193 protein-coding genes, 4 tRNA genes, 4 pseudogenes and 1 riboswitch (1 of these 202 running past the window's edge) are annotated in these 228719 nt (G+C 71.7%); of the genes and pseudogenes, 104 read left to right on the forward strand and 97 right to left on the reverse strand.

The genetic code is table 11. The features are described from left to right. Positions 1 to 206: 206 nt before the first annotated feature. The 7 genes from ABD385_RS09535 to ABD385_RS09565 form a co-directional block, all read right to left on the reverse strand. A complete protein-coding gene (locus ABD385_RS09535; RefSeq protein WP_344574643.1) occupies positions 207 to 1748 on the reverse strand; it encodes an MFS transporter in 1542 nt (513 codons plus the stop codon). Between the two features lie 118 nt (positions 1749 to 1866). Beyond that, positions 1867 to 2889 (reverse strand): class II fructose-bisphosphate aldolase, encoded by a 1023-nt coding sequence (gene fbaA / locus ABD385_RS09540; RefSeq protein WP_344574644.1) that lies wholly within the window; start codon positions 2887 to 2889, stop codon positions 1867 to 1869. A 250-nt stretch (positions 2890 to 3139) separates the two neighbouring features. Continuing rightward, on the reverse strand, positions 3140 to 3682 hold the full coding sequence (gene pyrE / locus ABD385_RS09545; protein WP_344574645.1) for an orotate phosphoribosyltransferase: 543 nt from the start codon (positions 3680 to 3682) through the stop codon (positions 3140 to 3142). A gap of 43 nt (positions 3683 to 3725) precedes the next feature. Beyond that, the gene (locus ABD385_RS09550) at positions 3726 to 4571 is read right to left on the reverse strand and encodes an aldose epimerase family protein (protein ID WP_344574646.1); all 846 of its coding nucleotides are present in this window, start codon (positions 4569 to 4571) and stop codon (positions 3726 to 3728) included. A 102-nt stretch (positions 4572 to 4673) separates the two neighbouring features. Continuing rightward, the gene (locus tag ABD385_RS09555; RefSeq protein ID WP_344574647.1) at positions 4674 to 5618 is read right to left on the reverse strand and encodes an SRPBCC family protein; all 945 of its coding nucleotides are present in this window, start codon (positions 5616 to 5618) and stop codon (positions 4674 to 4676) included. A 102-nt stretch (positions 5619 to 5720) separates the two neighbouring features. Continuing rightward, a complete protein-coding gene (locus ABD385_RS09560; RefSeq protein WP_344574648.1) occupies positions 5721 to 7442 on the reverse strand; it encodes a polyamine aminopropyltransferase in 1722 nt (573 codons plus the stop codon). 133 nt (positions 7443 to 7575) lie between these two features. Continuing rightward, the gene (locus ABD385_RS09565) at positions 7576 to 8094 is read right to left on the reverse strand and encodes a DUF2617 family protein (protein ID WP_344574649.1); all 519 of its coding nucleotides are present in this window, start codon (positions 8092 to 8094) and stop codon (positions 7576 to 7578) included. Positions 8095 to 8732: 638 nt separating this feature from the next. Between ABD385_RS09565 and ABD385_RS09570 the strand changes: the two genes are divergently transcribed. The 3 genes from ABD385_RS09570 to ABD385_RS09580 all read left to right on the forward strand — a co-directional run bounded on the left by ABD385_RS09570 (position 8733) and on the right by ABD385_RS09580 (position 11644). Further along, a complete protein-coding gene (locus ABD385_RS09570; protein ID WP_344574650.1) occupies positions 8733 to 9005 on the forward strand; it encodes a hypothetical protein in 273 nt (90 codons plus the stop codon). A 66-nt stretch (positions 9006 to 9071) separates the two neighbouring features. Beyond that, a complete protein-coding gene (locus ABD385_RS09575) occupies positions 9072 to 10250 on the forward strand; it encodes a pyridoxal phosphate-dependent aminotransferase (RefSeq protein WP_344574652.1) in 1179 nt (392 codons plus the stop codon). 155 nt (positions 10251 to 10405) lie between these two features. Continuing rightward, positions 10406 to 11644: a hypothetical protein gene (locus ABD385_RS09580; RefSeq protein ID WP_344574653.1), complete on the forward strand. Its 1239-nt coding sequence runs from the start codon at positions 10406 to 10408 to the stop codon at positions 11642 to 11644. 98 nt (positions 11645 to 11742) lie between these two features. Here ABD385_RS09580 and ABD385_RS09585 read toward each other — a convergent pair whose 3' ends face one another. Both ABD385_RS09585 and clpB read right to left on the reverse strand, forming a co-directional pair. Continuing rightward, positions 11743 to 12279, reverse strand: coding sequence for a YbjN domain-containing protein (locus tag ABD385_RS09585; protein ID WP_344574655.1), 537 nt, complete (start codon positions 12277 to 12279; stop codon positions 11743 to 11745). A 129-nt stretch (positions 12280 to 12408) separates the two neighbouring features. Next, positions 12409 to 15060 carry an ATP-dependent chaperone ClpB gene (gene clpB, locus ABD385_RS09590; protein WP_344574656.1) on the reverse strand — a complete coding sequence of 884 codons (2652 nt, stop codon included), beginning with the start codon at positions 15058 to 15060 and terminating at the stop codon, positions 12409 to 12411. Between the two features lie 196 nt (positions 15061 to 15256). Here clpB and ABD385_RS09595 point away from each other — a divergent pair, with 196 nt between their 5' ends. From ABD385_RS09595 to ABD385_RS09605, 3 genes are all read left to right on the forward strand, one after another. Continuing rightward, positions 15257 to 15829 carry a Uma2 family endonuclease gene (locus ABD385_RS09595; protein WP_344575016.1) on the forward strand — a complete coding sequence of 191 codons (573 nt, stop codon included), beginning with the start codon at positions 15257 to 15259 and terminating at the stop codon, positions 15827 to 15829. Positions 15830 to 15872: 43 nt separating this feature from the next. Next, on the forward strand, positions 15873 to 16277 hold the full coding sequence (locus tag ABD385_RS09600; RefSeq protein ID WP_344574657.1) for a pyridoxamine 5'-phosphate oxidase family protein: 405 nt from the start codon (positions 15873 to 15875) through the stop codon (positions 16275 to 16277). A gap of 414 nt (positions 16278 to 16691) precedes the next feature. Continuing rightward, positions 16692 to 17096: a hypothetical protein gene (locus ABD385_RS09605; protein ID WP_344574658.1), complete on the forward strand. Its 405-nt coding sequence runs from the start codon at positions 16692 to 16694 to the stop codon at positions 17094 to 17096. A 107-nt stretch (positions 17097 to 17203) separates the two neighbouring features. On the opposite strand, the gene ABD385_RS09610 is transcribed toward ABD385_RS09605, so the two are convergent. Genes ABD385_RS09610 through dnaK form a run of 4 tightly spaced genes read right to left on the reverse strand, consistent with a single transcriptional unit; the run spans position 17204 to position 21424 of the window. Further along, positions 17204 to 17659, reverse strand: coding sequence for a heat shock protein transcriptional repressor HspR (locus ABD385_RS09610; RefSeq protein ID WP_344574659.1), 456 nt, complete (start codon positions 17657 to 17659; stop codon positions 17204 to 17206). A 1-nt stretch (position 17660) separates the two neighbouring features. Next, positions 17661 to 18839, reverse strand: coding sequence for a molecular chaperone DnaJ (dnaJ, locus tag ABD385_RS09615; RefSeq protein WP_344574660.1), 1179 nt, complete (start codon positions 18837 to 18839; stop codon positions 17661 to 17663). A 45-nt stretch (positions 18840 to 18884) separates the two neighbouring features. Further along, positions 18885 to 19571, reverse strand: coding sequence for a nucleotide exchange factor GrpE (grpE, locus tag ABD385_RS09620; protein WP_344574661.1), 687 nt, complete (start codon positions 19569 to 19571; stop codon positions 18885 to 18887). Next, complete coding sequence (gene dnaK / locus ABD385_RS09625; protein WP_344574662.1) at positions 19568 to 21424, reverse strand: molecular chaperone DnaK; 1857 nt, start codon at positions 21422 to 21424, stop codon at positions 19568 to 19570. Before dnaK ends, grpE begins: the two co-directional genes overlap by 4 nt. 333 nt (positions 21425 to 21757) lie before the next feature. Here dnaK and ABD385_RS09630 point away from each other — a divergent pair, with 333 nt between their 5' ends. Further along, positions 21758 to 24028 carry a (Fe-S)-binding protein gene (locus tag ABD385_RS09630; protein ID WP_344574663.1) on the forward strand — a complete coding sequence of 757 codons (2271 nt, stop codon included), beginning with the start codon at positions 21758 to 21760 and terminating at the stop codon, positions 24026 to 24028. A 627-nt stretch (positions 24029 to 24655) separates the two neighbouring features. Continuing rightward, entirely contained in the window at positions 24656 to 25585 is a 930-nt protein-coding gene (locus ABD385_RS09635; protein WP_344575017.1) for a Yip1 family protein, read from the forward strand. Positions 25586 to 25708: 123 nt separating this feature from the next. On the opposite strand, the gene ABD385_RS09640 is transcribed toward ABD385_RS09635, so the two are convergent. From ABD385_RS09640 to ABD385_RS09655, 4 genes are all read right to left on the reverse strand, one after another. After that, positions 25709 to 27295 (reverse strand): ricin-type beta-trefoil lectin domain protein, encoded by a 1587-nt coding sequence (locus tag ABD385_RS09640; RefSeq protein WP_344574664.1) that lies wholly within the window; start codon positions 27293 to 27295, stop codon positions 25709 to 25711. A gap of 153 nt (positions 27296 to 27448) precedes the next feature. Continuing rightward, the gene (locus ABD385_RS09645) at positions 27449 to 27946 is read right to left on the reverse strand and encodes a phosphoribosyltransferase (RefSeq protein WP_344574666.1); all 498 of its coding nucleotides are present in this window, start codon (positions 27944 to 27946) and stop codon (positions 27449 to 27451) included. A 49-nt stretch (positions 27947 to 27995) separates the two neighbouring features. Next, positions 27996 to 28571, reverse strand: a complete 576-nt coding sequence (gene dcd, locus ABD385_RS09650; protein WP_344574667.1) for a dCTP deaminase — start codon at positions 28569 to 28571, stop codon at positions 27996 to 27998. Positions 28572 to 28711: 140 nt separating this feature from the next. Continuing rightward, complete coding sequence (locus tag ABD385_RS09655; RefSeq protein WP_016573140.1) at positions 28712 to 28870, reverse strand: hypothetical protein; 159 nt, start codon at positions 28868 to 28870, stop codon at positions 28712 to 28714. A gap of 279 nt (positions 28871 to 29149) precedes the next feature. On the opposite strand from ABD385_RS09655, the gene ABD385_RS09660 reads away from it, so the two are divergent. The 3 genes from ABD385_RS09660 to ABD385_RS09670 all read left to right on the forward strand — a co-directional run bounded on the left by ABD385_RS09660 (position 29150) and on the right by ABD385_RS09670 (position 32513). Then, positions 29150 to 29223: transfer RNA gene (locus ABD385_RS09660), tRNA-Gly, on the forward strand. A 299-nt stretch (positions 29224 to 29522) separates the two neighbouring features. Further along, a complete protein-coding gene (locus ABD385_RS09665) occupies positions 29523 to 29849 on the forward strand; it encodes a trypco2 family protein (RefSeq protein WP_344574669.1) in 327 nt (108 codons plus the stop codon). Positions 29850 to 29858: 9 nt separating this feature from the next. Next, positions 29859 to 32513 (forward strand): S1 family peptidase, encoded by a 2655-nt coding sequence (locus ABD385_RS09670; RefSeq protein ID WP_344574670.1) that lies wholly within the window; start codon positions 29859 to 29861, stop codon positions 32511 to 32513. A 49-nt stretch (positions 32514 to 32562) separates the two neighbouring features. On the opposite strand, the gene ABD385_RS09675 is transcribed toward ABD385_RS09670, so the two are convergent. From ABD385_RS09675 to ABD385_RS09685, 3 genes are all read right to left on the reverse strand, one after another. After that, positions 32563 to 33714: a tyrosine-type recombinase/integrase gene (locus tag ABD385_RS09675; RefSeq protein ID WP_344574672.1), complete on the reverse strand. Its 1152-nt coding sequence runs from the start codon at positions 33712 to 33714 to the stop codon at positions 32563 to 32565. Further along, positions 33714 to 33995, reverse strand: coding sequence for an excisionase family DNA-binding protein (locus ABD385_RS09680; protein WP_344574673.1), 282 nt, complete (start codon positions 33993 to 33995; stop codon positions 33714 to 33716). The genes ABD385_RS09675 and ABD385_RS09680 overlap by 1 nt, the downstream gene beginning before the upstream one ends. A gap of 154 nt (positions 33996 to 34149) precedes the next feature. Continuing rightward, a complete protein-coding gene (locus ABD385_RS09685; RefSeq protein WP_344574674.1) occupies positions 34150 to 34686 on the reverse strand; it encodes a helix-turn-helix domain-containing protein in 537 nt (178 codons plus the stop codon). Positions 34687 to 35013: 327 nt separating this feature from the next. On the opposite strand from ABD385_RS09685, the gene ABD385_RS09690 reads away from it, so the two are divergent. The 4 genes from ABD385_RS09690 (at position 35014) to ABD385_RS09705 (ending at position 40023) form a co-directional block, all read left to right on the forward strand. Continuing rightward, complete coding sequence (locus tag ABD385_RS09690; RefSeq protein WP_344574675.1) at positions 35014 to 36486, forward strand: DnaB-like helicase N-terminal domain-containing protein; 1473 nt, start codon at positions 35014 to 35016, stop codon at positions 36484 to 36486. A 252-nt stretch (positions 36487 to 36738) separates the two neighbouring features. Continuing rightward, positions 36739 to 37566, forward strand: a complete 828-nt coding sequence (locus ABD385_RS09695; RefSeq protein WP_344574676.1) for a DUF2637 domain-containing protein — start codon at positions 36739 to 36741, stop codon at positions 37564 to 37566. Between the two features lie 391 nt (positions 37567 to 37957). Further along, positions 37958 to 38299 (forward strand): plasmid mobilization relaxosome protein MobC, encoded by a 342-nt coding sequence (locus ABD385_RS09700; protein WP_344574677.1) that lies wholly within the window; start codon positions 37958 to 37960, stop codon positions 38297 to 38299. Next, positions 38296 to 40023, forward strand: a complete 1728-nt coding sequence (locus ABD385_RS09705) for a relaxase/mobilization nuclease domain-containing protein (RefSeq protein WP_344574678.1) — start codon at positions 38296 to 38298, stop codon at positions 40021 to 40023. Before ABD385_RS09700 ends, ABD385_RS09705 begins: the two co-directional genes overlap by 4 nt. Before the next feature lie 88 nt (positions 40024 to 40111). On the opposite strand, the gene ABD385_RS09710 is transcribed toward ABD385_RS09705, so the two are convergent. After that, positions 40112 to 40525 (reverse strand): NUDIX hydrolase, encoded by a 414-nt coding sequence (locus ABD385_RS09710; RefSeq protein ID WP_344574679.1) that lies wholly within the window; start codon positions 40523 to 40525, stop codon positions 40112 to 40114. Next, positions 40522 to 41181 (reverse strand): NUDIX hydrolase, encoded by a 660-nt coding sequence (locus tag ABD385_RS09715; protein WP_344574680.1) that lies wholly within the window; start codon positions 41179 to 41181, stop codon positions 40522 to 40524. Before ABD385_RS09715 ends, ABD385_RS09710 begins: the two co-directional genes overlap by 4 nt. A gap of 403 nt (positions 41182 to 41584) precedes the next feature. Between ABD385_RS09715 and ABD385_RS09720 the strand changes: the two genes are divergently transcribed. From ABD385_RS09720 to ABD385_RS09750, 7 genes are all read left to right on the forward strand, one after another. Continuing rightward, positions 41585 to 42094, forward strand: a complete 510-nt coding sequence (locus ABD385_RS09720; protein ID WP_344574681.1) for a nucleoside-diphosphate kinase — start codon at positions 41585 to 41587, stop codon at positions 42092 to 42094. A 79-nt stretch (positions 42095 to 42173) separates the two neighbouring features. Further along, positions 42174 to 42473 (forward strand): hypothetical protein, encoded by a 300-nt coding sequence (locus ABD385_RS09725; RefSeq protein ID WP_344574682.1) that lies wholly within the window; start codon positions 42174 to 42176, stop codon positions 42471 to 42473. A 164-nt stretch (positions 42474 to 42637) separates the two neighbouring features. Then, positions 42638 to 43222 carry a CYTH domain-containing protein gene (locus ABD385_RS09730; protein ID WP_344574684.1) on the forward strand — a complete coding sequence of 195 codons (585 nt, stop codon included), beginning with the start codon at positions 42638 to 42640 and terminating at the stop codon, positions 43220 to 43222. A 38-nt stretch (positions 43223 to 43260) separates the two neighbouring features. Then, positions 43261 to 44025, forward strand: a complete 765-nt coding sequence (locus tag ABD385_RS09735; RefSeq protein ID WP_344575018.1) for a hypothetical protein — start codon at positions 43261 to 43263, stop codon at positions 44023 to 44025. Positions 44026 to 44027: 2 nt separating this feature from the next. Continuing rightward, positions 44028 to 45419, forward strand: a complete 1392-nt coding sequence (locus ABD385_RS09740; RefSeq protein ID WP_344575019.1) for a hypothetical protein — start codon at positions 44028 to 44030, stop codon at positions 45417 to 45419. Between the two features lie 57 nt (positions 45420 to 45476). Continuing rightward, complete coding sequence (locus ABD385_RS09745) at positions 45477 to 46214, forward strand: class I SAM-dependent methyltransferase (protein WP_344574685.1); 738 nt, start codon at positions 45477 to 45479, stop codon at positions 46212 to 46214. Between the two features lie 210 nt (positions 46215 to 46424). Then, positions 46425 to 47021 (forward strand): ATP-binding protein, encoded by a 597-nt coding sequence (locus ABD385_RS09750; RefSeq protein ID WP_344574686.1) that lies wholly within the window; start codon positions 46425 to 46427, stop codon positions 47019 to 47021. Here the strand turns inward: ABD385_RS09750 and ABD385_RS09755 are convergent. Then, positions 46978 to 47547 (reverse strand): annotated as a pseudogene (locus ABD385_RS09755) (IS110 family transposase); the annotation flags it as partial. The gene ABD385_RS09750 and the pseudogene ABD385_RS09755 overlap by 44 nt on opposite strands. 584 nt (positions 47548 to 48131) lie before the next feature. Here ABD385_RS09755 and ABD385_RS09760 point away from each other — a divergent pair. Genes ABD385_RS09760 through ABD385_RS09775 form a run of 4 tightly spaced genes read left to right on the forward strand, consistent with a single transcriptional unit; the run spans position 48132 to position 59881 of the window. Beyond that, the gene (locus ABD385_RS09760; RefSeq protein WP_344574687.1) at positions 48132 to 52433 is read left to right on the forward strand and encodes a DUF6603 domain-containing protein; all 4302 of its coding nucleotides are present in this window, start codon (positions 48132 to 48134) and stop codon (positions 52431 to 52433) included. Between the two features lie 4 nt (positions 52434 to 52437). After that, complete coding sequence (locus ABD385_RS09765) at positions 52438 to 54702, forward strand: hypothetical protein (RefSeq protein ID WP_344574688.1); 2265 nt, start codon at positions 52438 to 52440, stop codon at positions 54700 to 54702. Positions 54703 to 54716: 14 nt separating this feature from the next. Further along, positions 54717 to 58547 carry a hypothetical protein gene (locus tag ABD385_RS09770; protein WP_344574689.1) on the forward strand — a complete coding sequence of 1277 codons (3831 nt, stop codon included), beginning with the start codon at positions 54717 to 54719 and terminating at the stop codon, positions 58545 to 58547. A gap of 23 nt (positions 58548 to 58570) precedes the next feature. Beyond that, positions 58571 to 59881, forward strand: a complete 1311-nt coding sequence (locus ABD385_RS09775; protein ID WP_344574690.1) for a hypothetical protein — start codon at positions 58571 to 58573, stop codon at positions 59879 to 59881. 515 nt (positions 59882 to 60396) lie between these two features. Here ABD385_RS09775 and ABD385_RS09780 read toward each other — a convergent pair. From ABD385_RS09780 to ABD385_RS09790, 3 genes and pseudogenes are all read right to left on the reverse strand, one after another. Beyond that, on the reverse strand, positions 60397 to 60765 hold the full coding sequence (locus ABD385_RS09780; RefSeq protein ID WP_344574691.1) for a hypothetical protein: 369 nt from the start codon (positions 60763 to 60765) through the stop codon (positions 60397 to 60399). A 716-nt stretch (positions 60766 to 61481) separates the two neighbouring features. Further along, a pseudogene (locus tag ABD385_RS09785) lies at positions 61482 to 61675 on the reverse strand (tyrosine-type recombinase/integrase); the annotation flags it as partial. Positions 61676 to 61681: 6 nt separating this feature from the next. After that, positions 61682 to 61879 (reverse strand): annotated as a pseudogene (locus tag ABD385_RS09790) (replication initiator); the annotation flags it as partial. Between the two features lie 834 nt (positions 61880 to 62713). On the opposite strand from ABD385_RS09790, the gene ABD385_RS09800 reads away from it, so the two are divergent. The 4 genes from ABD385_RS09800 (at position 62714) to ABD385_RS09815 (ending at position 65533) form a co-directional block, all read left to right on the forward strand. Further along, positions 62714 to 62917, forward strand: coding sequence for a cold-shock protein (locus tag ABD385_RS09800; RefSeq protein WP_030323642.1), 204 nt, complete (start codon positions 62714 to 62716; stop codon positions 62915 to 62917). Positions 62918 to 63213: 296 nt separating this feature from the next. Next, the gene (locus ABD385_RS09805; protein WP_344574693.1) at positions 63214 to 64719 is read left to right on the forward strand and encodes a DEAD/DEAH box helicase; all 1506 of its coding nucleotides are present in this window, start codon (positions 63214 to 63216) and stop codon (positions 64717 to 64719) included. A 45-nt stretch (positions 64720 to 64764) separates the two neighbouring features. Beyond that, a complete protein-coding gene (locus tag ABD385_RS09810) occupies positions 64765 to 65163 on the forward strand; it encodes a CBS domain-containing protein (RefSeq protein ID WP_344574694.1) in 399 nt (132 codons plus the stop codon). A gap of 58 nt (positions 65164 to 65221) precedes the next feature. Beyond that, positions 65222 to 65533 carry an SCO5918 family protein gene (locus ABD385_RS09815; RefSeq protein WP_344574695.1) on the forward strand — a complete coding sequence of 104 codons (312 nt, stop codon included), beginning with the start codon at positions 65222 to 65224 and terminating at the stop codon, positions 65531 to 65533. A gap of 124 nt (positions 65534 to 65657) precedes the next feature. Here the strand turns inward: ABD385_RS09815 and ABD385_RS09820 are convergent. Further along, positions 65658 to 65978, reverse strand: a pseudogene (locus ABD385_RS09820) (hypothetical protein); the annotation flags it as partial. 703 nt (positions 65979 to 66681) lie between these two features. Between ABD385_RS09820 and ABD385_RS09825 the strand changes: the two are divergent. The 5 genes from ABD385_RS09825 to ABD385_RS09845 all read left to right on the forward strand — a co-directional run bounded on the left by ABD385_RS09825 (position 66682) and on the right by ABD385_RS09845 (position 70040). Continuing rightward, a complete protein-coding gene (locus tag ABD385_RS09825) occupies positions 66682 to 67020 on the forward strand; it encodes a MerR family transcriptional regulator (RefSeq protein ID WP_189543364.1) in 339 nt (112 codons plus the stop codon). 341 nt (positions 67021 to 67361) lie between these two features. Further along, the gene (locus ABD385_RS09830; protein ID WP_344574696.1) at positions 67362 to 67661 is read left to right on the forward strand and encodes a WXG100 family type VII secretion target; all 300 of its coding nucleotides are present in this window, start codon (positions 67362 to 67364) and stop codon (positions 67659 to 67661) included. A gap of 74 nt (positions 67662 to 67735) precedes the next feature. Next, positions 67736 to 68032 carry a hypothetical protein gene (locus ABD385_RS09835; protein ID WP_344574697.1) on the forward strand — a complete coding sequence of 99 codons (297 nt, stop codon included), beginning with the start codon at positions 67736 to 67738 and terminating at the stop codon, positions 68030 to 68032. A gap of 48 nt (positions 68033 to 68080) precedes the next feature. Further along, positions 68081 to 68779 carry a hypothetical protein gene (locus ABD385_RS09840; protein WP_344574698.1) on the forward strand — a complete coding sequence of 233 codons (699 nt, stop codon included), beginning with the start codon at positions 68081 to 68083 and terminating at the stop codon, positions 68777 to 68779. A 10-nt stretch (positions 68780 to 68789) separates the two neighbouring features. Then, the gene (locus ABD385_RS09845; protein ID WP_344574700.1) at positions 68790 to 70040 is read left to right on the forward strand and encodes a hypothetical protein; all 1251 of its coding nucleotides are present in this window, start codon (positions 68790 to 68792) and stop codon (positions 70038 to 70040) included. A gap of 77 nt (positions 70041 to 70117) precedes the next feature. Here ABD385_RS09845 and ABD385_RS09850 read toward each other — a convergent pair whose 3' ends face one another. Then, positions 70118 to 74527 carry an FtsK/SpoIIIE domain-containing protein gene (locus ABD385_RS09850; protein WP_344575020.1) on the reverse strand — a complete coding sequence of 1470 codons (4410 nt, stop codon included), beginning with the start codon at positions 74525 to 74527 and terminating at the stop codon, positions 70118 to 70120. 248 nt (positions 74528 to 74775) lie between these two features. On the opposite strand from ABD385_RS09850, the gene ABD385_RS09855 reads away from it, so the two are divergent. Further along, positions 74776 to 75717, forward strand: coding sequence for a hypothetical protein (locus ABD385_RS09855; protein ID WP_344574701.1), 942 nt, complete (start codon positions 74776 to 74778; stop codon positions 75715 to 75717). Positions 75718 to 75720: 3 nt separating this feature from the next. Here the strand turns inward: ABD385_RS09855 and ABD385_RS09860 are convergent, their stop codons facing one another. Together ABD385_RS09860 and ABD385_RS09865 are read right to left on the reverse strand one after the other, a co-directional pair. Continuing rightward, the gene (locus ABD385_RS09860) at positions 75721 to 76305 is read right to left on the reverse strand and encodes a sigma-70 family RNA polymerase sigma factor (RefSeq protein ID WP_344574702.1); all 585 of its coding nucleotides are present in this window, start codon (positions 76303 to 76305) and stop codon (positions 75721 to 75723) included. A 147-nt stretch (positions 76306 to 76452) separates the two neighbouring features. Further along, positions 76453 to 77223, reverse strand: a complete 771-nt coding sequence (locus ABD385_RS09865; protein ID WP_344574703.1) for a LamG domain-containing protein — start codon at positions 77221 to 77223, stop codon at positions 76453 to 76455. Between the two features lie 444 nt (positions 77224 to 77667). Between ABD385_RS09865 and ABD385_RS09870 the strand changes: the two genes are divergently transcribed. Next, positions 77668 to 78738 (forward strand): HpcH/HpaI aldolase/citrate lyase family protein, encoded by a 1071-nt coding sequence (locus ABD385_RS09870; RefSeq protein WP_344574705.1) that lies wholly within the window; start codon positions 77668 to 77670, stop codon positions 78736 to 78738. A gap of 5 nt (positions 78739 to 78743) precedes the next feature. Then, on the forward strand, positions 78744 to 79637 hold the full coding sequence (locus ABD385_RS09875) for an HpcH/HpaI aldolase/citrate lyase family protein (RefSeq protein WP_344574706.1): 894 nt from the start codon (positions 78744 to 78746) through the stop codon (positions 79635 to 79637). Between the two features lie 14 nt (positions 79638 to 79651). Here ABD385_RS09875 and ABD385_RS09880 read toward each other — a convergent pair whose 3' ends face one another. Next, entirely contained in the window at positions 79652 to 80791 is a 1140-nt protein-coding gene (locus ABD385_RS09880) for a CapA family protein (protein WP_344574707.1), read from the reverse strand. Positions 80792 to 81300: 509 nt separating this feature from the next. Here ABD385_RS09880 and ABD385_RS09885 point away from each other — a divergent pair. From ABD385_RS09885 to ABD385_RS09925, 9 genes are all read left to right on the forward strand, one after another. Beyond that, on the forward strand, positions 81301 to 82599 hold the full coding sequence (locus tag ABD385_RS09885) for a hydroxymethylcytosylglucuronate/cytosylglucuronate synthase (protein ID WP_344574708.1): 1299 nt from the start codon (positions 81301 to 81303) through the stop codon (positions 82597 to 82599). A 133-nt stretch (positions 82600 to 82732) separates the two neighbouring features. Beyond that, positions 82733 to 83761 (forward strand): cytosylglucuronate decarboxylase, encoded by a 1029-nt coding sequence (gene blsE, locus ABD385_RS09890; protein WP_344574709.1) that lies wholly within the window; start codon positions 82733 to 82735, stop codon positions 83759 to 83761. Then, complete coding sequence (gene blsF / locus ABD385_RS09895) at positions 83749 to 84714, forward strand: CGA synthase-related protein (RefSeq protein WP_344574710.1); 966 nt, start codon at positions 83749 to 83751, stop codon at positions 84712 to 84714. The genes blsE and blsF overlap by 13 nt, the downstream gene beginning before the upstream one ends. A 63-nt stretch (positions 84715 to 84777) precedes the next feature. Then, positions 84778 to 85968 carry an arginine 2,3-aminomutase gene (gene blsG / locus ABD385_RS09900; protein WP_344574711.1) on the forward strand — a complete coding sequence of 397 codons (1191 nt, stop codon included), beginning with the start codon at positions 84778 to 84780 and terminating at the stop codon, positions 85966 to 85968. Further along, positions 85965 to 87146 (forward strand): DegT/DnrJ/EryC1/StrS family aminotransferase, encoded by a 1182-nt coding sequence (locus ABD385_RS09905; RefSeq protein ID WP_344574712.1) that lies wholly within the window; start codon positions 85965 to 85967, stop codon positions 87144 to 87146. The genes blsG and ABD385_RS09905 overlap by 4 nt, the downstream gene beginning before the upstream one ends. After that, positions 87143 to 88510, forward strand: a complete 1368-nt coding sequence (locus tag ABD385_RS09910; protein ID WP_344574713.1) for an ATP-grasp domain-containing protein — start codon at positions 87143 to 87145, stop codon at positions 88508 to 88510. The genes ABD385_RS09905 and ABD385_RS09910 overlap by 4 nt, the downstream gene beginning before the upstream one ends. Next, entirely contained in the window at positions 88479 to 89615 is a 1137-nt protein-coding gene (locus tag ABD385_RS09915) for an MFS transporter (RefSeq protein ID WP_344574714.1), read from the forward strand. The genes ABD385_RS09910 and ABD385_RS09915 overlap by 32 nt, the downstream gene beginning before the upstream one ends. Before the next feature lie 203 nt (positions 89616 to 89818). Beyond that, a complete protein-coding gene (locus ABD385_RS09920; RefSeq protein WP_344574715.1) occupies positions 89819 to 91705 on the forward strand; it encodes a hypothetical protein in 1887 nt (628 codons plus the stop codon). 139 nt (positions 91706 to 91844) lie between these two features. Next, the gene (locus ABD385_RS09925; RefSeq protein WP_344574716.1) at positions 91845 to 92474 is read left to right on the forward strand and encodes a class I SAM-dependent methyltransferase; all 630 of its coding nucleotides are present in this window, start codon (positions 91845 to 91847) and stop codon (positions 92472 to 92474) included. A gap of 50 nt (positions 92475 to 92524) precedes the next feature. Here the strand turns inward: ABD385_RS09925 and ABD385_RS09930 are convergent, their stop codons facing one another. Beyond that, on the reverse strand, positions 92525 to 94063 hold the full coding sequence (locus ABD385_RS09930) for an alpha/beta hydrolase (protein WP_344574717.1): 1539 nt from the start codon (positions 94061 to 94063) through the stop codon (positions 92525 to 92527). A 225-nt stretch (positions 94064 to 94288) separates the two neighbouring features. Here ABD385_RS09930 and ABD385_RS09935 point away from each other — a divergent pair, with 225 nt between their 5' ends. Beyond that, on the forward strand, positions 94289 to 94696 hold the full coding sequence (locus ABD385_RS09935) for a hypothetical protein (RefSeq protein ID WP_344574719.1): 408 nt from the start codon (positions 94289 to 94291) through the stop codon (positions 94694 to 94696). Positions 94697 to 94795: 99 nt separating this feature from the next. On the opposite strand, the gene ABD385_RS09940 is transcribed toward ABD385_RS09935, so the two are convergent. Then, entirely contained in the window at positions 94796 to 95134 is a 339-nt protein-coding gene (locus tag ABD385_RS09940; protein WP_344574720.1) for a hypothetical protein, read from the reverse strand. 671 nt (positions 95135 to 95805) lie between these two features. Continuing rightward, the gene (locus ABD385_RS09945) at positions 95806 to 96411 is read right to left on the reverse strand and encodes a transglycosylase family protein (protein ID WP_344574721.1); all 606 of its coding nucleotides are present in this window, start codon (positions 96409 to 96411) and stop codon (positions 95806 to 95808) included. A 517-nt stretch (positions 96412 to 96928) separates the two neighbouring features. Between ABD385_RS09945 and ABD385_RS09950 the strand changes: the two genes are divergently transcribed. Then, the gene (locus tag ABD385_RS09950) at positions 96929 to 97108 is read left to right on the forward strand and encodes a DUF5708 family protein (RefSeq protein ID WP_344574722.1); all 180 of its coding nucleotides are present in this window, start codon (positions 96929 to 96931) and stop codon (positions 97106 to 97108) included. A gap of 33 nt (positions 97109 to 97141) precedes the next feature. Here ABD385_RS09950 and ABD385_RS09955 read toward each other — a convergent pair whose 3' ends face one another. Then, on the reverse strand, positions 97142 to 98392 hold the full coding sequence (locus tag ABD385_RS09955; protein ID WP_344574723.1) for a helix-turn-helix domain-containing protein: 1251 nt from the start codon (positions 98390 to 98392) through the stop codon (positions 97142 to 97144). A 629-nt stretch (positions 98393 to 99021) separates the two neighbouring features. Between ABD385_RS09955 and ABD385_RS09960 the strand changes: the two genes are divergently transcribed. Then, a complete protein-coding gene (locus ABD385_RS09960) occupies positions 99022 to 100299 on the forward strand; it encodes a helix-turn-helix domain-containing protein (protein WP_344574724.1) in 1278 nt (425 codons plus the stop codon). An 890-nt stretch (positions 100300 to 101189) separates the two neighbouring features. Here the strand turns inward: ABD385_RS09960 and ABD385_RS09965 are convergent. The 3 genes from ABD385_RS09965 to ABD385_RS09975 form a co-directional block, all read right to left on the reverse strand. Beyond that, entirely contained in the window at positions 101190 to 101696 is a 507-nt protein-coding gene (locus ABD385_RS09965; RefSeq protein ID WP_344574725.1) for a DUF6344 domain-containing protein, read from the reverse strand. Between the two features lie 326 nt (positions 101697 to 102022). Continuing rightward, positions 102023 to 102460 (reverse strand): DUF5994 family protein, encoded by a 438-nt coding sequence (locus ABD385_RS09970; protein ID WP_344574726.1) that lies wholly within the window; start codon positions 102458 to 102460, stop codon positions 102023 to 102025. A 127-nt stretch (positions 102461 to 102587) separates the two neighbouring features. Next, positions 102588 to 102854, reverse strand: coding sequence for a hypothetical protein (locus ABD385_RS09975; protein WP_344574727.1), 267 nt, complete (start codon positions 102852 to 102854; stop codon positions 102588 to 102590). Between the two features lie 222 nt (positions 102855 to 103076). Between ABD385_RS09975 and ABD385_RS09980 the strand changes: the two genes are divergently transcribed. Next, a complete protein-coding gene (locus ABD385_RS09980) occupies positions 103077 to 103532 on the forward strand; it encodes a tellurite resistance TerB family protein (RefSeq protein ID WP_344574728.1) in 456 nt (151 codons plus the stop codon). Between the two features lie 88 nt (positions 103533 to 103620). Here the strand turns inward: ABD385_RS09980 and ABD385_RS09985 are convergent, their stop codons facing one another. Next, positions 103621 to 104196 (reverse strand): TerD family protein, encoded by a 576-nt coding sequence (locus tag ABD385_RS09985; protein WP_344574731.1) that lies wholly within the window; start codon positions 104194 to 104196, stop codon positions 103621 to 103623. 221 nt (positions 104197 to 104417) lie between these two features. On the opposite strand from ABD385_RS09985, the gene ABD385_RS09990 reads away from it, so the two are divergent. From ABD385_RS09990 to ABD385_RS10005, 4 genes are all read left to right on the forward strand, one after another. Further along, entirely contained in the window at positions 104418 to 104891 is a 474-nt protein-coding gene (locus ABD385_RS09990; RefSeq protein WP_344574732.1) for a BlaI/MecI/CopY family transcriptional regulator, read from the forward strand. Between the two features lie 3 nt (positions 104892 to 104894). Then, complete coding sequence (locus ABD385_RS09995; RefSeq protein ID WP_344574733.1) at positions 104895 to 105860, forward strand: M56 family metallopeptidase; 966 nt, start codon at positions 104895 to 104897, stop codon at positions 105858 to 105860. A 200-nt stretch (positions 105861 to 106060) separates the two neighbouring features. Next, on the forward strand, positions 106061 to 106255 hold the full coding sequence (locus ABD385_RS10000) for a hypothetical protein (RefSeq protein ID WP_344574734.1): 195 nt from the start codon (positions 106061 to 106063) through the stop codon (positions 106253 to 106255). A 303-nt stretch (positions 106256 to 106558) separates the two neighbouring features. Next, positions 106559 to 107893, forward strand: coding sequence for an LCP family protein (locus tag ABD385_RS10005; protein ID WP_344575021.1), 1335 nt, complete (start codon positions 106559 to 106561; stop codon positions 107891 to 107893). 114 nt (positions 107894 to 108007) lie between these two features. Here the strand turns inward: ABD385_RS10005 and ABD385_RS10010 are convergent, their stop codons facing one another. Further along, complete coding sequence (locus tag ABD385_RS10010) at positions 108008 to 108298, reverse strand: DUF1876 domain-containing protein (protein ID WP_344574735.1); 291 nt, start codon at positions 108296 to 108298, stop codon at positions 108008 to 108010. A 249-nt stretch (positions 108299 to 108547) separates the two neighbouring features. On the opposite strand from ABD385_RS10010, the gene ABD385_RS10015 reads away from it, so the two are divergent. After that, positions 108548 to 109285: a DUF4097 family beta strand repeat-containing protein gene (locus ABD385_RS10015; RefSeq protein WP_344574736.1), complete on the forward strand. Its 738-nt coding sequence runs from the start codon at positions 108548 to 108550 to the stop codon at positions 109283 to 109285. A gap of 119 nt (positions 109286 to 109404) precedes the next feature. Next, positions 109405 to 110676: an MFS transporter gene (locus tag ABD385_RS10020; RefSeq protein WP_344574738.1), complete on the forward strand. Its 1272-nt coding sequence runs from the start codon at positions 109405 to 109407 to the stop codon at positions 110674 to 110676. A gap of 81 nt (positions 110677 to 110757) precedes the next feature. Here ABD385_RS10020 and cobN read toward each other — a convergent pair whose 3' ends face one another. After that, on the reverse strand, positions 110758 to 114360 hold the full coding sequence (gene cobN, locus ABD385_RS10025) for a cobaltochelatase subunit CobN (protein WP_344575023.1): 3603 nt from the start codon (positions 114358 to 114360) through the stop codon (positions 110758 to 110760). A gap of 34 nt (positions 114361 to 114394) precedes the next feature. Further along, positions 114395 to 114544: riboswitch (cobalamin riboswitch) on the reverse strand. Between the two features lie 85 nt (positions 114545 to 114629). On the opposite strand from cobN, the gene cobG reads away from it, so the two are divergent. The 3 genes from cobG to ABD385_RS10040 are packed head-to-tail and all read left to right on the forward strand — an operon-like array spanning position 114630 to position 118335. Further along, the gene (cobG, locus tag ABD385_RS10030; protein WP_344574739.1) at positions 114630 to 116138 is read left to right on the forward strand and encodes a precorrin-3B synthase; all 1509 of its coding nucleotides are present in this window, start codon (positions 114630 to 114632) and stop codon (positions 116136 to 116138) included. Continuing rightward, positions 116135 to 116767 (forward strand): precorrin-8X methylmutase, encoded by a 633-nt coding sequence (locus ABD385_RS10035; protein ID WP_344574740.1) that lies wholly within the window; start codon positions 116135 to 116137, stop codon positions 116765 to 116767. The genes cobG and ABD385_RS10035 overlap by 4 nt, the downstream gene beginning before the upstream one ends. A gap of 2 nt (positions 116768 to 116769) precedes the next feature. Further along, positions 116770 to 118335 carry a precorrin-2 C(20)-methyltransferase gene (locus ABD385_RS10040; RefSeq protein WP_344574741.1) on the forward strand — a complete coding sequence of 522 codons (1566 nt, stop codon included), beginning with the start codon at positions 116770 to 116772 and terminating at the stop codon, positions 118333 to 118335. 15 nt (positions 118336 to 118350) lie between these two features. Here the strand turns inward: ABD385_RS10040 and ABD385_RS10045 are convergent, their stop codons facing one another. Next, positions 118351 to 119121, reverse strand: a complete 771-nt coding sequence (locus tag ABD385_RS10045; RefSeq protein WP_344574742.1) for a cobalt-precorrin-6A reductase — start codon at positions 119119 to 119121, stop codon at positions 118351 to 118353. 17 nt (positions 119122 to 119138) lie between these two features. Here ABD385_RS10045 and ABD385_RS10050 point away from each other — a divergent pair, with 17 nt between their 5' ends. Continuing rightward, entirely contained in the window at positions 119139 to 120302 is a 1164-nt protein-coding gene (locus tag ABD385_RS10050) for a cobalt-precorrin-5B (C(1))-methyltransferase (protein WP_344574743.1), read from the forward strand. An 81-nt stretch (positions 120303 to 120383) separates the two neighbouring features. On the opposite strand, the gene ABD385_RS10055 is transcribed toward ABD385_RS10050, so the two are convergent. From ABD385_RS10055 to cbiE, 3 genes are all read right to left on the reverse strand, one after another. Continuing rightward, a complete protein-coding gene (locus tag ABD385_RS10055; RefSeq protein ID WP_344574744.1) occupies positions 120384 to 120725 on the reverse strand; it encodes a hypothetical protein in 342 nt (113 codons plus the stop codon). 142 nt (positions 120726 to 120867) lie between these two features. After that, positions 120868 to 121635, reverse strand: a complete 768-nt coding sequence (cobM, locus tag ABD385_RS10060) for a precorrin-4 C(11)-methyltransferase (protein ID WP_344574745.1) — start codon at positions 121633 to 121635, stop codon at positions 120868 to 120870. A 22-nt stretch (positions 121636 to 121657) separates the two neighbouring features. Beyond that, positions 121658 to 122959: a precorrin-6y C5,15-methyltransferase (decarboxylating) subunit CbiE gene (cbiE, locus tag ABD385_RS10065; protein WP_344574746.1), complete on the reverse strand. Its 1302-nt coding sequence runs from the start codon at positions 122957 to 122959 to the stop codon at positions 121658 to 121660. Between the two features lie 222 nt (positions 122960 to 123181). On the opposite strand from cbiE, the gene tsaD reads away from it, so the two are divergent. The 3 genes from tsaD (at position 123182) to ABD385_RS10080 (ending at position 126764) form a co-directional block, all read left to right on the forward strand. After that, the gene (gene tsaD, locus ABD385_RS10070) at positions 123182 to 124255 is read left to right on the forward strand and encodes a tRNA (adenosine(37)-N6)-threonylcarbamoyltransferase complex transferase subunit TsaD (RefSeq protein ID WP_344574747.1); all 1074 of its coding nucleotides are present in this window, start codon (positions 123182 to 123184) and stop codon (positions 124253 to 124255) included. A 238-nt stretch (positions 124256 to 124493) separates the two neighbouring features. Then, on the forward strand, positions 124494 to 125498 hold the full coding sequence (locus ABD385_RS10075) for a cation diffusion facilitator family transporter (RefSeq protein WP_344574748.1): 1005 nt from the start codon (positions 124494 to 124496) through the stop codon (positions 125496 to 125498). Positions 125499 to 125690: 192 nt separating this feature from the next. After that, positions 125691 to 126764, forward strand: coding sequence for a hypothetical protein (locus tag ABD385_RS10080; RefSeq protein WP_344574749.1), 1074 nt, complete (start codon positions 125691 to 125693; stop codon positions 126762 to 126764). A 30-nt stretch (positions 126765 to 126794) separates the two neighbouring features. Here ABD385_RS10080 and ABD385_RS10085 read toward each other — a convergent pair whose 3' ends face one another. After that, positions 126795 to 127736, reverse strand: a complete 942-nt coding sequence (locus ABD385_RS10085) for an NADP-dependent oxidoreductase (RefSeq protein ID WP_344574750.1) — start codon at positions 127734 to 127736, stop codon at positions 126795 to 126797. A 188-nt stretch (positions 127737 to 127924) separates the two neighbouring features. Here ABD385_RS10085 and ABD385_RS10090 point away from each other — a divergent pair, with 188 nt between their 5' ends. Continuing rightward, a complete protein-coding gene (locus ABD385_RS10090; protein ID WP_344574752.1) occupies positions 127925 to 129082 on the forward strand; it encodes an ABC transporter ATP-binding protein in 1158 nt (385 codons plus the stop codon). Between the two features lie 110 nt (positions 129083 to 129192). Here the strand turns inward: ABD385_RS10090 and ABD385_RS10095 are convergent, their stop codons facing one another. Genes ABD385_RS10095 through ABD385_RS10105 form a run of 3 tightly spaced genes read right to left on the reverse strand, consistent with a single transcriptional unit; the run spans position 129193 to position 131575 of the window. Then, complete coding sequence (locus tag ABD385_RS10095; RefSeq protein ID WP_344574753.1) at positions 129193 to 130122, reverse strand: ABC transporter substrate-binding protein; 930 nt, start codon at positions 130120 to 130122, stop codon at positions 129193 to 129195. A 50-nt stretch (positions 130123 to 130172) separates the two neighbouring features. After that, entirely contained in the window at positions 130173 to 130847 is a 675-nt protein-coding gene (locus tag ABD385_RS10100) for an ABC transporter permease (RefSeq protein WP_344574754.1), read from the reverse strand. Then, complete coding sequence (locus tag ABD385_RS10105) at positions 130844 to 131575, reverse strand: ABC transporter permease (protein WP_344574755.1); 732 nt, start codon at positions 131573 to 131575, stop codon at positions 130844 to 130846. Before ABD385_RS10105 ends, ABD385_RS10100 begins: the two co-directional genes overlap by 4 nt. A gap of 308 nt (positions 131576 to 131883) precedes the next feature. Here ABD385_RS10105 and ABD385_RS10110 point away from each other — a divergent pair, with 308 nt between their 5' ends. Continuing rightward, the gene (locus ABD385_RS10110; protein WP_344574756.1) at positions 131884 to 132681 is read left to right on the forward strand and encodes a polysaccharide deacetylase family protein; all 798 of its coding nucleotides are present in this window, start codon (positions 131884 to 131886) and stop codon (positions 132679 to 132681) included. 180 nt (positions 132682 to 132861) lie between these two features. Here the strand turns inward: ABD385_RS10110 and ABD385_RS10115 are convergent, their stop codons facing one another. Continuing rightward, positions 132862 to 134142 (reverse strand): alpha/beta hydrolase, encoded by a 1281-nt coding sequence (locus tag ABD385_RS10115; protein ID WP_344574757.1) that lies wholly within the window; start codon positions 134140 to 134142, stop codon positions 132862 to 132864. 751 nt (positions 134143 to 134893) lie between these two features. Between ABD385_RS10115 and ABD385_RS10120 the strand changes: the two genes are divergently transcribed. Continuing rightward, complete coding sequence (locus ABD385_RS10120) at positions 134894 to 136588, forward strand: vWA domain-containing protein (RefSeq protein WP_344574758.1); 1695 nt, start codon at positions 134894 to 134896, stop codon at positions 136586 to 136588. 379 nt (positions 136589 to 136967) lie between these two features. Further along, positions 136968 to 138683, forward strand: coding sequence for a methionine--tRNA ligase (gene metG / locus ABD385_RS10125; RefSeq protein WP_344574759.1), 1716 nt, complete (start codon positions 136968 to 136970; stop codon positions 138681 to 138683). Between the two features lie 155 nt (positions 138684 to 138838). Here the strand turns inward: metG and aspS are convergent, their stop codons facing one another. Further along, positions 138839 to 140626 (reverse strand): aspartate--tRNA ligase, encoded by a 1788-nt coding sequence (gene aspS / locus ABD385_RS10130; RefSeq protein ID WP_344574760.1) that lies wholly within the window; start codon positions 140624 to 140626, stop codon positions 138839 to 138841. 271 nt (positions 140627 to 140897) lie between these two features. On the opposite strand from aspS, the gene ABD385_RS10135 reads away from it, so the two are divergent. Then, positions 140898 to 143084: an ATP-binding SpoIIE family protein phosphatase gene (locus ABD385_RS10135; protein WP_344574762.1), complete on the forward strand. Its 2187-nt coding sequence runs from the start codon at positions 140898 to 140900 to the stop codon at positions 143082 to 143084. Here ABD385_RS10135 and ABD385_RS10140 read toward each other — a convergent pair. The 3 genes from ABD385_RS10140 to ABD385_RS10150 form a co-directional block, all read right to left on the reverse strand. Further along, positions 143000 to 144160, reverse strand: coding sequence for an AI-2E family transporter (locus tag ABD385_RS10140; protein ID WP_344574763.1), 1161 nt, complete (start codon positions 144158 to 144160; stop codon positions 143000 to 143002). The two genes, ABD385_RS10135 and ABD385_RS10140, sit on opposite strands and share 85 nt — an antisense overlap. Before the next feature lie 161 nt (positions 144161 to 144321). Next, on the reverse strand, positions 144322 to 145275 hold the full coding sequence (locus tag ABD385_RS10145; protein WP_344574764.1) for a pirin family protein: 954 nt from the start codon (positions 145273 to 145275) through the stop codon (positions 144322 to 144324). Between the two features lie 176 nt (positions 145276 to 145451). After that, positions 145452 to 145922, reverse strand: coding sequence for an SseB family protein (locus tag ABD385_RS10150; protein WP_274914726.1), 471 nt, complete (start codon positions 145920 to 145922; stop codon positions 145452 to 145454). Positions 145923 to 146113: 191 nt separating this feature from the next. On the opposite strand from ABD385_RS10150, the gene ABD385_RS10155 reads away from it, so the two are divergent. The 7 genes from ABD385_RS10155 to ABD385_RS10185 all read left to right on the forward strand — a co-directional run bounded on the left by ABD385_RS10155 (position 146114) and on the right by ABD385_RS10185 (position 155636). Then, entirely contained in the window at positions 146114 to 147940 is a 1827-nt protein-coding gene (locus ABD385_RS10155) for an acyl-CoA dehydrogenase (RefSeq protein ID WP_344574765.1), read from the forward strand. A gap of 306 nt (positions 147941 to 148246) precedes the next feature. Beyond that, positions 148247 to 149542 (forward strand): M18 family aminopeptidase, encoded by a 1296-nt coding sequence (locus ABD385_RS10160; RefSeq protein WP_344574766.1) that lies wholly within the window; start codon positions 148247 to 148249, stop codon positions 149540 to 149542. Position 149543: 1 nt separating this feature from the next. Next, on the forward strand, positions 149544 to 151523 hold the full coding sequence (locus tag ABD385_RS10165) for an AfsR/SARP family transcriptional regulator (RefSeq protein ID WP_344574767.1): 1980 nt from the start codon (positions 149544 to 149546) through the stop codon (positions 151521 to 151523). A gap of 163 nt (positions 151524 to 151686) precedes the next feature. Further along, positions 151687 to 152511: a DUF4232 domain-containing protein gene (locus ABD385_RS10170; RefSeq protein WP_344574768.1), complete on the forward strand. Its 825-nt coding sequence runs from the start codon at positions 151687 to 151689 to the stop codon at positions 152509 to 152511. A gap of 337 nt (positions 152512 to 152848) precedes the next feature. After that, on the forward strand, positions 152849 to 153760 hold the full coding sequence (locus ABD385_RS10175) for a hypothetical protein (RefSeq protein WP_344574770.1): 912 nt from the start codon (positions 152849 to 152851) through the stop codon (positions 153758 to 153760). Between the two features lie 187 nt (positions 153761 to 153947). Continuing rightward, positions 153948 to 154841: a helix-turn-helix domain-containing protein gene (locus ABD385_RS10180; protein ID WP_344574771.1), complete on the forward strand. Its 894-nt coding sequence runs from the start codon at positions 153948 to 153950 to the stop codon at positions 154839 to 154841. Between the two features lie 153 nt (positions 154842 to 154994). Continuing rightward, entirely contained in the window at positions 154995 to 155636 is a 642-nt protein-coding gene (locus tag ABD385_RS10185; protein WP_344574772.1) for a DUF4232 domain-containing protein, read from the forward strand. 56 nt (positions 155637 to 155692) lie between these two features. Here the strand turns inward: ABD385_RS10185 and ABD385_RS10190 are convergent, their stop codons facing one another. Further along, on the reverse strand, positions 155693 to 157507 hold the full coding sequence (locus tag ABD385_RS10190) for an NHL domain-containing thioredoxin family protein (protein ID WP_344574773.1): 1815 nt from the start codon (positions 157505 to 157507) through the stop codon (positions 155693 to 155695). Positions 157508 to 157571: 64 nt separating this feature from the next. Here ABD385_RS10190 and ABD385_RS10195 point away from each other — a divergent pair, with 64 nt between their 5' ends. Continuing rightward, positions 157572 to 158102 carry an LURP-one-related/scramblase family protein gene (locus tag ABD385_RS10195; protein ID WP_344574774.1) on the forward strand — a complete coding sequence of 177 codons (531 nt, stop codon included), beginning with the start codon at positions 157572 to 157574 and terminating at the stop codon, positions 158100 to 158102. A 238-nt stretch (positions 158103 to 158340) separates the two neighbouring features. After that, positions 158341 to 159165, forward strand: coding sequence for a maleylpyruvate isomerase family mycothiol-dependent enzyme (locus ABD385_RS10200; RefSeq protein WP_344574775.1), 825 nt, complete (start codon positions 158341 to 158343; stop codon positions 159163 to 159165). A gap of 280 nt (positions 159166 to 159445) precedes the next feature. Here the strand turns inward: ABD385_RS10200 and ABD385_RS10205 are convergent, their stop codons facing one another. The 3 genes from ABD385_RS10205 to ABD385_RS10215 form a co-directional block, all read right to left on the reverse strand. Then, positions 159446 to 160699 carry an MFS transporter gene (locus ABD385_RS10205; protein WP_344575025.1) on the reverse strand — a complete coding sequence of 418 codons (1254 nt, stop codon included), beginning with the start codon at positions 160697 to 160699 and terminating at the stop codon, positions 159446 to 159448. 116 nt (positions 160700 to 160815) lie between these two features. Continuing rightward, positions 160816 to 161508 carry a GntR family transcriptional regulator gene (locus tag ABD385_RS10210; protein WP_344574776.1) on the reverse strand — a complete coding sequence of 231 codons (693 nt, stop codon included), beginning with the start codon at positions 161506 to 161508 and terminating at the stop codon, positions 160816 to 160818. A 137-nt stretch (positions 161509 to 161645) separates the two neighbouring features. Further along, positions 161646 to 162497: a GNAT family N-acetyltransferase gene (locus ABD385_RS10215; protein ID WP_344574777.1), complete on the reverse strand. Its 852-nt coding sequence runs from the start codon at positions 162495 to 162497 to the stop codon at positions 161646 to 161648. A 206-nt stretch (positions 162498 to 162703) separates the two neighbouring features. On the opposite strand from ABD385_RS10215, the gene ABD385_RS10220 reads away from it, so the two are divergent. After that, entirely contained in the window at positions 162704 to 162880 is a 177-nt protein-coding gene (locus tag ABD385_RS10220; protein ID WP_344574778.1) for a hypothetical protein, read from the forward strand. A 107-nt stretch (positions 162881 to 162987) separates the two neighbouring features. On the opposite strand, the gene ABD385_RS10225 is transcribed toward ABD385_RS10220, so the two are convergent. Genes ABD385_RS10225 through pdhA (ABD385_RS10235) form a run of 3 tightly spaced genes read right to left on the reverse strand, consistent with a single transcriptional unit; the run spans position 162988 to position 166685 of the window. Further along, positions 162988 to 164460, reverse strand: coding sequence for a dihydrolipoamide acetyltransferase family protein (locus tag ABD385_RS10225; RefSeq protein ID WP_344574779.1), 1473 nt, complete (start codon positions 164458 to 164460; stop codon positions 162988 to 162990). A gap of 21 nt (positions 164461 to 164481) precedes the next feature. Further along, entirely contained in the window at positions 164482 to 165465 is a 984-nt protein-coding gene (locus ABD385_RS10230; RefSeq protein WP_344574780.1) for an alpha-ketoacid dehydrogenase subunit beta, read from the reverse strand. A 2-nt stretch (positions 165466 to 165467) separates the two neighbouring features. Next, positions 165468 to 166685 carry a pyruvate dehydrogenase (acetyl-transferring) E1 component subunit alpha gene (gene pdhA, locus ABD385_RS10235; RefSeq protein WP_344574781.1) on the reverse strand — a complete coding sequence of 406 codons (1218 nt, stop codon included), beginning with the start codon at positions 166683 to 166685 and terminating at the stop codon, positions 165468 to 165470. A 325-nt stretch (positions 166686 to 167010) separates the two neighbouring features. On the opposite strand from pdhA (ABD385_RS10235), the gene ABD385_RS10240 reads away from it, so the two are divergent. From ABD385_RS10240 to ABD385_RS10250, 3 genes are all read left to right on the forward strand, one after another. Beyond that, entirely contained in the window at positions 167011 to 167670 is a 660-nt protein-coding gene (locus tag ABD385_RS10240) for a response regulator (RefSeq protein ID WP_344574782.1), read from the forward strand. A 127-nt stretch (positions 167671 to 167797) separates the two neighbouring features. After that, complete coding sequence (locus ABD385_RS10245; protein WP_344574783.1) at positions 167798 to 168214, forward strand: pyridoxamine 5'-phosphate oxidase family protein; 417 nt, start codon at positions 167798 to 167800, stop codon at positions 168212 to 168214. 52 nt (positions 168215 to 168266) lie between these two features. Further along, the gene (locus ABD385_RS10250) at positions 168267 to 169310 is read left to right on the forward strand and encodes a phosphotransferase (protein WP_344574784.1); all 1044 of its coding nucleotides are present in this window, start codon (positions 168267 to 168269) and stop codon (positions 169308 to 169310) included. Between the two features lie 33 nt (positions 169311 to 169343). Here ABD385_RS10250 and ABD385_RS10255 read toward each other — a convergent pair whose 3' ends face one another. Next, a complete protein-coding gene (locus ABD385_RS10255) occupies positions 169344 to 171011 on the reverse strand; it encodes a protein kinase domain-containing protein (RefSeq protein WP_344574785.1) in 1668 nt (555 codons plus the stop codon). Between the two features lie 313 nt (positions 171012 to 171324). Between ABD385_RS10255 and ABD385_RS10260 the strand changes: the two genes are divergently transcribed. Further along, on the forward strand, positions 171325 to 172971 hold the full coding sequence (locus ABD385_RS10260; protein WP_344574786.1) for a protein kinase domain-containing protein: 1647 nt from the start codon (positions 171325 to 171327) through the stop codon (positions 172969 to 172971). An 85-nt stretch (positions 172972 to 173056) separates the two neighbouring features. On the opposite strand, the gene ABD385_RS10265 is transcribed toward ABD385_RS10260, so the two are convergent. The 9 genes from ABD385_RS10265 to pdhA (ABD385_RS10305) form a co-directional block, all read right to left on the reverse strand. Then, positions 173057 to 173617 carry a bacterial proteasome activator family protein gene (locus tag ABD385_RS10265; RefSeq protein WP_344574787.1) on the reverse strand — a complete coding sequence of 187 codons (561 nt, stop codon included), beginning with the start codon at positions 173615 to 173617 and terminating at the stop codon, positions 173057 to 173059. Between the two features lie 311 nt (positions 173618 to 173928). After that, a complete protein-coding gene (locus tag ABD385_RS10270; RefSeq protein WP_344574788.1) occupies positions 173929 to 174726 on the reverse strand; it encodes a hypothetical protein in 798 nt (265 codons plus the stop codon). Between the two features lie 177 nt (positions 174727 to 174903). Continuing rightward, on the reverse strand, positions 174904 to 175881 hold the full coding sequence (locus tag ABD385_RS10275; RefSeq protein WP_344574790.1) for an NAD(P)H-quinone oxidoreductase: 978 nt from the start codon (positions 175879 to 175881) through the stop codon (positions 174904 to 174906). 108 nt (positions 175882 to 175989) lie between these two features. After that, on the reverse strand, positions 175990 to 177129 hold the full coding sequence (locus ABD385_RS10280; protein WP_344574791.1) for a potassium channel family protein: 1140 nt from the start codon (positions 177127 to 177129) through the stop codon (positions 175990 to 175992). After that, positions 177126 to 178697, reverse strand: a complete 1572-nt coding sequence (locus ABD385_RS10285; protein WP_344574792.1) for a molybdopterin molybdotransferase MoeA — start codon at positions 178695 to 178697, stop codon at positions 177126 to 177128. The genes ABD385_RS10280 and ABD385_RS10285 overlap by 4 nt, the downstream gene beginning before the upstream one ends. Beyond that, positions 178694 to 179608, reverse strand: a complete 915-nt coding sequence (locus tag ABD385_RS10290) for an NTP transferase domain-containing protein (RefSeq protein ID WP_344574793.1) — start codon at positions 179606 to 179608, stop codon at positions 178694 to 178696. Before ABD385_RS10290 ends, ABD385_RS10285 begins: the two co-directional genes overlap by 4 nt. Before the next feature lie 54 nt (positions 179609 to 179662). Next, complete coding sequence (locus ABD385_RS10295; protein WP_344574794.1) at positions 179663 to 181102, reverse strand: dihydrolipoamide acetyltransferase family protein; 1440 nt, start codon at positions 181100 to 181102, stop codon at positions 179663 to 179665. Beyond that, complete coding sequence (locus ABD385_RS10300; RefSeq protein WP_344574795.1) at positions 181102 to 182136, reverse strand: alpha-ketoacid dehydrogenase subunit beta; 1035 nt, start codon at positions 182134 to 182136, stop codon at positions 181102 to 181104. The genes ABD385_RS10295 and ABD385_RS10300 overlap by 1 nt, the downstream gene beginning before the upstream one ends. Then, positions 182133 to 183332 (reverse strand): pyruvate dehydrogenase (acetyl-transferring) E1 component subunit alpha, encoded by a 1200-nt coding sequence (pdhA, locus tag ABD385_RS10305; RefSeq protein ID WP_344574797.1) that lies wholly within the window; start codon positions 183330 to 183332, stop codon positions 182133 to 182135. Before pdhA (ABD385_RS10305) ends, ABD385_RS10300 begins: the two co-directional genes overlap by 4 nt. 247 nt (positions 183333 to 183579) lie before the next feature. On the opposite strand from pdhA (ABD385_RS10305), the gene ABD385_RS10310 reads away from it, so the two are divergent. Next, on the forward strand, positions 183580 to 184098 hold the full coding sequence (locus ABD385_RS10310) for an Lrp/AsnC family transcriptional regulator (protein WP_344574798.1): 519 nt from the start codon (positions 183580 to 183582) through the stop codon (positions 184096 to 184098). 109 nt (positions 184099 to 184207) lie between these two features. On the opposite strand, the gene ABD385_RS10315 is transcribed toward ABD385_RS10310, so the two are convergent. Together ABD385_RS10315 and ABD385_RS10320 are read right to left on the reverse strand one after the other, a co-directional pair. Further along, positions 184208 to 184798 (reverse strand): TetR/AcrR family transcriptional regulator, encoded by a 591-nt coding sequence (locus ABD385_RS10315; RefSeq protein WP_344574799.1) that lies wholly within the window; start codon positions 184796 to 184798, stop codon positions 184208 to 184210. Between the two features lie 2 nt (positions 184799 to 184800). Beyond that, positions 184801 to 186327: a 3-hydroxyacyl-CoA dehydrogenase gene (locus ABD385_RS10320; protein WP_344574800.1), complete on the reverse strand. Its 1527-nt coding sequence runs from the start codon at positions 186325 to 186327 to the stop codon at positions 184801 to 184803. A gap of 145 nt (positions 186328 to 186472) precedes the next feature. On the opposite strand from ABD385_RS10320, the gene paaN reads away from it, so the two are divergent. Next, the gene (paaN, locus tag ABD385_RS10325; protein ID WP_344574801.1) at positions 186473 to 188155 is read left to right on the forward strand and encodes a phenylacetic acid degradation protein PaaN; all 1683 of its coding nucleotides are present in this window, start codon (positions 186473 to 186475) and stop codon (positions 188153 to 188155) included. Between the two features lie 184 nt (positions 188156 to 188339). Here the strand turns inward: paaN and ABD385_RS10330 are convergent, their stop codons facing one another. Genes ABD385_RS10330 through ABD385_RS10340 form a run of 3 tightly spaced genes read right to left on the reverse strand, consistent with a single transcriptional unit; the run spans position 188340 to position 191034 of the window. Then, positions 188340 to 189005 (reverse strand): TrmH family RNA methyltransferase, encoded by a 666-nt coding sequence (locus ABD385_RS10330; RefSeq protein ID WP_344574802.1) that lies wholly within the window; start codon positions 189003 to 189005, stop codon positions 188340 to 188342. After that, positions 189002 to 190363, reverse strand: a complete 1362-nt coding sequence (locus tag ABD385_RS10335; protein ID WP_344574803.1) for an HTTM domain-containing protein — start codon at positions 190361 to 190363, stop codon at positions 189002 to 189004. The genes ABD385_RS10330 and ABD385_RS10335 overlap by 4 nt, the downstream gene beginning before the upstream one ends. Then, entirely contained in the window at positions 190360 to 191034 is a 675-nt protein-coding gene (locus tag ABD385_RS10340) for a DUF5819 family protein (RefSeq protein WP_344574804.1), read from the reverse strand. The genes ABD385_RS10335 and ABD385_RS10340 overlap by 4 nt, the downstream gene beginning before the upstream one ends. A 165-nt stretch (positions 191035 to 191199) precedes the next feature. On the opposite strand from ABD385_RS10340, the gene paaA reads away from it, so the two are divergent. The 6 genes from paaA to ABD385_RS10370 all read left to right on the forward strand — a co-directional run bounded on the left by paaA (position 191200) and on the right by ABD385_RS10370 (position 196049). After that, positions 191200 to 192183 (forward strand): 1,2-phenylacetyl-CoA epoxidase subunit PaaA, encoded by a 984-nt coding sequence (gene paaA, locus ABD385_RS10345; RefSeq protein ID WP_344574805.1) that lies wholly within the window; start codon positions 191200 to 191202, stop codon positions 192181 to 192183. Continuing rightward, positions 192180 to 192551: a 1,2-phenylacetyl-CoA epoxidase subunit PaaB gene (paaB, locus tag ABD385_RS10350; RefSeq protein ID WP_425585380.1), complete on the forward strand. Its 372-nt coding sequence runs from the start codon at positions 192180 to 192182 to the stop codon at positions 192549 to 192551. The genes paaA and paaB overlap by 4 nt, the downstream gene beginning before the upstream one ends. Continuing rightward, on the forward strand, positions 192548 to 193258 hold the full coding sequence (gene paaC, locus ABD385_RS10355) for a 1,2-phenylacetyl-CoA epoxidase subunit PaaC (protein WP_344574806.1): 711 nt from the start codon (positions 192548 to 192550) through the stop codon (positions 193256 to 193258). The genes paaB and paaC overlap by 4 nt, the downstream gene beginning before the upstream one ends. Further along, positions 193252 to 193749, forward strand: a complete 498-nt coding sequence (gene paaD, locus ABD385_RS10360; protein WP_344574807.1) for a 1,2-phenylacetyl-CoA epoxidase subunit PaaD — start codon at positions 193252 to 193254, stop codon at positions 193747 to 193749. The genes paaC and paaD overlap by 7 nt, the downstream gene beginning before the upstream one ends. Further along, complete coding sequence (paaE, locus tag ABD385_RS10365; RefSeq protein ID WP_344574808.1) at positions 193749 to 194795, forward strand: 1,2-phenylacetyl-CoA epoxidase subunit PaaE; 1047 nt, start codon at positions 193749 to 193751, stop codon at positions 194793 to 194795. The genes paaD and paaE overlap by 1 nt, the downstream gene beginning before the upstream one ends. A 120-nt stretch (positions 194796 to 194915) precedes the next feature. Next, positions 194916 to 196049, forward strand: coding sequence for an acyl-CoA dehydrogenase family protein (locus ABD385_RS10370; protein WP_344574809.1), 1134 nt, complete (start codon positions 194916 to 194918; stop codon positions 196047 to 196049). Between the two features lie 60 nt (positions 196050 to 196109). Here ABD385_RS10370 and ABD385_RS10375 read toward each other — a convergent pair whose 3' ends face one another. From ABD385_RS10375 to ABD385_RS10390, 4 genes are all read right to left on the reverse strand, one after another. After that, positions 196110 to 196454, reverse strand: coding sequence for a rhodanese-like domain-containing protein (locus ABD385_RS10375; protein ID WP_344574810.1), 345 nt, complete (start codon positions 196452 to 196454; stop codon positions 196110 to 196112). Between the two features lie 10 nt (positions 196455 to 196464). Further along, entirely contained in the window at positions 196465 to 197427 is a 963-nt protein-coding gene (locus tag ABD385_RS10380; RefSeq protein WP_344574811.1) for a J domain-containing protein, read from the reverse strand. A 143-nt stretch (positions 197428 to 197570) separates the two neighbouring features. Then, positions 197571 to 199049, reverse strand: coding sequence for a DUF2252 domain-containing protein (locus ABD385_RS10385; protein WP_344574812.1), 1479 nt, complete (start codon positions 199047 to 199049; stop codon positions 197571 to 197573). 275 nt (positions 199050 to 199324) lie between these two features. Continuing rightward, positions 199325 to 200515, reverse strand: coding sequence for an ABC transporter permease (locus ABD385_RS10390; protein WP_344574813.1), 1191 nt, complete (start codon positions 200513 to 200515; stop codon positions 199325 to 199327). 169 nt (positions 200516 to 200684) lie between these two features. Here ABD385_RS10390 and ABD385_RS10395 point away from each other — a divergent pair, with 169 nt between their 5' ends. Further along, positions 200685 to 201119 (forward strand): MarR family winged helix-turn-helix transcriptional regulator, encoded by a 435-nt coding sequence (locus tag ABD385_RS10395; protein WP_344574815.1) that lies wholly within the window; start codon positions 200685 to 200687, stop codon positions 201117 to 201119. A gap of 112 nt (positions 201120 to 201231) precedes the next feature. Here ABD385_RS10395 and ABD385_RS10400 read toward each other — a convergent pair whose 3' ends face one another. After that, on the reverse strand, positions 201232 to 201594 hold the full coding sequence (locus tag ABD385_RS10400; protein ID WP_344574817.1) for a winged helix-turn-helix transcriptional regulator: 363 nt from the start codon (positions 201592 to 201594) through the stop codon (positions 201232 to 201234). Between the two features lie 124 nt (positions 201595 to 201718). On the opposite strand from ABD385_RS10400, the gene ABD385_RS10405 reads away from it, so the two are divergent. After that, complete coding sequence (locus ABD385_RS10405) at positions 201719 to 202369, forward strand: FMN-dependent NADH-azoreductase (RefSeq protein ID WP_344574818.1); 651 nt, start codon at positions 201719 to 201721, stop codon at positions 202367 to 202369. A 173-nt stretch (positions 202370 to 202542) separates the two neighbouring features. Here the strand turns inward: ABD385_RS10405 and ABD385_RS10410 are convergent, their stop codons facing one another. Next, positions 202543 to 203808, reverse strand: coding sequence for an MFS transporter (locus ABD385_RS10410; protein WP_344574820.1), 1266 nt, complete (start codon positions 203806 to 203808; stop codon positions 202543 to 202545). A gap of 98 nt (positions 203809 to 203906) precedes the next feature. Here ABD385_RS10410 and ABD385_RS10415 point away from each other — a divergent pair, with 98 nt between their 5' ends. Further along, positions 203907 to 204890, forward strand: a complete 984-nt coding sequence (locus ABD385_RS10415; protein WP_344574821.1) for a LysR family transcriptional regulator — start codon at positions 203907 to 203909, stop codon at positions 204888 to 204890. A 134-nt stretch (positions 204891 to 205024) separates the two neighbouring features. Here ABD385_RS10415 and ABD385_RS10420 read toward each other — a convergent pair. Next, positions 205025 to 205108: transfer RNA gene (locus ABD385_RS10420), tRNA-Leu, on the reverse strand. A gap of 454 nt (positions 205109 to 205562) precedes the next feature. Between ABD385_RS10420 and ABD385_RS10425 the strand changes: the two genes are divergently transcribed. The 6 genes from ABD385_RS10425 (at position 205563) to pknB (ending at position 213591) form a co-directional block, all read left to right on the forward strand. After that, entirely contained in the window at positions 205563 to 206381 is an 819-nt protein-coding gene (locus ABD385_RS10425; protein ID WP_344574822.1) for an FHA domain-containing protein, read from the forward strand. A 10-nt stretch (positions 206382 to 206391) separates the two neighbouring features. Beyond that, on the forward strand, positions 206392 to 206919 hold the full coding sequence (locus ABD385_RS10430; protein WP_016574845.1) for an FHA domain-containing protein FhaB/FipA: 528 nt from the start codon (positions 206392 to 206394) through the stop codon (positions 206917 to 206919). Between the two features lie 132 nt (positions 206920 to 207051). After that, positions 207052 to 208560: a PP2C family protein-serine/threonine phosphatase gene (locus ABD385_RS10435; RefSeq protein WP_344574823.1), complete on the forward strand. Its 1509-nt coding sequence runs from the start codon at positions 207052 to 207054 to the stop codon at positions 208558 to 208560. Positions 208561 to 208583: 23 nt separating this feature from the next. Next, positions 208584 to 209981, forward strand: a complete 1398-nt coding sequence (locus ABD385_RS10440) for an FtsW/RodA/SpoVE family cell cycle protein (protein ID WP_233657233.1) — start codon at positions 208584 to 208586, stop codon at positions 209979 to 209981. Next, positions 209978 to 211447 carry a peptidoglycan D,D-transpeptidase FtsI family protein gene (locus ABD385_RS10445; protein ID WP_344574824.1) on the forward strand — a complete coding sequence of 490 codons (1470 nt, stop codon included), beginning with the start codon at positions 209978 to 209980 and terminating at the stop codon, positions 211445 to 211447. Before ABD385_RS10440 ends, ABD385_RS10445 begins: the two co-directional genes overlap by 4 nt. Before the next feature lie 146 nt (positions 211448 to 211593). After that, positions 211594 to 213591, forward strand: a complete 1998-nt coding sequence (gene pknB, locus ABD385_RS10450) for a Stk1 family PASTA domain-containing Ser/Thr kinase (RefSeq protein WP_344574825.1) — start codon at positions 211594 to 211596, stop codon at positions 213589 to 213591. A gap of 76 nt (positions 213592 to 213667) precedes the next feature. On the opposite strand, the gene ABD385_RS10455 is transcribed toward pknB, so the two are convergent. The 6 genes from ABD385_RS10455 to ABD385_RS10480 form a co-directional block, all read right to left on the reverse strand. Further along, entirely contained in the window at positions 213668 to 214417 is a 750-nt protein-coding gene (locus ABD385_RS10455) for a class E sortase (RefSeq protein WP_344574826.1), read from the reverse strand. A 26-nt stretch (positions 214418 to 214443) separates the two neighbouring features. Further along, entirely contained in the window at positions 214444 to 216045 is a 1602-nt protein-coding gene (locus ABD385_RS10460; protein WP_344574827.1) for a class E sortase, read from the reverse strand. Further along, entirely contained in the window at positions 216042 to 216698 is a 657-nt protein-coding gene (locus tag ABD385_RS10465) for an aminodeoxychorismate/anthranilate synthase component II (protein WP_344574828.1), read from the reverse strand. The genes ABD385_RS10460 and ABD385_RS10465 overlap by 4 nt, the downstream gene beginning before the upstream one ends. Further along, entirely contained in the window at positions 216695 to 216871 is a 177-nt protein-coding gene (locus ABD385_RS10470) for a hypothetical protein (RefSeq protein ID WP_344574830.1), read from the reverse strand. Before ABD385_RS10470 ends, ABD385_RS10465 begins: the two co-directional genes overlap by 4 nt. Positions 216872 to 216953: 82 nt before the next feature. Then, on the reverse strand, positions 216954 to 217640 hold the full coding sequence (locus ABD385_RS10475; protein ID WP_344574831.1) for a class E sortase: 687 nt from the start codon (positions 217638 to 217640) through the stop codon (positions 216954 to 216956). Between the two features lie 36 nt (positions 217641 to 217676). Further along, positions 217677 to 218447, reverse strand: coding sequence for a DUF881 domain-containing protein (locus ABD385_RS10480; RefSeq protein WP_344574833.1), 771 nt, complete (start codon positions 218445 to 218447; stop codon positions 217677 to 217679). A 170-nt stretch (positions 218448 to 218617) separates the two neighbouring features. Here ABD385_RS10480 and crgA point away from each other — a divergent pair, with 170 nt between their 5' ends. After that, positions 218618 to 218872: a cell division protein CrgA gene (gene crgA, locus ABD385_RS10485; protein WP_016571110.1), complete on the forward strand. Its 255-nt coding sequence runs from the start codon at positions 218618 to 218620 to the stop codon at positions 218870 to 218872. A 259-nt stretch (positions 218873 to 219131) separates the two neighbouring features. Here crgA and ABD385_RS10490 read toward each other — a convergent pair whose 3' ends face one another. Both ABD385_RS10490 and ABD385_RS10495 read right to left on the reverse strand, forming a co-directional pair. Beyond that, entirely contained in the window at positions 219132 to 220046 is a 915-nt protein-coding gene (locus tag ABD385_RS10490) for a rhomboid family intramembrane serine protease (RefSeq protein ID WP_344574834.1), read from the reverse strand. 192 nt (positions 220047 to 220238) lie between these two features. Continuing rightward, positions 220239 to 220766 carry a peptidylprolyl isomerase gene (locus ABD385_RS10495; RefSeq protein WP_344574835.1) on the reverse strand — a complete coding sequence of 176 codons (528 nt, stop codon included), beginning with the start codon at positions 220764 to 220766 and terminating at the stop codon, positions 220239 to 220241. Positions 220767 to 221057: 291 nt separating this feature from the next. Between ABD385_RS10495 and ABD385_RS10500 the strand changes: the two genes are divergently transcribed. Beyond that, entirely contained in the window at positions 221058 to 221780 is a 723-nt protein-coding gene (locus tag ABD385_RS10500) for a DUF5324 family protein (protein ID WP_344574836.1), read from the forward strand. Between the two features lie 260 nt (positions 221781 to 222040). Here ABD385_RS10500 and ABD385_RS10505 read toward each other — a convergent pair. After that, positions 222041 to 222113 (reverse strand) — tRNA-Ala (locus ABD385_RS10505). A 129-nt stretch (positions 222114 to 222242) separates the two neighbouring features. On the opposite strand from ABD385_RS10505, the gene ABD385_RS10510 reads away from it, so the two are divergent. Both ABD385_RS10510 and ABD385_RS10515 read left to right on the forward strand, forming a co-directional pair. After that, positions 222243 to 222791, forward strand: coding sequence for a helix-turn-helix domain-containing protein (locus tag ABD385_RS10510; RefSeq protein ID WP_016571114.1), 549 nt, complete (start codon positions 222243 to 222245; stop codon positions 222789 to 222791). Between the two features lie 66 nt (positions 222792 to 222857). Next, positions 222858 to 224243: a serine/threonine-protein kinase gene (locus ABD385_RS10515; protein WP_344574837.1), complete on the forward strand. Its 1386-nt coding sequence runs from the start codon at positions 222858 to 222860 to the stop codon at positions 224241 to 224243. Between the two features lie 14 nt (positions 224244 to 224257). Here the strand turns inward: ABD385_RS10515 and ABD385_RS10520 are convergent, their stop codons facing one another. The 5 genes from ABD385_RS10520 to ABD385_RS10540 all read right to left on the reverse strand — a co-directional run. Then, positions 224258 to 225613: a hypothetical protein gene (locus ABD385_RS10520; RefSeq protein WP_344574838.1), complete on the reverse strand. Its 1356-nt coding sequence runs from the start codon at positions 225611 to 225613 to the stop codon at positions 224258 to 224260. Beyond that, positions 225610 to 227463: a vWA domain-containing protein gene (locus ABD385_RS10525; RefSeq protein WP_425585384.1), complete on the reverse strand. Its 1854-nt coding sequence runs from the start codon at positions 227461 to 227463 to the stop codon at positions 225610 to 225612. Before ABD385_RS10525 ends, ABD385_RS10520 begins: the two co-directional genes overlap by 4 nt. Positions 227464 to 227725: 262 nt before the next feature. Further along, positions 227726 to 227860 (reverse strand): DLW-39 family protein, encoded by a 135-nt coding sequence (locus ABD385_RS10530; RefSeq protein ID WP_003958712.1) that lies wholly within the window; start codon positions 227858 to 227860, stop codon positions 227726 to 227728. A 245-nt stretch (positions 227861 to 228105) separates the two neighbouring features. Beyond that, positions 228106 to 228179: transfer RNA gene (locus ABD385_RS10535), tRNA-Ile, on the reverse strand. Positions 228180 to 228278: 99 nt separating this feature from the next. Next, a protein-coding gene (locus ABD385_RS10540) for a DUF3566 domain-containing protein (RefSeq protein ID WP_344574841.1) crosses the window boundary here: on the reverse strand, positions 228279 to 228719 show its 3' portion. Its footprint extends 264 nt past the window's final position; the window shows 441 of its 705 coding nt (coding positions 265–705); its start codon lies off the right edge, out of view — the gene reads right to left on this strand; it ends in the stop codon at positions 228279 to 228281.

A 228719-nucleotide genomic window follows, 5' to 3' on the forward strand; every position in this document is an offset into this window, starting at 1 on the left:
GGGGGGCTTGACCGCTGTGGTGCGGTGAGGGGGGGGTGCGGGGGTGGTGTGCAGGACTGCTGCGCTTTACGTCCGGTACACCCCCACCCCACCGCCCCGTCACCTCCCGTAGTGGGGGGAAATTTGGTGGGTGGGGGCTTGGGTGGGTGGGTTGGTGCTGGTGGGTTGGGGCTGGTGGGTCGGTGCTGGTGAGTTGGTGCTGCTGGTCACGGGGGTGGAGGGGGGTGGTCCGTGGTGGGGTGTTCGCCCGGGTTCAGGGGTGGGGCGGCCATGCCGCAGTGGTACGTGCACTCGGCGTGGCAGGGTTCGGGGGTCTCGGGGGCGGTGGGGTGCAGTACGTCGCCGCGGACGGTCAGCCAGGCGATCACGGCGCCGAGCAACAGGACCGCGGCGCACAGCGGCATGGCGCGGCGGAAGGCCGCGGCGAACGCGGGGGCCGAGCGGTACGCCTCCGGGCCCATCCCCGCGAGGAGGGGCAGGGCGGCCACCGCCACCAGGCCGGCGGCCCGCGCCGCGGCGTTGTTGATGCCGCTGGCCAGGCCGGCCCGGTCGACGTCCACCGACGCCAGCACGGTGGCGGTGAGCGGGGCGACCAGGGTCACCATCCCGGCGCCCAGCACCACCAGCGCCGGCAGCACGTCGACGGCGTAGGACGCGCCGGGGCCCACCCGGGTCATCAACAGCATTCCGATCGCGCAGAGCACCGGGCCGACGGTGAGCGGGATGCGCGGGCCGATCCGCTGGCCCAGTTCGCCGGAACGGGCCGACAGCAGCAGCATCAGCACGGTCGTGGGCAACAGCGCGGTGCCCGCCTGGAGCGCCGAGTAGCCGGCGACCACCTGGAGCTGGAGCACGGCGAGGAAGAAGAACCCGCCGAACGCGGCGTAGACGCACACCGTCACCGCGTTGACGGCGCTGAACTGGCGGATCGTGAAGATCTTCGGCGGCAGCATCGGATCGGGCCGCCGCCGTTCCACCCGGAGGAAGACCGCGCCGAGCAGCACCCCGGCCACCGCGGGCACGATCACGCCGGGTGCGGCGCCCCGCCCCGGCGCCTCGATCAGCGCGTAGGTGACGCCGGCCAGCGCCAGCGCGCCCAGGACGGCACCGGCCACGTCGAAGCCCCGCGCCTCGCCCGCCCCGCGCTCACGGCTCTCGGGGACGTGCCGCAGCGCGATCGGCACGCAGGCCACCGCCACCGGCACGTTCAGGAAGAACACCCAACGCCAGCCCGCGCCGTCCACCAGCCACCCGCCGACGAACGGGCCGATCGCCGCGGCCACCCCGCCCAGACCGGACCAGGCGCCGACCGCCCGGGCCCGGTCGTCGGGGTGGAAGACCGCCTGGATCAGGGCGAGGGAGCCGGGGGTGAGCAGCGCGCCGCCGACGCCCTGGAGCGCCCGGGCGGTGATCAGCACCGTGGGTCCCGGCGCCATCCCGCACAGCAGCGAGGCCGCCGCGAACCAGATCACGCCGATGACGAAGATCCGGCGGCGGCCGTACCGGTCGCCGAGCGAGCCGCCCAGCAGGATCAGGGCGGAGAGGGTGAGCATGTAGGCGGTCACGGTCCACTGGAGCACCGCCAGGTCCGCGTCGAGGTCCGCGCCGATCCTGGGCAGCGCCACGTTGACGACCGTGCTGTCGAGCATCGCCATGCCGGAGCCGAGGACGGTGGTCGTCAGCACCCAGCGGCCCTGCGCCGAGGCCAGCCGCACCCCGCCCGGCTCGTTCCCCGCCGGTACGTCCATACCGTGAGCATGCCCCGTTCCGCGGCCGCCCGCCCCTGCGACGGCGGCGTCCCGGACGGCGACGGGCCCCGCAACCGGTACGGCTGCGGGGCCCGTCGAGCCGCTGGGCGGCCGGTGCCTACTTCAGCTTGGTGCCCGTGGAGCGCAGGTTGGCGCACGCCTCGGTGACCCGCTTGGCCATGCCGGCCTCGGCCAGCTTGCCCCAGCTGCGCGGGTCGTAGGTCTTCTTGTCGCCGACCTCGCCGTCGACCTTCAGCACGCCCTCGTAGTTGCGGAACATGTGGTCCGCGACCGGGCGGGTGAAGGCGTACTGAGTGTCGGTGTCGAGGTTCATCTTGACCACGCCGTTCTCCAGCGCGGTGGCGATCTCCTCCTCGGTGGAGCCGGAGCCGCCGTGGAAGACGAAGTCGAACGGGGCGGTCTTGCCGTACTTGGCGCCGACGCCCTGCTGGAGGTCCTTCAGCAGCTCGGGACGGAGCACCACGTTGCCCGGCTTGTAGACGCCGTGGACGTTGCCGAACGAGGCGGCGAGCAGGTAGCGGCCCTTCTCGCCCAGGCCCAGCGCCTCGGCGGTGCGCAGCGCGTCCTCGACCGTGGTGTAGAGCTCGTCGTTGATCTCGTGGGTGACGCCGTCCTCCTCGCCACCGGTCGGGGTGATCTCGACCTCAAGGATGATCTTGGCGGCGGCGGCGCGGGGCAGCAGCTCCTGCGCGAGGGCCAGGTTGTCGGCGAGGGTCTCGGCGGAGCCGTCCCACATGTGCGACTGGAAGAGCGGGTTGCGGCCGGCCTTGACGCGCTCCTCGGAGATCGCGATCAGCGGGCGGACGTAGCCGTCCAGCTTGTCCTTCGGGCAGTGGTCGGTGTGCAGCGCGATGTTGACGCCGTACTTCTCGGCGACCACGTGCGCGAACTCGGCGAGCGCCACCGCACCGGTGACCATGTCCTTGTTGTACTGACCGCCCAGGAACTCCGCACCACCGGTGGAGATCTGGATGATGCCGTCGCTCTCAGCCTCGGCGAAACCGCGCAGCGCCGCGTGCAGCGTCTGCGTGGAGGTCACGTTGATGGCCGGGTAGGCGAACTTGCCTGCCTTCGCCCGGTCCAGCATCTCGTTGTAGACCTCAGGGGTTGCGATGGGCATCTGTCCGCTCCTTGTGTGTGCGGGGTGTGCGTTCTTGGCCCTGACCAGGGGGCGACGACTTCGCCGTGGCACATCTTCCCAGACTCACTGGATTGCTCCACATCGCCCGGATGGCGGCCCTCGGCAGCGCGGACGCCGTTTCACGTGAAACCGGGCCCGGTGTTTCCGGGGAGAACCTGCCCAAGGTTTCCCGTGAAACACCGCGCCCGGGACGACATCGCAGGTCAGCCGGAACGACCCGATCGGGTCGTCAGCTCAGGCCGAGATCGTCGAGCTGGTAGCCGGTGAGGTACGGCAGGCCGGCGTCGGCGAGGGCCGACGCCGCGCCCCGGTCCACGATCGTCGCAACCGCAACCACCTCGGCGCCGGCCTCCCGCGCCGCCTCGACGGCGGTCAGCGGCGAGCCACCGGTGGTGGAGGTGTCCTCGACGATCAGGACGCGGCGGCCCGTGACGTCCGGGCCCTCGATCCGGCGCTGCATGCCGTGGGCCTTCTGCGCCTTGCGGACGACGAAGGCGTCCAGCCGACGGCCGCGGGCGGCGGCGGCGTGCAGCATCGAGGTGGCCACCGGGTCGGCGCCGAGCGTCAGCCCGCCGACCGCGTCGAAGTCCAGGTCGGCGGTGAGGTCGAGCATCAGCTGACCGACCAGCGGCGCCGCCTCGCTGTCGAGGGTGATCCGGCGCAGGTCGATGTAGTAGTCGGCTTCCTTGCCGGAGGAGAGCGTCACCTTGCCGTGCACCACGGCCTTGTCCTTGATCTGCTGCAGCAGCTCGCCGCGCACGTCGTCAGTCATGCGCACGAGCTTAGGACAGCGCCCCGGGCCCGACGTCCGGCGGCTACAGGGCGCGCCAGCTCCAGGTCGTCGAGACCTCCAGCGGGTCGATCGGGGTGACCAGGCGGGGGGTGGTGTTCAGACCGTTCGGCGGGCCGGACTGCGGCTCGACGCAGACCGCCTCGTCCTGCTCGTCGTAGACCACGACCCATTCCGCACGGCTGGCGACCGTCAGCTGGAGCCGTCCCGGCCAGGTCAGCGTCACCTCGACGCCGCTCGGCATCCCGAAGCAGTCGTCCCACGGTCCGGGCCGTGGGGTGATCCGGCGGCCGGTCGGGAGGTGGTCCCCGCCCCGCTCCTCCTGCCACTCGGCGGCGAAGTCGATCCGGACGTCCTCGCCCGCGCCGAGGTTCCGCAGGAACCACGGGTGCCAACCGGCCTGCGCCGGGAAGGAGTCGCCGGCCGCCTCGACGCCCATGGTGAGCGTGAGCGAACCGCCGTCCTCGGCCAGTTCGACGAGCTGGGTGACGGTCCCCGGATAGGGCCAGGGAGCCGCGGGGTCGGCCAGCTCGTAGGTGAAGGCGGCCGCGGCGTCACTGCTCCGCGCGGTGCGCCAGTGGAGGTTGCGACCGGTGCCGTGGATGGCGTGCGGGGGCGAGTTGACCGGCATCTGGTGGACGTCGCCGCCGTTGCGGAACCGTCCCTGGTCGATCCGGCCGCACCACGGAGCCATCGGGAAACAGCCATACTTGGCCCCCTGCCGCAACAGTTCCGTGCCGCCGACCCGCAGGCTGCCCAGCCGGCAGCCGTTCTCCGGGTGCACGGTCAGTTCGGTGTCCCCTGCGGACAGCCGTACGCCGTCCGCGCCGCGCTCCCGCGCCGCGCTCTGCGTGGTGTTCTCGGTGCTCACGGAAGCGACCCTAACGGTGCGACCGGTCGCACGCCGGGACCCGGGCGGGCGCGGGCCCGCGCCGCGGCGCCGACGCCCCGGAAGGGCCCACGGCCCGCCCGGTCACCGGCGCCGCCGCAACACCCGTCCGACCACCACCGCCGAGGCCAGCACCACCGCCGCGGCGGGCGCCGCCCAGCGCAGCGGCACCGAACTCCCGCCGGGCTCCGGCGCGGGCACCGGCGCGTACCGGCCGCGCGGCGGGGCGTGGTCGACCTCCTCCGCACTGCGGCCGATCATCGTCCGACGGGCGTGCGCGGCCTCCGCGGGCGCGACGTCGAACTCGTCGTCTGCGTCGGCGGCGTCGCCGTCGCCGTCGTCGTCGTCGTCGTCGTCGTCGAAGGAGGCCACCTCGGGGACGTCGTCCGCCACCGCGTCGACCGGCTCGTCGGGATCCGCCACCACGCTGACGTCGTCCTCCGCGGCACCCGACGGATCGAGCGACGACGGCGGGACCTCGGCGTCGAAGACGCTCTGCGGCACCGCTGCGGGCCCCTCGCCCTCCGGGGCCCCGTCCACCGGCCGGTCGGTCAGGTCCGACGCGAGGTTCTGCGCGAAGCGGTCCAGCAGCCGGCGGCCCGCGGTCGCCGCGCTCTGCTCGTCGGCGGCGGCCAACCGACCCACGCTGCGCACCGCACCGGCGCACACCAACGTCGTCCCCGGGCCCGGCTCCGACGCGGGGGCGAAGTGGACCGTCAGCGTCAGCGCCACGGTCCCGTCGCCCCGGGTCTCGGTGCCGCTCGCCTCGACGGTCACCGGGGCGAGCGCGTCCGGCGCCGCCGGGTCGCCGTCCCCGGGGCCGTCGGCCGGGTCGCCGCTGACCGTCAGCGCTCCGCGGTAGGTGATGGTGGAGCTCCCGACGCGCAACCGCAGCCGCCCCTCGGGACGGTGGGGGGCCGCATCGGCGTCGAGTTGGACTCCAGGGACACAGCGCGCCACGCGCTCCGGTTCGGTGAGCGCCTGCCGCACGGTCCGGACGGGAAACGGAACGTACACCTCATGCTCCATGACATGGGAGCCTACCCAGCACCCGCGGCACCCGTGCCCGCTGCGGCGCGACTTTTCCCGGCTGGCAGCGGACCGGCCCCGCCCCGGCGGCGCGACGCCCGCTCACTGCAAGTACCGGGGGTGCATGAGCGTCGAGGGCGGCCCGGACCGGTGCGGCTGCGGCAGCCGTCCGGCCCGCAGCACGCTCAGGGGGACGAGGGTGGACGGGGCGTCCGGGGCCACGACGAGACGCGGCGGGCGCCGGGCGGCCAGCACGAAGCCCCAGTACCCGGCGCCGTCCGACGGCAGCGCGGCCGGCCCGCCCGCCCCGTCCGGTCGGGGGCCCGGCGCGAGCGCGCGGTCCGGTCCGCCGGAGAAGTCCGGCCGCCGGCCGGGGACGCGGTACGGCAGGGTGTCCAGGCCCACCGAACGCAGCGTCGCCACCACCGTCCAGAACGTCGCCGCCCGGGCGCGCGGCGGGCCGGCGTGCACCACCAACCGCCCACCGCCGGTCAGCATCCGCGCGGTGAGGCCGTAGAACTCCTGGGAGTAGAGCTTGGTGCTGGCGGTGATCCCGGGGTCGGGCAGGTCGGAGACGATCACGTCGTAGGGCGCCGGCCGCCGGCCGCCCGACCGGCCCTGCCGGCGCAGCCAGTCGAAGGCGTCCCCGGTGACCACCCGCACCCGGGGATCGGCGAACGCGTGCCGGTTGAGGGCGGACAGCCCCGGGTCGGTGCGCGCCAACCGCACCACCTCCGGGTCGATCTCGACGACCGTCACCGACCGGACCGAGCGGTAGCGCAGCAGTTCGCGCGCGGCCAGGCCGTCACCGCCGCCCAGCACCAGGACCCGGGCGTGCGGGCCGCCGGCCATCGCGGGGCCCACCAGGGCCTGGTGGTAGCCCCGTTCGGTCTCCGAGCTGACCTTCAGCCGCCCGTCGAGGAACAGCTCCAGGGGGCTGCCGGAACCTTTCCTCCCCCGCCCCGAGCCGGCTCCGGCGCCGTGCGGACCGCCCGCGCCGCCGATCAGCACCACCTCCTGGACGCCGGTCTGCTCGGCGACCCGGGCCGGCGCCCCGTACACCGCCCGGCGGGCCGCCTGCTCGAACGGTCCGGCCAGCGCCATCCCCGCCAGCAGCAGAGCCAGCACCAACACGTTGAGGCCGACCAGCGCCCAGCGGGCGCGGGGGGTCAGATCGCGGCCGAAGAGCCACAGCACCAGCGCCGCCCCGGCGAGGAGGTTGACCGCTCCGGTGACCAGCGCCCCGGTCAACTGGCCCAAGCAGGGCAGCAGCAGGAACGGGAAGGCCAGCCCGCCGACCAGCGCGCCGACGTAGTCCGCGGCGAACAGGTCGGCCACCGCCCCGCCCGCGTCCTGCCGGCGCACCCGCTGGATCAGCGTCATCAACAGCGGTATTTCGGCGCCGATCAGCACGCCGATGCCCAGGGAGAAGGCCACGAGCGCGATGCGGGACTGGCCGAACCACGCGAAGCAGGCGTAGAGCGCCATCGCGGAGCCGCCGCCGACCAGTGCCAGCACCGCCTCGACCACGCCGAACCCGACCGCGGCCCGGCAGCGCAACCGTTTCGCCAGCAGCGCTCCGACGCCCATCGCGAAGACCATGAAGGACAGCACGACCGACGCCTGGGTGACCGAGTCGCCGATCAAGTAGCTCGCCAGGGCGACCAGTTCGAGCTCGTAGACCAGTCCGCAGGCCGCGCAGACGAAGACCGCGGCGAGCACGAGCAGCCGGCCGAGCCCGGACGGCACCGGCAGCCGCGCCGGCGTCAGGGCCTCCGGCGGCCTGAGCGCGCCGACGACGAGGGGCTCTGGCGGGTCGATCATGACATGAACGCTACGTGACGATTTCGTCGCTCCACGTCACCCACACGAGTGCAGTGTGCTTGCTGTGCACACCAGTTGACGGATGGACGGTAGCGGCGTCGCGCACCCCCTGCCCGCGGCGGGATCGGCGCCGTCAGACGGCGACGGCCGCCCGCACCCCGACCCGCGTGCGGGTGGCCACCAGCCGCCCTTCCTGCGGGTACGCGTGCCACGTGCGCCACCGCACCTGCCCCTGCTGCCGCTGCGCCAACATCGCGGTGAAGGCGTGCGGCGAGCCGGGGAAGGTGCCGGCGAGGCCGTGCGGGTGCTCGGCCACCAGGGCCAACAGCTCCTGCGCCCGGCCGGCGAACGAACCGCGGGAGAGCGTCTCGACGTGTGCGGCGAACTCGTACTCCCAGTCGCCCAGACGCTTGGCCACGCCGAGCGGCAGCGGCGTGCTGCTGCCCGGCATACAGGCGACGGTCTCGGAACAGTTGCCGTGCTCCTCTTCGAGCAGCACCTGGTGCGACGCTCCGAGCAGCCTCAACTGCACGTGGGCGTCGTCGAGTTGGAGGTCCAGTACGGCCAGTGCCGGCAGGGGTTCCCTGCCCAGAGCCCAGGCCAGGTCGGATGCGCGGGTATCGGTGTAAGCCGTTTTCAAGGTGGTGAGCATGGGTCGGCTCCGCAAGCACGCAGTGGATGGTGGGCCGGCCCGCCCGAGATGGGGATCAGGGATCAATGACTGCCTGCCGGCTCGTGCCCACGCGGGGTCCGAGAACTGGGGGATTCTCAAGGAGAGGGAATCACGGATGATGTGGCGCCCACAGCGTTTTTACCCATCTTCGCCCTGGTTTCCATCCCCTAGAGGGCCGTACAGCTCACCTGTTCAACACCCCATCGCCCCATGGGTGTTGGGCGTTTTCTCGCCACGCGCCGGGCGCATATGCAAGGGCGCATGAGCTGGTCGCATGTGTGCCGGCGCAGGGGCGCCGAGGCCCCCGGTACAGGGGCCCGACGGGCCCGGGAAGAGGCGCGCCCACGGCCGCGGACGGGTACGTTCCGCAGTCGTGGGCACATGCGTGCGAGTCTCCGCGGGGGTGCCTCAGCACTCCCGGGTGTGTCTCTCAGGAACCTCCGCCACAGCCGCCACCGCCGCCACCGCCGCCACAGGAAGAACCTCCGCCACAGGAGTGGCCGCCGTGATGGCCGCCCCCGCCGCAGGAGGAGTGGTGGGAATGGTGCCCACCGCCCGACGACGAGCCGCCGTCGGCACCGCCGCCGGCCACCCACCAACTCCCCCCGCTGCCGCTGGTGCTGCGGCGGGACGCCTTCTGTCGGCCGCCGTACCTGCCGGACGAGCGGCTCGCCTTACGGGAGTCGTTGCGCACGGACGCGGCCACCGCCCCCACCACGCCGATCACGATCACCACCACCACCACAGGTCCCCAGCTCATCGCCTCACCCTCCTTCCTCTCCCCCGAAGCGAGACATCGCTCCGTCGGCGCCCTGTGCGCCGGCGCGGCGCCGTCCTGCGCCGCGCGGCCGCCCTGGCCGGCGGCCTCGTCGTCCTTGGTGCGGGGCTGATGCCCGGCCCTCGGCGGCGCAAAGCACAGTTGAGGAACTCCAGAGGTTCGGCGGAGGATGGCGCGCATGGACCGACCGCTGCTCAACCGACGCCTCGCCGCATTCGGCACCACGATCTTCGCCGAGATGTCGGCGCTCGCCCAACGCACCGGCTCCATCAACCTCGGCCAGGGCTTCCCCGACGCCGACGGACCGGAGGAAGTGCGCGAAGCCGCGGTGCGCGCCCTGCGCGACGGCCGCGGCAACCAGTACCCGCCCGGCCCCGGCATCCCCGAGCTGCGCACCGCCGTCGCCGCCCACCAGCAGCGCTTCTACGGGCACCGCGGGCTCTCCTACGACCCCGACACCGAGGTCCTGGTCACCGCCGGCGCCACCGAGGCCCTCGCCGCGTCGCTGCTGGCCCTGCTCGAACCGGGCGACGAGGTCGTCGCGCTGGAGCCCTACTACGACTCGTACGCCGCCGGCATCGCCATGGCCGGCGGCCGCCGCGTCCCGGTGACGCTGCGCCCGTCCGCGGAGACCGGCACGTACCACCTCGACCTCGACGAGTTCCGCGACGCCCTCACCGACAAGACCCGCCTGATCCTCCTCAACACCCCGCACAACCCCACCGGCACCGTGCTGTCCCGCGACGAGCTGGCCGCGATCGCCGCACTGGCCGTCGAGCGCGACCTCCTGGTCGTCGCCGACGAGGTCTACGAACACCTGGTCTTCGAGGGCGAGCACCTGCCGATCGCCTCGTTCCCCGGCATGCGCGAGCGCACCGTCACCATCAGCTCGGCCGGCAAGACCTTCTCGTTCACCGGCTGGAAGGTCGGCTGGGTCACCGCCGCCCCGGAGCTGATCAGCGCGGTCCGCTCCGCCAAGCAGTTCCTCACCTACGTCTCGGCGGGCCCGTTCCAGTACGCCGTGGCCGAGGCACTGGCCCTGCCCGACGCCTACTTCACCGGGCTCCGCGACGACCTGCGCACCAAGCGCGACATCCTCGCCACCGGCCTCGCCGACGCCGGCTTCGGGGTCTTCCGCCCGGCCGGCACCTACTTCATCACCACCGACATCCGCCCGCTCGGCGAGACGGACGGCTTCGCCTTCTGCCGCGCCCTGCCCGAGCGCGCCGGCGTCGTCGCCATCCCCAACGCCGTCTTCTACGACCACCAGGACCAGGGCGCGCCCTTCGTCCGGTTCGCCTTCTGCAAGGGCACCGCCGTCCTCCAGGAGGCGGCGGGACGGCTGAAGCGCCTGTAGGCGGGCGCCCGTTCGGGCCCCGGACCGCGACCGTCCGGGGCCCGTCGCGCGCCCCGGACGCCGTGTCGCCACCCGATCCGCCCACCCCGCTCGCGGCGCGGGGCACCGGCGCCGAGAGTCGGTGGCGGGGCGAGCCGGGTGAGCGGAGGTGGCTGGTGGTCGCCGAGACCGTGGAGCGGACCGGGGGCGTGGCGGCGGCGTCCGCAACCCCGTGGGGACGGGTCGGCGCCGCGGCGCGGCGGGCCCAAACGGCACTGCTGTGGTTCGTCGGCATCCGGCTGGCCGGAGCGGCGTGCGTGGCGGCGTGGGCCTGGCGCACCGGACGGCACCCGCGGTCCTTGCTGGGCGGGTCGTGGGACTCCCAGTGGTACCTGAGCATCGCGCAGCACGGCTACGGGATGGCCGCGCCGGACGGGCGGTGGCCCGACGTGCCGGGCGCCGACCTGGCGTTCTTCCCGCTGTTCCCGTGGCTGGTGCGGGGCGTCGGCGCGGCGCTCCCGGTGCACGCGCTGACCGCGGGACTGCTGGTCGCCTGGGGTGCGGCGCTGCTGGCGGCCTGGGGGATCTTCGCGGTGGGGGAGCGGCTGCACGGGCGGCGGGCCGGGACCCTGCTCGTCGTCCTGTGGGCGGTGCTGCCGCACGCGGTCGTCGAATCGCTGGCGTACACCGAGGCGCTGCTGACCGCGCTGTCCGCCTGGGCGCTGTACGCGGCACTGACCGGCCGTTTCCTGGGGGCCGGGGCGCTGGCCGCGCTGGCGGGGCTGGCCCGGCCCAGCGCGCTGGCGATCGTCGCGGCGGTCCAGGCGGCGGTGGCGGTGCGGGCGTGGCAGCAGTGGCGGCGCGGGCCGGTGCGGCGCCCGGCACCCGGTGGACGCGTGCCCGACGGGCACGTACCGGGCCGGCGGCTGTGCGCGGCCGCGCTGCTGGCGCCGGTCGGATGGCTGGGGTACGTGCTGTGGGTCGGGCGCCGCACCGGCCGCGGCCCGCTCGGGTACTTCGAGGTGCAGGCGCGCTGGGGCTCGCGCTTCGACTGCGGGCGGGACGCGCTGCGGGCGGTCCGGCGGCTGGTGCTGCTCGGGGCCCCGCCGGCGTACCTCATGACGCTCGCCGTGGTCGCGGTGGCGCTGCTGCTGTACGTGCTGCTGGCGGCGGACCGGCCGCCGGCCGCGGTGCTCGGCTACGTCACGGTGCTGGTCGTGCTGGCGCTGGGCGGCACCGGCTACTTCGCGTCGAAACCGCGCTTCCTGCTGCCGGCCTTCCCGCTGCTGCTGCCGGCCGCGCTGGCGCTGGCCCGGGCCCGCCGGCGCACCACCGCCGTGATCACCGGCGGGCTGGCCGCGCTCTCCCTCGGCTACGGGCCGTACCTGCTGACCCTCGCGGCGATGCCGCTGTGAGACGGCCGGGCCGTCGGCCCCGCGGGCGGGCACGACACGGGCCCCGGACCGACGACGGTCGGTTCCGGGGCCCGGGCAGCCGCGGCGCGGACGGGGTCTCAGGCCTCGTCGTCGCCCGGCTTCTCGTCGGAGTCTCCTTCGATCTCGGCCTCCAGACCGAGCTGCTCGACGATCCACTTGTCGAATTCGATCGAGGCACGCACCCAGCTGACCGTGCTCGACACGAAGTGTTCGAGCGAGACGCCGGTGCCGATCAGGATCGACGCCTCACCGATCAGACGGACGCTGCCGTCGTCGTGGGTGTGGGTGTACACCTTGGGCCAGAGCGTCCGACGGTTCCAGTCGTCGATCGCTTCCAGCAGCTTCAGCTTCTCGTCGATGCCGTGGACGCGGTCGTAGAACGTCCGGACGGAGAAGATCTCCTGCTCCGCCTCTCCACGGAACATGAAGTACGTGCGGAACTGCTCCCACGGGGCGGCGAGGTCACCCTCCTCGTCGACGACGTACTTCAGCTCCATCTGCTCGAGGAGCTGCTTGACCAGGTCCTGGTCGGGGACGACGGGACCATCAGGCCCCGACGGCTGCGGTTCGGGCTGGCCCCCGAAATTCGGAATCGAGGACGGGTCGATGCTCACCGTGGAATTCCCTTCGTATGGACCCTGCCATCCTCCCCCATACGCGCCCGGTCCTGGCAAGCCCGGTACTGCGGACCGGCGCGTATGGGGGCGGCGGGCGGCCCCGCCGGGGGCGGCGGTGGCCGTCGATCAGGCGGCGGGGCGCACCGCCCGGACCGTCAGTCGCTCGCCGTCTTCGGCCACGTCCACCCGGACGGTGTCCCCGTCGAGCACGTCGCCGGCCAGGATGGCGCGCGCCAGCTGGTCACCGATGGCGGTCTGGACCAGCCGGCGCAGCGGCCGGGCCCCGTAGGAGAAGTCCGGCGCCGGGGCGCCCGCGACCGGTTCCCGGCCGAGCCAGGCCAGCCAGGTCAGCGCCCGGTCGGTGACGTCCAGGGTGAGCCGGCGGTCGGCCAGGCGGCGCTGGAGGTGGTCCAGCTGGATGCGGGCGATCCGCTGGAGCTGGTCGGTGCCGAGCGGGTGGAAGACGACGACGTCGTCCAGGCGGTTGAGGAACTCGGGGCGGAAGGCGGACCGGACCGTCTCCAGCACCTTCTCCTTCTTCTGCTCCTCCTTGAGCAGCGGGTCCATCAGGAAGGCGGAACCGAGGTTGGAGGTGAGGATGAGGATGGTGTTGCGGAAGTCGACCGTGCGGCCCTGGCCGTCCGTGAGGCGCCCGTCGTCGAGCACCTGGAGCAGGATGTCGAAGACCTCGTGGTGCGCCTTCTCCACCTCGTCGAGCAGGACGACGCTGTACGGGCGACGGCGGACCGCCTCCGTCAGCTGGCCGCCCTCCTCGTAGCCGACGTAGCCGGGAGGCGCGCCCACCAGCCGGGCCACGCTGTGCTTCTCGCCGTACTCCGACATGTCGATCCGGACCATCGCCCGCTCGTCGTCGAAGAGGAAGTCCGCCAGCGCCTTGGCCAGCTCCGTCTTGCCGACGCCGGTCGGTCCGAGGAAGAGGAACGAGCCGGTGGGCCGGTCCGGGTCGGCGATGCCGGCGCGAGTGCGGCGCACCGCGTCGGAGACCGCGCGGACCGCCTCGCCCTGACCGATCAGCCGCTTGCCGAGCTCCTCCTCCATGCGCAGCAGCTTCTGCGTCTCGCCCTCCAGCAGGCGCCCGGCCGGAATGCCCGTCCAGGCACCGACCACGTCCGCGATGTCGTCCGGACCGACCTCCTCCTTGACCATCGGCTCCTTCGCACCGCCGGCGCCCTTGGCCGCCGACTGCTCCGCCTCCGCCTGCGCCGCCTCGGCCAACTCCCGCTCCAGCGACGGGATCTCCCCGTACAGCAGCTTGGAGGCGGTGTCGAAGTCGCCGTCACGCTGGGCGCGTTCGGCCTGGCCGCGCAGGTCGTCGAGGCGCTCCTTCAGCTCGCCGACGCGGTTGAGGCCCTGCTTCTCCTTCTCCCAACGGGCGGTCAGGCCGCGCAGCTCCTCCTCCTTGTCGGCGAGGTCCTTGCGCAGCTTCTCCAGCCGCGCCACGGAGCCGGCGTCGGTCTCGTTGCGCAGCGCCAGCTCCTCCATCTTCAGCCGGTCCACCGCGCGCTGGAGCTCGTCGATCTCGACCGGGGAGGAGTCGATCTCCATCCGGAGCCGGGAGGCGGCCTCGTCGACCAGGTCGATGGCCTTGTCCGGCAGGAAGCGGGAGGTGATGTAGCGGTCGGAGAGGGTGGCCGCGGCCACCAGCGCGGAGTCGGCGATCTGGACCTTGTGGTGCGCCTCGTAGCGCCCCTTGAGGCCGCGCAGGATCGCCACCGTGTCCTCGACGGTCGGCTCGGCGACCAGGACCTGCTGGAAACGCCGCTCCAGCGCCGGGTCCTTCTCGATCCGCTCGCGGTACTCGTCCAGAGTGGTCGCGCCGACCATCCGCAGCTCGCCGCGGGCCAGCATCGGCTTGAGCATGTTGCCCGCGTCCATGGCCGAGTCGCCCCCGGCGCCCGCGCCGACGACGGTGTGCAGCTCGTCGATGAACGTGATGATCTGCCCGTCGCTGGACTTGATCTCCGCCAGGACGGTCTTGAGCCGCTCCTCGAACTCACCGCGGTACTTCGCGCCCGCGACCATCGCGCCCAGGTCCAGCGAGACCAGCCGCTTGTCGCGCAGCGACTCGGGGACGTCGCCCTTGACGATCCGCTGGGCCAGCCCCTCGACCACCGCGGTCTTGCCGACGCCCGGCTCGCCGATCAGCACCGGGTTGTTCTTCGTCCGACGGGAGAGCACCTGCACCACCCGGCGGATCTCCTGGTCCCGGCCGATGACCGGGTCCAACTTGCCCTCACGAGCCGCGGCGGTGAAGTCCGTACCGAACTTCTCCAGCGCCTTGTACGTGCCCTCCGGGTCCGGACCGGTCACCCGCTGCCCGCCGCGGCTGGCCTCGAAGGCGGCCAGCAGCTTCTTGGCGGTGGCGCCCTGCTGCTCCAGCAGCTCACCGGTGCGGCCGCCCTTGGCGGCGATGCCGATGAGCAGGTGCTCGGTGGAGATGTAGGCGTCGCCCAGCTCCTTGGCGCGCTGCGCGGCGTCGGCGATGACGGCCAGCAGCTCGCGGTCGGGCTGCGGCGGGGCCACGGTCGAGCCCTGGACGCTCGGCAGCCCGGCGAGCTGCCGCTCGGCGCCGGACCGCAGCGGGGCGGCGTCCGCCTCGACGGCCGCCAGCAGGTCCATGACGTTCTCGTTGTCCTGCCCGGCGAGCAGCGCCAGCAGCAGGTGCGCGGACGTCATGTCCGCGTGCCCGCCGGCGATCGCCCGTTCGTTGGCGGCGCTCAGCGCCTCCCGGCTCTTGTTGGTCAGCTCGGCGTCCACGTCTGCCTGGTCCTCCTCGTGCGTTCCGGCGCTCCGCGCGCTTCCTATCCAATCCTGCCTTGGCCAACGTGCAATAAGTTGAGTCTACTCCACTCAAGGCTCACTCGTGCGAGCGAAACGTCGATGAATATGCCTACGACATTGACCAACCGAGCGACGCTGGCCTTCGACCGCAAGGAGGTGCAGCATGACGGCTATGGCACACGAGCCGATGCCCACGCAGGACGACTCCCTCCTCAAGGGCTTTCTGGCCCTGGAAACTCCGGCAGGCTTCCGGGCCGAGCTCATCGAGGGGGAAATTGTCGTGACACCGCCGACGGACGGCGACCATGAGGACTACCTGGGCATCATCGGCATGCAGGTGACACGAAGGTCCGCGACCGACATGCAGATCTCGGGGTACAAGGGGCTCGTCCTTGCCGGCACGGACGGCCAGCCCGCGGACCACGTGATCCCCGACGCCACCATCGCCCCGTACGCGATGCGTCTCTTCCGGGGGGCGGAGCCATGGATGCCCAGCAAGGGCGTCGCCATGGTCGTCGAGGTGACATCGAGCAGGCCCCGCAATGACCGTGTCGCCAAGCGCCACGCCTACGCGCGCGGCGCCGTTCCCCTCTACCTTCTCGTCGACCGCGGCAAGTCCGCGGTCACGATCTTCAGCGAGCCGAAGGGCGACGACTACCTCACCACTCACACCGCCCCCTTCGGTGATCCCCTCCCCCTCCCCGCCCCCTTCTCCTTCGACCTGGAGACGACCGACTTCGCGTGACCGGCCGGGGCCGTCCGCCGCGGCCCCCACTAACCTGGCCCCCATGGCCCACGACCTCAGCGCGCTCACCCCCGAGTACCTCGCCTTCTGGGGCGAGTACCTGATGCCGACCCTCACGACCCTGCGGGCCAACGGCACCCCGCACGTCGTCCCGGTGGGCGTCACCTACGACGCCGAGCAGCGCCTCGCGCGGATCATCACCCGCAAGGACAGCACCAAGGTCAAGAACGTCCTCGCGGCCGGCGCCGACGGGGCGCGGGTCGCGGTGTGCCAGGTGGACCGCGGTCGCTGGGCGACCCTGGAGGGGATCGCCCGGGTGCGGACCGACGCGGAGACGGTGGCCGACGCGGTGCGCCGGTACGCCGAGCGGTACGACCGGACCCCGCAGCCCAACCCCGACCGCGTCATGATCGAGATCGCGGTGACCAAGGCCCTCGGCCGGGCCTGAGCGCCGGGCACCCCCCATCACGGACAGGTCTGGACCTGTCCGAAACCATGCCCTCCGGATCCGCCCTTCCGCACCCACCTGGTACTCAAGAACGGCAGGAACCGAACACCTCCGCACATCGACGGGCGGCATCGGCCCTGTCCCGGGCGGAAAAACGGCAGCTGGAGGCCGCATGGCGTCGGCATTGGACAACACGACGACGACTCCGCGCCGCCCACCGGGCAAACGGACGGTGCGCCCCCGCCCCACCGCAGAGAACTGCCCCCGGTGCGGCGGCCAGTTGGCCGTGAACCAGGACGGCTGGAAGATCTGCCACGCCTGCGGATACGCCTCGCCGCCCGGCACAGCCCCTCCACCCAGGGCCCTCGGCGGGGGTATCGTCGCCCCCACTGTCGCCACGCCCCGGAGGGCACGATGAACTCGGTCCGAGTGACGGCGATCGCCTGCCTGATGCCGCTGTCCGAGCTGGACGAGGATCCGTTCCTGGTCGATGACCGCAGCCAGCACGCCATGTGCAAGCAGTGGGCGGCGGCCCGTGACTACCGGCTGACCTGCCAACTCAGCCTGCACCAGCTGCGCGCCGACCACAGTGCGCTGTGGCACGACGTCGAAGAGGGCCTGGTCGACGTGTTCGTCACCCCCAACCGCCGGGCCCTGGAGTACGCCATCGACGGCGCCGACGAGTTCGGCGCGCGCTGCGCGGCGGCGGGCGTCCGCCTGGAGACCGCCGACCTGGACGAGCCGGTCTACACCCTCGCGATGAAGTCGCAGGTGCACCGCCGACTGTCGATGCCGACGGCCGGCTACGACGGCCGCTGACCGCCGAGCCCGCACGGCCCGGTGCGCCGGGCCGTCGCCGGTCCCGCGACGCACGAAGGGCCGGGGTGGTGCGCCCACCCCGGCCCTTCGCCGCATCCGCTACGGCGTCAGTCCGACGGCCGCTTGGGCCGCCAGACCACCAACGCGCTGGTCTGCTGCACGTCCTGGTACGGCACCAGGTCGCGACGGTAGGAGGCGTGCACCGCCGCCTCCCGCTGCTGCATCGCACTGGCCGCGCCCTCCAGGGCGCCCTGGAGCTCGACGACCCGCTGTTGCAGGGCCGCGACCTGGTTCTCCAGCTCGATGATGCGCTTGATGCCGGCGAGGTTGATGCCCTCCTCCTGCGACAACTGCTGGACGGTGCGCAGCAGTTCGATGTCGCGGGCGGAGTAACGACGACCCCGGCCGGCGGTACGGTCGGGCGAGACCAGACCCAGGCGGTCGTACTGCCGCAGGGTCTGCGGGTGCAGGCCGGAGAGCTGGGCCGCGACGGAGATGACGTACACCGGTGACTCGTCGGTCAGTTCATAGGGGTTACGACGCTGCCCGCCCCGGCTGTCCATCTCATGCTCCCTTCGCGGCCTGGAACAGCTCCGCCCGCGGGTCCGGGCCCGCGGTCGCCTCGCGATAGGACTCCAGCGCTTCCCTCGCCTTGTCGCCGAGGTCCTTGGGAACGACCACCTCTATGGTGACCAGCAGGTCACCGCGGGTGCCGTCCTTGCGGGTCGCGCCCTTGCCGCGGGCCCGCATAGTGCGCCCGTTGGGGGTGCCGGCCGGCAGCTTCAGCGTGACCGGCGGGCCGCCCAGCGTCGGCACCTTGATCTCGCCGCCGAGCGCGGCCTCCGGGAAGGTGACCGGCACCGTGACGGTGAGGTTGTCGTCCTTGCGGCCGAAGACCGGGTGGGCGTCGACGTGGACGACCACGTAGAGGTCACCGGCCGGGCCGCCGTGCTCGCCCGGGGCGCCCTTGCCGCGCAGCCGGATGCGCTGCCCGTCCGCGACGCCCGCGGGGATGCGGACCTGCATCGTGCGGGCGCTGGACGCGCGCCCGCTGCCCTTGCAGACCTCGCAGGGCTGCTGCGCGATCAGGCCGCGGCCCTTGCAGTCGGCGCACGGGTCGGTGAGCGAGAACCCGCCGCCCCCGCCCCGGCTGACCTGGCCGGTTCCGACGCAGGTCGGGCAGACCCGGGGGGTGCCGTTCTTGTCGCCGGTGCCGGAGCACGCCTTGCAGGGCGCCTGGCTGGACATCCGCAGCGGGACCGTGGCCCCGTCGACCGCCTCGGTGAAGCTGAGCGTCACCTCGGACTCGATGTCCTGGCCGCGGCGCGGCTGCGTACGGGTGGTGGTGGAGCCGCCGCGGTTGAACAGGCCGCCGAAGACGTCCCCGATCCCGCCGCCGAAGCCGCCGGACCCGGCGGTTCCGCCCGCGCCCCCGGCGCCTCCGAAGAGGTCGCCGAGGTCGAAGTTGAAGCTCCCGCCGCCGGGGCCGGCCCGGAAGCCGCCGTTGCCGAACAGCGCCCGGGCCTCGTCGTACTCCTTGCGGCGCTTGGCGTCGCCGAGCACGTCGTTGGCCTCGGAGATCTCCTTGAAGCGCTCCTCGGCCTTGGCGTCGCCCTTGTTGGCGTCCGGGTGGTTCTCCCGGGCGAGCTTGCGGTACGCCTTCTTGATCTCCGCCTCGGTGGCGTCCTTGGGGACGCCGAGGACCTTGTAGTAGTCCTTCTCAACGAAGTCCTTGGTGCTCATCCTCGACGTCCCTCCTTCCGGGCGGATCCCTGCTCAGCCCGTACGTCAGCCCTTCTCCGGGCCACCGTTTTCCTTGTCCGCAGCCTTGGCACCCTTGGCTCCCTTGCCGCCCTTGGCGCCCTTGGCCTCCTCCTCCGAGGAGGACTTGGCGCCCTGCGCGCCCGGCTGCGGCTCGGCGACCGCGACCCGCGCGGGGCGGATCGTGCGCTCACCGATGCGATACCCGGGCTGCAGGATGGCGACGCATGTCGTCTCCGTGACGTCGGGCGCGTACGAGTGCATCAGGGCTTCGTGGATCGTCGGGTCGAAGGGCTCGCCCTCCTTGCCGAACTGCTGCAGCCCGAGCTTGGCGACCACGGTCTCCAGCGACTCGGCGACCGACTTGAAGCCGCCGACCAGCTCGCTGTGGTCCCGGGCCCGACCGATGTCGTCGAGCACCGGCAGCACCTCGGACAGCAGGTTCGCCGCGGCGACCTCCTTGACCGTCACCCGGTCGCGCTCGACCCGGCGGCGGTAGTTCTGGTACTCCGCCTGGAGCCGCTGGAGGTCGGTGGTGCGCTCGTTGAGCGCGGTGCGCACCTGGTCCAACTGGGCCTGGAGCGCTACGTCCTGGACGTCCCCGGCCGGGGCCGAGCCCGCCTTGTCGGCGGACTCGGCCTGCGCCGCGTCTTCGGAAGCGGCGTCGGAAGGGACGTCGGGCTTCTCGTCGAAGCCCGGGGTCTCCTCCGTCACGCCGCACCGTCCTTCTTCGGCTTCTCGTCGTCGACGATCTCGGCGTCGACCACGTCGTCCTCGGGCTTGGCCTGCTGGCCGCCGGCGGCGCCCTCGGCACCGGCCGCACCCTGGGCGGCCTGGGCGTCGGCGTACATGGCCTGGCCCAGCTTCTGGGAGACGGCCGCGACCTTCTCGGAGGCGGTCTTGATCTCGGCGGTGTCCTCGCCCTTGAGCTTCTCCTTCAGCTCGCCGACGGCGGACTCGACCTCGGTCTTGACCTCGGCGGGCACCTTGTCCTCGTTGTCCTTGAGGAACTTCTCGGTCTGGTAGACCAGCTGCTCGCCCTGGTTGCGGGTCTCGGCGGCCTCGCGACGCTTGTGGTCCTCCTCCGCGTACCGCTCGGCCTCCTCACGCATGCGGTTGACCTCGTCCTTCGGCAGCGAGGAGCCGCCGGTGACGGTCATCTTCTGCTCCTTGCCCGTGCCCAGGTCCTTGGCGGTCACGTGCATGATGCCGTTGGCGTCGATGTCGAAGGAGACCTCGATCTGCGGGACGCCGCGCGGGGCCGGCGGCAGGCCGGTCAGCTCGAACATTCCGAGCTTCTTGTTGTACGCCGCGATCTCGCGCTCGCCCTGGTAGACCTGGATCTGCACGGACGGCTGGTTGTCCTCGGCCGTGGTGAAGATCTCCGAGCGCTTGGTCGGGATCGTGGTGTTGCGCTCGATCAGCTTGGTCATGATGCCGCCCTTGGTCTCGATGCCGAGGGACAGCGGGGTGACGTCCAGCAGGAGGACGTCCTTGACCTCGCCCTTGAGGACACCGGCCTGGAGGCTGGCGCCCATGGCGACGACCTCGTCCGGGTTGACGCCCTTGTTGGCCTCCTTGCCGCCGGTCAGCTCCTTGACGAGCTCGGCGACGGCGGGCATGCGGGTCGAGCCGCCGACCAGGACCACGTGGTCGATCTCGGACAGCTGGATGCCGGCGTCCTTGATCACGTTGTGGAACGGGGTCTTGCAGCGGTCGAGGAGGTCCGCGGTGAGCTGCTGGAACTGCGAGCGGGTGAGCTTCTCGTCCAGGTGCAGCGGGCCCTCGGCGGAGGCGGTGATGTAGGGCAGGTTGATCGTCGTCTCGCTGGACGACGACAGCTCGATCTTCGCCTTCTCCGCGGCCTCGCGCAGGCGCTGGAGCGCCATCTTGTCCTTGGAGAGGTCCACGCCGTGGCCGTTGGCGAACTGCTTGACCAGGTAGTCGACGACGCGCTGGTCCCAGTCGTCACCACCGAGGTGGTTGTCACCGTTGGTGGCCTTCACCTCGACCACGCCGTCGCCGATCTCCAGCAGCGACACGTCGAAGGTGCCGCCACCGAGGTCGAAGACGAGAATGGTCTGGTCTTCCTTCTCCAGACCGTAGGCCAGGGCGGCCGCGGTGGGCTCGTTGACGATGCGCAGGACGTTGAGGCCCGCGATCTCACCGGCTTCCTTGGTGGCCTGGCGCTCGGAGTCGTTGAAGTACGCCGGGACGGTGATGACCGCGTCGGTGACCTTCTCGCCGAGGTAGGACTCCGCATCCCGCTTCAGCTTCTGCAGGATGAACGCAGACATCTGCTGCGGGTTGAAGTCCTTGTCGTCGATGTTGATCTTCCAGTCAGTGCCCATGTGGCGCTTGACCGAACGGATCGTCCGCTCGACGTTGGTCACCGCCTGGCGCTTGGCGACCTCGCCGACCAACACCTCGCCGTTCTTGGCGAAGGCGACGACGGACGGCGTGGTCCTGGCGCCCTCGGCGTTGGTGATGACGGTGGGCTCACCGCCTTCGAGAACACTGACGACGGAGTTCGTCGTGCCCAGGTCGATGCCGACCGCACGTGCCATTTCGATTCCTCCAGCTGACTTGAGTGGAACAGGCTCAAGGGTGCAGTACCGATCCGAACCTGTCAACAGACCTGAGTCGGAGGCGCTCAAGTTTTATGTCGCGCTTATCGTCATCGGGTCGCTGCGGAGGACGCCCGGGGGCCGCCCGGCGGTTGCCCGCGCGACACAGATCACCGGCCGGGCGGCTTCATGGGGCCCGGAATACTGGGTAACCTCAGCGCAGACCCGAAAAGTTACCGCTTAGTAGTTCCGCTCAGATCTCCACGGCCCGGCCGTTCCGATCGCGCGGATTCCTGAAGATTTCTCCGCTCTCGCAGGTCCGAGGAGCCTCCCATGCAACTCGCCGCGATCATCGTGTCGCTGGTCCTAATCGCGGTCGGCGTCGCGCTATTCGGCCGCGCCATCCTGCAGATCTACCGCCAGGTCCGGCTCGGCCAGCCCGTCCCCGCCGGCACCCGCACCGACGAGCCCGTGCAACGCACGGTCACCGTGGTCAAGGAGTTCCTCGGCCACACCCGGATGAACCGCTGGGGCGTCGTCGGCGTGGCGCACTGGTTCGTGGCGGTGGGCTTCTTCTCCCTGCTGCTGACGATCGTCAACGCCATCGGACAGCTCTTCAAGGCCGACTGGCTCCTGCCGATCATCGGCGACTGGACGCCGTACAACGTCTTCGTCGAGTTCGTCGGCACCATGACGACGCTGGGCATCCTGGCCCTGATCGTCATCCGGCAGCTGTCGAAGCCGAACCGGCCGGGCCGCAAGTCCCGCTTCGCCGGCTCCAACTTCGGCCAGGCGTACTTCGTCGAGGCCGTCATCCTCATCGTCGGCATCTGCATCTTCACGCTGCACGCCCTGGAGGGCGCCCAGCACCACGTGGACGGCTACGAGGCCTCGTTCTTCATCTCGTACCCGGTCGTCGCGTGGCTGAAGGGGATGAGCGTCGGCACGCTCCAGAACCTCACCTACTTCTTCGCCGGCCTGAAGATCGCCACCTCGTTCATCTGGATGATCACGGTCGCGCTCAAGACCGACATGGGCGTGGCCTGGCACCGCTTCCTGGCCTTCCCCAACATCTGGTTCAAGCGCGAGGCGGACGGCGGCACGGCGCTCGGCGCCCTGCTGCCGATGGCGTCGGCCGGCAAGCCGATCGACTTCGAGGACCCGGGCGAGGACGACCAGTTCGGCGTCTCCCAGGTCGAGCACTTCTCGTGGAAGGGCCTGCTGGACTTCTCCACCTGCACCGAGTGCGGCCGCTGCCAGTCGCAGTGCCCCGCGTGGAACACCGGCAAGCCGCTCTCCCCGAAGCTGCTGATCATGTCGCTGCGCGACCACGCGCACGCCAAGGCCCCGTACCTGCTCGCCGGTGGCGGCAAGGACGCCGAGGGCAACGAGAAGGCGACCGAGGAGCAACTCAAGGACGTCCCGGCCGCCGCCCTCGCGGAGGCCGAGCGCCCGCTGATCGGCACCCTCGAAGAGAACGGCGTCATCGACCCCGACGTGCTGTGGTCCTGCACCACGTGCGGCGCCTGCGTCGAGCAGTGCCCGGTCGACATCGAGCACGTCGACCACATCGTCGACATGCGCCGCTACCAGGTCATGATCGAGTCGGCGTTCCCGTCCGAGGCGGGCACGATGCTCAAGAACCTGGAGAAGAAGGGCAACCCCTGGGGCCTGGCCAAGAAGCAGCGTCTGGCCTGGACCAAGGAGGTCGACTTCGAGATCCCGGTCGTCGGCAAGGACATCGAGGACCTCACCGAGGTCGACTACCTCTACTGGGTCGGCTGCGCCGGCGCCCTGGAGGACCGCGCCAAGAAGACCACCAAGGCGTTCGCCGAGCTGCTGCACATCGCGGGCGTGAAGTTCGCGATCATGGGCGGCGACGAGGCGTGCACCGGTGACTCCGCGCGCCGCCTGGGCAACGAGTTCCTCTTCCAGCAACTCGGCCAGCAGAACGTCGAAGCCCTCAACGCGGCCTTCGGCGAGGACGGCGAGGACGAGTCGACGAAGAAGCCGCAGGCTTCCAAGAAGATCGTCGCGACCTGCCCGCACTGCCTCAACACGCTCGGCAACGAGTACCCGCAGCTCGGCGGCGACTACGAGGTCATCCACCACACCCAGCTGCTCCAGCACCTCATCGACGAGGGCAAGCTCGTCCCGGTCACCCCGGTCGAGGGCCTCATCACCTACCACGACCCGTGCTACCTGGGCCGCCACAACAAGATCTACACGCCCCCGCGCGAGATCATCGGCAAGGTCCCGGGCCTGCGCAACGAGGAGATGCACCGCCACAAGGAGCGCGGCTTCTGCTGCGGTGCCGGCGGCGCCCGGATGTGGATGGAGGAGCGGATCGGCAAGCGCATCAACAACGAGCGCGTCGACGAGGCCCTCTCCCTCAACCCCGACATCGTCTCCACCGCCTGCCCGTTCTGCCTCGTCATGCTGACCGACTCGGTCAACGGCAAGAAGAACGACGGCAAGGCCAAGGAGTCCATCCAGGTCGTGGACGTCGCCCAGCTCCTGCTGGACTCCGTCAGGACGCCGCTGGACCCCCCGTCCGACGACGAGGAGCCCGCGGACGCGCCGGAGCCGGAGCCGGTGAAGTGACCTGACGGCGCCCCGTCCGCCGCCTTGGAGTTCTTCCCACGTTGTCGGCCGTCCCGCCGTGGTGGTTCGCTTTTGCGCCTGCGGCGCGGGCGGGGTCCGCTGCGCGGGGCGTTTGGGTGCGGTGTCGGGCCTGCGGGGGTGGTGTGCAGGACTGCTGCGCTTTACGTCCTGCACACCACCCCCTCCGGCCCGCCACCTCCCGTTGAGGGATGGGGAAATACGGGTGAGGGGACCCCAGGGTGAGGGGTCCGGTGTCCGTCTCACTTCACCGACGAACCCGCACCGGCCCCGCCGGGCGTACCCCCGACGTGCCTCTCCTCCACCCACCCACGGGAGGAGACGGGTTGGCGGGAGGTGGGGTGCCCGGACGTAAAGCGCAGCAGTCCGGGCACCCCACCTCCCGCCAACCCGGCACCGCACCCCAACAAGCCCCGCGCAGCGGCAACGCCCGCCGCAGGCGCAACGGCGAGACGCCGCACGGCGGGACCGGCCGACAACGCGGGGCGAAGCCCCGAGGGGAACCCCCTAGGGGATGTCACAGCTCGGCCCCAAAGGGCCGATGCCCCTCCACGCGGCCCCACCCGCGCAGCGGGACCAGGTACTTTCGAAGGCGTGGCTGGATTCAGGATGGGGCGCGGACGAGATGCCCGACCCGCGCAGAACGGACAGCAGGCGGGGCAGCAGGAGCCGCACGGGTACGGCCCGCCGGCGCCGTACGGGCAGCAGCCCCCGCAAGGACAGTGGCCCTCGGCGCCGCAGGCGTACGGCGCGCCCCAGGGCGGGCCGGGCCCGCAGGGGCAGCCCGAGTACTTCGGCGACGGCGGCTACCAGACGGCGGAGCCCACGCATCCCGCCTACGACAACCTCAACAACGCACCGGGGCACACCCAGCAGTTCAGCGTCGGCGAGGCCCCGGACGCCTACGGCGCGTACGGGGACGGCTACGGGCCGGCCGACGACCAGTACGCGGCGGGCGGCACCTACCGCGCCGGCCAGACCAGCGCGCCCCCGGCCGGCCCGCGGCTGCCGTGGCAGCAGTTGCTGTCCGGCGTCGTGCTGCGGCCCACGCCCACGTTCTGGCAGATGCGGGACCACGCCCTGTGGGCCCCGGCGCTGATCGTCACCTTCGTCTACGGCCTGCTCGCGGTCTTCGGCTTCGACAAGGCCCGCGAGGACGTGCTCAACCAGACGATGGGGAACAGCGTCCCGTGGGTGCTGATCACCTCGGTGATGTTCATCCTGGGCAGCCTGATCCTGGGCGCGGTCACCCACACCATGGCCCGCCAGCTGGGCGGCGACGGTGCCTGGCAGCCGACCGTCGGCCTGTCCATGCTGATCATGACGATCCCGGACGCGCCGCGGCTGCTCTTCGCCATGTTCCTGGGCGGCGACAGCCCGTTGGTGCAGGTGCTGGGGTGGGCCACCTGGCTCGCCACCGGCTACCTGCTGACCTCCATGGTCAGCAAGTCGCACGACCTGCCGTGGCCCAAGGCCCTGGGCGCCTCCGCGATCCAGCTGGTCGCGCTGCTGGCCCTGGTGAAGCTCGGCACGCTGTAACAAGCGCGCGAAGCGGTCCGGCCACGGCTTGAGGGGCCCGCTGCGGAGGGACGTCACCGACGTCTCCCGCAGCGGGCCCCTCGTCGTGTCGCGGCAGGACCGCTCACCGCTTCCGGCGGCCGGTCAGGCGAACCGCTGGCCCGCCGACCCGTCGCACTTCTGGAGCCGCAGCGGGTCCTTCGCCGCGCCCAGCGTCAGGCACAGCGAGGGGGCCGCGGTCGGGCGGAGCGTGCCGCCGTCCCGGGCGAACTGCTGGTTGGCCGCGCCCGAGCAGTTCCACAGCACCAGCGCGGCGCCGGCCTCGTAGCGGGCGCCCGGCACGTCCAGGCACCTCGCCTGGGTCAGCTCCACGTGCAGCGACTTGCGGCCCTGGTCGTACCACCAGCCCTGGTTGCGCTGCCCGTTGCAGTCCCAGCCGCCCACCGCGGTGCCGTTGCGGGACAGCCCGCCGGTGGCGTCCACGCAGGTCCCGGTCGCGGCGTTCTTCAGCGGCCGGTAGGCGTCGTCCCAGGCGCCCGGGTACAGCTCGGGCCGCCCGGTGTTCGCCGGGTCGGCGCAGGACGCCTCGCGCAGTTGCGGCGCCGCGTACAGCTGCGTCAGGCAGGACGCGAACGCGCCGTGCCCGCGGGCGTTGGGGTGGAAGGACTGCCGGACCGAATTGGCGTCCGGCGGGAAGGGGTTGGTGATGTTCACGTACAGCCCGCGGGCCCAGGTGTCCGACATGCACACCTCGTGCCCGTGGAAGAGCCGCGAGGAGTCAAGGTAGGTGACGCCGGTGTCCTGCGCGCTCTTGCGCATGCCGCGCTCGAAGGCCGGCACCGCCGCGTTGCGCCCCCAGCCGGAGTCCGAGGTGTACCCGGTGCACCCGCCCGGGATCTTCCCGGGGAAGTTCGGGTTGTCCTCGACGTCCGGACCGATCGGGCTCGGGTACGACATCACCACGAACCGGTAGTCGCCGTCGGCGTACCCGGCGTCCCGCATCACGGTCCGCAGGTCCCGCACCGTCGCCTCGACCTTCGGCACCAGCCCGTCGACCCGGGCCTGCCAACCCGGCTGGTACTTGGGCTCGCAGGTGCCCTGGAGCAGGAACCAGCGCTCGACGCAGTCCGTCATCACCGGCCCGAACTGGAGGTCGTCGTTGGCGCCGGCGACCAGCAGGACCATTTTCAGCCGGGTGTTGCGCGCCGCGATGGCCAGGCTGTCGCTCTGCACCAGTTCGTCGGCGTACTGCTTGCTGCCGCCGATCCGGATGTTGCCGGTGTACGCGCCCGAGCACGCGACGTTGTACGTCACGTCCGCCGCGATGCCGGTCCGGTGGATCGCGGAATCCGGCGACCGGTGGCACCAGTTGGTGGGCCCGTCGGTGCCCGGCTCGTACGTCCCGACACCCTCCCCGGCGATCTCGCTGTCGCCCAGCGAGATCAACGAGGTCTTCCGCTCGTCGAGCGGCCGCACGGCGGCGTCGCCGTACAGCTTCGTCGCCTCCTGTGCCCGGATCCGTTCCAGTTGTGGCGACAGCGGCGCAACGGCCGGCCGCCCGGCCGTCGTTGCGGTGCCCACCGTCGCGGTCCGGGCCGGGGCGGCGCTCGCACCGCCCGCCGTCACCGTGAACGCGGCGGTCAGCGCCGCCGCCGACACCGCCACGGCGGCCCGTAACCGCCGCCCTCGCCCCCGTCCGCTCCACTGCGGCCCGCGTCTCGCACGCACCATTGGACCTCCCCTCCGGTCTGCTGTTACCGCCGGTTTCTACTCGGAGGTAGTGACCGGTGGAACACCCGGAACAGAACTGGCCGAAAGGCGCGCCACAAAACGCCGCGAGCCCGCCGGAACGGCGGGCTCGCGGGAAGGTCGTGCGGCGGTGCGTCAGGCGTCGAGGATCTGACCGTCGCGCCGGACCACCGGCGGCTCGACGCTCCACGGGAAGTTGATCCAGTCGTCCGTGCGCTTCCAGACGTACTCGCACTTCACCAGCGAGTGCGACTTCTCATAGATCACCGCGCTGCGGACCTCGGCGACGGTGCCCTGGCAGAAGTCGTGCACCAGCTTGAGCGTCTTGCCGGTGTCGGCGACGTCGTCCGCGATCAGCACCTTCTTGTCCGAGAAGTCGATCGCGTTGGGCACCGGCGCGAGCATCACCGGCATCTCCAAGGTGGTGCCCACCCCGGTGTAGAACTCGACATTCACCAGGTGAATGTTCTTGCAGTCCAGCGCGTACGCCAGCCCACCGGCCACGAACACGCCGCCCCGGGCTATCGACAGCACGATGTCGGGCTCGTACCCGTCATCCGCGATCGTCTGCGCCAGCTCGCGGATCGCTCCGCCGAACAGCTCGTACGTCAGGTTCTCCCGCACGTCACCCACGACTCTCCCAGACCTCTTCCTCGTCTCCGGGGCCCGCACCGGCCCCGCCTCACACCTGCGTACGGTGGAAGTTCTTGAACGACCGCGACGCGGTCGGACCGCGCTGCCCCTGGTACCGCGAGCCGTAGCGCTCGCTGCCGTACGGGTGCTCCGCCGGCGAGGCCAGCCGGAACATGCACAGCTGCCCGATCTTCATGCCCGGCCACAGCTTGATCGGCAACGTCGCGACGTTGCTCAGCTCCAGCGTGACGTGCCCGCTGAACCCCGGGTCGATGAACCCGGCGGTCGAGTGCGTCAGCAGCCCCAGCCGGCCCAGGCTGGACTTGCCCTCCAGGCGGGAGGCGAGGTCGTCGGGGAGCGAGATGACCTCGTACGTCGAGGCCAGCACGAACTCGCCGGGGTGCAGGATGAACGCCTCGTCGCCCTCCGGCACGACCTCGCGAGTCAGGTCGGCCTGCTCGACGGCGGGGTCGATGTGCGGGTAGCGGTGATTCTCGAACACCCGGAAGTAGCGGTCGAGCCGCACGTCGATGCTGGACGGCTGCACCATCACGTCGTCGTAGGGATCGATGCGCACCCGACCGGCGTCGATCTCGGCCCGGATGTCCTTGTCTGAGAGAAGCACGCAGACGAGGATACGCGCCCGCGCCCACCCCTCCGTACGACGAGGGCCCGGCCCCCATCGGGGACCGGGCCGCACGAACCTCACCTCGACGTCACGCCTGAAGATCGCCGCCGACCTTCACCGCGACCCCGCGACCGCCGCTATCGCTTGGCGTGCTCCACCGGCACCGAGTGCCGCAGCCGAGCACAGCGCGGGCAGCGCAGCAGCCGCCCGGGACCGAGCCGGTCGGTGGTCTGCATGGGGAACGAAGCGGTGCTGAAGACGTGCCCCTCGGCACAACGTACGACGGTGCGCTCCATCAAGTCCCTCTCCCAACTGCGTGGACAACAAAAGCCACATTAGGGGATGAACTGGGTGCACTCGAAGGCGGCACTCCGGTGCCCCACCGTACGCCTCAACTCCCGTGCCGCGCACCCGCGTACCGCCCCGCGGAGCCCGCCGCACCACCTCCCCGACGGCGCCCCCGGACACCCCGTCCCCACCCGGACATGCCAAATGCACCGCGGTACGGCGATGGGGTAGAGTGTGCGAGGACGCTCCGCCTCCAGACTGGTTCACTCCAGACCGGGCGGTGTTACGCGGGTGTAGTTTAATGGTAGAACATGAGCTTCCCAAGCTCAGAGCGCGGGTTCGATTCCCGTCACCCGCTCCACGCAAAAGCCCCAGGTCAATGGCCTGGGGCTTGCTTGTTGTCTAGACCTGCTGTGGGCTCGCGTGCCCTCTACGTGCCCCAACTCGGCGGGAACCAGCGAGTTATGGGGCGACAAGCTGCCCCCAGTCCCCCGCGCCGGCCATCGATCTCGAATGGCGAGACGCAATTCATGTGACGTGCACCACCGAAGCATCGAATAATTGCCGACTTGCGCTTGCGAAGTGCACCGGTTCCAGGCTTTGGGTAGCGCTCGTCAGTGGCCAACTGGCCTACTGGTGCCCGGAGATAAGGGGGACAACATGGAATCCAGCGGTACCGAGTTGGCCGAGGCGCTCAAGGCCGTCCGCGACGGCCTCGCAGCAGCGCAACGGGACGGCGAGGGATCGCCCTTCCGCTTCACGGTCAAGGACGTGACGCTTGACCTCGGCATCGAGCTACGGCACTCGGCCTCTGCGGGCGGCGGAGTGAAGGCGTTCGTCGTCTCCGCCGACGCACGCGGTGAACGGGAAAAGACCGAGACCCACAAGCTGACCGTGAACCTGCAGTTGCATCGTGCGGAGGACCATCTGATCTCGGATGAGGGGCGAGGGTTCGACTCGCTCCCGGGCGAAGCACCCCTGTCCTGAGAGACCCGCGTGAGCGCACTCCTCCGCCAACGGACGGTTGAGGTCCACAATCCTCGTGATGGGACGTTCGGTTCCGGGAGCATCATTGCCCCTGGCCTCATCCTCACCGCAGCCCATGTGTCCTGCCGACAAGGTCCAGACGGTCGACCGGTGTTGGTCCGTGCCCTCGAAGGGGGGTCAACTGTAGAGGCACAGGTGATTTGGCACGACGCAGAGCTGGACAGCGCGCTGCTTCAGGCCGACCGAGGGAACCTCGGAGCGGGAGTGCCGATCGTGAGATGGGGAGAGCTCACCTGCGAGCACCCGGGTAACAGGCCCCTGTGCACGGCCGTCGGCTTTCCCAAGATTATGCGACGACGTTTCCTTCGCAGGTCAAAGGAAGTCATGGTCAGCGACCCGAAAGTCGTCCACGGACACATTGATCCGACGACGGCTTCCCGGACCCAGCGCTATGCGTTCGAGGTGGACGGCCCCCATGGCAACGAGTCCGCCATGTGGCGGGGCATGTCCGGTGCTGGGATCTTCTGCGAGGGACTGCTAGTCGGCCTTGCCACTCAGGCTCCCGAAGACTGGCAGGCTTCCTTACTTATCGCGACTCCAGCCTGCTGGCTCCTCGCAGCCGAAGGCTTCGCCAAGACGTTGAGCACCGCCACCGGCCGACCAGCCCGCCTTCAACCTGCCGACCTTCGAGGGCTGCTTGACGATCCGCCCGATCCGCGACTGTCCGCTTCCTACCTGCTCTCGGCCCATGCTCAGGTGGTCCCGTTGACAGGAATGGACGAGCAGTCCGCGCTCTTGGCGCAATGGTGTAAATCCAATCGCAGGGTCGACGTAGCCGCGATCACTGGCACGGGCGGCGTCGGCAAGACACGGTTGGCCAGTGAATTGCTACGCCGTCTCACCGAGGAGAAGTCCAACCTCGACCCTTCCGTAGCCTGGACGGGCGGATTCTTATCCGAGACGCCCCAACGAAGTGATCAATACGCGGCCCTGGCCACAGCGAACCGGCCGATGCTGTTGGTCGTCGATTATGCGGAAGCGCGTCTAAACCAGGTCGAGGAGTTGCTGACCGTTCTGACTCAGGGTTGGGGCACGGCCCATCCCGTTCGCATACTTCTCTTGGCGCGCGATGAAGGCAGTTGGTGGCCCCCGTTTCGTCGCACGCACCAGGGAAACACTGCGATGGGGACGGGGCTCCACGTCGAGGTAAACGACTGCGTGGAGCCCCAGACCTCTGTCGCTGCATACGAGGCCGCGCGGAGTTCGTTCAAAGAACGCATCCGCACGTTGAAGGACGCTGGAATCGAGGACGACTGGGCTTCTGCCACAGCCCCAGAGTCTAAGCCGAAGCGCCTTGAGGCAAATGCGATGCGCCCCACTCGGCTTTCCTTGCACGTAACCGCTCTCGCCGATGTCCTCACGGAGGAAAACCCAGCATTCGCAGAGTACGGCGACCCGGTCAACGTGCTCTTGGCCCACGAGGAGCGCTACTGGCACCGGATTGCGCGTGCGCGCGGGCTCGACGATGTCTTCCGCCGCCAGCCTGGCCTCCTGCCGGCCATGGTCGCAACTCAAAGTCTGCTCGGCGCCAGCAATAGGACATCCGCACGAGCCGCCATCACAGCTGGACTGGAGGCTCACCACCGTGGCCTTCCGGAAGGGGCAGGTCCAGACGCACAACTCGTGGATGCCGTCGAAGCAATGCTCACCGCTCTGTATCCGGCTGCCGGCGGCGCACGCTGGGGAACCATCGGCCCCGACCTCCTTGCTGGAGAAGTCATCAGCGAGGTCGAAGAAGTAAGCGATCACCAGTTCATCGCCGACGTCCTCCAGAATCCAGCGCTGGAGGAAAAGCAACGGCGGCAGGGACTCACAGTCATTTCACGAGCAGCCGACGAGCAACCAGCGCTCGCGGCAAGCGCCGCCAAGGCCGTTGCATCAGCACCCGACATGCTCCTCCCGCTAGCAACTCTCGACGTCGCCGACCAACTTGGCACGCGCGCGGCATTGCGATGGATCACCGAGATCAAGACCGCCGTCGAAGACAGGGCGCGGGGATCCGCACCAGACCCAGCGCTGTCGAGGTGGGCAACCGACATGGCGGATCAGGCGCTCAGTAGGCTGCACACCAGAACAGCTGCCGCAGCCGCCATCACACGGACGCCTCCTTCTGACCAGCCGAACTGGGAAGACGTCGAAGGTGAGGCGCAACACGTGCTCTCACTGTTGCAAGACGCACGGTCACAGGCAATCCAACATGGTCTCAATTCCGGCTACCGCTCATGCGGGTCCTACCGACACATCGCCGACGTAATCGTGCAACTGAGTTGGGTCAACGGGGCGAACATCGATGCAGCCGTCGTCGAGAGCGTCTTCCAAGGCAGATTGCAGCACCTCATGGATAAGCCACTCGTCCTCGGTATCGCCAACGCCTGCTACTCCATCGCCGGGCAGCCTTTCGATGACCAGTCCACGCGTGCACTGGCTTCTGCTGTCGACGGCGTAATCGCCCTTGCTAGGAGAGTCCGCTCGTCGCCTTCCGGGCCTAAGCCGCCCACTCACGGAGGCCCTGTCGGCAGTGGCGGAAGCTACATGTCCCTCGACGACTTCCTCCGCCTGCAAAGCGATCGCTACGGCAGTCGATCGGGCGACCAGAACAGTTAGCCCCAATTCAGGCGATGGTGGGTGCGGGATATGTCCCGCACCCACACATTCAGGCTTCCTTCTTGTGCACTCGCCGCTCCATCGCCTTGCCGCGGTCCGCGCGAACCCTCGCGTCGATGCTTCCGGCGACCTCCCGCTGCCGCTGGTCGTCGGAGTGCTGGTAGATCAGCGCCGCCCGCTCCGAGGACTGGCCGGCGCGGACCATGGCGTCCCTGAGGGTGGCACCGGCCCGGGTGGCCAGAGTGTGCCCCGTGTGGCGAAGGTCGTAGAAGCGGAAGTCGTCCGGCAAGCCGACCTGCGCTCGGGCCCTGCGCCACTTGCGGCCGAAGGAGGATCGCCGGAACGGGGCGCCCTTCTCACCGACGAACAGCAACCCGTCGAGGCCCTTCTCAGCGAACCAGTCGAGGTGGCGCTTGACCTCCATGTGCAGGAAGCCAGGGAGGTAGATGGTGCGCACGCCCGCGTCCGACTTGGTGTCGCCCTCAACGCGGCGGCCGGTCGTCAGCTCGGGCGCCGCTTCCCGGATCTTGACCGCGAGGGGGTCGAGGGTGACGTTGGTCCTGCGCAGGGCCGCCTGCTCCTCCGGGCGCATCGGGCCGTAGGCGCCGAAGTAGACCATCAGCCGCCAGCGCGGACCGAGCGCGTCGGCGAGCGCGTCGACCTGCTCGACGGTCGCGGTGGGCCGCTCCTTCGCCTTCTCGGTGCCCGCGCCCTTGATCCGGCAGGGGTTGCGGCGGATCAACTCGTCGTCGGTGGCCGTCTCCATGATGGCCTTGAGCAGGCGATAGGACTTGGCGACCGTGGTCGCGCCGGTGGCCTGGAGTCGCTCGGCCCGCCAGGTGCGGACGCCGGGCGGGGTGATCTCGTCCAGGTCCATCGGGCCGAAGGTGGGCAGGATGTGTAGTCGCAGGAGGCGGCGGTACAGCTCGTCCGTGGTCGCGGACAGCCCGCGTTCATCGACCCACTTCAGCGCGTACGCCTCGAAGTTGACCGCACCGGCGTCGGGGTCGATCCAGTGCTTGCGCTCGATGTCGGCCTGGGTGAGGGTGAGCCAGATCTGCGCGTCGGTCTTGGACTCGAACGTCTCCGGGGCGGTCCGGCGGCTGCCGTCCGGTGCCCAGTAGCGCGCCTGCCATCGGCCGGAGGGAAGCCGGCGCACGGTCCCGAATTCACGCCGCCGCTGCGGCTTGCGGGCCGTCATCAAGCCGCCCTCCGGTAGGCCGAGCGCGCTTCGCGGAGAGTGGGGACGGTGTGGTCGTCGATGTACGCGTCCAGCACGCTGGCGCGGATGCGGACGTGGCGGCCGACCTTGACGTAGCGGATGCGGCGCTCCTGGACGAGACGCCGGATGAAGCGGACGCCGGTGCCCAGGTGCTCGGCCGCCTCGGCGGGGCTGAGGAGCGGGTCGGGGGTGGGGGTGATCACCTCCTTCGCGGACTTCGGGGTCTGGATGGAGGCGTGGGGTATCGCCGGGCGACGCAAGGGTGGGTCCTCGTCTGGCGGGTGCGGCGCGGCAACACCGCACTCCGCCGGGTCGTTCTTGGGATGGGCGGAATGTGTTGTGTTCCCTGGACCGGGGATTCGCGGGCCCCAGGGCCGGGGTGGTCTGTGGCAGCAGGCCAGGTTGGCCAGCCGGTCAGTGGTCCTGGCTGGCTCCGGGCTCGTCGTCGGATGCTTCGTTGGGCGGCTGAGTGAGGTGGAACGCCTGAGCGAAGTTCGGGATGGCCTCGTCGGCCAAGGCGCTGGCGACCATGACCTCGGCTTCGTCTCGAATGTCGGGGTGTTCCGCGAGGTAGGCGTCGAAGGCGTCTCGGGCTTGGCTGAAGGCGGCGCCCGCCCGCTGGGTCTCACGGAACGCGCGGACGACGTTCTCGATCAGTTCCATCGCTCGGGCCTTGGCGGCGAGCCGCGGCGGTCCGACGAGGTTGTCCAGCGAGACGCCGAAGACCTCGGCGAAGCCGATCGCCTCGTCGAGGTTGACCCGGCGCTTGCCGTTCTCGATCCGCCACACCGCGGACGGGTTCATCTCGTACCCGGCCTCGTTCATGCGGTCCGACAGGGAGTTGGTGCTCCAGCCCCTGGCCTCCCGCTCGACCCTCAGCCGGGCGGCGACGTTCTCCTCGCCTCTGAGCAGAACCCCCTCTTCGGCACCGTCCGCTTCCGCGTCGGTCATGGATCAATCCCTCCTTCCTCAGGCATCACTCTTCTGCGTTTTGCAGGAACGACTCAACAGTAGCATCCATGCTGCGGTTCGCAAAGGGTTTCTGCAATCGGCATTCGTGTGGCATTGTTGTGGTCCCAGCCGCCCGACCACGACCGCAGGAGCCCGCCTCACCCCACGATCCGCGCAGCAAAAAGCCCCCCGGTGAAGCGAACACCGAGGGGCTCAAGCGCGAACCTCATGACCGCCCATCCCTGAACGATCTCCTGCGAAGCCGGGGTTGCCGCCCCATATGGCCCGCAGTCGAGGAGCTCCGTGCCCCACAGTACGACCCCGCCCATGCCCGCGTCCATGTCGCAGCCCCCGCACGACGTGGACGCCGAGTGCGCCGTCCTCGGCGCCTGCATGCACGACAGCGCCGCCATCGACGAAGTACGACCCGTCCTCGGCGACGACGCCTTCTACCGTCCCGCCCACGAGACGATCTGGCGTGCCCTGCTCTCCCTGCACAGCCAGGGCAGGCCCACCGACCCGATCGCGGTCAACGACCGCCTCGGGGAACTGGACGCCCTCCAGCGCGTCGGCGGCCCCGGTTACACACACCAGCTCGCCGGCGCCTCCCCCGGCATCAGCGGCGCCGTCTACCACGCGGAGATCATCCGCAGGAAGGCCGACCTGCGCCGCCTGAGCGCCGCCGGCCTGCGCACCCTCCAGCGCGCCCAGGAGCCGGGCGCCGACCCCGACGTGATCCGCAGCGGGATCGAGTCGGAGATACGCGCCGAGCGCGAGCGTGCCCTCGCCTCCGGCCACGGCCGCCTCTCCCAATTCCTCACCGATGGTTGGCACTTCGTCACCGCGACCGGCGCCGAGACGGAGCCGCTGTGGGGCACACCCGACAAGGTCGCCTGGGGCTCGGGCGAGAGCCTGATGATCGTCGGGGCGCCGGGGGTGGGCAAGACGACGCTGGCACACCAGGTCGTCCTGGCCCGGATCGGCCTGCGGGACACCGTCCTCGGCATGCCGGTAGCCCCCAGCAAGCGGGTGCTGTACCTGGCGATGGACCGACCGAAGCAGATCGCCAAGGCCATGGCCCGCGGCATCGATGCGCCCGACGAACCGCTGCTGCGGGAGCGCCTGGCCGTCTGGCAGGGCCCGCTGCCCGCGACCCTCGACAAGGAGCCCGACCTCCTCGCGGACCTCGCCGCCGCCCACCAGGCCGACACCATCGTGATCGACAGCCTGAAGGACGCCATCAGCACCCTCGTCGACGACGCCCTCGCCGTGGCGTTCAACAACGCCCGCCAGCGCGCCATCCGCAACGGTGTGGAGATCATGGAGCTACACCACCAGCGCAAGGCGACCGCCGACGCCCCACGCGGCCAACGCCCCACCCTGGACCGGGTCTACGGCTCCACTTGGCTCACCTCCGGCGCTGGAAGCGTCCTGTTCCTCTCCGGCGACTCCGGAGACCCCGCCGTCACCCTGCACCACCTGAAGATGTGCACCGGCGAGATCGGACCGCTCCAGCTCCTGCACGACCACACCCACGGCACCACGACCGTGGACCCGGCCCTCGACCCGTCCGCCCTGTTGGCCGCCCACCCCGGTGGGCTGACCACCCGCGACCTGGCCACCCTCCTCACCGGAGAGACCACACCCTCCCGAGGCGCCGTCGAAAAAGCCCGGCGCGAGCTGGAGCGCCTGGTGAAAGCCGGAAAAGCCACGAAGGCCGAAGGCATCGCGGGCGGCAGCGGAGGCGGCCAGCAGGCCCGCTACTACACCACCGTGCGGCACATGAGCGTCGTCTCCTGACCCCGCCCGGCCGGGCCCGGACCGTTCACGCGCCCCTCTCGCCGCCATGCCCTCCACGCCCGCCCAAAGCGTTCACGCGTACCGCAAAACCGCAGGTCAAACGTTCACGCGACCGTACACGCCCTACACGCGACAGAGCGTTCACGCGCGAGCCCCCCTTTAGAAGGGGGCTCGCGTGTACGCCCCCCTCGTGAACGCCGTGAACGCCCCGCCTCTCCCCTCCCGCACCACCACCTCAGGAGCACCACCCACATGCCCGCAACCCCGACCGCCATTCACGGCACCACAGCGATCCGCGGCGGCATCGCCCTGCTCGGCACGATCGGCTTCGCGCTGTCCTACGACGCGTTGCGGCAGATGGCCGTCGCCATCCACATCCGCGGGCTCCTCACCTACGCCTTCCCCCTCGTGATCGACGGGTTCATCGCCATCGGCGTCGGCGCCCTCCTCATGCTCCGCACCGCCCCGCTGCGCTCCCGCCTGTACGTGTGGGCTCTCGTCGGCCTGGCCACCGTGACGAGCATCTGGGCCAACGCTCTGCACGCCGTACGCCTCAACGAGCAGAGCCACCAAGACGATGGCCTCAGGCTCGGCGACCTCACCGTCGGCGCTCTGTCCGCCATCGCCCCGCTCGCCCTCGCGGGCGCAGTTCACCTCTACATCGTCATCCGCCGGCACCCCACTCCTCGCCCGCAGGAGGCCGACACCGCCGTGCCCCCGACTCTCGCCGACAAGGGCCACGGCGCACAGGAGCCAACTGTTCCCGATGTGGCTGACGATCCCGCTCACGCGGCTTCGGACACCACCGATGTGGCTACGGCCCCGCAGCCCTCCGCCGAGCCACAAGGCCACGAGCCCAGCGAAATCCCCGCCGAACGGCTCTCCATCGCCCGCACCGCACCACTGGGACGCAATGACCGCGCCTCGCGCCGCCACATCGAAGACACCTTCCGCAGCAAGGGCCTCACCATCGGCAGGAAGGAAGCGGACAAGATCAAGGACATCCTTCAAGCCGAACTCGACGGGGCCACCTCTCAGCGGCAGGGCGAGATCGACGCAGCTCCCGTCGGCGCCACCTGATCCCGCGATCCAACCGATCGCCCGCCCTCCCGGCTCGCCCCGTGTCCCCGCGCAGACCAGCGCTGGGATACGGGGAACGCGCACAGCGTGGCCGTGACACCAACACCCCACGGAGACCCAACCCATGCACGACCCGTACTACGAACTCCCCACCAAGCAGCAGGAGATGCCCCCCACCCCTAACAGCGCAGCAAGTTGTACCGGGAGCAATGCTCCCGGGAACCCCGCCCCAGAGGTGGCGGGGAATGCCCCGCGCCAGGGGGCGCCGGGCAAGGAGGCTGCGGCCGAGGGCGGACCGCAGCAGGGAGGGGACAGGCCGGCCGTATCCCTCGCGCGCAAGCGTCAGCGTCCGCGCCAGGACAAGCTGCGTCCGCACCAGCCCAGCTGCCGCATGAACGATGCCGAATTCGCCCGCCTCAGCACAGCCGCCGAGCACTGCCGGATGAGCAACGCCGCCTTCCTCGCCTACGCCGTCGACAAGGCCGCCCGCGACCTGACCCGTACCGCCGCCGAGATCGCCACCGAACGGGAAGTCCTCGACGAGATCTTCGCCGCGCGTCGGCACTTGGGCCGCATCCACGGCCTGTTCAACCAGGTCGCCAAGGCCCTCAACTCGGGCGCCGACACGCCCCACCTCGACGCCACGGCCCAAGCGGTTCACGGAGCAGCCCGTCGCATGGAGGACGCCGCTGACGCCCTGCTCGCCCACCGCGACGGCGGCGCCCCGAAATGATCCCCAGCATCCACAACCGCGGCAGCGACACCGCCGGACTGATCCGCTACCTCTACGGCCCCGGCACCCACGAGGAACACATCGACCCCCACCTGATAGCCGCCTACGATCCACTCACCCCCGACCCGGGACGCGACCCGCAGGCCACCTACGCTCGTCTTGCGCGTCTGCTGGACCAGCCGGTCAACGCTCTTGCGGAGAACCGACGTCCGGACAAGCACGTCTGGCACCTATCCGTACGCGCCGCCCCCGAAGATCCCATCCTGGCGGACGAGGACTGGGCGGCCATCGCCCGCCGCATGGTCGCCGCCACCGGCATCGCCCCCGACGGCGACGAGACCGCATGCCGATGGGCAGCCGTGCGGCACGCCGACGACCACATCCACATCATCGCCACCCTCGTCCGCGAAGACGGCCGCCGCCCCCGCCGCCACAACGAAGCCCGCCGCGCCCAGACCGAAGCCCGCAGCATCGAAGCCGACTACGGACTGCGCCGCGTCACCCCCGGCGACGGCACCGCCGCCAAACGCCCCACCAGCGCCGAACGACACAAAGCCGAGCGCCAGGGCCGGGATCTCACGGCGCGCGAGGAGCTGCGCGAAACAGTCCGCCGCGCGGTGGCCGGCGCCGCCAGCGAGCAGGAGTTCTTCGACCGTCTCAAGGACGCCGGCCTTCTGGTCCGCACCCGCGTCCTGCCCTCCGGAGACCTGCGCGGCTACACCGTCGCCCTGCCCGGCGACCGCAACAAAGGCCGCGAACCCATCTACTACTCCGGCTCCGAACTCGCCCCCGACCTCTCCCTGCCCCGCATCCAGGAACGCTTCACCACAGACCCCGCCACACCCGAGCCGGCCAACGACGACCCTCGGGAACACCGCCCCGCCCCCCGCTCCGCACCTGCGGACGCCCGACGCACAGCCACCAACGCGGCATGGGCAGCGCTGTTCGCCTTCGACCAGGGCGACGAGGGCGCAGTCGCCGCCCAGATCGCCGCCACCGGCGAAGTCCTCGACGCCCTCGCCAAGTCCTCGGCCCTCCACACCCGCCAGCAACTACGGGATGCGGCCTGGGCTTTCGAGCGGGCCTCCCGCTCCCACACCCGGGCCGATTTCCGCCATGCCCAGCAGCTCCGCCGAGCGGCTCGCGAGCTCGTACGCAGTGGTCCGGCGTTCGGGAGGGGCGAAGACGGTGCTGGCACCGCGATGGTCATCGACACGCTGGTCTTCCTCGCCGTCGCGGCATCCCGCTGGCACGCACAGCGCCACCACTCCCAGCAGGCCGAAGCCGCAGGCCAGGCTGCCGAACATCTCCGGGCCGCCTATCGGCAAGCCGCCGCCGCGCCCCTCGCAGCACTGCAGGAGCGCGGCCGCCGCATCCCACCGTCACTACGCCGCCACCAGGAGGCAGCCCTTCGCACCGCGCTGCCCGAACTCGCCGACACCGTGCTGGCCGAGCCAGGCTGGAACGCCCTGGCCGCAACCCTCACCGACGCAGCACAAGCCGGCCACAACACCCAAGCTCTCCTCACCGAAGCCGCAGCCCACCGGGAACTCGACACCGCCGACTCCATCAGCGAAGTCCTCGTCTGGCGCCTACGCCGCACAGCCGACCTCCCCGCCTACGCCCCGGCCCCGAAAGCCCCCCAGGCCAGCCGAGCCGCCGACCAGCAGCCCGTTGCACCGCACCTCACAACGAGTCCGGCACCACGCGCACCGCGCCGCTGAGAACACCACCCGCGCATTGCGTGACGAGCCTGACCGGTTCCCCCGGTCAGGCCCGTCACGTATTTCGGACGCCTCGTGCACGAAGCGGCTAACTGGCGAGACAAGCATCCAAGTACTGCTGCACCGGCCCGAACAGCCCGTACGGGACATACTCGGGGATCTGGTCGTGTGCCACCCAGGCAAGCTCGGCCAGTTCCTCGGTGTCCGCCACATGCGCGATTCCACTGATCACTTCGCAGGCGGTGTAGGACATCAGCCTGCCCGTTGCCGGGTGGACACGCTCGCCCAACAGCTGGACGGCGGAGACGTCCAGACCGGTCTCCTCCTTGGTCTCCCGCACGGCGGCGTCCTCACGGATCTCACCGGGCTCGACTTCGCCAGCCGGGAACTGCCAGGAGAGCTTCCCCTCGCTGACCCGACGCCGGACCATCAGAACGCGTCCCTCGTGAACGATGATGGCCGCTGCAATGCCGGGTCGCTCATCGGCTGTCTGCTGCGTCACGTCTGCTCCTCCAGGACAGCAAGCACGGGCGGGAAGATCGTATCGACGGGGATGAACCGAGTCACCGCGTTTCTGGGAACCCACATCACGTCGATGTTCTCGACGGCATCGGAGTTGGTGGCCTGGCCCGCGAGGTACTCGCACAGGAAGTATTCGCACAATACGCCGGTCACCGGGTGAAGCCGGTTTCCGAGATGCTGCCGGACCGCGCAGTGCACGCCGGTCTCGTCCAGCGTCTCCCGCACCGTCGCCGTCTCGGCCCTGGCGCCCGGCTTGATCACGCCTGCCGGGAACTGCCAGCTGAGGCCAGTTGCGTCATCGTCTCGTCGGCATACCAACAGCACCTCGCTGTCGCGTACGACCACGGCGATCGCGACGCGCAGGGCTTGCGCACCTGCCGGGCCCGGTGTGGGCGAGCCGCGTTCACCGGAGACCAGGAGCGCGAACCGCTGGCGTGCCGCTGGCGGGGCCTTCTCGTGGACGGTGTCGAGGAGCTGTTGCATCTCCTTGCGCGGCACTACGGCTGGGTCGGAGTGCCAGGCCGCCACGGTCCGTACCGCGATGCCGAGCCGGGCCGCGAACTGTTCATTGGTGAGGCGCAGGGCGGACTGCAGCAGGCAGGCGTGGCGGCCGCTCCAGAGTTCGATCACATCCACTTCCGCCCTCCTCCTTCGCCCCGCTCTCAGTGCAGGAACTCGCGCACTGAAGGTGCACTCCGGCTGCACTGGCGGTTCATGGCCGTCCCGCGGGTGACTCGGAAGAATGATGGTCACCAGGGTGAAGCGAGCCACAGGAGACGCCCTGAGCGGCCAACCCGCCTATGCGTAAGAGCGCCGGTCGACCGAAGGAAGAGTCTAGGTGAGCACCCTCAACACGTAGTGAGCTCAAGGAACTTGGCTGAAACGGGCCCCTGTTTTCAGTCCTATCGTGCCCCCTTCCGGTGTCCGCCATCCGAGGGAAGCTCCGGGCGTCCGGTCGAGCAAGTGGGCGCCGGTAACCTCAGCTTCCTGGCGGCTGATCCGCCGTCAATCTCCATGCATACAAGCCGAAAGGGACTCCATGGCTGAGGATCAGGGAAACCCCGTTGAGCGCACGCTCGTCCTGCTCAAGCCCGATGCGCTCGTACGTGGTCTGGCGGGGAGGATCATCACCCGGTTCGAGGAAGCCGCGCTGAAGATCGTCGGCACCAAGATGAAGTGGATGGACGAGGAGTTCACCCGGCGGCACTACTTCGACCTTGAAGAGAGGCTGGGCTCGGAGGTCTACCGCGTCACGTCGACTTTTATGCAGCAGGGGCCGGTCATCGCGCTGGTGCTGGAAGGGTTCGACGCCATCGCCACGGTGCGGAAGATCGTCGGTAGCACGTACCCGAACCAGGCGCCTGCGGGGACGGTGCGAGGCGACTTCTCGCACTACAGCGCCGCCGGCAGCATCGCCTCGGGCAAGGCCGTGGCCAACCTCGTGCACGCCTCCGGCAACAAGGAGGAAGCGCAGCAGGAGGTCGAGCTGTGGTTCGACAAGGACGAGCTGCAGGACTACAAGACCCTCGCGGAGGTCTACACGTACTAGCGGCGGGCTGCGGAGTCACCGCGGGGGTGCCGATGCGTTGAGCACCACCAGTGCACGACCGAACTTCTGAGGGGAATCCATGACCATCCAGACCCGCCTGGCCTCCGCCGATGAGCTGGAGTCCATCTTCCAGCGTGAACTGACGACAGACCGGTGGGCGGCCACCGAGACCGCGTACGCCTTGGCGGTACGCCACCGCGACCTGGGGGATCGACCCAAGTCCCGCGAGTGGGTGCAGCAGTGCCTGCGCCTCCTGGAGGGCTTCCCCAGCGACACCGAAGACCAGGTGGCCACCAGCCGCACCTCGGTGGGGGGCGTCCAGCTCCCGACCTACCTGCACGAAGGCGTCGTCCGGGCACGCTTCGGCGACCTGGACTGACCAGTGATCTATCCGGCGGGGTGGTGAGCCGGGCTGAGTGACGGCCGCACCGCCCCGCCCCTGACCCACAACCGCACAAGCAGCAGCCACCCGAACCGGCTACCCACCCCCTTGGCGCCGGTCCGGCTGGCTCCGTCATGCCTGATTCAGGAGGCGATACGCCCATGCCCATCGAGATCGAGATGCGTGCCCGTTTCAGCAAGGAGGCACGCGACCAGCTCGTCGACCGTCTGACGAGGGGCGGCGAGGACCTGGGGCCCGACGACAAGCACATCTACTTCTACGTGCTGCCGGACCAGTTGCTGAAGGTCACCGACAACACGGCCGCCGGCACCGCCAAGATCACTCTCAAGGGAAGCAGGATCGGCCGGGGCGCCGCATTTGAGGAGACCGAGTTCGCCATCGCCCCGGCCGACGTGGGCGCCGCGGTGAAGGTGTTCAACGCTCTCGGGTTCGAGGGAGCGATGCACGAGGCGTCCAATCTTCGGCACAACTTCCGCTTCGACGGTGTCGAGATCGCGGTCAAGTGGAGTGAGGCATGGGGTTACCACGCCGAATTCGAGATCCTGCTGGACGACGACGCCTCCGACGCCGCTCGTGCCGAGGCAGCCGCCAAGATCACGGATGTCGCCAACGAGCTGGGCGTCGCCCTGATGACCGAGCAGGAGCTGGCCGAGTTCACTGCCGCCTTCGAAGCCGCTGAGAAGGAGCGCAAGGAGCGCGAGCGGCAGGCCGCGCCCATCCGATAGGAGCACGTCACCGCGGAGACCACCAAGGGGTGGGCATGATGAGCACGACCCCAACGACCGCAAGCCTGATCGACCTTGCTGCCCGAGGGCAGCTGCCACTCCACCAGTACATGGACCGGGCCACCATCGACTGGATCATCACGAACCGGCCCGATCTCCAGCTGTCGCCGCAGCTGGACCTTCGGCCGCTCTCTCAGTACCTCCTGCGGCGGGCCGCACTACCGCGCGACTGGATTGCCGAGCCCCGTCTGTACGACTCGATCCACGGCGTCCGGCACGCGATGCGCACCGCGGCATTGGCCGCCATCCTCGCCGAGGCGAACGGCTTGGACGATGCCGACACCACCACCGCCATCGTTGCCGCCGCCGTCCACGACTGCCAGCGTCATCACGACAAGGACGACCGCGGACACGGGGAACGCGCGGCGATATGGCTCGCCGCCAACGCGGACACCGTCTGGGGCCGCTTTGACCTCACGGCCACACCTCGCCGCGTCACACGGGCCGCCACCGCCATACGACTGCACGACGTGCCCTACGGCGCATTCAGCCCTGACGACCAGGCCGACTACCTGCGGGCCCAGATCATCTGCGACGTGGTGAAGGCCGCTGATGCTCTGGACCGGTACCGCCTGCCGAAGACCAGGTGGTGGCCGAACGCCCGGCACGTCAAAGAGCCCGCCTTCGACGCGTTCCGCAGCCTTGCCTTCGACCTCGTGAGCATCTCCGAGAAGGCCCACCTTGCCGGTGCCCACAGCCCGGCGGCCGTCCTGTACGCGCTTTCGGAGAAGGAGCTGGCGTGACCATGGACTTCCTCGACGCCTACCACCTCTGGGCCGACGCCCACGCCTTCTACGACACCACCCTCCTCCCCAGCCCTGCCGACACAAACGACCCGCTGGCCCGGCAGTCGGCAACCTGGGACGAGCGGCTCGCCGCCACACCGAACGGGCGCCTGCTGCGCCAGAACTCCCTCTTCGACGCCCTCAACGGCAACAGCAGACTGCACCTCCTCCACGTCACCCACGCCCTTGAACAGATCAACAAGCAAGGAGTTCTCTACCCGTCCGGCGGCTGCCTCGTCGGGAGCGTCTACTGCGCCCCGCTCACGGCTACGGACCAGGGCCTGCGAATGCACAACCTGGCTGCGTACGTCCTGACCAAGGAGGCGCCGGCCTTCCTGGCCAAGCTCGGCGTCACCGACCGCGTACCCACCCCACTGATCTTCGAGATCAACACCCCACCGCAGGCGTACCAGGGCCTGGCGGGAGTGGACTACCTCCGGCTGGGCCTCATCCACTTACGGATCTACTGCCACCTCGAATACCTGCTGAGCAAGAGCGAGCGCCACCGCTTACGTGAGACCGTCGTGGCCAGGGTGAAGAACTCTGCCGCCTTCCTCGCCACCGCGGCGGCCGTGGCCTACCGAGGCACGCACATCGCCGCCAGGCCCTTCCTCGGCCTACTCGACGAGACCATCCCCCGCTTACCGATCCTCGGCTACCTGTACTTCGAGGCACTGGCGGAGTACCTGATGCTCCACTCGACCTCGCAGCACACGCGACGCCTGGCCGACATCGGAGAGCTGAACAACTGGCTGTACAAGGAGATGCTCTTCGCCTCCTACCCGGACATGGCCGGCAAGTTCGACCTCGCGAGGTTCCGCCCCAGGCCCGGCCAGCTGGCCGACCTCATCCACCAGGTCGACCCGACCATCGAGATCAACCACGCGGCCGACTATCTGGTCGAACGCATCAGCCACCTCATCGCAGCCCGGCTCTTCGCCCCTGGGGAGGCCCCGGAAGCCTGGCATCACAAGCGCTGGGAATTCGACGCCCTCTCCACCCAGCTCGGCCCCCTGCTGGGCCACCTCATCCACCGGGAACTGCGCACCTTCGGCCGCTACCCCGACTTCTACTTCTACTTCGACCAGTACAAGGCCCTGCAAGCCTGGAACTACTGGAACCACATGGACATCGTCACCCCGTTCAACGGCACGATGCCCAAGGGCGAGATCGGCATCAACCCCGCCTACCCCAACCTCGACTACCGCGTCTGGCGCGCCGACCAGGACGACGCCGGCCACCTCCACCCGGCCGAGCAGCTCTCCTTGACCATCGCCCCGCGGCTGGTGGACATCAAGTACACCCTCATGCGCAACAACCAGTGGACCGCCCCGGCGCCCAGCGCCGCGTAACCACTGCAGCCTTCACCAGCAGCTGCTCTGCTGCCTCTTCTTCCCAGGAGCCCCGCCATGAGCTACTTCGGCATGCCCTCCGTCGACCTCCTCGGCGAGCAGATCGACGCCGTACTGAGCGCGCCCTCCACCACCCACGGCCTGGCCCGATCACTCCGCACAGCGGCCTGGGAGATCGAACTCCACCGCTATCACCACGCCAGCCAGCGGGCCTGGCCCGACAACCGCATCGCCCAAAAGCCCACCAAGGTCCAGATCGGCGGCGGCACCCACCGCATCGAGGACTTCTTCAACATCGACGCCGTCCCGCCGGCCGACCTGCTCTGGGACGTCCGCGAAGGCATCCCCCTGCACGACGACACCGTCGAGCTGATCTTCTCCGAGCACTTCCTGGAGCACGTCGACTACCCCCGCTCCGTCAAGTACTACGTCCGGGAAGCCCACCGCATCCTGGCTCCGGGCAGCCGGATCATCACCGGCGTCCCCGACGCCTCCTTCGCACTCAGCCAGTACCCCGGACCACTGAACCTCGCCGACGAGATGGTCGAGCGCTGGTATGCCAGGCGCGACTGCCGCAACGACATCAACACCCGGCTCGACCTCGTCAACCTCGTCTTCCGCGACCAGGACGACGACCCCAAGTACACCCCGCACCTCTGGGCCTACGACTACGAGAAGCTCGTCCAGCTCTTCACCGAAGCGGGCTTCGCCACCGTAGAGCCGTGGACCTTCGACACCAAGATCGCCAATCCGAAGCGCCGCTGGGGAAGCGTCTACGTCGTCGCCACAAAGTAGCGACGACGTAGACCCCCGACCACCCGGATAGCGACCTCCCCGGCCGTACTCCCCCTGAGGGCTGTCATACCCACAACGGTCGGCATGCGGCGCCCCACGCGCAGTCGTCCCCGCTGAGGGAGGCATCCCCCGTGAATCACATCGGCCAGCCGCTCAGCGCTCTCTCCTCGCCTCAAGCCCCGGTCTGAAGTCCGTCGAAGGGTCTCCGGCATGCGCCTCCACAGCCAAAGCTTCCTTCTAGTCCGCGATCCGACCTCGGTGCCGATCAGTCGTCGCCGTCTCCAGGGTCTGGTGAAAAAGTGGGGGCTCCGTCTCGACGAGTCCTCCGATACCGCACTGACCGTCATCACCTCGGAACTGGTCACCAACGCGGTGCGGCACGGAACCGGCACGGTGCTCACCATCACGGTGTCCGCCAACCTCAGCCGACGGCGAATCCTCGTCGAGGTCTACGACGGTTCGCTCGTCCTCCCTGTTCCGCACTGGGCGGATTCCGAGGACGAGTCCGGACGCGGGATGGCACTAATCGACCGCTTGTCCCTCTGTCACGGGGCCGAGCACACCACCTGCGGCAAATGCGTCTGGGCCGAGATCGCCATGCCCCCACAGCGAGTCATCCGTCAACGGCTCACTCTCCGCCCTCGACGGGCCGCCCGAGCTATCGCCCGCCGTTTGGGCGCAGCCCGCCAACCCGTGACGACCTTACGCGCAGGAAGCCGTGCTGGTGACGGGCGCCATGCGCCGGCTGTTACGCACAGATCCTCCGCCCTGCGGCCTGGTGAGTCTGGTACCCCGTCAGCAGCCTGAGCGGGCCGGTGTTGGTCACGTCCAGGGCTCGTTCCATGGCCGGGAACATGCTCAGCAAGGTGCCGCGCAGGGTGTTGACCACGCGGGTGCGGTCCTCCACCAGGTCGGCCCGGCGGCCGGTCAGCAGCTTCAGCTCGATGGCGGCCTCGTCGCAGGGGCGGATGGGCCGCAGGTCGCGGCGCATCCTGGCCTGGTCGGCGATCACGTAGGCGTCGCGGGCGTCGGTCTTGCCCTCGCCGCGGTAGCCGTCGGAGGCCCGGTTCACCAGGCGGCCGGGCATGTAGAGGACCTCCTGGCCGTGGTTGATCAGCAGGGCCAGCAGCAGCGCGGGCTCGCCGCCGGTCATGTCGACGACCCAGGTGACCTCGCGGCCGTCGGCAAGGTCCAGGACGTCGCCCATCAGTTTCAGCAGCTCGGGCTCGTCGCTGGCGACCTGCCGCGACAGCAGCGTCTTGCCGTCCACGTCCAGCGCGAGGCCGTGATGGTGGCCCTTCCCGCTGTCTATCCCCGCCCCTATCCGGCTCATCGTGCTCCGGACGTAATCCGGTAGGGCGCCCCCGGATGCGACTCTTGGCCCTCCCCCTGTCTCGGATGGGGGCGAGCTCAAGGCGGTCGTCGTAGCCAACCGCCCCCCGACACTGTCGCCGGACGACACGTCTCCCATCTGCTCGCCTGCCAAAACTTCGAGGGCTACCTCAGAGGTACAGCCACCCCCGCCAAGGAGCGAGAAAGCGATACGAACTCCTGTTTGACAATTCACTCGCAGTGGTGTGGGTCCCTGTCCTGATCTGCACAGTGGTGTCACCTGCCACGATCGTGGAGTTGTCTTTGCTGGTCGAAGGCGGCGGAGCCTACGCCCATGCCGGTCCTCCGGGGAGCATCGCGTCTGACACGGACGCCCCCTGCCCAGCCTTCGCCCCGGTGAATGTGTGTGAGGCCTGGCGCTACAGGCCGTCGTCAATGCTTTTGCGCCATGCCGCTGGGGCTGGCGCCCTTTACCCCGTCGGAAGGGCGACGCTAGGTTGCCAGACCGGACGGTCACCTTTCGATCGCACTCCGTTACTTCGTGGTGATCCCTGCTAGCTGCCATGACAGGGGATTGATGTAGTCATGCCACTTTCCGTCAGTGAGCTGCGCAAAGCCCTGGAGATCGCCCAGGGTGACGGCTCCTTCCAGATCGGGCCGGTCGACCTCGGCATCCCCGACGTCCTCGATCTCTTCGGGCGCTTCCTCCCGGACGGCGTGATCGACCTTGTCAACGACGTCGCCGTGGATGTGGAGCGGCTTTCCGTGGCCGGCACGATCCAGCTCGCCTCGCAGGTGACCTCTGTGGCCACAGTGTTCTTCTTGCCGGACGAGGCGTGGGAGTGCGTCGCCGGGGTGCGGGTGGACATGCGGCTTCCCGAGGGCGACGGGCTGCCGGACGAGGTGAAGGAGATTCCTGCTGCCTTGGAGCGCGTTGGCCTCGGCGCGCTGCATGTGGTGTTCGGGGCTGAGCCGAAGGCCGGCGGCGGGGTGCAGGGCCGGCTCGGGTTCGGGGTCGACCTGAACTTCCCGGACTCCGGGGCCGTTCCGAAGCCCTACGTGTGGGGATACGCGCCGCTGGGCTCGGACCAGCAGTGGTTCGTCACCGGCAGCTTCCCGGACGTGCCGCTGGAGAGCCTGGATGACCTGCTGGAATTCGCTGACCTGCAGCCCGGTGGCTTTCATCTGCCACCGGATGTGCCCCAAGCCATCGCGCTCGCCCTGACCGGACTGGCGATCAAGTTCGTGCCGCGGCAAGCCGCGCAGGACTCACGCCGGCAAGCCGTGGACCACGACTGGCTGAAAGCGGGCCTGACGGTCTCGCTCGGCACCGAGTGGGACGCGATCCCCGGCGCGCTGAAGATCGAGGCCCTGGCCGCGGAGTTCCAGGTCGAGAACCCGCTGAGTGCGTCCCCGGCTCTGGTGGTCGGTGTCGGCGGGCGGGTGCAACTGGGTGCCGACGTAGTCGTGGATGTCCACGTCGCCTACCCGGACAGGACTCTGAGCGGGACACTCACCGAACCTTTCCCCCTGGTCTCGCTGACCGGCTCGCTGCCGCCGGGAATGGGCATCCCCGACGACGCGATGGTCAGTGCACTCACCGTCGCAGGTGACCTCAACCCACCGCCGGACCGCGGCTACAGCTTTTCCGCCACGCTGCAGAACGCCTGGCGCATCGGCGGTGACCGGATCGAGCTGACCGACGTGACGCTCACCGTCACGAGTATCGGCGACGAGACCGCGGGCGAGGTGAGCGCGCAGTGGCGGATCGGCGAGACGGGAACACTGGACGTCACCGGAGCCTGGACGAACGCCGGTGGCTGGTCGTTCCGAGCTGAAGGCTCCGACATCCGGCCCACGGACCTGTTCGACGCACTGGGGATCACACCACCGGCGTTCGTCACGGGCCTGACGATCGACGAGCTGCTCGTCGAATTCGATGAGCAGGCGAACGTCACCGTGGTGCTGCACAGCGCCGTCGACCTGGGCGAGCAGAGTGCGGCACTGGAGCTGCGGATCGCCGCAGGCGGCGGCGAGACGGCCGTCTCCGGGACGCTGGAACTGAAGCTGCCGAACCGGCCGATGACGTTCAACGTGCAAGCTGCGCAGGGCGAGGCTGGGAAGTGGCTGGCGGCCAAGTGGGACGCCGGCAACGAGCCGGTCGAGGGCCTGGACCTGCTGCCGGCCCTGGGGCTCAGCAGCCCGGCCGACACTCCGGCCGCGCTGCTGCCCCGGCTGGACTCCCTGACGCTGTGGTACGAGCCGGGTGCCGGGCGAGCAGCGCTGGCAGCGGCGGCCGGATACACCTCGTGGGCGTTCGCGGCGGTGGACCGGGCGTTCGGCGCAGCGGCCCGGCTGGGGCTTCGCGCCTCGGCCACCCAACTGCCGATGGTCGGGGACTTGATCCCGGCGGACAGCGACGTGGGGATGGAAGGCGTCGGATTCGCGCTCACCTCGACGGGCTGGAACGAGGCCGCGGCCACAGCGGCGAACGAACTTCTGGCACAAGTGGGGGAGTTCGGCGCAGCGGCATCCGGGCGGGCCGATTCGGCGGTGCTCCCGACCGGCTGGGAAGCCCCGGTCCCGGCGGTCCCGGACGGCGCCGTCGCCGCCGTCATGCCCGTCTTTCCCGAGCAAGCCCCGATCGCAGGACTCTGCCTGACCCTCGCGTACACCGTCGGTGGGGACGAGCAGGAGCCCCTCGTCCTGGAGGTCTGGAACCGCCGGGGCGGCGGCAACCTCCCCGCCCGACTGACCCAGTCGTTCGACGCCGGCCGCGATCTCGACCTCGCCATCGGCCCGCTGCGTCTGAAGCGGATCGCCGTCGGCTATACCGATCAGCGCGTTTTCGTCGCCTTCGACGCGACCCTCCAGGTCGGCCCGGTCGAGTTCGCCTTGCTGGGCCTGGGTATCGCCGTCGATGCCGACTTCGCCGCGCCCGGAGCCGAGCCGGTGCTGTCCGGAGCGACCCTGCGCATGGACAATCCGCCACTCAGTATCGCCGGCGCGTTCGAGAACCGGCCCGACCCCGGCTATTCCGTGCTGCTCGGTGGTTCGGTCGCCGTCGAGGCGAAGTTCTTCGCCATGACCGCGCTGGGCGCCTATGCCCGCAGCCGCGACGGCTGGTCCTCGGTCTTCCTGTTCGGCGAGGCCGGTGGTGTCGGCGACGCCTCCCTGTTCGGGCCGCCGGCGTTCACCGTCACTGGGCTGTCCGGTGGTTTCGGCGTCAACAGCGACGTGCGGATGCCGACGGTCGAGGAGGTCGGTGAGTTCCCGCTCGTCCGGCGCCTGAGCGGCTCCGGGTCGCCGTCGCCGCAGGAGGTCCTGGAACTGCTGATGGGCCCGGATGCGTGGGTACGGCCGGTGTCCGGCAGTTACTGGGGTGCGGTCGGCGTCCAGTTCACCTCGTTCAAGTTCATCCAGTCCCGCGCTTTGGCCGTGGTCACGTTCGGCAACGAGCTGGCCGTGATGTTGCTGGGCCGCACCACGGTGACGTTCCCCAAGAGCGCCCAGGCGGGTCGCAAGGTCCAGGCCCGGCTCAACATCGACCTCCGGCTCGGCTACGAGGACCGCAAGGGCCTGCTGTCGATGGATGTCGCCGTCGCCGACGGCTCGTTCGTCTTCCACGAGTCCGCGCGTCTGACCGGCGGCATCGCCGTCTACATCTGGACCGGCGGTCCGAGCCGGGGCGATTTCGCCATCACCGCCGGCGGGTACCACCCCTCCTACAACGTGCCCGCGCACTATCCGCGGCCGGCGCGCATGGGCTTCGTCTGGTCGCCGGACAACAACATCCGGGTCAGTGCTCAGATGTACACCGCGCTCACCCCGAACGCGATCATGGCCGGTGGTCGCCTGGAGGCCCGCTACGAGAAGGGCTTGCTGTCCGCCTGGTTCACCGCGTACGTCGACGCCCTGATCCAGTGGAACCCCTTCTACCTGGAAGTGAACGTCGGCGTGCGCATCGGCGTCGCTTTCACAATCAAGGTCTGGTTCGTGAAGGTCCGGGTCTCCATCGAGGTCGGCGTGGACGTCGACCTGTGGAGCCCGCCGCTGGGCGGCCGGGTCGGCGTCAAGGTCTGGTTCGTCAGCTTCAGCTTCGGGTTCGGAGCCTCCCGGCCCTCGCTGCCGCCGCAGGACTGGAAGGAGTTCCGCCAGCAGCTGCCCGATCCGCTGGCCATCACCCCGCTCTCCGGCCTGCTGCCGGACATCGACCCCGCCGAGCTCGCGGCCCGCACCGCGGCGCAGGCGCCGACTGCGATCACCGCCGCCGGGTTCATCGTGGAGACCACCTCGGCGCTGCCCGCGTCGCAGACCTACGTCAACGACGTGCCGTTCGGTGAAGGCGGCAAAACCGTCGACATCCGCCCCATGGGGAAGCGGGACCTGACCTCCGAGCACCGGGTCGCCATCAAACGTAACGGCAGCACGTTCGACTGGCAGCAGTACGGCTGGACCATCACCCAGATCAAGCAGGATGTCCCGAGCGCGCTGTGGGGCGCGCCGGGCAAGCCGGGCCTGGACGAGGGCCTGATCCCCGGCCACCTCGTCGGTCTGCGCATCAAGATCCCCGATCCCTCGGTCGGGAACGAGGTCGGGCCGATCAGCACCGAGGCGCTCGGCGTGGAGGCGCTGCCGGAAGGCCGGATGCCACTGCGCGACGCGGCTCCCACCGGGCCGGTCCCTGCAACCGACCCGGACAGCCCGTCTCTGATCGCCGACACCCTGGCCGCAAGCGGCGTGAAGGCCAGGCGCACTGCTGTCCACGAGGCGCTGGGGCGCTGGAGTTTCGCCCCGGCCGACGGCGCGCTCGACAAGTACGCGGCCCGCGCGCAGAGCACCCTGACCGACGCACCACTGGTGCTTCCGACGACGATGGCGAGCTGACACCGTGGCCACCCGACCTTTCACCGCCGGCGCCCGCACCTCGCAAGAGCTGCTGGACGTCACCTTCGTGGACCACATGAGCCCGGCCGCGACCGCTGGGAAGTACACGATCGAGCTCGCACACACCCTCATGGAGGGCACGACCCCGGTCGATGGCAGCGATCCTCTCCAGCGTGACCCAGAGCATTTCGAGATCCGCGCGCCGCAGTTCATGCTCGATGGCGCAACCGTGCAGGCGGTCTACCCGGCGCGCGGTGCGGACGGCGACTTCGGGCTGGTGCTGCCGCACATCACCCTGACCCGCGAGTACCTGCCGTGGGAACGGGAGCCGAAGTGGTCACTGGCCCAGCGGCGTGCGCCGTGGCTGGCATTGATGCTGTTCAGGGCCGGAGAACTGCCCGACGATCCCGAGGGCTTGGCCCTGACGACGGAGCGGACGGTGCGGGAACTGCGCGCGTGCGACGACGAGAAGGTGCTCGGTCCGGAGCTGACCGGTCTCGACGAGCCCACGCTGGCGGGCAACTGCCGGACCATCGACGTCCCGGCGTCGGTGTTCAAGGCCGTCCTGCCCAGGGAGCAGGAGCTGTACTACCTGGCGCACGTCCGCGACGTCGACGAGCCGAAGCTGCTGGCGGACGGCGAGATCCTGATCAAGGGCACGTTCAGCGTGGTCACCGCCAACCGGTTCCCGCGTGGCGAGGGCGACTACGCGGTGCATCTGGTGTCGCTGGAGGGCTTCGACAAGCATCTGGGCGGGACGCTGCCGGACAAGGTCGAATACGTCCGGCTGGCGTCACTGTGGTCGTGGTCGTTCCGCAACGATCCGGCGGCGGCGTTCGACGCGCCCGGCATCCTGGCGGACCTCGTGGAGCCGGGCAACACCGATGCGGAGAACCTGGCACTGCGGATGCCGCGTCCTGCGAACGCCCCCGGCTCGCCGAGCGCGGACGAGGCGCACGCGTTGGAGCAACTGCGCCTCGGCTACGTACCGGTGCCCCATCGGCCAATCACCGGCGAGCACACCTACGCCTGGTACCGCGGGCCGTTCACCCCGTTGACCGCGCAGGACATCCCGGCCTTGGACACCTCCAGCGCACACACCACGGCCGACTTCGCCCTCATCTACGACGGCACTTACGGCGTCTTCGACGTCTCCTATGCCGCCGCGTGGACGATCGGCCGGATCGTGGGGCTGGCCGACCCGTCCTACGGGAAGGAGGTGACGCGGGCGCGGCGGGAGCTGGCGAACACGGCGGTGCGCATGATGGCCGTGGCGAACGACCCCGTACGCTCCGCGGCCGGCGTCTCGTCGGCCGATGGGACCCGGTTCGGTCTCAGTGCCCTGGCCCGCCTGGCAGCGAACCGCGGCGGCCGGTCCCTGGTCGACGCGCTTGGCTCGCCGCAGCTTCCGCAGGAGGCGGTGCCCGAGCCCGTGCCACTTGCCCGGCTGAGCCGAGCCGACGCACGCGCCGCGCTCGACGACGACTGCCGGGCCGCGACACTGCTGTCGGTAGCGAGCCACCGGGCCGGGACACTGACCGACCGGCTCGCCGAACTCAGGACCCTTCGGTCGGTGCCGTTCTCGTATCTGGTGCCGGATTTCCGGATGCTGCCCGAGGAGTCGCTGCGGCTGTTCCGCGTCGACCCGGTGTGGGTTGACGCGTTGCTGGCCGGGGCTCGGGACGTGGCCGTGCACACCTCCCTCGACCAGCGCTGCGACCGGGCTGTGCGGGCCGCGACGCGGTCCGGGGACCGCTCCGGTTATCCGGCGGCCGGGCTGCTGATGCGCTCGGACCTGGTGCCCGCGTGGCCGGACATGGTCGTCGTCGGCAAGAAGGGGGCGAGGGCGCTGACCGAGATCCGGCGCGAGCTGGTGGCCTCGGACATCCTGTTGTGCCTGTTCGACGACGTCCCCGACCAGGTGCTCATTCGTGAACCGAGCGAGGGCATCCACTTCGGCATCGACGCCGACTCCGCCGGGCGTGAGGTGATCGGGCTGCGACAGCTCAAGGACGGCCAGAACCCGCCGCTGGGCGCCACGTTGCCCGGCCAGTACTTTCCCACCGGCTCGGAGACAGTGTTCGCCAAGTACCTCCGCCCTCCGCAGGAAGGCGGCGTCGCCGACGTCCTGCGCCTTGAAGGAGACGGTGGCTTGATCAAGCCGCTTGCGCAGGCGCACTCGCTGTCCGACCTGCATCCGGCACAGCTCGCCGTGCAACTCGTCAACGCGCCGCTGGAGCAGCGGCTGATGCCCGGCCAGGGCTCGTGAAGGAGGCCACTGAGATGACCGAAGCCATCGAGCCCGCTGCGGGTGTGGAGCCGGGTGACACGACCGATCTGATCGTCCCGGTCCGGCTCCACGCCTTGGTGTCCAACGACATGGTGAACTCCGCCGGCGGGCCGTTCTCCCGCTGGCGCACGGACTATGCGTTGATGCTGGAGCACGGCACCCCTCCGGAGCCGCCGGCCGGGCAGGGCGCCGAGGAGGAGGTGCCGTTCGGGGTGCGCTTGCAGTGGCAGTTCCCCGAAGCACTCGCGGCCGGGCACTACGACGAGAAGACCGAGGTGACCACGTTCCCGCTGGTCCCCAACCGGTGGCTGATCGTGCGGTACTTCGACCCCAAAGGACAGTCGACGCCGGCGGACCGGAACACGGTGCACGCCAAGGGCTGGCTCGTGCACAGCGATTACCTGGAGAGCGACTACCCCGACCGGGACGAGGAAGCCGAACTTAAGGTGCCGCGGTTGCGGGATTCAGAGTCGGCGCAGACCACGTTCCTCAGCCTGGTCACCGACGTCACGGACGAACCATGGACCGATCCGGGAAGGCGCGAGCCGTTCCTGACCGCGGTCGGGCCCGGGCTGCCGGCCTTCGCCGCCTACGAGCCCTACCACGAGGGCGTCTTCTCCTTCCACGACGACCTCAAAGACCTCGAAGACGGCGCGATCGACACCTATCCGCCGGACAACCGGCTGTCCTACCTGGCCGTCGGCTGGTACTCCGAGGAGCCCGCCGACATCCTGGCGCAGGCACTCACCATCCCCGGCCTGCTGCCGCCGGACCGCACCGACCCCGAGGCCGTCCTGGAAGCGCTCGGGTGGGCCCTCCCCGGCCCCGTCCCCGGCACTCTGCGCAACACGCTGTACGTCGGCACTGCCCTGGGCGTCACCTGGAAGCAGCGGAAGTACCTGCCTCCGTCGGACAAACCCGACCCCGTCAACGATCCCCTCAAGGTCGCCGTCGGACACAGCGTCGGCGATGCCGCCGCCGCACTGACCGCGCTCCAGACCCGCTCGGCCGAGACCGGGGACCTGCTGTCGGCCCTCTACCACGGCACCATCGACTCCTTCGACGCCCCCGGCGGAGACGACGAGCTGGACGAGGCGCTGCGCAGCACCTGGTTCGCCGGGCACGAGGCCGGCTATGCATGGCGGTTGGTGGAGCGGCGCGATGACGGGTTCGACGGCGACACCGAGAGCAGCGCCGCCGCACGCCGCGCCGCACGTGCGGCCGATCCGCAGTGGCTGGTACGGCTCAACGAGCAACAGACCTCCTACGACGCGGAGCTGCCGAAGCTCAGGAGCCTGCAATGGCGGACCTGGACGCTGTGGTTCCTGCGGAACCGGGCAGCGCGCGAGGGCGCGCACGCGCCGGGCTTCGACGCGGCCGCCGACGCGCAGCTCGACCCGGCGGCGAGCCCGAACGGCAAGCCGTCCATCGCCAAGCTCACCAAGGAGCAGTACGAGAAGGTGGCGGCGCTCGCCCAGGGCCTGCCGCACGGCGACACGCCCGAGGAACTGGAAGCGGCGATCGCGGACTTCGCCGCCCGCCCGGACGTCGACGTGCCGGAGGGACTGGCGCTCCAGCGCGAGATGTCGGAGAACTACCACACGCCGGCCGACCCGGTCGTTGTCATCGAGGGCGCCAACATCACCGACCCGCTGGCACGCGACGAGCCGCTGCCGGTACGACTGGCCGGGGACCTACTGCGCTCGCTCAAGATCGGCGACTCGTTCGAGGATGTACCGGCGAACCCCCCGGCGCCGCGGCTCAATGGTTTCCCACCTCTGCTGCGGTCGCTGCTCGCGGAGTTCGCGCTGCTGGACAAGGCAGCGTGGACACCGGCCGCCGCCCCCGGTCCGACCGCGCTGCACAACGCGATCGCCCATCCCGACCTCAACGTCACCGGGAACCTGGCGGAGTACACGGCGTTCTGGAAGCAGCCCTGGCTGCCGATGTATCTCCAGTGGGACGTGCGCTACATCCCCACCCCGTTCCGGACCGAGGACACCGAGCACTGGGAGTTCGACGGGAACGCGTACACGTGGAGGGGCACCGGATCGACCGCCGAGGACGCTTCGTCGTCACTGCGGCGGATCTTCAGGGGCCGGTCCTTCCTGACGCCGACCATGCGCTACGTGGTGGAGCGACAGCTGGACCGGTACCTGCAGACGTATCCGGACGCCGAGGCCATGGGTGTGCGGCAACTCCACGAAGATGCAGCGGACTTGGACATGCTGTCGCAGACCCTGGACGGGTTTCACGACTGGCTGCTGACACAGAGCGGCGAGGCCCGGCCGCTGCAGTCCCGGATCCCCGTTCCGTCCGCCCTAGAGCCGCTACTCGGCGACGCGGCCACGTGCCCCGCACCGGGCGGCCACAGCGCCACCGATCCCGCCGACGACACCTTCCAGCCGGTCCGCGCCGGGCAGTTCTTCTTCTACGACCTGCGGATCATCGACCGCTTCGGGCGGGTCGTGGACCTCACCAACGGAGCACAGAACAACTACGAGCGCTTCTCGCCCGTCCGCGCCGTCAGCGTCCTGCCCGACGCGGGCAAGCCGCTGTATCCGGACCCGATCGGTGCACAGCGGTTCGTCCAGCTACCGCCGCGCCTGCTGCAGCCGGCGCGGGTGCGCCTGGCCGCCGTGCCGGCCCTGGACGGCGCCACATTGCCCGCCGCCCCGACGGCGCGGGACGCCGGGACGCCAGCCACACCGGTCGCTGGGTGGCTGCTGGTCAACCATCTGGACGCAACGCTGCTGGTCTACGCACCCGACGGCTCGCCGCTGGGCGAGCTGCGGGTCCTCAACACCGCCCAGGCCATCGCATGGAACCCGCTCCCTCACTCACCCTTCCCCGACCCGGAGTCGCCCGGGTTCACCGCCGCCTATCCGCGCCTGGCCGGCTGCATCGCGGGGCTGCGCGGCCAGACTTCACCGCACCTGGCGTTCGCGGCACTGCTGGACACGATCGACGGCGCGCTGGACGGCATCGAGGACTCGTCCTCCCAGAACGACGCGGTCCCGTCCCGGCTCATCGGCCGCCCGGTGGCCCTGGTCGGTGCCGACCTGACGATCGACCTGCAAGGGCTTCCGCTGACCGACCCGGGCTGGAACACCGCATCGATCCCACCCTCGGACGGTGTGGTCGCAGGGACCGCCTCGGTGGACACCGCCTCCGGCGAGGACTACCCGGGCCGCGACGGCTATCGCTGGCCGGTCCGGCTGGGCTCGGCCGAGCGGTTGACCGACGGCCTGATCGGCTACTTCGCCTCGGCCTCCGGCCCGGACGGCGAGGTCAGCTACACCACCCTGTTCACCGAGCAGCCGACCGACGCGCACCCCTACCTGCAACCGGTCGGCACCGGCAGTGGCATGGCGCTGCCGGCCACGCTCCCCGGCGAGGCGGCCGTCACGCACCACCTCAGCGTCCTGATGAACCCCCACGCCGCCGTGCACGCCACCACCGACATCCTGCCGGTCGTCCGCCTCGCCCTGGACGCGGACTTCGTCCACGCCTCGCTGGCACAGATCCGCGCCTCGTTCCGGCTGCATCCACTGCTCGCGGTGGCCCGACCTCCGGTGTCGGAGGACGAGGCGGCGTTCGCGCGGGCGTCGGGGCCGGGGTCAGGGCTCGAAGAGGACTCGATCGTCATGCCGCACCCCGCGGCGTGGCACGGCGACTGGACCTGGGCCGAGCCCCGGGACCGGGGCGGGGACGTGCCGGAGTGGCTGGAGTTCCCGATCGCCATGGCGGACACCTACGCATACCCCGGCGAGCCGGTCGCCGAGGCACGCGCCGGATACCTGCAACTCAAGCCCCGGGACTGAAGACGGAAAGGAGTCTCACTTCCATGAGCATGACAGTATCGGCGGCCGACTCTCTGCTGAGCTGCACGATCGAGCCGGACCCCGATCCTCTGACGGTGTCCACGGCCAAGGACCCAGTCATGGGCAGGCTGGACATCACGGTAGGACTCGGAAACTTGGGCCCGGCCTACTGCAAGAGCGTCACCGTCCGGATTCCGATCGGCGCGGATGCCTCCGCGCTCACCGAGAACCGTGCACACCTCACCTCGGCTGTCTCCGGCGCGACCGGCTGGATCGCACGCGACGGGTTCGCCGATGGCACCTGGCAGGTGTTCGAGTTCGTGCCGGAACGGCCAGTGCAGGTCACCGAACGCACCGTCACCCTGATCGTCTCGCAGATCGAAGTGAACACAACGGTCGGCGAGGCGACCATCGAGATCATCGAAGAGACCTCCTCGACCCGCGAATCCTTCACTTCGAAAACTACCGAAGCACCCGTGATGAAGTTTCCGGCGGAGTTCGTGTTCCGTAACTTCCGCCCGACCAAAGTCATGGTCAACAACGGCGAGCACGCGTGCCTGAAATGGGATGGCAGCGCGGATGCCGCCTACACGATGTATTGGGGCCGCAACAACTGCAAGGACGTCTCGAAGGTCCGCGAGTGGGAAACCCCCGAACCGCTCAGCGCCCCCACCGGCTTCATGCTCCAAGCCGCAGTGACCGCCGGCGGCCAGACACTGACACACACACTGACCACCGTCGTGATGGTCGAACGGCCCGACCTCGAAGTCGGCAATCTCATCGTCTACGGCGACCTCAAAGCCGAGTCGGGGACTGTGCGGATCAGGGATCTGCGGGGCCCGTCCGGCGTTCCCCTGAAGATCAACAGCAACACCGAGTTCCTGACCGGCAACAACGTCACCATCACGGACAACCTCGCCATCGACGGCAACCTCAACGCGAACGGCGACCTCAATGCGAAGGGCAATCTCAACGCCGTCACCGACGGCAAGACGGTCCGCATCCGCGATCTGCGGGGCCCGTACGGCATTTCCCTGAAGATCAACAGCAACACCGAGTTCCTGACCGGCAACAACGTCACCATCGGAGGCAACCGGGCGCTTCGGAATGGTGACACCCTGCGCTTCGTAAGCCACAAGGGCAGGTATCTTCAGGAGGGGGCCGACTACGGCGGAGAAAAGGAAATCGCTGAAACCTCGCGGACGCTCTATAGCAACGCCAAATGGGTAACAAACCATGTATCCTCTGCCACTTCGTCCCATGAGGCAGAGGATGGCCGAGAGCCGCTGGAACCCATGGAAGCGGACCCCGTCGACACTGGCGCCGAAGCCTGATTTCGGTGCGATGGGGCCGCCCGCGCAAATCACCTTCCCAGCCCCGGTTGCATCGGCAGAAATCCGCCGCTCAGGATCGAGGTCCGGTCGGATGATGGCTACTCGGCCCACACCCCGTTCGGCCTGCTTCAGCTTGCGGGCCTATAGCCGGCCGCCTGGTTCGGGCCGGTCCGGCTCGGGCCGTATGGGGTGACTGTGAAGGGCGTCGTGCCCGCCATGGCCGAAACCCCGATGTCCGCGGCATCGGCCAGGAGGCGCTCGCCGGCCTCACCGCGCAGGTGCTGACAGGCCGCATCGTGACGCCGGAGGAGGTCACCCTCCTTGTGCGTCATCTGGCCGGCTCGGCCCCAGCGAGCGTACTAGGACGCCGTGGTACGAGGAGAGATCCCCGCCCTGCCGCAGTGGGCCGGCGAGGCCGTCGACCTTATCGACGACCTGCCGTCGGCGGCCGGCCTGGTCGGTTCCCCGGCCGTCCAAGCCGAGGAGGTGCTGACCGGTCCCGCGAGGATGTGGCGTCACTTTCCCTCGGGGCCGACCGTCTTCTTCTTCTGGAACGGGGCCTGGTCCTGGCCCAGCTCCTTGTCGATCTTGTACAGGTCGGCGCTAGCGTGCTCGCCCAGCGCCACCAGGTGGAAGCTACCGGAGGGATCCTTGGGGTAGTAGAAGAGGGTGACGCTCGAGTTTGTACCGGCTTTGCCGGCACTGGCGTGGAAGACCTGCCGCTGTTCGCCGTCGACGACGTGGTTCCCGCTGTTTTTCCCTTGGCCGTTGTACGCCTGATTCAGGGCTTGGCCCAGCGCGGTGACTCGCCCATTGCCTACGTAAGTTGTGAGGTCCTTCTTCGCCGCGTCCTGATTGGCATAGGTCTCAAGTGTCCTCGTCATGACGACTCCTTGTCGATGCGGTCCTGTTTCCTTCAGGCAGTCTCCGCATCATGTTCCGGTCCTCCGGGCAGGACAACGGCGCAGGACCGCCCAGTCCGCCCTGTGGCCGACCCTGGCCGGGGCCAGCTGGCCCAACGAGACGGCGGAGCGCGTATCACCCGCGATCACCAGGCTACGTACCTACCCGAGCCGGGCGATACCGTGATCAAGGCAATTGCAGGGAGTGTCCGCCATGGGACTCATCCGTTCCGCCGGGGCAAGCAACTGGCGTTCGCCAAGACCGGCCGGCGTTAAGGTCGCCCGCTGCAGCAGCAGGCGCGAGTAGGGCGCCTCCCGCAGCCGTGCCCCCTCCGTGCCCTCCAGGCCGGACAACACCGGTCCGCAGGGGTGCGACGGAAGGCCGCCCGGAGGCCCGGAAAGCGGCGTTTCCGCAGTTCAGGCGGCAACCGAGTGCCCCAGCCCCCTTGATTCCCAAGCTCAGAGCGCGGGTTCGATTCCCGTCACCCGCTCCAGACGAAAGCCCCAGGCCAACGGCCCGGGGCTTCTTCGTTGTCCAGACCGCGCTCAGCATCTCGTGCCCGTTGCGTGCCCGACTGGCTTGGGGCGCGATCAGCTTTGGCCTTCAACCGTGCAGCCTGCACGTGCGAGTTGATGCCGTCCGCCACTTCCTTCTGCCGTTCGACGTCCGAGTGCTGGTACCTCATGGCGGCCTTCGTCGAGGACTGGCCGGCGCCCTTGATACGGCACGGGTTGCGACGGATCAACTCGTCTTCCACAGCCGTCGCCATGACAGCCTTCAGCAGCCTGTACGACTTCGCCACTGTCGTCTTGGCTCCCGTTGCCTCCAGACGCTCAGCACGCCAAGTGCGCACCCGAGGCGGGGGATCTCGTCGAGGGGCAGCTCCTCGAATGTCAGGGCGCGTTGCTGGTTGGCGCGGTAGTCGGCGCGGACCTGGCGGAGGGTGCCGAGGGTGGTGGAGTAGGAGCGGGACTTGGTGGAGAAGCGGCCGCGGAAGCCGCGCATGTGGGCCCACTCTTGGAGCTTGCGGTCCGGGTAGAGCGGGTGGAGGTCGAGGCAGGCCGCGATGAGTCGGGCGGGGCGCCGATGGCCTGGGCGTCGAGCTGCGTGCCCCCGGTGAGGGTGCGTGCGCCCGCTCGCCTGTACGCGGCGACCATGGCGACGGAGGCTGCCGGGAACTGCCGCCACACGAGACGGGCCGACACCGGCCTGCCCCAGGTGTGTGCATTCATGGACAGGGCCATCGATGAGCAGTTCAGCAACGACACTTTGTCACCGCGCAGATGACCTGTTCGGCGAAGAGCAACTCATCGAGTGGACCAACCGAGCCGTCCGTGACCACATGGCGGTGCGGCCCGATGGGCGAAGGCAGCCGTCACGGAAGTCGAGCCAGAGCACACACGACCCGCCGTCCGGGAGGGCGGGCAACGGCGTTTGCCCACTGTGCTTGCCACGAGAACTCGCCTTCCCAGAAGGATGGTTGACCGGAGGAGGTCGGCGGGCTCGCGGCCACAGGGTCTCCTGCGAGCTGCCGGGAGGGCTTCCCGTGGCCCCGGCCCCGGCCCCGCAGACACAGGTTCCGATGGGCTGCAGACGTTGCAGCAGGTCGGCCTCCTTGCTTTCGAAAAACGCTGCACTCGAGGTAAATGAATACCTGTGCCGGCGACCTCAGAATTTAACGGCCCTCACTGGGAGAGTTTTTGCCGCAGCACGCACGGGGAAATGTGTGACACACACAAGCCCCCACGTCGTGCTACTGTCGGACTCGGTTGCAGTTTTGGTACCCAAAAAACTCAGGCGCCCCCGGTCGGCCCCGATGCCACAGGGAAGCGCTTTGTATTTCCGGTCATTTTCCGGGCGGGGCATCATCGCGGCGACGCGGTTTCCGTACAGTACGGATTCCGGTGTACTGCCCAAAGGAGATATGACATGGCTACTGGCACCGTGAAGTGGTTCAACGCGGAAAAGGGTTTCGGCTTCATCGAGCAGGACGGTGGCGGCCCTGACGTGTTCGCCCACTTCTCGAACATCGCCGCCCAGGGCTTCCGCGAGCTGCAGGAAGGCCAGAAGGTCAGCTTCGACATCGCGCAGGGCCAGAAGGGCCCGACGGCCGAGAACATCGTTTCTGCCTGACGCCGGCGCGCATTTCGTAGCTGGGGCCCGCATCCCTCGGGGTGCGGGCCCCAGCTGCACGCGTTTCCGCAACGGTTCGTCCGCGGGCACAAAACATTGTGGCACGCAGGCGCCTCGGAACCGCGCCCGGCGATGCGCCAGATTCTTTTTCGCACGCCATCCATCATCTTTGTGTACGTCGGCACGGATTTCCCGTGGGCCACGTTCGCATTTCATTCGGTCCGTGCCAGTGATTCCCCGCGCTGCTCTTACGCTGCGGAATTCCTTGATACGCGCCGTATCAAGGAAGGTTCTGTATGAACCCCACACGCACGAACAGCCGTTCCTCCCGTACCCGCCGCAACGGCGGCCACGGGTACGACTCCGCTGCCGGTTCGATTCGGGGCAGTCGCTCCGGTTCGTCCGCCCCGAGCCGTTCGGCAGGTCCGAGCCGTTCGGGTGGCAGGCGGCCTGCCGCGATGCAGGGAGAGTTCGCCCTGCCCGAGACGGTCACTCCGGCGCTGCCCGCAGTCGAGGCGTTCAGCGACCTCGACATGCCGAGGAGCCTGCTGGCCGCGCTCACCGCGCAGGGCGTGGCCACGCCGTTTCCGATCCAGGGTGCGACCCTGCCGAACTCTCTGGCGGGCCGTGACGTCCTGGGCCGTGGCCGGACCGGCTCCGGCAAGACCCTCGCCTTCGGCCTGGCCCTGCTGGCCCGCACCGCCGGGCAGCGCGCCGAGCCCCGTCAACCGCTGGCCCTGGTCCTGGTTCCCACCCGGGAACTCGCTCAGCAGGTCACCGATGCCCTCACCCCTTACGCCCGAGCCGTGAAGCTGCGCCTGGCCACCGTCGTCGGCGGGATGCCGATCGGCCGGCAGGCGAACGCTCTGCGGAGCGGCACCGAAGTCGTCGTCGCCACCCCCGGTCGCCTCAAGGACCTCATCGACCGCGGCGACTGTCGGCTGAACCAGGTCGCCATCACCGTCCTGGACGAGGCCGACCAGATGGCCGACATGGGCTTCATGCCCCAGGTCACCGCGCTCCTGGACCAGGTCCGCCCCGAGGGCCAGCGCATGCTGTTCTCCGCGACCCTGGACCGTAACGTCGACCTCCTGGTCCGTCGCTACCTCACCGACCCCGTGGTCCACTCCGTGGACCCTTCCCAGGGTGCGGTCACCACGATGGAACATCACATCCTGCACGTGCACGGTGCCGACAAGCACCGGCTGACGACGGAGATCGCGGCGCGCGACGGCCGGGTGATCATGTTCCTGGACACCAAGCACGCCGTGGACCGCCTCACCCAGGACCTCCTCGCCAACGGTGTCCGGGCTGCCGCCCTGCACGGCGGTAAGTCACAGCCGCAGCGCACCCGCACCCTCGCCCAGTTCAAGACAGGGCACGTCACCGTGCTGGTCGCGACGAACGTCGCGGCGCGCGGCATTCACGTCGACCACCTCGACCTCGTCGTGAACGTGGACCCGCCGACCGACCACAAGGACTACCTTCACCGCGGCGGCCGTACCGCGCGGGCCGGCGAGTCCGGCAGTGTCGTCACCCTGGTCACCAACAACCAGCGCCGCGCCATGACGCGCCTCATGGCGGCCGCCGGCATCGTGCCCCAGGCCACCCAGGTCCGCTCCGGCGACGAAGCGCTCCGTCGGATCACCGGCGCCCGGACCCCCTCCGGCATCCCCGTGACGATCACCGCGCCGGCACCCGAGCGACGCAAGCGCGGCACGGCCTCCCGCGGTCGACGCGGCCCCGCCGCGGCTGCCCGGCGCATGAGCGGGCGACACTCCGCCTTCGACGCGGCGGCCTGAGCACCGCGTGATCCGGAAACCGACCCATCTCGGCAGGAGGCAATGGTGACGCTGGTCCAGATGCAGCCCCACTCGGCGAACGTCCGTCCCGTGCCCCGGGCGGCGCTCGACGCCACGGACACGGCCGGGCCACAGGTCTGCGACGACATGACCATCGAGGTGGCCCTGTCCGTCATGGCCGGTGCCAGGACCGGCCACCTGAGGGTCTGCGACGACGACGGTCTGTGCACCGGACTGGTCACCCAGGCCCAGCTCACCACCGTCCGCGACGGCCCCGCCTACACGGACCGGCTCCAGCTGCGCGACATCCTCGGCGACCGCGGGCCGCACACCTCGCCCGCCACCATGACGGCCGAGCACGCCACGCACCACCGCCGGCCCGCTACCCCGTCCGCCGTGGACGAACAGGACAGTGCGTCGGGCGTCCTCGCCCCGGCCCTCTGAACCGTCGCAGCACGGCGGAACAATCTCCTTCCTCTCTCTGTGATCCCTGTGAGGCATCGTGCGCTGTGTCATCGCCCGCTTCCCGTTCGAACTCACCAGGAGCGGCGTCCTGGACTCCATGAAGGGCGTCAAGCCCGAGAAGGTCGTCGGCGAGTCCGTGATCATCGGCCGCCGCACCTACCCCGTCAAGCAGGTCGGCGAGGTCATCACCCGCCAGGATCGCCGCGACTTCAGTGCCGACGAAGTCCTCCGGGCCATGACCAAGCTCGGCTTCACCTGCCGCAGCCTCCCCCAGACCGCCGCCCCCACCAGCGCCCTCGGCCCGCTCCAGCACGCCTCCGCGGTGCTCGGCGTCCGGGCGGCCGTCTGACTGTCCGACCGTTTGGCTGAGGGGCAGCGCGAGCCGACCACCGAACAGCCACGAGGGCCCGACCGGCACCCGCCGGCCGGGCCCTCCCGCGTACCGGTGCGTTTCTCCGCGCGGCGCGACGTCGGTGATCGGAGTAGCCGAAGTCACCCGTGGTCCAGGCGCTGAAATCCGCGATCGAGACGCGGTACATCCCACCCGTCTCCGGGATCCCCACCGTGCCCTGAAGGATCCGCGCCATAGGGAAGTGCAGATACGGGGGCTGTCCTCCCTCCGGCCCCCGTTGCCTCCACCCGGCTTCGGGCGCCAGCCGACCGGTGATGACAGCACCACCGGTGACCGCGGTCGCTCTGGCGAGCCGGTTGGCCACGGGCCAGCCGGAGCCTCCGGCGAGGTCAATTACCTCCTCACTGGACACGCGAAAATCTCTGTTGGCCACAGTAGACATTGAGTGGTGGCATGGTTATGGTTTCTCTCGTAGCCCAGAGAGACAGCAGGGCCTGGCAGAGAAGAACTGCCGGCAGTACATGGAGTTGCAGGACGGTGTGGCAGTGGAGTTTCGAAGCCAGGGTTGTTGCAGGACGGCGACGGGACTGACGGCCGGACCGGGTGGCCCGCAGTGAGGGGCCGCCAAAGCGGGACCGCTGTCATGGAAGTTGCGGTACCCGTGAGTGCAGTTCGCCGTACCCAGCAGTGAAGTGACTGAGCGGTACCTCGGTGAAGGCGTCGGCTGCGGACGCGCGCACCGGGAAGTTCGGCAGTGGGGTTCCAAGCCAGAGCAGACGCACGAAGGGCAACGGGGCTGGCTGCCGGAGAGCGGCGCTGTCACAGGCCGCTGAGCAGTTCGCATCGCCAGGAGTACGTAGTGCCCCATGGCAGGTAGTTGATCACCGAGGGAAGAACGGAGGAGCCCGCGCCATCAGGATCGCCCGAGCCGGAGCATGGAGCCCGGGTACCGCAGGACATCGATAGTGAGGTGGTCTCCGGTCAGGCAACCGCGATCCCCGCACTCCCGACAGCAGCCAGGTCGGGTCTGCGGACACAGAACGCCGGTGCAGTATCAGGGCCGGCAGGTGGTGTAGTAGTTCCTTCGGGGCCCTGGTGCCGTACGGCACCAGGGCCCCTCCATGCGTTCCACAAGAGAGGTGCAAGTGACAGCAGACGACTCGTACGGCCGGCTTGACGACGACGACTACCCCGCCTACACGATGGGCCGGGCCGCCGAGATGCTCGGCACCACCCAGGGCTTCCTCCGCGCCATCGGCGAAGCCCGCCTGATCACCCCCCTGCGCTCCGAGGGCGGCCACCGCCGCTACTCCCGCTACCAACTGCGCATCGCCGCCCGCGCCCGCGAACTGGTCGACCAGGGCACGTCCATCGAGGCCGCCTGTCGCATCGTCGTCCTGGAAGACCAGCTGGAAGAGGCGCAGCGCATCAACGCCGAGTACCGCCGCGCCGCCGAATCGGCAGAGCCGCCGACCGAGGACTGAGGCGGTGCGCGCCCGCCGGACACCACCGGGCACCGGCGGGCACCGGCGGGCACCGCACACGGATGCAGGCGATTCCCCTGGTGGCGAAGTGTGTGGACGCACCGCTCCAGATCGAGAGCCCAGCCCAGGGGTACAACCCCGCGGCTGGGCTTCTTTGTTGTGTGCGGTGTGCGGGGTTCGCGCGCCCGGGGCCGAGTGGGGGGCGGGGTGGTGGGCGGTGCGGGGTCGGGATCTTTCGTCACCGTTCCGCAACAGGCCGAACCGCGTTGGCGGGTGCCCCGTACAGCCGGGTGTGAGCGGCCGAGCGGCCGCGGTGATCCGCAACGAGAGAAGGAACCGACATGGCCGGCGGCAACATCAAGATCAGCCCGGACGAGATGCGGGAGGCCTCCACCTGGCTGCAGAACCAGAAGGAACTGATGCAGCAGAGCCTGCACGAGGCCAACACCAAGATGGACGAGATGGTCGAGGCGGCCTACGCGACGCCGGGTTCCGAGACCAAGTTCCGTCCGTTCTGGGAGGAGTACAAGAACGGCACCGAGAAGGCGATCGAGGGTCTGCAGGGCGTCAGCGAGTTCATCAAGCAGGTCGCCGACGCGTTCGTCGACACCGACGACCAGACGTCCGGTGCCATCGGCTGACGTGGCCTCGTCTCCGGTCCCGCCCTCCGGTCGGAGGGCGGGACCGGACGGTGTTGGCCGGAGAGGAACAGCCGATGACCCGCATCGAGGTCCCCATCGAGGACCTGAACGAGACGGTCAAGTCCCTCGACGACATCGGGGAGCGGATCAACAACACCGCGCGGCTCAGCGACGTCGGGTCGAAGAGCGACGTGGGTGATTCGACGCTCGCCGAATCCCTCGCGTACTTCGACCACCAGTGGAGCGAAGGCCACGAGAAGGTGCAGGACAACGTGAAGGTCTTCTCCGAGAACACGAAGAAGATCTCCGACGCCTTCACGCAGACGGACGACGAGACCGTCAAGGCGCTGGACGAGTCCAAGAAGAGCTGACGAGAGCCCGTGGGCACCAGAGCCCCGTTGGTAGAAGGGACACGCGTCATGACGCATCCGGTCACGGACCGGACTCCGGGGGCACCCGCGCACTACAAGCTGCGCTACCCCGGTTCGTGGTGGTACCTGGACCTCGACCCGAGCACCCGGGACGCCTCCATCCGCCGCCGCATCGAGCACCAGGCGAGGGGAGTTCCGCAGCTCTCCCGCGAGCGGCTCGACGGCCTGATCCGCACCACCCGGCACACGGCCCGCGAGGCCTACGCCCGGGGGGCGCTCCAGGCGGCGGGAATGGTGGCCTTCCCCGGCGGGGACTCGATGCTCAGCGCCACCTCCGTCGTGGTGCGGATGCCCGTGCCGGAGGACCAGTCGGCGGACCTGGCCGAGGTGCTGTTCGGGGCGGGCATGCGGGCCGACGGGCCGCAGAGCAGCGGGTACCCGCCGCGCGAGGTGGAGCTGTTGGAGCTTCCGGAGGTCGGGCCGGTGGGGCGGATCGCCTCGATCGAGGACATCGACTACAAGGGCCGGGCGGTGCGCACGGCGCTGGTGCACACCCTGTTCCCGATCCCGGGCCGCCGCGAGTACCTGGTGGTCTCCAGCTCCACGCCCAACGTGGAGCTCAGGGAGCAGTTCTTCGAGGTGTTCGACGCCATCGCGGGGACGCTGCGCTTCGTGAACGTGCAGAGCAAGGACACGGCCGTGCCGGCCGCACAGGGCCCCCAGGGCATGGACGAGAACAGAAAGTGAGGGCGCGGCAATGGCGCGGCCAGCGGTGTCCGAGTGGGAGACGGTCTTCGGGTTCTCGGACGACCCGACGCCGGGCGATGCGGAGATGCTCACGACGCTCGCGGGCCGGTACCGGGCCGTCGCGGACGACGCGGACCAGGCACTCCCCATCGTCAGCGGTCTCAAGGGCCGTCAGATCGGCGAGGGCAAGGCCATGGACAAACTCCGGGACAAGCTCGGGGACCTGGCCACTCAGGTGGAGAAGCTGCACAGTTCGTACGACAAGGCGGCCCGCGCGCTGAGCACGTACGCCGACCAGCTGTCGGACCATCAGCGCAAGGCGGACGCCGCCATGGTCGACGGGCGGGACGCCAAGGAGCGGCTGCAGCGGGCCACCGACGCCGCCACCGCGGCGGGGTCCGTGATCAGTGGCCTGGACTCGGCCGACCCGCCGGCGCCCGACGACGAGGCGGCCCGGCGCAGCGCGCGGCAGGCCATGGAGAACGCCCGGCACGACCAGTCCTCGGCGCAGGGGGACGTCGACGCCGCCCAGCGGGACCTCGACGCCGCCCGGATGCTCGCCGAGGACGCGCAGGAGCTGCGCGAGTCGGACGCCTCGACGGCGGCCCGGGCCCTGGACGACGCGTCGAGCGAGGCGGTCGGGGGCAAGTCGCTCTGGGACAAGATCAAGGACATCTTCAAGAAGGTGCTCGGCTTCATCAGCGCCGCCCTGGGGATCATCGCCATGCTCATCCCCGGGTTGCAGGGCCTCGGGCTCATCCTGACGATCGCCAGTCTGGTCACCGCGGCCATCCCCTTCATCATGAACATCGTCGACAGCATCCAGTCCGGCGAGTGGGACATCCTCGACATGGTCCTCAGCGGTCTGGGGCTGGTGCTCGGCGGCATCGCCCTCGTCAAGATCGCCAATTTGGGCGGGATCGCGAACACCCTCAAGACCGTCGGGAACGACCTCAAGACGATCCAGATCAACATCAAGAGCGTGGTCCCCACCCTCAAGGGGTTCGCCGGGTTCAAGGATCCGACGACCTTCGTCAAGGACATCCTGTCGAAGTTCCCGGGCGGGACGATGAAGGTGCCGGACGTGCTCAAGCAGCTGCCGGACCTCAACAACATCTGGATCAAGACGGGGCCGTGGATCGACCAGAGCTCGAACCTCATCGGCGTGGCCGGGCTCGGCTGGGCGATCAACGGGGCCGTCCCCAACGGCTCGAAGGGCACGACCGTGCAGGACTCCAGCTACCTGGAGGGATCGACCTGATCCGGGCCGCGTCCCGCACTGCGTGAGGGCTCCCGCCCCGGCCGCCGCCGGGGTGGGAGCCCTCTGCCGTGGGGACTTCAGCTCCCGGCCGGCGGGAGCACCGTCTCCGGGACCTGGACGGTGCGCAGCACGCCGTCGCCCAGGTGCAGGATCGCCCGACCGGGGCGGGTCGCGCCCAGGCGGCTGCGGGGCACCTTGACGCCGATCAGTTCGCCGTCGCTCATGTTCTGCGGCTTCAGCAGCAGACCGCACCGGTTGCGGCGGGCCTCGGTGTGCCAGCCGGAGAACCCGGAGGAGAGCCGGTCGGTCTGCCCGGCGATCACCAGGCCCCGGCCGCTCTCGGCACCGGACTTGGCGATCGACGTGAGGACCGGCTCGGCCTTCGACTTCAGCAGCAGGTCGGCGTCGTCCAGGAGCACCACGGCGCCCTGCGGCGAGGACGCCAGCGCCTCCTCCAGCGCGAGGGGGTCGATGTCGGACTCGTCGAAGACCGCGAGGACCCCGGGCCGGCCGGCGAGTCGGCGCAGCGGCGACCGGGCGGGCGCGCCGATGACGACGGGCGTCCCGACCGACAGCAGCGACAGGGCCAGCGTCGCGAGGACGGTGCTGCGGCCCGAGCGGGCGGGACCGGCGACGAGGAACGTCGACGTGATGCCGAAGTCCGGCCCGAACGCGGTGAGTTCGTCGCCGCCGACGCCGGACAGCGCCCAGCGCGCGGAGGGCAGCGGCTGCGGCAGGTAGCGGACCGCCTCCTCCCAGGTGAGCCGGTCCGGCAGGGTGTCGACGCGGAACGGCCGGCTGGCGGCGGGCAGGTGGGCCGCCCGTTGGCGGCAGTACTCGGCGATCTGCTGGAGCGCCGCGGCCTGCGCCTGGCCCTCCGGGTTGTCCGTGAGGAGCGCGATCTGCACCTCCGCCTTGTCGGCGGCGCGGAAGGCACGGCCCGGCGGGATCTCGTCGGGGACGTTCCGCTGGGTGATGCCGATCATGCCGTACTCGGACTTCTCGTTCAGCTTCAGCACGAGCTTGTCCTCGGTGGAGCCGTTGACGCGGCTGGAGAACAGCGCCCGGTCGCCGGTCATCACCAGGTGGATGCCGACGCTCCCGCCGTCCCGGAGCAGGTTCAGCACGCCGGTCAGCAGGTTGCCCGCGTCGTACTCGCCGAGCTGCTTGTCGAAGACCTCCCACCGGTCGATGAACAGCACGATGTGCGGCGGCCGTTCGGCCTCCGGCAGGCTGCGGCGCAGCTCCGGCAGGTCGGCGCTGCCGTGGGCGGCGAGCAGCTCCTGCCGCCGGGCGAGCTCCGTCGTCAGCCGGGCGAGCAGCCGGGCCACCCGGTCGGGCTGGGTGCGCTGGGTGACGGCGCCGCAGTGCGGCAGCCCCTCCATGGCCAGCAGGGCGCCGTTGCCGCAGTCGATCCCGTACATGTGCAGGCGGTCCGGGGAGTGGGCGTAGGCCAGGGTGCCGGCGATGGTGCGCAGCGTCTGCGACCTGCCCTGCCGGGGGGAGCCGATGACGTGCAGGTGCCCGAGCGTCGCCGGGTCGATCAGCAGGGGGAGCCGGGCCTGTTGGGCGGGCAGGTCCACCACGCCGTACGCGACGGGCGCGAGGTCGTAGTCCGAGGGCGGGGCCGGCGGGAGTTCGCCGGCGACCAGCTGCTCGGGCAGCGGCGGCAGCCAGGGGCTGTGCTGCGCGGGGATGCCCATCTCCCGGTCGGCGTCCCGGATGGCCCGGACGAGTCCGGCGAGGTCGGTCTCCACCTCGGCGGGGGCGGCCGCGGCGCGGGGCCGCGGCGGCAGCGGTTCGCCGAGCCGCTCCCAGCCGACCGCCACCGCCCAGGGGGCCGGCAGCGAACTGGCCGCGGCACCGGGTCGGCGGCCGCCGACCCGACCGGACTGGAACGGCACCAGGGAGTTCTGGCCCAGGCGGACGTAGGCGCGGCCCGGCGTGCCCTGCGAGATCGACGCGGCCTCGGGGGAGTTGAGGACGTCCTGGCTCTCGCCGGAGTCCGTCACCCGCAGGGCGATCCGCAGGTTGGTGTTGGCGCGGATCTCCGAGGAGACGACGCCGCTGGGGCGCTGCGTCGCCAGGATCAGGTGGATGCCGAGGCTGCGGCCCCGCTGCGCGATGTTGACCAGGCCCTTCACGAAGTCCGGCAGGTCGCGCACCATCGAGGCGAACTCGTCGATGACGATGAGCAGTCGGGGCATCGGCTCGTGGCCCGCCGGGTGGCGCTCCAGCAGGTCGACGTAGTCCTCGATGTCCTTGGCGCCGACCGCGGCGAGGAGGTGCTCGCGCCGGGTGAGTTCCGCCGTCAGCGACACCAGGGCCCGCTCGACGAGGTGGGCGTCGAGGTCGGTGACCATGCCGACGGTGTGCGGCAGGTCCACGCAGTCCTTGAACGCGGAGCCGCCCTTGTAGTCGACGAGGACGAACGTCATCGCGTCCGGCCGGTTCGCGACCGCGAGCGAGGCGACCAGCGTCTGGAGGAGTTCGGACTTGCCGGAGCCGGTGGTGCCGGCGACCAGCCCGTGCGGGCCGTCGCGCTTGAGGTCCAGGAAGAACGGGCCGTCCAGGGAGACGCCGACGGCCGCCCGGGTCGAGCGGCCCCCGGCCGCCCAGCGCGCCCGGATGCCGGCGGCCTGCGGCGGGTCGAGGGCGAGCACGTCGAGCAGGCGCGCGGCACCGGGCAGCACCGCGGCCTCCTCGTCGGCCCCGCCCGGGTCGCGCAGCGGGCCCATCGCGCGGGCCAGCGACCGGCACCAGTCCTGGGACACCGCGTCGGGCCGGATACCCCCGACGGTGCCCCGCCCGGAGCGTCCCACCCGCACGGTTCCGCCGGGTTCCTCGGCGACGACGGCCTGGCACTCCTCGGGCAGCAGCCGCTCCTCGGCGTCCAGGCAGACCGCGCGGACGCCGACGGCCGGTCCGTCGCGCAGGATCTGCGCCACGCCGGGCAGCGAACGCAGCCTGCGGGCGCCGTCGAGGACGACGAGGACGTCGGGGCCGGCGGACCGCTTCCGCCGGTCCTCGCTCCCGGCGCGCTCGGCGATCAGCGCGGTCAGTTCGGCGACCCGCCGGGCGCAGGTCTCCGTGCCGTAGCCGATGCTGGCCGGGGTGTCGCCGGACTTCTTCCGCACGTGCGGCAGCCAGCGCAGCCAGGACCAGCCGTCCCGGCCCGGGCCGCCGGTCGTCAGCAGGTGGATCTGCAGGTCGCGGGGGCTGTGCAGGACGGCGGCCTGGGCGACGGCCCACTGCGCCACGGAGCGGGCGACCGGGCCCTCGCCGGCGATCCCCAGCACGTCGTGCTGGCGCAGCGGCACGGTCACCGGGACGTCGTACGCGGTCCACGGGTCCTGGCGGCGGTGTTCGTCCTTGGTCGGGTCCTGGAGCACCACGTCGGAGGGCAGGTCGGCGGTCCCGATGCGCAGTTCCAGGAAGTCGGCGTCCGAGGTGCGGCGCTCCCACAGGCGGCGCCGGGGGCCGACGGCGGTCAGGACGACCTCGGCCGGGTCCGGGAAGCCGCGGCGCCGCGCGGTGCGTTCGGCGGCCAGGGCCTGCTGCGCGTCGCCCTCGATGCGCGCCTTCTTCTCCTCGTAGGCGGCGACCGCGCCCGAGTGGGACTGGCGTCCGCTGCGCCGGCTCACCAGGTAGTTGCCGAGGATGGCGACCGGGGAGAGCAGCCCGAACAGCAGCATCGACATGCGGTTGAAGACCAGCGCGCCGGCCACCGCCATCACCAGCGGGGCGAGCGCGGTGATCCACGGCAGCGGGCGGGCGGCGGGCGCCGCGGGCGGGGCGGGCAGCGTGAAGCGGGTGGCGTTCTCGGGCGGCCGCAGCCGCGGCGGCCTGTTGTAGTCCCAGCCGGCGCCGTCCTCGGACGGCTGCACGGCCGCGTCGGGCCGTTGCGGCAGGGCGAGTTCGAGCAGGCAGCCGCCGACGAGGAGCTGCGCGCCGGCCGGCCAGGCGGTGGGCTCGGCGAGGTCCTCGCGGTCCAGTTGCGGCGGGTCGCCGTCCGGCGCGGCCGCGTCCGGCGCCACCCGGCAGCGCCCTCCGGGGCCCACCGTCAAGATGGCGAACGGCCGGTCCGGCATGGTGCGCAGCACCTGGGCGGTCCCGTCGTGCGCCAGGCCGATCCGGTACTCGCCGATGTCGAGGCGGTGCACCGCGCCCGCCGCGGTCCCGCCGACCGCACGGACCTCCACCAGCCCGTCCGGTTCGGCCGACCCGGTGCCCGCCGGGCGGCCCAGCCCGACGACGGACGCGTGGTGCAGCGGCGAGTCCCGCAGCCGCAGGTCCGCGGGCAGCAGGCGGTCGCCGGCGTACAGGCCGAGGCCCTCCGGGGGCCGGTGGACGCTCCCCCTGGCTTCGCCGGGGGGACCCCCACCCGCCCCGGCCAGCGCCTCCGCGACGGCGCCCACGGGCGTGTCGGGGTCGGCGTCGAGGTGGACGTCGAACGCGTCACCGTCCCCCTCGACCACGGTCAACATCAACGACACGAAACGTCCTCCAGCCGGCGCGAATGGGGGGCCTCGGGAGCCGTGTTCGACGGCTCCGTGCCACTGAGGTGAGCTACGGGGCCGGCCCGCGAATGGTTCACCGGCGCGCCCGTGAACCATCCGGGCGCCGGCTCCGTAGTCGCCTTGGGGGCTTCGGCGCCGCGACGCCGCCGCGGTGCCGCCCCGCTTTTCGACCGTCCCGGCTCCGCCGCCGGGGCGTCCCGACAAGGAGTCAGAAGATGATCTGGTACGTCCTGGCCGTGGTGCTGGGGCTGGCGCTGATCGGGGCGGTGGCCGCACTGGTCGTCACCGAGTGGCGGTCCCGCCCGCCGAAGCCCGTCGCCGCCTCGGCCGCCGTCGTGGGACGGGAGGCGCTGGACGTGGTCAACGCGGGCCTGCGCCGGCTGACGGGCGAGTGCCTGCGCTCCGGCCGGTCGCTGCCCGACCTGTACGCCGTCGTCTACTCCGAGGAGCGGCTCGGACTGCTGCTGGCCGGCGCGGAGGAGGCCGCCCCCGCGCCCTGGACCGCCGAGGCGGACGGCGAGCGCTGGACGGCCTCGCTCGACGCCCTGCACCGCCCCGGTCCGGAGGGCGAGCCGGCCCTGCCGTACGCGCTGACGGTGACGGTGGGGCTGGACGGCCCCGACCGGGTGCTGGTCGACCTCTCCCGGGCGACCGGACCGGTCTCCGTGACGGGCCCGGACGAGGAGGTGCACAGCCTCGTGCGGGCCGTCATCGCCGAGACGCTGTCCAGCCCGGTGGGCGCCCTCGCCGAGGTCACCCTGGTGGGATCGCTGGCCGGCGCGGGGCTGGTGACCGGCGAGGGGCCGCACAGCTCGCGGCTGCACACCGCGGCCACCCTGGAGGAGGCGTTCGCCAGGGCCACTTCGGCGGCTCCGGGGCAGCCGCAGCACGGAGCGTCGGACGTCACCCAGATCTTCCGGCTGATCGAGGGCAGCAGCCGGATCGCCGTCCAGGGCGAGGCTCCGCACCTGTTCGTCGTGGCGGCCTCGCAACTTCCGCGGCGACAAGGGGCGTTGGACGCCCTGGGGCGCGGGGACGCGCTGCTGGTGGTCGGCGAGGCGCCCGCGGGGTGGCGCTGGCGGGCCGGTGCCGGCGGCACGCTCGACACCGGACCGCTCGGCCTGAAGATCACCCGGCACGTGGGGCGTTTCGCGTGAGCCTCAGCCGGCTTCGCGCTCCTGGCCGTCGACGTGCAGTCCGCGGCTGTGCAGCGCCTCGCGCAGGGCGCGGGCCGCGTAGTGCGTCCGCGACTTGACAGTGCCCGGCGGAACGCCGAGGGCCTGGGCCGTCTGGTTGACGCTGCGCCCCAGGTAGTGCACGTGCAGCAGGACCTCGCGCTGCGCCGGCCGCAGGTCGCGCAGTGCCTCGACGAGCACCTGGGAGGTGAGGACGTGGTCCACGTCGTCCGGGACCGTCAGCTGGGCGAGTTCCGGGTCGCCGCTCTCCGGCGGCCTGGCCTGGCGGGCCCGGTGCCCGTCGATGACGAGGTTGCGCAGCACGGTGAAGAGCCACGGCCGCACCGATTCCGCGGTCGGGTCGAGTTCCCCGGCGTGCCGCCAGGCGCGGATCGCGACCTCCTGGAGGACGTCCTCGGCGCGGTGCCAGTCGCCCTCCAACCGCCGTGCGGCGAACTGCAGTAGCGCGCTGCCGTGGGAGTGGTAGAGGGCCCTGAGGAACTCGTCAGGGCGGGACTCCGGCGTGGCGGGGTCCGGTATGCGGTCTTCGGTCGAAGCGCTGGCCGACAAGGGCCTTTTCCTCTCCGGTCGTCTGTGGGCGGGACGGGTCGGCCGGCTGCGGGAGGCCGGCGGGCACTGCCGCGAGCGGTCGTGCGTGCGCTCCGTGCGGCGTGTCCGCCGGCCTGCGTCGGCGGTGAACCCGCCCCGGTACCACGGTCAGTCCGGCTCGCGGGCCGACAGCGACGCGACCTCACCGGACGTCAGTTCCCGGTCGTAGAGGTGCACGTCGGCGAGGTCGCCCTGCCAGAAGTCGACCGTCTCCCCGTTGAACTTGGCGCGTCCGAGCACCACGTCACCGGTGGGGTCCACGCCGTTGGTGGCGATCCGGCTCGCCGCCAGTCGACCGTCGACGTAGAGCCGCATCCGGTGGTCCTGCTGGCTGTACGTGCCCGTGAGGTGGTACCAGCGGCCGGCCTGCGGCTGCTCCGTCTGCTCCGCGACGGCGCGGGCGCCGGAGAAGCTGAACGCGAAGTTGTGGTCCTGCCCGGAGTACTGGAGGAAGAACGCGCTGATCCGGTCGCCGTCCTGGGACATGGCGGTGTGGAAGCCGTTCATGTCCTCGGAGCTGAGCCGCACCCGTGCGGCGACCGAGTAGTCCTTGTTCTGGGTGTCGAGCCGGGTCCCGGTCTCGGCGTATCCGCTGAGCCCGTCCACCTCCAGGGCGCCGCCGGTGGGTCCGTCGACCCACTCCGTGCGCCCGAGGACCTCCACGTCGTGCTCCCCCGCCTTCGCGGTGCCGGACTGGTGCAGGGGCCACCACGCGACGCCGCGCAGCGCGCCGGGGTCGGTGCCCGGAGCGGACGCGACCGGCTTCGCGCCGGCCGGCTGCTCGCCGGCCCCCTGGCCGCGCACCAGTTGCACGACGACGAAGGCCAGCGCGACGGTCAGGACGGCGATCGCGGTGATGAGCGACCATCTGCGCTTCATGAATCTCCCCGAAACGTGCGGCGTACAGGTGTCACTCGTAGGTCACGCGTGCGAATGTGGAGCGGTTCAACGCCCACCTGCGTTGTGACAGGGTCGTTAAACAACAGGTAATGAGTGCCCCTGAATGCGCTGCCGTGTGCCGGAAGGCGTGACGGCGTCCCAAATGGGCCTTTGCCGGCGGTCAGTTGGGGCATAGCGCCTCGTCAGCGCGGTGCGCGACGGCGCAACCCCGCGCCTGCGCCACGCAGTTCGGGCCGGGCCGGCGCCCCCTTCCCCGCCCAGGCTCCGGGTCGCGCTGAGTGGTGCGGCGACGGCCCGACCACCCCTCGCGTTCCGTGATCAACGGCACACGTACTGCCCGGTAACAAGTGGCTGGTGGCGGGCCTAGAGTGTGCGCCGTTGGCCGGCTCCGGGCCGGGCGTTCGGTGCGAGGTGGGAGACAGGGTGCGTGCTCCGAAGGACTTTTTCCGTCCGTTGGCCGTGGGGGCCCCGGAGCCGGTGCGGGAGGTGCCGTTCCGGCCGTCGCGGATGATCCACTTCTTCGATCCGGGCAATCCGCGGATGGCCGCGAAGGTGCCGGACATCGCGCCGGACGTCGACGTGCTGCTCGGGAACCTGGAGGACGCGGTCGCCGCGGACCGCAAGGAGGCGGCCCGGGCCGGGCTGGTGGAGATCGCCCGCGGGACCGACTTCGGCGAGACGCAGTTGTGGACGCGGATCAACAGCCTCGACTCGCCGTGGGCGTTGGACGACCTGCTGACGCTGGTCACCGAGGTCGGCGACCGGCTCGACGTGATCATGGTGCCGAAGGTGGAGGGCGCCGAGGACATCCACTACGTCGACCGGCTGGTGGCGCAGCTGGAGGCGAAGGCCGGGGTGCGGCGGCCGATCCTGCTGCACGCCATCCTGGAGACGCCGCGCGGGGTCGCGAGCGTGGAGGAGATCGCCGGGGCCAGCCCGCGGATGCAGGGCATGTCGCTGGGGCCGGCGGACCTGGCGGCGAGCCGGCGGATGAAGACCACCCGGGTCGGCGGCGGGCACCCCGACTACCTGGTGCGCCAGGACCCGCAGCCGGGTGCGGCCGACGCCCCGCGGGCGGTGTTCCAGCAGGACCTGTGGCACTACACGATCGCGCGGATGGTGGACGCCTGCGCGGCGCACGGGATCCTGCCGTACTACGGGCCGTTCGGCGACATCAAGGACACCGTGGCGTGCGAGGACCAGTTCCGCAACGCGTTCCTCCTGGGGTGCGTGGGGGCGTGGAGCCTGCACCCGGTGCAGATCCAGATCGCGAAGAAGGTGTTCTCGCCGGCGCCGGCCGACGTCGCCTGGGCGCGCCGGGTCATCGCGGCGATGGGCGACGGGACCGGGGCGGTCATGATCGACGGGAAGATGCAGGACGACGCCACGGTCAAGCAGTGCCGGGTGGTGGTGGAGCTCGCCGACGCGCTGGTGACGCGCGATCCCGCACTGCGGGCGGCGTACGCGGCGGCGAGCGACGAGGGAACGGAGTAGCGGCGATGGGTGCGACGGACCAGGCGCAGGAGGGCGTGCGGGCGCGCCGCTCGGTGCTGTACATGCCGGGCGCCAACGCGCGGGCGCTTCAGAAGGCGGCGTCGCTGCCGGCGGACGGGCTGATCCTCGACCTGGAGGACGCGGTCGCCCCGGACGCCAAGGAGGCGGCCCGGGAGCGGGTCGCGGCGGCGGTGGCGGCCGGCGGGTACGGCCACCGGGAGGTGACGATCCGGGTCAACGGGCCGGGCACGCGGTGGTTCGCGGACGACCTGCGGGCGGCGGCGCAGGCCGGGCCGGACGCGGTGGTGGTGCCGAAGGTGGAGTCGGCGCGGACCGTGCACGAGGTGGAGCGCCACCTGGAGGCGGCCGGCGCCCCGGACCGCACGGCGATCTGGGCGATGGTGGAGACGCCGCGGGCGATGCTGGACGCCCGCGCGGTGGCCGGTGCGAGCGAGCGGTTGACGGTGCTGGTGATGGGCACCAACGACCTGGCGAAGGAGCTGCACGCCGCCCATGTGCCCGGCCGGGCGCCGCTGTTGACCGGGCTGTCGCTGGCGCTGCTGGCGGCCCGGGAGGCGGGGAAGGCGATCCTGGACGGGGTGTTCAACGACGTCAAGGACCCGGCCGGGTTCGCGGCGGAGTGCGTCCAGGGGCGGCAGTTCGGGTTCGACGGGAAGACACTGATCCACCCGTCGCAGATCGAGCCGTGCAACCGGGCGTTCGCGCCGGCCGAGGAGGAGGTGGCGCGGGCCCTGAGGATCATCGAGGCGTTCGAGGCCGCGGAGCGGGAGGGCCGCGGGGTGGTCACCGTGGACGGCCGGATGGTGGAGAACCTCCACGTGGAGGAGGCCCGGCGGGTGCTGGCGCTGGCCGCGGCGGTGGCGGACGCCGGGCGGTAGCCGGACCGGCGGCGCTACCGGCCCGCGGCCCCCGGCGGCCGGGCCGGGCGCAGGGTCAGCGCCGGGGCCGGGTCGGTGGTGAGGACGGTGGGGGCGAACCCGCGGGCGAGGCGGTCGAAGAGGGCGCCGAGCCAGCGGGCGTCCGCGGCGGAGGCGTGCCGCAGCCGCATCCGGCGGGCCTGGAAGGGGACGATCCGCAGTTCCCGCAGGCGTCCGGTGCCGGGCTCCAGCACGGCGAGGTAGAGCGGGCGCAGGTCGTCGCGGTAGCGCTCGTAGCCGGTGATGCCTTCGTAGTCGTCGATGAAGTCGCCGCACCCGTGGAGGATGAGCTTGCCCGCGTACACCTCCACGGGGCGCGGATGGTGCGCGGAGTGGCCGTGGACGAGGTCCACGCCGGCGTCGACGAGGGCGTGCGCGCAGGCGGTCTGGGCGCGGGGGACGCCGTAGCCCCAGTTGGACCCCCAGTGCACCGAGACCAGGGTCAGGTCGCCGGTCCGCCTGCGGGCGCGGAGCAGGGCGGCCGCCGCGGCGGCGGTGGCCGGCGAGGGGCCGTCCGCCCAGTGCACGCCGCCGTGCCGGGCGGTCGCGGCCCAGGTACGGGGGATGCCGCTGGACGGCATGCCGAGGGCGAGGACGAGCAGGCGGCGCCCTCCGGGCAGGGGGACGATCGCGGGGCGGCGGGCCGCCTCGGCGTCGTCGCCGGCGCCCGCCGTGCGCAGCCCCGCGGCGGCCAGGCTCCGCAGGGTCTCGCTCAGTCCCTCGCGGCCGAAGTCCAGGACGTGGTTGTTGGCCAGCACGCAGACGTCGGGGCGGGCGGCGGCCAGACAGGGCAGGTTCCCCGGGTGCATCCGGTAGTGGATCTGCCGGCCGGGGGCGAAGGCGCCCCGCCGGGTGACGGAGGTCTCCAGGTTCAGCACGCGGGCGGCGGGCGCGGCGGCGTCCAGGGCGTCCAGGGCGGCGCCCCAGGGATAGCGGACGTCGACGGGACGGGGGACGGGGCCGTTGGCGGCCTCGGCCAGGCCCACGTAGATCCGGGCGTCCTGGACGTACGGTTCGCGCAGTTCCGGGTCGCCGGGGCACGGCAGGATCTGATCGACCCCGCGGCCGAGCATCACGTCGCCGCAGAGTGCGAGGGTGACGGGATCAGCGGTCATCGGCACGCACCGGCTTCCTCCTCCCAGGTTAGGGGGCGGCCGGTGGGGCGGACGGATGGCCCCGGGGCGGTGTTTCACGTGAAACGCGGCCGGTGCCGTGGCGCAGCCGGTCCGTTCCGGCCGGGCGGTGGTGCGCGGTCCAGGCGGGCACGCGAGCGCACGCCGAGCGCCAGGGGGGCGCGGTGTCGCGGCGTACCGGAGGCCGGCGCGGTGGCCCGGGAGCCGGGGTGGCCTCGCCGGATCCCGTTCGCGCCCGGGCGCGCACCGGACGGGCGGGCGCTCACCGCCGGTACGAGGTGCGGCCAAGGGTGCGGCTGGGGCGTCGCGCGGCGGCCTTGTCGGATACATCGGTCAAGGGGGAATCCGTGGCTGGATTCCGTTGATATGGGGCTTGCGGGGAAAAGCGTTCAGAACGGATCGTGTGGGCCGGAGTTCCCCTCGGGTGGCGACCAGGCCACCCGACCGGATGCCCCATCCGTCCTCGTACGCAAGGGAGTTGACGCCCCACCATGCATCCAGCGCCCGGCCCCGCCGCCGACACGATAGCCGTCACCGGCGTGGAGTTCGGCTGGGGCAGCTCCGGCAAGCTGAGCGCCCTGCTGGCCGCGCTGCGCGAGCGGTCGGAACGGCCCCTGCGGTTCGTCGGCCTGGGCTCCGGGCTGGGCCGGCCGCTGCTGGCCGGGCAGGGGATCGAGCGGTGGTACGACCTGCCGGCCGGGGACGGCCCGGCGCGGGCCGCGGTCGCCGAGTTCGTCCGGGACGAACGGGTCCGGGCCGCCCTGGTGGTGTTGGACGGCGCCGCCGCCACGGCGCTGGAAGGCGCCGGGGTGCCGACCGTGTTCGTGGACAGCCTGCCGTTCCTGTGGACAGAAGGGGACCGCGACGCACTGCCGCTGGAGGTCTCCGCGTACTGCGCCCAGCGGTGCGTCGAACTCCCCGACGCCAGCCGGGAGGTGCTGGGGTCGGTGCGTGAACTGCGCTGGGTGGAAGCGGTCGTCGGGAGCGCCGGGCCGGTCCCCGCGCACCCCCGTCGGTCCGGTCCGCGGCCCGGCGGGAGGGCCCTGGTCAACCTGGGCGGGCTCCGGGCCCCGGAGCTCGCCGACTGGACCCGGTATCCGCGGATCGTGGTGCCCGCCGTCCTCGCCGCGCTGGCCGCGTACGGGGCGCACGAGGTGCACGTGGCCGGGAATCTGCCGCGGGAAGTGGTCGAGCGGCTCGCGGCCGGGATGTTTCACGTGAAACCGGTGGCCGGCGGGCGGATGACCGTGACCGCCGGGGCGCTCCCGCACGGGGAGTTCCTGGCCCGGCTGGCGGAGTGCGAGGTGCTGCTCACCTCCCCCGGGCTGACCACGCTCCTGGAGGCCGGCAGCCTCGGCGTGGCGACCGTCTGCCTGCCGCCGCAGAACCTCAGCCAGATCTTCAACGGCCGGTTCCACAGCCGGGCGGTGGGCGCGGACGTCCGGGTCGTCTGGCCGTCCACGGTGCTCTCCGAGGAGACCGTCATGGCGCTGCGGTCTGACGGCGAGGACGCAGCCCTGCGGGTCGTCTACGACGGGATCGCGGCGGCCTCCCACGACGGGACCCCCCACACGGCGGGCGGGGCCCCGGTCCCGCACCGCGCCCCCGAAGCCGTCGGGCCGCGCCCGGAGGTGCTCGCCGCGGTGCGGGACGGCGTCCTCGCCGCGTTGCGGACCGCCGAACGGGGGGCCGACTGGGGCGGGTTGGCCCGCGTCACCGGCACGGGCGGCGCGGCACAAGTGGCCGACGTCGTGCTCGCGATACTCGCCCGGACCCCGACGCCCGCCTGACCGGGCCCGACCGCCACCCCGTCCGGCCCGCACCCCCACCCCGCCCGGCCGCCGCCCGGCCCCGCGCCCCCGGCACCGCCCCGCAGACAGCCCTGCCCCAGGAAGACCCCTCCACCAGGAAGATTCCGCTGCCATGTCCGCTGCTCCGTCCGAGGCCCGGCCCGACGCCCGCCCCACCCGGCGTCCCCGCTACCTGTTCATCCGGATCCTGGAGGCCTGCAACGCCGACTGCTTCATGTGCGAGTTCGCGCTCTCCCGCGACACGTTCCGCTTCACCTCCGCGGACTTCACCGAGCTGCTGCCCAAGGCCCGGGCCGCCGGAGTGGGGTACGTCCGGTTCACCGGCGGCGAGCCGCTGATGCACCGGGACGTCGTGGAGCTGGTGCGGGCCGGCACCGACGCCGGCATGAAGATGTCGCTCATCACCAACGGCATGCTGCTGCCGAGGTTGGCCGAGCCGCTCGCCACGGCGGGACTGGCGCAGGTGATCGTCAGCCTCGACGGCGCGTCCGCCGCCACCCACGACGTCTACCGGCGGTCCCCCGGCATGTTCGACAACGGGCTGCGCGGACTGCGGGCCGCCGCAGCGCTCGGCGTCCTGCCCCGGGTCAACACCGTCGTCGGCCCCCACAACTACGCCGAGATGCCCGCGCTCCAGCAGGTGTTGACCCGCGCCGGGGTGCGCCAGTGGGAACTGTCCGCACTGAAACTGGACCGCTCCATCAGCTATCCCGATCCGGACCACGTACGGGCGGTGTGCGACCCGCTCTACACCGCCGACCCGGCCACCACCCTGGTCCCGCTGGGCAAACGGTTCTACGGGGACACCCCCGAGGAACAGCGGCGGTACTTCGACGCGTCGGTGACGCCACGGGCCTCCGGGCCGCTCTGCCACGTCGTCGACGACGTCATCTACATCGACGGCAAGTACGGGCGCACGTACGCCTGCAGTTGCCTCCCGCACCGGGCCGACGACGGCGCCCCGGGCGGCGCCCCGCTGCGCGAGGGCGGGGCGATCCACCTCGACACCCCGGCGTTCCGCCACCATGCGGCGCACTTCCGCGAGCGGGGGCCGCAGTCGTGCGGCGGCTGCTCCACCACGGCCGCCGGCTACAGCGACGACGTGGCCCGGCTCGGGGTGGTGGCGCCGTGGCAGTACTGACGACCGACGGCGCCGCGCCGGCCGGTGACGGACCGGCGGGCCACCGGGTGCTGCTCGTCGCCCGCGCCGCGGAACTCGACGCGGTGCTGGCCAGCCGACGCGTCGCCGCCCACCTGGGCGGCCTGCGCCCGGTGACCGCCGCGGCCGTCGGCCCGGCGGCCCCGCCCGGCCACCGCGGCGCACCCGTGGAGGTGGCGCTGGTCTGCGACGACACCACCGCCACCGCGCACCTCGTCAACCGCGGAATCCCCGTGGTGCACCTGCGGTCCGGCCACCGCCTCGAACCGGCCGCCGACGCCGCCCCGGCCGGCGCGCTGCACCGGGTGCACCGGCCCGGCTGGCTGCCCGGACCGTGGTCCCCGGCCGGGGAAGCCCGGGCGACCGGCGCCCTCGCCCCCGCCCGGCCGGCCCGGCACCGGACGCGCAGCGGCACCCTCCTGCTGCTGTCGCTCTGGGACGCCCCGGCGCCCCGGGCGGACGTCTACGCGGCGGCGGTGCTGCGGCCCCTGGTGTGCGCGGCCGTGCGCCGCACGGGCGGCTGCGAGGTGGTCACCGACGCCCGGACCGGGGCCGTCCGGGACGCCCTCGGCGGCCTCGCCGGCGTCCAGATCGACGAGATCGCCGACCCGGACGTGGACCCCGACGCGCTGCACGCCCGGGCCGACGTCTTCCTCGCCTCGCCCACCCTGGGCGCCGTGACGCTCGCCCAGGCGCGGCGCGCACCACTGGTGTTCCTGCCGCCGCTCGGGGCGGCCCAGCAGGACCTGGCGGAACGGGTGGCCCGGGCGGCGCCGGTCCCGGTGGCCACCGACCCGGACGACCCGGCGCCGTGGACACCGTCCGCGAGCCCGGCGGCCGACCCCTGGCACGACCTGGACCCGGCCGCCGACGACCTCCGCGGCGCGCAGCGCGTCGCGCGGACCCTGCGCCAGCTCTGCCTCGCGCCCCTGTGACCGTCCCGGCGCCACCGTCCCCCGCCCCGCGCTCCCCCGCTCCGCCGCCAACCAGGAGTCGCCATGTCCCACCCCACCGCCGGCCGCACTGGCACCACCACCCGTCCGCCCGCCCGCGCGAAGGGCGCCGCGCCGCCTCGTCCCGACGTGCCCGACGCCCAGTGGAACGACTGGCGTTGGCACATGCGCAAGCGCATCACCAACGTCGAGAAGGCCCGGGACTGGCTCGCCCTCACCCCCGACGAGGAGAAGGCCATCGCGGAGTCGGCCGGGACGTACCGGTGGAGCGTCACCCCGTACTACGCGTCGCTGATGGACCCGCAGGACCCCGCCTGCCCGATCCGGCAACAGGGCGTGCCCTCGCTCGGTGAACTGGCCGCGTATTCGGGCGCCGAGGTCGATCCGGTCGGCGACATGTTCTACCGGAAGACCAACCGCGTGGTGCACAAGTACCCGGACCGGGTGATCATGCTGATCACCGAGGCGTGCCCGGTCTACTGCCGGCACTGCACCCGCAAGTTCCACACCACCGACGTCTCCGGCACCTACTTCCGCGACGACGAGGGCGCGTCCTACGAGGAGGACCTGCGCTACATCGCCGACCACCCGGAGATCCGCGACGTCCTGTTGACCGGCGGTGACCCGCTCTCCTACCAGGACGGCAAGCTGGAGGAGATCGTCTCGGGGCTGCGGGCGATCCCCAGCGTGGAGATCATCCGGATCGGCAGCCGCTTCCCGGTGCTGCTGCCGCAGCGGATCACCGACGGGCTGTGCGAGATGCTCGCCCGCTACCACCCGGTGTGGCTGAACACCCACTTCAACCACCCCAAGGAGATCACCCCGGAGGCCGCGGCCGCGGTCGACCGGCTGCTGCGGCACGGCGTCCCGGTCGGCAACCAGACCGTGCTGCTGCGCGGCATCAACGACGACGTGCCCACCATGCGCACGCTGATGACCGAGCTGCTGCGCATCCGGGTCCGGCCGTACTACCTCTACCACTGCGACAACGTCACCGGCGTCTCGCACTTCATGACCTCCATCGAGAAGGGCTGGGAGATCATGGCGGGCCTCCAGGGGCACATCACCGGCTTCGGAGTTCCGCAGTACGTCCTGACCACGAAGATCGGCAAGATCCCCCTCGCCCAGCCGTACTTCACGCCCGTCGACGGCGGACTGCGGCTGCGCAACCACCACGGCCAGGAGATGGTCGTGGACGCGTCCGTGCACCCGCTCACGGAGGACGACCTGCGATGAGCCTCGACAAGCGGCTGGGGCAGCGCTTCCTGCCCTACGGAGCCAACTACCTCGACTACTCCGACATGACCGAGTTGGCCGAGGCCATCGGCCACGGCGTGCTGTTCCGCTACCAGACCGAGCACGAGTCCATCGCCTCCCGACTGGAGCGCCGGGTCGCCGAACGCCTCGGCGCCGCCCACGTGTTGGCGGTCCACAACTGCACCGAGGCGCTGCGCCTGGCCCTGGTCTCCACTCGCCCGCGCACCGGCGACCTGGTCCACATCCCGGCCGCCACCTTCGTCGCGGTCGCCGGGGCGGTGCTCTCCAGCGGGCTGATCCCGGTCCTCGTCGACGTCGACGCCTCGCTCTCCCTCGACACCACGCTGCTGCCACCGGACGCCCAACGGGTCATCGTCGCCCACATGGAGGGCACGGTGGCCACGCTCCCCGAGGGCGTGCCGTACGTCATCGAGGACAGTGCCCAGGCGCTCGGCGCGCGGTTCCCCGACGGCCGGCACACCGGCACCCGCGGCTACGCCGGTACGTTCAGCTTCCACCACAACAAGGTGCTCACCTCCGGCGAGGGCGGGCTGGTCACCACCAACGACCCGGACGCCTGGCAGACCATGCGCTGCTACCACGACCACGGCTCGGCGCGGGTCCCCGGCCGCTACCCCACCTGGACCGCGGACGCCTACTACGGGGAGAACTTCGTCACCAGCGAGGGCGTCGCCGCCATCCAGTACCAGCAGTTCCGGCACCTGGACGAGCTGCTGGCCGGACTGGAGCGGCAGCACGCCATGGCCATGGCGGAGTTGCCCGCGCGCCGCGACCTTCAGGTGCTGCCGCGGGCCGCGGGCGACGCCAAGATCAGCCTGCGGTTCCGGTGGGAGAGCCGGGAACTGCGGGACGCCGCGGTGGCCGCGCTCACCGCCAAGGGCATCGCCAACTGGACGCTGGGCAAGTACCTGCTGCCCGAGCACCCGGTCCTCACCGGCCGTCGCTCGCTCTACGCCGACGGCTTCCCGTGGCACCTCGCACCCCAGGGGCAGCCGCTGGCGCTGAGCCGGGACGGCTTCGCCCGCACCCGCGACCTGCTGGGGCGCACCCTGTGCGTCCCGCTGTCCCCCGAACTGCCGGCGGCGGAACAGCTCCTCGCGGTGCGGGCGGTGCGCGACGTCCTGGAGGCGGTGTGAACGCGAACCGCCCCCCGGTGCTGCTGATGGCGGACGACCGGGCCACCTCCTTCACCCGGTACGCGGCCCGGGCGCTCCCCGACCACCTGGTGCTGCTGCGGTTCGCCGAGGCCCGCCGGGACCTGGCCGACGACTACCTCCGCGAGACCGCGCACCTGCCGGCGTTCTGGGTGCGGGAGGGCGTGCCGCTGGCGGCGGAGGCGCAGCGGTACGCGGCGTGGGTCCGCGGGCTGCCGCGGGCGCCGGACCGCTTCTGCAACCCGTCCGAACCGCGGCAGGCCCTCGCGCAGCGGTTCGCCGCCCTGGCCGGGCTGCCGCACCTGACCGAACGCCAGGTGCGGTGGGTGCGCGACAAGGGCGCCATGAAGGACCGCTTCCGGGAGTTGGGGCTGCGCACCGCCCGGTACGCCCGGGTCGCCTCCCCCCAGCAGGTGCGGGACTTCGCGGCGCGGTGCGGCTGGCCGGTCGTGCTCAAGCCGGTGGACTCCTTCGCCTGCGTCGACACCCACCGGCTGAGCGGGCCGGCCGACCTGGCGGCGCTGTCCGGCCCCGCCTTCGGCGCCCGCGACTGGTTGGTCGAGGAGTTCCTGGGCGGCACCGAGTGGGAGGTCTGCGCGCTGCTGCACGCCGGGCAGGTGCTGGACGTGTGGCCCAGCGCGATGCCCTGCCGCCCGCTGGACATCGTCGACGGCGCGATGAACGCCAACATCAGCGTGGCCACCGACGAGGTGCCCGCGCTCGCCGCCACCCCGGCGGCCTCCCGGGCCGCGCTGCACGCCCTGGTGCAGCGGATCGCCACCGGCATGGACCTCGACCACGGCTACGTCCACATGGAGTTCTTCGTCATCGACGGCGAGGTCCACGCGGGCGAGATCGGGCTGCGGATCGCCGGCTGCGAGATCACCGCCAACCACGGGCACGCCTACGGCTTCGACGTCTTCGGCGCCACCCTCGACGTGTATCTGGGCCGCCGCCCGGAGCTGCGGTACGGGCGGCGGCGCTGCGCGGGCGACCTGCTGCTGCCGCTGCCCGGGTCCGGAACGGTCCGCGCGCTCACCGCACGGGAGGAGTTGCTGCGCATCCCCGGGGTGCTGGACGCCGTTCTCAAGGTGGGTGTCGGCGACCCGGTGGCGGCCCGGCGCGCCTCGCACAACGCATCCGGCCACGTCCATGTGTCAGGAGCAACGATCCGTGAAGTGGAAGCCCGCATGCGCCAGGTCCTCGACGCCTTCACCATCGAGGTCGTCCCGCGGGTTCCGCGCCCTGCTGACCCGCCGCCACGTGGCGGGGCCGGCGTGGTGGAGCCTCCTCGCCCGGCTCCCCGTCTATCTGATGTCCCTGGCCATGGTGCTGCTGGTCCGTGAACAGGGCGGCAGCTACGCCCAGTCCGGGACGGTCGCGGCCGCCTACACCGTCTGCATGGCGGTGGGCAGCCCGCTGATCGCCCGCCGCGCCGACCGGGTCGGCCCGCGGGCGGTGCTGGTCGTCACCGGCCTGGTCCACCCGTCGGCGCTCGCCGTCCTGGTCTGGGCGACCGCACCGGGCGGCTGGGCACAGCCCGCGGTCGCGGGGCTGGCCGGGCTCGCGCTGCCGCCGGCCAACTCCGTGATGCGGTCGCTGTGGGCACGGTTGCCGCTGGCGGAGCACGAACGCGCGCTGGCCTACCTGTGGGAGGCACTGCTCACCGAGGTCCTGGTCATCGGGGCACCACTGTTGCTCGCCGGCCTGATGCTGGCGGGCTCCGCCGGGCTGGCGTTGACCGCGGCGGCGGTGACCGGCGGCGCGGGCGCCCTGGGCCTGGCCGCGACCCGGGCCGCGGCGGGCGGCGGCCGGCCGGCCCCGCAGGACGGGGCGGACGGGGCGGCACCCGGCGTCCTGGGCCCGTTGCGCAACCCGGCGCTGCTGACGCTCGTCGTCATCATGGCCGGCTGCGCGGTGCCGATCGGCCTGATGACGCTGGCCATCCCGGCCTTCGTGGACGCGCACGGATCCCGCACCGGCACCGGCCTGGTGTACGCCTGTTGGGGCGTGGGCAGTGCACTCGGCGCCCTGTGGCTGGGGCGGGCGCAGTCCGAGGTGCCGGTGCACCGACGGTTCCCGCGCCAGGTGCTCGGCTACGCCCTCGGCACCGCACTGCCCCTGCTGGCCACCTCCGAGGTCACCCTGGGCGTCGCGCTGGCCGTGGGCAGCGTCCCCATCGCCCTGGTCTCGGCGAGCGAGATGACGCTGGTCAGTGCGGTCGCCGAAGAACGGCTGCTGACCGAGGCGTTCACCTGGGCCTCGCTGGCGACGGTGACCGGCGACGCCCTGGGCCAGCAGGTCGGCGGGTTGCTGATGGCGCGGCTGGGGCCGCACGGGGTCTTCGCGACCGCGTGCGCGGTGGCGCTGGCGGGTGCCGCACTGGCCTTCGGCTGTCGCGGCGTGCTGGCCCGCGGCACCCGGCCGTTCCCGGCGGAGGCGCTGGCGTGACCGTCGAGCCGTCCGCGGGACCGTTTCACGTGAAACAGCCGGGCGGGACGTGCCGGCTCGGGCAGCAGCCCAACAGGCCCTGGTTTCACGTGAAACGGTCCGCCCGACCACCACCGGCCGACCCGCCCGACCCGACCACCGCGTCCCGCCAAAGCCCGCCCCGCCCCCGCCCCCGTCTCCGCGTACGAACACGAGGTGCCCCCATGAAGCCTGCCGCCACCGAAGAGCGGCCCCCCGACCGCCGGCCGGACGGCCCCCTCTTCCGCCCGGTGGGCGCGGACGACTTCCCCGGTGCCGTGCGGGAGTTCCTGGCCGCACCGGAACGTGCGGGGGTGCCGGTGCTCGTCGAGGGCCGCCCCGATCTGGCGGAGAGCGCCCGGCTCGCCACCCGCCTCTACACCGCCGCCCGCCTGCCGCACCCCCTGGACACCGGCATCGTCCTCGGCGCGAAGGAACTCCCGGACGGCGTCGCCGAGCTGGCCCGCCCGCTCGCCACCACGTGGGTGTCCGAGGACGAACTCGGCGCCGACCCCGCCGCGTTCGCCCACCGCCACCCGGGCCCGCTGCTGCTCGTCGGCACCTACGACCGCCTCACCCTGGACCCCGTCCGGGGCCTGCTGCTGGGCACCTACCGCGGCCGGGAGCGGGCCCTCACCCTGCTCAGCGGCCGGGACGGGGCGTCCGTCGCCTGGAACGCCGCCAAGCAGTACGCGGTGCCGGCTGAGGAGGTCGAGGCGCTCGGACTGTTCACCGACACCGACCGGCCCCCGCAACTGCCCGGCGTCCGGGTCTTCGACGACCGGGACTTCGCGCGCACCGACATCCAGGCGGAGATCCTCGGCACCCGCTGGCGCCGGGTGGTCTTCCAGGGCCACGGCAAGGACGACAGCGTCAACCTCGGCGAGTTCACCATCTGCGGCAAGAACGCCGCGGTGCCCGCGCAGCGCGGACTGCTCGGCCCCCGCTGCGCGTACGGACTGCCGTGCTACAAGCCCGAGGACAAGCTCGTCCCGCTGCACCGGGTGGCCGCCGTCGAGGTGGTGCTCAGCGCCTGCAACAGCGGGCCGCTCGCCGACCTCGCGCTCTACGACCCCAAGTACCAACTGCTGCTGAACGCCCTGGACGGCCCGGCCCGCACCGTCGTCCCGGCCGTCTCGGTCCACGACTCCGACCGGCCGGAGAACGTCGCCTGGATGCGTGCCGCGGTCACCGGCGCCGACTCGGTGGACGCCCTCAACGCCAGCCTGGCCGGCTCCCACCCCTACCCGGCGTTCATGCGCCACGGCCTGCCCGCCGACCCGGGCCGGACGCCGCCCCCGCCCGCCCCCGGCGACCACCGCCCGGACCCGCTGGTCCTCACCACCGGCCGCCGGCTCACCGCCCTCCTCGCCTCCGGACTGCTGGCACCGCAGAACGCGCTGCGGCCCCGACTGACCAAGCTCGCCCGGAAGGTGGACCTGTGGGCGGCCCGCCCCACCCACCTCGCCGACCAGTCCACCGCCGAGATCCGCAGCTCGCTCACGGCGGACCTGCAATCGCTCGACCACGTCATCGCCGAACAGGTCACCAAGGACCCCGAGCACGAGATCATGAACTATCCGGCGCACTTCGGGGACCGCAGTCGCCTCGACCCGGACGTCCGCGAGACCCGCTGCCACTGCGGGCGCCCGGCCCAGGAGTTCACCCGCCGCGGCCTGCTGCCGTACGTCCTGGACACCGTCTGCGCGGTCTGCATGCGGTGCGGCGACGTCACCTTCCGGGTGCCCGACGCCCCCGAGCTGCTGGCCCACGCCGCCGACGAGGTGGAACAGGGCGGCGTGCTCGACGTCCGGGCGGTGCTCACCACCCCGCGCCCGGGGCCGGTCCGGCTGGGCCTGTTCGTCCCCGGCTACCTGCGTGAGGACACCGTGGTCGAGCCGGCCGCCACCAAGGTCCGGGTTCCCGCGGGGGAGTCCAGGGACGTCCGCTTCCGGATCCGCTGCGCCCCCGACACCGCCCCGCAGGCGTACTACTTCACCGTCTTCGCCGTCCAGGACCTCGCCGTCTCGACCGCCCGCCGCCACTTCGGGGTGGTCCCGCGGCCCGACTGACCCTGCGGCACCACCGGCCACCGCGAGCCCCCACGCCCCGGCCCCGCCCGCACGGCACGCACCGGCCGGGACCGGCCCCCGCACCACGCCGCGGCACCCCGCCCGCGGCGCACCACCGCACGGACGAAGGAGCCCCGCCATGGAGACCCCCACCACGGAGCAGACCAAGCCGGCGATCGAACTGATCGAGACCGACGGCGAGGTGACCCTGAGCATCGGCGGCGAACAGGCCATGCAGGCCTGGGAGCGCGACCTGATGTGGGCCAGCGCCGACCTGTTGTGCCAGCACGGCCACGACTTCTACGAGGTCGGGCTGGGCCTGGGACTGTCGGCCCTGCGCATCGCCCGCAACCCCGCCACCCGCAGCCACACCGTCCTGGAGCTCTTCGACGAGGTCGAGGAGCTCTTCCGGGCCCGGCACCCCGAACTCCCCGGCAACCTCACCATCGAGCGCGGCGACTTCTTCCAGCGGATCGCCGAACTGCCCTCGGAGAGCATCGACGGGATGTTCTTCGACCCGGCGCTCGACATGGAGGTCTGGAAGGACGCGGACCTGTGGGCCCGCACCATGCCGGAGGTCGTCCGGGTCCTGCGCCCGGGCGGCGTCTTCATCCCGTTCTTCAGCACCAAGCCGGAACTCCGCTGGCAGTACCTCCCGCACTTCCGCACCATCCGCGTGCACCGCCACGCGTACACCGCGTACGACACCACCGAGTACACCTACGGCACCAGCGGTGACGCCTACATCCAGTGCTTCCAGAAGGACTGATCCGCGCCCTTTCGGACCGGGCCGCCACCGCGCGGCCCGGTCCGTCCGCCTCACCCCGCGCAGTACGCGTCCCGCGCGGGCCACCGGCCGTCCCGCAGGTACCCGGTCACGGTCCGGTCCGCGCAGGCGTTGCCGTTCGCCAAGTACACACCGTGCCCGCCGTGGTCGACGGTCACCAGCCGGGCCCGCGCCCCGAGCGCCGCGCGCATCTTCCGCGCACCGGAGTAGGGCGTCGCGGGGTCACGGAGGTTCTGCACCATCAGCACGTTGGCGGGGCCCCGGTCGGTGATCCGGACCGGCGGGTCGGCCGGCCGGTCCGGCCAGAACGCACAGGGCGTGACGTTCGCCGGCATGCCGGCGGTGAGCGGGTGGCGCACCCGGTCGACGGCGACCGCCCGCCGGTAGGCGTCCGGGTCCCGCGGCCACGCCACGTCGTTGCAGAGGGTCGCGATCGTCACGGCGGCGTCCGCGTCGGGCAGCGGGCCGGCCACGTCGGCCGGCAGCTGCGGGGTCGCGGCGGGGTCCCGGGCCGCCCGGACCAGCGCGGCCAGCCGGGCGAAGGCGGTCGCGTCACCGTAGAGCGCGCTCTGCATCGCCTGCCGCAGCCGGTTGCCGGTCAGCGGCGTCCCCGGCACGTTCGACGGCTTCGGCCACCGGTCCAGCTCCGCCGCGAGGGCGAGGAACAACGGCCGCACCTCGGCGGCGCGTGCGGCGAGCCGCAGTCCGTCCGGCGCCCGCGCCGGGTCCGCCGCCCAGGCCGCGAAGTCGGGGAACCGGTCGTCGGCCCCCTGCGCCATGTTGGCCAGCCAGCCGCGCTCCACCCGCGCCGGATCGGGATCGCCGTTGCTGTCCAGCACCCACCGGTCGGTGCGTTCCGGGTGCGTCTGCGCGTACACCGCCGCCACGTACGTCCCGTACGACACCGCCCAGACGGACAGCTTCCGTTCGCCCAGTGCCGCGCGCAGCCGTTCGATGTCGCGCACCTCGTTCGCCGTGCTCATGCTGCGCACCAGCGCGCCGCCGTGGCGTGCGCAGGACCGCGCGATCCGGCGCGCGCGGGCGGTGTTCTCCGCGATCCGGCCGTCCGCCGCCGGCCAGGACCGCAGCGTCACCAACTCCCGGTCGCCCGCGTCCAGTCCGCAGCCGGCCTTGCTGCTGCCGCCGACCCCGCGCGGATCGAAGCCGACCAGGTCGTACGCGCCCGCCAGTTGTCGTTGCAGCGCCGGCGCCCGCTGCGTCAGCCGGTCGACCCCGGAACCGCCCGGACCGCCCGGGACCACCAGCAGCGTGCCGCGCCGGGCGGCCGGCCGGTCGCTGCGCACCCGGCTCACCGCCAGCGCCACCTGCGGCCCCGCCGGGTCCCGGTAGTCCAGCGGCACCGGAAGTTCGGCGCACTCCTGCCCCGCCGGCCCGTCGGCGCGCGCGCAGGCCCGCCAGGTCAGCTGCGGCGCCGGGGCCCCGGTCTCGCCGCGCGCCCCGTCCACCGCCCGGGCGAACGGCGCGGCGACGCCCAGCGTCGCCGCGGTCAACGCGCCCGACAGTGCCCACAACAGCGCCCTGCGGACCTTGATCCCCCTGCAACTCGTCATGCCCCCAGCCTCGTTGTCCCGCACCCGCCGGCCCATCCGGCCCACCGCCGGCCCGCGGTGGGGTTTTCCCCCGCTCCGGCCGGCCGCGAGGGGCCCGCGGCCGTTGGGCCAGCCGGCTGAATATGGCCCGCGAGCGTTTGGCTCCCTGCGGGTTCTGAACGCTGCGGACGGACAACCGCAGCACGATACGTCTGGCATCAGCAGGCCGATCGGGCAAGGAGAGCCGTGAAGAAACTAGTGCAGGCGGGGACCGTCGTCGGGGCGTGCGGATTGGTGTTGTTCGGCACCGGCGCCGCGCGGGCGCAGACCGATCCGGGCGATTCCCTGCTCTCCGCGGTGGCGGGCGCCGACGTCGGCACCGTGACCGGCATGATTTCCGGTGTGATCTGCGACAACCGCCTCGCCGACTTCAACTACCAGTCGCCGCGCACCAAATCGCCGCACCCCTGCGTCAACGGCCCGGTGCACAGCGGGAACAGCAAGAACAGCAACAACTTCCTCAACCACGGAAACCCCGTGGACAGCGGAAACATCGAGACGGCCAGCGGCTCGACCAACAGCCTCAACACCGTCTACGGGGCCCAGAAGGACAGCAGCAACAACGTCTCCCGGATCCTCAAGGTCCTGCGCTGAGCCGGAGCGCCGCCGCGCTCCCGACCGGCCCGACGGGCGAAACGCGGTGCAGAACCCGCACTCCCGGTTCTGCACCGCGTGGTGTTCGCCGTCGACGGCCTACAGGTGCAGGCTGCCGGTGCCCTGCCCGATCTGCTGCATGTGGTTGGAACTGCCCGACGCGGTCCCCGTGCTGGTGGACCCGCTGTTGTTGGAACCGCTGCTGTTCACGGGGCTTCCGCTGTTGCTGGGATTCCCGGTCAGCCTGACGTTCCCGGCGTTCTTCGTGTTGCCGCTGTTCACCGAGCCGTTGATGCAGTAGCGCGCCCGCCCCTCGCACCGGAATCCGGCGAAGAACCGGACGAAGGTGTCGCCGCTCGCCCCGAACGGCCCGTCCCCGCCGGCCATCGCCGGCGACGCCCCGGCGCCCACCAGGAGCAGGCCGGAAAGACCTACCATCACCCTCTTCATGCGGCGTGCTCTCTTCACAGTGCGATCCTGCCCCTCACGGTTGGAAAACCCCGGAGTCTTGCTACCGGCAGTCCGCAGTTCGACCAAGCCGGCAGAGCGGTCGATCCGCCCCGTTCACCCTGAACGACCACCGGATTCACCGTGTCGGCCCTGGAGCGACGGGCCTTCCTCGCACCGCGTCCGGACCGCCCGGGGCACGCTGCGCGCCACCCCGGCAGCAAGGTTGCTGCAAGGCCGGTGCAAGGAAAGCGCAGGAAGCGCCGGGCACGTCCCGTCTCGGACTGTCCTCAACCGACATTCATGGGGGAAGAGTTGTCTGCGACATCGACGGTCTCGGCACTGATCCAGCGCGGTCAGTGGTCCACCGTGCAGGACTGCAAGCGCGTGCTGGTGGTGGCACACACCCTGCCGTACGCCCAGCGACTGGAAGAGGTGTTCGGCCTCTTGGCAGCCGATCTGCGCATCCAGGTCGTCTTCACCGCCGCACCGCACGCCTTCGGCGACGGGGTGGCCGGCTACCCCCATGGCCCGTTTCGGCACCGTGATGACCGCACTCGCCATCGTCGGCTTCGGCGTCGTCATCACCGACGTCTGCATGCCGTACTTCGCCCCGCACAAGCCGGTCCGGGCCGCCGCGGACGCGACGCCCGCGGACGAACTCACGTCAACCGCAGCCGCTGCCCCGGGTAAATCCGGTCCGGACCGTGCCGCAGGCGTGCCCTGTTGAGGGTGTAGAGGTTGCGGGTGCCGCCGGGGGCGTCCGTGTGGTCGGCGATGCCGGAGAGGCAGTCACCGGGACGGACGGTGTAGGTGCCGCGCCGCGGCGGCGTGCGGTGCTCGTCGGCGGCCGGGGGCCCGGGGTCCCGGCCGGACGCGGCGCGGTCGCCGGTCGCGGTGCCCTGCCCGCCGCAGTTGGGCCAGGGGGTGAGGCCGCGGTCCTGGGCGATGCGCTCGCCGATGGCGATCTGTTCGGCGCGGCTGGCGAGGTCGGCGCGCGGGGCGAAGCGGTCGCCGCCGTAGGCGCGCCAGGTGGACGGGGCGATCTGGAGGCCGCCGTGGTAGCCGTTGCCGGTGTTGGTGTGCCAGTTGCCGCTGCTCTCGCAGGCGGCGATCTGGTCCCAGTCGGTGCCCGAGGACGGTGGTGGCGCGGCGGCCGCGGGGTCCGCGGAGGCGACCGCGGCGCCCAGGAGTAACAGCACGGGGAGCAGGGCGCGCACGGCGGAGGGGAGCGGTCCGGCGGTGCGGCCGGCGAGCGGCGACGACATGGCGTACTACCTCCTGCATGCTCCAGCGGGGTCGCGGCATCGCGCTCGCCACGACTGAGGGGCAGGCACCAGGTAACCCGCCGTCAGGTCGGGCGGCAGGTCTGGGTGCGCCAAGGGAAGGGATTTTCACCCGTGCGGTCGCCAACCCGGGCCCGCCACGCGCCGTTGGGCCGCGACGCCCCGTCGCCCGCCACCGTCGGTCCACGAGGCCGGGCCCGCGGGCGTGCACATGCCGGGTCAGGGAACGCGCCGTCACCACCACCCGCCCGTCTTCCCGTCATGACTGCCGAGAAGACAGGGAATCCACTCACGACACAGAAAACTCGGATCAAGACATGACTGACAAATAACGCAATGTGACTGTCTCGGCCGAACCGCCGGTAGGACCCGGCGTACAGAGAAAGTGGCAGGCGTCGCCGGGGGAAGTACCTACCCGCGGACGATCCCCGCGCCCGGGGCAGGCGAGACGCTGGTGCGGTCGACCAGTTCCGCACCAGTGACGAGGACGTGGGAATTCATGAAGGGCATTGCGGCCGGCGCCGTCCTGGCGATCGTCGGCGTCATCCTGTGGCTCACCACCAAGGAAGTGCAGACGCCGGTGGTCTCGCTGCACAAGGTCGGGCTGGTGCTGGCGGTCGTCGGCGCCGCGGAGGCGCTGTTCGCCCTGTTCGGAGCGGGCAAGAAGGCCAGGAAATAGCCACGGGCGCGACCAACGGTGCTGCGGCGGGCGTCAGTTCCGCATTTCCAGGAGGTCGGAGAGCCGTTCCCGGGTCCGGTCGGCGTGCCGGTACGCCTGGGCCCGGCGGAACAGCTCCGCGGCGTAGCGGAGGTACCCGGCCGCCCGCTCCCGGTCGCCCAGCCGCGCACAGGCCCCCGCGACCTCCGACAGCGCGGCGGCCTTCTCGTGGCACCGGCCGCCGTCGGGCAGCGCGGCCAGCTGCTCGCCGCGCTCGCGCACCCGGGCGTGGTCGCCCGTCGACTCCGCGCAGACCGCCTCCGCGGTCGTCAACCAGAGCGGGAAGTCCGGCTCCTGGGCCACCGAGGCGACGACCAGCCCGCGCTCCACGATGCTCCGCGCGGCGGACCGCTCGCCACGGGCGAGCAGCAGCAGCGCGTGGCGGCCGTTGACGGCCTCCCAGAGGCGGAAGCCGGCGGCGGGGGTGACCCGGCGGGCGGTCTCGGCCAGCAGCGCGGCGGCCCGGTCCATGGCCCCGCGGTCCCACAGGTCCAGCGCCCGGTGGAGTGCGATGCCGGCGCGCGGGCCCGGCAGTCCGCCGTCGGCCGGCGGCTCCCCCAGGCCGGTCTCCGTCGCCCAATGGGCGCAGCCGCTCCAGTAGGCGCACCGGGTCAGTGCGTCGAGGAGCAACAGCGAGTGGAAGGCGCTTTCCGACGGTGGGGCGACGGCCTCCTCCAGGGCGGCGGTGAGCGCGTACCGCAGTCCGTCCTGGACCCGGCCGGCCGACTCCAACAGGTCGGCCAGCGCGATCAGGGCGCGTACCCGGGTCTCCGCGTAGCCGGCGGGACCGAGGCCGTCCAGCATCCGCAGCAGGACGGCCGCACCGTCGTCGGCGAGGCCCTGCGCGCCCAGTATTTCCGCGATGGCGAGTTGGGCCTCGGTGTACACGTCGTCCGGCCGACCGACCGGGGAGGTGCCGGCCAGCGCGCGAAACGCGCGCAGCGCCCCTTCGGGGTCGCCGCCCTCCCACTGGCGGCGGGCCGCGACCAGTCGGCCGACCAGGTCGAGCCGGCGGACCCGGCCGACGGACTCCACCCGGGCGGCGCCCCCGGAGATGTCCGCCATGGCGACGCCGAGCCGCCCGGCCAGGATCTTCAGGGCGCGGCCGCTGGGAATGCGCTTGCCGCGTTCGACGAGGGAGATGTAGCTGGCGGAGATGTCCGGTCCGGCGAGTTCGTGCTGGGTCATTCCCGCACTGACCCGGAGCTCTTTGATTCGCCGCCCGGTGTCCACCGGCTCAGGCATGCGACAAACCCTTCAGATTTCGAATGGCCCGGGACTTCGGCCGGGTGCCCACGTCGTCGTCGAGTCGCAACGAATAGCGGGCACTTTACCAAGCAGTCAACAAGAAGTCGATACAGATTCGACCTACCCGCCGAACGTTCCGCACAGGCCAACCGACGTGTCCTGCCCTTGCGTTGACGTTCGGTTTTGTTGAGTGCGAGTTGCCTGAGAGGGGCCCGGAGGAAGGAATGGCTCCCCTTCGCCGGAAAATACCGGCCAGCCGGTTGAATAAAACACGGCGGCTTCGTCACCCCCGCCTTTCACCCGTCGACGCCACGCTCCACCAGCGCGCAGTTCACCCGAAGGCAACACTCCCGATTACCTCTTATCGTCATGCCCAGTCATGAATTTCAACATCCGGATTTTTGACAAAATGAACCACCCGAGCAGGTCGCGGATAATCCGTGCACCGTCAACGCCCGGGAGGGAGCACGGCGGCCAAGCGACGGCCGGCGTGACAAAAATTGACAAGGCGCCAGGGGGGCGGGCCGAGCCGACGGCGGGCCGTCCACAGATCACCCCGTGGCGCGGGCCCGTGAGTAGACTCACCGTCACCGTCCGTTCCGCCACGTCACCTGCGAGCGATTCCCTTGACGATCGAGCAGCCCGCCTTTGGGCAACGAGTCCGGGAGATCCGCCGCGCTCAGGGACTCTCCCAGGGGGACCTCGCCGGGACGGACCTCTCCCCCAGCTACGTCTCACTGGTCGAGAACGGCCGCCGGATCCCCGGCACCAAGATCGTCCGATCCCTGGCGGAGCGGCTGGGCACCACCGTCGAGGCGCTCAGCACCGCCCGCCGGCCGGCCGACCGTCAGGCCCAACGCCTCGATCTGGTAGGACGGTTGGTGGCCGCCCGGGCCAGTCAGTTGACCGGCGACTGGTCCGCGGCCCGGCGCCAACTGGAGGCCGTACTCGCGCATGCCGACGGGAGCGACCAGGACCCGGTCCGCTGGGAGGCCCGCTGGGAACTGGCCACGGTCCTCGGCCGGTTCGACGACCCCGCCCCGCACGAGGCGGCGCTGCGCCGGCTGCTCGACGATCCGATGACCCGTTCCGCGCCCGTGCTGCACGCCCGCATCGCCGTCGAACTGGCCCACCTGCTGCGCACCGGCGGCCGACTGTCCGACGCCGTCCGGGCCGCCGAGGACGCCGTCCGGATCACCGGCGGGCTGGAGCCCGGCCGGCCGGAACGGGCGCAGGCCCACGTCGTGTTGCTCGCCGCGTGCGTGGACAGCGGCGAGTGGCGCCGCGCCGACGAGCTCGGGGCGCAGCTGCGCGCCGAGGTCGCACCGCTGCCCGCGGGCGAAGTACGGGCCGGTGCGCTGTGGGCGGCGGCCGGTGCGCAGTACCTGGCCGGTGACACCGGCGGCGCGCTGGCGCTCCTGGCCGAGGCCGAGACCCTGATCGCGTCGACGGACGGCGTCCGTCAGCGGTTCCGGCTGGCCCGCGCCCGGACCCTCCTGGCGCTCACCGCCGGCCCGTTGGACGAGGCCGACGCCCTGCTGGCCCGCACCCGGCAGGCCGCGGCGCTGGTGGACACCGCGTCGGCGCGGAGCTGGCTGGCCGTGCTGGAGACGGTCGGCGCGCTGCGCCACGGCGACCCCGCCGCGGCCGCCGGCCACGCCGCCGCGATCGACCCCGCCGTGGCCGGACTGTCCCCGCTGGACCGGGCACGCTGTCTGCTCCAGGCCGCCCGCGCGCACCGCGCCGGCGGACGCGCCGCACAGGCCGAGGAATTCTTCCAGGCGGCCGCGTCGGGGTACGAACAGGCCGGTGCGTTCCGACTCGCCATGGAGTCCTGGCGCGAGCTGAGCGCCGGTGCCCGGAACGCCGCAGAGCCGGATCCGCACGCGGTGATCCTGCCCTAGGGCGCTTCTGACGGCGCCCGGACGGTCCCCCACCGGGTTTCCGGGCATGCCAAAGGGGCCGTCCGGGGCGGGACGGCTGCGGCCTGACGACATCCTGCGCGGACCCGGTGGACGGCTCGCACGCAACCGTCGACGCGGACGCCCGGCGTCCGGTGACCGCTCCCGACGGCTCGGCACGGACGGCGTCGCGCGCGTCGTGGGCCGCCACCGGCGGTGTCCCGGCCGGGCTGCGTGCTCTTTCCGAGAGCCCGTGTGCCGTGCCGGTTCCTGCGGCCGGTCGGTGAGGGTGCCGGCCGTTCCCCGGTCAGTGCCGGGGCCGTGCGGTGCGCTTCGTCATCGTGGGCCGGGCGGCGGGACTCCGCTCATCGTGCACCGGGTGCGATCCCGGTCCCGGAAGCGGAACTGCCTTCTCCCATAAGCCGTTTCACGTGAAACCACGGATGTCCGAAGCCTCGGATGCCCCGGGGCCCGGAGGTCTGAAGCTGCCTGCGGCGGCTTCTCCTGTCCGGCCTCGCATGGGGCGTTCACGGCTTCGTCACCGGCGCGTGTCCGGCCTCGTGCCCTCGACGTCGCACGCAACGTCACGTCAAAGTGTGGGGGTACTGCGGTGGATGGTGCGCGGGGAACGGGGTTCGGCCCTCGTGGCGGACCGGGCGTCTGACCTGGCAGCGGGCCTGCCGTCGGGTCTGTGGTGGGTCCGGTCGTGGGCTCCGCCGTCGGATCTGGTGGTGCGCGCGGTCACGCCGGGCGGGGCGCCTGGGGTGCTGCTTCGGGTGCGGCTGCCGGCTGTGGGCGCCGCTCGGTGGTGCCGGTCCTGGCGCGGGGATCGCCGCCGGGGAGCGCACCGGACTGCGGTGCGTCGGATCGCCGGAGCGCATGCGCGGTGCGGCTCACACGGCATGGGCGGTGCTGCGCTCGCGGTGCCGGGCGGCCGGGATCACCGGGGCGGCGGCAGCGGCGTCGAGGTGCCCGGGGTCGCCGAACGGGCCGGTGGACAGTGGCCGTGCGGCGGCGGTGCGTCGGACGCGGGAGGTGGGGGAGGCCCCGTGGGCCTCGGCGCGGATGCGCTGCTTGATGGTCGGCGGCAGTGTCGGCAGCGGGACCCGGCGGCGGACCGAGGAAGCCTCGCCGTACCCGGGGGCGGTGCGCGCGGCGGGCACGAACGGCTTGACGGTGTCCGCGGCGGGCGTCAACGGACCTGGATCGGGGTCCGGTTCGGCGCCGGGCAGCGCTGCGGGGCGGGCCGGGGCCGGGGCGGTGCTGCCCAGGGTCCGCTCGTAGAGCGCGGCCTCCCGGCGGGCCGCGGAGGCCGCGGCGGAGACCCCCAGTGACGCGAGCAGCTTGCCCAGCACCGCCAGGCACACCGCCCAGAACTTCATGACCTTGGTCGCAGCCATGGTCCCTCTCTTTCGGTCGGGATCCCGGGGAGGGATCCACAGAGTTCTTCCTGTTGCGTTTTCTTATGATGAGTACGCAATGGGAGGATTCGCGGACCCACGCCCCCGGATCGGCGTTCTTCCGATGAACACCACCCGTCCGCAGTAGTCGCCCCCGGAAAACCCCAGGCGGCAGGGGGATCGGAGGGCGGCGGAGCGGGCGGTTCGCGGTGGTGCGGGGGCCGTGGGGCGAGGCCGCGGGATGCGCGCTCCGGATTCCCGCGGTATGCCGGAGACCGACGGCCGCGCTCCGCGCGCAACCGTCGCGCCCGTTGGGTGATGTGGTGTCAGGCTGGCGTCGGCACGCCGGCCCGCGCCGTCTCCGCCAGCATCCGGAGCGCGTCGGGCTCGGGGGTGGCGGGCGCCAGGATCAGCAGGTCCCAGCGGCCGTGGCCGGCCGCGACCAGGCAGACGGTGTCCGGGCCGGGGCGGTTGGTGGTGTGGCGCAGCCGGACGACGTGACCGGCGACGAGGATCCGGCCGGGCAGCGTGGGCCAGCCGGCACCGTTCACCGTGGCGTGCGTGATCCGCGGCCACTCGAAGGGCAACGCGGCCAGCAGCTCGGGGAGTTCGGTGAGCAGGTCCGTGGAGCGCGGCCACCACACGCCGTCGATCCGCCGGGTCACCTCCCCGTGCGGGGCGATGGCCAGCCGGGCGACCGGCGGCGGTGCGTGGTGCTGCGGGGGGCGGGGGTGCGGGGAGCGGCCCTCGGGGGCGGTGGTCATACGTCGCTCCTGACGCGACGGATGGCGACCGCGGCGGTCGCGGTCGCCGGGGGCAGGAGGGGCCGGGCGAAGCCCGTCGTCGAGGGGCGGTGGTCGGGCGACGGGTGGGCGGGGCCGGCGGCCGGCGTCACCGGTCGTCGCCCGGCTCCCGGGAAGGCGGCGGGCCCGTCGGGTGCGCCCCGGGGCCGGCGCCGTGCGGGTGCTTGTGCAGCCGCTGCTGGAACGAATCCTTCAGGTGCGCGTACCGGTGCGGGGTGGGCCGACCGACCGTCTGGGCGTTGACCCGGATCAGGAACAGCACGCCCAACGCGATCAGGGCCAGCAGCACGAGCACGGACAAGAAGGTCTGCATGGCGCTCACCCGTAGGGTCTCGGGCACTCGCGAGGCGGGCATCCCGGACATCGTTGGAAACTCTTCGCTTTGCGGTGGTTTCTCCACCGTACTCCGCACAGTGCGGGCGTATCGCGCCAAAGATGGCCATGACGATCGGGGGTGGCATCCGCACACCTTCTACAGGGCTGTAGATTTTACTTACGCATGACCAAACGCATGCGTGAAGCATGCCCAGGGCCCGCCCTCCGCATGCTCGCCGCACGACCAGCCGAGGAGATTCACATGGCGCTCTGGGACCGGATCCGAGAGTCCGCGCAGACGATGCAGAGCCAACTCGTCGCCAAGAAGAACGACCTCAAGAGCGGCGCCTTCCGCGACGCCAGCATGGCGATGTGCGCCCTGGTGGCCGCCGCGGACGGGGTCGTCGACCCGTCGGAGCGACGGCGGGTGGCGCAGCTGATCGCCACCAACGAGGCGCTGCAGAACTTCCCCGCCGACGACCTGCGGCTCCGCTTCGAGGGCTGCCTGGACAAGCTCGCCGCCGACTTCGACTTCGGCAAGGTCGCGCTGATGCAGGAGATAGGGAAGGTGAAGAAGAAGCCGGTGGAGGCACGGGCGGTGGTCCAGATCGGCATCGTCATCGGCGGCGCCGACGGCGACTTCGACCCCACCGAGCGCGCGGTCGTGCGCGAGGTGTGCTTCGCGCTGGGCATCCCCCCGGCCGAGTTCGACGTCTGACCGGGACGGGAGCGGGGGCCGCTGCGCCCCCGCTCCCGTGCCGTCCGCCGGGCGGCCCCGTCCGTGCCGTCGGACCGGTGCGCCCGGGTCAGACGTTGACGCCGAAGTCGGCCGCGATCCCCGCCAGCCCGGAGGCGTAGCCCTGGCCCACGGCGCGGAACTTCCACTCCGCGCCGTGCCGGTAGAGCTCGCCGAAGACCATCGCGGTCTCGGTCGAGGCGTCCTCGGTCAGGTCGTAGCGGGCGAGTTCGGCGCCGCCCTGCTGGTTGACGACGCGGATGTAGGCGTTGCGCACCTGGCCGAAGTTCTGGCCGCGGCCCTCGGCGTCGTGGATGGAGACCGGGAAGACAATCTTCGTGATCTCGGCCGGCACGCCGTCCAGCGCGACGTTGACGGTCTCGTCGTCGCCGTCGCCCGCACCGGTGAGGTTGTCGCCGGTGTGCTGCACCGAGCCGTCCGGGCTGGTGAGGTTGTTGTAGAAGACGAAGTGCCGGTCGGAGACGACCTTCCCGGCGTCGGTGCAAAGCAGCGCGCTGGCGTCGAGGTCGTAGTCGACGCCGGTGGTCGTCCGCACGTCCCAGCCGAGGCCGACCGAGACCGCGGTCAGGCCGGGCGCTTCCTTCGTCAGCGAGACGTTGCCGCCCTTGGCGAGCGAGACTCCCATGGCTTCCCTCCAGGTGGTGGCCGGTGCCGGTTGCCGTGACCGGTTCCCGGTCGTGAACTAGGACCTGGCGGAAAAACTACAGGAGTGTAGAAGTAAGCGCGGCGGGGAGCGACGCCCGCGGGTGCGAACCTTTGGACGGGCCGGCCGGCGGGGCCGCGGCCGCCGTAAAATGCCCCGGCGTCCCAGCCCGCGGGACGCCCGGCACGACGGGAGGCGACGACATGGGCGGAACACCCTTCGGCAAGGCCCTCGGCGGCAACGGGCGGGATCGGGCCCGGCGCGGACAGGGCCAGTTGGAGGCGCAGGTGCTGGCCGCGCTGCACCACGCGCCCGGACCGGCCAGCGCCGCCTGGGTCCAGGAGCGGCTCGGCGACGACCTCGCCTACACGACCGTGATGACGATCCTGTCCCGACTGCACGCCAAAGGGGCGGTCACCCGCGAACGGTCCGGCCGGGCCTACCTGTGGACCCCCGCGGCGGACGAGGCCGGGCTCGCGGCGCTGCGGATGCGCCGCGTCCTGGACGGCGAACCGGACCGGGACGCCGTGCTGACCAGCTTCGTCTCGGCGCTCTCGGCGCACGACGAGGAGGTGCTGCGCAGCCTCCTGGCCCGCGCCGAGGACGACGGCCGGGCTCCCGGTCCCGCCCCGGGGCCGGGCCGCGCGGGCGGCTCGGACGAAGCCCGTGGGGGGTGACCGGTGGGCGTCTTCGTCTTCCTGCCGCTCGTCCTGCCGCTGACCGCGCTGCCGATCGCCCGCCTCGCGGAGCAGCACCTGCACCCCCGGGTGACCACGCGGCTGCTGACCCTGCTGGCCGTGGTCCTCGGGGTGTGCAGCACGCTCTGCTTGGGCCTCCTGGTGGTCGTCGGCACCGCCCAACTGCCCGGCAACCCGCTGCCGGACGGCTGGTCGGACCCGGAGGTGCGGGCCGCGGTGCCGTTCGCCGAAGTGGCCGGCATCGCGGCGATCTTCGCGTTGACCGCCGCCCTCGGCGTGTGCGGCGGCGCCCTGCGCCGGGACCTGCGCATCCGGCTCCGGGCCCACCGCGCGCTCGACGTCCTGCCGGTCGGCACCGATCCCGCGGTGCTGCCGGACGACGATCCGTACGCCTACGCCGTGCCCGGCACCCCCGCCCGACCCGGGCGGCCGTCCCGGGCCGGCCGGATCGCGGTGTCCCGGGGCATGTTGCGGAGCCTGGACGAGGACGAGCGGGGCGCCCTCTTCGCCCACGAGCGGGCGCATCTGAACTGCCGTCACCACCGTTACCTGCTCGCCGTCCGCCTGGCCGGGTGCGTCAACCCGCTGCTGCGGCCGCTGCGTTCCGCGGTCGCCTTCAGCGCCGAGCGCTGGGCGGACGAGGAGGCGGCCCGGGCGGTCGGCGACCGGCGGCTGACCGCCCGCGCGGTGGGGAAGGCCGCGCTGATCTCGCGGCCCGCGCCGTACCCGGTGGCGGTGCAGTTCGCCTCGCCCGAACCCGGGCCGGTACCACGGCGGGTGGCGGCGCTGCTCGCTCCGGTGCCCTCGGCCCGTACCTGGCCGCCGGCGCTGACCCCGGCGGGGCTGGCCGCGCTGGTGGCCGCGGCGGGCACGGCGGCGTCCGCGCTCTCCGCGCTGAACGCGTCGGTAGCTCTGTTCCTCGTTCTGAAGGCAGCAACGCCGTGGTGAGTGCACACTGATGCCGGACTCTCCAGCACGCCACGCGACGGACACCACTTTGTGACCCGGAGCACACCAAGCAACTTCTACAGCGTTGTAGAAGTTGCCGGTAGGGTTGCGGCTGACATGCGCAACGGGCGCTGCCGGAGGGGGAGATGGCGACGAGGTGCGGACCCCTGACCTGGGACAGCCCGCCTCCAGAGGCGGAAGTGCGATGGGTCTATCAACCGGTCGAGGTCCAATATCCCGACGGAGCCTGGGAATTGGGCCGGATCAGCGCCTGGTGGACGGACGCGGCGGGCGAGACGTGGTGCCTGCTGCGCACCGTGCCGCACGGCAGCCGTCCCCAATGGCTCCGCTACGACCCCGAATCCGTGCGGCTGCTACCCACCGAGGGCATCTGACGCACCGGTACGGGCCACCACCCCGAGGCCCCCGGCCGGCACCGCCGCCCGTCACCGACGGCGCGTCCGCCCCCGCGTCCGCGCACCTCTGCACTCGGCAAGACCAGCTCCAGAAGGACCAGAAGGGCCATCGGCGTGCATGACAGGACGACGCACAGGCAGGCGGCCCGGCGGGGCAACGGGAGCGGCCGGGGGTCGGCGGACGACGGGGGCCGGGGCGAGGGCGGCGGCCGCGCCGAGCGGCGGCGGACCGGCCCCGGACGGCGGGCCGGCGGCGGCTCCCGCAAGGGCGGGAAGACCAGGATGACCCGGCGCGGCCGGATCGTGGCGTGGACCGGCGGGGTGCTCGGGGCGCTCCTGCTCGGCACGGCCGGGGTCGGCGTGTGGGCGTACCAGCACCTGGACGGCAACATCCACGGCGCGGACGTGAACAGCGAACTGGGTGGCGACCGGCCGGTCAACCTCAGCCCCGGCTCCAAGAACATCCTGGTCGTCGGCTCCGACAGCCGGGCGGGCACCGGCGGGAAGTACGGCAGCGGGCTGACCACCATGCAGTCGGACACCCTGATGGTGCTGCACATCTCCGCCGACCATAAGTGGGCCACCGCGGTGTCCTTCCCGCGCGACTCCTGGGTGGAGATCCCGGCCTGCGACAAGGGCGACGGTTCGCAGTCCACCCCCCACCACTTCAAGATCAACGAGGCGTACACCCTCGGCGGGCTCAGCGGCGACGCCGTCAAGGCGGCCGCATGCAGCATCAAGACCGTCGAGAAGAACACCGGCCTGCGCATCGACCACTTCGTCTCGGTCGACTTCCAGGGCTTCAAGGGCATGGTCAACGCGCTGGGCGGCATCGAGGTCTGCCCCAAGCACGCCATCCACGACAAGAAGGCCCACCTCGACATGGAGGCCGGCTGCCAGAACGTCACCGACGAGAAGGCGCTCGGCTACGTCCGCACCCGCTACAGCATCGGCGACGGCTCCGACCTCGGCCGGATCGGCCGCCAGCAGGAGTTCATGAAGGCGCTCGCGGCCAAGGCCCAGTCCAAGCTCACCAGCCCGACCGAGCTCTACGGCTTCCTGGACTCCGCGACCAAGTCACTCACCACCGACAAGGACCTGGCCGGGATCAAGCCGCTGGCCGACCTCGCCTCCACGGTCAAGGACATCCCCAGCGACCGCCTCACCTTCCTCACCGTCCCCACCTATCCGCGCGAGGCGGACGTCCCCACCGACAAGGCCAACGTCATCTGGCAGTACCCGCAGGCCAGCGAGTTGTTCGGTGACCTCGCCCACGACCGGGAGGTCGGCGCCGCCGGGAAGAAGAAGTTCGCGGAGGCCGAGAAGAACCCGGTGACGGCGCGCTCGGTCCGGGTGCGGGTGCTCAACGGCACCGGCACCACGGGCCTCGCCGGGGAAGCCGCCCAGAAGCTGCGCCAACTCGGCTTCACCGTCGTCTTCACCGACAACGGCGAGCGCACCGACAAGTCCACCATCAGCTACCCGCCCGGCCTGAAGACCCAGGCCCAGGTGCTCGCCGCACGGCTGCCCGGCACCACCATCGCGGAGTCGGCGCAGGCGACGCCGGGGTCGGTGACGCTCACCGTCGGCGCGGACTTCTCCGCGAAGGACAGCTGACGACCGCGGTGGCCGACGCCCGGAATCCGGGGCGCCGGCCACCGCGGTCCGCCCGCCGCACGGGTGCGCGGGCGGACCGCGACCGGTCCGCCCGAGGCCGGGCGCACGGGGCCCTCAGGCGTGCAGTCGCTCGACGGGGCGGGCCGTGTGTACCTCGATGTCGTGCGCGGCGCGGCTGAGCAACTGGTGGCTCAGGTCGGACAGCGCCCGGGCCGTCGCCAACTCGTCCCCGATGGCGGGGACGTTCTCGTCCGCCGGATTGCACCGGGCGGACCCCTCGCCGATGAGCTGCCCGCCGTCCTTACCGCGCAGCCGGGCCTCGGCCCGGACCTCGCTGCCGGATTCGACGATGTCGATCTCGGCGCGCCACGTCTTCGCGTTCGTACCCTTGCCCGTGCCGGTCACCGGAAGCCTCCTCATGCCGCGGCGGAAGCGCCCCCACACCCAGCGTCGCACCGGCGCCCGGGGGCCGCACCCGGAGGTCCGCCCCCGCCGGGACCCGGGGGACAGCCCCATGGTCGGACGGGCGGGGAGTGCCTAGGGTCGGTGGCAGGGGGCCCGGTGCGGGCGGCCGGCAGGCCGTGGCGCGGGCCCGGACCACGGGGCGACGGGCCAGCCCGGAGCCGCGAACAGACCCAATTCCGGGGGGATTTCATGCGCAGGCACGTCCGCTTCACCGGCGCCGCGGCACTCGCCGCGGCCGGGGCACTGGCGCTCGGCGCGTGCGGCCTCGTGGTCGGCGAGACCTTCTCCGACGACGCCACGGTGGCGCAGAAGATCACGGCGGTGCGGGTGGACACCTACGACGGCGGCGTGACGGTGCGCGGCGGCGCGGGCGGGAGCACGGCCAGCGTGCACCGCGAGGTCACCTACCGGGGCGACCGGCCGAAGGGGCCGACGCACCGGGTCGAGGGCGGCACCCTGGTGCTCGGCGGCTGCGGCGAGCACTGCTCGGTGACGTACACCGTCGACCTGCCCGGCACGGTGCCGGTGACCGGCGGCACCTCCAACGGCGCGCTCCACCTGTCCAGGGTGGCCGCGGTGCGGGTGACCAGCAGCAACGGCGCGATCGACCTGGACGGGGTGTCCGGCGCGGTGGACGTCCGCACCACCGACGGCGCGATCACCGGAAAGGGCCTGGCGGGCACCGGCATCACGGCCGAGACCTCCAACGGCGAGATCACGCTCACCGCGACGAAACCGCAGGACGTCCGGGCGAAGACCTCCAACGGCGCGGTGTCGGTGACCGTGCCGGACGCCCCGTTCCGGGTGTCCGCGCAGACCTCCAACGGCGCGAAGCGGATCGGGGTCCGCAACGATCCGGCGAGCCGCTACCGGCTCGACCTGACCACCGACAACGGGGAGATCCACGCCGGGACGGCCAAGGGCTGAGCGCCCACCGGCGGGCTTCCGCGGCGGCGGAACCACCACGTCGGAAAGGTGCCGGACCGTCGGGCCGGCGGCTGCTGGACTGAGGGCACCGCAACCGGTCGCCTCTCAGGACGGACACCATGACGACCACCGGCAGCCCCCGCACCACCCCCGCCCGAGGCCCGCACCGGCCCACGGCCCCACCGGAGTTGAGGAGCGCGGCGCCCCCGGCGCCGGCCGGCCGTGCGCCGCTCAAGGGCCGGCTCGCCGTGCTGGCGGTGACCCTCGGCATCTTCACCATCGTCACCACCGAGATCCTCCCGATCGGCCTGCTGACCCGGATCGGGGCGGACTTCGGCGTCTCCGACGGCACCGCGGGGCTGATGATGACGCTCCCCGGGTTCCTCGCCGCCTGCGCGGCGCCGACGGTGACGATGGCGACCGCCCGGTTCGACCGGCGGCTGATGCTGTGCGGCCTCGTCGCCCTGCTGGCCCTGGCGAACTTCACGGCCGCGGCCGCTCCGGTCTACTGGCTGGTGCTGCTGTCCCGGGTCCTGGTCGGCGTCGTCATCGGCGGGTTCTGGTCGATCGGGGTCGGGCTCGCCGAGCGGCTGGTACCGGCGGCTTCGGCGGGCCGGGCCACCGCCGTGATCTTCTCCGCGGTGCCGCTGGGCTCGGTGATCGGGGTACCCGCCGGCACCTTCCTCGGCGATCTGGCCGGCTGGCGGACCGCCTGCGCCGCGGTCGGCGCACTGGCGGTGGGGGTGTGGGTGTTGACCGCCCTGGTGCTGCCGCCGCTGCCGGCGGTGCGCGCCACCAGCCCGGCGCTGCTGCGCGGCACGCTGCGCGGGGTGCACACGCGGTTCGCGCTGCTGATGACGTTCCTGATCGTGCTGGCGCACTTCGGCGCGTACACCTACGTGACGCCGTTCCTGGAACGGACCACGCATCTCGCCAGCGCCGCGACGGTGACCCTGTTCCTGCTGGTCTACGGCGTCGCCGGAGTCGTGGGGAACTTCGTCGGCGGTGCCGTGGTGGCGCGGCGTCCGCGCACCGTCTTCGGGACCGCGGCCGGGCTCCTGGCCCTGGCCACGCTGCTGCTACCGGTCCTCGGTCGGGAACCGGTCGGTGCACTGGTCCTGCTGGTGGTCTGGGGCCTCGCGTACGGCGCGGTGCCGGTCGCCTCGCAGACCTGGTTCGCCAAGGCGGCGCCCGGGGCGCCCGAGGCGGCCTCGGTGCTGTTCACCGCGTCGTTCCAGGCGACGCTGTCGCTCGGCGCGCTGGCCGGCGGGATGGTGGTGGACCGCACGTCCCCCGCGGTGGTGATGGTGCTGGGCGGGGCGACCGCGGTCCTGGTGGCCCTGGCCGCGTGGCTGCACTTCGCCAAACGGCTTGTGTGGCCGGTGGGTTGAGGGGAGGGCCTCCGCGGGGCGGAGGGAGGCCGGGGCGGTGTTTCACGTGAAACACCGCCCCTCCGTCACGCCCCCGAGCCGTCAGTCCTCGCCCTCCAGCTCGCCCTCGGTCTCCAGGAACGCCTCGCGCAGCGCGGCCAGCGTCTCCGCGTCCGGCTTCTCCCACATGCCGCGGGACTCCGCCTCCAGGAGGCGCTCGGCGATGCCGTGCAGCGCCCAGGGGTTCGCCTCCTGGAGGAACGCGCGGTTCTCCGGGTCCAGGACGTAGGTCTGGGCGAGCTTGTCGTACATCCAGTCGGCGACGACCCCGGTCGTGGCGTCGTAGCCGAACAAGTAGTCCACGGTGGCGGCGAGTTCGAAGGCGCCCTTGTAGCCGTGGCGGCGCATCGCCTCGATCCAGCGGGGGTTGACGACCCGGGCCCGGAAGACCCGGGAGGTCTCCTCCACCAGCGTCCTGGTGCGGACCGTCTCGGGGCGGGTCGAGTCGCCGATGTACGCCTCGGGCGCCTTGCCCTTGAGCGCCTTGACGGTGGCGACCATGCCGCCGTGGTACTGGAAGTAGTCGTCGGAGTCGGCGATGTCGTGCTCGCGGGTGTCGGTGTTCTTGGCGGCCACCGCGATGCGCTTGTAGGCGGTCTCCATCTCCTCCCGGGCCGGACGCCCCTCCAGCCCGCGCCCGTAGGCGTAGCCGCCCCAGACGGTGTAGACCTCGGCGAGGTCGGCGTCGGTGCGCCAGTCGCGGGAGTCGATGAGCTGGAGCAGGCCCGCGCCGTACGTGCCGGGACGGGAGCCGAAGATCCGGGTGGTGGCCCGCCGTTCGTCGCCGTGCGCGGCGAGGTCCGCCTGGGCGTGGGCCCGGACGAAGTTGCGGTCGGCGGGCTCGTCGAGGCCGGCCGCGAGCCGCACCGCGTCGTCGAGCAGGCCGATGACGTGCGGGAACGCGTCCCGGAAGAAACCGCTGATGCGCAGGGTGACGTCGATCCGGGGGCGGCCCAGCTCGTCGAGGTCGACGGCCTCCAGACCGGTCACCCGGCGCGAGGCGTCGTCCCAGACGGGGCGGACGCCCAGCAGCGCCAGCGCCTCCGCCACATCGTCGCCGGAGGTGCGCATCGCGCTGGTGCCCCACAGGGACAGGCCGACCGACTCCGGCCAGTCGCCGTTGTCCTCGCGGTAGCGGGTCAGCAGCGAATCGGCGAGGGCCTGCCCGGTCTCCCAGGCCAGCCGCGACGGGACGGCCTTGGGGTCGACGGAGTAGAAGTTGCGGCCGGTCGGCAGGACGTTGACCAGGCCGCGCAGCGGCGAGCCGGACGGGCCGGCCGGCACGAACCCGCCGTTCAGGGCGTGCACCGCGTGGTCGACCTCGGCCGTGGTGCCGGCCAGTCGCGGGACGACCTGCCGGGCGGCGAAGTCGAGGACGTCCGCGACCGCGGTCGGGTGCCCCTCGGCGACCCGGGCCACCGCGGCCGGGTCCCACTCCGCGTCCTCCATGGCCTGGACCAGGCCCCGGGCGAGAGCCTCGACTTCGTCGGCGGCGGTGCGGGTCGCGGCCGACTCGTCCAGGCCGAGCGCCTCGCGCAGCCCGGGCAGCGCGGAGGTGCCGCCCCAGATCTGCCGGGCGCGCAGGATGGCCAGCACGAGGTTGACCCGGGCCGCACCGACCGGGGCGGCGCCCAGGACGTGCAGGCCGTCGCGGATCTGCGCGTCCTTGACCTCGCAGAGCCAGCCGTCGACGTGCAGCAGGAAGTCGTCGAAGCCGTCGTCGTCCGGGCGTTCGTCCAGGCCCAGGTCGTGGTCGAGCTTGGCGGCCTGGATCAGCGTCCAGATCTGCGCGCGGATGGCGGGCAGCTTCGCCGGGTCCATCGAGGAGATCGCCGCGTACTCGTCGAGCAGCTGCTCGAGCCGGGCGATGTCACCGTAGGAGTCCGCGCGGGCCATCGGCGGCACCAGGTGGTCGACGAGCGTGGCATGCACCCGCCGCTTGGCCTGGGTGCCCTCGCCCGGGTCGTTGACCAGGAACGGGTAGACGAGCGGCAGGTCGCCGAGCGCCGCGTCCGGACCGCAGGCGGCGGAGAGGCCGGCGTTCTTGCCGGGCAGCCACTCCAGGTTGCCGTGCTTGCCGAGGTGAACCATGGCGTCGGCGCCGAACCCGCCGTCGGCGGTGGGGGCGGCGATCCAGCGGTAGGCCGCCAAGTAGTGGTGCGAGGGCGGCAGATCGGGGTCGTGGTAGATCGCGATCGGGTTCTCGCCGAAGCCGCGCGGCGGCTGGATCAGTATCAGCAGGTTGCCGCGGCGCAGGGCGGCCAGCACGATGTCGCCCTCGGGGTTGCGGCTGCGGTCGAGGAACATCTCGCCCGGCGGCGGGCCCCAGTGCTCCTCCACCGACTCCCGCAGCTCCTGCGGCAGCGTGGCGTACCAGCGGCGGTAGTCGGCGGCCGGGATGCGGACCGGGTTGCGGGCCAACTGCTCCTCGGTCAGCCACTCCTGGTCGTGGCCGCCGGCCTCGATGAGGGCGTAGATCAACTCGTCGCCGTCGCCGGACGCGAGGCCGGGCACCGGCTCGGTGCCGAAGTCGTAGCCCTCGGCCTGAAGGCGGCGCAGCAGCGCGACGGCGCTCGCCGGGGTGTCCAGACCGACCGCGTTGCCGATCCGGGAGTGCTTGGTGGGGTACGCCGACAGCACCAGCGCCAGCCGCTTCTCGGCGGCCGGGATGTGGCGCAGCCGGGCGTGCCGGACGGCGATGCCGGCGACCCGGGCGGCGCGCTCGGCGTCGGCGACGTACACCGGCAGCCCGTCCTCGTCGATCTCCTTGAACGAGAACGGCACGGTGATCAGGCGCCCGTCGAACTCCGGCACGGCGATCTGCGAGGCGGCGTCGAGCGGGGAGACGCCCTCGTCGTTCTCCTCCCAGGCCGCGCGCGCCCCGGTCAGGCAGAGCGCCTGCAGGATCGGCACGTCCAGGGCGGTCAGCGCACCCGCGTCCCAGGACTCGTCGTCGCCGCCCGCGGAGGCTTCGGCGGGCTTGGTGCCGCCCGCGGCCAGCACGGTGGTGACGATGACGTCGGCGGCGCGCAGCTCCTCGATCAGCTCCGGCTCGGGGGCCCGCAGCGACGCGACGTACAGCGGCAGCGAACGGCCGCCGGCGCGCTCGACCTGGTCGCACAGGTCGTGGATGAAGCGGGTGTTGCCGCTCATGTGGTGGGCGCGGTAGTAGAGCACCGCCACGGTCGGGCCGGCCGCCTCCGACGCCGGACGCTCCAGCGGGCCCCAGGACGGGGCGGCCGCGGGCGGCTCGAAGCCGTGGCCGCTGAGCAGGACGGTGTCGCTGAGGAAGCAGGCCAGCTGGGAGAGGTTGGCCGGACCGCCGTGCGCGAGGTAGGCGTGCGCCTCGGCCGCGATGCCGACCGGAACCGTGGACGCCTCCATGAGCTGGGCGTCGGGGGCCTGTTCGCCGGTGAGCACGACGACCGGGCGGTGCTGGTCCGCGGCCAGCAGCACGTCCAGGCCGTCCTGCCAGGCGCGGATGCCGCCGAGCAGCCGGACGACGACGAGGTCGGTGCCCTCGAGAAGTCCGGGGAGTTCGGCGACGTCGAGTCGGGCGGGGTTGGCGAGCCGGTACGGCACGGGGCCGGTGGCCGCCCGTGCGCTGAGCAGATCGGTGTCGGACGTCGACAGCAGCAGGATCACGGCGCAGCCCTTCCTCGGGGTGTCCACGCCCCGGGTGGTCGTATGGACGGCGGGAGTTCCTGGCTCACCCGGCGGTGGCCGGGTTCACAGTGGCGGGACCGCGCCGGATTCTCACCGGGCTTCCTCCCTTGGCGCCGTCGCTGGCGTCCGGCGGGTCAGCCGACCCGCCGACCTGCATAGTAAGGGCTGCGGCCGGACCGCGGGAGCGGGCCTTTCGGAGCCGCCCTCCACGCCCCCTCGCCACGGTTCCGGGCGAAACCGACGTAGGTATGCTCGCCGCCATGCCGCCCTCCCCTGCACCACGCCCCGACCGGGCCGAACCGCCCGTTCGGGACCGCGGTGACGCCTGCCCGGGAGCGCTGCGGCTGCACTCCGCAGCCGACGGGAACCTGGCCCGAGTGCGGCTTCCCGCCGGGGACTTGACGGTCCGCCAGGCCACGGCTCTGGCGGACGCCGCGGAACGCCTCGGCGACGGGCACCTCTCGCTCACCTCCCGCGGCAACGTCGAACTGCGCGGCCTGCCCGACGACTGTGGCCGGCACCTCGCCGACCTCCTCGCCGACGCCGGGCTGCTGCCCTCCGTACGCCATGAGCGGATCCGCAACGTGCTGGCCTCTCCGCTGGCCGGACTGGACCGGCACACCCCCGCCGACGTGCGGTTGTGGGCCCGGAGCCTGGACGCGCTGCTCTGCGCGAGCGACGCCGCGACGGGACTTTCGGGCCGCTTCCTGTTCGTCCTCGACGACGGTCGGGGCGACGTGGCCGGCCTGGGCGGCGATGTGACCTTGCTCGCAGAATCCGGCCGGCAGGACCCGCCGGCCGCCGGGTACGCGCCGGGCGCCGCGTCCGGGTGGGGAGCGCTGCTCCGGGTCGGCGACGACCGGGCGGCGCTGCGGATCGCGGCGGACGACGTCCCGCGGGCGGCCCTGATAGCCGCCGAGGTCTTCCTGACCGCCGCCGCGGAGCGCGGCGGCGGCGCCTGGCGTATCCGTGAGCTGCCCGCCGCACGACCGCTGACCGCCCAGGAGGTGCAGCGTGCGCTGCGGGCCGCGGGCATCGCCGCGGAGCACGTGGAGCGTTGGGACGCCCTGGCCCCGGGGCCGGCCGCGCCCTTCGCCGACGCCACCGCCCCCGGCCCGGTCGAGGGGCCCGACGGTCGCCGGGCGCTGGCGGTCCTGGCGCCGCTCGGCCGGCTGACCGCGGCCCAGTGGCGGCTGCTGACCGGGATCGCCGCCGAGGACGGCGCCGGCGCACTGCGCCTCACGCCGTGGCGCGGCATCGTCGTCCCCGGCCTGGCCTGCGCGGCGGCGTCCCGGCGGCTGCGCGAACTCGGCGCCGCCGGCCTGATCACCGACCCGGCATCCCCCTGGCGCCGGGTGACGGCCTGCACCGGCCTGCCCGGCTGCGCCAAGTCCCGTACCGACGTGCGGAGCGATGCGGCGGGCGTGCTCGCCGGGGGCGGAACGGTTCCGGCGGACGGTTCGGGTGCGCCTGGTGGGCTGCCCGTCCACTGGTCGGGCTGCGAGCGGCGGTGCGGCCATCCGCACGGTGCCTGGGTCGACGTACTGGCGACGCCCGACGGCTATCGGACCACCTCGGTGCCTCCCAAGTCCCTTGCCCGGCCGCCGGTTTCACGTGAAACACCCGGGCCGGGCACCGTTTCACGTGAAACACCCCGGCGGGGCGTCGTTTCACGTGAAACGCCGAGCGCATCCGGCGCCCCTCCGGCTGCCCCGCCCTCTTCCACCCCTCAACCCACCACCCCGAGGCCCCAGTGACCGCGTTCGACTACGAAAAGGACGGGGCGGCCATCTACCGCCAGTCCTTCGCCACCATCCGCGCCGAGGCGGATCTCTCCGCACTGCCCGCCGACGCCAGCCGGGTCGCGGTCCGGATGATCCACGCCTGCGGCATGGTCGATCTCGTCCGCGACCTGGCCTTCACCCCGGGCGTCGTGGCCAGTGCGCGCACCGCACTGCGGGCCGGTGCGCCGATCCTGTGCGACGCCACGATGGTTGCCAGCGGGGTGACCCGCAAGCGGCTGCCGGCGGACAACGAGGTGCTGTGCCCCCTCGGCGACCCGTCGGTCCCGGAGCTCGCCGCCCGGATGGGCACCACGCGCAGCGCTGCCGCCCTCGAACTGTGGCGGGACCGGATGGAGGGCGCCGTCGTCGCCTTCGGCAACGCACCCACCGCGCTCTTCCGCTTCCTCGAAATGATCGAGGAGGGGGCGCCCCGCCCCGCCGCGGTCCTCGGCATCCCGGTCGGCTTCATAGGCGCGGCCGAATCCAAGGACGCGTTGATCGACCACCCGTCGAAGCTGGATCACATCGTGGTGCGCGGGCGGCGCGGCGGCAGTGCCATGGCCGCGGCCGCGATCAACGCCCTGGCGAGCGAGGAAGAGTAGGCGTGAGCGAGCAGCAGGCGAGCAGTGGCACGACGGACCCGTCGGCCGCGCAGTCCCCGGAGCGGCCCAGCGGCCACCTCTACGGCGTCGGCCTCGGCCCCGGCGACCCGTCCCTGATGACCGTGCGGGCGGTGGAGGTCATCGCCCAAGCCGACGTGGTGGCCTACCACAGCGCCCGGCACGGCCGGTCGATCGCGCGCTCCATCGCGGCGCAGCACATCCGCCCGGACCACGTCGAGGAAGCCCTGGTCTATCCGGTCACCACCGAGTCGACCGACCACCCCGGCGGCTACCGCGGGGCCCTGGACGAGTTCTACGAAGCGGCGGCGGCGCGGCTCGCGGCCCACCTGGACGCCGGCCGCACCGTCGCGGTGATCTCCGAGGGCGACCCGTTCTTCTACGGCTCGTACCAGCACATGCACAAGCGGCTGGCCCACCGCTATCCGACCGAGGTCATCCCCGGCGTCACCTCCATCAGTGCCGCCGCGGCCCGCCTGGGCACCCCGCTCACCGAGGCCGACGAGGTGCTGACCGTGCTGCCCGGCACCCTGTCCGAGGAGGAGCTGACGGCGCGTCTGAGCGCCACCGACTCCGCCGTCGTGATGAAGCTCGGGCGCACCTTCCCCGGTGTCCGTCGTGCGCTGGAGCGCTCCGGCCGGCTCACCGAGGCCCGCTACGTCGAGCGCGCCACCATGGCCGGGGAGCGCACCGGCGCGTTCTGCGACGTCGATGCCGACTCCGTGCCGTACTTCTCCGTCGCGGTGGTGCCCAGCCGCATCGCCACCGCCGCGGAGGAGCCGGAGCCGGTGGCCGCGGACCGCGGCGAGGTGGTCGTGGTCGGCACCGGCCCGGCCGGTCCGCGCTGGCTCACCCCGGAGTCCCGCGGCGCCCTCGCCGCCGCCGACGACCTCGTCGGCTACACCACGTACCTGGACCGCGTCCCGGTACGCCCCGGTCAGCGCCGGCACCCCTCGGACAACAAGGTCGAGTCGGAACGCGCCGAATTCGCCCTGGACCTGGCCCGCCACGGCCGCCGGGTGGCGGTGGTCTCCGGCGGCGACCCCGGCATCTTCGCCATGGCCACGGCGGTCCTGGAAGTGGCGTCGGAGGAGCCCTACCGCTCCGTTCCGGTGCGCGTGCTGCCGGGCGTCACGGCCGCCAACGCCGCCGCCGCCCGCGCCGGCGCCCCCTTGGGCCACGACTACGCGGTGCTCTCGCTCTCCGATCGCCTCAAGCCCTGGGAGGTGATCGCCGAGCGGCTGCGCGCGGCGGCCTCCGCCGACCTGGCGCTGGCGCTCTACAACCCCGGTTCCCGCAGCCGCACCTGGCAGGTGGCGAAGGCCCGGGACGTCCTGTTGGAGCACCGCGCGCCGGACACCCCGGTCATCCTCGCCCGCGACGTGGGCGGCCCCGAGGAGTCGCTCCGCACCGTGCGGCTCACCGACCTCGACCCCACCCAGGTCGACATGCGCACCATCCTGCTCGTCGGCTCGTCCCAGACCCGGCGGGTCCGGCGCGGGGACGACGCGGAGGTGGTCTGGACGCCGCGCAGGTACCCCGAGCGCTGACCGCCGACAACGGCGTCAGCCCAGGAGCGTGCGCACCCAGTCCACCGCCGCGTCCGGCTCGGCGGCCACCGGCACGCCGTCCGGGACCGGCGGGCGCCGGACGATCACCACCGGCACCCCGGCCTCGCGTGCGGCCGCCAGCTTGGGGGCGGTCGCCGCGGCGCCGCTGTCCTTCGTCACCAGCACGTCGATGCGGTGCCGGTGGAGCAGTTCCCGTTCGCCTTCGAGGGTGAACGGGCCGCGGTCCAGGAGCGTCGTCATCCGGGGCGGGTGCGGCGGCTCGGGGGCGTCCACCGAGCGGACCAGGAACCACGGGTCCGTGAGGTGGGCGAAGTGGGCGAGGCCCATCCGGCCGGTGGTGAGGAAGATCCGGTCACCGAGGGCGGGCAGGACGGCGGCGGCCTCGGTGAGGGAGCGGACCGGGTGCCAGACGTCCCCGGGCTGCGCGTCCCAACCGGGGCGGCGGAGGGCCAGCAGGGGAACATGGGCGGTGGCGGCGGCCCGAGCCGCGTTGAAACTGATCGTGTCGGCGAAAGGATGGGTGGCGTCGATGAGCGCGTCCACCGCGTGCTCGCGCAACCAGCGGGCGAGGCCCTCCGGGCCGCCGAACCCGCCGATGCGCACGTCGCCGGCCGGCAGCCGGGGAGCCGCCACCCGGCCGGCCAGCGAGGTCGTCACCCGCACCCCCGGCTCCGTCGCCAGGGCGGCGGCGAGGCGGCGGGCCTCCGTGGTGCCGCCGAGGATCAGCACCCGGCGGACGGGTTCGTGGACGGGTGGGGTCGGCATGGGTGGTGGGTTCCTCCGTGGGTGAAACGCAACCGAAGGGTACGGGAGGGCGCAGCGCACAGCTCGCGCACACCGGGCTGCGGCACGGCTGGACGACGGGGGCGTGCGCCACGGCCGCCAGCACGGCCGCGTACACGGCGCTGTTGCGCGGGGAGTTCCCGGACCCGGTGACGATCACGCTGCCGAAGGGGCAGACGCCGTCCTTCGCGCTCGCGGTGGAGGAGTTGACCGGTGCGGGGGCGGGGCCGGCGACCGCCATGGCCGGGGTGGTCAAGGACGCCGGGGACGATCCCGACGTGACGCACGGCGCGTTGGTGCGGGCCACGGTACGGGCGCTGCCGGCCGGCAGCGGCGTGGTCTTCGCGGCCGGCCCGGGCGTCGGGACGGTCACCCGCCCCGGACTGCCGCTGGACGTCGGCGAACCCGCCATCAATCCCGTGCCGCGGCAGATGATCCGGGAGCATCTGGCGCGCGTCGCGCGGGAGCACGCCGGCAGCGGTGCGACCGCGGACGTCGAGGTGGAGATCTCCGTCGACCACGGCGAGGAGATCGCCCGCAGCACCTGGAACCCGCGCCTCGGCATCCTGGGCGGCCTGTCGATCCTGGGGACGACCGGGATCGTCGTGCCGTACTCCTGCTCGGCGTGGATCGACTCGATCCGGCGCGGAGTGGACGTGGCCCGCGCCGCGGGCCGACGGCACGTCGCCGGGTGCACCGGCTCGACGTCGGAGAAGGTCGCCGTCGCCCTGCACCACCTGCCGGAGGACGCGCTGCTGGACATGGGGGACTTCGCGGGGGCGGTGCTCAAGTACGTCCGCCGCCATCCCGTCGACCGGCTGACGATCTGCGGCGGCTTCGCCAAGCTGTCGAAACTGGCGGCCGGTCACCTGGACCTGCACTCGGCACGGTCCCAGGTGGACAAGGGCTTCCTCGCCGCACTGGCGCGGCAGGGCGGCGCCGACGAGGCGCTGGCGGAGGCGGTGTCCGAGGCCAACACCGGCCTCGCCGCGCTCCAGTTGTGCGCGGCGGCCGGCGTTCCCCTCGGCGACCTGGTGGCGGCCACGGCACGGGACGCGTCACTGGCCGTATTGCGGGGTGCGCCGGTCGCCGTCGACGTCATCTGTATCGATCGGGCGGGGCTGGTGGTGGGCCGGGCGGAGTCGCGGGGGCCGGGAGGCTAGCGCGACTGGCGCCGGATGTTTCACGTGAAACTCGCCCCGGCCCGATGGCCGGGATCCGACGCCCCGCCGTGCAGCCCCTCGTCACATCCGCGGCAGCGTCTCCCCGCGGCTGAGCCCTTCCTCACGGCCCATGCCGTCGTAACGGCCGCGCTCGTCCTCGCGGCCCGCTTCGGACCGACGGCGCTCTTCAAGGGCCTTGCGCGCCGCCATCTCGCGTGCGTGGTCCATCCGCTCCCGCAGGCAGCTGTCGTCCCCTCCGGTCAGCGCGCCCAGCGCGCTGCCCAGGGCACAGGCGGCCATCTTGACGGGACTGTCCTTCGACCGGCGCGGGGTGTCCTTGCCGCTGGCGGTGGCGACGGTGCTGCCGGTGAGGGTCAGCACGGTCGCGGCGACGACCGCGGTGGCGGCCATTCTGGTACGCATCCTGGCGTGCTCCTTTGCGTCAACCCCCCTGGGTTTCGCTGCTTCCTTACCGACCTCCGCGTACAGAAAAACAGACATTCACCCCGATGCGGTCATACAATTCAGCCGTACAGGTGTGCCGCACGGCGTGTTTGACGTTGTCTCAGGCACCGCCGTCGCAGGGCGCGTGCGGCCGCTCGCGCTCCGACGAGTAGAGGTGGCTGTCGCGGAACTGCTCGGCGCCCAGCGTGCGGCCGACCATGATCACGGCGGTCCGGACCACGCCCGCCTCCTTCACCTGGTCGGCGATGTCGCCGAGCGTGCCGCGCAGCACGAGTTCGTCGGGCCGGGAGGCCATCGCCACGACGGCCGCCGGGCAGTCGGCACCGTAGTGCGGCAGGAGTTCGTCGACGACCCGGTCCACGTACATCGCGGCGAGGTGCAGCACCAGCAGCGCACCGCTGCGCCCCAAGGTGGCCAGGTCCTCGCCGTCGGGCATGGGGGTGGCGCGCTGGGCGACGCGGGTGAGGATGACGGTCTGGCCGACGGTGGGCACCGTCAGTTCGCGCTTGAGCGCGGCGGCCGCCGCGGCGAACGCGGGCACTCCGGGCACCACTTCGTACGGCACCCCCGCCGCGTCCAGACGCCGCATCTGCTCGGCCACCGCACTGAACACCGACGGGTCGCCGGAGTGCAGCCGGGCCACGTCCTGGCCCTCCTCGTGGGCGCGGACCAGCTCCGCCGTGATCGCGTCCAGGTCCAGGTGCGCGGTGTCGATCAGGCGGGCGCCCGGCGGGCACTCGGCGAGCAGTTCGCGCGGCACCAGGCTTCCCGCGTAGAGGCAGACCCCGCAGGAGGCGAGGGTGCGGGCGCCGCGCAGGGTGATCAGGTCGGCGGCGCCGGGGCCCGCGCCGATGAAGTGGACGGTCATGGCTGTCGGTCTCCTGGGGAGGTTACGAGGGGTCCTGGAAGCGGGGCGGCGCGGCGGCCTCCTGCGGGCCGGGCTCCGGCGCGTCGGACGACGCGGGCTTGGCCGCCGACCACTGGGTGACCGGCATCGCCTGCCGCCAGCCCGTGAAGCCGCCGACCGGCACCGCGTGGGCGACCGCGAGCCGCACCAGTTCGCCGCCGTGCCGCCGGTACCACTGCGTGAGCAGCGCCTCGGACTCCAGCGTCACGGTGTTCGCGACGATCCGGCCGCCCGGGGGCAGCGCCGCCCAGCAGGCGTCCAACAGGCCGGGGACGGTCAGTCCGCCGCCGATGAACACCGCGTCCGGCGTCGGCAGGCCGACCAGTGCGGCGGGCGCGGCCCCCTGCACCACGCGCAGCGCCGGGACGCCGAGCGCCCGTGCGTTGCGGTCGATCCGGGCCGCCCGTGCGACGTCCCGTTCGACGCTGACCGCCCGGCAACTGCGGTGCGCGCGCAGCCATTCGACGGCGATGGAGCCGGACCCTCCGCCGATGTCCCAGAGGAGTTCGCCGGGCGCGGGGGCCAGCGCGGCCAGGGTGGCGGCCCGGACATGACGCTTGGTCAACTGGCCGTCGTGCGCGTACGCCTCGTCGGGGAGGCCGGGCACGACCGGCAGCCGGAGCGCGTCCGGCGCCCGCACACAGTCCAGGGCGAGCACGTTGAGCGGATCGCCGGCGGGCGCGTCCCAGCGCTCCGCCCGGCCCTCGACCACCCGCTCGCGGGCGCCGCCGAGTTGTTCGAGCACCCGCATCCGGGTCGGGCCGAAGCCCCGTTCCCGCAGCAGCGCCGCGACCTCACCGGGCGTCGCCGGCCCGGCGGACAGCACCAGGACCCGCCGTCCGTCGTGCAGCGCCCGCACGAGGTTCTCCACCGGCCGGCCGACCAGCGTGACGACCTCGGTGTCCTCCACAGCCCAGCCCAGGCGCGCGCAGGCGTACGCCACGGACGACGGATGCGGCAGCACGTGCAGCGGCCGCCGCACCGTCGCGTCCTGCGCCATCACCTCGGTCAGGGTCCGGCCGACGCCGTAGAACATCGGGTCCCCGCTGGCCAGCACGCAGACCCGGCGCCCGGCGTGCGCGGCGAGCAGCCCGGGCACGGCGGGACGCAGCGGCGAGGGCCACGGCTCCCGCTCCCCGGCGCACTCCGCGGGCAGCAGCGCCAACTGGCGCGCCCCGCCGATCAGCACCTCGGCCGCGGCCAGTTCCCGCCGCGCGGCCGGCGACAGTCCCTCCCAGCCATCGGCCCCGATGCCTACGACGGAGAGCGGGAGCGGGGGAGTCACTGCGGGGCACCTCGGGGCGCGAAGGGACCGAACGGAGGTCACGGGGCGAGCGGGGGACGGGTGCCGAACTTTACTGACCGGCCCGGCGGCGCCGGCTCCCGGGGAGGGCGCACGTCCCCCGGCACGCTCCGGTGCACCCACCCCCACCCTTCTTGCACATTGTTTGCAATTACTTGCTAAGACTGTCCAAGCACGGAACGCGACGCGGAAGGAGTGCGGCCCATGGGCTCGCCGGTGGTGCTGGGCATCGAATCGTCCTGCGACGAGACGGGCGCCGGCCTGGTCCGGGACGGGCGCCTGCTCGGGCACACCGTCGCGTCGAGCATGGCGGAGCACGCGCGGTTCGGCGGAGTGGTGCCGGAGATCGCCGCCCGGGCGCACCTGCACGCGCTGACGCCCGTCGTGCGCAGCGCGCTCGCCGACGCGGGGCTGCGGGCGTCCGACATCGGGGCGGTGGCGGTGACCACCGGACCGGGACTCTCCGGCGCGCTTCAGGTGGGTCTCGCCGGGGCCAAAGGGCTGGCGTACGCGCTGGGCGTCCCGCTCTACGGCGTCCACCACCTGGCCGGCCACGTCGCCGCCGACACCCTCGCGCACGGGCCGCTGCCCGACCCCTGTGTGGTGTTGATCGTCTCCGGCGGGCACACGTCGCTGCTGCTCGTACGGGACCTGGCCCGCGACCCGCTCGTGCACCTCGGCGACACGGTGGACGACGCCGCCGGCGAGTGCTTCGACAAGGTCGCGCGGGTCTTCGGACTGCCCTACCCCGGCGGTCCGGCCATTGACCGGACAGCGCGCGAGGGGGATCCGCGCGCTGTCCACTTTCCCCGCCCGCTCACCACGGGCCCGCCCGAGAAGCGGTTCGCGTTCTCCTTCTCGGGGTTGAAGACGGCGGCGGCGCGCTGGGCGGAGACCCACCGCGCCGCGGGCCGTCCGCTGCCGGTCGCCGATGGCGCGGCCGCGCTGCAAGAGGCCGTCGCCGACGTGCTGACCCGCAAGGCGGTCGCCGCCTGCACCGAGCACGGCGTCGGCACGCTCGTGGTGGTCGGCGGCGTGGCGGCCAACTCCCGGGTGCGCGCGCTGGCCGAGGAGCGCTGTGCCGCTGCCGGCATCACCCTGCGGGTCCCGCCGCTGGGGCTGTGCACGGACAACGGCGCGATGATCGCGGCCGTCGGCGACCTGCTCGTTCGGGCCGGCGCCGCACCGGCCCCGCTCGACGTGTCCATCGATCCGTCGGCGCCGCTGGAGTACGCGGCGCTGCACCCCGTCGCCGCGGGCCGTGCACGGGCCGCCTGACGGCCGCGGGCACCCGGCAGCTCGTTTCACGTGAAACGAGCGACAACCGCTGCGCGGACCCGGCCGGACCGGACCGTGTCCGTCCGCTCACGCCTCTCCGGCGCACCGCTCTGACCAGGCACGATAGCCCGTTTGACGGTAATGACAACGGTCACCGGTGCAGCCTTTGGATCTTTTGCCGAAGTGCGGTTTGCTTCGCTTCGAGGAGCAAGGTGGAGCCAGGAGAAGGAGCGCGCCCATGTCCGAGCACGCCCACAGCGGGCACAGCCACACCCATGCCGTGTCCCCGGACGCCGATCGGCGCTGGCTGCGGGCCGCGCTGATCCTGCTCACCGCCTACATGGCGATCGAGGTCGTCATCGGCTTCCTGGCGCAGTCACTCGCGCTGATCTCGGACGCCGCCCACATGCTCACCGACGCGGTCTCGATCGTGCTGGCGCTGGTCGCCATGCGCTTGGCCGCGAAACCCGCACGGGGCGGGTACACCTACGGCCTCAAGCGCGCCGAGATCCTCTCCGCACAGGCCAACGGCATCACCCTGCTCGTGCTCTCCCTCTGGCTGGCCTACGAGGCGGTCCAGCGGCTGATCTCGCCGCCCGAGGTCACCGGCGGGCTGGTCGTCGTCACCGCGCTGTCCGGTGTGGTGGTGAACCTGATCTGCACCTGGTTCCTGTCGAAGGCCAACCGCTCCAGCCTGAACGTCGAGGGCGCCTACCAGCACATCCTCACCGACCTGTTCGGCTTCATCGCCACCGCGATCTCCGGTCTCGTCGTGCTGACCACCGGCTTCCAGCAGGCCGACGCGATCGCCTCGCTCGTCGTCGTCGCGCTGATGCTGAAGGCCGGCACGGGGCTGGTGCGGGAGTCCGGCCGGATCTTCATGGAGGCGGCGCCGGCCGGCATCGACCCGGACGCGCTGGGCGATCACCTGGTCGCCGGCGACCAGGTCGTCGAGGTGCACGACCTGCACATCTGGCAGATCACCTCCGGGCAGCCCGCGCTCTCCGCGCACATCCTGGTCGCCCCGGCGGGCGACTGCCACAAGGTCCGCCGCAGCCTTCAGGAGCTGCTGCGCACCGAGTACGGCATCACCCACGCCACGCTCCAGGTCGACCACCTCGGCGAACAGGACGAGGACGAGCTGCTGACCCTGGGCCCGCGGCCCGCCCCCGAGCACCCCTCCGGCAGCCACTGCGACGACTCCCACGGCCCCGTCCACCGCCCGGGCCCGCACCGGCACTGACCGCCCACCGCCGCGCGTCCCAGGAGCAGGCACCCGGCTGAGGACCGCGCGGGCCCCGCCCCGGCGCCGAGTCAATCGCACGCTCGCTCGCCCGCGCGGTCACCCATTGGCACCCGCCCGGCTCGCGGCCGACCGGCGTACGGCCTTGCCTGGAGGTGGCAGCCATCGCCGGCGCAGGAAGGACCGGGACGCATGTCCGCGAGTGCACCCGCACGCGCCGACGGACGGGTGACGGCGGCGCGCTGCCCGCCACGACGGCCGCAGCGGGCCCGCTCGTTGGTCGGCGCCGCGCTGCTGCTGGTCGGAACCCTGTTGCTGCCGCTGAGCATGGCCGCCCTCTGGGCCCGCGCCGAGCTCACCGACACCGACCGCTACGTGGCCGCGGTCGCCCCGCTCGCCGGGAACCCCGCCGTCCAGGACGCCATCGTCCGGGACGTCACCGACGGCGTGATGCCGCACGTGCGGCTGGACGGCCTGCTCAAGGTGGTGCCCCGCGCCGAACGGCCGGCACTGCGCCGGAAGTTCACCCGCGGCATCCGCGAGTTCGTCGACAAACAGGTGCGCCAGGTCGTCACCGGCCGCACCTTTCCCGCGATGTGGACCGGTGTGCACCGCACCGCCCACCGCACCCTGGACGGCACGCTGACCGCCTCCGGCGACGCCCCCGTCACCCTCGACCTGTCACCGGTCATCGAGCGCGTCCGGCACCAGCTGTCCGGCAACGGGCTGGGCATCGACATCGTCCGCCGGGTGCCGCCCACCGGCGCCTCGATCGTGCTGCTGAAGTCCCCCGACGTGCCGCGCCTGCGGACCGGCTTCCGGGCCGCACGCACCGGTGCGCTGCTCCTGCCGCCGGCCGCCGGGCTCTGCCTGCTGACCGGCCTGCTGCTGACCCGACGTCGGCGCCGGGCGCTGATCTGCACGGCGACCGGCTGCGCGGTGGCCTGCGCGCTCCTGACCACGGCACTGGCGCTGCTGCGGACCCGCCTCCTGGACGCGCTGCCGACCACCGTCCCGCGCCCCGCCGCCGACGCCTACACCGAGGCCCTGACCGCCTCCCTGCGTTCCGGCGCCTGGACCGCGGTCGGCGCGGCGGCGGTCACCATCGCCCTGGCCGGCGCCGGCCCACTGACGGTCCGCCTCCGTCGCGCCGCGCCGGCGCCCCGTCAAGCCGACGCGGTGCCCTGGTGGGCGACGTGCCCCGGCGTGCGGAGCCTGCGGCGTGGTGGCCGGCGCGGGCTCGCCGAGGACCGCCAACGGCGCTGACGGCCCGCTCGGGACCGGGGGCGGGTGCCCTCAGATCGCCAGGACCGTCTTGCCCTGCGCCCGTCCGGTGCGGCTGGCCGCCAGGGCTCCGGGGGCCTCCTCCAAGGGGACTTCGAGCCCCACCAGGACCGTCAGGCGGCCCGCGTCGAGGTGCCCGGCGAGGATCTCCAGGAGCTGGGGAGAGGGGCGGTTGACGAAGTTGAAGCCGCGCAGGTTGTGCTCGGTGAGGACGTCGGCGTCGGCGGAGCCGATCAGCGAGACCGCCACACCGCCGTCCCGCACCGTCCGGGTCAGCTCGACGAACCCCGCCGCGTCGCTGGTCATGTCGATCAGCACGTCCACCCCGTCCGGATGGCTCGCCAGGACCTGGTCGGCGAGCGACCCCGCGGTGTGGTCGACGGTCTCCGCGGCCCCCAGCGTGCGCATCAACTCCGCCTTGGCCGGACGGGCGGTGGCGATCACCTCCGCGCCGCGACCGGCCGCGATCTGGGTCACGAAGGTGCCGACCCCGCCGGTGGCGCCCACGATCAAAACCTGCCGGCCGTCGCCGATCCGGGTCTCCTCGACCAGGTTGTACGCGGTCATCCCGGCCGTCGGGACGGCGGCGGAGGTGGCGTAGGTGACGCTGCGGGCGGCCAGGGCGATGGCGTCTTCCTTGGCCACGGCGAATTCGGCGTACGAACCGCCGCCCCGATCCGGCCGCTGGAACTGGCCGAACACCGGATCCCCGACGGTGAAGCGCCGCACACCACTACCGAGCGCGACCACCTCACCGGCCCCGTCCGCCCCCAGGACCAGCGGGAATTTGGCGTGGACGGCCTCCCCGAACATGCCGTCGGCGAGCTTCCAGTCGACGGGGTTGAGCCCGGCGGCGGCCAGCCGCACCAGAACCTCACCGGGCCCCGGCTCAGGCTGCGGCAGCTCCATGAGCTGCGGGTCCGCACCGAAGGCGTTGACTGCTACGGCTCTCATGTGGCGTTCCCTTCCACCCTTCCGAGGAGCGGCCGGAGTGGATCGTAAGCACGCCGGCCGGGCCGGGTGCGGCAGGACGGGAGGCGGTGCCCCGGAAGCAACTCGTACGGCCCCCGTCCCCGTTCCGTTTCCCCACTCGATTGCCCGCATGACGGGACCGGTCCCAGGCGGCGGGATTCAATGGCGCAATGATCCGGTTCGAGTCGGTCACCAAGCGCTATCCCGACGGGACCACCGCTGTCGACGACCTCTCGTTCGACGTCGACGAGGGCGAGCTGGTCACCTTGGTCGGGCCGTCCGGATGCGGCAAGACGACGACGATGATGATGGTGAACCGGCTGATCGACCCGACGAGCGGACGGATCTTCGTCGACGACGCCGACGTGTCCGGTGTCGACCCGGTCCGGCTGCGCCGCGGGATCGGCTACGTCATCCAGCAGACCGGGCTCTTCCCGCACCGCACCGTCCTCGACAACACCGCGACCGTGCCGGTCCTGACCGGTTGGAAGCGGGCCAAGGCGCGGGAGCGGGCCGCCGAACTCCTCGACCTGGTCGGGCTGGATCCGGGCGTCTACGGCACGCGGTACCCCGATCAGCTCTCCGGTGGCCAGCGGCAGCGGGTCGGGGTGGCCCGCGCGCTGGCGGCCGATCCGCCGGTGCTGCTGATGGACGAGCCGTTCGGCGCCGTCGACCCGGTCGTCCGGGACCGCCTCCAGAAGGAGTTCCTGCGGCTCCAGGCCACCATGCACAAGACGGTGCTGCTGGTCACCCACGACATCGAGGAGGCCATCCGGCTCGGCGACCGGATCGCGGTCTACGGCGACGGGCGGATCGAGCAGTTCGACACCCCGGCGCGGGTGCTGGGCGCCCCCGCCACGTCCTACGTCGCCGAATTCGTCGGCGCCGACCGGGCGTTGAAGCAGCTCTCGGTCACCGCCATCGACCGCGCCGACCTGGAGCGCCCGCCGTTCGCCCGGCTCGCCGAGCCGGCCGCGGAGGCGGTGGCCCGACTGCGGGCCGAAGGCGCGCGCTGGGCGGTGGTGCTGGACGCCGACGGGGCGCTGCACGGCTGGGTCGGCACCGAGCGTCTGGCGGGTGCCGGGGGAACCGTGGCGGACCACGCGCGGCGGATGGAGGCGTGGATCCCGGCCTCCGGAACCCTCAAGGCGGCGTTCAGCGAAATGCTGAAGCACGACGCCGGTTGGATCGCGGTGCTGGACGGTCGGCGCTTCTTGGGCGTCCTGACCCCGACGGCCCTGCACGAGGCACTGCGCCGCACCATCACCCCGGAGGAACGTGGGGTGTCGCGGGGACGGCCGGAGGTGGACTCGGTCCCGACCGAATGAAGGGTGGGCGGCGCAGGGTGTTTCACGTGAAACGGCGGTCGAGGAGCGGTGTTTCACGTGAAACGGCGGGCCCGGGTGGGTGTTTCACGTGAAACGTCTCCCGCTCCCGATCAGCCCTTCAACAGACCTTTCGCGACCAGGTAGTTGTGGGCCACGTCGGCGGGGAGCCGACGCCAGCTGTCGACCTGCTGGTTGAGGCGGGCCAGGTCTTCGGTGGTCAGCACGTGGTTGAGGCGGTTCAGGGCGGCGGTCGGGCGGGCGCCGCCGGCCCGGCCGCGGTTGACGACGGGGACGACGTAGTCGGCGTTCTGGAGTTTCCGGTCGTCGGCGAGGACGACGAGGCCGAACTGGTCGAGGGTGGCGTCCGTGCTGGTCGTCAGCACCATCTGGTCCTGGCCGTTCTGCACCGCCTGTTTCGCGGGTGTGGTGCCGACGCCCTTGGGGTCCACGGCGGTGATGTCGATGCCGTACGTCTTCCGGAGGCCGGGCGCGCAGAACGGCCGCTGGACGCACTCGTCACCCGCCGCCAGCCGTACCGGCAGCTTGGCGCGGCCCAGGTCGCTGAGGGTGCGCAGGTGGTGCTCTGCGGCATAGGAGGCACGCACCGCGAAGGCGTTCTGGTCGACGGCCCGGCCCGCGGGGAGCACGGTCAGCCCCCGCGGGGCGGCGAGGCGGCGCAGGGCGGTCATGGTGTCGTCCAGGTCGGGGGAGGCGACGGGAGCGGCCTCGGGGCCGTGCTCCTTGGCGTTGAGCCAGTCCGCGAAGGTGGCGGCGAATTCCGGCACGACGTCGATCTGGCCGGCCTCCAACGCGGGTTCGTACAGCTCGCGGTTGCCGACGGTGAGGACCTGGGTGCGGTAGCCCGCGTGGCCCAGCAGCGCCGCGTACATCTGGGCCAGCAACTCGCTCTCGGTGAAACCGGCCGAGCCGATGGCGAGATCGCGGCTGTCGCCGGGCGGGGCGGTGATCGCACCGCGGTGTTCCAACGACGGCCCACCGGCGCAGGAGACCAGCCCGCACAGGACGGTCAGGGCGCTCAACGCACCGAACGCACCCCGGACCGGGCGGAGCAGGGGCGCACGCCGCGCCCTCACCTGGTCCGCCCGCGGGCCCGCACGGGGGCGAACCGCTCGACCAGCTCGAAGCCGGCCTCCATCAACAACGCGAACACCGCGACCACCACCGCGCCCGCCACCACCTGCGGGGTGCTGGCGAGGTTGAAGCCGGCGGTGATGATGCGGCCAAGTCCGCCGCCGCCCACCAGGGCGGCCAGCGTGGCGGTGGCGACGAGCTGCACGGCGGCGATCCGCACCCCGGTCAGCACCAGCGGCAGGGCGAGCGGCGCCTCCACCCGCCACACCAGCTGCATCCCGGTCATCCCCATGCCCCGGGCGGCCCGGACCACGTCCTGGTCCACCTCGCGCATCCCGACGTAGGCATTGGTCAGCAGCGGCGGCACGGCGAACAGCACCAGCGCGATGACCGTCGGCCACTGCCCGTGCCGCCCGATCGGGGTCAGCAGGAGCAGGACGAGGACCGCGAAGGTCGGCACCGCACGGCCGACGTTGGCGAGGTTGACCGCAAGGGCACCCCCGCGGCCCAGATGCCCCAGCGTCAGTGCGATCGGCAGGGCGATGAGGGCGCTGAGGACGAGGCAGGCGAAGGTGAGGACGGCGTGCTCGGCGAGCCGGTGCCCGATGCCGTTCTCACCCGACCAGTGGGCGGCGGTGGTCAGCCAGGACCAGACGGCGGCGGGGGTGCTCACGTCCGCCGTCCGGAGGCGGTGAGCGGCCGTCGCCCACGGGCCGGTCGCGGACTGCGGCCGGCCCGCCGCCACGGGGTGAGCAGGCGTTCCAGGCCGAGCAGCAGCAGGTCGAAGGCGACCGCGATGAGCACGCAGAGCACGGAAGCGGTGAGCACCTGCGCCTTGAAGTAGGAGTTCATGCCCGCGTAGATGAGGTTGCCCAACCCGCCGTAGCCGACGATCGCGCCGACGGTGGTCAGGGCGACCGCGGAGACCGTGGCGATGCGCAGTCCTGCCATCGCGGCGGGCACCGCCAGCGGCAGTTCCACCGTCAGCAACTGCCGCATCGGCCCGTACCCCATGCCCCGGGCGGCCTCCGTGGCACCGGCCGGAACGCCGTCGAGGCCCGCGAGGATGTTCCGGACCAGCAGGGTGAGGGAGTAGAGGGCCAGGCCGACCACGACGAGGGTGGCGGAGAGGCCGTAGACCGGCAGCAGCAGCGAGAACATCGCCAACGACGGGATCGTGTAGAGCACGGTGGTGATGCCGAGGACCGGTCCGACCGTCCAACGTCGACGGCGGGCCAGCAGCGCCAACGGGACGGCGATCACCAGCCCGAGGCCCACCGAGACCACGGTCAACTGCACGTGCTGGCCGACCGCGTCGAGCAGGATCTGGCGGCGGGTGCTCAGGTAGTCGCCGCAGATCCAGTCGTTGCGGGCCAGGCAGTCGTCCGGCGGGGCGGTCACAGCAGCAGTTCACCGCGGGTGCGGTGGGGTGTCGCGCGGGGTGCGCCCGATCGGGCTGTTGCCAGCGTCACACCACGACCCCTCCCCCTCTATACACGCGGTGTGTACCTCATATGTATAGTCCTGGGAGTCCGTTCGGAAGGCGATCGGCGCGCCGGACCACGGTCCGTTCGCGTCCGCTTCGCCATGCCCGGAGACCGGGACGCGGACGCTCCGGGCACCGCCCGCGAGCGCAGGGCTCCGAGGAAGACGGCCGAGAACTCCACAGCAGCCGGCTCACCGGCGAACGACTCCAGGAAAGACACCGCATGCCGAAGCAGATATCCGCGACCCGCCGCTCGTCCGTACTCGGGCTGCTGACGGCCGCCTCCCTGGCCCTGGCCCTCAGCGGCTGCGCCTCGTACGACGTCACCGCACCGGCCGACGCACGGGCCGACGCCACGGCGACCGACGCCAAGGCCCAGGACGCGAAGGCCGGAGCCGGCGACGGTGCCGTCGACTGCCGCAAGGCCAAGTGCGTGGCGCTGACCTTCGACGCGGGCCCGAGCGAGAACACCAACCGGCTGCTGGACATCCTCAAGGAGAACAAGGCCCACGCCACGTTCTTCATGCTCGGCAAGAACCACGTCGCCGAGCGCCCCGCCGAGGTGAAGCGGATCGACGCCGAGGGCCACGAACTGGCCAACCACACCTGGTCCCACAAGATCCTCACGGACATAAAGCCGGACGAGGCCAAGCGCGAACTGTCCCGGGTCCAGGAGGACGTCCGCAAGATCACCGGCAAGACGCCCACGCTGATGCGCCCGCCGCAGGGCCGGACCGACGAAGAGGTCTCCAAGATCAGCAAGGAGCTCGGCCTGGCGCAGGTCCTGTGGAGCGTGACCGCGAAGGACTACCAGACCACCGACTCGGACCTGATCACCAAGCGGGTGCTCGACCAGACCAAGCGCGACGGCATCATCCTGCTGCACGACATCTACAAGGGCACCGTCCCCGCCGTCCCCGGCATCCTCAAAGAGCTCAAGAAGCGCGGCTACACGGTCGTCACGGTGTCGCAGCTGCTCTCCCCGGCGAAGCCGGAACCGGGGATGGTCTACCGGCCGTGAGCCGGACTCGCCGGAACGGGCCGAGGTCCCGTCGAGGCGGGGCCCCGCGGCCCGGACGGTGCGGTCGGAGCCGGGGCCGGGAACGGCGTCCTCACCCGGGGAGCGACCGCATGACGAAGGGGGCGCCGGACCCTGCCCGGTGCCCCCTTCGCGCACGTCACCGCCCTGCCGGCGGTCGCCTCAGCCCTGCGGGCGCTCCGCCTCCACCCGCTTGTGGGACCGGTCGTCGGCCGGCGCCTGCCCCTTCGTCGCGCCCTTCACCCCGCCCGGTGCCGGCTTCTGCGGCGCGTTCGGCTCGGTGTCCTGCGGGAACGTCAGCTGCTGGCTCTGCCACTCCAGGGCCGGCACGACCTCCCTGCGCCAGGTCCCGAACTGGTGGCTGCCGCGGGGCAGGATGATCGAGTCGACCCGCATCGGCGGCTTCACCGCGTGGATGAACTTCATGGTGTCGCCGTAGTCCGACTCGCCCTGGCGGCTGCTGGCCACCAGCGCGGAGACCTGCGGCGCCGGCAGGTGCTGCAACCGCCACAGCAGATCGTGCTCGTGCTGGCGCTGGGCGCCGGTCGGACCGGGGCCGAAGAGGCTGCCGGTGGTCAGGTCGTCCTTGATCGCGTAGTCACCGGAGAGCGAGACCGCGGAGGTGTACGCCTGCGGGTTGCGCATCGCCAGCTGGAGCGAGCAGGTACCACCGGAGGAGTATCCGAACGCGCCCCAGGCGCTGGGGTCGTGGCCCACCCGGTAGGCGGACTTCATGGCGTCCGGCAGATCCTTGGTGAAGAACGTCTCGGCCTGCGGGCCGCCCGGCACGTCCACGCACTCGGTGTCGCGCGGCGGTGCGATCGTCGGCCGCACCATCACGATCACGGTCGGCTGCATCTTGCCCTGCGCGATCAGCCGGCCGGCGTTCTGCGGGATCTGCAGGTGCTGCGCGAGGTTCATGATCCCGCCCGGGTAGCCGCTGATGACGACCATGACGGGGAACCGCTGGCGGTGGAACTGCTGCTGGAAGTACTGCGGCGGCAGATAGACGAAGCCCGGGTTGATGGCCCGGGTGCGGCGGCCGATGATCCGCACCGACTCGATCTTGCCCACCTTGTCGACCGGGCCCTTCGGCAGTCCGGTCACCCGGTCGAGCCCCTGGGGGCCGGCGGGCTGGATCAACCCGCCCTTGATGTTGCCGACCGTGGCGTACTGCCCGTCCCCCTGGCTCACCGAAGCCGGGGCCTGATCGTTGTTGCCCAGCAGCTCGTCCCAGTTGCCGTAGAACTCGAAGTTCGTGTTCACGGCGAGGGCGAGCGCTGCCACGATCGACACCTGGGTGACCACGATGGCCCCCAGCCTCCCCACCACGTGACGCCACCCGTTCCGCGACAGTCGGGGCCAGAGCCACACCGTCGCGGCAACACAGACCACCGCCAGCACGATCACTGTGATTTCGAGCGACTGACTGGTCAGCCCCATGCGCCCACATCTCCCGTCACCCTCGAAAGGGTTCTTGCCTTCTCACCGGCCGCCCCCCGAGGCACAACGGGCGGCTCAGGACAATGGTCACCGGAGAAGACGGACGCATCCGCGAATCGGATACCTGCGCGACTTACTTCTTACCGAGCTCTTGCCTGTTCGTTTCCCCCACGTGATGTGCGCAAGCGGGGCCGCAAGATCCGTGCCAACTGGCCGCACCACGCTCATGTTTCACGTGAAACGAAGCACGGATGAACACCTGGCGACAAAACACCCTCTTCGGGACCGAGAACACCGATAACCGGCGGCCGCCCTCCGCCCTCATCTGAACTTGCCCTCGCATCGAAGCAGTTGAGGTGTCCACCGCTCTGCCCGGAACCCCCGCGACGAGATCGTCGACCATTTCGCTATCCGTCACATTGGGCATCTCATACGTCACTTCTGCATCATGAATGGGGTCAAGAGCCGCCATACGAGCGACGGAAACGCCCCTTTGCAAACGATCAATCGGGCTTTTCCCCGAAGATCGCGTGCCCTATTCGCGCGGCCCGACGTGCGTTTTCCGGGCCGACGACGCGCTGACCGAAACCCTCGACCCGCCCAACACCCCCGTATGGCCCAGCAACCGAGCCGCGGGTTCCCGCGATCAAGTCGGTGCAGACCGCTACCCTTACGTATCCGTCCTGGTCAGGGACATGTCCGCGCTTCACGGACATTCGCCGCACCCACCACACGCAAGAGAGGTCAGCCGATGGGCATTCGGAGTCTGCTACGCAACGCTTTCGGTCGTTCCAAGGCGACCCGCGACGGATCCGGCGCGGCCCGGAACAACGTCGACCAGCCCGAGTCGGCAACGATCCCGGAGGCCCGCGAGGAATCCGCCCCCGCTCCGGCCACCCCGACCACCGCGCCCCCCGAGGTCGAGGTCCCCGCCGCCCGTACGGCACCCGGCGCGACCTCCGGGCCGGCACCCGCTCCGGTCACGGCCTCGCTGCCCGCCCAGAGCGGCCCGGTCGAACGCGCACCGGAGCCCACCGCGAAGGCGGAGCCGACGCGGGACGAGGCCCCGGCACGCGATGAGGTGACCGCCGAGAAGGCCACGACCGACGTGACGGACGAGCCGGTGGCCGCCACCGAGGCGACGAAGCCGGCCCGGCCCGAGGGCACCGGCACGGAAGCCGACCCGGGCACGGCGAAGGTCGTGGAACAGCGCGCGGCGACGCACGAGAACGCGCGTGAGGAGGGGAAAGCGGCATCCGCCACGGCTGCCGCGGACACCGACAGCGCCGCCGACCTGGTCAGCCAGGCGTTCGACGGCCCCGCCCCCGCCACCGCGCCGGCCACGACGGCCGGCTCCCCCGCGGCGAAGCCGGACGAGCAGCCGGCGCCGGCCGAGAAGGCCGAGAAGGCCGAGAAGGCCGACGTCGCAGCGGCGGCACAGCCGGCCGGCGACGCCGAGTCGGCGGAAGCGGCACCCAAGACCACGGCCGAGGCGGACGCCGAGGTAACTGCGGCCGAGGAACCGGCAGTAGACACGGAGGCGACCCCGGAGACGACCACCGAGGCGACCACCACGGCCGTCGACGAGCCGGCCCCTGCCGAGTCCGCGGCCGCCACGCCGGCACCGGCCGCCGCCACGGAGACCGCAGAGCCGACGCAGCCCGCCGAGTCCGCACGGAGCACCGCTCCCGCCGAGCCCACCGAGGCCGAACCGGCGTCCCCCGTCACCGCCACGGACGACCCCGCCGCCGCGGTGGCCCCCGACCTCCTCCCCCTCTACGAGGCCGCGCGCGCCACTCTGGAGAAGCACCAGCTCACCACCCAGCGCGCCACCGTCTACCTGGTTCTCGACCGTTCCGGCTCGATGCGCACCTACTACAAGGACGGCACGGTCCAGCACCTCGCCGAGCAGGCCCTCGGCCTCTCCGCGCACCTCGACGACGAGGCCACCGTCCCGGTCGTCTTCTTCTCCACCGACGTCGACGGCTCCGCCGACCTGGACCTGACCAACTACGCGGGCCGCATCGAGGAACTGCACTCCGGCCTCGGGCACATGGGACGGACCAACTACCACTGGGCCATCGAGGCCGTCGCGGCGCACTACAAGAAGTCGGGCTCGAAGCACCCCGCCTTCGTCATCTTCCAGACCGACGGTGCGCCGACCTCCAAGCCCGCCGCCGAGCGCGCCCTGTGCGAAGCGGCCGGGCTGCCCATCTTCTGGCAGTTCATCGGCTTCGGTGACCCGGACGCCAAGGGCTTCGACTTCCTGCGGAAGCTCGACGACCTGACCGTCCCGGAGAAGCGCGCCGTCGACAACGCCGGTTTCTTCCACGCCGGGCGCGACCCGCGCAGCCTCTCCCACGAGGCGTTCTACCAGCAGCTGATGGTCGAGTTCCCCGAGTGGCTCGCCGAGGCCCGCGCCGCCAAGGTCCTCAAGGACAGCTGACGCCCCGCATCCGCGCCGCTCAGGCCGCGGCAGGTCCCGACCCGGGTCCTGCCGCGGCCTGTTTCCTTTTCCGCGCCGCCGTCCGGCCCCATGTCCGCCTCTACTGCCCGCCCCCAACACACGGGAGAGGTTTCACGTGAAACACGGCGGAAGAGGACCGTTTCACGTGAAACGAGACGGCGGAGCGCACGGCGGATACGTGATGATGGACGGGACAGAGCGGGCCCGTTTCACGTGAAACGGGCGGGGCGAGCCGCCGCCCGGCGACCCCCTCCAGGCCCGAAAATACTCGGGCGGGGACCTCCACCCCGTCCAGTACGATATTGACGTTGCGTAAAGCAAATCATCACTCACCGTAGCGACTTGGGAGCAGCCGGCAATGGCTCGACACCTCATCACCAGCGCCCTTCCGTACATCAACGGGATCAAGCACCTGGGCAACATGGTGGGGTCCATGCTCCCGGCCGATGTGTACTCCCGCTACCTGCGACAGCACGGGCACGACGTCCTCTACATCTGCGCGACCGACGAGCACGGCACGCCCGCCGAGCTGGCCGCGAAGGACGCGGGCCAGTCCGTCGCCGCGTTCTGCGCCGAGCAGCACGACAAGCAGAAGGCGATCTACGACGGCTTCGGCTTGGAGTTCGACCACTTCGGCCGGAGCTCCTCGCAGGAGAACGTCGAGCTGACCCAGCACTTCGCGCGCAAGCTGCACGAGAACGGCTTCATCGAGCAGCGGGCCATCCGCCAGGTCTACTCGAACGCCGACGGCCGCTTCCTGCCAGACCGCTACATCGTCGGCACCTGCCCGCACTGCGGCTACGACAAGGCGCGCGGCGACCAGTGCGAGAACTGCACCCGGGTCCTGGACCCGACGGACCTGATCGACGCCCGCTCGGCGATCAGCGGCAGCGGCGACCTGGAGGTGCGCGAGACCACGCACCTCTTCCTCCTCCAGTCCAAGCTCCAGGTCGAGGTCGAGGGTTGGCTGGCCGGCAACGGCAGCAAGGAATGGCCGACCCTGGCGTCGTCCATCGCCCACAAGTGGCTGACCGAGGGCCTCCAGGACCGGGCGATCACCCGTGACCTGGACTGGGGCGTGCCGGTGCCGGCCGACGTGTGGCCCGAGCTGGCCGCCGAGGGCAAGGTCTTCTACGTCTGGTTCGACGCCCCGATCGAGTACATCGGCTCGACGAAGGAGTGGGCGGACCAGGCGCCGGAGGAGCGCGACTGGAAGTCGTGGTGGTACGAGGCCGACGACGTCCGCTACACGGAGTTCATGGCCAAGGACAACGTGCCGTTCCACAGCGTGATGTTCCCGGCGACGCAGCTGGGCACCCGCGAGCCGTGGAAGCGGGTGGACTTCCTCAAGGCGTTCAACTGGCTCAACTACTACGGCGGGAAGTTCTCCACGTCGCAGCAGCGCGGCATCTTCACCGACGCGGCGCTGGAGCTGCTGCCGGCCGACTACTGGCGCTACTTCCTGATGGCGCACGCCCCGGAGTCGGACGACACGTCCTTCACCTGGGAGCTGTTCTCCTCCTCGGTCAACAAGGACCTGGCCGACACCCTCGGCAACTTCGTCAACCGCGTGCTCTCGTTCTCGCGGAAGCGCTTCGGCGACGACGTGCCGGCCGGTGCCGAGGCCGGTGCCGCCGAGCAGAAGCTGGGCGAGGAGATCGCCGGGCTGCTCGCGGAGTACGAGGGCCACATGGAGGCGCTCCAGTTCCGCAAGGCGGCGGCCTCGCTGCGGGCGCTGTGGAGCGCGGGCAACTCCTACCTGGAGGAGAAGGCCCCGTGGCTGGAGATCAAGACGGACAAGGACGCGGCGGCGCTGACGCTGCGGACCGCGATGAACCTCATCCACCTCTACTCGGTGGTCTCCGAGCCGTTCATCCCGGCGTCGGCGAAGGCCATGCGCGGTGCGTTCGCGCTGGAGGGCGACACCGCCACCTGGGTGTCGCAGGAGGAGGCGAAGGCGCTGGCGTTCGTGCCCGCCGGGACGCCGTTCACCGTGCCGCCGGTGCTCTTCGCGAAGATCACCGAGGATGACCTGGCCGCGTACCGGGAGCGGTTCGGCGGCGACGAGGGCTGAGGCCCTGCGCCCACAGCTGACGGGAAGTACGACGGCGCCCCTGGACCGCTCCGGTCCAGGGGCGCCGTCGTCCGTGCGGACCGCGCGCGAAGGCGCCTCGGCATGTACGAGGGCCCGGGACCGCGGTGGCGGTCCCGGGCCCTCGTCGGTCCTGCCTACTTGGTCGGCTTGTACGGCGTGGGCTTCGCCGGGCCGGTCCGGATGCTCAGGTGCAGTTCCTTGAGGCGGGCCTCGTCGACCTCGGACGGGGCGCCCATCAGGAGGTCCTGGGCGTTGCCGTTGAGCGGGAAGGCGATCGTCTCGCGGATGTTCGGCTCGTCGGCGAGCAGCATGACGATCCGGTCGACGCCCGGGGCGATGCCACCGTGCGGCGGGGCGCCGAACTTGAAGGCGCGCAGCATGCCGCTGAACTCGGCCTCCACGGTCTCCTTGTCGTAACCGGCGATCGCGAACGCCTTGTACATGACCTCCGGCTCGTGGTTCCGGATCGCGCCGGAGGACAGCTCGGTGCCGTTGCAGACGATGTCGTACTGCCAGGCGAGGATGTCCAGCGGGTCCTTGGTCTCCAGCGCCTCCAGGCCGCCCTGCGGCATGGAGAACGGGTTGTGGGAGAACTCGACCTTGCCGGTGTCCGCGTCGCGCTCGAACATCGGGAAGTCGACGATCCAGCAGAAGCGGAACTCGCCCTCGACGAAGTGGCCGGCGCGCTTGGCGGCCTCGACGCGGACGGCGCCCATGATCTTGGAGACCTCTTCGAACTCGCCGGCACCGAAGAAGACGGCGTGACCGGGCTTGAGGTCGAGGGCCGCGACCAGCGCCTTGACGTCGTCGTCGGTGAGGAACTTGGCGATCGGGCCGCTGAGCGCGTTGCCCTCGCCGACGCGGACCCAGGCCAGGCCCTTGGCGCCCTGCGCGACGGCGAAGTCGCCCAGCTGGTCGAAGAACTTCCGCGGCTGCTCGGCGGTGTCCGGGACGGCCAGCGCGCGGACGTGCTTGCCGGCGAACGCCTTGAAGCCGGAGCCCGCGAAGACGTCGGAGACGTCCACCAGCTCCAGCTCGGCGCGCAGGTCCGGCTTGTCGGAGCCGTACTTGAGCATCGCCTCGCGGAACGGGATGCGCGGGAAGGGCGAGGTGACCGTGCGGCCGTTGCCGAACTCGGTGAAGAGCTCGGTCATCAGCTGCTCGATCGGCTGGAAGACGTCCTCCTGCTCGACGAAGCTCATCTCGACGTCGAGCTGGTAGAACTCGCCCGGCGAGCGGTCCGCGCGGGCGTCCTCGTCGCGGAAGCAGGGCGCGATCTGGAAGTAACGGTCGAAGCCGGCGATCATCAGCAGCTGCTTGAACTGCTGCGGGGCCTGCGGCAGCGCGTAGAACCGGCCGGCGTGCAGACGGGACGGGACCAGGAAGTCGCGGGCGCCCTCGGGGGAGGTCGCGGACAGGATCGGGGTCGCCATCTCGTTGAAGCCGAGCGCCACCATCTTGTGCCGGATCGCGGAGATCACGGCCGTGCGCAGCATGATGTTGCGGTGCATGCGCTCGCGACGCAGGTCGAGGAAGCGGTACTCGAGGCGCTTCTCCTCGTTGACCCCGTCCTCAGCGTTGATCGTGAAGGGGATCTGCTCGGCGGCACCGAGCACCTCGACCTCGGTGACCTCGATCTCGACCTCACCGGTCGGCAGGTCGGGGTTGACGTTGTCGGCGCCACGGGCGCTGACCTTGCCGTCGATGCGGACGACGGTCTCCTTGGTCAGCGAACCGAGGACCTCGTTGGCCGGGGTGCCGGGGCGGGCGACGAGCTGCACGAGACCGTAGTGGTCACGCAGATCGATGAAGAGGATGCCGCCCAGGTCACGTCGATTGTGCAGCCAGCCGCTGAGACGGACGTCGGTGTCGACGTCCGCGGCTCGGAGCTCGCCGCAGTTATGGGACCGGTACCGATGCATCGCTCATCCAAGTCGTCGCGAGTCGAGGTGGGGAGCTGACGGGCGAGAAGGGGAGGCGCCAGGCTGGCGGGCCCGATCGATCGCCTTGTGGATCACCCGAAAGACCACCCCAGGAGTGGCATAACCGCTCCAGGTTACCGCCCGCCCCAAGCGGCCTGGTTGACATATACCCATCAGGGTCACCCCACCGGGAAACCGGGCCCCCGGGCTGCGACGATGGTCACGTCCGGCTCGCTGGTCGGGCCACGTCAAATCCACCTAAAGTGATGCAATGCGCACCAAGGACCTCCTGGCCGTCCTCGCGACCGGCCTGTGGCGGTGGGACAACGCATCCGGTCGGGTGACCCTCGATGCCGAAGCGGCCCGGCTACTGGGCCTTCCCGCCGAGCCGGTCGACGTCACCGAGGCGGCCGTGCGCTCCCGTTTTCATCCCGTCGACTTCGCCGAGATCAACGGCGTCGTCCAGCTGGCGGTCTCCGAGGGCACTCTCGCCGAGGCGCGGCTGCGCATCGTGGACGAGCGCGGGGAGGTGCTGCGCACCGTCCGCTCCCGCTCCCGGCCCCAGATCGTCGACGGCGACTTCGAACTGGTCGGCACCCTCCAGGAGGTGCCCGAACCGCAGCCCGGCACCTCGGCCGCGCGGACCCCGGTGACCGGCGACTGGCGCCGCTCGCGCGAGGCGTTCCTGCTGGACGCGGGCCGGGCCCTGGCCGAGGCGCGGTCCACCGCCGAGGTGCTGCGGGTCGCGGCCGGGCTCTCCATGCCCGGGTTCGTGCCGGACGCCCTGGCGGTCTTCGGCATCCAGGGCGACCGGCTGTCGGTGATCGGCCACCACGGGCAGCTCCCCGACGACGAGCTGCCCTTCTCCGAGATGATGTTGGAGACCGACTACCCGGCCGCCGAGGTCGTGCGGACCGGCCGGGCCATCTACCTCCCCACCCCGGAGGACTACCAGCGCCGCTACCCCACCACCTGGCCGCTGGCCGCCCATTTCGACCACCGGTCCTGGGCGTACCTGCCGCTGGTCAACGCGGGCCGGACGATCGGCGCCTGGAAGGCCGGGTTCGCGCAGCCGGTCGCCTTCACCCCGGACGAGCGCTCGGTGCTGACCACCGTCGCCCGGATGCTCGCGCAGGCGCTGGCCAGGGCCGGCGTGCAGGAGTCGCAGCACGAGCTGGCCGTGGGGTTGCAGCGCAGCATGATGCCCACGGTGCAGCCGGACATCCCGGGGATGGCGGTCGCGGCCCGTTACGTACCGACCGGCGGGGGCCTGGAGGTCGGCGGCGACTGGTACGACATGATCCCGCTGCCGTCCGGGCGGATCGCGCTGGTCATCGGGGACGTCCAGGGACACGACGTACGGGCCGCCGGGCTGATGGGGCAGCTGCGGATCGCGCTGCGCGCCTACGCCTCCGAGGGCCACCACCCGGACGCGGTGCTCTCGCGCGCCTCCCGCTTCCTCGCCGGGATCAACGAGACCGAGTTCCGCGGGCACGGCGAGGACCAGCGGTTCGCGACCTGTCTGTACGTCGAGGTGGACCCGGCCACCGGATTGCTGGACGTGGCCCGGGCCGGCCACCCCGATCCGGCGATCCGGATGGCCGACGGCACGGTGATGCTGCGGCCCACGTCCGGCGGGCTGCCGCTGGGCATCGACCCCGAAGGCGACTACCCCACCACCCGGATCGTGCTGGAGCCCGGCGAGACCATGCTGGTCTGCACCGACGGACTGATCGAGACCGGCGGACACGACCTGGAAACCGGCTGGGGGCGGCTGCGCGACGTCTTCGAGGCGCACCGCGCCGGCACCGACGAGGGGGTCGCGGAGGGCCTGGAGCGGCTGGCCGACGGCCTGGTCCAGGCGGTGCACGGCCCGTCGTCGCACCACACCACCGGCCCGTTGGTGGACCGCCGCGAGGACGACATCGCCCTGCTGCTGCTCTCCCGCGAGGGCGCCAGCTGCGGCCTGGACGCCGGGGACCGGCTCGCCCAGCGGCCCGGGCGGCGCACGGTGTTCTCGGTCGCCCAAGCAGAACCGGAGCGGATCGCCGCGGCGCGCCGCCAGATGCGCGACGTGCTGCACGACTGGCGCGACCCGGACCAGGTCGACTCCGCGGTACTGCTGGTCTCCGAGATCGTCACCAACGTGCTGACGCACACCGACGGGGACGCGTTGCTGGTGGCCGAGGTCTCCGGCGAGCGCGGCACCCGGCGCCTGCGGGTGGACGTCGCGGACGGCAGCGACGAGCTGCCGCACCGCCGCCGCCCCGGTGAGCTGGCCTCCTCGGGGCGCGGCCTGGTGCTGCTGGAACTGCTCGCCGGGGCGTGGGGAGTGGACCCGCGCGGCGACGGCAAGTCGACGTGGTTCGAGCTCTACGAGGACGCCGGGACGCTGGCGGAGCCGTCGGGTCCGGTGTCGTCCGGCTCCGAGGCGTCCGTGTCCGAGCCCGCCGCGTAGTGCTTGCGCAGTTCGTGCAGTACGCCGGAGACGGCCGCGGTCAGCGGGACCGACAGCAGCATGCCCAGGATCCCGGCGACGCTCGCACCCGCGGTGATCGCCAGCATGACGACGGCCGGGTGCATCTGCACCGTGCGGCTCTGGATCATCGGCTGGAGCACGTGGCCCTCCAGCACCTGGACGGCGAGCACGACGCCGAGCGCCCAGAGCGCGATCACCAGGCCGCGGTCCGCGAACGCCACCAGGATCGCCACCGCACCGGAGATGAACGCGCCGAGGTAGGGGATGTAGGCGCCCACGAAGACCAGTGCGCCCAGGCCGAGCGCACCGGGAACGTCCAGGATCAGCAGGCCGACGGTGATGCAGATGGCGTCGATCAGCGCGATGAAGGTGGTGCCGCGCATGAACCCCTCGATGGACTGGAAGCCCCGGCGGGCCATCCCTTCCATCCGCGGTGCCGAGTTGCCCGGCGCCCAGTCGTGCAGTGCGCGGACCGCCTTGTCGGAGTCGCGCAGGAAGAAGAAGGTCAGCAGCAGGGCCAGCACCGCGGCGGCGATGAACTGCCCCACGATGCTGACACCCGCGAGCAGCCCGGAGGCGGCACTGCTGCCGAACTTGGTGACCAGCGTCTTGGCGTTGGTGGCGAGGTCGCTGAGCGAGTTCCCCGCCACGCCGAAGTGCTTGGTGAGGTCGCTCGCCGCGTCCTTGAGCGAGGCGATGATCTGGTCCCCGGTGTCGACCAGCGCGCTGATCACGATGTATCCGGCCCCGCCGACCACGATCATCAACACGGCACAGGTCAGCCCGGCCGCCAGTGAGCGGTTGAGGTGCATCGCCACCAGCCGCCGGTACAACGGGCCGAGCAGCGCGCTGCCCAGCAGGGCCAGCAGTACGGGCGTGACCGCCGCGCTCAACTCGACGCAGAGCCAGACGCCGACGGCCACCACCGCCGCCACCAGCAGCCCGGCCGCACACCAGGCGGCGGCCCGGCGGGCCTCGATCGGGAGCAGCGGCGGGGAGTGCGGCGGCCGGCCGTGCTCGCCACCACTCCGGTCTTGATCCGAGTCGTTTCGCACCCGGACAGTCCACCACGCCGGGGCGGCGGTTGGCGGGCATTGGAGGGGCCACCTCACGTCTGGACGACGGGTCGGCAGCGCGGCGTTTCACGTGAAACATGAGTGCGGGGGCGGTGTTTCACGTGAAACACCGCCCCCGCGGTCCCACCTTCGGCGGCCGCTCAGCGCGCGTCAGCGGGTATCGTCCCCAGCCGGCCGGCCTGGAAGTCCTCGAAGGCCTGGGCCAGTTCGGCGTGGGTGTTCATGACGAACGGCCCGTAGTGCATCATCGGCTCGCGGATCGGCAGCCCACCCAGCAGCACCACCTCGAAGTTGGGGCTGCGCGACTCCTGGCTCTCGTCGGCCCGGACCGTGAGTGCGTCGCCCTCTCCGAAGACCACCGATTGACCCATGTGGAACGGACGGCCCTCCGCGCCGGCCGTGCCGCTGCCGGCCAGGGCGTAGGCGAGACCGTTGAAGTCCGTGCGCCAGGGCAGGGTCACCTGCGCACCCGGGTTCACCGTCAGGTGCATCATCGTGATCGGGGTGTGGGTGATGCCCGGCCCCTGGTGGCCGTCGATGTCACCGGCGATCAGCCGCAGCAGCGCACCGCCGTCGGCGGAGGTCAGCAGCTTGACCTGGCCGCCGCCGATGTCCTGGTAGCGCGGCGCCATCATCTTGTCGCTCTTCGGGAGGTTCACCCACAGCTGGAGGCCGTGGAAGAGGCCGCCCGACATGACCAGCGACTCCGGCGGCGCCTCGATGTGCAGCAGGCCGGAGCCGGCAGTCATCCACTGGGTGTCGCCGTCGTTGATGACTCCGCCGCCGCCGTGCGAGTCGCGGTGCACGAACGTGCCGTCGAGCAGGTAGGTCACGGTCTCGAAGCCGCGGTGCGGGTGCCACGGGGTGCCCTTGGGCTCTCCGGGTGCGTACTCCACCTCGCCCATCTGGTCCATCATGATGAACGGGTCGAGGTACTTGTAGGCGATCCCGGCGAAGGCGCGGCGCACCGGGAAGCCCTCGCCCTCGAAACCGCTCGGGGCGGTGGTGACGTTCAGCACGGGTCGGGTGCGCGCCCCGGCGGGTGCGGCCACCTTCGGCAGGGTCAGCGGATTCTCTACGGTCACTGCGGGCATGACGGCCTCCTCGGTCGTTCGCGCTTCAATCAAGTTAGTTGAAAGCTGAACAACCCGCAAGGTGTGCGTCATTCCCGCTTCTCCCGTCAGGGCGTTTCAGCAGGCCAGCACGGTGCGGCGGGACAAAAGAAGGCCGCCCCGAGGGGCGGCCTCAGACGTCCAGGGGGCGACGCCGGCTAGCCATACATCCGGCGCATGGCGAAGTCGACCATCTGCTCCACGGCCTTCGCGTCGAAGACCATCCGGTGGTCGCCCTCCATGTCGAGGACGAATCCGTAGCCGGTCGGCAGCAGGTCGAGCACTTCGGCGCCGGTGATCACGAAGTACTTGGACTCCTTGCCGGCGTAGCGGCGCAGCTCCTTCAGCGAGGTGAACATCGGGATGACCGGCTGCTGGGTGTTGTGCAGCGCCAGGAAACCGGGGTTGTCACCGCGCGGACAGTAGATCTTGGACGTCGAGAAGATGCCCTGGAAGTCCTCGGCCGACATCGACCCGGTGGTGAAGGCGCGCACCGCGTCGGCGAGGGAGGGCGGGGACGGCTCGGGATACAGCGGCTGCTCGCCGTAGCCCCCGGGGGCCGGTTGCTGCGGCGGGGGCGGCGCTCCGTACTGCTGCCCGGCACCCGCGTTCTGGTCGTAGCCGTACATGCGCCACAGCGTACTGATTCGAGGGTCGCGCGGGGGACGCTCGTCACAGATCGGCCGTTAGGGGTTGCTTCTTATTACTGATGGGTAGCATCATCGGTAGCTACTTGCTGGTATTGCGTATCGAGGTCCCTTCCTCGCGTCGAGGTCTTCCTCGTACAGAGGCCCTCCCGAACCCTTACGGAGCCGTACCCATGGGGCACTACAAGTCGAATCTCCGCGACATCGAGTTCAACCTCTTCGAGGTGTTCGGCCGCGACAGCGTGTACGGCACCGGACCGTTCGCGGAGATGGACGTCGACACCGCCAAGAGCGTGCTGTCCGAGATCGCCCGTCTGTCGGAGAACGAACTGGCGGACTCGTACGCCGACGCCGACCGGAACCCGCCGGTCTTCGACCCGGACACCAACACCGCACCGGTGCCGGACACCTTCAAGAAGAGCTACCAGGCGTACATGGACGCCGAGTGGTGGCGCCTGGGCATCCCGGAGGAGATCGGCGGCACCACCTCGCCGCGCTCGCTCCTGTGGGCCTTCGCCGAGACCATCCTGGGCTCGAACCCGGCCGTGTGGATGTACGCCTCCGGCCCGGCCTTCGCTGGCGTGCTCTTCGAGGAGGGCACCGAGCAGCAGAAGCACATCGCCAAGGTCGCCGTGGAGAAGGGCTGGGGCTCCACCATGGTGCTGACCGAGCCCGACGCGGGCTCGGACGTCGGCGCCGGCCGCACCAAGGCGGTCCAGCAGGAGGACGGCTCCTGGCACATCGAGGGCGTGAAGCGCTTCATCACCTCCGGTGAGCACGACATGGCGGAGAACATCCTCCACTACGTCCTCGCCCGCCCCGAGGGCCACGGCCCCGGCACCAAGGGCCTCTCCCTCTTCCTCGTGCCGAAGTACGAGTTCGACTTCGAGACCGGCGAGCTGGGCGAGCGCAACGGCGCCTACGCCACCAACGTCGAGCACAAGATGGGCCTGAAGGCCTCCAACACCTGCGAGATGACCTTCGGCGACCGCCACCCCGCCAAGGGCTGGCTCATCGGCGAGAAGCACGACGGCATCCGCCAGATGTTCCGGATCATCGAATTCGCGCGCATGATGGTCGGCACCAAGGCGATAGCCACCCTCTCCACCGGCTACCTCAACGCCCTGGAGTACGCCAAGGAGCGCGTGCAGGGCCCCGACCTGGCGGCGTTCACCGACAAGGCCGCCCCGCGCGTCACGATCACCCACCACCCCGACGTGCGCCGTTCCCTGATGACGCAGAAGGCGTACGCCGAGGGCATGCGCGCCCTGGTGCTGTACACCGCCACCGTCCAGGACGAGATCATGGTCAAGGAGGCCGCGGGCGAGGACGTCTCCGCCGCCAACGCGCTGAACGACCTGCTGCTGCCGATCGTCAAGGGCTACGGCTCCGAGAGGTCCTACGAGCAGCTGGCCCAGTCGCTGCAGACCTTCGGTGGCTCCGGGTACCTCCAGGAGTACCCGATCGAGCAGTACATCCGGGACTCCAAGATCGACACCCTCTACGAGGGCACCACCGCCATCCAGGGTCAGGACTTCTTCTTCCGGAAGATCGTCCGCAACCAGGGCGCGGCGCTGACCCAGCTGGCCGGGACCATCAAGGCGTTCCTGGCCGACGCCGAGGGCGGCGCCGAGCTGGAGCAGGCCCGCGGCGAGCTGGCCAAGGCCGCCGAGGCGCTGGAGGCGATCGTCGGCGTCATGCTGACCGACCTCGCCGCCACGGAGCAGGACGTCAAGTCCATCTACAAGGTCGGGCTCAACACCACCCGCCTGCTGATGGCCTCCGGTGACGTCGTCATCGGCTACCTGCTCCTGAAGGGCGCCGCGGTGGCCGCCGAGAAGCTGGCCGGCGCGTCGTCGAAGGACAAGGCGTTCTACACCGGCAAGATCGCCGCCGCGAAGTTCTTCGCGCACAACGTCCTGCCGGGCGTCACGCTCCAGCGCACGCTGGCGGAGTCCATCGACCAGTCCCTGATGGAGCTGGACGAGGCGGCGTTCTGAGGGACCGTTGAGTCCGGGCGGTCCGGGGCCTGTTCCCGGACCGTCACCCGGTTCTCACAAACCTCTCAGAATCACTGATCACACTGGTGGTGCCCGCCTCTCTTCCCCCCGGGAGGCGGGCACCACTGTCGTGTGGGCGGAGGGCGCCCACCGTTGCCCGTGGGCCTCGTTGCCCCGCAAGTGGACCGGAAACCGCTCATTCCGCCGGCACCTCCGCCCTGCGAGGGGGAAATCGTGGCCGGAAGGCAATGGAGTCGCACCCCTCGGGCACACGGAAGTGCGGAGTTGGCTCCTTATGCTGAATCCATGACCAACTCCGTCCGCTTCGACCGCGGCCACACCGACGACCTCATGTCCTTCCTCGCCGCCAGCCCGTCGCCCTACCACGCGGTGGCGAACGCGGCGGAGCGGCTGGAGAAGGCAGGCTTCCGTCAGGTGGCGGAGACCGACGCGTGGGACGGCCGGAGCGGGGGCGCGTACGTGCTGCGCGGCGGCGCGATCATCGCCTGGTACGTGCCCGAGGGGGCCGACGCCGCGACCCCGTACCGCATCGTCGGGGCGCACACCGACTCCCCCAACCTCCGCGTCAAACCGATCCCGGACACCGGCTCCCGCGGCTGGCGGCAGATCGCCGTGGAGATCTACGGCGGCACGCTGCTCAACACCTGGCTCGACCGCGATCTGGGGCTCAGCGGCCGGGTGACGCTGCGGGACGGCAGCAACCGGCTGGTCACCGTGGACCGGCCGCTGCTGCGCGTGCCGCAACTCGCCGTCCACCTGGACAGATCGGTGAACGTCGAGGGGCTCAAGCTCGACAAGCAACGCCACATGACACCGATCTGGGGCCTGGGCGAGGTCGCCGAGGGCGACCTGATCGCGTTCGTGGCCGAGGAGATCGGGGTCCCGGCAGAGGACATCAGGGGCTGGGACCTGATGGTCCACAGCGTGGAACCGCCCGCCTACCTCGGGCGCGACCGCGAACTCGTCGCCGGTCCGCGGATGGACAACCTGCTGTCCGTGCACGCCGGTACGGCCGCACTGACCGCGGCGGCCGCCTCCGGGGACCGGCTGACCAGCATCCCGGTGCTGGCCGCCTTCGACCACGAGGAGAACGGCAGCCAGTCGGACACCGGCGCGGACGGCCCGCTGCTCGGCACGGTGCTGGAGCGTTCGGTCTTCGCCCGCGGCGGCAGCTACGAGGACCGCGCGCGGGCCTTCGCCGGCACCATCTGCCTGTCGTCGGACACCGGGCACGCGGTCCACCCCAACTACAGCGACCGGCACGAGCCGGGGCACCACCCGATGCCCAACGGCGGACCGATCCTGAAGGTGAACGTCAACCAGCGGTACGCGACCGACGGCAGCGGCCGTGCGGTGTTCGCCGCCGCCTGCGAGCGGGCAGGAGTGCCCTGGCAGTCCTTCGTCTCGCACAACGCGATGCCCTGCGGCACCACGATCGGGCCGATCACCGCGGCCCGACACGGCATCCAGACCGTCGACATCGGCGTCGCGATCCTGTCCATGCATTCGGCCCGCGAGCTGTGCGGCGCCCAGGACCCGTACCTGCTGGCGAACGCCCTCGCGGCTTTCCTGGAGAGCTGAGTTGGAATTCTCACTGCTCGGCCCGATCTCCGTGCTGAGCGGCTCCGAGGAGCTGTCGCTCGGGCCCGCCAAACGGCGCAGTGTGCTGGCGCTGCTGCTTCTGCAGCCCAACACCACCGTTCCACTGGAGCAGTTGATCGACTCCCTGTGGGAGGACGAACCACCCGAGCACGCCCGGACGGTCGTCCAGGGGCACGTCTCACGGCTGCGCGCCACGCTGGCGGCGGGCGGTGCCGAGGCGTTCGGCATCGAGCTGGCCACCCACGGCTCGGCCTACCTGCTCCGGCTGCCGGAAGAACTGATCGACGCCCACCGGTTCGGTGAACTCGTCGCGCTGGCCCGCCCCGAGGCGGCGCCGGCCGATGCGATCCCGCTGCTGCGCGAGGCACTGGGGCTGTGGCGCGGGCCGGCGCTCACCGGCACGGTCACCAGCCCGCCGTTCGCCGCCGCCGCGCACGCCCTCGAAGAGCGCAGGCTGTCGGCCGTCGAGGCACTGGCCCGGGCGTACGGCGCGCTCGGCGAGAACGAACAGGCAGCGGCCGTCCTGTACTCCGCGGCCGTCAACCACCCTCTGCGGGAGGGGTTGATCGCCGCGCTGATGCGGGCGCTGTTCCGGACCGGACGGCAGTCCGACGCGCTGGAGTGGTTCCACCGCACCCGACGGCTGCTCAGCGAGGAACTGGGCGTCGATCCCGGCGAGCGGCTGCGGTCGGCGTACGAGGAGATCCTGCGAGCGGAGACCGCGGACGACGCCCGGAAGACCGCCGAGCCGACGCGCGGCGCCACGGGCGCTCCGGCCGAGGAGCGCGTGTTTCACGTGAAACACGACGGTGACGCACCGGCTCCCCGTGGCGGGGGCACGGGCGGGGCCGGCAGTCCGGCGCAGACCGGCCGGAGCGGGTCCGGCGGCGCGCCGCGCCTGCTTCCCCGGCCGCCTGCCCGCTTCCTGGGACGACAGGCCGAACTGCACGCCCTGACGGACGTGTTGACGGACCGTACGACCGGGGAGAGTCCACTCGCCGTGGTCGCCGGCCCGGCCGGGGTCGGCAAGACGGCGTGCGCCGTGCAGTGGGCGCACCTGCACGCCGGTTCCTTCCCCGACGGCCAGCTCTTCGCCGATCTGCGGGGCTTCGGCGAGGGCGACGAGACGGCCCCGGCCGAGGTCCTGCGGGACTTCCTCCAGGCGCTCGGCACCCCGCCGGAACGGGTGCCGAGTTCCGCACAGGCCGCCTCGGCGCTGTTCCGCTCGCTGGTCGCCGAGCGCCGGGTGCTGGTCGTCCTGGACAATGCGCGGAGTTCGGCGCAGGTGCGGCCGCTGCTGCCCGGTGGTCCGCACTGCGTCACGGTCGTCACCAGCCGCAGCCGGCTCGACGGCCTGGTCGCCACGGACTGCGCCCGGCCGGTGGGCCTCCAGGCCCTCGGCCACGAGGAGGGCGCTGCGCTGCTCGGCGCCATGCTGGGGTCGGACCGGGTCGCGGAAGACCCGGCGGCCGCCCGCGAACTGGTGGACCTGTGCGACGGGTTGCCCCTGGCGCTCCGTGCCGCGGCGGCACAGCTGACCGCCCGGCCGCGCTGGCGGCTGGCCCGGCTGGCCTCCGCGCTGCGCGACGAACGGCGTCGGCTGGCGCTGCTGTCGGCGGAGGACACCGGAATAGCGGCGGCGCTGCGCGTCTCGGTCGCCCGGTTGTCCGCGGACGACGCCCGGCTGCTGCGGGCCTTGGCCAACAGCCCCGACGGGCATCTCAACGCCTCCGCCGCGGCGGCCCTCGCCGGGTCCGACCAGGAGCGCACGCAGGACGGACTCGAACGGCTCGCGGAGATGCACCTGGTGGACGAAGAGGCCACCGACGTCTACACGATCAGCGCCCTGACGCAGCTGTTCGCCCGGGACGGGGGTGCGGAGGGCGGCCGGCGACCGGACGGCGGCGCGGGAACGGAGCCCGACGGGTCGGGCGGACGCCCGGGGGGCGGGGCCGGCTGAGCCGCGGCCGCGACGGGGGAGAAGGGCGTTAGGCAGGCGTTAGCGGTACGGCAGCGGCGGTCGGCAGTCTTGTGGACAGACCGCAGGACCAGGGCCGGCCGACCACGCCGGGCCAGATAGCGGAGCGCCTCGCCGCGCCCCGCCGCCCGGGGGGAGACCGGACATGCCACGCACCGATGCCGCCACCACGGCCCGTACGCCCCGTTCGACCCGGCGCCGTACGCTGCGGATCGCCGCGGCCGGGCTGACCGCGGTGGCCGCGCTGACCCTCACCGCCTGCGGCGGCCAGGACAACCCGCTCAAGACCAGCGACGCCAAGCCGTTCGACCCCGCGCCCCAGGACGCCAAGGACCCGGCGGCCAACGGCCTGCACACTCCGCCGGGCACCCCCACTCCGGCGGGGAAGGGCAACGGCGGCGCCAAGGGCAACGGCGGTGCGGCGGGGAAGAACGGCACGGGCGACGGCACCGTCGCGGACAGCACGACCGCCGGCGGGAAGCACGGTCCAACGGCCGGTTCCGGAGGACAGGCCACCACCGGTGGCGGCCGGGGGTCGAGCACCCGGCGCACCACCTGTGACCCCTCCAAGGTCCGCATCGTGGCGCAACCGCTGACCCGCCCGATCAACCACCTGCTGCTGCAGGCCACCAACACCTCCGGCGCCACCTGCGACCTCCACGCCTACCCCTTCCTCCAGTTCGACGAGGCCCAAGCCCCGGTGGCCGTCCTTCCGGACAGCAAGCCGCAGGCCGTGGTCACCCTGGCACCGGGGGAGTCGGGCTACGCCGGTGTGCTGCTGTCCCAGGCCGACGGAGCCCAGGGCGGCCGCAAGGCGACCTCGCTCTCCGTCAGCCTCGCCGGGCCTGACGGCGGGGGGAGCGTCGGCGGGTCGGCGAACGTCGCGCTGCCGGGCGGCTCGGCGTACCTCGACGACAGCGCGCAGGTGACGTACTGGCAGTCGGACCCCAACACCGCGGCCTCCTGGTAGTCCGGACCGCGCAGGGCCGAGGACGGCCTTCCGAAAGCAGGGCGCCCGCGATTCCCCCGGCGGGCGCCCTTTCCTCTTGCCCGCTTCCCGTCGCTCTCCCCCAGCCCGCGTGCGGCACGGTCTCCGGACCTGCCCGCGGCTGTCCCGTCATGTCCCAGCAGGCCCCCCTCGGCGTCCCGAAAACCTCCGCCGCCCGCCACGTCCCCGCAGGTCACGGCCCTGTGAGACGAGAGCGACGTCCCGCCGTGCGTGAAACGGCGGTGCACCGGGACCGCCCCGGCCCACCATGGTCTCCGTCGTCGCGAGGGGACCCCGCGGACGGCACCACGGACCGACGATGCGGAGGGGCACCGGCATGGAGGAACACGGCACCACGCAACCGGGGGGCGGCACAACCCCGGTGCCGGGCGCGGCGTCCGGGCTCCGCCGGCCCCTGCTGCGCCGGGTCCTTCCGACCGCCGCCGCGGTGGGTCTCGGCATCACCGGGATCGCCGGGGTCGCGCACGGCGCCGTCGGTTCGACGCAGCGGAGCGCCGCCGACTTCCCGACCTGGGGGACCCGTTGGGTGGTGCACGCCAGCGCCGACACCGGCTCCCCCGCCGTCGGAATGATCAACGCCTCGGCGCCGGGGAAGGACCGGATCACCGCCGACTACCAGGTGAACACCGGCCGGCGCGTCTGCGAGGGCAGCGCCTGCTCGACCTACATGGCCCACCTCACCGGGCCGGTCGGCGGCTTCCTCACCGTGGTCGCGGTGGACATACCGCAGGACCGGCTGCCGGGCATACCCGTGCAGGGCGGTCCACCGCCACGCCCCGACGCCTCCCGCCAGGAGATGCTGGCGCGCGCCGCCACCTGGCTGACCGCCGACAACGGGTCCCCGGTCCCGTACAGCCAGGCCGAGGTCTGGAGGGACGGCTACCGGCAGGACTGCTCGGGCTATGTGTCGATGGCCCTCCGGCTGCCGACACCCGGCACCAACACCGTGGGTCTGGCGACCGATCGCGGCCTCACCCGGCCGATCTCGCTCGGTGCGTTGAAGGGCGGCGACCTGCTCATCGATGCGTCGGGGGACAACAACAACCGACACGTCGTCATCTTCGAGAAGTGGAGCGACGCCGCGCACTCCTCGTACACCGCCTTCGAGCAGCGCGGCGACCACGGCACCGACCACCGGAGCCTGACCTACGGTCTGCCGGGCGGTGACCCGGAGTTCAGGCCGTACCGGCCCGTGGTGTTCGGCGACTGAACGGCGACAGCGAACGGGGGGCGGGGCACGTGCGGCCGACCTGGCTCGCGATCCACCGGGCCGAGCACGCTGTTTCACGTGAAACGTCACCGAACGGTCCGGGTTCGTTCCGGATCGCGTAACGAGGGGTACTTCCGCCACAGGGGAGCGGAAGTGCCCCTCGCACGCGCATGTCCACTGTGCTGGAATGCGAAGCGTGCCTGGCCATGAGAACGACGCCACGAATGTCCGACGCAAGCCACTGGCCCCACTCCCGGCTGAACTCTCCGGTCCCGCCCGGGACTTCGTCTCCGCACTGCGCCGCATGCACGGCGAACTGGGTTACAGCCTCCAGGAGTTAGCAGCCCGCCTGCCGGCCAGCCGCTCGTCCCTGTCGCGCTATCTGCGCGGCCAGAGCCTGCCCGACGAACGGCTGCTGGTGCAGTGGTGCAAGCTCTCCTTCACGGGTGAGGACCGGCTGCCGGCGCTGGTGGAGCTGCTCCACCGCGCCCAGGAGGCGGCGGACGAGGCGGCGACGCCGGCTACGGAGCCGCCCGCAGCGGCCGAACCGGACGCGGCGACACCGACGGACCGCGAGGCAGCGGCGGGGGTGGCGGATGCGGATCCACGGGCGGCAGTGCCGGGCCGGCGCCGGTTGCGGCTGGTGCTGGCCGGGCTCGGCACCGCCGCCGTCCTCGCCGGAGCGGCGTTCGCCGTCATGGCGCTGAACGGTTCGGACGCGGACGGCCGGGTGGCGGGCGACGGGCGGGCACCGGCCGCGGCGGGCGCGGGAGCGGCCCGGATCACCGTCAACAACGTCGAACGGGCCTGCCAGCACAGCCGTACCGACTACTGCGCGCTCGGACTGGCCCGCGACCCCTATGCGCCGTACCTGCGGCCCAACGTCGTGGGCCGCGTCTGGCACGGTGACGTCCTGGCAGCCGTCTGCAAGATCGCCGACGGGATCAGCGTCACCGACGAGGCCGGCGGGCACAGCAGCATCTGGTTCCGGGTCGACCACGCGGGAGGCAGGGCCTGGATGCCGGGCATCCGCGTCCGGCCGGAGCAGCTCGACGACGGGCTGCCCCGGTGCCCGAACTGACCGCGCCCGGGTTGAGCGGTCCACGCCGGGGAAAGACCAGCCGGAGGCCGTGCGGCACGCACCCGCCCCGGCCCTTCGAGGGGCAGTCGCTATCGTGGCCGTGCCATGACATAGCCGCCCCGCTGTCCGCAGTACCTCACTGGGGGAACTTCCATGACCGCACGCCGCACCCGTCGCCGCTCCGCCGCGTACGCCGCGCTGGCCCTCGGCCTGGCCGGCTCGCTCGCGCTGACCGGCTGCAACAGCAGCTCCTCGAAGTCGAAGAGTTCGTCCTCGTCCTCCAAGAGCAAGAAGCGCAAGATCATCGGCGGTGGCGCCGCAGCGGCGGGAGCCGGCGCCGGCGCGGCGGCCAACCGTCACGTGTCGAACTGCAACCTCACCACTGCCCGGCTCCAGTTCGGCCAGGTGACGGGGCCCAAGGGGTACGTGACCGTGCGGTACCGGAACTCCTCCAGCTCGCTGAGCTGCACGCTGTACGACGCACCGCTGCTGTCGTTCAACCAGGCGAAGACGCCGCTGCCGAGGGTGAAGCCCGACTCGGGCCACCTGGTGACCCTGCGCCCGCACTCCACCGCCTACGCGGTCATCCCGACCACCAGCGCCGCCGCCCTGGGCACGAAGCAGAAGGACGTGGCCGTCCAGTTCATGGGCCGGTCGGAGGGTTCCCGGACCACCGGCCAGCCCGTGACGTACGACTTCGCCGAGAAGTACACGACGATCTCCGTCGGCCAGAGCAAGGTCACCAACTGGTACAGCACCCTCTCCGCGGCGAAGTTGGAGGCCGGCGTCGGGTGACGTCCCCCGGTCGCCGACCTCCCGGCCGGCACGCGTAGCCCCGGCCCCGGTCGGGGCTACTCCGCGTCCAGCCCCGCCAGCACGAGGCCCAGCCGGGCCGCGCCGTCCCCGGTGATCCGGACCGGAACGCCCCAGTCCTGCTGGTGCACGTGACAGGCCGGGTACTCGATGTCCGGGTCGTCGTCGCAGGACGCGGCCATCGCCGAGACGTGCAGCACGCCCTCGGTCGCGCCGTCCGCGAGGACCAGGTCCCGCGCCAGGTCGGTGCCCGCACCCGCCCCGTCGGCGAGCAGCTCCGGCGGCGTGGCGCTGACCAGCAGCCGCGTGGAGGGGCCGTAGCGGGTGTCGAGCTTCTGGCCGGCCGGGGCCTGGAAGACCACGTCGAGCCGGAGCGTGCCGGGGGCGATGTCGGTCGCGGCCCGCTGGGTGCGGTGGGCCACCGACTCCACGCGCACCGCCTCCTCGGGGAGCCGGAGCCGGGTCAGCCGGTGCCGCGCGGACTCCACCACCACGATGTCGTCGTCGGCGAGGACCGCCGCGGAGGGCTCCCGCAGATCGGTGGCGAGGGTGGTCACCTCACCGCTGGCCGGGTCGTAGCGGCGCAGCGCGTGGTTGTACGTGTCCGCGACGGCCACCGAACCGTCGGGGAGCGCGGTCACGCCCAGCGGGTGCTGGAGCAGGGCCTGCTCGGCCGCGCCGTCCCGGTGCCCGAAGTCGAAGAGTCCGGTGCCGACGGCCGTGCGGACCACGTAACCGTCCGCGCCGTCGTCGGCCGCCCGCTCGATCCAGCGCACCGCGCTGGTCTCCGAGTCGGCGATCCACAGCCGGTCGCCGGCCGCCGCGAGCCCGGAGGGCTGGGCGAACCACGCCTCCGCCGCGGGGCCGTCCACCAGGCCCTCGTTGGTGGTGCCGGCGGCCACCGCCACCGTGCCGTCGGCCGGGTCGTAGGCCCAGATCTGGTGGACGCCGGCCATCGCGATCCACAGCCGGTCCTGCCACCAGGCGAGGTCCCACGGCGAGGAGAGGTCCACCTCGCGCGCCGGGCCCGCGGTCGGCGAGCCCTGCCACCACTGCTTGCCGGTGCCGGCCACCGTCTCCAGGGCGCCGGTCGCGGGGTCGAAGATCCGGACGGCGTGGTTGACGGTGTCCGCGACGGCGACCGTGCCGTCGGGCAGCAGCGCCAGCCCCTGCGGCTCGTTGAAGGAGTCCGGGCCCAGCCCGCGTTCCCCGCTCCCGATCCGGCGCAGCACCTCCTCGCCGTCGGCGGCCAGCTCCACCAGTTGGTGCCGGGTGGTGTCGGAGACCAGGAACGTTCCGCCGGGCAGCCGCACGGCCTTGCCCGGGAAACGGAGGTCGGTGGCGACCGGCTCCGGCGGCACGTAGGGGCCGTCGCCGCGCCGCAGCGTGCCCTTGGCGCCGTGCTCGGCGACCAGCTCCTCGACGAGCGTCTCGATGGCGTGCGCGTGGCCCTCGCCCGCGTGCTGGGCCACGACGTACCCCTCGGGGTCGATCACCACCAGCGTCGGCCACGCCCGGACCGCGTACTGCTTCCAGGTCGCGAGCTCCGGGTCGTCGAGGACGGGGTGCTCCACGCCGTACCGCTCGACGGCGTCGACGACGGCCTGGTGGTCGGCCTCGTGCACGAACTTCGGGGAGTGCACACCAATGATCACGACCGAGTCGCGGTGCCGCTCCTCCAGCTCCCGCAGCTCGTCCAGGACGTGCAGGCAGTTCACACAGCAAAACGTCCAAAAATCGAGGATGACAATGCGTCCTCGCAGGTCAGAGAGGGTGAGTTCGTTTCCGCCGGTGTTGAGCCAGCCGCCCTTGCCGATCAGCTCGGGGGCCCGGACGCGCGCACGTGAAGCCATGTGGACATTCAACGTCACCCCGGTGCCCAGGCATTCCACAGGGGCCACGGGGAACACGTCACCCATGCTGCAATCCCACGAGGCGCACCATCCTCGCTCCCGCAAGTACTTCGTGCACGACCGGATCTTCGGCATCGGCGATGACTACTGGGTCGACGACGATCACGGACGGCACGCGTTCCTCGTGGACGGGAAGGCGCTTCGACTGCGTGAGACCTTCGAGCTCAAGGACACCGAGCGGCGGGTCCTGATCACCATCCGCAAGAAGATGTTCAGCCTGCGCGACGCGATGACCATCGAGCGGGACGACGAGCCGCTGGCCACCATCAAGCGCAAGCGCCTTTCGTTGCTGCGCCACCACTTCCGCGTCGAGCTGGTCGACGGCACCGAGCTGGACGTGAGCGGCAAGATCTTCGACCGGGAGTTCGCGGTCGAGTACGACGGCGAACTGCTCGCCGAGATCTCCCGGCGGTGGCTGACCGTGCGTGACACCTACGCCGTCAACGTCGTGCGGGAGGACGCGGACCCGGCGCTGCTGATCGCCGTCGCGGTCTCCGTGATCCGGATGGCCGAGCGGGAGCGGGAGGACGACTGAGGAGGTGCCGGACGTACCGACCAAACCCCTCTTACCGGACGGTAATTGGCCGGTCTCGCCGGCTCCGCAGCAATCGGCAGCGGCGAATCGCGCACACTACCACCGGCAACGCTTTCGAACGGCCCGGCCGTCAAACATCCGCCTACGATGGTCACCCGAAAGCACTGCCGGGGTGCCCGTGCGCAGCGTAACTTAACTGCCAGACAGCAGCCCGCGTACGAACCGTTCGAGGGGTCCCGTGACCGTCCATCCCAGCCTTCAGTCCTCCATCGATGCCTGGACGCATTCCATAGAAGCGATAACCGAGCTGGTGACGCCGCTCGTCGAAGGCGAGTGGAACAGGGCGACGGACCTCCCAGGTTGGTCCGTGCGCGACATCGTCTCCCACGTCATCGGCCTGGAATGCGAGATGTTGGGCGACCCCCGGCCGATCCACACGCTGCCCCGCGACCTGTACCACGTGCGCAGCGAGTCGGCCCGCCGGATGGAGGTCCAGGTGGACGTCCGTCGGCACCACACCGCACCGGAGATGCTCAGCGAGCTCGAATACACCATCATCCGGCGCTCCCGGCAGCTGCGGAACGAGTCCCGTCAGCCGGACACCGTGGTGCGCAGCCCGCTCGGCGAGGAGCGGACCCTGGAATTCGTCCTGGAGCAGCGGGCGTTCGATGTCTGGGCGCACGAGCAGGACCTCCGCCGGGTGCTCGGCAAGCCCGGCAACCTCGACTCGGCGGGTGCGCTGGTGGCCCGCGACCTGCTGGTGCGGGTGCTGCCCGGGATCGTCACCAACCGAGCCAAGGCACCGGCCCGTTCGACGGTGGTTTTCGACATCAGCGGCCCGGTGGAGTTCATGCGGACCGTCCGGGTCGACGCCGAGGGGAAGGCCACCATCGACGGCAGCGTCTCGCTCGGCCCGACGGTGACACTGACCATGGACTGGGACGCCTTCCACCAACTGGCCTGCGGGCGGGTCCGGCCGGCGGCCCTGGACGAGCAGATCAAGATCGACGGCGACCAGGACCTCGCCCGGGCCATCCTCGACACCCTCGCCGTGACGCCGTGACGCTCGGGCTGCGGCACACCCGAGCGAAACCAGTGGCCCGGACGGGGCGCACCACGAGGAACTGAGGGCCTGCTGGGCCCGCAGTGGCGCGGAAACCCGTCAGCGCGGTCTCCCTCTGCCTGCACTGCTGCCCGTCGGCTGGGCGGTCCGCAAGGGATGAGCGGTTTCACGTGAAACGAACCCCGCAGTTTCACGTGAAACAGCCGTTGCCGTTTCACGTGAAACGAAGCTCTCGGCGGGCGGCCGAGGAGGCGTCCGCCGGAGGGCCCGGCGCCCGTCCTCAGGCCGGGACGTGAACGGCCTCGACCCTGCTGACCACCAACCGTTCCCGTTCGCGCCGTGCCGCGCGCCGACGCAGCCGGAGGATCTGCGAGATGCCGAGCGCCTCCAGGACGAAGACCGAGGCGAAGGCGATCCGGTAGTTGTCGCCGGTGGCGTCGAGCAGGACGCCGACCGCGAGCAGCGTGGTCATCGAGGCGGTGAAGCCCCCCATGTTGACGATGCCGGACGCGGTGCCCTGGCGCTCCGGCGGATTGGCCGGCCGGGCGAAGTCGAAGCCGATCATCGAAGCGGGACCACAGGCGCCCAGCACCACACAGAGCACGACCAGCAGCGCCATGGGCGCGTGCGCGGCCGGCCAGCACAGGGTGAGCGCCCACACCAGGGCGGTGGCCGCGACGGTGCCCAGCGCCAGCGGCAGCCGCGCCGCGTGGTGGCGCGCGATGATCTGGCCGTAGACCAGGCCGACGGCCATGTTGGAGAGCACCACGAGGGTCAGGAGCTCGCCGGCCGTGCCGCGGGAGAGGCCCTGTGCCTCCACGAGGAACGGCAGGCCCCACAGCAGCAGGAAGACCATCGCCGGGAACTGGGTGGTGAAATGCACCCACATGCCCAGCCGGGTGCCGGGCTCGCGCCAGGCGGACGTGATCTGGCCGCGGATGGACGCGGCGCCGCTGTGTTCGCGGGGCGCCGGCGGCGGGGCGAAGCCCTCGGGGTGGTCCTTGAGGAAGAGCAGCAGCAGGACCAGCACGGCGATGCCGCCCAGGGCGCTGCCGGCGAAGGTCGTCGTCCAGCCGAAGGTGTGCAGCAGGCGGGCCAGGACGAGGGTGGAGATCAGATTGCCCGCCATGCCGACCAGGGCAGCGATCTGCGCGATCATCGGGCCGCGCCGGGCCGGGAACCAGCGGGAGCCGAGGCGCAGCACGCTGATGAAGGTCATCGCGTCACCGCAGCCCAGCAGCGCCCGCGAGCCGAGCGCCATGCCGTACGAGTCCGAGAACGCGAAGCCGAACTGGCCCGCGGTGTAGAGCACCACACCGATGGTCAGGACCTTCTTCGCGCCCAGCCGGTCGACCAGCAGGCCGACGGGTATCTGCATGCCCGCGTAGACCAGCAGCTGCAGGATCGAGAAGGTGGACAGGGCGGAGGCGTTGATGTGGAAGCGGTGGGCGGCGTCCAGGCCGGCCACGCCGAGGCTGGTGCGGTAGGTGATCGCGACGAAGTAGACCGCGACGCCGATGCCCCATACGGCCACGGCCTTCCGGCCGCCGGGCGGGTCCGAGGGCAGCAGCCGGACGCCGCCCCCACCTATGCCGCCTATGCCACCGCCGGTGGAACTGTCGCTGCCGGCGGCACCGTCGGCACGCCCGCTCATCGCTCGTTCCCCTGCGCGAGGTTGCGGACCCAGCTGACGTGCCGCTGTACGGCGTCGGTGGCGGCTTCGGCGTCGCCGGCCCGCAGTGCCTCCAGGATCTCGGTGTGCTCGGTGATGTTCTTGGCGATCCGGTCGGGGTGGGCGTGCATCACCGCGACGCCCATCCGCAGTTGCCGGTCGCGCAGCTGCTCGTAGAGCCGGTCCAGGATCTGGTTGCCGGCACTGCGCACGATGGCGGCGTGGAAGGCGCGGTCGGTGATCGACACGGCGGCCAGGTCGCCCGCCGCGGCCTGCTCCCGCATCGTCTCGACGAGTCCGGTCAGCTCCTCGACCAGTGTGGCGCCGGCGGGCACGGCCTTGGCCGCGGCGTGCTTCTCCACCAGCAGCCGGGTCTCGACGACATCGGCGATCTCCTGCGCGGAGACCGGCAGGACCAGCGCGCCCTTCTTCGGGTAGAGCTTGATCAGCCCTTCCACCTCCAGCCGCAGCAGCGCCTCCCGCACCGGGGTGCGGGAAACGCCCACCGCGTCGGCGAGCTCCCCTTCGGTGAGCAGCATCCCGCCCTCGTAGCGGCGCTCCAGGACGGCGTCCTTGATGTGGGTGTAGACCCGCTCGGCAGCGGGTGGCTGTTTGGCGGGAACGGGACCGGTCTCCCTCGTGGGGGCGGTGGACAGGGACGCTGATGGCATGCGCACAGGATAGATACAACAAGTATGCGACCGGTACGGCATTCCGCAATGCGGACGATCAACGCGTCATTTGCCCTGGTAGGAGGCGCTATGCGGGGTCGGCCGGGCCTGCTTCGAGGCACCGGCCGACCGTCGCCTCAGGCCGACATCCGCCCCTGCGCGACCAGGTGGTCGACCACCTGGCGGTGGGCGGGTGCGCAGCGCGCGGAGGACTCGTGGCGGTCGAACCACGCGTACTCGGCGATCTCCCGGCCGGGAGCCGGCTCGATGTCTCGGGGACCGCCGGTGAAGCACGTCATGTGCAGCCGCCGACCGTTCTTGCCGTGCGCCACGTCGTGGACGACGAACGCCTCGGAGAGCTCCTCGGCCGGGATGCGCAGCCCGAGTTCCTCCGAGAGCTCCCGGGAGAGCGCCTCGCGTGCCGTCTCCCCCGGCTCGTACTTGCCGCCCGGGAGGTAGAAGGTGTCGTTCCCCCGCGTCCGCACGCTCAGCAGCCGGCCGTCCCGCACGTGGAGCCACGACACCGACCGCAGCGGCGCCTCCCGTTCCACGGCGACCAGCGGGTGGCCACTCAGGTCGTCGATCCGCCGCCCGCACTCGGTGAAGCCCAGGTGCGCGTAGAACCCACGGGCCCGGGTGTTCTCCTCGAAGACCTCCAGGGTCAGCGCGCCGTACCGCGCGGCCGCATGCTCCACCAGGTCCCGGCCGATCCCGTCGCCCTGCGCGTCCGGCGCCACGAACAACCCGCCGATCTCCACCCCGGCGTCGTCCCCGCCCAGGAGTCCCAGCACCCCGATGACGGCCCCGTCGCGCTCGGCGACCCAGTTCTCCGCCCGGACGAGATGCACCTCGCCCAGGACCCTGGCCCGCTCCCCCTCGCCTTCTCCCTCGATGAACGGATGCGCCTGCTTCGACGCCCTGGACCACAGGTCGCAGACCGCGTCCTGATCTGCGTCCCGATAGCGCCGGATGACCGTGTGACTGCTCATTTCGCCGACCGTAAAGAGCCGGGCCGCCGGCGGCAAACCGATTCCGGCCGAGGCCCGCCCCCGCTCGGAAGGGGGACCCGAGGGGGACCCGCGGTCCGACTCAAGGCGTAGGCGATTCCGTACCTGACGCGTACGGAACGGCCGCATCCCCATGGGTGAATGGACACACGGAACCGATACGGCACGCCGTACAAGGGGAGTTGACCATGCAGTCCAGGACGCACACCGGCCGCCGTGCGCGCAATGCCGTCGCACTGGCCCTGATCGTCGCCACCGTATGGGCCGGTGCCGCACTGGCCCGCAGCGCGGCACCGGTCGACCCGTCCGCCCCGACCGGCCCGGTGGCGCACTTCAGCCGCGTGGTCGACCTCATCCGCGGCTGAGCAACGACCAAGGGCGGTGTTTCACGTGAAACGCACCGACCGTTTCACGTGAAACACCGCCCCGCCGTCGTCCCGAGCGCCCGCCCGGGACGATCAGCCCGGTCGGCTCAGCCCCAGGTGATCAGCCGCTTGGGCCGCTCCAGGATCGCCGCGATGTCCGCGAGCAGCTGGGAACCCAACTCGCCGTCGATCAACCGGTGGTCGAAGGAGAGGGCGAGGGTGGTGACGTGGCGCGGCTTGACCTTGCCCTTGTGGACCCACGGCTGGAGCTTGATCGCACCGACCGCGAGGATCGCCGACTCCCCCGGGTTGAGGATCGGGGTGCCGGTGTCGACGCCGAAGACGCCGACGTTGGTGATGGTGACCGTACCGCCGGACATCGCCGCCGGGGAGGTCTTGCCCTCGCGGGCGGTGGCCACCAGCTCGCCCAGCTCCGTGGCGAGCTGGGGGAGCGTCTTGGCACCCGCGTCCTTGATGTTCGGGACGAGCAGGCCGCGCGGAGTGGCCGCGGCGATCCCGAGGTTGATGTAGTCCTTGTAGACGATCTCCTGCGCCGCCTCGTCCCAGGCGGCGTTGGCCTCCGGGTGCCGCTTGAGGGCGACCAGGAACGCCTTGGCCACCAGCAGCAGCGGATTGACCCGCAGCCCGGCCAGGTCCGGGTCCTGCTTCAGCTCCTGGACGAGCTTCATCGTGCGGGTCACGTCGACGGTGATGAACTCCGTGACGTGCGGCGCGGTGAAGGCACTGGCGACCATCGCCTGGGCGGTGGCCTTGCGCACGCCCTTGACCGGCACCCGACGCTCCCGTGCGGCGTCGAAGGCGGCAACCGGGGCCACCGCCGTCGGGACGGCCACCTCGGGGGCGGCCGGCGCCGTCGGTGACGCCTCGGCCGGTGTGGCGGCCGCGTAGACGTCGTCGCGGGTGACGACGCCGCCCGGCCCGGTCGGGACGATCGTCGCCAGGTCGATGCCGAGGTCCTTGGCGAGCTTGCGGACTGGCGGCTTGGCCAGCGGTCGCTCGGCGACCGGAACGGCGGCGGCGGGCACCGCCGGCGCGGCGGGCACGACCACCGCAGTGGCGGCCGGCGCCGGCGTGCTCCGCCCGTTGAGCTCCGCCTGGAGCCCGGCGGTGACCGGCTCCGGCTGGGCCGGCACTCCCGGCTGCTGCTTGCGCGCCCGGCGCTTGGTCGAGGACGGCGCGGCGCCGTAGCCGACCAGCACCGCCTGCCGGCCCTGCGGTTCGGCGTCGTCCTCCTCGGCGGGCGCCGCAGCCTCACCGGGGGTCTCCCCGACGGGACCGGCACCCGGATCGGTGTCGACCGCGATGATCACGGTGCCGACGTCGACGGTGATGCCCTCGTCGAAGTGGAGTGCGTGCACCACCCCGTCGTAGGGGATGGGCAGTTCCACGGCGGCCTTGGCGGTCTCCACCTCGCACACGACCTGGCCGTCGGCAACGGTGTCACCGGGCTTGACGTACCACTTGAGGATCTCGGCCTCGGTCAGGCCCTCGCCCACGTCGGGCATCTTGAACTCGCGGATGCGCTGCGTGTGCGCGGCGCCGGCGGTCCCTGCAGTCATGGTCACGACTCTCCTCAGCCCTCAGTACGCCAACGCACGGTCAACGGCGTCGAGCACCCGGTCCAGCCCCGGAAGGTACTCGTCCTCCAGCCTGGACGGCGGATAGGGGGCGTGGAAACCGCCGACCCGCAGCACCGGTGCCTCCAGGTGGTAGAAGCACCGCTCGGTGATCCTGGCGGCGATCTCCGCACCCGAGCCGAAGAAGACGGGCGCCTCATGGACCACGACCAGCCGGCCGGTCTTCTCGACCGAGGACTGGACGGTGTCGAAGTCGATCGGAGAGATCGAGCGCAGGTCGACCACCTCGACCGACTTGCCCTCCTCCGCCGCGACCTTGGCGACGTCCTCGCAGACCTTCACCATCGGGCCGTAGGCGGCCAGCGTGAGGTCGGAGCCGGCCCGGGTCACCCGGGCCTTGTGCAGCGGGTCCGGGATCGACTCGGTGTCCAGGCGCGACTTGTCGTGGTAGCGGCGCTTGGGTTCGAAGTAGATGACCGGGTCGTCCCCGGCGATGGCCTGCTGGAGCATCCAGTAGGCATCGGAGGAGTTCGACGGAGAGACGATCTTGAGTCCGGCGACGTGCGCGAACAGCGCCTCGGGCGACTCGGAGTGGTGCTCGACGGCGCCGATGCCGCCCGCGTACGGGATGCGGATGACGACCGGCACCTTGACCTTGCCCAGCGCCCGCGCGTGCATCTTCGCGAGCTGGGTGACGATCTGGTCGTAGGCGGGGAAGACGAAGCCGTCGAACTGGATCTCCACGACCGGTCGGTAGCCGCGCAGGGCCAGACCGATCGCGGCGCCGACGATGCCGGACTCGGCGAGCGGGGTGTCGATCACCCGGTCCTCGCCGAAGTCCTTCTGGAGCCCGTCGGTGACCCGGAAGACACCGCCGAGCTTGCCGACGTCCTCGCCCATGACGAGGACCTTGGGGTCGGCCTCCATGGAGGCCCGCAGTGACGCGTTGATCGCCTTCGCGATGGTGATCTTCTCGTGAACGGCCATGGTCAGTTCCCCTCCGCGGCGGCGTCGGCGTCGGCGAACGACGCCTGGTAGGCGGCGAACTGAGCGCGCTCCTCATCGACGAGCGCGTGCCCGTCGGCATAGACGTTCTCGAAGATCGCCAGGTGATCCGGGTCGGGCATGGCCCGTACGACGTCGCGGACCCGCTTGCCCAGGACGTCGCTCTCCTCGTCGACCGCGGCGAGGTAGGCGTCGTCGACGAAGCCCTCGGCCTCCAGGTACTTGCGCAGCCGCAGGATCGGGTCCTTGGCCTCCCAGGCCAGCGTCTCCTCGTCCGGGCGGTACCGCGTCGGGTCGTCGGAGGTGGTGTGGGCGCCCATCCGGTAGGTGAACGCCTCGATCAGCATGGGGCCCTGGCCGGTGCGCGCCCGCTCCAGCGCCGCCTTCGTCACCGCCAGGCAGGCCAGCACGTCGTTGCCGTCCACCCGGACGCCGGGGAATCCGTACCCCTGGGCGCGCTGGTAGAGGGGAACGCGGGTCTGCTTCTCGGTGGGCTCGGAGATCGCCCACTGGTTGTTCTGGCAGAAGAAGACGACCGGGGCGTTGTAGACCGCGGAGAAGGTGAAGGATTCGGCGACGTCGCCCTGGCTGGACGCGCCGTCACCGAAATACGCGATGACCGCGGAATCCGCGCCGTCCTTCTGCACGCCCATCGCGTAACCGGTCGCGTGCAGCGTCTGCGAACCGATGACGATGGTGTAGAGGTGGAAGTTGTTGCTGTTGGGGTCCCAGCCGCCGTGGTTGACGCCGCGGAACATGCCCAGCAGGTTCGTGGGGTCGACGCCGCGGCACCAGGCCACGCCGTGCTCCCGGTAGGTGGGAAAGACGTAGTCGTCGTCGCGCAGTGCGCGGCCCGAGCCGATCTGCGCGGCTTCCTGGCCCAGCAACGAGGCCCACAGGCCCAGTTCGCCCTGGCGCTGGAGGGTGGTCGCCTCGGCGTCGAACCGCCGGGTCAGCACCATGTCGCGGTAGAGACCGCGCAGTTCCTCGGGAGAGAGGTCGATCGCGTAGTCCGGGTGCTCGACCCGCGTCCCTTCCGGGGTCAGCAGTTGTACGAGCTGGTGCTGCTCCGCCTGGTCCGGCCCGGCGCTGTTCCCGGCCTTGGACTGCGTCGCCTTCTTCGCCGGCGTCGTCTTTTTGGCGGTGGTGCGCTTGCTGCCGCCGCGGGCGGTTTTCCGCTCGGCAGTGCCTTCCACGGTCACGTGCTGCTCCTCCGTCTGTCCGGCCCCCGGGGTCCGCCGGTGGCCGTTTGCGGCTCACCCGGTATCCGATACGGCGCACGGGGTGTGTGCGAACGCGGCCGGATCCGGGTGGAACAAAGCGCCCCGGAGTGGCCTGCTCATTGCACGTTACCCATTGTCAAAGCCTAAGCGGAAATGGCGCTGACCTGCGATTTTGCTTGGATTTCCAAGTAAATCGCGAAGGCTGGGAACAACTCCTGGTCACAGCGTTGCAGGCCACCGGGACAACGGCACGTTATATCGGTGACCTGGAGCACGGGAAGAGTTGATGTGTGAGACTGGGAACGTGCGCGAAGACGGAAAAATCACGGTTTTCCTGCTCGATGACCACGAAGTGGTCCGGCGGGGCGTCCACGAAATGTTGTCGGTCGAGGACGACATCGAGGTGGTCGGCGAGGCCGGCACCGCGGCGGATGCGCTGGTCAGGATCCCGGCGACGCGTCCGGACGTGGCCGTGCTCGACGTCCGCCTCCCCGACGGCAGCGGCGTCGAGGTCTGCCGCGAGATTCGCGCCCAAGACGAAGAGATCAAGTGCCTGATGCTCACCTCGTTCGCCGACGACGAGGCCCTTTTCGATGCGATCATGGCCGGTGCGTCCGGTTATGTCCTCAAGGCCATCCGCGGCAGCGAACTCCTCTCCGCGGTCCGCGACGTGGCGGCCGGGAAATCACTGCTCGACCCGGTGGCCACCGCGCGCGTCCTGGAACGGCTCCGCGACGGCAACACCGCGAAGGGCGACGACCGACTGGCGAACCTCACCGAGCAGGAGCGCAAGATCCTCGATTTGATCGGCGAGGGATTGACCAATCGCGTAATCGGCGAACGGCTCCATCTCGCCGAGAAAACGATCAAGAATTACGTTTCCAGCCTGCTTTCCAAGCTCGGTATGGAACGCCGTTCCCAGGCCGCCGCCTATGTCGCCCGCATGCAGGCCGAACGGCGCTGAACAGGAACGACACCAAGGCCACGTCTCCGGAATCAGCGGTTCCGGGACCGGCGGAAGGGACCAACGTCCCGCCTCGCGGGGGCTGCCGCCCCTACCCTCCGCCGCTCCGGCCGGGCAGGGTGACACCATGCCCACCGACGTCTTCCGCGCCATCGAGCTGTTGAGCAGTACCCCCTACGGCCGGGTGTCGGCCAGCCGCAGGGCGCTCCCCTTCACCACCGTCACCCGGCACGTCGTCGTCGACAACCGCGTGCTGCTGCGCCTGCACCGCGGTTACGAGTACCACCGGGCGCTGGACGGCAGCGTCGTCGCCTACGAGGCCGACAACGTCAACAGCGGCGCCCGCGACACCTGGTCCGTGCAGTTCACCGGCACCGCCCGGGTCGTCGAGCCCACCCCGGTCGAGCGGGAACTGTTCGGCCGCACACCGCGGTTGGCCGACGGCGTCCCCTACGACGCGGTCTTCCTGCGGATCGAGCCGGAATTCGTGACGCTGCATCACCTCACGGACGTCCCGGTCTTCGGATACGCACACCCTCTGTGAGGCTTTCCGGGACACCCACTCCACTGGGCGAAGTTGATCTAACATCTGGCGCGTGCTGCGCTCATCTGTAGTCCGGTCGGCGGCCACGCCCGACCGCGACACCCTCGGATCCCTGCTGCGCCACTACGACGGTGCCGGCGCACCGCTGTCCTGCGAACCCGTCGCCGAGGGCCTGCTCAACCACGGCTACTTCCTCGCCACCACCCGCGGCCGCTACTTCCTCAAACACCACCTCGACGGCGACCGGGCCGCACTCACCCGCCAGCACCGCGCCACCCGCAGGCTGGCCGGGTGCGGCCTGCCCGTCGTCCCGCCCGTGACGGGCACGGACGGGCGGACCTTCACCGTCCTGGACGGCCGCCACTACGCCCTGCACCCCTGGCGGACGGGCCGGCACCTGAGCGGCACGGCGCTGACCGTCGGTCAGTCCCGCCGGCTCGGCGGGCTGCTCGGACGGGTCCACACGACGCTGGAGCAGGTGATGGCCGACGAGCCGGCGCCACCGCGGCCGCCGGGCACCGACACCGCCGCCGACCCCGAGCGGACCTTCGAGACGATCGACGAGCTGCTGGCGCTGGCCCGCGGCGCCCGGCCGCGCACCAGCTTCGACGAGCTCGCCGAGCACCGCCTCCTGGAGCGCCGGGCCCTACTGGAGCGGCAGGCGCACCGCCGCCCGGCTCCCGGTGCGGAGCCCCCGGCGGGCTGGGTGCACGGCGACTTCCACCCGCTGAACGTGCTCTACCGCGGGACCGAACCGGGCGCGATCGTCGACTGGGACCGGCTGGGCGTCCACCCGCGCGCGGAGGAGGCGGTACGCGCCGCCGCGATCTTCTTCGTCCGTCCCTGCGGCACCCTGGACCTGTCGAAGGTCGCTGCGTACGCCGCTGCCTACCGCAGCGTGTGCGGGGCCGGAGCCGACGAGCTGGCCGCAGCCGTGCACCGGGTCTGGTGGGAGCGGCTGAACGACTTCTGGATGCTGACCTGGCGCTACCGGCTCGGCGACCTGCGCACCGATCCGCAGTTCCCCGCGGCGGCCGCGCTGGCCGTGTGGTGGACCCGCGAATTCCCCGCCGTGCGACGGGCGTTCACGGGCTGACGCGCGCGGCGCCGGCCCGCCGGTCCGTCCCGGTCAGCCGCCGGTCGCCCCGCCGAGGGGCGTCGTGCCGCCGTTGGTGGTCCCGCCGTTGTTGGTCCCGCCATTGGTGGTGCCGCCGTTGGTGGTCCCGCCGTTGTTGGTGCCACCGTTGGTGGTCCCGCCGTCCGTCGTCCCACCGTTGGTGGTGCCACCATCCGTCGTCCCACCGTTGGTGGTGCCACCGTCGGTGGTGCCGCCGTCGGTCGTCCCGCCGGTGGTGCTGGTCGGCGGCTCCGAGGACGGCGTCGGTGACGACGACGGCTGGGACGACGGCTGGGTGCTCGGCTGGTGGCTCGGGCGGTGGGTGTAGGGGTTCCCGCCGCCGCTGGTGCTGCCCGGGTAGGTGTCCGTGGTGGTCGGCTCGTCCGTCGGCGGCTCGGTGGTCTCGTCCGACTGGGACGGCTTCGGCGACTGGGTGACCGGCGTCTTGGGCTTGTGCTCGTTGCCGTTGGTGTTCTGCACCGCGAAGGCCACGCCCACCGCGATGGCGATCAGTGCCAGCACCGCGATCAGCCAGATCTTGCCGCGGCCGCCCTTGGCCTGGCGGTAGCCGCCCTCGAAACCGCCGTCGTCGTCCCGCATGCCGGGCGTCAGGATCGGCTGGGCCGTGGTCTTCCCGGCTTCGGCGTGCGACATGACGGAGGTCTCGGCCGCTCCGCCGCGGAGGGCCATGGTGTGACCGCCGTCGTGCAGCGCGACGGGGCCGGTGTTCCAGGTGCCGGTGTGGCCGCCCTGCTCGTGCAGCATCTGCAGCGAGTACTGGACCAGACCGCGCATCTCCTCGGCGCTCTGGAACCGGTCGTCGGGGTCCTTGGCCAGCGACCGCATGACCAGACCGTCCAGCTCCGGCGGCACCGCGTCGGCGACCTGGGAGGGCGGCACCGGCATGTCCTGGACGTGCTGGTAGACGACCGAGAGCGGGGTCTCACCGGTGAACGGCGGCCGCTGCGCGAGGAGTTCGTACAGCAGGCAGCCGGTGGCGTAGAGGTCGGAGCGGGTGTCGACGGTCTTGCCGAGCGCCTGCTCCGGGGAGAGGTACTGCGGGGTGCCCATGACCATGCCGGTCTGGGTCATGGTCGACTGCGCACCGTGCAGGGCGCGGGCGATGCCGAAGTCCATCACCTTCACGGCGCCGCTGTTGGTGATGATCACGTTCGCGGGCTTGATGTCGCGGTGCACGATGCCGTGCTGGTGGCTGTAGGCCAGCGCCTCCAGCACCCCGGAGACGATGATCAGTGCCTGGTCCGGCGGCGGCGCCTCGGCGTTGAGCAGCAGGTCGCGGATGGTGTGGCCCTCGACCAGCTCCATCACGATGTACGGCACGGTGTTGCCGCTGACGAAGTCCTCACCGGAGTCGTAGACGGCGACGACCGCGTGGTGGTTCAGACCGGCGACGGACTGCGCCTCGCGCGTGAAGCGGGCCTTGGACACCGGGTCCTCGGCGAGGTCCGAGCGCAGCAGCTTCACGGCGACGGTCCGGCCCAGGCGCACGTCCTCGGCGGCGAACACCTCGGCCATGCCGCCGCGGCCCAGCCGGCGCGTCAGCCGGTAGCGGCCGTCACCGACGAGCCCGCCGTTGCCCCACAGCTCCGGCGCGTCGGAGACGTTGGAGCCGGTGGCGTCAGGATCGGACGGCCCTTGGGGGCGCTGCGTCGGTGCCATCGGTCCTCGCCGTCGAATCGATCCGCATTGCAGCGGTAAGGTCTCGGTCTTCGCTAGAGCACGCTACAGGTTCCGCGGCACCCACCGGTCCGTCGTGGACCGGCCATCAAACCCTCCGCATCCCAAGTGTCGCAAGTTCACCAGGGGTGACCGGAAGCCCGAACCCCTTCATGACCGTGCCCGGATCTTGCACATCTGGTCACGGAACGGGCACACAGCTTGACGTGTCCGTGCCCTGGGGCAGACTTGGCTGCGGAAATCTGGATTTTGATCGCTAGACATACGGGCAGTGCGCCTAGGGGGAAGCGGAACGATGAGCCAGGACGGCGCTCAAGGCCAATTCGAGGGCCGTTCGGTCGGCGGTGGACGTTACCAGCTTCGTGATCTTCTTGGCGCCGGCGGCATGGCTTCCGTGCACCTCGCCTATGACAGCGTGCTGGACCGCGAGGTCGCGATCAAGACCCTGCACACCGAACTCGGCCGCGAGCAGGCGTTCCGCGAGCGCTTCCGGCGCGAGGCGCAGTCCGTGGCGAAGCTCACGCACACCAACATCGTCTCGGTCTTCGACTCCGGCGAGGACGAGCTCGACGGCGGCATGGTGCCGTACATCATCATGGAGTACGTCTCCGGCCAGCCGCTGCGTTCCGTGCTGGACTCCGACATCGCACAGCACGGCGCGATGCCGACCGAAAAGGCGCTGAAAATCACCGCTGACGTGCTCGCCGCCCTGGAGGCGAGCCACGAGATGGGCCTGGTCCACCGGGACATCAAGCCGGGCAACGTCATGATGACCAAGCGCAACGTCGTCAAGGTCATGGACTTCGGCATCGCCCGCGCCATGCAGTCCGGCGTGACCTCGATGACCCAGACCGGCATGGTCGTCGGCACCCCGCAGTACCTCTCGCCCGAGCAGGCCCTGGGCCGTGGCGTGGACGCCCGCTCCGACCTGTACTCGGTCGGCATCATGCTCTTCGAGCTGCTGACCGGACACTTGCCGTTCGACGCGGACTCCCCGCTGGCCATCGCCTACGCCCACGTGCAGGAAGAGCCGCCGGTCCCCTCCAGCATCAACCGCTCGCTGCCGCCGGCGGTGGACGCGCTGGTGGCCCGGGCGCTGAGGAAGAACCCCAACGAACGTTTCCCCACCGCCGAGGCGATGCGGGACGAGTGCCTGCGGATCGCCGGCTCCGGCCAGTCCGGCGCGACGCCCCTGATCATCAGCGAAGGCCCGCGGGCCCGCACCAGCGGCGCCTCGGTCTCCTCCGCGGTCTTCCCCACCGCCGCCGGCAACCCGCACACCCCGGTGCCGCCGAGCGTCCAGCAGCCGTACCAGCCGACGCAGGCCGCCTTCGGCCCCTCGACGCCGCCGCCGGTGAACAACGCCTACCCGACGCCGGCCCCGGCCCCGACGCCCCCGCCGTTCGCCGGCGGGTTCCAGGCCCCTCCGCCGCCGCCGTTCCCCGGTCCGCCCGCGCCGGTGACCGGATCCATGCCGCCGGCACGCCCCCGCAAGAACAACACCGGGGTGATCATCGTCGCCGCGGTGGTGGGCGTGGTCGTCGTCACCGCGATCGCCGTCGGCATCGGTTTGAGCGCCGGGGCCGGCGCCAGCAGCAGTGGCGGGAGCGACAGCCCGACGTACGCCTACTCCCCGTCGCCCACCACCAGCGTCCGTCCCGAAGACAAGACGGCGACGATCCAGGCCAGCCAGTGCACCAATCCGACGCCGAGCTACAGCCAGAAGGGCAAGGTCCTCTTCCCCTCGTTCAAGTTCAAGAACCTGGATTCGGTCGAGGCGTGCATCAAGGCCGCCGGCTGGAAGTACAAGATCGTCAAGGAACAGAACGACGCGATCTGGGGCAAGAACACCGTCACGGACCAGACTCCGGCGGGCATCAGCTGGTGGGACCCCCGCAGCAACGACACCATCGAGCTGACCATCTCGACGGGTCACAACTGAGCACGACGGCACCTGACGGCCGGAGGGGCCGGCACGCGCACTGCGTGCCGGCCCCTCCGGCCGTTGTGGGTGTCGGACGACGCGATCAGAGGTAGGGGCCCGAGCGGGCACCGTCATGACCGGGCTGCTCCGGGTGGCCTTCGGCGGTGAGACCGGGCGGCAGGGCACGGCGCATCTGCTCCAGCTGGGCGCGGGCCGCCATCTGCTGGGCGAAGAGCGCGGTCTGGATGCCGTGGAAGAGGCCCTCCAGCCAACCGACCAGCTGGGCCTGGGCGATCCGGAGCTCGGCCTCGGTCGGCACCGAGTCGTGGGTGAAGGGCAGCGACAGCCGCTCCAGCTCTTCGACCAGCTCGGGGGCGAGGCCGTCTTCCAGCTCCTTGACCGAGCTGGCGTGGATCTCCTTGAGGCGCACCCGGCTCGCCTCGTCGAGCGGAGCCGCCTTCACCTCTTCCAGCAGCTGCTTGATCATGCTGCCGATGCGCATGACCTTCGCAGGCTGCTCGACCATGTCCGTCACCGGAGTCTCACGGGGCTCCCCGCCCTCGTCCCCGTCACCGGAGCCGGCGCTGCCGAGCGCCATGCCGTCCGGGCCGACGACCAAGACGTGCTGGTTCTCCTGCGACCGTTCGTTCATCGGCATATCCATGCCGCCATTCTCTCGTACGACAGGTCCAGAACGTTGGTGCCCCTGGCAGAAGGTGATCCACCCTTGCCGACCCGACGAATTGCCCGTCGGGCAAGCCCGTTATGCACCCTGTTCCCTGGCCGTACGTTTCACGTGAAACCACGGATTCTCGGCTGTTTCACGTGAAACGCTGGCCTTCCTTCGTTTCACGGTGCGCCGCTCCCCGGGAAACGCCGCGGTTCGGTGGTGTTTCACGTGAAACCACGGAGCGTGAAACCGCGGAGAGCGACCACCCACCCTGAACGGCGAACCGTTTCACGTGAAACACGATCTCAGCGGCGGCGCAGCCGGAGTCCGAGGAAAGCCAGTCCCAGGCCGGTGAGGGCCATCCCGGCGCCCATCGGCAGGACCCGTTCGACCCGGGTGCCCGGGGCATCGAGGGGGTAGGGGCTTGCGACCGAGTCCGGGCCGGCCATGGTCGTGTCCCCGTCCTCTTCGGGAGCGGGTGTCGGCGCCTGCCGATCAGGGGTCGGGGAGGGCGGGACCGCCAGGTCATGCGGGCGGGAGGGGCGCGGCCGGGGCGCGGGGCTCGTGTGCGGGCTGGTGTCCGACGGAGCCGAGGGGGTGCGTTCGTGCGGCTTCGGCCGAGAGGTCGGCGGCGGTGTGGGGTCGGGGGCCGGAGCGCGCGGCGGGGCGGACGGCAGCGGCGGCTCGGAGACGTCCGCATCGGCGTCCGCGGAGTCGTCCGGAGCACCCTCGTCGAGCCCCGGCACAGGGTCCGAGGACCAGGGGAAGCCGAGGCCGAACGGGTGAGGGTGGTGGTGCCGCGGTGCGTGGCGGAACGGACCACCGGGGTGGCGCGGGAAGCCCGGCAACGTGCCGGAAAGGCCCAGGAAGGCGTCCGGGAAGTCACGGAAGTCGTAGGCGCCGGGGAAGTCCGGCAACCCGCCGGGACGGCCGGGGTACTGCTCCGTCGAGAACTCCCCGGTCAGTGCGGGGACCGCCGCGAAGTCGTCCAACGTCTCGTCGGGACGCGCGGCCGGCGTGGCCTGCCGGTCCGCCGCCAGCGCGGGGCCGGCGGTCAGGGAGACGGGCAGGACCGCGGCGAGCACCAAGAGACTGGAGGCCATGCGCGTACGGAACCCTGGAGCGACCACGGTGCCCCTCCCGTGCCGAGCCGTCGAGTGACGTGCCCAGCGTCACACGGCGGGTGGGCCGCGGCATCTCGGGCAGATCGGCCGGGTGACCTGCCGGCACGGGGAGGGGCGAGGGGCGTTCGGGGCCCCGGGGGCGGGGTCGCGGCCGGCTCAGACCGTCAGGACGACCTTGCCGACGTGACCGCTGGCGTCCAGGATGCGATGCGCCTCGGCGGCCTCCGTCATCGGCAGGGCCCGGTCCACGATCGGGCGGACCTGGCCGTTGCCGATCAGCGGCCAGACGTGCTCCCGGACGGCGGCGACGATGGCGGACTTCTCACTGACCGGGCGGGCCCGCAGACCGGTGCCGGTGATCGCGGCGCGCTTGGCGATCAGCGCGGCGAGGTTGAGCTCGGCCTTCACTCCGCCCTGCAGCCCGATGATCGCCAGCCGGCCGGCGACCGCCAGCGCCTTGACGTTCTTCTGGAGGTACTTGGCGCCGATGATGTCGAGGATGACGTCCGCGCCCTTGCCCTCGGTGGCCTTGCGGATCTCCTGGACGAAGTCCTGCTCGCGGTAGTCGATGAGGACGTCGGCGCCCAACTCGGCGCAGCGGGCCAGCTTCTCCGGTCCGCCCGCGGTGACCGCAACCCGCGCGCCGACCGCCTTGGCGAGCTGGATGGCCATGGTGCCGATGCCGCTGGCACCGCCGTGGACCAGCAGGGTCTCGCCGGGCCGCAGGTGCGCGATCATGAAGACGTTCGACCAGACGGTGCAGGCGACTTCGGGAAGCGCGGCGGCCGTCACGAGGTCGACGCCGGGCGGCAGCGGCAGCACCTGACCGGCCGGCACGGCGACCTTCTCGGCGTACCCGCCGCCCGCCAACAGCGCACACACCTCGTCGCCGACCGCCCAGCCGTGCACGCCGGGTCCGACCGCCGCGATCCGTCCCGAGCACTCCAGGCCCGGGTACGGGGAGGCCCCGGGCGGCGGATCGTAGAAGCCCTGGCGCTGGAGCAGGTCGGCGCGGTTCACGGCGCTGGCCGCGACCTCGATCAGGACCTCGCCCTCGGCAGGCTGCGGATCGGGCACTTCGGCCCAGACGAGGGCTTCGGGGCCACCGGGCTCGGGGATGGTGATCGCTCGCATGGGCGCGAGGCTACTCGCCGACCGGCCACGGGGCGAAAGGGGCGGGCACGGCCCCGCCACAGGTCACCGCGCCGCCCACCGGTCGACGGCGCCCCGTCCCACGGTCCGTCAGTCGTCCGCCGGGCGCATCGGGGAGACCGCGGTACCGGGCAACGTCGGCTTGCCGGACGGCTTCCCGGGGACGACGGACTCCTCCGCCGGGGCGGCACGGACGATCGTGATCAGACGGTCCGCGGTCTGCAGGGGGCTCGCCTGCGGGTCGTCGTAGCCCAGCAGCCGGTGTCCGCGCAGCACGGAGACGACCAGGTCGTTCGTCTCCCGGACGGACTTGCCGACCTCGGCCTTGACCACCGGCCGCTCCACCAGGTCCAGGCCGCTGCCCTGCTGGATCAGGTCCTCCATGACCGCACCCGCGCTGGGGCTGTGCACCGACAGGCCCAGGAGCCGGCCGGCCGCACTGGCCGAGGTGATCACCGCGTCCGCGCCCGACTGCCGCAGCAGCGGCGCGTTCTCCTCCTCGCGCACCGCGGCGACGATGTTGGCGCGCTTGTTGAGCTGACGGGCGGTCAAGGAGACCAGCACCGCGGTGTCGTCGCGCTGGGTGGCGATGACGATCTGGTGCGCGCGCTGGATCTCGGCCCGCAGCAGGACGTCGCTGCGCGTCGCATCGCCGACCACGCCCGCGTACCCCTCGGCCACCGCCGATTCGACCACCTTGGTGCTGGGGTCGACGATGACGATCCGGTCCCGGGGCAGGCCCGTGGCCCGCAGGGTCTGGACGGCGGACCGGCCCTTCGTTCCGAAGCCGACGATGACGGTGTGGTCGCGCAAGGCGTTTCTCCAGCGTTTCAGTTGCCACTGCTCACGGGTGCGTTCGGTCAGCACCTCCAGCGTGGTGCCGACCAGGATGATCAGGAACAGCACGCGCAGGGGGGTGACCAGGAGGATGTTCAACAGCCGTGCGCTGGCGCTGTAGGGGACGATGTCGCCGTAACCCGTGGTGGAGAGCGTGACGGTGGCGTAGTAGGCGCAGTCGAGCAGGTCGAGCTGGCCACCGGCGTTGTCGTGGTAGCCCTCGCGGTCGATCCACACGATGAAGACCGTCGCGACGAGCACCAGCAGGGCCATCAGCAACCGCCGGGCGACCTGCCGTATCGGCGCCTTCGGCGTGCGGCGGGGCAGTATCACCCGGCGCGAACGGTCCTCCGGGGTCTCGCGCGCCGCGGCGTCGTGGGACGGGAGCTTCACGCGGTGCCTCCGGTGGGAGCTGCGGGGTCGTAGCAGGTGTCGGGCGTCGGCCAGCCCGCCGACCAGCCGGTGGGCCAGGGGAGTTCGAGGAGTTCGACCTCGGTGCCGCGCTCCGCGCCGCCGGCCGGGACGACGGCCATCGCGTCCGCGGCGGCGATCCCGCGCAGCATCGCGGGCCCGTGGAAGTGCAGCGGCCCGGCCACCAGCCCGTGCCGGTCGTCGTCGCGGTAGGCCACCGGGACGAGCCGGGTGTCGCGCGGGTGGCCCGGGACCGCGGCGGCCAGCGGCACCCGGTACGGCGCGGCGGGGTGGCGGGCGGCGAGCGTGCGGAGCAGGGGTTCGGCGAGCGTGAGCAGACCGGACACCGCGGCCAGGGGGTTTCCCGGAAGGCCGACGAGGTGCCGGCGCGGTGCGAGGCGGGCCAGCAGCATGGGGTGGCCGGGGCGCACCGCCACGCCGTCCACCAGCAGCTCCGCGCCGAGCCGTTGAAGGGTGGGGTGCACGTGGTCGACGGGGCCCGATGCGGTGCCGCCGGTCGTGATGACCAGGTCGGCGGTGGAGCCGGCGAGGGCCTCGTGCAGCGCTTCGGCGTCATCGCCGAGGTGTCGCGGGGGCGCCGCCTCGGCGCCCAGGGCGCGCAGCCAGGGCGCCAGCATCGGCCCGAGCGCGTCGCGGATCCGCCCGCCCTGGGGGAGCCCGTCGCGCAGCAGCTCGTCGCCGAGGACGAGCACCTCGACGCGGGGGCGGGGGTGGGCGGCGAGCTCGTCGTAGCCGGCCGCCGCGGCCAGGCCGAGGACCGCGGGGGTCACCAGCGTGCCGGCGGGCAGGAGTTGGTCGCCGCACCGGCACTCCTGACCGCGCGGGCGGATGTCCTGGCCGGGCGGCACCGGCCGCGGAGCGTACAGCCGGGCGCGGCCGTCGGGGAGTTCGAGGACCTCGCCGTGCTCGCTGCGCAGCACCGCGGTGGCGCCGGTCGGGATGCGGGCGCCGGTGGCGATGGGCAGCGCATGGCCGTCGGGGAGCACCGCGGTGGTGGCGTGGCCGGCGAGGATGCCGGGGTCCGGGCCGGGCCCGGTGTCGTCGGCGGCGCGGTCGACGCGCCAGGGACCGGGGCCGGCGACCGCCCAGCCGTCCATCGCCGAGGTGTCGAACGACGGCAGGTCGGTGAGGGCCTTGAGGGGGGCGGCGAGCGTGCGGCCGAGCGCGTCGGCGAGCTCTGCGGTGCCCGGCTCCACGGGTCCGGGCACCGCGCGTTCGGCGAGGTCACGGGCGATGCGCCAGGGTGTGGCGGCGTGGCCGGAGGACCGCGTCACGGGGCCGGTGGACACGGCACCGTGGGCGTCGCCGGAGGTGGCGGGGCGGTGCTGCTCGGCGCGGCCGGGCCCGGGGGCGCCGCCGGTCGGGGGCGGTCCCGCGCAGTCGGCGGCGTACTCGGCGGGTGCGCCGCCGGACGCGCCCTGCGGGTCGGCGGTCCCGGACCGCCGGCGGGTGGGCGCGGTGCCGTTGACCAGCGCGAGCGCGTCGGCGAACTCGTCGCCGAACGGGTCGCCGTGTTCCCCGTCGGTCATTGCGCGGGCTTCGTTTCGCCCGCCGGGGCGCCGGGGCCGGCCGTCGGCGCCGCCGCGGCCTGCTCGGTGGCCGCTTCCGCCGCCCAGCGCTCGGCGAGGGCGGCGGCCCGCCGCGCCAACTCCGTCACGTCGCGGCCCTGCTGTCCCGCCGCGTAGCCGATCAGGAAGGTGGTCAGCGGCGCGGCCGGGCGGGCCACGCCGTGTGCCGCGTCCCGCGCGAGGTCGAGGAGAGCCGCCGTGTCGACATCGAGGTCGATGCCCAGTTCGGCCTTGACTGCGGTGATCCATTCGTCCAACACGTGTCCATGCTCCCTGATCCGGGCACGCGCCGTGCCGAGGTCCTCCCAGGTGTCGCAGTCGAAGGACGCCGTGGCCGAGGCGTCCGGGACCCGGGCGAGCGCCAGTGCGGACAGCAGGGGGCGCAGCGGCAGGTCGGTGAGGGTGCCGCGTTCGGCCCGCAGTCGGTCGAGGGCGCGGCGCAGCGGGGCGGAGCGGTAGGCGGCCACCAGCGGCTGATCGCGCCCGTCCGCATCGCGCAACAGCGCCCCGTCCCGGGGGGAGGCGGCGCCGGCGATCGCCGTGTCGAGGAGGGCGCGCACGGTCGCGGCCGTCAGGAACGGCAGGTCGGCGGAGAGGACCAACACCGTGGGGGCGGTGGTGTGGCGCAGTCCGGCGTCGAGTGCGGCGAGCGGGCCACCGCCGGGCGGGTCCTCGCGGGTCTGGAGCACCGGGCGGGCGGTCGGGCGGTCGGGGCCGACGACGACGGTGGCCGCGGCGTCGCGGCAGACGGCCAGGACCCGGTCCAGGAGGGCGCGGCCGCCGACCGCCAGGGCGGGCTTGTCCACCCCGCCGAGCCGTCGGGCCGCCCCTCCCGCCAGCACGATCGCGTCGTAGTCGGTGTGGTCGCTCACCCCTTGAGTATCGCCGGGAGCGAGGCGCTCACACCGTCTGCCGTCGCCCGACCGTCACAACGAGCGCAGCAGCAGCGCGGGCTGCTCCACGCAGTCGGCCACGTAGCGCAGGAATCCGCCGGCGGTGCCGCCGTCGCAGACCCGGTGGTCGAAGGTGAACGAGAGCTGGACCACCTCCCGCACCGCCAACTCGCCCTCGTGGACCCAGGGTTTGGCGGCTATCCGACCGACGCCGAGCATCGCCGCCTCGGGGTGGTTGAGGATCGGGGTGGAGCCGTCGACCCCGAAGACGCCGTAGTTGTTGAGCGTGAAGGTGCCGCGGGACAGCTCCGCCGGGGAGAGCTTCCCGGCCCGCGCGGCATCGGTGAGCCGGGCGATCTCGGCGGACAGCTGCTCGACCGTGCGGCCCTGGGCGTCCCGGACGACCGGCACCACCAGGCCGCGGTCGGTCTGCGCCGCGAAGCCCAGGTGGACGGCGGGCAGCCGGACGATCTCCTGGGCCGTGGTGTCCACGGTGGCGTTCAGCTCGGGGTAGCGGGCGAGCGCGGCGGTGCAGATGCGGGCGAGGAGGGCCAGCAGCGACACCTTGGGGGCGCCGGGGACGTTCATCGCCCGGCGGGTGGCGAGGAGGTCGGTGGCGTCGGCGTCCACCCAGCACGTCGCGTCCGGGATCTCGCGGCGGCTGCGGCTGAACTTCTCGGCCGCGGCGCCGCGCAGGCCCTTGAGCGGGATCCGTTCCGCACCGGGGACGGGCCCGGCCGCGGCGGCGTCGACCTGGCCGGCGGGGCGGACCGCGGCGGACCGCCGTTCGCCCAGGGCCCGCACCGCGGATTCGACGTCCGTCCGCAGGATCAGGCCGTCGCGGCCGCTGCCCCGTACGTCCCGCAGGTCCAGGTCGTGCTCCCGGGCGATGCGGCGCACCAGCGGGGAGATGACGGCCACCGTGCAGATGCCGTCGGCCACCGCGGTGTCGGGGGCGTCCCCGGTGGTGGCGTGCCTGGTGGCCGTGCCGTTCGTGGTGGCGGGGGGCGCGGGCGGGTGCGCGGGGGCCTCCGCGGCGTGCGGGAGGATCCGGCGGCGGCGCGCCGCCGCACCGCTCGTCCCGTAGCCGACCAGGACGTTTCCCGAACCGGCAGGGCCCGTTCCCGCGTCCTCGGCGCCGGGGGCCGGGGCTGCCGGCGCCGCGACCGAGGCCGACCCGTTGGCACTGTTGGGGGCCGGTCCGCGACCGGCCGCGTCCTCCGGCGCCGCGCCGACCGCGACCGTCACCAGGGGTGCCCCCACCGGGACTTCGGTGCCCGCCGCGCCGAAGCGGGCGGTCACCACCCCGCCGTACGGGCACGGCACCTCGACCATCGCCTTGGCGGTCTCGACCTCCACCACCGGCTGGTCGACGGCCACCACCTCGCCGACCTCGACCAGCCACTGCACGATCACCGCCTCGGTGAGGCCCTCCCCCAGGTCGGGCAGGGTGAACTCGCGCACCACGGCCATCACGCACCACGTCCTTCGGTCCAGCGCGACTCCCACTGGAGACGGGCGACGGTGTCCAGGATCCGGTCCACGCTCGGCAGGTGGTGACGCTCCAGCATGGGCGGCGGGTAGGGGACGTCGAAGCCGGCGACGCGCAGCACCGGCGCCTCCAGGTAGTGGAAGCAGCGCTCGGTGATCCGTGCGGCGATCTCGCCGCCGGGACCACCGAACCCGTTGGACTCGTGGACGACGACGGCCCGCCCGGTGCGCCGCACCGATGCGCAGACCGTGTCGTCGTCGAACGGCACCAGGGTGCGCAGGTCGACGACTTCGAGGTCCCAGCCCTCGGCGCGGGCGGCCTCGGCGGCCTCCAGGCAGACGGGCAGGGACGGGCCGTAGGTCAGGAGCGTGGCGCTGCTGCCGCGGCGGCGGACCGCGGCGCGGCCCATGGGGGCGACCGCAGTGGGCGCGTCCGCCGACCAGTCGGCCTTGGACCAGTAGAGCCGCTTGGGTTCGAGGAAGACGACCGGATCGTCGGAGGCGATGGCGGCGCGGAGCAGCCCGTAGGCGTCCTCGACGGTCGCCGGGGTGACGACCTGGAGGCCGGGGGTGGCGAGGTAGTACGCCTCGGAGGAGTCGCTGTGGTGCTCGACGCCGCCGATGCCGCCGCCGTAGGGGATGCGGATGGTCAGCGGCATGGCGACGGCGCCCCGGGTGCGGTTGCGCATCCGGGCGACGTGGCTGACCAGTTGCTCGAAGGCCGGGTAGGCGAACGCGTCGAACTGCATCTCCACGACCGGCCGCAGCCCGTACATCGCCATGCCGACGGCGGTGCCCAGGATGCCGGCCTCGGCGAGCGGGGTGTCGCTGCAGCGGTCCTCGCCGAACTCCTCGGCCAGGCCGTCGGTGATCCGGAAGACGCCGCCGAGGGCGCCGACGTCCTCGCCCATCACGTGGACGGTGGGGTCGTCGGCCATGGCGTCGCGCAGGGCGCGGGTGAGCGCCTGTGCCATGGTGGCCGGTTTGCGCGCGGTCGGCGCGGCGGTGGTCGTCATGGCCTGGCCTCCTGGGCGGGCGCCACGGTGTCCGTGGCGGACTCGGGTGCTTCGACCCCTTCGGCCTCGGCGTCCAGCTCGGCGCGCAACTGGGCGGCCTGGGAACGCAATTGGCTGGTCTGCTGGGTGAAGACGTGGTCGAACAGCTCCATCGGCTCCAGCGCCGCTTCGGCGTGCATCCGCTCCCGGAGGTCGGCGGCGAGACGTTCGGCGCCGTCGCGGGTGGCGGTGGCGAACGCGTCGTCGAGCAGGTCGCGGTCGGTCAGCGCGCGCTCCAGCAGGGCTATCGGGTCGTGGGCCCGCCAGCTCTCGACCTCGGCGTCGGCGCGGTAACGGGTGGCGTCGTCGGCGTTGGTGTGGGCCTCAAGGCGGTAGGTGACGGCCTCGACGAGGGTGGGGCCGTCGCCCTCACGGGCCCGGCGCACCGCGTCAGTGAGGACCTCGTGCAGGGCGGGGGCGTCGTTGCCGTCCACGAGGCGGCCGGGCATGCCGTAGCCGACCGCCTTGTGGGCGAGGGTCGGCGCGGCGGTCTGCTTGGCGAGCGGTACGGAGATCGCGAAGCCGTTGTTCTGCACGAGGAAGACGACCGGGGCCTGCCAGACGGCGGCGAAGTTGAGCGCCTCGTGGAAGTCGCCCTCGCTCGTGCCGCCGTCGCCGACCATGGCCAGGGCGACCACGTCGTCGCCCTTGAGGCGGGCGGCGTGCGCCAGGCCCACGGCGTGCGGGAGCTGGGTGGCGAGCGGGGTGCACAGGGGGGCGATGCGGTGCTCGTACGGGTCGTACCCGGTGTGCCAGTCGCCCCGCAGGAGGGTCAGGGCCTGCACCGGATCGAGGCCGCGGGCGACGGCGGCGAGGGTGTCGCGGTAGCTGGGAAAGAGCCAGTCCTGCTCCTGGAGGGCGAGCGCCGCGGCGACCTGGCAGGCTTCCTGGCCCGTGGACGAGGGGTAGACCGCCAGCCGGCCCTGCCGGGTGAGGGCGGTGGCCTGGGTGTTGTACCGGCGGCCGCGCACCAGCTCGGCGTAGAGCCGCTTCAGCAGTGCGGGGTCGAGCCGGCGGGCGGCGTCGGTGCCCAGGACGCGGTACGGCGCGGCGTCGGGCAGGAGGGGCGCGGGATCGACGCGCGGCCGCCAGGTGGGCGGCGGGCCGGCAAGGTCACTGGTGTGCCTGCTGCTGCCGGGCTGCTCGAGGACCGTCATGTCGGGCACCTCCTCGTCATCGAAGGGGTGGCGCGATGCGCCTCATGGGTGGTGGGCGAGCCGGTGGTACCTCCCAGCGGTCGCTGGGGGTCGGGCAGAACGCGAACGGTCGGGGCCGGTGACCCCTTCCCTACCGATTGTTCGGTCGCTGATGCATTTTGGCTACAGGCGGGTTCAGCCTGTGGACAAACGGTTCTCCACAGCTTGTGATGAAGACAGGGAGTCCACAAAGGGGAGGCGGGAGCACATGCCGGAGGAACAGATGGCCACTCCGGGCGGGCAGCCGTCGGCGACGCCCGCCCCGGCACCTCCGGCCGCGCGCCCCCTCGACCAGATCGACCGCACCATCCTGCGCCTGCTGCGGACCGACGGCCGGGCGTCGATACGCTCCGTCGCCGAGCAGGTGCACGTCTCGCGCGCCAATGCCTACGCGCGGATCAACCGGCTCCTCGACGACGGCGTCATACGCGGCTTCAGCGCCCTCGTGGACCAGGAAAGGGCAGGTCAGGGCGCCTCCGCCTACATCACGTTGAAGATCGTGCAGAACTCCTGGCGGACCGTGCGCAAACAACTCACCACGCTCCCCGGCGCCGCGCACATCGCGCTGGTCAGCGGGGACTTCGACGTGCTGCTACTGGTACACACCAAGGACAACCGCGAACTGCGCGAACTGGTCCTGACCCGGATCCAGTCGATACCGGAGGTGCTGAGCACCCGCACGCTGCTGGTGTTCGAGGAGACGGACCTGGGGGTGGAGGAGGGATAGGGCCGGGGCCCCGCACCGGGGCCCTCGGGCGGGGCGGGGCCGACGAGGTCGCGTGGGGCCTTCCCGGCCCCCGTCCGCCCCGCCGCGAGCCGCCCGCGCGGCCGCCCGCTCAGACCTTGCGCAGCCCCGAGAACGCCGTCCGCACCACGGCCTCCGCGACCTCGTCGCGGCTGGCCGAGCCGCCCCGCCCGGGCCGGTACCACTCCACGATCGAGTTGATCATGCCGAAGAGCAGGCGGGTGGCCAGCCGGATGTCCACGTCGTCCCGTAGGTCGCCGTCGGCGGCGGCCTCCTTGAGGAGGTCGGCTACCCGGTGGTCGAACTCGCGGCGGCGCTCCATGGCCCACCGCTCGGTGTCGGTGTTCCCGCGCACCCGCAACAGCAGTGTCACGTAGGGGAGTTCGTCCATCAGCACCTCGGCCACGCGCCGGGTGACGTGTTCCAGCCGCTCGATCGCCCGCCCCTGCTGGGCGTCGGCTTCCGCCAGGACACCGAAGAGCCCGTCCAGGGCGCGGCTTATCGCGCGGCGCAGCAGTTCTTCCTTGCTGCGCACGTGGTGGTAGATCGACGACTTGGAGATCCCGGCCGCCTTGGAGAGGTGCTCCATGGAGGTGCCGTCGTAGCCGCGCTCGATGAACACCTCGACGGAGACCGCGAGCAGCGAATCGGGCGTGTAGGCGTCGCGCTTGGCCATGGTCATGATTAGAGCACCCATTCCTCGAGGTCCGCACGGCGCCGGAGCGCCCAGGACGGTACGTAGCGTCCCTGGGCATTCTGGCGGTGCAGGGAGTCCAGCAGGCGCCACACCCAGGGGGCACCGAGGCGATCGACCCACTGAATGGGGCCGCCGGGGTAGTTCACCCCGAGCCGCATCGCGGTGTCGATGTCCTGTGGGGTGGCGACGCCGCGGGCCGCGGCGTCCACGGCGAAGTCGATGATCATCGCGACCGTGCGGGCGACGATCATGCCCGGAACGTCGTCGATGACGCTGACCTGCTTGCCGAGCGCCTGGAAGAGCCCGACGGCCTCGGCGAGGTCGCCCTCGGAGGCGGTCGCCGAGGGCGCGAGGGCGACCCGGGTCGCGGCCCGGTAGTCGAGCGAGAGGTCGAAGCTGATGGTGGCGCCGTGGCCCCGCCGCGTGGCCGCAGCGCCGCTGGTCAGGGCCAGCAGGGCGCCTCCGGGCAGCCGGACGGCGCCCGCGGACTCCGGCTCCCGTGCAGCGCGCTCGCCGGTGACCTTGATGCCGGCCTCCTCGATCGCCTCGCGCAGCACCGCGGCGGGCCCGGGCAGCTCGCCGAGCACGGTGACCGAGGAGGGCGCGGGGCAGGGCCCTGCGGTGTGCGGCTCGGGCCGGCGGGCGTCCTCGGCGTAGTCGAACCAGCCGCGCCCCGTTTTGCGGCCGTGCAGGCCGGCCTCCACCAGGCGGCGCTGGGCCAGCGAGGGGGTGAACTTCGGGTCCTGGAAGAACGCGGTCCACACCGAGTGGGTCACCGCCTCGTTCACGTCCTGTCCGATGAGGTCGGTGAGTTCGAACGGGCCCATCCGGAAGCCGCTGCCCTCACGGAGGACGGCGTCGATGGTGGCGGGGTCGGCACCCCGCTCCTCGTGGACGCGCAGGGCCTCGGCGTAGAAGGGGCGGGCGATGCGGTTGACGATGAAACCGGGGGTGTCGGCGCAGCGCACGGGGGTCTTTCCCCAGGCCGCGGCGGTGTCGTAGGCGGTGGCCGCGGCCGTGTCGTCGCTGGCGAAGCCGCTGACGATCTCGACGAGCGGGAGCAGTGGCGCGGGGTTGAAGAAGTGCATGCCCACGCAGCGCCCGGGGTGCCGCAGTCCACCGGCGACCGCGGTCACCGCGAGGGAGGAGGTGTTGGTGGCCAGTAGGCAGTCCGCCGGGACGACGTCCTCAAGGGCGCGGAACAGCTCCTGTTTGGCGGGGAGTTGCTCCAGGATCGCCTCGACGACGAGTGCGGCGTCGGCGAGCTCGGCGAGGGTTTCGGCAGGGGAGAGGCGGGCGCGGGCGGCGTCCCGTTCGACCGCCGGGATCCGGCCTTTCTCCACCAACCGGTCCAACCGTCGCCCGATGGCCTCGGCGGCCTGCGCGGCCCGGCCCGGAGCGCTGTCGTAGAGCCGTACGGGGTGCCCGGCGACCAGTGCCACCTGCGCGATTCCCTGCCCCATGGTGCCGGTGCCCACCACTGCCACGGTGGTGTCGGTGCCGAGTGCCGTCATGGCAGCTGATCCTCCCCGAGCGAGTTTTCCACAGGTTGGCCGAGCACTCTTGCCCCGACCGATCGTTCGGTTACTCTAACTCCGTTGCTGTGTCACTCCCAGTCCCCATCCACTTTCCGCGCAGTCGACGAGGAGTTGGTTATCGATGGCCGCCGAAAGGACCGCAGCGCAGTTGATCGAGAAGCACCGCCCGACCCTCGACAAGGCGCTGGAAGCAATCCGGACCCGTGCGTACTGGTCCCCGCACCCCGAGCACCCCAAGGCATACGGCGAGAGTGCCGCACCGGACGGCCTGGCTGCCTTCGAGGCGCTGCGTGGCACCCGGTTCGCGCTCGACCAGCCCGGCACGGACGACTGGACGGGTGAGGAAGTCTCGCCCTACGGCCCGGAGTTGGGCATCACCTATCCGCACCCGGACGTCTCGGTGCTGCTGCCGACCATGCAGGCCGCGATCCCCGAGTGGCGGGACGCCGGCCCGGAGGCCCGCGCCGCGGTGTGCCTGGAGATCCTCGCCCGGATCAGCGCGCGCACCCACGAGTTCGCCCAGGCCGTGATGCACACCAGCGGTCAGGCGTTCATGATGGCGTTCCAGGCGGGCGGGCCGCACGCGCAGGACCGCGGCCTGGAGGCGGTGGCGTACGCCTACGAGGAGCAGACCCGCACCCCGCAGAAGGCGGCGTGGAGCAAGCCGCAGGGCAAGCGGGACCCGCTGGAGCTGACCAAGACCTTCCGGGCGGTGCCGCGCGGCGTGGCCCTGATGATCGGCTGCAACACCTTCCCGACGTGGAACGGCTACCCCGGCCTGTTCGCCTCGCTGGCGACCGGCAATCCGGTGCTGGTCAAGCCGCACCCGCGCGCCGTGCTGCCGCTGGCGCTGACGGTCCAGGTGGCCCGTGAGGTGCTCGCCGAGGCCGGTCTGCCGGCCAACCTCGTGTGCCTGGCGGTGGACAAGCCCGGCGAGGGGCTGGCCAAGACGCTGGCGGTCCGGCCCGAGGTCCGGATCATCGACTACACCGGCTCCACCGCCTTCGGCGACTGGCTGGAGACGCACGCCCGCCAGGCGCAGGTCTACACCGAGAAGGCCGGCGTCAACACCGTGGTCATCGAGTCCACGGACCACTACAAGGGCATGCTGAGCAACCTCGCCTTCTCGTTGTCGCTCTACAGCGGCCAGATGTGCACCACCCCGCAGAACCTGCTGATCCCGCGGGACGGCATCGACACCGACGCGGGCCCGAAGTCGTACGACGAGGTCGTCAGCGATCTGGCGGGCGCGATCAGCGGTCTGCTGGGCGATGACGCACGGGCCAACGCACTGCTCGGCGCGATCGTCAATCCACAGGTCAAGGCGCGGATCGGGGAGGCTTCGGGGCTCGGCGAGGTGGCGCTGGCCTCCCGTGAGGTGACGAACCCGGAGTTCCCGGGGGCCACGGTCCGCACGCCGGTCATCGTGAAGCTGGACGGCGCCAAGCCGGACTCCGAGGCGGCGTACCTGTCGGAGTGCTTCGGCCCGGTGGCGTTCGCGGTGGCGGTCGGTTCCGCCGCCGACGCGGTGGCGCTGCTGCGCCGCACGATCCGCGAGAAGGGCGCCATGACGGTCGGGGCGTACACCACCTCGGCCGAGGTGGAGCGCCAGGTGGAGGAGGTCTGTCTGGAGGAGTGCGCCCAGCTGTCGCTGAACCTGACCGGCGGGGTGTACGTGAACCAGACCGCGGCGTTCTCCGACTTCCACGGCTCGGGCGGCAACCCGGCGGCGAACGCGGCGCTGTGCGACGGCGCCTTCGTGGCGAACCGGTTCCGGACGGTGGAGGTGCGCCGGGAGGCGTGAGATCGCGGGCGGGCCCGGGGCCGAAGCGGCTGCCCGGGCCCGGGTCCCCGCGTTCCGTGGGAACCCGGGGAGCAGACCGCAGCGCACCCGGCATGAGCCGGTCCGGCCCTCCCCACGCACAGCCACCACCGTCACGCGCGGCCCGGAGAGCCGGTCCGGGTGGGTCCCGTCGGTCAGGACCGCGTCAGAGGTCCTCGATCCGGGCGTGGCGGGAGATCCAGGCGTGCATGGCGATGGCCGCGGCCGCTCCGGCGTTGAGGGAGCGGGTCGAGCCGAACTGCGCGATCGAGCACACCCGGGAGGCGTGCCGGCGGGCCTCTTCGGTCAGCCCCGGCCCCTCCTGCCCGAAGAGGAGCACGCAGCGGCGCGGCAGCACGGTGGTCTCCAGCGGTACGGAGCCGGGGAGGTTGTCGATGCCGATGATCGGCAGCTCCTCGGTGGCGGCCCAGGAGGTCAGGGCCTCGGTGTCGGGGTGGTGGCGGACGTGCTGATAGCGGTCGGTGACCATCGCGCCGCGGCGGTTCCAGCGGCGCTGCCCCACGATGTGGATCTCCTTCGCCAGGAAGGCGTTGGCGGTCCGGACGACCGAGCCGATGTTGAAGTCGTGGCTCCAGTTCTCGACGGCCACGTGGAAGTCGTGGCGGCGGGTGTCGAGGTCGGCGACGATCGCTTCGCGGGTCCAGTAGCGGTAGCGGTCGACGACGTTGCGACGGTCGCCGTGGGCGAGCAGCTCGGGGTCGTAACGGCCGTCCTCGGGCCAGGGCTCCGGGTGCGGGCCGACGCCGATCTCGGGCCCGTACCCGTCGTCGTACTGGAGGGGCTCGGCGGGGGCGGTGGTTTCGCTGCTCACCCCACGAGCGTATGGCCATCGCCGCCGGAGCGGGCAGCGCCCTCCGGCGGCCCCTCGCCGGACGCCGCTTCGGGGACGGCGGCGCCGGTGCCAGGGAAGCACCGTCCGCGCAGGTGGGAGAGGCGGCCGCCGAGCCAGGTCAGGAAGTTGGTCGGCAGGAAGACGGCGTCGGCGGTGATCATCGCCAGCGAGAAGAACGGCAGCCCCAGCAGCACCGCGATCGACAGGTGCTCGCAGATCATGGCGACCAGCAGCACGTTCTTCAGGCGCCGGTTGAAGAGCGTGAACGGGAAGGCGACCTGGACGATCACGGTGCCGTAGGTGATCAGCATGACCGCCAGGCCGTTGCTGCCGAGCAACTGGGACAGCCCCGGCCAGGGGGAGAAGTAGTCCAGGTGCATGGGGTAGAAGACGGCGGTGCCGTCCTGCCAGCGCGAGCCCTGGATCTTGTACCAGCCGGCGGTGGCGTAGACGAGGCAGACCTCGACCATGATCACCAACAGGACGGCGTTGTGCGCCAGGGTGGCCAGGGTGTCGAGGACGGTCCGGGGCTCCCCGGGGGCGTACCGCTGCGCCGCCCACCACAGGCCGTGCGCCGCCCACAGTCCCCACAGCGCCAGGCTCCAGCCGAAGTGCGGGAAGGGCCCGTGTCCGAACCAGGTGAGCCCGGCGGCGCCCTGCACCTGGGCGACGGCGAGGGCGAGGCCCAGCACCGCCCACAGCACGATGCCGGTCACGTCCCGGGGCGGGGTCGCGCCGTCCTCCACCGGGCGGGCGGCCGCCCGCCGGGCGCGGCGCGCGTCCAGCGACCACACCTGCCCGCACCGGGTCAGCACGAGGTACATCGACATCAGGTGGATGACGTTGTCGCCGCCGTCACCGATGAAGACGCTGCGGTTCTGCAGCGAGAGCACACCGATCATGAACAGCACCGACATGGTGCGGGTGCGCCAGCCGAGCATCAGCAGCGCGCTGGCCGCGATGGCGAGGAAGTAGACGCACTCGAACCAGCCGCGGCCGTCGGACCACACCAGGACGGACAAGCCGTGGTTGCCGTCGAGCAGTTGGCGCGCCATGCCGAAGTCGAACGGGCCGGCGGGGCCGTAGAGCTGCTGCCGGTGCGGCCATTCCCGCAGCAGGAACAGCAACCAGGTGCCGGCGAAGCCGATCCGGATGACGGCGGTCTGGTACGGGGCCAGGGCGCGGGCGCTGACCCGGGCGAAACCGCGGCCGACGGCGCGCTCGATGCGGGTCTCCTGATAGGCGCCGGGAGCGTCGGCGGCCTGCGGGGCGTCGGTGGTCTGCACGGTGCTCGCGGTCGGCGGGGTGGCGGGCGGCTGCGGCGTCGGTGACGTCACTTGTTCGTCGCCCCCTCGGGCAGATCGGTCGCGGTGATCTGCCACCAGGGCAGCACGCGGTAGACGGGCTTGTCGCTGACCTTCTCGGCGCTCCACGGCGGCGGGAGCACGGCCGTGGTCTGTGAGCGGAACTGGATCTCGGCGACCCTGTCGCCATTCTTGGTCCACTCGCCGGACATCCGGAGCATCGCGATCCGGCGGAGGTAGCGGGCGAACATCTCACCGCGGTCGCCGGCCGGGCGGTTCTGCGCGTCGAGGGTGCTGGAGAGCAGCTCCCAGCCGCGGCGCAGCTGGTTCTGCTGGGTGTGGCTGGGCAGCGGGTTGTGGAGGATGGCCTGCCCGTCGCGGGCGGTGAGGTCCGTCCAGCCCGTGGTGCGCGAGGTGCCGTCCGGGGTGCGCAGCTGGGCGCGGACCTGGACGTCGGTGTTCTGCTGGAGGGGGTTGGGGGCGAACAGCTTCCAGTTCTGTTCGTACTCGGGGTAGACGTAGTCGCTGATCAGCCCGGACTGCTGCTTGCTGAGCGTGTTCGACGGTGCGACGTGCAAGAACATCATCGCGAGATGGATCAGGGCGGCGACCGCGATGGCGCTGGCCGCCGTTCCTATGACGATGCGCGAGGGCAGCGACAGCGCGGCCAACGACTGCCGCGTTTCCTCCCCGTATGACTGCATTCCCGCCCCGTTCCCAGTCCTCATGCGGGTGTCTCCGCCCCGGAACCGTACCTATGCGGCCGCCGCCGGCACACCTTCCCCTGGTTATCCACAGGCTTGACACCCGCCGCCGCCCCACTCACCATTGAACCGAACGATCGGTCGGTCGGGAGGAGGGGGCACCACATGACGACGATCGCGCCGCAGGACACGGGACACGAAGCCCTGTTCAACGCCACCATCGCCGCGGACGAGCGGATCGAACCACGCGACTGGATGCCGGACGACTACCGCGCCTCACTGGTGCGCCAGATCGCCCAGCACGCCCACTCCGAGATCATCGGCATGCAACCCGAAGCCAACTGGATCACCAGGGCGCCGTCCCTGCGCCGCAAAGCGATCCTCATGGCCAAAGTGCAGGACGAGGCCGGCCACGGCCTGTACCTCTACAGCGCCGCCGAAACCCTCGGCACCGGCCGCGACGAACTCCTCGACAAGCTCCACACCGGCCGCCAGAAGTACTCCTCGATCTTCAACTACCCCACCCTGACCTGGGCCGACGTCGGCGCCATCGGCTGGCTCGTGGACGGCGCCGCCATCACCAACCAGGTCCCGCTGTGCCGCTGCTCCTACGGCCCCTACGCCCGCGCCATGGTCCGCGTCTGCAAGGAGGAGTCCTTCCACCAGCGCCAGGGGTACGAGCTCCTGCTCACCCTCAGCCGTGGCACCGAAGCCCAGCACGCCATGGCCCAGGACGCCATCGACCGCTGGTGGTGGCCGTCGCTGATGATGTTCGGCCCGCCCGACGACGAATCGGCCCACTCCGCGAAGTCCATGGCCTGGAAGATCAAGCGCCACTCCAACGACGAACTCCGCCAACGCTTCGTGGACATCTGCGTCCCCCAGGCCGAGGCCCTCGGCCTCACCCTCCCCGACCCCGACCTGCGGTGGAACGAAGACCGCGGCCACTGGGACTTCGGCGCCATCGACTGGACCGAGTTCCGCGAAGTCCTCAAGGGCAACGGCCCCTGCAACGACGAGCGGATCGGCCGCCGCCGCCGCGCCCACGCGGAAGGCGCCTGGGTACGCGAGGCCGCCGCCGCACACGCCGCCAAGCACCCGGCCCCCACGCCGCACACCGGCACCGACCAGGAGGAGGCGGCCCGATGACCACACCACGCCCCGCCAACACCCCGGCCCCACCCGCCGGCCCGCCCCACCCCACCAGCACGGCAGACGCCGCACCCAGCGCCGGCCCCGCCGACTGGCCCCTGTGGGAGGTCTTCGTCCGCAGCCGCCGCGGCCTGTCCCACACCCACGCCGGCAGCCTCCACGCCCCCGACGCCCAGATGGCACTGCGCAACGCCCGCGACCTCTACACCCGGCGCTCCGAAGGCGTCTCCCTCTGGGTGGTCCCCTCGGCCCAGATCACCGCTTCCTCCCCGGACGAGAAGGACTCCTTCTTCGAACCGGCCGGCGACAAGCCCTACCGCCACCCGACCTTCTACGAGATCCCGGAGGGGGTGCACCACCTATGACGCCGACCCCCGCCCTCGCCCTCGGGGACGACGCCCTGATCCTCTCCCACCGCCTCGGCGAATGGGCTGGCCACGCCCCCGTCCTCGAAGAGGAGGTCGCACTCGCCAACATCGCCCTCGACCTCCTCGGCCAGGCCCGCATCCTGCTCTCCCTCGTAGGCGACGAGGACGAACTCGCCTACCTCCGCGAGGAACGCCAGTTCCGCAACGTCCAACTCGTCGAGCAGCCCAACGGCGACTTCGCCCACACCCTCGCCCGCCAGCTCTACTTCTCCACCTACCAAGAGCTGCTCTACGACCACCTCGCCACCACCGACACCACCGTGGCACCGCTCGCCGGAAAGGCCGTCAAGGAGACCGCCTACCACCGCGACCACGCCGAGCAGTGGACCCTGCGCCTCGGCGACGGCACCGAAGAGAGCCACGCCCGGATGCAGCGCGCCCTGGACGCCCTCTGGCGCTTCACCGACGAACCCTTCGACCCCGTCGACGGGCTGGACGACGTCCCCTGGACCGCCCTCCGCACCGAGTGGACCACCCGCATCACCACCACCCTCGCGCGCGCCACCCTCACCGTCCCCGACGGCCCCCAACACGGCGCCTGGACCGCCGGCGGCGGACGCCAGGGACTGCACACCGAACCCTTCGGCCTGCTCCTCGCCGAGATGCAGCACCTCCACCGCAGCCACCCGGGGGCGACATGGTGACCACCACGGCACTCGAAGCGGAACTCCTCGCCCTCGCCGGCGCCGTTCCCGACCCCGAGCTGCCCGTCCTCACCCTCGCCGAACTCGGCGTCCTGCGCGACGTGCGGCTCACCGCCCCCGACCACGTCGAGGTGACCCTCACCCCCACCTACACCGGCTGCCCCGCCATCGAAGCGATGTCCGCCGACGTGGAGCGCGTCCTGCACGACCACGGCATACCGAGGGTCGACGTCCGCACCGTCCTCAGCCCACCGTGGACCACCGACGCGATCACCGACGAAGGCCGCCGGAAACTGGCCGCGTTCGGCATCGCCCCACCACGGCCCACCCGCCCGGCCGGCGGGCCGGTCACCGTCGACCTCACCCTGCGCTGCCCGCACTGCGGATCCACCGACACCACCCTGCTCAGCCGGTTCTCCGCCACGGCCTGCAAGGCGCTGCGCCGCTGCGAGTCCTGCCGCGAACCCTTCGACCACTTCAAGGAGTTGTGATGTTCCACCCGCTCCAGGTGCGGGAGATCGAGCGGCTCACGGACGACGCGGTGGCCGTCACCTTCACGGTCCCGCCCGAACTCCGCACGACCTTCCGACACACCCCCGGGCAACACATCGCACTGCGCAGGACCCTCCACGGCCAGGAGGTCCGCCGCACCTACTCCCTGTGCACCCCCGCCACCGACGACCCCGTCCTACGGGTCGGCATCCGCCTGGTCGAAGACGGCGCCTTCTCCACCTACGCCCTCAAGGAACTCGCCGTCGGCGACACTCTCGACGTGATGGCCCCGGCCGGCCGCTTCACCCTGGTCCCCCGCCCCGGCCAGTTCGTCGGCATCGTCGGCGGCAGCGGCATCACCCCGGTGCTGTCCATCGTCACCACCCTGCTCGCCCGCGAACCGAACGCCCGCTTCTGCCTGATCCGCAGCGACCGCACCACGGCCTCCACGATGTTCCTGGAGGAGGTGGCCGACCTCAAGGACCGCTACCCCGACCGGTTCCAACTGGTCCACGTGCTCTCCCGCGAAGAGCGGCAGGCCGGCCTCCCCTCCGGCCGCCTCGACCAGGAACGCCTGCACGCCCTGCTCCCCGCACTGCTCCGAACCGACGCCGTCGACGGCTGGTTCCTGTGCGGCCCCTTCGGCCTCGTCCAAGGCGCCGAACGGGCACTGCGCGCCCTCGGCGTACCGCGCACCCGCATCCACGAAGAGATCTTCCACATAGACAACGGCGCCGCGGCCCCCGTTCCCGCCACCACCGCGCCCGCACACAGCACGGTGACCGCCACCCTCGACAGCCGCTCCGGCACCTGGCCGGTCCACGACGGCGAATCCCTCCTGGACGCCGTCCTCCGCAACCGCCCCGACGCCCCCTACGCCTGCAAGGGCGGCGTCTGCGGCACCTGCCGCGCCTTCCTGGTGTCCGGCGACGTCCGGATGGACCGCAACTTCGCCCTGGAATCCGACGAGGTCGACGCCGGGTACGTGCTGGCCTGTCAGTCCCACCCGGCCACGGAAAAGGTCGAGTTGGACTTCGACCGCTGAGGAACCCCCACTACCGTCCGCGCCATTCCCAATTCCTGCAACATGTTCTACCTTGACGCCTCGTCAGTTCTGACACGTCGGAGGTAGCCCGCCGACGGCGCGACGCGGGAGGACGGACCAGTGGACTTCACCTTCACCGAAGAACAACAGGCCGCCGTCGAAGCGGCACAAGCCGTCTTCTCCGGAGTCACCCCGGACGGCGTCCCCAGCCCGGCACTCACCCACGGCCCCGTCGCCGACGACTTCGACCGCCCCCTCTGGCGGACACTCGCCGACGCCGACCTCCTCGGCCTCCCCCTCGCCCCCGAGCACGGCGGCGCCGGCCTCGACCCGATCGCCCTGTGCCTCGTTCTCCGCGAATCCGCCAAGGTCCTCGCCCGCGTCCCCCTCCTGGAGTCCTACGCCACCGCGCACACCCTCCAGAACCACGCGACCGACGCCCTACGGGCCGAAGTACTGCCACAGATCGCCGGCGGCCATCTCGTCATCACCGCCGCCGCCAACGGCCACACCGGCCACGACCCGGCCGAACTCGCCGTCACCGCACGCCAGGACGACACCACCTGGACCCTCGACGGCACCCACACCGCCGTCCCGTGGGCGCCCACCGCCGACCGCATCCTGCTCCCGGCGCACACCACCGACGGCCGCACCGTCCTCGCGCTCGTCCCCCGGAACAGCCCCGGCCTCACCCTCCACGGCCAGACCTCCACCACCGGCGAACCGCACGCCGAAATCCACCTGGACTCCGTACGCATCGACGCCCGGAACACCCTCACCGACCCGGACGCCTGGGAAACCCTGCGCAACTTGCTCACCACCGGCACCTGCGCACTCGCCCTGGGTCTGGGCGAACGCGTCCTCGCCATGACCAGCGACTACACCGGCACACGCGAACAGTTCGGCTTCCCCCTGGCCACCTTCCAGGCCGTCGCCGTCCAGACCGCCGACCGCTTCATCGACCTCCGCGCGATGGAGGCCACCCTCTGGCAGGCCGCCTGGCGCCTCACCACGGCAGCGGCGGGGCCCCTCCCGCCCGCCGGGGACATCGCGGTCGCCAAGATCTGGGCCGCCGAAGGCGTCCGCCGCGTCGTGCAGACCGCCCAGCACCTCCACGGCGGCTTCGGCGCCGACACCGACTACCCGCTGCACCGCTACCACGCCTGGGCCAAACAGCTCGAACTCGCACTGGGTCCCGCGGCAGCCCACGAAGAGGCCCTCGGCGCACTCCTCGCCGCCCACCCACTGAGCTGACGCGCCCACGCCCCTCCGCCGCCGGGCAGCGGCGCCGGAAGGACGATTCGACCAGCGGGTCTAGACGACCGTCCCCACGCCGCCCTTGCCGTCCGACACCGGACGCCCGGCGGCCTCCCACGCCTGCATGCCGCCCGCGACGTTCACCGCGTCGACACCCTGCTGGATCAGGTACTGCGCGACCTGGGCCGACCGCCCGCCCACCCGGCACAGCACGTAGACCTTGCCGTCCGCGGGCGCGGCCTCCGTCAACTCGCCGTAACGGGCGACGAACGCGCTCATCGGGAGGTGCAACGCCCCCTCGGCGTGCCCCGCCTCCCACTCGTCGTCCTCGCGGACGTCCAGAAGAAAGTCCTCGGGCGTGAGGGCGTCGACACCGACCGTGGGCACAGAACCGAAATGCATACTCCCGACGCTACCCGACCAGCTGAGCGAGGTACGCCTCGCGTTCCCGGACGTCGGCCAGCAGCTTCTCGGCGATCTCGTCCAACAGCGCGTCCGGGTCGTCCGGCGCCATCTTGATCATCGCGCCGATCGCGCTGGCCTCCAGCTCCGCGGCGACCGACGACAGCAGCTCCTTGCGCTCGGCCAGCCACTCCAGCCGGGCGTAGAGCTCCTCGCTCGCGCTCGGCCGCCGCTCCACGGGCGCCGGCCCCGCCTCCCACTCCCGCACCAGCTCCCGCAGCAACTTCTCGTCGCCCCGCCCGTACGCAGCGTTGACCCGCGCGATGAACCCGTCCCGCCGGGCCCGCTCCGCGTCGTCGCGCGCCAGGTCCGGGTGCGCCCGACGCACCAGATCCCGGTAGATCTTGCGGGCCTCCTCGCCGGGCCGCACCTTCGGCGGCGGCTGCACCGGCTGATCGGTCAGCATCGCCTGCGCCTCGGGGAACAGCCCCTCCGAACCGAGCCAGCCGTGGAACAACTCCTCCACCTGCGGCATCGGCAGCACCGACGCACGGGCCTCACGGGCCTTCCGGGCGTCCTCCGGGTCACCGGTGCGCGCCGCCACGGCCTCCGCGATCTGCGCATCCAACTCGTCCAACCGCGCGTACACGGGACCGAGCCGCTGGTGGTGCAGCCGGGAGAAGTTCTCCACCTCCACCCGGAAGGTCTCCACCGCGATCTCGAACTCGATCAGGGCCCGCTCAGCCGCCTCCACGGCCTTCGCCAACCGCCGGGTCGCCTCGTCCTGCGCGTCCGCGGCACCGGCCGCACCCTCCGGCCCCCCACCGGCGGCGGCCGACCCGCCGCTCCGCTCCGCGCCCGGCACCTCCCCGCGGGCGTCCGCCGCCCCCGGTTCGGCCGGGGCACCGGGTGCCCCCGGTACGTCCGGTCGGTCCTGGCCGTCCTGCGCGTTCTCCGCGTGCGAGTTCGTCACTCGGTCAGCGTACGGCCCTACGGGAACTGGGCACCGGGCCGCACCTTAAGCATCCGGGTGGGGCCCCTCCCCCCCCCCGCCCCTCGCCCACCCCACCCCTCCCGCCAAACCCCCTCCAGCCCCCTCCATCCCCCCTCAGCCCCTCAAACCCCGCTCTCCGCCGCCACCCGCCCGCTGCGGATCGCCGCGACCAGGTCCGCGTGATCTGCTTCGGTGCGGTTCGCGTAGGTCACCGCGAAGGCCGCCATCGCTTCGTCGAGCGTCTCGCCCTTGCCGCAGTAGCCGGCTATGCGGCGGGGGTCGGCGCTGTGTGCGTGGGCGCGGGCCAGGAGGGCGCCGGTCATGCGGGCGTAGTCGTCGAGTTGCCCGTCGGTGAGTTGGGCCGGATCGACGCTGCCCTTGCGGTTGCGGAACTGCCGCACCTGGAACGGCAGTCCCGTGCCCGGCCCGTCGGGATTCGCCGCGGCCGCGTGGGGCGTGGCGTCGACGTCGTCGGCTCGGCCGGGTGTGCCGTGCGCCGTGCTCTGGTGCACCGTCGTCCAGCCCAGCAGCAGGTCGCTGACGACTTGCATGCGGCGCTGGCCGAGCACCACGCGTCGTCCTTCGTGTTCTGCCGGGGGTGAGGGGAAGCCGGCTTTGGTGACGTAGGGCGCGAGTACGGAGCGGCGGGCCTCTTTCACCTGGAGGACCAGGGGTTCGCCGCGGTGGTCGAGCAGCAGCACCACGTAGGAGCGCAGGCCGACGCTGCCGGTCCCCACGATGCGGAAGGCGACGTCGTGCACGGCGTACCTGGCGAGCAGCGGCAGCCGGTCTTCGGGGAGGGTTTCCAGGTAGCCGGCGAGTGAGGCCGCGACGGCTGCCGCTTCGGCGTCGGGTATGCGGCGCAGTACGGGTGGGGCGGCCACGAACCGGAGTCCGCCGTCGGGTCCGCGCTCGGTGGATTTCGCGGCGAAGCGGGCGCTGGTGTTCTTGCGGGCTTTGGCTTCGACCCGTTCCAGTGTGCCGAGGAGGTCGCGGGCGTCGGTGTGCGAGACGAGTTCTTCGTCGGCGATGGCGTTCCACGCCTCGGTGACGGGGAGTTTGGCGAGCAGTCGCATGGTGCGTCGGTAGGCGCCGGCGGCGTCCTGGGCCGCGGCTCGGCAGGCGTCGTCGCTGGCGCCCGCTTCTCGGCCGGCCAGGACTATGGAGGTCGCGAGCCGTTTGACGTCCCATTCCCAGGGGCCGTGGACGGTTTCGTCGAAGTCGTTGAGGTCGATGACCAGGCCGCCGCGGGCGTCGGCGTAGATGCCGAAGTTCGCGGCGTGGGCGTCGCCGCAGAGTTGGGCGCCGATGCCGGTGACGGGGCTTTCCGCGAGGTCGTGGGCCATGAGTCCGGCCGAGCCGCGGAGGAACGCGAAGGGGCTGGCGGCCATGCGTCCGACCCGTATCGGTGTCAGCTCGGGCAGTCGTCCGGCGTTGGATTCCTCGACCGAGGCGGCCGCGTCGGGCCGGGCGGTCGTGAGCCGCAGGGCGGCCTGTTCGGCCCGGGGTAGTTGTGCCCGCAGTGCTCGGCCCACGGCCTTGGCCGACGGCTCTTCTTCGTCCGCCCTGGCGAACCCCGGTACGTATGGCACACGCGACACGGCGAGCCACCTCCCCCTTCAACGCCCCTGGTTTCGTGCGGTATCCGTGGTGCGCGTCGGCGCACCGGGATCCCCCGCGTCGGTCCGGCTCGCCGGGTGTTTCCGGCTCGCTGGTCCATGACGTTACCGATGTTCGGCGGGCGACTGCGGGGCCTGTGGACAACTTTCGGATGCGGGGGAGCGGATGCGGGGGACCGGGGGCGGGAAGCGCAGACCGTGCGGGAGGCGGGCGCCTTCCGGAGCCCCACTCGCCGGCCGGCCGCCTACACCTACACCTACACCCCGACAGCCTCTTCCATCTCCTCCTCCACGTCCGTCTCCCCTTGCGCCGCGGAGCGTGTCGAGGTCCGCCCGGGGGCCCGTTCGGGCACCGTGGCCGCCACTGCGGCGGCGGCCACGGCTCCGGCGTGGGCGACCGCTTCGGCTTCGGCGGTGCGCCGGCGCTTTTCGGCGAGTGCCGCCACGCCGACGGTGAGCAGGCCGACGATCAGCCAGCCGACGAGGGTCCAGACGTGTCCGGCGAGGCCGTGGTCGGCGAAGTAGACGTGGCTGCGGGTGCCTTCCACGAAGCCGGCGCCGTTCCAGAAGGAGTGCAGGGCGGCGAAGAAGCCGTTCTGCATTTCGGGCCGGAAGATGCCGCCGGAGGAGGTGAAGTTGAGCATCACGAACAGCGTCATGACGCCGAGCGTGGTCCACCGCTTGAGGAAGGTGTGCAGGCCGGTGCCGACGAGCAGGATGCCGGCCGAGTAGAGCCAGGCCAGGCTCCACAGCGCCCACAGGCCGTGGTCGACGAGGTGGAAGACGGGTCCGGCGAAGAGCGTGCCGATGATGCTGACGACGAAGGACGTGCCGATCGCGAGGGCGGCGCGCAGTCGCATCGGGAGGACGGCGCCGGCGCCGCCGAGCACGGCGACCGAGGCGTAGGAGCCGATGCTGAGGGCGACCAGCAGGAAGAAGATGCCTTGTCCGGTGGGGTCGTTCGCGGCGGTCGGCGCGACGTCGGTGACCTTCAGCGGGGCGCCTTGTTGGGTGGCGAGCGGGGTGAAGACCTTCTGGACGACGGTGGCGCTGGTGTCGGATCCGGCGGTGGCCACCAGGAGTTCGGGGGTGCGCGGTGTGCCGGGGCCGGTGGTCCTGCCGCCGCCGGCCAGGTAGGCGCCGAAGACGTCCTGGTCCTTCAGCTGCTCGATGGCGGTGGCGCGGTCGGGGACGGTGCGTGCTTCGAGTGCGCCGTGCGCCTCGTCGTTGAGCGTCTGTGCGAGGACCTGTGCGTGGGTGCTGGTTCCGACGATGGCGACGGGCAGGTGGTGCGGGGCGGGGTTGGCGAAGGCGCCCAGGTAGGCGAGGCCCATCCCGATGCACATCAGGAGCGGGGTGAGCAGGTGGGTCACCACGTGGCGCAGGTCGGCGGCTCGGGTGGGGTGCCGGTCGCTGTGGTGGTCGGGACGTCGTCGGTCCGCGGTCATGGGCAAGCCTTCTCCGTAGTCGTCCGGGGGCCGTTCGTGGGGCGGTCCGCTCGTCGTTCAGCTGTGGCCAGGGGTGGTGGCTCCGGTGGCTGAGGGCGCGGCATTGGTTGGCAATTACAACTCTCACGCCACGTTGTACTATACAACTAGTTCACCGAAAGGCAACTCCGTGACCCACCGCGACGACTCCGTAGAGACCATCCAGCAGGAGATGACCGCGTTCGCCCGGCGCGCCCGCGCGACCGCCGCCCGCATGCACCCCGAGCTCTCCCTGGTCTCCTACACCCTGCTCGCCCACCTCGATGACCAGCAGGGATGCCGCGCCACCGACCTCGCGGCGCACTACTACCTGGACAAGTCCACGGTCAGCCGACAGATCGCGGCGCTGGAAAAGCTCGGTTTCGTCGAGCGGCGCATCGATCCGGACGACCACCGCGTCCAGGTCCTGCACCCCACCGCCGAGGGCGCCCAGGTCCTCGCGAACGTGACCGCCAGCCGCCGCAAGGCGTTCCACGAGCGGCTCGCCGACTGGCGCGAGGAGGACCTCGACCGCTTCGCCTCGTACCTGGTCCGCTACAACGCCGCCCAGGAACGACTCGGCTGACACCCCGGGAACGACCGGCACCCCGGGAGCAGAGGTGCGCCCGACGGGACGGCGCGCCCCTCGGCCCCCACGGGGGCCGCGCCCCCTCCCGGGCGCCCGGACCGCCGCACCCCTACTTCCGGAACCGCTCCGGACACTGCCCGCCCTCGACGAGGTAGGTCTCGGCCCAGCGCCCCAGCTCCGTGAGGGCGGGCTCCATGGCGCGGCCGGCCTCGGTGAGCCGGTAGGAGACGCGCAGCGGCGGACCGGCGTCGACCTCGCGGACTACCAGGCCGGTCGCCGCCAGCTCCATCAGGCGGTCGGAGAGCATCCGCTCACTGATGCCGGTGATGGCGCGCCGCAGGTCGGCGAAGTGAACGGGCCCGGGCATCAAGGTGGCCACGATCAGACCCGTCCAGCGCTTACCGAACAGCTCGAAGACGCGCGTCATACCGCCGTCGACCTGCCTACACACCGCTTCGTCGTGGTCCGCCATGCCACCAGGGTACCGTCTTCCCGTTGGCTACTGCGGAAAAGTAAGTTCCTGTGCTATGAATAGTGACATACGGAATTCAACTATCGGCCGGTCCCGCCCGGCCCCGTAGCGAAGGACCGATCCCATGGCCACGCTCCTGCTCATCGACTCGTCCCTCTTCCCCGAGGACGGCTCCGCGTCCCGTTCGGTGACCGCGGCGTTCCGCAAGACCTGGGAGGAGCAGCACCCCGACGGCACGGTCATCCACCGTGACCTGGCCGCCGACCCGCTGCCCCACCTGGACGCCGTCGGCGCCTCCGCCGGCTTCTCCGACCCGGCCACCCACAGCCCGGAGCAGCAGGCCGCGTTCGCCCTGCGCACCCAGCTGGCCGAGGAGTTGGAGCAGGCCGACGCCATCGTCATAGGCGCGCCCATGTACAACTTCACGATCCCCTCGACCCTCAAGGCGTGGCTCGACCAGGCGATCATCATGGGCCGCACCGCCGGCGAGAACGCGTCGGTGAAGGGCAAGCCGGCCGTCGTCGTCGCCAGCCGCGGCGGCTCCTACGCGCCGGGCACCCCGCGCGAGTCCTTCGAGTACGTCCAGAACTACCTGGAGGCCGTCCTGAACGGCGCCTTCGGCCTCGAGGTGGAGTTCATCGTGCCGGAGCTGACCATGGCCCCCGCCAACCCCGCCATGTCCGAGCTGGTCCCGCTCTTCGAGACCTCCCGCGCCAAGGCCCACGAGCAGGCCGAGACCAAGGCCAAGGAACTGGTCGCGCGCCTCTCCGCCTGACCGGACGACGCACCGCCCGACGGGGGCCCGGACCGGACCGGCACCACACCGCCGACTCCGACGCGCACGACGGCACCCCGCCCCCGGGCACCCCGGGACGCGCCGCCCGGGGCAGCGACCACGCGCCCTGCGGCCCGTAGTTGCTCGCCCCCGGGCGGCACGTCCCGTACGCCTCACCCGGCGATCGCCGCTCCCCGGGACGGCGCCCGGCCCAGCACCACGGTCAGCAGCGCACCCACCACGAGCGCGCCGCCCAACCAGATGACGCCACCGGCCCCCCAGCCGTCCGCGGCCCGCCCGCCGACCAACGCCCCCAGGGCGATGGCCGCGTTGAACACCGCCACGAACAGCGCGGAGGCCGCCTCCCGCGCGTCCGGCGCGGCCGTCATCAACCAGGTCTGGGTGCTGACCGACACGCCCCCGTAGGCCAGACCCCAGACGGCCACCATGGCCGCGACACCCCACACACCGGCGGCGTGCCCCATCACGGGCACCAGCAGGACCGCGGCCGCCAGCACCGCGCAGATCGCCAGCAGCGCGGCCCGCGGGGCACGCGCCGCAGCGGCACCGCAGGCAAAGTTCCCCGCCAGCCCGGCGACCCCGAAGGCCAACAGCACGCTGCCGATCTGGCCGGGCTGCGCCCCCGCCACCTCCTCCAGAACCGGACGCACGTACGTGTAAGCGGCGAAGTGCCCCGCCACCAGGAGCGCCACCAGCACCAGCCCGGTGCACACCGGGGGCCGGCGCAGCAGCCCCAGCACCCCGCCCAGCCGCACCGCGCCGCTCGCCGCCAGCCGCGGCAGCAAAACGGCCAGTGCGCCCGCCACCACCGCGCAGACCCCGGCCATCGCCACGAACGCCGCACGCCAGCCCGCCAGTTCACCCACCAGGGCACCGGCCGGCACGCCCAAGACGGACGCCGCCGCGACCCCGCTGAATATCAGGGCCGTGGCCGCCGCCACCCGCCGCTCCGGAACCAGCCGCACCGCCAACCCCGAGGCGATCGCCCACACCCCGCCCATCCCGAGCCCCACCAGCACCCGAGCCACCAACAGCACCACGACGTTCGGCGCGTACGCCGCCAGGAGGTTCGCCACCGCCAACGTGCCCATCAGGACGGCGAGGACCGCACGCCGGTCCCGGCGTCCGATCAGCAGCGTCAACACCGGGGCGGCGACCGCGGCGACCACGCCGGTGACGGTCACCGTCAGCCCGGCCGTCCCGTCCGTCACCCCCAGGTCCCGACCGATCGGCGTCAGCAGTCCCACTGGCAAAAGCTCCGACGTCACCACCGTGAACGTCGCCGCCGCCAACGCCACGACCGCCGGCCACCCCCCACCCCGCGCCCGCCGCAACTCCCCCGCAGCCGCCGCTGCTTGCCGGTCCGTCGCCGTGCCCGCGGCGGCCGCGACGCGCTCCGCACTCTCACTCTTCGCCATGGCGCCCAGCCAACGCCCCGCAGCGCCGGGGAACAACAGCGAACCGCTCACCCTTCTATGAGCAGGACTCATCGATCGACCGCACCTGGAAGGCACTCATGAGCGGCCCGCCCGCCCGCACCGGCCCGATCGGCGCCGGCGGCCTCGAACTCCGCGAGCTGGAGTGCTTCCTCGTGCTGTCCGAAGAACTGCACTTCGGCCGCACCGGCACCCGCCTCTACGTCTCCCAGAGCCGGGTCAGTCAACTGCTGCGCGCCCTGGAGTCCCGGATCGGGGCACGCCTGGTGGACCGCACGTGCCGCCGGGTCCGCCTGACGCCCCTGGGCGAGGAGTTCCGCGCCTCCCTGCACCCCGCCTACGACGCCCTGCGCGCCACGGTGGAGCGCGCCCGGACCGCCGCCCGCGGCGTCGAGGGCCGACTCGCCGTCGGCTTCCAGGGCACCGCGGACGACCAGATCATGCAGGTCATCGACGCCTTCCACGCCCAGCACCCGCAGTGCACCACACAGATCGTGGAGATCCCGCTCAGCGACCCGTTCGGGGCGCTGCGGAGCGGGACGGTGGACGTGGCGGTGCTGCTGCTCCCGGTCACCGAACCGGACCTCGTGCTCGGCCCGGTGTTCTCGTCCCAGCCGCTCACCGTGGCACTGTCCGTGCGGCACCCCCTGGCCTCCCGCACGGCCCTCGACGCCGAGGAACTGACCGAGCTGCCCCTGATCTCCCCCGACGAACCGGCGCCGCCGTACTGGCGCACCGTCCAGGCGCCCACCACCACGCCCGCCGGCCTCCCCATCCCGGCCGGCCCCCGGGTCAGCACGCTCCAGGAGGGCCTGACGCTGACCGCGGCGGGCCGGGGCGGAATGCTGCTGTGCCGACCGACGGCCGACTACCACGGGCGCCGTGACGTCGTCTTCGTGCCGGTCACCGGGCTTCCGGAATCGGTGCAGGGAGTGGTGCACCACGCGGCACGGGAAACCGCCCGGGTCCGCGCCTTCACAGCCGCCGTAAGAGCTGTGACGGCGGTCACTTCACCGCCCGCCGGACACCCCGAACGGGCAAGCGCAGCGGGGAATGTGACGTAGGACTCACGTCGCGGTGCTCACATGGCCGGGCTCACGTCGCGGCCCGCGCCGCACGGCGGTCGACCCACGGCACTGCGGGCACAACGCAAGACCCCCGGTCTCCGGATTTCTCCGGAGACCGGGGGTCTCATCTGTGCGCGAGGGGGGAGTTGAACCCCCACGCCCTTTCGGGCACTGGAACCTGAATCCAGCGCGTCTGCCTATTCCGCCACCCGCGCATGGGTGCTGCCGGTTTATTCTCTCACGCGATCCGGGCCGTTCGGTCCGGGTCTTGCGGGAGCGCCTTCCGACATCCAGAACATTAGCACGGTGTCGGGGGTGACTTCACACGCCTTTCCCCCGGCCACAGGCCTGCGAGGGGCGGGCGGCACTCACGGGCGACCGGGCGCGTTCCTCACAGGGGCTCCCGGGACACTGGCCGGAGTCGGCCCCCGCCCCCTCGGGCGGACGGGCGGTTGCGGGACACTGGTATCGGGGCACATCTACGATCGCAGTGCACTGCAAGCGGCCGAAGGAGAGCGGCAAGAGGACGACGGACACCGGGCAACCCTGTGGTGGGCGACACTCGTCCTCCAGGCAGGAAAGGGGAACCAGCCGATTTCCCGGCGCGTGGATACGATCAGTAAGCAGTATCAGGACGACCCTGAGGAAGACTGAGGAAGGAGGTGCCCCGTGGGAGTACTGAAGCGCTTCGAGCAGCGTCTCGAAGGTCTCGTCAACGGCACCTTCGCCAAGGTGTTCAAGTCCGAAGTGCAGCCCGTTGAGATCGCCGGCGCTCTGCAGCGCGAGTGCGACAACAACGCCAGCATCTGGAACCGCGACCGCACGGTCGTTCCCAACGACTTCATCGTCGAGCTGAGCACTCCGGACTACGAGCGGCTGAGTCCGTACAGCGGGCAGCTCGGTGACGAGTTGGCGGGCATGGTCCGCGACTACGCCAAGCAGCAGCGCTACACCTTCATGGGCCCGATCAAGGTCCATCTGGAGAAGGCCGAGGATCTCGACACCGGCCTGTACCGCGTCCGCAGCCGCACCCTCGCCTCCAGCACGTCCCAGGACCGGCCCGGCCAGGCCGCGGCGGCCCGCGCCACCGGAGCGCCGAGCCAGCCCGGCGGCCACGTGGCCCCGCCCATGCCGACCTCGCCGCCCCCCGGTGCGCCCCCCGTGCCCCGGTCCGCAGCGCCCGGCGCGGGACCGCAGCCGTACGCGCAGACCCGGCGCTGGGTCGAGATCAACGGCACCCGCCACCAGATTTCGCGGTCCACCTTGGTGCTGGGTCGCAGCACCGACGCCGACGTACGGATCGACGACCCGGGAGTCTCCCGGCGTCACTGTGAGATCCGGGTCGGACCACCCCCCACGATCCAGGATCTGGGGTCCACGAACGGGATCGTGGTGGACGGGCAACACACCACCCACGCTAGTCTCCGCGACGGCTCGCGGATCGTCGTGGGCAGTACCACCATCGTTTACCGGCAAGCCGAAGGGTGAAGCGGGGGCAATGTCAGAGCTGACCCTCACGGTCATGCGGTTGGGTTTCCTCGCCGTACTGTGGCTGTTCGTCATCGTGGCCGTTCAGGTCATCCGCAGCGATCTGTTCGGCACGCGCGTCACACAGCGCGGCGCCGCCCGACGCGGCGGACCCGAACCGCGCACCCAGCGCCAGGCCGCTCCCCAGCAACAGCAACGCCGCCAGGAGAGCGGCAGCCGCGGCGGCGGCCGGCAGCGGCGCGGAGCCCCCACCAAGCTGGTGGTCTCCGAAGGCACGCTGGCCGGCACGACCGTCGCCCTCCAGGGCCAGACGATCAGCCTGGGCCGGGCGCACGACTCCACCATCGTGCTGGACGACGACTACGCGTCCAGCCGGCATGCCAGGATCTACCCGGACCGTGACGGCCAGTGGATCGTCGAGGACCTCGGTTCCACCAACGGCACGTACCTTGACCGGACCCGACTGACGACCGCGACTCCGATTCCTCTGGGAGCCCCGATCCGCATCGGCAAGACCGTCATCGAGCTGCGGAAGTAGTACGACAATGAGCGAGCGGAGCGAGCGAGCCGTAACGGTCCACTCGGCGGACCCGGGCGTGCTCCCGACCGGAGGGTGGGCAGTGTGGCTCGACGAGACCGGCTGTACCCCGAGCCGACGGGTGAGGTGCGCATGAGTCTGTCGCTGCGCTTCGCCGCCGGATCGCACAAGGGCATGATCCGCGAGGGCAACGAGGACTCCGGCTACGCCGGGCCCCGCCTGCTCGCCATCGCGGACGGCATGGGCGGCCAGGCCGCCGGTGAGGTCGCCTCCTCCGAGGTGATCTCCACGCTCGTCCAGCTCGACGACGACGTTCCCGGCTCCGACATCCTCACCTCGCTGGGCACCGCCGTACAGCGCGCCAACGACCAGCTGCGGGTGATGGTCGAGGAGGACCCGCAGCTGGAGGGCATGGGGACGACCCTGACCGCCCTGCTGTGGACGGGCCAGCGGCTCGGCCTGGTGCACGTCGGCGACTCCCGCGCCTACCTGCTGCGCGACGGGATGCTGACCCAGATCACGCAGGACCACACCTGGGTGCAGCGGCTGGTCGACGAGGGCCGGATCACCGAGGAGGAGGCCACCACCCACCCGCAGCGCTCACTGCTGATGCGGGCGCTGGGCAGTGGCGACCACGTCGAACCGGACCTGTCGATCCGCGAGGTGCGGGCCGGGGACCGGTACCTGATCTGCTCGGACGGACTGTCCGGAGTCGTCAGCCACCAGACGCTCGAAGAGACCCTGGCCGGCTACCAGGGGCCGCACGAGACGGTGCAGGAGCTGATCCAGCTCGCACTGCGCGGCGGCGGGCCGGACAACATCACCTGCATCGTCGCCGACGTGCTCGACGTGGACGGCACCGAGGCCGCCGCCGGGCAGCTCAACGACACCCCGGTGGTGGTCGGCGCGGTCGCCGAGAACCAACACCAGCTGAACGACCCCAGCACGCTCCAGACGCCCGCCGCCCGCGCCGCCGAGCTGGGCCGCCGGGACGCCGCGCCGGCTCCGGGAGGCGCCTTCGGGCCCCCCGGCAGCGGGGAGCCCGAGGTCGGCGGGGTGCCGCACGGCTCGTTCGGCGCGTTCACCGACGAGGACTTTCTCAAGCCGCGGCGGCGCGGCAAGTGGCTCAAGGCGTCGCTGTTCACCGTGCTCGCGCTCGGTGTGCTCGGCGGCGGGCTGTACGCCGGCTACCAGTGGACGCAGACGCAGTACTTCGTCGGCGCCAAGGACGACCACGTCGCGCTGTACCGGGGCATCAGCCAGGACCTCGCGTGGATCAAGCTCAACGCGGTCGACGAGGACCACCCCGAGATCGAACTCAAGTACCTGCCGGTCTACCAGCGCAACCAGGTCAAGGAGACCATCGCGGTCGACAACCGCAACCAGGCCAGCGACAAGGTGACCGAGCTCGGCAAGCAGGCCAACGCCTGCCAGGCCAAGGAACAGCGGGAGGCCGCCGAGCGGGAGGCCGCGGCCGCCAAGGGCAAGAACGGCCAGAAGCCCGGCAGCAAGACGGGCGCCCCCGCCGGCAACGGCGTGACCGGTGCCCTTTCCACGACTGCAGACCCCACCCCCACCCCCACCCAGACTCCCTCCGAGGAGCAGCAGAAGCTGGAGAAGAATTGCAGTACCCAGCAGTGAGGGCGTAGGGGGCCGGAGATTTTATGAGCAGTACAACGACCACGACCACCGTGGGCACGTTCGCCGCGCCCAGCCGCCGCAACACCGAGCTGGCCCTGCTGGTCTTCGCGGTGCTGATCCCGGTCTTCGCCTACGTCAACGTCGGCCTGGCGAAGGACGGTTCGGTGCCCGCCGGGGCGCTGGGGTACACCCTGGGGCTGGGCCTGTTGGCGGGCGTCGCGCACCTCGTCGTCCGCAAGTGGGCGCCGTACGCGGATCCGCTGATGCTGCCCATCGCGACGCTGCTGAACGGCCTGGGGCTGGTGTTCATCTGGCGGCTCGACCAGGAGCCGAAGATCAGCACCCCGCAGCTGGGCGGTGCCATGGCACCGGGCCAGATGATGTGGTCGACGCTGGGCGTCGCGCTCTTCCTCGGCGTACTGATCTTCCTCAAGGACCACCGCGTCCTGCAGCGCTACACCTACATCTCGATGGTGGTCGCGCTGGTCCTGCTGGTCGCGCCGATCTTCTTCCCGGCCCGCTTCGGCGCGCGCATCTGGATCACGATCCCCGGTGTGGGTTCGCTGCAGCCCGGTGAGTTCGCGAAGATCGTCATCGCGATCTTCTTCGCCGGCTACCTGATGGTGAAGCGCGACGCGCTGGCGCTGGCCAGCCGCCGCTTCATGGGCATGTACCTGCCGCGCGGCAGGGACCTCGGCCCGATCCTGGTCATCTGGGCGCTCAGCCTGATGATCCTCGTCTTCGAGACCGACCTGGGCACCTCGCTGCTCTTCTTCGGCCTCTTCGTGATCATGCTGTACGTCGCCACCGAGCGGACCAGCTGGATCGTGTTCGGCCTGCTGCTGAGCGCCGGCGGTGCGGTCGCCGTGGCCACCTTCGAGTCCCACGTGCAGGTCCGCGTCCACAACTGGCTCAACCCGCTGGAGCTGCTGAACGGCGGCGTGACGGAGACCGCGCAGGCGATGTACTCCTTCGGCTCCGGCGGCATCCTCGGGTCCGGCCTCGGACAGGGCTACTCCCGCCTCATCGGCGGCATCGCCCCGAAGAGCGACTACATCCTCGCCACCGTCGGCGAGGAGACCGGCCTGGCCGGTCTGATGGCGATCCTGCTGCTGTACGGCCTGCTCATCGAGCGCGGCATCCGCACGGCGCTGGCCGCCCGCGACCCGTTCGGCAAGCTGCTGGCGGTCGGTCTCTCCGGTGCCTTCGCCCTCCAGGTCTTCGTCGTCGCCGGCGGTGTGACGGGTCTCATCCCGCTGACCGGCATGACGATGCCGTTCCTGGCGCAGGGCGGTTCGTCCGTCATCGCCAACTGGGCGCTGGTGGGCATCCTGCTCCGGATCAGTGACACCGCGCGCCGTCCCGCCCCCGCCCCCGCCCCGTCCACCGACGCCGAGATGACCCAGGTGGTCCGCCCGTGAACAAGCCCCTGCGACGGGTCGCGGTCTTCTGCGGCCTGCTCGTCCTCGCCCTGCTCGTCCGCGTGAACTGGGTGCAGTTCGTCCAGAGCGACCAGCTCAAGAACGATCCCAACAACCGCCGGGTGGCGATCGAGCGCTACAGCACGCCGCGCGGCAACATCATCGTGGACGGCAAGGCCATCACCGGCTCGACGACCACGGACATCGGCGACTTCAAGTACAAGCGCACCTACAAGAACGGCAAGATGTGGGCGCCGGTGACCGGCTACGCGTCGCAGGCGTTCGACTCCAACCAGTTGGAGAAGCTGAACGACGCGATCCTCACCGGCACCGATGACCGGCTCTTCTTCAGCCGCACGGTCGACATGTTCACCGGCGGCAAGCAGAAGGGCGGGAACGTGGTGACCACCCTCGACGCCAAGGCGCAGCAGGCGGCCTTCGACGGGCTCGGGGACAAGAAGGGCGCCGTGGTGGCGCTCAACCCGGAGACCGGGGCGATCCTGGCGCTGGCCAGCACCCCGTCGTACGACCCGTCGACGTTCGCGGGGATGAGCGACAAGGACGCCACGGCGTACAACGCGCTGCTGAAGCAGAACGACCCCGACGACCCGATGCTGAACCGGGCGCTGCGGCAGACGTACCCGCCCGGCTCCACGTTCAAGGTCGTGACGGCCGCCGCGGCGCTGGAGAACGGCCTGTACACCGACGTCGACGCCAAGACCGACTCACCGGTGCCGTACATCCTGCCGGACACCGCGCACCAGCCCCTGAACAACGAGGGCAACATCCCCTGCGAGAACGCGACGATGCGGGTGGCGCTGCAGTACTCCTGCAACACCGTCTTCGGCAAGGTCAGCGCGGACCTCGGCAACGCGAAGATGAAGTCCGAGGCGGAGAAGTTCGGCTTCAACGACGGGAAGATCGACACCCCGGTGCGGGCCGCGGAGAGCGTCTACCCGAAGGACAACCGGCCGCAGAACGCGATGGCCGGCATCGGCCAGGCGTCGAACCGCGCCACGCCGCTGCAGATGGCGATGGTCGCGTCGGCGGTCGCCAACGGCGGCAAGCTGATGAAGCCGTACATGGTCGACCAGCTGGTGGCCCCGAACCTCAACGTCGTGCAGCAGCACACGCCGCAGGAGATGAGCCGGCCGCTGAAGCCGGAGAACGCCCAGAAGCTGCAGAGCATCATGGAGACCGTGGTCAAGGAAGGCACGGGCACCACCGCGCAGATCCCCGGCGTCACGGTCGGTGGCAAGACGGGCACCGCGCAGCACGGCGAGAACAACAAGGACAACCCGTACGCCTGGTTCATCTCGTACGCCAAGACCGCCAAGGGCACCCCGGTGGCGGTGGCGGTCGTCATCGAGGGGTCGGACACCCTGCGCGGCGACATCGCCGGCGGCAAGCTCGCCGCGCCGATCGCGAAGAGCGTGATGGAGGCGGTCATCGCCGGCGAGCGGTGACGGCGGTCATGGCGATACCGGTCACATATCAGGTTGCGGCTCCGGTCCGGTCCGGGACGGCGTGCCGGGTACGGTATGCCCGGACAGCACACCGCCGGACCACACACGGGTGCGGTCGGGACTGACGGAGAGGGCTGGAGAAGCTTATGGAAGAGCCGCGTCGCCTCGGCGGCCGGTACGAGCTGGGCTCGGTGCTCGGCCGTGGTGGCATGGCGGAGGTCTACCTCGCGCATGACACCCGCCTGGGCCGCACCGTGGCGGTGAAGACGCTGCGGGCGGACCTCGCTCGCGATCCGTCCTTCCAAGCCCGGTTCCGCCGTGAGGCCCAGTCGGCCGCCTCGCTGAACCACCCGTCGATCGTCGCGGTCTACGACACCGGCGAGGACTACGTCGACGGGGTGTCGATCCCGTACATCGTCATGGAGTACGTGGACGGGTCGACGCTGCGCGAGCTGTTGCACTCCGGGCGGAAGCTGCTGCCCGAGCGGTCGCTGGAGATGACCACCGGCGTGCTGCAGGCGCTGGAGTACTCGCACCGCGCCGGCATCGTGCACCGCGACATCAAGCCGGCCAACGTGATGCTGACCCGTACCGGCCAGGTCAAGGTGATGGACTTCGGCATCGCCCGGGCCATGGGCGACGCCGGGATGACCATGACGCAGACGGCGGCGGTGATCGGCACCGCGCAGTACCTGTCGCCGGAGCAGGCCAAGGGCGAGCAGGTCGACGCCCGCTCCGACCTGTATTCGACGGGCTGCCTGCTCTACGAGCTGCTGACGGTGCGGCCGCCGTTCGTGGGGGACTCCCCGGTCGCGGTGGCCTACCAGCACGTGCGGGAGGAACCGCAGTCGCCGAGCACCTTCGATCCGGAGATCTCGCCGGAGATGGACGCGATCGTCCTGAAGGCGCTGGTCAAGGATCCGGACTACCGCTACCAGTCGGCGGACGAGATGCGAGCCGACATCGAGGCGGCGCTGGACGGCCAGCCCGTCGCGGCGACCGCCGCGCTCGGTGCGGTCGGCTACGGCGAGCAGGACCAGCCGACGACGCTGCTGCGGGCGCAAGACCCGGGCGGCCCGAAGACGTCGATGCTGCCGCCGATGAACCCCGACGACGGGGGCTACGGCTACGAGGACCGCGCGGACCGGCGGCGGGGCGGCGGCCAGAAGAAGAGCAACCTCTCCACGATCCTGCTGGTGCTGGCGGCGGTCCTGGTCCTGGTCGGTGCGATCTTCATCGGCAAGGCCATGTTCAGCGGCGGGACCAAGAACAACAGCATCTCGGTGCCCAACCTCGTCGGCAAGACGCTGGCGGAGGCGAAGTCCTACGGCGAGAACAGCTCCTTCAAGGTCACCAAGCAGGGCAGCAAGCAGTGTGACAACGCCAAGAAGGGCCAGGTCACCGAGCAGGACCCGGCGGCCGACGAGAAGATCGACAAGGGCGCCACGGTCAAGGTGACGATGTGCTCGGGCGCGGTCAAGGTGGCCGTGCCGGACGTGCAGGGCATGCCCTTCGACCAGGCGGAGCAGTTGCTCAAGAGCAAGGGCTTCCAGAACGTCACCAAGACGGAAGAGGTGTCCGACCGGACGCCGGGCGTCGTCACCAAGCAGGACCCCAAGGCGCAGGCCGAGACGACCAAGGACACCCAGATCACGCTGACGGTGGCCAAGGCGGCGCCGAAGTCGACCGTTCCGGACGTCACCGGCCAGGACTTCAACGCGGCGCAGAAGCAGCTGCAGGACCTGGGCTTCACCGTCGCCCGGACCGAGCAGGACGTGTCCGACCCGGCGCAGAACGGCAAGGTCATCTCCCAGTCCCCGACCGGGAACCAGCAGGCGGCGCAGAGCTCCACGGTCACCCTGACCGTGGGCAAGGCGGCGCAGGCGCAGGTGCCGGGCGTGACGGGCAAGAAGGTGAAGGACGCCAAGCAGATGCTGCAGCAGGCGGGCTTCAACAACATCCAGTTCGCGGGCGGCAGTTCGCAGGACGACAACGCCATGGTCATCAGCCAGGACCCGCAGCCGGGAACCGGCGGTGACCCCGCGTCGACCACCGTCACCTTGACCACCATGGGTGGCAACAACGACGGCAACAACGACGGCGGCATCTTCGGCGGCCCGTTCGGCTGGGGCAAGAAGCACTAGCGCCCGCGCGGCACCGTACGACGGAGCCCCGGCGGCCCTTGGAGGGCGGCCGGGGCTCCGTCGTGCGGTGCGGGACTCAGCGGAGTTCGGCGGGCGGCGTGCGGTCCGCGTCGACCTTCTGGGTGCGGACCAGTTCGCCCCAGACGACGTAGCGGTAGTCCGAGGTGTAGACGGGGGTGCAGGTGGTGAGCGTGATGTAGCGGCCGGCTTTGTGCTTGCCGGATTCGGCGGGGACCTCGTCGAGGACCTTCACGTTGTACTTCGAGGTCTGCGACAGCGTCGCGAAGACCTTGTAGACGTACCAGGTGTCCTTGGTCTCGAAGACGATCGGGTCGCCGTCCTTGAGCTTGTCGATGTTGTGGAACTTCGCGCCGTGGCCGTCGCGGTGGGCGGCGAGGGTGAAGTTGCCTTTCTTGTCCTGCGGCAGGGCGGACTTGACGGGCTTGGTGTAGTAGCCGGCCACGCCCTCGTTGAGGATGTCGCTGCCGGTGCCCTTCTTGACCAGCACGTCGCCGTTGTTCATCGCCGGGACATGCAGGAAGCCGATGCCGTCCTTGGTGTCCAACTCCCCCGGGCCCTTGGGGCCGGGAGCCGCGGTGGCCCAGTGCTGACGGACCTTGTCGCCCTGCTTGTGCGATTCGCGGTCGGCGAGGACGTTGGTCCACCACAGCGAGTAGACGACGAACAGGCCGAGGACCAGCCCGGCCGTGATGAGCAGTTCGCCGATGACGCTGACGACGGAGGCGAAGGTCTGCCACCTCCGGCGCGGTGCAGGTGACGTCGCGGGCCGGTCGTCTTGGTCCTCGTCGATTCCGCTGGCAGTCACCGCGTCGCTCCCCTTCAGTCGTCCGCTCAGCCGGCGAGCGCTGCTGGTTTGCCCTTGCTCCGCGGCCGCTCGTCGACCATCTTGCCCCAGACGATCAACCGATAGGTACTGGTGAATTCCGGGGTGCAGGTGGTCAAGGTGATGTACCGGCCGGGGCCGGTGAATCCCGACCCGGGCGGCACCGGCGTGATCACACTGGTGTTGCTGGGAGAGGTCTGCGGGAGGACGCTCTCCATCTCGTAGGTGTAGTAGGCGCTCTGCGTCTCGACCACGATCTTGTCGCCCTTGGTCAGGCGGTTGATGTAGCGGAACGGCTCGCCGTGGGTGTTGCGGTGGGCGGCGACGGAGAAGTTGCCGGTCTTGTCCCACGGCATGGCGGTCTTGATGCCGCTGGCGGCGTCGTAGTGGCCGACCATGCCGTGGTCGAGGACGGAGTGCTTGTCGATGCCTTCGGCGATCGGGGCCTTCACGTCGAGCTTCGGGATGTACATGATGCCGAAGCGCTCGCCGTCCGCGAGGTTCTTCTTCTCGCCGCCGCCCTGGTCCCACTCGTGCTGGAGGTTGTTGGCGGCGCCGCCGGCCTCCTCGCCGGCCATCACGTTCGTCCACCACAGCTGGTAGGTGACGAAGAGGAGCATCAGCACGCCGAGCGTGATGAACACTTCGCCCAGCGCGCGGCTGGCGATCAGGCCGGGGCTGTCCTTGGCGGCGCGCTGGGCCCGGCGGGCCTCGACGCGCGTCATGGGTGGCTTGGGCGCCTCGGCAGCGGTCACGGCGGAAGCGGACGCAGCGGCAGCCCCGGCACCGCGCCGACCGTGGCGGCCGCCCCCCTTGCCCGCCGCCTGGGCAGCCTTGCGACGGGCCGCGCGGCCTCCCGGCTCCGCAGCGGTCGTGGTTTCACGTGAAACAGCGGTGGCGGCGTCGGTTTCACGTGAAACGTGCGCGCTGGTTTCACGTGAAACGTCGCCCCGGACGGGCTGTTCGGCCTGGCGCAGCGCCATGGTCTCGTCGTCCGACCGTGGCGGAGCAGCGGTCGGTGTGGGGCGCAAGGACCGACCGGACCGTGACGGAACCAGCGGGGGGATCGTGGGGAGGGGCGCGGTGAGGGCCTCCGCGACCCCGTGCGGGCCGTGCGGGTCGGATATCGGCTCGGTCGGGGGTGGCGCGTAACTGCCGCGGCCGAAGCCGCCGTTCACCTGGCCGTAGAGATCGGCTTCGGGGCCGCGCGGCGGCGCGGGCCGGGGCACCGGCGGGGTGTCGCCGGGGCCGGGTCTGCGGTGCCGGGCCGAACGCCGCGGAGGCTCCGGTGTCGCGGGCCGGGAGGGCGCCGGCGGGTCCTGGCGGGGCCGGAACCAGGGGGAGCCCTCGGCCGCGGCTCCCCCGCCGGGGCGGGCGGTGGGCGCGTCCGGGGCGTACGAGGTCGGGTACGGGTCAGGGTGGGGGCGCGACGGCGCCGACCGACCGGGCAGGGGGTCGTTCAGCGGGTCGTCGAGCCGTCCCACCGCCGCTTCGAACGCGTCAGACCGGCCGGGTGGCTCGGTGGGCGCGTACGGGTCCTGCGGTGCCTGTGGCGGGTCCTCGTGCGGTTCGTAGGACCGCCCTTCGTGCTCGGGGCGCAGCGCGGTCACGCGCCGGCCTTGCCGACCACCGGGGCAAGCCCCGCCGAACGCTCCACCGCTCCCATGTCGCCGCACTCCACCAGCCAGTTGGCCAGCATCCGGTGTCCCCATTCCGTCAGTACCGACTCGGGGTGGAACTGCACGCCCTCCACGGGGAGTTCACGGTGGCGCAGGCCCATGATGATCCGGCCGCCGGGGGCGTCGGGCGCCTCCGTCCAGGCCGTGACCGCCAGCTCGTCGGGGACGGTGTCCGGTTCGACGGCCAGCGAGTGGTAGCGGGTGGCGGTGAAGGGCGAGGGCAGTCCGGCGAAGACGCCGGCGCCCTCGTGGAGGACGGGCGAGGTCTTGCCGTGCAGCAGCTCGGGGGCCCGGTCCACCACTCCGCCGTAGGCGACCGCCATCGACTGCAGGCCCAGGCACACGCCGAACACCGGGACGCCGGTGTCCGCGCAGTGCCGGACCATGTCGACGCAGATCCCGGCCTGCTCGGGGGTACCGGGGCCCGGGGAGAGCAGCACGCCGTCGAAGCCGTCCTGGGCATGGCGCGGGGCCACCTCGTCGTTGCGCAGCACCTCGCATGCGGCACCGAGCTGGTAGAGGTACTGGACCAGGTTGAAGACGAAGCTGTCGTAGTTGTCGACGACGAGAATCCGTGCGGTCATCGGGTGGCTGCCATCCCTTGGTCGACAGTGACGTCATTGAAGGGGAGCAGTGGCTCCGCCCACGGAAAGACCCACTGGAAGAGCACGAAGACCACCGCCAGGGCGAGCACCACGGAAAGCAGCGCCTTCACCCACGTGGTGCCCGGCAGATGCCGCCAGATCCAGCCGTACATGCTGTCGCTGTCCCCTTGCCGATGCCGTTGGACGATGTCGATTGCGACACCAGAGTAAGGGGAGAGGCTGTGCCCGGGTGGGTCAGCCGGGCAAAGCCGACGGCCTTCCCTGGGTGACGGATTGGGTCGAATCGAGGTGCGCCCAGGCGATCAGGCGGTGGCTGTGGCCCCACTCCGGTTCGCAGGTGGTCAGCGTCAGGTAGCGGCCGGGACCGGTGAAGCCGGACTTCTGCGGGACCGGATCGATCACGCCGATGTCGGTGGGCAGCGTCGTGTAGGGGTGGTTGTCGATGCGGTAGGTGAACCACGTGGTGCCGTCGGTGAGGACCACGGCGTCCCCGGGGCGCAGTTGTGGGAAGTCCTTGAACGGGTCGCCGTAGGTGCGGCGGTGGCCGGCGACGGCGAAGTTTCCGGTCGCGCCGAGCCGCGCGGTCCGGTCGTAGTGGCCCAGGCCGCGCTGGAGGACGTCGGTCCCGGTGCCCTCCAGGACGGGCTTGGCCCAGTCCGGCCCGAAGCGGGGGATGTACATCACGGCGAAGGACGCGCCCGGGGCGTAGCGGCGGGGCGGGGCGTTGGGTGTGGGGGCGGGGGCGCCGGCGGCGACAGGGCCGGTGGACCACTGGTCCTGGAGCCTGCCGATCTCGCCGTCCATCGCACTGTCCGCCCGGACGCCGGTCCAGTAGAGGAGGTAGACGACGAAGAGGACGATCAACGCGCCCACGGTGAGACAGATTTCGCTGGCCGTCCGCACGATCCACCGCACCGTCATCCGACCGCCCCTCCCTGCCGGCCCGCGGGATGCGGGCTACGGCTTCACAGGCTGTGCGTAGTGGAGATCCACTGTGCCGGAGTAGCCGGGAAGAGTCACCGCCTCGTCCTGGTCGACTTTCCAACCGAGGCCGTAGGCGTTGACGTACTGGAGGTAGTTCTGGATGGCGGGGGACGCGGTCAGGGCGCTGTTGAGGGCGTCGCGGTCGCCGACTGCGGTGATCTTGTAGGGCGGGGAGTAGACCCGGCCCTGGAGGATCAGGGTGTTGCCGACACAGCGGACCGCACTGGTGGAGATCAGCCGCTGGTCCATGACCTTGATGCCCTTGGCGCCGCCGTGCCAGAGCGCGTTCACCACGGCCTGGAGGTCCTGCTGGTGGATGACGAGGTCGTTGGGCTGGGGCTCGGGGATGCCGGGGATCTTGGCGGTGGCGTTCGGCGGGGCGTCGGTGAGCGTGACCGTCAGCCCCTGGCCGGAGACCGGCTTGGTGCCGGCGTTCTTTTCCAGGCCCTGGAGCGCGGCGTCCTGGGAGGCGGACGGGGCGGTGTCGCGGCGGGCGAGGGCGTCGACCTCGGAGCGCAGACCGGCGTTGCGCTCGTCCTGGGTGCCGTTCTTGTGGCTGCGTTCCTGGATCAGGTCGGACAGCCGCAGCATCGGATCGTCCGAGCGGAGGTTGGTGCCGCGGGCGGTGTCGAAGCTGAGCCAGAACATCAGGCCGGCGAGGGCGAAGACGAGGAGGGTGAGGAGCCGAACGGGCCGCAGTCGGGCTCGGAGGGGGCGCCCGGGGGAGCCGTCGGAAGTGCTCAACGTACCCTTACTCCTTACGACGCCGCGGAAGCACTACGCTAACGGACGCCTGGGAAGGAATTCCGTTCCCCTCGTGTCCGTACCCTGGCTCTCGTACCGCATCCGTGCGGAGGGAACCGCCCGCTCACCGTGGAGAGTGGGGGAGCAGCACATCGACAGGAGAGTTCCTCGTGCCGAAGTCACGGATCCGCAAGAAGGACGACTTCACGCCGCCGCCGGCGAAGACCACCAATCTGAAGATGAACGCAGGCCGCGGGTGGGTCGCGCCGCTGATGCTGGCGATGTTCGTCATCGGGCTCGCGTGGATCGTGCTGTACTACGTTTCCGAGGGCGATCTGCCGATCAAGGCGATGGGCAACTGGAACATCGTGTGCGGCTTCGGCTTCATCGCGGTGGGGTTCGGCGTCTCCACCCAGTGGAAGTAGCCCCCGCCCGCCCTCAGGGGTAGCGCAAGCCCTGCCCAAGGCCATCCACACAGTTATCCACAGCCGGGGAAAACTTCAGAAGATCTGTGGATAACCTTCGGGGGGTTGACGCCGGTGTGACCGGCGGCACCCCCCCGGCGCCGGCCTCCATCCCCGCGCCTTCCTGCGGAAACACCGCACAGCGGGGCAGTGGGGCCGACTTCTGCACAGCATGCACAAGATCCTTCACTGACTGTGGACAACATGGCCCCGCGGGGCCTCAACCCACCAGTTGAAGGGTGCGTACCCACACCAGGGCGACGATCGCGAGCAGGACCAGCGCGCAGGTGCCGACGTGCACCAGCGTCCGGCGCTCCCGCGGCGCGTGCACCATGCCGAACGCCACCGCGGCGCCCACGACCAGCCCGCCGACGTGCGCCTGCCAGGCGATGTTCGGCCACAGGAACGTGAAGGCCAGGTTGAGGGCGAGCAGGATCAGCACCGGCTTCATGTCGTACCGCAGCCGGCGCATCAGCACGGCCGTGGCACCCAGCAGGCCGAAGATCGCGCCGGACGCGCCCAACGAGGGCTGGTTCTGCGCGCTGAGCAGGAAGGTCAGAGCGCTGCCGCCCAGCCCGGCCAGCAGGTACAGGGCGGTGAAGCGGAGCCGGCCGAGCGCCGCCTCCAGCGGCGGGCCCAGCCACCACAGCGAGAGCATGTTGAAGCCGATGTGCGCGATCTCCTGGTGCAGGAAGACCGCGGTCAGCAGGCGGTACCACTCGCCATGCGCGACCCCGACCAGCTGGTAGCGGCTGGGGTCGACGGCCAGGCCGATCATGTCGAGCCGGTTGACCAGGTCGAACCCGGACTGCTGGGTCGCGAGCACCGCGACGAAGACCGCGACGTTGAGGCCCAGCAGGATCTTGGTGATCAGCTTGGGGTCGGCGGTGAGCGTGCCGCCCGCCATCGTGCGCGGCGCGCTGGCCCGCGGCGCCGGGCCGCTGCCGCCGCCGGTGCGCACGCAGTCCGGGCACTGGAAGCCGACCGAGGCGCTGACCATGCACTCCGGGCAGATCGGCCGGTCGCAACGGGTGCAGCGGATGCCGGTCGGCCGGTCCGGGTGACGGTGGCAACCGGGCAGGCCGTCCTGGCCGTGCGCCTGCTGCGGCTCCTGTGGGCTGCCTGGCTGGTCCATCGGTCCCCTCGTCCTCATTCTCACCGGGGTCGCCGGGGCAGCCGCCCGTCACCCGAGCAGCGCCCCACAACGGGCTTCACGCCCCACCCGTCGCCCGGGCGCCGCCCCACAACGAGCTTCGCGCCCCGTCTCCCTCTTCTACGACCGGACGGGGCGCGATGGTTCCCCGGAACAGGCCGGGGCGGGACCCGCTCAGCGGGTCTCGATGATCACCGACTCGATGACGACGTCCTGCACCGGACGGTCGGTGCGCGGGTTGGTCTGGGCCTCGGCGATGGTGTCGACGACCTTCTTGCTGGCCTCGTTGGTGACCTCACCGAAGATGGTGTGCTTGCCCGTCAGCCAGGCGGTCGGGGACACGGTGATGAAGAACTGCGAGCCGTTGGTGCCCGGACCGGCGTTGGCCATGGCCAGCAGGTACGGCTTGGTGAACGCCAGGTCGGGGTGGAACTCGTCGGCGAACTTGTAGCCGGGGCCGCCCGTACCGTTGCCCAGCGGGTCACCGCCCTGCAGCATGAAGCCGCTGATCACGCGGTGGAAGACGGTGCCGTCGTAGAGACGGGCGGTGGTCTTCTGACCGGTGTTCGGGTCGGTCCACTCCCGCTCGCCGTTGGCGAGCTCCACGAAGTTCTTGACCGTCTTGGGGGCGTGGTTCGGCAGGAGCCGGAGTTCGATGTCGCCCTGGTTCGTCTTCAGGGTGGCGTACAGCTGCTCAGCCACGATCTACCTTCCATAAGTCTTCACTGACGGTCCCCGATCCTGTCATGAACTGCCCGCGGGGTGCCGGGCCGCCACCTCTTGACGGTCTTCGTACTGATTTCCCGCGCGCAATGCGGCAGTGCGTGGCATCGTCGACACAAGGCTCCGGAAGGTCCCCAATGACCCGGATGCCCGTTCGCACATGCCGTGTGGGCGGGGAGCGGGCATGCTCGTCAATCGGGTGGACAGGCGACACAGCAGAGGTGGGGGAGCAGCCCCCAGACCCGGACCCCACCGAGGAGGAGGATCCCCGTGACCCGCAAGGACAGCGTGCGCGCCGCGACCCATTCGGCCAAGGACGGCGTGCGGCACGCAGCGGAGGTGGTGGCTCCCTACGCCGGTACGGCCAAGGACGCCGCCGTCCACTACTCGCAGGAGGCGCGCACCCGGCTCGCCCCCCGGGTCGCCGAGGCGGCGCAGCAGGCCCGGGCCCAGTACGACACCCACCTGTCCCCGCGGATCGAGCACGCCCGCGGCGCGCTGCCGCCCAAGATGGACGCAGCGGCGAGCCGGGCCGCCCTGCGCACCCTCCAGGCCGCACGCCAGGCCGCCGACTACACCACCCCGCGGCTGGAGAACGCCGTGGTCAACGCCCGGGCGGCGGCCGAGCCGGTGCGCGAGGAGGCGCTGGCCAGGGGCGCCGCGGCACTGGCCGCACTCCGTGGGCAGGTGACGGCCGCGGAGATCGAGAAGCTGCAGAAGAAGCAGTGCCGCCGGGCGGCCTGCGGCAAGGCCGCCAAGCGGCTGGCGCTGCTGGGCGTCGTGGTGGCCGGTGCGGTCGCCGCCTGGAAGTGGTGGGACAAGCAGGCCAACCCGGACTGGCTGGTCGAGCCGCCGGCGCCCACCGAGGTCGACGAACGCGGCCACCTGAGCTCCGTCGACGGCGGGCAGGGCGGCCCGCTCGACCCCGAGGTGCGGGCCAAGCAGGCCGAGGCGGAATCCGACGAACGACGCGGCGGCGGCCCCACCGCCTGACCCCGACTCCACCGCCAACGGGCCGCACCCCGCACCGGGGGCACGGCCCGTTGGCGTGCGCGGGCCCGGGCCGGCACCGGGACGGGCACCCGGGCAGGAGCCCGCGGACCGGCGTCCGCTCGTGCCTGCCCGTAGGCGAGTTGGCCGCGCTCGTGCCGGCCTTGAGGACCGCGGCGCCGAGCATCGGGGGCGGGCCACCGGACGCGGCGGCGCACAAAAAACCCCTCCGCCGCGTTACCGCAGGTCGGAGGGGTGTGGGGTGGAGCCTAGGGGAGTCGAACCCCTGACATCTGCCATGCAAAGACAGCGCTCTACCAACTGAGCTAAGGCCCCTTCGCCGAACAGGGTACCCGGTGTCAGGGCGCTTTCCCGACCGGGTATCGCCGCACACCGTCGCTCTCCGTAGGATGCTTCGCGAGATTCGCGGCAGCGAAGCGCGATCGGGGATACAGGGGAGACGGCATGGATGCAGCACAGCAGGAAGCCACCGCGCGGGCCCGGGAGCTCCAGCGCAGTTGGTACGGAGAACCTCTGGGCGCGCTGTTCCGCCGTCTCATCGACGACCTCGGGTTGAACCAGGCCCGGCTGGCCGCGGTGCTCGGCCTGTCCGCCCCGATGTTGTCCCAGCTGATGAGCGGGCAGCGCGCCAAGATAGGCAACCCCGCCGTGGTGCAGCGGGTGCAGGCGCTGCAGGAGTTGGCCGGTCAGGTCGCGGACGGCAGCGTCAGCGCCGCCGAGGCCACCGACCGGATGGAAGAGATCAAGAAGACGGCGGGCGGATCGGTCCTGAACAACACCACGCAGACCACGTCGTCGACGGGCGCCACCACGGTGCGCCGGGTGGTGCGGGAGATCCAGTCGCTGCTGCGGTCGGTCTCCGACGCCGGCGAGATCATCGACGCGGCGAACGGCCTCGCCGCCACCCACCCCGAGCTGGCAGAGTTCCTCCGGGTCTACGGTGCCGGCCGCACCGCCGACGCCGTCGCCCACTACGAGGCGCACCAGAGCTAGCCAAGCGCGTGCGGCCGCAGGGGAGTTGGCCGCAGGGAGTCGTGATCCAGAAGCGGACGGGGCGCAATGGGTGAGATCTTCGCCGGTCGGTACGAGCTCGTGGACCCGATCGGTCGGGGCGGAGTGGGCGCCGTCTGGCGCGCCTGGGACCATCGGCGCCGCCGCTACGTGGCGGCCAAAGTGCTGCAACAGAGCGATGCGCACACCCTGCTGCGCTTCGTCCGGGAGCAGGCGCTGCGGATCGATCACCCGCACGTGCTGGCCCCGGCGAGCTGGGCCGCGGACGACGACAAGGTGCTGTTCACCATGGACCTGGTGCACGGCGGCTCGTTGGCCCATCTGACCGGCGACTACGGCCCGTTGCCCGCGGGCATGGTGTGCACGCTGATGGACCAGCTGCTGGCCGGGCTGACCGCCGTGCACGCCGAGGGCGTGGTGCACCGGGACATCAAGCCGGCGAACATCCTGCTGGAGGCCACCGGCACCGGCCGCCCGCACCTGCGGCTGTCCGACTTCGGCATCGCGATGCGCAAGGGCGAGCCGCGACTGACCGAGACCAACTACGTGGTGGGGACACCGGGTTACTTCGCGCCGGAGCAGATGCTGGGGTCCGAACCGGACTTCCCCGCGGACCTGTTCGCGGCCGGGCTGGTCGCGCTCAGCCTGATCACCGGCGCCAAACCGGACACCGAGGCGCTGGTCCGGCGGTTCATGGACCACGGCGGCATACCGAACGCCCCCGAGGACGTACCGGAGCCGCTGTGGCAGGTGCTGGCGTCGCTGCTGCACCCCGATCCGGACGCCCGGTTCAAGACCGCGACGGGGGCCCGCAAGGCACTGCTGGCGGCGGCCGAGCTGCTGCCGGAGGCGACCATCGAGGACGAGGTCGTCGAGGTCTTCGACCACATCGGGCCGCTGCCGTCCGGATTCGGTCCGGACGGTCCGCTGCGCGGCGCACCGCGCGGCGAGGCCACCGGGGGCACCACCGCGGCCGGCGCCGCATCCACCGCGCCCTCCCCCACCGGCGGGCGCCCGGTCACCGGCCCGGCCTCCTTCACGGACACCGGGAGCTTCCACCTCGCACCGCCGGAGCCGTCGCTCCCGCTGCAGCCGAGCGCCCCACCGCCTCCGGCCACCCCGCCGCGCGGCACCGTCCCGGCCCCACCGACCACCCCGCCCCGCACCCCGCCGCCGACGCCGCTGCCGGCCCCGATGCCGCGGTACGAGCCGACGGCCGCGGCATCCCCGCTGGCGCCCGCCACCCGCCCGTACACCGCCGGGCAGCCGCCGCTGCCGGGCCATCCACCGACCCCGGGCGCCGGCGTGCCGGCGACGCCCGCCCCGGCCGACCCGGTACGGAAACCGGGACCGCCCCCGAAGGTCGCGGTCCCGGTCCTGATCGTGGCGCTGCTGTGCATCGCGGTCGGGGTGTGGGCACTGCTCGACGGCTGACCGTCAGAAGCGGCCTAGGGCGCCGCGGGCCGGCGGGGTGACGCCCGGGTCGTCTGCTGGTCCGTGGGCAGCTCCGGGCGCGGCAGGACGGTCGGGACGGTCCCGCGGGCGGCGGCCCGGCGGGCCAGCACCGTCCAGGCGCCCAGCCCGGCCAACAGCAGCACCCCGACGCCGATCCCGGCGTACGCCACGGCCGTCCGGGGGCCGCCCGTGCCCTGCGCGGGCCCTCGCGTGCCGTCGTCGCCCGGCGGGCTGCCGAGGTCGCCGGCCGGCGAGACGTAGCCGGGCCCGGCCTGCGGAGTGCCGCGGAGGTCCACCCGGAGGGTGAGCGCGGCCCCCTGGGGGAAGGCCGCCGCGGTGCGCGCGCTCAAGGTGACCGCCACGTAGTACCAGCCGGCGAAGCGCATCCCGGCGACCGCGCGCTCCGGTGCCGCGCGGTTGCCGTAGGCCACCGGTGCGGTGAACGCCCTCGCCGCGGCCGGTTTCCCGTCGTACGCGACGAAGCCGTCCTGGCTGACCGCGCCGCGCGCCGGGTTGTAGACGGTGAGTCCGAGCGCGCTCGGGACGAACGCGGTTGTCGGTGTCGTGGAGTTGGGGAGTTCGGCGCTGAGGTTGAGGCGCTGCCCCCAGTCCACCGGGACGCGGTAGAAGCGGGTCTCGCCGGGGGCGAGGCGGTCCCGCCACACGCCCCTGCGGACCGCCGCCGCGTCGTTGAACCCGCTGCCGCCCAGGACCTGGTGGGTGGTGGCGTCCGTGGGCGGCGCGGGCGTGGCGGAGCTCCAGCCGCCGGGGGCCGACGGGGACGGGGCCGCGCCCTGGAGCGCGGGTTCGGTGAGGTGGCCGATCTCGACGGCCCAGGGCTCCGGCCCCGAGGTCAGCGGACCCTCGCGGCTGACGACCACGTAGTAGGGGCCGGCGTGCTGGCAGTTGGCGACGCCCGGGCCGATGAGGCGGGCGGCGTAGTCGGCGACCGGGTAGGCGGTGCCGCCGCTGTGGAACTGCGCGGTCCCGTCCGAGCCGCAGGTGGTGCCGCCGCTGTCCTCGACCTTGACGGTCAGTCGGTCGGTGTAGTCCTCGACCTTGGTGCCCGGGCGGGGCACGGCGACCACCGGGAAGTAGGCGTTGCTGGTGCCGTCGAGGGCGACCGCGTAGTACTTGGTCTCCCCGCGCCGGAAGGTGTCCACGTGCTGCCCGCGGTCCAGTCGCGGGGCCTCCGCAGCGCTCTCGGCCCCCTTGACGGGCTTGCTGCCGGCGGCCGTCCGGTAGCGCGGTGCGCCGTCGGCCGCGGCCGACGGCGCCGACGTGAGCGCCGGCAGGGCCAGCGCCGCGAGGGCGGCCAGGCCCCGCATCCCCGTTGCGCGCCGCGTCACCGCGCGGCTCCCCCGTTGCCCGACCGCGGCTTCCGGCGGGCCCAGCCGTACGACAGGCCCAGCCCGGCCAGCAGGAGGACGCCCAGCCCGCCGACGGACACGCCGGCGACCCGGATCGCGGGCCAGTGGCCGCCCGTCGTGCCGCCGGCCGTCGGACCCGAACCGCCGTCGGGCGCCTCGTCCTGATCGGCCGCCGCGCCGACCTCCGGACCGGCCTTCGCCCGCCCCAGGACGGCGACCCGCAGCACCACGCCGATTTTCGGGTTCTGCGCGATCTGCGCCGACCTCGCGCCGAGCGTGACCGCGATGTAGAAGTCGCCCTTGGCGTGGACGGGGATGACGGTGGGGTACGTCTCGTAGCGGTTGCTCCAGGAGACCGGCACCGTTCCCATGCTCAGCGAGGCAGGTCGCCCGCTGTACGGCACCTGCGGGTTGAAGACGCCGGTCCCGCTGCCGACGGGGGCACGGAACGGCGTGTAGACCTGGGTGCTGCCGAACGAGGTGCGAACGCTCTGGCCGGACCGCGGCGCGTTGGCGAACTCCACGTCGTAGCGCAGCTGTTGGCCCCAGCTGATCGGCACCTTGTACCAGAGCGTCTGCGCGGGGAGGATCTGGTCCCGCCAGACGCCCGGGCCCAGCGGGCGGGCGTCGTTGAATCCGGTGCCGCCGGTGACGCCCTTGGGCTGGGTGGTGGGCAGCGTGGCGGCCTTGCCGCCCGCGCCGTACTCCGGTGACGACTGCGCGGGGGTGGCACCCTTCGCCAGCGGTGGTTCCACGTGAAACATCAGCTCCATCGGCCAGCGCGCGGCGTCCGAGCCGGGGTCCGCGCGCCGTTCGACGACCAGCCCGTACCGGCCGGCCTTGTCGCAGGTACCGGTGCCGCCCTGCGACGGAATGCGGCTGACGGCCGCGGTCAGCGGGGTGGCGCCCTCCCGCTGACCGAACATCGCGGTCGAGGACTGACAGCTGCCGTCCGCGCCGTACACGATCTGCGTGCGCACGGTGTCGAGGGTGTCGACCGCGGCGCCGGGCGGCGGCACCACGGTGGCGGAGAAGTCGGCCGCCGACGCCGCGTCCAGATCGACGGCGTAGTACCGCTTCTCGTTGGGGCCGATGCTGTCCAGGTACTGCCCGGGGCGGACGACGGGTGCGCCCTTGCGGTCGTCCGTGCCGCTGACCTGGGTGCCCCGGAACCGGTAGCCCGCAGCGGACAGTTGGCCGGCCCGCTGCAACTGACGGGCGAGCGACGCGGCATCCGGAGCGTCGTAGTACTGGCCGTTGCCGGACTTGGCGATGCACTCCAACTGGCTGCGGGACGCGGCGGCGACCTGGAAGCCAATGACGTCGACGTGCAGATCGGGGCTGGACGCGGCGAGTTGGGACGCGACCTGGCAGGCCTGCGGGCTCTTGCAGGTGTCCGCACCGTCGGAGACCAGCACGATGGTGCGCCTGCCGCCCACGCCGGCGGCCGGCCGGGGAAGGTCCTGGGCGGCCTTGGTCAGGGAGAGCCCGATGGGGGTGTCGCCCTTGGGAGTCACGCCCGCGACCGCCTTCTTGAGGCCGTCCCGGTCCAGCGGGGCGACCGGCTGTGCGAGCCGGGTGTCGTCGCAGCCCTTGGGCTTGTCCGCGCCGTAGACGCGCAGGCCGGTGGGATACCCCTCGGGCAGGGCGTCGACGACGGTGCCGACGGCCTTGCGGGCGGCGGCGATGCGGGTGCTCCCGGCCCCGTCGCTGCCGGCCATCGAACCGGAGGAGTCGAGCACCATCACCAACCCGCTGCCCTCGGCGGCGGACGGCGACGCCCGCGGGACCGACGCGGCCGGGAGCGCCACCGCGGTCAGGGCCAGCAGCACCCCCCACGCCCTCAGCCTCGTCCGAGCAGGGGGAACCCGTACCTCCAGCGCCGGCCCCCTGCGTGGTGGTCGTGCCACGTCCCGTCCCCCTCGCGTCCGCCGGTCACAGCCCGGACATCGACATCACGACCAGCGACTTTGCCGCTGCAACTCATTAATGTGCGATCGCAAATCGAGAGCCTGCCCGCCCCCGACACGTACGAAACCCCGGTCGCCCTTGGGGCAACCGGGGTCCATACGAACTGTGCTGTGCGTGGTCTCACACACCCGAACCTGCGGGCACGGAGTCGGTCGCCTCCGTCCACAGATCCTGCTCGGCGCGATCCGCCTGGATCTGGCGGTACACGAGGAGCCCGCCGATGGCGGCCAGTGCGACCAGGAGAAGCTTCTTCACCGCGCGACCTCGTCTTTCGTTGACGTAGGGGACCCTATGTCGGCCGATGATACACACCGGCCGATACCGATCGGTTATCTAGCCCGCACTCGACAACACCCCGTCCGGGGGCGCCAAACCGGCCTCAACTCCCGCCCCTGCACAACGAATCGCCCCCGACTTCCGTTCCCACGGCCCATCGGGCGGCCTCGCGGCCAAAAGCAGCGGCCCGGCCGGAGAATTCTCCGGCCGGGCCGTGTGTGCGGTGCGGCTACCAGGACTTGAACCTGGGGCCTCTTCCTTATCAGGGAAGCGCTCTAACCGTCTGAGCTATAGCCGCTCGCTCGCTGCACCAGAAGATTAGCGCACTTCAGAGGCGTTCCCAAAATCGGTTCCCGAGGCCTCGGGAGCGCCCGGTGCAGCCGCCCGCCACGCCCACTCACTCGTCCTCGGCGAGGGTCAGCTCCACACCGCCCACGAAGCCCGCCGACAGGTTGTAGATGAACGAGCCGAGGGTGGCCAGCGCGGTCGCCAGGACGACGTCGATCACCGCGATGACCGAGGTGAACAGCAGCACCCGCGGCAGCGAGAGGAACGACTGCAGATCGAAGCCACCGCCCTCGGCGGAGCCGGTCGCCTCGCTGATCGTCTTGCCGACGGTGGAGAAGACGCCCATCGCGTCCATCACCATCCACAGGACCGCCACCGCCACCACCGTGCAGACGCCCAGCGCGATCGACAGCAGGAAGCTCACCTTCATCACCGACCAGGGGTCGGTGCGCGCCACCCGGAGGCGGGCCTTGCGCGTCCGCGGGGCCGTGCTGGCGCCCGTACGCGGCTTGCGCACGGCCTGACCGGCTCCGGTCTCCGCGCCGCCCGT

The sequence above is a fragment of the Streptomyces lunalinharesii genome, from assembly GCF_039532155.1.
In the GTDB taxonomy this organism is placed as follows: domain Bacteria; phylum Actinomycetota; class Actinomycetes; order Streptomycetales; family Streptomycetaceae; genus Streptomyces; species Streptomyces lunalinharesii.

What these genes read in the sequence shown, in the direction of transcription:
- ABD385_RS10315 (WP_344574799.1), bottom strand. Translation starts at nt 184,798, where the DNA reads ATGACCATGGCCAAGCGCGACGCCTACACGCCCGATTCGCTGCTCGCG.
- ABD385_RS10215 (WP_344574777.1), bottom strand. Translation starts at nt 162,497, where the DNA reads ATGAGCAGTCACACGGTCATCCGGCGCTATCGGGACGCAGATCAGGAC.
- ABD385_RS10465 (WP_344574828.1), bottom strand. Translation starts at nt 216,698, where the DNA reads ATGACCGCACGGATTCTCGTCGTCGACAACTACGACAGCTTCGTCTTC.
- ABD385_RS09610 (WP_344574659.1), bottom strand. Translation starts at nt 17,659, where the DNA reads ATGGACAGCCGGGGCGGGCAGCGTCGTAACCCCTATGAACTGACCGAC.
- dnaJ (WP_344574660.1), bottom strand. Translation starts at nt 18,839, where the DNA reads ATGAGCACCAAGGACTTCGTTGAGAAGGACTACTACAAGGTCCTCGGC.
- ABD385_RS09865 (WP_344574703.1), bottom strand. Translation starts at nt 77,223, where the DNA reads ATGAAGCGCAGATGGTCGCTCATCACCGCGATCGCCGTCCTGACCGTC.
- ABD385_RS09930 (WP_344574717.1), bottom strand. Translation starts at nt 94,063, where the DNA reads ATGACGAGTTGCAGGGGGATCAAGGTCCGCAGGGCGCTGTTGTGGGCA.
- ABD385_RS09630 (WP_344574663.1), top strand. Translation starts at nt 21,758, where the DNA reads ATGCAACTCGCCGCGATCATCGTGTCGCTGGTCCTAATCGCGGTCGGC.
- ABD385_RS09655 (WP_016573140.1), bottom strand. Translation starts at nt 28,870, where the DNA reads ATGGAGCGCACCGTCGTACGTTGTGCCGAGGGGCACGTCTTCAGCACC.
- ABD385_RS10185 (WP_344574772.1), top strand. Translation starts at nt 154,995, where the DNA reads ATGACCGCACGCCGCACCCGTCGCCGCTCCGCCGCGTACGCCGCGCTG.
- ABD385_RS09690 (WP_344574675.1), top strand. Translation starts at nt 35,014, where the DNA reads ATGCCCGCGTCCATGTCGCAGCCCCCGCACGACGTGGACGCCGAGTGC.
- ABD385_RS10255 (WP_344574785.1), bottom strand. Translation starts at nt 171,011, where the DNA reads ATGGCACCGACGCAGCGCCCCCAAGGGCCGTCCGATCCTGACGCCACC.
- ABD385_RS09535 (WP_344574643.1), bottom strand. Translation starts at nt 1,748, where the DNA reads ATGGACGTACCGGCGGGGAACGAGCCGGGCGGGGTGCGGCTGGCCTCG.
- ABD385_RS10340 (WP_344574804.1), bottom strand. Translation starts at nt 191,034, where the DNA reads ATGCAGTCATACGGGGAGGAAACGCGGCAGTCGTTGGCCGCGCTGTCG.
- ABD385_RS09775 (WP_344574690.1), top strand. Translation starts at nt 58,571, where the DNA reads ATGAGCATGACAGTATCGGCGGCCGACTCTCTGCTGAGCTGCACGATC.
- ABD385_RS10080 (WP_344574749.1), top strand. Translation starts at nt 125,691, where the DNA reads ATGTCCGCGAGTGCACCCGCACGCGCCGACGGACGGGTGACGGCGGCG.
- paaN (WP_344574801.1), top strand. Translation starts at nt 186,473, where the DNA reads ATGGCCGCCGAAAGGACCGCAGCGCAGTTGATCGAGAAGCACCGCCCG.
- ABD385_RS09665 (WP_344574669.1), top strand. Translation starts at nt 29,523, where the DNA reads ATGGAATCCAGCGGTACCGAGTTGGCCGAGGCGCTCAAGGCCGTCCGC.
- pknB (WP_344574825.1), top strand. Translation starts at nt 211,594, where the DNA reads ATGGAAGAGCCGCGTCGCCTCGGCGGCCGGTACGAGCTGGGCTCGGTG.
- pdhA (WP_344574797.1), bottom strand. Translation starts at nt 183,332, where the DNA reads ATGACGGTCCTCGAGCAGCCCGGCAGCAGCAGGCACACCAGTGACCTT.
- ABD385_RS09575 (WP_344574652.1), top strand. Translation starts at nt 9,072, where the DNA reads ATGGACCGACCGCTGCTCAACCGACGCCTCGCCGCATTCGGCACCACG.
- ABD385_RS09975 (WP_344574727.1), bottom strand. Translation starts at nt 102,854, where the DNA reads ATGCCCGCCTCGCGAGTGCCCGAGACCCTACGGGTGAGCGCCATGCAG.
- ABD385_RS10015 (WP_344574736.1), top strand. Translation starts at nt 108,548, where the DNA reads ATGCGCAGGCACGTCCGCTTCACCGGCGCCGCGGCACTCGCCGCGGCC.
- ABD385_RS09705 (WP_344574678.1), top strand. Translation starts at nt 38,296, where the DNA reads ATGATCCCCAGCATCCACAACCGCGGCAGCGACACCGCCGGACTGATC.
- ABD385_RS09730 (WP_344574684.1), top strand. Translation starts at nt 42,638, where the DNA reads ATGCCCATCGAGATCGAGATGCGTGCCCGTTTCAGCAAGGAGGCACGC.
- ABD385_RS10515 (WP_344574837.1), top strand. Translation starts at nt 222,858, where the DNA reads ATGGGTGAGATCTTCGCCGGTCGGTACGAGCTCGTGGACCCGATCGGT.
- fbaA (WP_344574644.1), bottom strand. Translation starts at nt 2,889, where the DNA reads ATGCCCATCGCAACCCCTGAGGTCTACAACGAGATGCTGGACCGGGCG.
- ABD385_RS10055 (WP_344574744.1), bottom strand. Translation starts at nt 120,725, where the DNA reads ATGCGTACCAGAATGGCCGCCACCGCGGTCGTCGCCGCGACCGTGCTG.
- ABD385_RS10440 (WP_233657233.1), top strand. Translation starts at nt 208,584, where the DNA reads ATGAGCAGTACAACGACCACGACCACCGTGGGCACGTTCGCCGCGCCC.
- ABD385_RS10300 (WP_344574795.1), bottom strand. Translation starts at nt 182,136, where the DNA reads ATGACGACCACCGCCGCGCCGACCGCGCGCAAACCGGCCACCATGGCA.
- ABD385_RS10075 (WP_344574748.1), top strand. Translation starts at nt 124,494, where the DNA reads ATGTCCGAGCACGCCCACAGCGGGCACAGCCACACCCATGCCGTGTCC.
- ABD385_RS09595 (WP_344575016.1), top strand. Translation starts at nt 15,257, where the DNA reads ATGGCACACGAGCCGATGCCCACGCAGGACGACTCCCTCCTCAAGGGC.
- ABD385_RS09720 (WP_344574681.1), top strand. Translation starts at nt 41,585, where the DNA reads ATGGCTGAGGATCAGGGAAACCCCGTTGAGCGCACGCTCGTCCTGCTC.
- ABD385_RS10415 (WP_344574821.1), top strand. Translation starts at nt 203,907, where the DNA reads ATGAGCGGCCCGCCCGCCCGCACCGGCCCGATCGGCGCCGGCGGCCTC.
- ABD385_RS10005 (WP_344575021.1), top strand. Translation starts at nt 106,559, where the DNA reads ATGACCCGGCGCGGCCGGATCGTGGCGTGGACCGGCGGGGTGCTCGGG.
- ABD385_RS09965 (WP_344574725.1), bottom strand. Translation starts at nt 101,696, where the DNA reads ATGGCTGCGACCAAGGTCATGAAGTTCTGGGCGGTGTGCCTGGCGGTG.
- aspS (WP_344574760.1), bottom strand. Translation starts at nt 140,626, where the DNA reads ATGCATCGGTACCGGTCCCATAACTGCGGCGAGCTCCGAGCCGCGGAC.
- ABD385_RS09950 (WP_344574722.1), top strand. Translation starts at nt 96,929, where the DNA reads ATGAAGGGCATTGCGGCCGGCGCCGTCCTGGCGATCGTCGGCGTCATC.
- ABD385_RS10270 (WP_344574788.1), bottom strand. Translation starts at nt 174,726, where the DNA reads ATGGCCTCCAGTCTCTTGGTGCTCGCCGCGGTCCTGCCCGTCTCCCTG.
- ABD385_RS09770 (WP_344574689.1), top strand. Translation starts at nt 54,717, where the DNA reads ATGACCGAAGCCATCGAGCCCGCTGCGGGTGTGGAGCCGGGTGACACG.
- ABD385_RS09600 (WP_344574657.1), top strand. Translation starts at nt 15,873, where the DNA reads ATGGCCCACGACCTCAGCGCGCTCACCCCCGAGTACCTCGCCTTCTGG.
- ABD385_RS10435 (WP_344574823.1), top strand. Translation starts at nt 207,052, where the DNA reads ATGAGTCTGTCGCTGCGCTTCGCCGCCGGATCGCACAAGGGCATGATC.
- ABD385_RS09700 (WP_344574677.1), top strand. Translation starts at nt 37,958, where the DNA reads ATGAACGATGCCGAATTCGCCCGCCTCAGCACAGCCGCCGAGCACTGC.
- paaE (WP_344574808.1), top strand. Translation starts at nt 193,749, where the DNA reads ATGTTCCACCCGCTCCAGGTGCGGGAGATCGAGCGGCTCACGGACGAC.
- metG (WP_344574759.1), top strand. Translation starts at nt 136,968, where the DNA reads ATGGCTCGACACCTCATCACCAGCGCCCTTCCGTACATCAACGGGATC.
- ABD385_RS09980 (WP_344574728.1), top strand. Translation starts at nt 103,077, where the DNA reads ATGGCGCTCTGGGACCGGATCCGAGAGTCCGCGCAGACGATGCAGAGC.
- ABD385_RS10090 (WP_344574752.1), top strand. Translation starts at nt 127,925, where the DNA reads ATGATCCGGTTCGAGTCGGTCACCAAGCGCTATCCCGACGGGACCACC.
- ABD385_RS10135 (WP_344574762.1), top strand. Translation starts at nt 140,898, where the DNA reads ATGCGCACCAAGGACCTCCTGGCCGTCCTCGCGACCGGCCTGTGGCGG.
- ABD385_RS09560 (WP_344574648.1), bottom strand. Translation starts at nt 7,442, where the DNA reads ATGATCGACCCGCCAGAGCCCCTCGTCGTCGGCGCGCTCAGGCCGCCG.
- ABD385_RS09905 (WP_344574712.1), top strand. Translation starts at nt 85,965, where the DNA reads ATGAGCCTCGACAAGCGGCTGGGGCAGCGCTTCCTGCCCTACGGAGCC.
- ABD385_RS10170 (WP_344574768.1), top strand. Translation starts at nt 151,687, where the DNA reads ATGCCACGCACCGATGCCGCCACCACGGCCCGTACGCCCCGTTCGACC.
- ABD385_RS10120 (WP_344574758.1), top strand. Translation starts at nt 134,894, where the DNA reads ATGGGCATTCGGAGTCTGCTACGCAACGCTTTCGGTCGTTCCAAGGCG.
- ABD385_RS09955 (WP_344574723.1), bottom strand. Translation starts at nt 98,392, where the DNA reads ATGCCTGAGCCGGTGGACACCGGGCGGCGAATCAAAGAGCTCCGGGTC.
- ABD385_RS10260 (WP_344574786.1), top strand. Translation starts at nt 171,325, where the DNA reads ATGAGCCAGGACGGCGCTCAAGGCCAATTCGAGGGCCGTTCGGTCGGC.
- ABD385_RS09985 (WP_344574731.1), bottom strand. Translation starts at nt 104,196, where the DNA reads ATGGGAGTCTCGCTCGCCAAGGGCGGCAACGTCTCGCTGACGAAGGAA.
- ABD385_RS09635 (WP_344575017.1), top strand. Translation starts at nt 24,656, where the DNA reads ATGGGGCGCGGACGAGATGCCCGACCCGCGCAGAACGGACAGCAGGCG.
- ABD385_RS09835 (WP_344574697.1), top strand. Translation starts at nt 67,736, where the DNA reads ATGACCCGCATCGAGGTCCCCATCGAGGACCTGAACGAGACGGTCAAG.
- ABD385_RS10155 (WP_344574765.1), top strand. Translation starts at nt 146,114, where the DNA reads ATGGGGCACTACAAGTCGAATCTCCGCGACATCGAGTTCAACCTCTTC.
- ABD385_RS09605 (WP_344574658.1), top strand. Translation starts at nt 16,692, where the DNA reads ATGAACTCGGTCCGAGTGACGGCGATCGCCTGCCTGATGCCGCTGTCC.
- ABD385_RS09945 (WP_344574721.1), bottom strand. Translation starts at nt 96,411, where the DNA reads ATGTCGTCGCCGCTCGCCGGCCGCACCGCCGGACCGCTCCCCTCCGCC.
- paaC (WP_344574806.1), top strand. Translation starts at nt 192,548, where the DNA reads ATGACGCCGACCCCCGCCCTCGCCCTCGGGGACGACGCCCTGATCCTC.
- ABD385_RS10150 (WP_274914726.1), bottom strand. Translation starts at nt 145,922, where the DNA reads ATGTACGGCTACGACCAGAACGCGGGTGCCGGGCAGCAGTACGGAGCG.
- ABD385_RS09830 (WP_344574696.1), top strand. Translation starts at nt 67,362, where the DNA reads ATGGCCGGCGGCAACATCAAGATCAGCCCGGACGAGATGCGGGAGGCC.
- ABD385_RS09880 (WP_344574707.1), bottom strand. Translation starts at nt 80,791, where the DNA reads ATGACCGCTGATCCCGTCACCCTCGCACTCTGCGGCGACGTGATGCTC.
- ABD385_RS09640 (WP_344574664.1), bottom strand. Translation starts at nt 27,295, where the DNA reads ATGGTGCGTGCGAGACGCGGGCCGCAGTGGAGCGGACGGGGGCGAGGG.
- ABD385_RS09685 (WP_344574674.1), bottom strand. Translation starts at nt 34,686, where the DNA reads ATGACCGACGCGGAAGCGGACGGTGCCGAAGAGGGGGTTCTGCTCAGA.
- ABD385_RS10295 (WP_344574794.1), bottom strand. Translation starts at nt 181,102, where the DNA reads ATGGCCGTGGTGCGCGAGTTCACCCTGCCCGACCTGGGGGAGGGCCTC.
- ABD385_RS10020 (WP_344574738.1), top strand. Translation starts at nt 109,405, where the DNA reads ATGACGACCACCGGCAGCCCCCGCACCACCCCCGCCCGAGGCCCGCAC.
- blsE (WP_344574709.1), top strand. Translation starts at nt 82,733, where the DNA reads ATGTCCGCTGCTCCGTCCGAGGCCCGGCCCGACGCCCGCCCCACCCGG.
- ABD385_RS09740 (WP_344575019.1), top strand. Translation starts at nt 44,028, where the DNA reads ATGGACTTCCTCGACGCCTACCACCTCTGGGCCGACGCCCACGCCTTC.
- ABD385_RS10245 (WP_344574783.1), top strand. Translation starts at nt 167,798, where the DNA reads ATGCCCACCGACGTCTTCCGCGCCATCGAGCTGTTGAGCAGTACCCCC.
- ABD385_RS10405 (WP_344574818.1), top strand. Translation starts at nt 201,719, where the DNA reads ATGGCCACGCTCCTGCTCATCGACTCGTCCCTCTTCCCCGAGGACGGC.
- cobM (WP_344574745.1), bottom strand. Translation starts at nt 121,635, where the DNA reads ATGACCGTCCACTTCATCGGCGCGGGCCCCGGCGCCGCCGACCTGATC.
- ABD385_RS09885 (WP_344574708.1), top strand. Translation starts at nt 81,301, where the DNA reads ATGCATCCAGCGCCCGGCCCCGCCGCCGACACGATAGCCGTCACCGGC.
- ABD385_RS09970 (WP_344574726.1), bottom strand. Translation starts at nt 102,460, where the DNA reads ATGACCACCGCCCCCGAGGGCCGCTCCCCGCACCCCCGCCCCCCGCAG.
- ABD385_RS09780 (WP_344574691.1), bottom strand. Translation starts at nt 60,765, where the DNA reads ATGACGAGGACACTTGAGACCTATGCCAATCAGGACGCGGCGAAGAAG.
- ABD385_RS09800 (WP_030323642.1), top strand. Translation starts at nt 62,714, where the DNA reads ATGGCTACTGGCACCGTGAAGTGGTTCAACGCGGAAAAGGGTTTCGGC.
- cobG (WP_344574739.1), top strand. Translation starts at nt 114,630, where the DNA reads ATGCTCGCCGCCATGCCGCCCTCCCCTGCACCACGCCCCGACCGGGCC.
- ABD385_RS09675 (WP_344574672.1), bottom strand. Translation starts at nt 33,714, where the DNA reads ATGACGGCCCGCAAGCCGCAGCGGCGGCGTGAATTCGGGACCGTGCGC.
- paaA (WP_344574805.1), top strand. Translation starts at nt 191,200, where the DNA reads ATGACGACGATCGCGCCGCAGGACACGGGACACGAAGCCCTGTTCAAC.
- ABD385_RS10285 (WP_344574792.1), bottom strand. Translation starts at nt 178,697, where the DNA reads ATGACCGACGGGGAACACGGCGACCCGTTCGGCGACGAGTTCGCCGAC.
- ABD385_RS09920 (WP_344574715.1), top strand. Translation starts at nt 89,819, where the DNA reads ATGAAGCCTGCCGCCACCGAAGAGCGGCCCCCCGACCGCCGGCCGGAC.
- ABD385_RS10470 (WP_344574830.1), bottom strand. Translation starts at nt 216,871, where the DNA reads ATGTACGGCTGGATCTGGCGGCATCTGCCGGGCACCACGTGGGTGAAG.
- ABD385_RS10265 (WP_344574787.1), bottom strand. Translation starts at nt 173,617, where the DNA reads ATGGATATGCCGATGAACGAACGGTCGCAGGAGAACCAGCACGTCTTG.
- ABD385_RS10175 (WP_344574770.1), top strand. Translation starts at nt 152,849, where the DNA reads ATGCGGAGGGGCACCGGCATGGAGGAACACGGCACCACGCAACCGGGG.
- ABD385_RS10210 (WP_344574776.1), bottom strand. Translation starts at nt 161,508, where the DNA reads ATGCCATCAGCGTCCCTGTCCACCGCCCCCACGAGGGAGACCGGTCCC.
- ABD385_RS10390 (WP_344574813.1), bottom strand. Translation starts at nt 200,515, where the DNA reads ATGACCGCGGACCGACGACGTCCCGACCACCACAGCGACCGGCACCCC.
- blsG (WP_344574711.1), top strand. Translation starts at nt 84,778, where the DNA reads ATGTCCCACCCCACCGCCGGCCGCACTGGCACCACCACCCGTCCGCCC.
- ABD385_RS09940 (WP_344574720.1), bottom strand. Translation starts at nt 95,134, where the DNA reads ATGGTAGGTCTTTCCGGCCTGCTCCTGGTGGGCGCCGGGGCGTCGCCG.
- ABD385_RS10145 (WP_344574764.1), bottom strand. Translation starts at nt 145,275, where the DNA reads ATGCCCGCAGTGACCGTAGAGAATCCGCTGACCCTGCCGAAGGTGGCC.
- ABD385_RS10085 (WP_344574750.1), bottom strand. Translation starts at nt 127,736, where the DNA reads ATGAGAGCCGTAGCAGTCAACGCCTTCGGTGCGGACCCGCAGCTCATG.
- ABD385_RS10180 (WP_344574771.1), top strand. Translation starts at nt 153,948, where the DNA reads ATGCGAAGCGTGCCTGGCCATGAGAACGACGCCACGAATGTCCGACGC.
- ABD385_RS09750 (WP_344574686.1), top strand. Translation starts at nt 46,425, where the DNA reads ATGCGCCTCCACAGCCAAAGCTTCCTTCTAGTCCGCGATCCGACCTCG.
- ABD385_RS09855 (WP_344574701.1), top strand. Translation starts at nt 74,776, where the DNA reads ATGATCTGGTACGTCCTGGCCGTGGTGCTGGGGCTGGCGCTGATCGGG.
- ABD385_RS10045 (WP_344574742.1), bottom strand. Translation starts at nt 119,121, where the DNA reads ATGCCGACCCCACCCGTCCACGAACCCGTCCGCCGGGTGCTGATCCTC.
- ABD385_RS10475 (WP_344574831.1), bottom strand. Translation starts at nt 217,640, where the DNA reads ATGACGGTGCGGTGGATCGTGCGGACGGCCAGCGAAATCTGTCTCACC.
- ABD385_RS10225 (WP_344574779.1), bottom strand. Translation starts at nt 164,460, where the DNA reads ATGACTGCAGGGACCGCCGGCGCCGCGCACACGCAGCGCATCCGCGAG.
- ABD385_RS09745 (WP_344574685.1), top strand. Translation starts at nt 45,477, where the DNA reads ATGAGCTACTTCGGCATGCCCTCCGTCGACCTCCTCGGCGAGCAGATC.
- ABD385_RS09875 (WP_344574706.1), top strand. Translation starts at nt 78,744, where the DNA reads ATGGGTGCGACGGACCAGGCGCAGGAGGGCGTGCGGGCGCGCCGCTCG.
- ABD385_RS09915 (WP_344574714.1), top strand. Translation starts at nt 88,479, where the DNA reads ATGTCCCTGGCCATGGTGCTGCTGGTCCGTGAACAGGGCGGCAGCTAC.
- ABD385_RS10310 (WP_344574798.1), top strand. Translation starts at nt 183,580, where the DNA reads ATGCCGGAGGAACAGATGGCCACTCCGGGCGGGCAGCCGTCGGCGACG.
- ABD385_RS10320 (WP_344574800.1), bottom strand. Translation starts at nt 186,327, where the DNA reads ATGACGGCACTCGGCACCGACACCACCGTGGCAGTGGTGGGCACCGGC.
- ABD385_RS09555 (WP_344574647.1), bottom strand. Translation starts at nt 5,618, where the DNA reads ATGGAGCATGAGGTGTACGTTCCGTTTCCCGTCCGGACCGTGCGGCAG.
- ABD385_RS10230 (WP_344574780.1), bottom strand. Translation starts at nt 165,465, where the DNA reads ATGGCCGTTCACGAGAAGATCACCATCGCGAAGGCGATCAACGCGTCA.
- pyrE (WP_344574645.1), bottom strand. Translation starts at nt 3,682, where the DNA reads ATGACTGACGACGTGCGCGGCGAGCTGCTGCAGCAGATCAAGGACAAG.
- ABD385_RS09695 (WP_344574676.1), top strand. Translation starts at nt 36,739, where the DNA reads ATGCCCGCAACCCCGACCGCCATTCACGGCACCACAGCGATCCGCGGC.
- tsaD (WP_344574747.1), top strand. Translation starts at nt 123,182, where the DNA reads ATGGGCTCGCCGGTGGTGCTGGGCATCGAATCGTCCTGCGACGAGACG.
- ABD385_RS10220 (WP_344574778.1), top strand. Translation starts at nt 162,704, where the DNA reads ATGCAGTCCAGGACGCACACCGGCCGCCGTGCGCGCAATGCCGTCGCA.
- ABD385_RS09565 (WP_344574649.1), bottom strand. Translation starts at nt 8,094, where the DNA reads ATGCTCACCACCTTGAAAACGGCTTACACCGATACCCGCGCATCCGAC.
- ABD385_RS09925 (WP_344574716.1), top strand. Translation starts at nt 91,845, where the DNA reads ATGGAGACCCCCACCACGGAGCAGACCAAGCCGGCGATCGAACTGATC.
- ABD385_RS10490 (WP_344574834.1), bottom strand. Translation starts at nt 220,046, where the DNA reads ATGGACCAGCCAGGCAGCCCACAGGAGCCGCAGCAGGCGCACGGCCAG.
- ABD385_RS09805 (WP_344574693.1), top strand. Translation starts at nt 63,214, where the DNA reads ATGAACCCCACACGCACGAACAGCCGTTCCTCCCGTACCCGCCGCAAC.
- ABD385_RS10400 (WP_344574817.1), bottom strand. Translation starts at nt 201,594, where the DNA reads ATGGCGGACCACGACGAAGCGGTGTGTAGGCAGGTCGACGGCGGTATG.
- ABD385_RS09850 (WP_344575020.1), bottom strand. Translation starts at nt 74,527, where the DNA reads ATGTTGACCGTGGTCGAGGGGGACGGTGACGCGTTCGACGTCCACCTC.
- ABD385_RS10510 (WP_016571114.1), top strand. Translation starts at nt 222,243, where the DNA reads ATGGATGCAGCACAGCAGGAAGCCACCGCGCGGGCCCGGGAGCTCCAG.
- ABD385_RS10190 (WP_344574773.1), bottom strand. Translation starts at nt 157,507, where the DNA reads ATGGCTTCACGTGCGCGCGTCCGGGCCCCCGAGCTGATCGGCAAGGGC.
- ABD385_RS10275 (WP_344574790.1), bottom strand. Translation starts at nt 175,881, where the DNA reads ATGCGAGCGATCACCATCCCCGAGCCCGGTGGCCCCGAAGCCCTCGTC.
- ABD385_RS10110 (WP_344574756.1), top strand. Translation starts at nt 131,884, where the DNA reads ATGCCGAAGCAGATATCCGCGACCCGCCGCTCGTCCGTACTCGGGCTG.
- paaB (WP_425585380.1), top strand. Translation starts at nt 192,180, where the DNA reads ATGACCACACCACGCCCCGCCAACACCCCGGCCCCACCCGCCGGCCCG.
- ABD385_RS09840 (WP_344574698.1), top strand. Translation starts at nt 68,081, where the DNA reads ATGACGCATCCGGTCACGGACCGGACTCCGGGGGCACCCGCGCACTAC.
- dnaK (WP_344574662.1), bottom strand. Translation starts at nt 21,424, where the DNA reads ATGGCACGTGCGGTCGGCATCGACCTGGGCACGACGAACTCCGTCGTC.
- ABD385_RS10375 (WP_344574810.1), bottom strand. Translation starts at nt 196,454, where the DNA reads ATGCATTTCGGTTCTGTGCCCACGGTCGGTGTCGACGCCCTCACGCCC.
- ABD385_RS10160 (WP_344574766.1), top strand. Translation starts at nt 148,247, where the DNA reads ATGACCAACTCCGTCCGCTTCGACCGCGGCCACACCGACGACCTCATG.
- paaD (WP_344574807.1), top strand. Translation starts at nt 193,252, where the DNA reads ATGGTGACCACCACGGCACTCGAAGCGGAACTCCTCGCCCTCGCCGGC.
- ABD385_RS09735 (WP_344575018.1), top strand. Translation starts at nt 43,261, where the DNA reads ATGAGCACGACCCCAACGACCGCAAGCCTGATCGACCTTGCTGCCCGA.
- ABD385_RS10430 (WP_016574845.1), top strand. Translation starts at nt 206,392, where the DNA reads ATGTCAGAGCTGACCCTCACGGTCATGCGGTTGGGTTTCCTCGCCGTA.
- ABD385_RS10410 (WP_344574820.1), bottom strand. Translation starts at nt 203,808, where the DNA reads ATGGCGAAGAGTGAGAGTGCGGAGCGCGTCGCGGCCGCCGCGGGCACG.
- ABD385_RS10115 (WP_344574757.1), bottom strand. Translation starts at nt 134,142, where the DNA reads ATGGGGCTGACCAGTCAGTCGCTCGAAATCACAGTGATCGTGCTGGCG.
- ABD385_RS10195 (WP_344574774.1), top strand. Translation starts at nt 157,572, where the DNA reads ATGCTGCAATCCCACGAGGCGCACCATCCTCGCTCCCGCAAGTACTTC.
- ABD385_RS09760 (WP_344574687.1), top strand. Translation starts at nt 48,132, where the DNA reads ATGCCACTTTCCGTCAGTGAGCTGCGCAAAGCCCTGGAGATCGCCCAG.
- ABD385_RS09845 (WP_344574700.1), top strand. Translation starts at nt 68,790, where the DNA reads ATGGCGCGGCCAGCGGTGTCCGAGTGGGAGACGGTCTTCGGGTTCTCG.
- ABD385_RS09725 (WP_344574682.1), top strand. Translation starts at nt 42,174, where the DNA reads ATGACCATCCAGACCCGCCTGGCCTCCGCCGATGAGCTGGAGTCCATC.
- ABD385_RS09990 (WP_344574732.1), top strand. Translation starts at nt 104,418, where the DNA reads ATGGGCGGAACACCCTTCGGCAAGGCCCTCGGCGGCAACGGGCGGGAT.